Annotated in this window: 180 protein-coding genes, 4 tRNA genes and 5 pseudogenes; 68 read left to right on the top strand and 121 right to left on the bottom strand. The window is 60.7% G+C overall.

Going from position 1 to position 194,954, the window contains the following annotated elements:
* The 17 genes and pseudogenes from BM116_RS01650 to BM116_RS01570 all read right to left on the bottom strand — a co-directional run.
* Window positions 1–146: pseudogene (locus BM116_RS01650) on the bottom strand (IS3 family transposase); the annotation flags it as partial.
* 192 nt (window positions 147–338) lie between these two features.
* Window positions 339–938 carry a hypothetical protein gene (locus BM116_RS01645; RefSeq protein ID WP_083727616.1) on the bottom strand — a complete coding sequence of 200 codons (600 nt, stop codon included), beginning with the start codon at window positions 936–938 and terminating at the stop codon, window positions 339–341.
* An 86-nt stretch (window positions 939–1,024) separates the two neighbouring features.
* Window positions 1,025–1,216 carry a 2-hydroxymuconate tautomerase gene (locus tag BM116_RS01640; RefSeq protein ID WP_083727618.1) on the bottom strand — a complete coding sequence of 64 codons (192 nt, stop codon included), beginning with the start codon at window positions 1,214–1,216 and terminating at the stop codon, window positions 1,025–1,027.
* A gap of 10 nt (window positions 1,217–1,226) precedes the next feature.
* Entirely contained in the window at window positions 1,227–2,030 is an 804-nt protein-coding gene (gene dmpH, locus BM116_RS01635; RefSeq protein ID WP_083727620.1) for a 2-oxo-3-hexenedioate decarboxylase, read from the bottom strand.
* Window positions 2,027–3,061 carry a 4-hydroxy-2-oxovalerate aldolase gene (dmpG, locus tag BM116_RS01630; RefSeq protein ID WP_083727622.1) on the bottom strand — a complete coding sequence of 345 codons (1,035 nt, stop codon included), beginning with the start codon at window positions 3,059–3,061 and terminating at the stop codon, window positions 2,027–2,029. The genes dmpH and dmpG overlap by 4 nt, the downstream gene beginning before the upstream one ends.
* Window positions 3,062–3,071: 10 nt before the next feature.
* Entirely contained in the window at window positions 3,072–4,010 is a 939-nt protein-coding gene (locus BM116_RS01625; RefSeq protein WP_083727624.1) for an acetaldehyde dehydrogenase (acetylating), read from the bottom strand.
* A gap of 64 nt (window positions 4,011–4,074) precedes the next feature.
* Window positions 4,075–4,860 (bottom strand): 2-oxopent-4-enoate hydratase, encoded by a 786-nt coding sequence (dmpE, locus tag BM116_RS01620; protein ID WP_083727626.1) that lies wholly within the window; start codon window positions 4,858–4,860, stop codon window positions 4,075–4,077.
* A gap of 2 nt (window positions 4,861–4,862) precedes the next feature.
* Window positions 4,863–5,717 (bottom strand): alpha/beta fold hydrolase, encoded by an 855-nt coding sequence (locus BM116_RS01615; RefSeq protein WP_083727628.1) that lies wholly within the window; start codon window positions 5,715–5,717, stop codon window positions 4,863–4,865.
* A gap of 7 nt (window positions 5,718–5,724) precedes the next feature.
* Entirely contained in the window at window positions 5,725–7,185 is a 1,461-nt protein-coding gene (locus BM116_RS01610; protein ID WP_083727630.1) for a 2-hydroxymuconic semialdehyde dehydrogenase, read from the bottom strand.
* Between the two features lie 31 nt (window positions 7,186–7,216).
* Entirely contained in the window at window positions 7,217–8,140 is a 924-nt protein-coding gene (locus BM116_RS01605) for a catechol 2,3-dioxygenase (RefSeq protein ID WP_083727632.1), read from the bottom strand.
* The gene (locus tag BM116_RS01600; protein WP_083727634.1) at window positions 8,140–8,469 is read right to left on the bottom strand and encodes a 2Fe-2S iron-sulfur cluster-binding protein; all 330 of its coding nucleotides are present in this window, start codon (window positions 8,467–8,469) and stop codon (window positions 8,140–8,142) included. The genes BM116_RS01605 and BM116_RS01600 overlap by 1 nt, the downstream gene beginning before the upstream one ends.
* A gap of 99 nt (window positions 8,470–8,568) precedes the next feature.
* Window positions 8,569–9,630 carry an NADH:ubiquinone reductase (Na(+)-transporting) subunit F gene (locus BM116_RS01595; protein ID WP_083727636.1) on the bottom strand — a complete coding sequence of 354 codons (1,062 nt, stop codon included), beginning with the start codon at window positions 9,628–9,630 and terminating at the stop codon, window positions 8,569–8,571.
* Between the two features lie 10 nt (window positions 9,631–9,640).
* Complete coding sequence (locus BM116_RS01590; protein ID WP_083727638.1) at window positions 9,641–10,000, bottom strand: phenol hydroxylase subunit P4; 360 nt, start codon at window positions 9,998–10,000, stop codon at window positions 9,641–9,643.
* A gap of 62 nt (window positions 10,001–10,062) precedes the next feature.
* Complete coding sequence (locus BM116_RS01585) at window positions 10,063–11,607, bottom strand: aromatic/alkene/methane monooxygenase hydroxylase/oxygenase subunit alpha (RefSeq protein ID WP_083727640.1); 1,545 nt, start codon at window positions 11,605–11,607, stop codon at window positions 10,063–10,065.
* 10 nt (window positions 11,608–11,617) lie between these two features.
* A complete protein-coding gene (locus tag BM116_RS01580; protein ID WP_083727642.1) occupies window positions 11,618–11,890 on the bottom strand; it encodes an MmoB/DmpM family protein in 273 nt (90 codons plus the stop codon).
* The gene (locus BM116_RS01575) at window positions 11,887–12,888 is read right to left on the bottom strand and encodes an aromatic/alkene monooxygenase hydroxylase subunit beta (protein WP_083727644.1); all 1,002 of its coding nucleotides are present in this window, start codon (window positions 12,886–12,888) and stop codon (window positions 11,887–11,889) included. Before BM116_RS01575 ends, BM116_RS01580 begins: the two co-directional genes overlap by 4 nt.
* A gap of 45 nt (window positions 12,889–12,933) precedes the next feature.
* On the bottom strand, window positions 12,934–13,185 hold the full coding sequence (locus BM116_RS01570; RefSeq protein ID WP_083727646.1) for a phenol hydroxylase subunit: 252 nt from the start codon (window positions 13,183–13,185) through the stop codon (window positions 12,934–12,936).
* Between the two features lie 364 nt (window positions 13,186–13,549).
* On the opposite strand from BM116_RS01570, the gene BM116_RS01565 reads away from it, so the two are divergent.
* The 5 genes from BM116_RS01565 (at window position 13,550) to BM116_RS01545 (ending at window position 22,274) form a co-directional block, all read left to right on the top strand.
* Complete coding sequence (locus BM116_RS01565; RefSeq protein ID WP_083727648.1) at window positions 13,550–15,265, top strand: sigma-54-dependent Fis family transcriptional regulator; 1,716 nt, start codon at window positions 13,550–13,552, stop codon at window positions 15,263–15,265.
* 373 nt (window positions 15,266–15,638) lie between these two features.
* Window positions 15,639–16,562, top strand: a complete 924-nt coding sequence (locus BM116_RS01560) for a WD40/YVTN/BNR-like repeat-containing protein (RefSeq protein ID WP_211276282.1) — start codon at window positions 15,639–15,641, stop codon at window positions 16,560–16,562.
* A 9-nt stretch (window positions 16,563–16,571) separates the two neighbouring features.
* The gene (locus BM116_RS01555) at window positions 16,572–19,007 is read left to right on the top strand and encodes an efflux RND transporter permease subunit (RefSeq protein WP_083727652.1); all 2,436 of its coding nucleotides are present in this window, start codon (window positions 16,572–16,574) and stop codon (window positions 19,005–19,007) included.
* A 44-nt stretch (window positions 19,008–19,051) separates the two neighbouring features.
* Window positions 19,052–20,941, top strand: a complete 1,890-nt coding sequence (locus BM116_RS01550; RefSeq protein WP_083727654.1) for a DUF1302 family protein — start codon at window positions 19,052–19,054, stop codon at window positions 20,939–20,941.
* Window positions 20,942–20,954: 13 nt separating this feature from the next.
* On the top strand, window positions 20,955–22,274 hold the full coding sequence (locus BM116_RS01545) for a DUF1329 domain-containing protein (protein WP_083727656.1): 1,320 nt from the start codon (window positions 20,955–20,957) through the stop codon (window positions 22,272–22,274).
* A gap of 458 nt (window positions 22,275–22,732) precedes the next feature.
* On the opposite strand, the pseudogene BM116_RS01540 reads toward BM116_RS01545, so the two are convergent.
* Together BM116_RS01540 and BM116_RS01535 are read right to left on the bottom strand one after the other, a co-directional pair.
* Window positions 22,733–23,050, bottom strand: a pseudogene (locus BM116_RS01540) (transposase); the annotation flags it as partial.
* A gap of 113 nt (window positions 23,051–23,163) precedes the next feature.
* Window positions 23,164–24,078, bottom strand: a complete 915-nt coding sequence (locus BM116_RS01535; RefSeq protein ID WP_083727658.1) for a LysR family transcriptional regulator — start codon at window positions 24,076–24,078, stop codon at window positions 23,164–23,166.
* 143 nt (window positions 24,079–24,221) lie between these two features.
* Here BM116_RS01535 and BM116_RS01530 point away from each other — a divergent pair, with 143 nt between their 5' ends.
* Together BM116_RS01530 and BM116_RS01525 are read left to right on the top strand one after the other, a co-directional pair.
* On the top strand, window positions 24,222–24,965 hold the full coding sequence (locus tag BM116_RS01530; protein WP_083727742.1) for an SDR family oxidoreductase: 744 nt from the start codon (window positions 24,222–24,224) through the stop codon (window positions 24,963–24,965).
* Between the two features lie 304 nt (window positions 24,966–25,269).
* Entirely contained in the window at window positions 25,270–26,259 is a 990-nt protein-coding gene (locus BM116_RS01525) for a zinc-dependent alcohol dehydrogenase family protein (protein WP_083727660.1), read from the top strand.
* Between the two features lie 300 nt (window positions 26,260–26,559).
* Here BM116_RS01525 and BM116_RS01520 read toward each other — a convergent pair whose 3' ends face one another.
* Window positions 26,560–27,555 carry a helix-turn-helix domain-containing protein gene (locus tag BM116_RS01520; protein ID WP_083727662.1) on the bottom strand — a complete coding sequence of 332 codons (996 nt, stop codon included), beginning with the start codon at window positions 27,553–27,555 and terminating at the stop codon, window positions 26,560–26,562.
* A 175-nt stretch (window positions 27,556–27,730) separates the two neighbouring features.
* On the opposite strand from BM116_RS01520, the gene BM116_RS01515 reads away from it, so the two are divergent.
* Window positions 27,731–29,344, top strand: a complete 1,614-nt coding sequence (locus BM116_RS01515) for a carboxylesterase/lipase family protein (RefSeq protein ID WP_083727664.1) — start codon at window positions 27,731–27,733, stop codon at window positions 29,342–29,344.
* 162 nt (window positions 29,345–29,506) lie between these two features.
* Here the strand turns inward: BM116_RS01515 and BM116_RS19050 are convergent.
* The 6 genes and pseudogenes from BM116_RS19050 to dapA form a co-directional block, all read right to left on the bottom strand.
* Window positions 29,507–29,710, bottom strand: a pseudogene (locus BM116_RS19050) (transposase); the annotation flags it as partial.
* A 432-nt stretch (window positions 29,711–30,142) separates the two neighbouring features.
* Window positions 30,143–30,232 (bottom strand) — tRNA-Ser (locus BM116_RS01505).
* A gap of 53 nt (window positions 30,233–30,285) precedes the next feature.
* Window positions 30,286–30,999, bottom strand: coding sequence for a phosphoribosylaminoimidazolesuccinocarboxamide synthase (purC, locus tag BM116_RS01500; protein ID WP_083727668.1), 714 nt, complete (start codon window positions 30,997–30,999; stop codon window positions 30,286–30,288).
* Between the two features lie 37 nt (window positions 31,000–31,036).
* On the bottom strand, window positions 31,037–31,798 hold the full coding sequence (locus BM116_RS01495) for an MBL fold metallo-hydrolase (protein ID WP_083727670.1): 762 nt from the start codon (window positions 31,796–31,798) through the stop codon (window positions 31,037–31,039).
* Window positions 31,795–32,934 carry an NlpB/DapX family lipoprotein gene (gene bamC / locus BM116_RS01490; protein ID WP_169847279.1) on the bottom strand — a complete coding sequence of 380 codons (1,140 nt, stop codon included), beginning with the start codon at window positions 32,932–32,934 and terminating at the stop codon, window positions 31,795–31,797. Before bamC ends, BM116_RS01495 begins: the two co-directional genes overlap by 4 nt.
* Before the next feature lie 34 nt (window positions 32,935–32,968).
* Window positions 32,969–33,844: a 4-hydroxy-tetrahydrodipicolinate synthase gene (dapA, locus tag BM116_RS01485; protein WP_083727674.1), complete on the bottom strand. Its 876-nt coding sequence runs from the start codon at window positions 33,842–33,844 to the stop codon at window positions 32,969–32,971.
* 245 nt (window positions 33,845–34,089) lie between these two features.
* On the opposite strand from dapA, the gene BM116_RS01480 reads away from it, so the two are divergent.
* Complete coding sequence (locus BM116_RS01480; RefSeq protein ID WP_083727676.1) at window positions 34,090–34,647, top strand: glycine cleavage system transcriptional repressor; 558 nt, start codon at window positions 34,090–34,092, stop codon at window positions 34,645–34,647.
* A 21-nt stretch (window positions 34,648–34,668) separates the two neighbouring features.
* Window positions 34,669–35,133 (top strand): peroxiredoxin, encoded by a 465-nt coding sequence (locus tag BM116_RS01475; RefSeq protein ID WP_083727678.1) that lies wholly within the window; start codon window positions 34,669–34,671, stop codon window positions 35,131–35,133.
* 27 nt (window positions 35,134–35,160) lie between these two features.
* On the opposite strand, the gene BM116_RS01470 is transcribed toward BM116_RS01475, so the two are convergent.
* Both BM116_RS01470 and BM116_RS01465 read right to left on the bottom strand, forming a co-directional pair.
* A complete protein-coding gene (locus BM116_RS01470) occupies window positions 35,161–36,240 on the bottom strand; it encodes an AI-2E family transporter (protein ID WP_083727680.1) in 1,080 nt (359 codons plus the stop codon).
* Window positions 36,241–36,245: 5 nt separating this feature from the next.
* A complete protein-coding gene (locus BM116_RS01465; protein WP_083727682.1) occupies window positions 36,246–36,488 on the bottom strand; it encodes a sulfurtransferase TusA family protein in 243 nt (80 codons plus the stop codon).
* Window positions 36,489–36,586: 98 nt separating this feature from the next.
* On the opposite strand from BM116_RS01465, the gene BM116_RS01460 reads away from it, so the two are divergent.
* On the top strand, window positions 36,587–38,038 hold the full coding sequence (locus BM116_RS01460) for a M48 family metalloprotease (RefSeq protein ID WP_083727744.1): 1,452 nt from the start codon (window positions 36,587–36,589) through the stop codon (window positions 38,036–38,038).
* 62 nt (window positions 38,039–38,100) lie between these two features.
* Here the strand turns inward: BM116_RS01460 and nadA are convergent, their stop codons facing one another.
* Window positions 38,101–39,159, bottom strand: a complete 1,059-nt coding sequence (gene nadA, locus BM116_RS01455) for a quinolinate synthase NadA (protein ID WP_083727684.1) — start codon at window positions 39,157–39,159, stop codon at window positions 38,101–38,103.
* 138 nt (window positions 39,160–39,297) lie between these two features.
* On the opposite strand from nadA, the gene BM116_RS01450 reads away from it, so the two are divergent.
* The gene (locus BM116_RS01450; RefSeq protein ID WP_169847280.1) at window positions 39,298–39,915 is read left to right on the top strand and encodes a Yip1 family protein; all 618 of its coding nucleotides are present in this window, start codon (window positions 39,298–39,300) and stop codon (window positions 39,913–39,915) included.
* Window positions 39,916–39,989: 74 nt separating this feature from the next.
* Here the strand turns inward: BM116_RS01450 and BM116_RS01445 are convergent.
* From BM116_RS01445 to aspS, 14 genes are all read right to left on the bottom strand, one after another.
* A tRNA-Lys gene (locus BM116_RS01445) sits at window positions 39,990–40,065 on the bottom strand.
* Window positions 40,066–40,135: 70 nt separating this feature from the next.
* Window positions 40,136–40,828 (bottom strand): 7-cyano-7-deazaguanine synthase QueC, encoded by a 693-nt coding sequence (gene queC, locus BM116_RS01440; protein ID WP_083727688.1) that lies wholly within the window; start codon window positions 40,826–40,828, stop codon window positions 40,136–40,138.
* A 51-nt stretch (window positions 40,829–40,879) separates the two neighbouring features.
* Entirely contained in the window at window positions 40,880–41,662 is a 783-nt protein-coding gene (gene ybgF, locus BM116_RS01435) for a tol-pal system protein YbgF (protein ID WP_083727690.1), read from the bottom strand.
* A gap of 13 nt (window positions 41,663–41,675) precedes the next feature.
* Window positions 41,676–42,182, bottom strand: a complete 507-nt coding sequence (gene pal / locus BM116_RS01430) for a peptidoglycan-associated lipoprotein Pal (RefSeq protein ID WP_083727692.1) — start codon at window positions 42,180–42,182, stop codon at window positions 41,676–41,678.
* Between the two features lie 43 nt (window positions 42,183–42,225).
* On the bottom strand, window positions 42,226–43,527 hold the full coding sequence (gene tolB, locus BM116_RS01425; RefSeq protein WP_083727694.1) for a Tol-Pal system beta propeller repeat protein TolB: 1,302 nt from the start codon (window positions 43,525–43,527) through the stop codon (window positions 42,226–42,228).
* Window positions 43,527–44,567: a cell envelope integrity protein TolA gene (gene tolA / locus BM116_RS01420; RefSeq protein WP_083727696.1), complete on the bottom strand. Its 1,041-nt coding sequence runs from the start codon at window positions 44,565–44,567 to the stop codon at window positions 43,527–43,529. The genes tolB and tolA overlap by 1 nt, the downstream gene beginning before the upstream one ends.
* Window positions 44,564–45,004, bottom strand: coding sequence for a protein TolR (gene tolR / locus BM116_RS01415; protein WP_083727746.1), 441 nt, complete (start codon window positions 45,002–45,004; stop codon window positions 44,564–44,566). The genes tolA and tolR overlap by 4 nt, the downstream gene beginning before the upstream one ends.
* A gap of 24 nt (window positions 45,005–45,028) precedes the next feature.
* Entirely contained in the window at window positions 45,029–45,700 is a 672-nt protein-coding gene (gene tolQ / locus BM116_RS01410) for a protein TolQ (RefSeq protein ID WP_083727748.1), read from the bottom strand.
* Window positions 45,701–45,753: 53 nt separating this feature from the next.
* Window positions 45,754–46,188, bottom strand: a complete 435-nt coding sequence (ybgC, locus tag BM116_RS01405; RefSeq protein WP_083727698.1) for a tol-pal system-associated acyl-CoA thioesterase — start codon at window positions 46,186–46,188, stop codon at window positions 45,754–45,756.
* A gap of 61 nt (window positions 46,189–46,249) precedes the next feature.
* Window positions 46,250–47,311: a Holliday junction branch migration DNA helicase RuvB gene (gene ruvB / locus BM116_RS01400; RefSeq protein WP_083727700.1), complete on the bottom strand. Its 1,062-nt coding sequence runs from the start codon at window positions 47,309–47,311 to the stop codon at window positions 46,250–46,252.
* Window positions 47,312–47,357: 46 nt separating this feature from the next.
* On the bottom strand, window positions 47,358–47,963 hold the full coding sequence (ruvA, locus tag BM116_RS01395; RefSeq protein ID WP_083727702.1) for a Holliday junction branch migration protein RuvA: 606 nt from the start codon (window positions 47,961–47,963) through the stop codon (window positions 47,358–47,360).
* Between the two features lie 23 nt (window positions 47,964–47,986).
* A complete protein-coding gene (gene ruvC / locus BM116_RS01390) occupies window positions 47,987–48,514 on the bottom strand; it encodes a crossover junction endodeoxyribonuclease RuvC (RefSeq protein ID WP_083727704.1) in 528 nt (175 codons plus the stop codon).
* Window positions 48,515–48,590: 76 nt separating this feature from the next.
* Window positions 48,591–49,337, bottom strand: a complete 747-nt coding sequence (locus BM116_RS01385; protein WP_083727706.1) for a YebC/PmpR family DNA-binding transcriptional regulator — start codon at window positions 49,335–49,337, stop codon at window positions 48,591–48,593.
* A gap of 57 nt (window positions 49,338–49,394) precedes the next feature.
* Window positions 49,395–51,170 carry an aspartate--tRNA ligase gene (aspS, locus tag BM116_RS01380; protein ID WP_083727708.1) on the bottom strand — a complete coding sequence of 592 codons (1,776 nt, stop codon included), beginning with the start codon at window positions 51,168–51,170 and terminating at the stop codon, window positions 49,395–49,397.
* 268 nt (window positions 51,171–51,438) lie between these two features.
* On the opposite strand from aspS, the gene BM116_RS01375 reads away from it, so the two are divergent.
* Window positions 51,439–51,909: a Dps family protein gene (locus tag BM116_RS01375; protein WP_083727750.1), complete on the top strand. Its 471-nt coding sequence runs from the start codon at window positions 51,439–51,441 to the stop codon at window positions 51,907–51,909.
* Between the two features lie 138 nt (window positions 51,910–52,047).
* Window positions 52,048–52,692 (top strand): cold-shock protein, encoded by a 645-nt coding sequence (locus tag BM116_RS19285; RefSeq protein ID WP_328586194.1) that lies wholly within the window; start codon window positions 52,048–52,050, stop codon window positions 52,690–52,692.
* A 3-nt stretch (window positions 52,693–52,695) separates the two neighbouring features.
* Here the strand turns inward: BM116_RS19285 and BM116_RS01365 are convergent, their stop codons facing one another.
* Both BM116_RS01365 and BM116_RS01360 read right to left on the bottom strand, forming a co-directional pair.
* Entirely contained in the window at window positions 52,696–52,902 is a 207-nt protein-coding gene (locus BM116_RS01365) for a SlyX family protein (protein ID WP_083727752.1), read from the bottom strand.
* A gap of 8 nt (window positions 52,903–52,910) precedes the next feature.
* Window positions 52,911–53,342, bottom strand: a complete 432-nt coding sequence (locus tag BM116_RS01360; protein ID WP_083727754.1) for an HIT domain-containing protein — start codon at window positions 53,340–53,342, stop codon at window positions 52,911–52,913.
* A gap of 279 nt (window positions 53,343–53,621) precedes the next feature.
* Here BM116_RS01360 and BM116_RS01355 point away from each other — a divergent pair, with 279 nt between their 5' ends.
* The 4 genes from BM116_RS01355 to BM116_RS01340 all read left to right on the top strand — a co-directional run bounded on the left by BM116_RS01355 (window position 53,622) and on the right by BM116_RS01340 (window position 58,062).
* The gene (locus BM116_RS01355) at window positions 53,622–54,887 is read left to right on the top strand and encodes an OprD family outer membrane porin (RefSeq protein WP_083727712.1); all 1,266 of its coding nucleotides are present in this window, start codon (window positions 53,622–53,624) and stop codon (window positions 54,885–54,887) included.
* A gap of 155 nt (window positions 54,888–55,042) precedes the next feature.
* Window positions 55,043–56,776, top strand: a complete 1,734-nt coding sequence (locus BM116_RS01350; RefSeq protein ID WP_083727714.1) for a proline--tRNA ligase — start codon at window positions 55,043–55,045, stop codon at window positions 56,774–56,776.
* Entirely contained in the window at window positions 56,776–57,483 is a 708-nt protein-coding gene (locus tag BM116_RS01345) for a hypothetical protein (RefSeq protein ID WP_083727716.1), read from the top strand. Before BM116_RS01350 ends, BM116_RS01345 begins: the two co-directional genes overlap by 1 nt.
* 3 nt (window positions 57,484–57,486) lie before the next feature.
* Entirely contained in the window at window positions 57,487–58,062 is a 576-nt protein-coding gene (locus tag BM116_RS01340) for a lytic transglycosylase domain-containing protein (RefSeq protein ID WP_083727718.1), read from the top strand.
* Window positions 58,063–58,083: 21 nt separating this feature from the next.
* Here the strand turns inward: BM116_RS01340 and yccX are convergent, their stop codons facing one another.
* Genes yccX through BM116_RS01325 form a run of 3 tightly spaced genes read right to left on the bottom strand, consistent with a single transcriptional unit; the run spans window position 58,084 to window position 60,081 of the window.
* On the bottom strand, window positions 58,084–58,359 hold the full coding sequence (gene yccX / locus BM116_RS01335; RefSeq protein ID WP_083727720.1) for an acylphosphatase: 276 nt from the start codon (window positions 58,357–58,359) through the stop codon (window positions 58,084–58,086).
* Window positions 58,352–58,819, bottom strand: a complete 468-nt coding sequence (locus BM116_RS01330; protein WP_083727722.1) for a TlpA family protein disulfide reductase — start codon at window positions 58,817–58,819, stop codon at window positions 58,352–58,354. Before BM116_RS01330 ends, yccX begins: the two co-directional genes overlap by 8 nt.
* The gene (locus BM116_RS01325; RefSeq protein WP_083727724.1) at window positions 58,816–60,081 is read right to left on the bottom strand and encodes a YihY family inner membrane protein; all 1,266 of its coding nucleotides are present in this window, start codon (window positions 60,079–60,081) and stop codon (window positions 58,816–58,818) included. Before BM116_RS01325 ends, BM116_RS01330 begins: the two co-directional genes overlap by 4 nt.
* Before the next feature lie 86 nt (window positions 60,082–60,167).
* Between BM116_RS01325 and arsC the strand changes: the two genes are divergently transcribed.
* From arsC to BM116_RS01310, 3 genes are read left to right on the top strand one after another with little or no spacing between them, the layout of a single operon-like run.
* The gene (gene arsC / locus BM116_RS01320) at window positions 60,168–60,518 is read left to right on the top strand and encodes an arsenate reductase (glutaredoxin) (RefSeq protein ID WP_083727726.1); all 351 of its coding nucleotides are present in this window, start codon (window positions 60,168–60,170) and stop codon (window positions 60,516–60,518) included.
* Window positions 60,515–61,129 (top strand): NAD(P)H:quinone oxidoreductase, encoded by a 615-nt coding sequence (wrbA, locus tag BM116_RS01315; protein WP_083727728.1) that lies wholly within the window; start codon window positions 60,515–60,517, stop codon window positions 61,127–61,129. Before arsC ends, wrbA begins: the two co-directional genes overlap by 4 nt.
* Window positions 61,122–61,532: a DUF2069 domain-containing protein gene (locus BM116_RS01310; protein ID WP_083727730.1), complete on the top strand. Its 411-nt coding sequence runs from the start codon at window positions 61,122–61,124 to the stop codon at window positions 61,530–61,532. The genes wrbA and BM116_RS01310 overlap by 8 nt, the downstream gene beginning before the upstream one ends.
* A 20-nt stretch (window positions 61,533–61,552) precedes the next feature.
* Here the strand turns inward: BM116_RS01310 and hda are convergent, their stop codons facing one another.
* Window positions 61,553–62,266, bottom strand: coding sequence for a DnaA regulatory inactivator Hda (gene hda / locus BM116_RS01305; RefSeq protein ID WP_083727732.1), 714 nt, complete (start codon window positions 62,264–62,266; stop codon window positions 61,553–61,555).
* Window positions 62,267–62,416: 150 nt separating this feature from the next.
* On the bottom strand, window positions 62,417–63,523 hold the full coding sequence (locus BM116_RS01300) for a DUF2066 domain-containing protein (protein WP_083727734.1): 1,107 nt from the start codon (window positions 63,521–63,523) through the stop codon (window positions 62,417–62,419).
* A gap of 280 nt (window positions 63,524–63,803) precedes the next feature.
* Here BM116_RS01300 and purM point away from each other — a divergent pair, with 280 nt between their 5' ends.
* The 3 genes from purM to BM116_RS01285 are packed head-to-tail and all read left to right on the top strand — an operon-like array spanning window position 63,804 to window position 66,300.
* Window positions 63,804–64,865, top strand: coding sequence for a phosphoribosylformylglycinamidine cyclo-ligase (gene purM, locus BM116_RS01295; RefSeq protein ID WP_083727736.1), 1,062 nt, complete (start codon window positions 63,804–63,806; stop codon window positions 64,863–64,865).
* A 3-nt stretch (window positions 64,866–64,868) separates the two neighbouring features.
* On the top strand, window positions 64,869–65,528 hold the full coding sequence (gene purN, locus BM116_RS01290) for a phosphoribosylglycinamide formyltransferase (protein WP_083727738.1): 660 nt from the start codon (window positions 64,869–64,871) through the stop codon (window positions 65,526–65,528).
* A gap of 10 nt (window positions 65,529–65,538) precedes the next feature.
* Window positions 65,539–66,300 (top strand): DUF3108 domain-containing protein, encoded by a 762-nt coding sequence (locus tag BM116_RS01285; protein WP_083727740.1) that lies wholly within the window; start codon window positions 65,539–65,541, stop codon window positions 66,298–66,300.
* 781 nt (window positions 66,301–67,081) lie between these two features.
* Here the strand turns inward: BM116_RS01285 and BM116_RS01280 are convergent.
* The 7 genes from BM116_RS01280 to BM116_RS01250 all read right to left on the bottom strand — a co-directional run bounded on the left by BM116_RS01280 (window position 67,082) and on the right by BM116_RS01250 (window position 74,895).
* The gene (locus BM116_RS01280) at window positions 67,082–68,305 is read right to left on the bottom strand and encodes a 3-hydroxyacyl-CoA dehydrogenase (protein ID WP_083724611.1); all 1,224 of its coding nucleotides are present in this window, start codon (window positions 68,303–68,305) and stop codon (window positions 67,082–67,084) included.
* 146 nt (window positions 68,306–68,451) lie between these two features.
* Window positions 68,452–69,789 carry a tetratricopeptide repeat protein gene (locus tag BM116_RS01275; RefSeq protein ID WP_083724356.1) on the bottom strand — a complete coding sequence of 446 codons (1,338 nt, stop codon included), beginning with the start codon at window positions 69,787–69,789 and terminating at the stop codon, window positions 68,452–68,454.
* A gap of 87 nt (window positions 69,790–69,876) precedes the next feature.
* On the bottom strand, window positions 69,877–70,368 hold the full coding sequence (locus BM116_RS01270; protein WP_083724358.1) for a winged helix-turn-helix transcriptional regulator: 492 nt from the start codon (window positions 70,366–70,368) through the stop codon (window positions 69,877–69,879).
* Between the two features lie 49 nt (window positions 70,369–70,417).
* Complete coding sequence (locus BM116_RS01265) at window positions 70,418–71,389, bottom strand: NAD(P)H-dependent flavin oxidoreductase (protein ID WP_083724360.1); 972 nt, start codon at window positions 71,387–71,389, stop codon at window positions 70,418–70,420.
* A gap of 159 nt (window positions 71,390–71,548) precedes the next feature.
* Window positions 71,549–72,073: a hypothetical protein gene (locus tag BM116_RS01260; RefSeq protein WP_083724362.1), complete on the bottom strand. Its 525-nt coding sequence runs from the start codon at window positions 72,071–72,073 to the stop codon at window positions 71,549–71,551.
* Window positions 72,074–72,385: 312 nt separating this feature from the next.
* Window positions 72,386–73,615 carry an alanine racemase gene (locus BM116_RS01255; protein WP_083724364.1) on the bottom strand — a complete coding sequence of 410 codons (1,230 nt, stop codon included), beginning with the start codon at window positions 73,613–73,615 and terminating at the stop codon, window positions 72,386–72,388.
* On the bottom strand, window positions 73,612–74,895 hold the full coding sequence (locus tag BM116_RS01250) for a D-arabinono-1,4-lactone oxidase (protein ID WP_083724366.1): 1,284 nt from the start codon (window positions 74,893–74,895) through the stop codon (window positions 73,612–73,614). The genes BM116_RS01255 and BM116_RS01250 overlap by 4 nt, the downstream gene beginning before the upstream one ends.
* A gap of 366 nt (window positions 74,896–75,261) precedes the next feature.
* Between BM116_RS01250 and BM116_RS01245 the strand changes: the two genes are divergently transcribed.
* From BM116_RS01245 to BM116_RS01230, 5 genes are all read left to right on the top strand, one after another.
* Window positions 75,262–76,818, top strand: coding sequence for a type I restriction-modification system subunit M (locus tag BM116_RS01245; RefSeq protein WP_083724368.1), 1,557 nt, complete (start codon window positions 75,262–75,264; stop codon window positions 76,816–76,818).
* Window positions 76,815–78,032: a restriction endonuclease subunit S gene (locus tag BM116_RS01240; RefSeq protein WP_083724370.1), complete on the top strand. Its 1,218-nt coding sequence runs from the start codon at window positions 76,815–76,817 to the stop codon at window positions 78,030–78,032. The genes BM116_RS01245 and BM116_RS01240 overlap by 4 nt, the downstream gene beginning before the upstream one ends.
* Before the next feature lies 1 nt (window position 78,033).
* On the top strand, window positions 78,034–78,501 hold the full coding sequence (locus BM116_RS19040) for a Fic family protein (protein ID WP_235846664.1): 468 nt from the start codon (window positions 78,034–78,036) through the stop codon (window positions 78,499–78,501).
* Window positions 78,502–78,519: 18 nt separating this feature from the next.
* A complete protein-coding gene (locus BM116_RS19035; RefSeq protein WP_328586195.1) occupies window positions 78,520–79,023 on the top strand; it encodes a Fic family protein in 504 nt (167 codons plus the stop codon).
* Window positions 79,024–79,284: 261 nt separating this feature from the next.
* Window positions 79,285–82,383: a type I restriction endonuclease subunit R gene (locus BM116_RS01230; RefSeq protein ID WP_083724372.1), complete on the top strand. Its 3,099-nt coding sequence runs from the start codon at window positions 79,285–79,287 to the stop codon at window positions 82,381–82,383.
* A 471-nt stretch (window positions 82,384–82,854) separates the two neighbouring features.
* On the opposite strand, the gene BM116_RS01225 is transcribed toward BM116_RS01230, so the two are convergent.
* A tRNA-Ser gene (locus BM116_RS01225) sits at window positions 82,855–82,945 on the bottom strand.
* A 196-nt stretch (window positions 82,946–83,141) separates the two neighbouring features.
* Between BM116_RS01225 and BM116_RS01220 the strand changes: the two genes are divergently transcribed.
* The 3 genes from BM116_RS01220 to BM116_RS01210 all read left to right on the top strand — a co-directional run bounded on the left by BM116_RS01220 (window position 83,142) and on the right by BM116_RS01210 (window position 86,272).
* Window positions 83,142–83,834 carry a crotonase/enoyl-CoA hydratase family protein gene (locus BM116_RS01220; RefSeq protein ID WP_083724374.1) on the top strand — a complete coding sequence of 231 codons (693 nt, stop codon included), beginning with the start codon at window positions 83,142–83,144 and terminating at the stop codon, window positions 83,832–83,834.
* A gap of 75 nt (window positions 83,835–83,909) precedes the next feature.
* On the top strand, window positions 83,910–84,974 hold the full coding sequence (locus BM116_RS01215; RefSeq protein WP_083724376.1) for a metal-dependent hydrolase: 1,065 nt from the start codon (window positions 83,910–83,912) through the stop codon (window positions 84,972–84,974).
* A gap of 71 nt (window positions 84,975–85,045) precedes the next feature.
* Window positions 85,046–86,272, top strand: coding sequence for an MFS transporter (locus BM116_RS01210; RefSeq protein WP_083724378.1), 1,227 nt, complete (start codon window positions 85,046–85,048; stop codon window positions 86,270–86,272).
* Here BM116_RS01210 and BM116_RS01205 read toward each other — a convergent pair whose 3' ends face one another.
* The 4 genes from BM116_RS01205 to BM116_RS01190 form a co-directional block, all read right to left on the bottom strand.
* On the bottom strand, window positions 86,273–86,602 hold the full coding sequence (locus BM116_RS01205; protein WP_083724380.1) for an AzlD domain-containing protein: 330 nt from the start codon (window positions 86,600–86,602) through the stop codon (window positions 86,273–86,275).
* Window positions 86,589–87,320: an AzlC family ABC transporter permease gene (locus tag BM116_RS01200; protein ID WP_083724382.1), complete on the bottom strand. Its 732-nt coding sequence runs from the start codon at window positions 87,318–87,320 to the stop codon at window positions 86,589–86,591. The genes BM116_RS01205 and BM116_RS01200 overlap by 14 nt, the downstream gene beginning before the upstream one ends.
* 244 nt (window positions 87,321–87,564) lie before the next feature.
* On the bottom strand, window positions 87,565–91,071 hold the full coding sequence (locus tag BM116_RS01195; protein WP_083724384.1) for a hybrid sensor histidine kinase/response regulator: 3,507 nt from the start codon (window positions 91,069–91,071) through the stop codon (window positions 87,565–87,567).
* Between the two features lie 103 nt (window positions 91,072–91,174).
* On the bottom strand, window positions 91,175–91,822 hold the full coding sequence (locus BM116_RS01190; protein WP_083724386.1) for a response regulator transcription factor: 648 nt from the start codon (window positions 91,820–91,822) through the stop codon (window positions 91,175–91,177).
* A gap of 179 nt (window positions 91,823–92,001) precedes the next feature.
* Here BM116_RS01190 and BM116_RS01185 point away from each other — a divergent pair, with 179 nt between their 5' ends.
* Complete coding sequence (locus BM116_RS01185; RefSeq protein ID WP_083724388.1) at window positions 92,002–92,937, top strand: DMT family transporter; 936 nt, start codon at window positions 92,002–92,004, stop codon at window positions 92,935–92,937.
* On the opposite strand, the gene BM116_RS01180 is transcribed toward BM116_RS01185, so the two are convergent.
* Window positions 92,931–93,614, bottom strand: coding sequence for a tRNA-uridine aminocarboxypropyltransferase (locus BM116_RS01180; RefSeq protein WP_083724390.1), 684 nt, complete (start codon window positions 93,612–93,614; stop codon window positions 92,931–92,933). The two genes, BM116_RS01185 and BM116_RS01180, sit on opposite strands and share 7 nt — an antisense overlap.
* Window positions 93,615–93,773: 159 nt before the next feature.
* Between BM116_RS01180 and BM116_RS01175 the strand changes: the two genes are divergently transcribed.
* Together BM116_RS01175 and BM116_RS01170 are read left to right on the top strand one after the other, a co-directional pair.
* The gene (locus tag BM116_RS01175) at window positions 93,774–94,172 is read left to right on the top strand and encodes a PA3611 family quorum-sensing-regulated virulence factor (RefSeq protein ID WP_083724392.1); all 399 of its coding nucleotides are present in this window, start codon (window positions 93,774–93,776) and stop codon (window positions 94,170–94,172) included.
* Window positions 94,173–94,184: 12 nt separating this feature from the next.
* Window positions 94,185–95,270, top strand: a complete 1,086-nt coding sequence (locus tag BM116_RS01170) for an LOG family protein (protein WP_083724394.1) — start codon at window positions 94,185–94,187, stop codon at window positions 95,268–95,270.
* Here BM116_RS01170 and BM116_RS01165 read toward each other — a convergent pair.
* From BM116_RS01165 to BM116_RS01145, 5 genes are all read right to left on the bottom strand, one after another.
* Complete coding sequence (locus BM116_RS01165) at window positions 95,230–95,673, bottom strand: regulatory protein RecX (protein ID WP_083724396.1); 444 nt, start codon at window positions 95,671–95,673, stop codon at window positions 95,230–95,232. The genes BM116_RS01170 and BM116_RS01165 overlap by 41 nt on opposite strands.
* A 12-nt stretch (window positions 95,674–95,685) precedes the next feature.
* Window positions 95,686–96,723, bottom strand: a complete 1,038-nt coding sequence (recA, locus tag BM116_RS01160) for a recombinase RecA (protein WP_083724398.1) — start codon at window positions 96,721–96,723, stop codon at window positions 95,686–95,688.
* A gap of 112 nt (window positions 96,724–96,835) precedes the next feature.
* Window positions 96,836–97,357, bottom strand: a complete 522-nt coding sequence (locus tag BM116_RS01155) for a CinA family protein (RefSeq protein ID WP_090474944.1) — start codon at window positions 97,355–97,357, stop codon at window positions 96,836–96,838.
* A gap of 149 nt (window positions 97,358–97,506) precedes the next feature.
* Window positions 97,507–99,150, bottom strand: a complete 1,644-nt coding sequence (locus BM116_RS01150) for a hypothetical protein (RefSeq protein WP_083724400.1) — start codon at window positions 99,148–99,150, stop codon at window positions 97,507–97,509.
* 77 nt (window positions 99,151–99,227) lie between these two features.
* Entirely contained in the window at window positions 99,228–101,339 is a 2,112-nt protein-coding gene (locus BM116_RS01145) for a sensor histidine kinase (RefSeq protein WP_083724402.1), read from the bottom strand.
* Window positions 101,340–101,522: 183 nt separating this feature from the next.
* On the opposite strand from BM116_RS01145, the gene BM116_RS01140 reads away from it, so the two are divergent.
* Window positions 101,523–102,170, top strand: a complete 648-nt coding sequence (locus tag BM116_RS01140; protein ID WP_083724404.1) for a response regulator — start codon at window positions 101,523–101,525, stop codon at window positions 102,168–102,170.
* Window positions 102,171–102,239: 69 nt separating this feature from the next.
* Here BM116_RS01140 and BM116_RS01135 read toward each other — a convergent pair.
* Window positions 102,240–102,609 (bottom strand): annotated as a pseudogene (locus BM116_RS01135) (YciI family protein).
* Window positions 102,610–102,768: 159 nt separating this feature from the next.
* Window positions 102,769–103,017: pseudogene (locus tag BM116_RS01130) on the bottom strand (sigma factor); the annotation flags it as partial.
* Between the two features lie 239 nt (window positions 103,018–103,256).
* Here BM116_RS01130 and mutS point away from each other — a divergent pair.
* Window positions 103,257–105,833 carry a DNA mismatch repair protein MutS gene (gene mutS, locus BM116_RS01125; protein ID WP_083724408.1) on the top strand — a complete coding sequence of 859 codons (2,577 nt, stop codon included), beginning with the start codon at window positions 103,257–103,259 and terminating at the stop codon, window positions 105,831–105,833.
* A 146-nt stretch (window positions 105,834–105,979) separates the two neighbouring features.
* Window positions 105,980–106,303, top strand: a complete 324-nt coding sequence (gene fdxA / locus BM116_RS01120) for a ferredoxin FdxA (RefSeq protein WP_083724410.1) — start codon at window positions 105,980–105,982, stop codon at window positions 106,301–106,303.
* 737 nt (window positions 106,304–107,040) lie between these two features.
* Here fdxA and BM116_RS18610 read toward each other — a convergent pair.
* Both BM116_RS18610 and BM116_RS01115 read right to left on the bottom strand, forming a co-directional pair.
* Entirely contained in the window at window positions 107,041–107,232 is a 192-nt protein-coding gene (locus tag BM116_RS18610) for a hypothetical protein (protein WP_139056943.1), read from the bottom strand.
* Between the two features lie 53 nt (window positions 107,233–107,285).
* On the bottom strand, window positions 107,286–107,702 hold the full coding sequence (locus tag BM116_RS01115; RefSeq protein WP_235846662.1) for an HNH endonuclease signature motif containing protein: 417 nt from the start codon (window positions 107,700–107,702) through the stop codon (window positions 107,286–107,288).
* A 190-nt stretch (window positions 107,703–107,892) separates the two neighbouring features.
* Between BM116_RS01115 and istA the strand changes: the two genes are divergently transcribed.
* Window positions 107,893–109,407, top strand: coding sequence for an IS21 family transposase (gene istA, locus BM116_RS01110; RefSeq protein WP_083724414.1), 1,515 nt, complete (start codon window positions 107,893–107,895; stop codon window positions 109,405–109,407).
* A 16-nt stretch (window positions 109,408–109,423) separates the two neighbouring features.
* A complete protein-coding gene (gene istB / locus BM116_RS01105) occupies window positions 109,424–110,179 on the top strand; it encodes an IS21-like element helper ATPase IstB (protein WP_083724417.1) in 756 nt (251 codons plus the stop codon).
* Here the strand turns inward: istB and ltrA are convergent.
* The 4 genes from ltrA to BM116_RS01085 form a co-directional block, all read right to left on the bottom strand.
* Window positions 110,066–111,577: a group II intron reverse transcriptase/maturase gene (gene ltrA / locus BM116_RS01100; protein ID WP_083724419.1), complete on the bottom strand. Its 1,512-nt coding sequence runs from the start codon at window positions 111,575–111,577 to the stop codon at window positions 110,066–110,068. The two genes, istB and ltrA, sit on opposite strands and share 114 nt — an antisense overlap.
* A 996-nt stretch (window positions 111,578–112,573) precedes the next feature.
* Window positions 112,574–114,220: a chaperonin GroEL gene (groL, locus tag BM116_RS01095; RefSeq protein ID WP_083724421.1), complete on the bottom strand. Its 1,647-nt coding sequence runs from the start codon at window positions 114,218–114,220 to the stop codon at window positions 112,574–112,576.
* A 48-nt stretch (window positions 114,221–114,268) separates the two neighbouring features.
* The gene (locus tag BM116_RS01090) at window positions 114,269–114,562 is read right to left on the bottom strand and encodes a co-chaperone GroES (RefSeq protein WP_083724423.1); all 294 of its coding nucleotides are present in this window, start codon (window positions 114,560–114,562) and stop codon (window positions 114,269–114,271) included.
* Between the two features lie 204 nt (window positions 114,563–114,766).
* The gene (locus BM116_RS01085) at window positions 114,767–115,216 is read right to left on the bottom strand and encodes an FxsA family protein (RefSeq protein ID WP_083724425.1); all 450 of its coding nucleotides are present in this window, start codon (window positions 115,214–115,216) and stop codon (window positions 114,767–114,769) included.
* 211 nt (window positions 115,217–115,427) lie between these two features.
* Between BM116_RS01085 and BM116_RS01080 the strand changes: the two genes are divergently transcribed.
* The gene (locus tag BM116_RS01080) at window positions 115,428–116,186 is read left to right on the top strand and encodes an SDR family oxidoreductase (protein ID WP_083724427.1); all 759 of its coding nucleotides are present in this window, start codon (window positions 115,428–115,430) and stop codon (window positions 116,184–116,186) included.
* Window positions 116,187–116,238: 52 nt separating this feature from the next.
* On the opposite strand, the gene BM116_RS01075 is transcribed toward BM116_RS01080, so the two are convergent.
* Complete coding sequence (locus BM116_RS01075; RefSeq protein ID WP_083724429.1) at window positions 116,239–117,255, bottom strand: DUF481 domain-containing protein; 1,017 nt, start codon at window positions 117,253–117,255, stop codon at window positions 116,239–116,241.
* A gap of 56 nt (window positions 117,256–117,311) precedes the next feature.
* Between BM116_RS01075 and BM116_RS01070 the strand changes: the two genes are divergently transcribed.
* The gene (locus tag BM116_RS01070; protein WP_211276241.1) at window positions 117,312–117,647 is read left to right on the top strand and encodes an MGMT family protein; all 336 of its coding nucleotides are present in this window, start codon (window positions 117,312–117,314) and stop codon (window positions 117,645–117,647) included.
* 21 nt (window positions 117,648–117,668) lie between these two features.
* The gene (locus BM116_RS01065; RefSeq protein WP_083724433.1) at window positions 117,669–119,039 is read left to right on the top strand and encodes an AmpG family muropeptide MFS transporter; all 1,371 of its coding nucleotides are present in this window, start codon (window positions 117,669–117,671) and stop codon (window positions 119,037–119,039) included.
* Window positions 119,040–119,108: 69 nt separating this feature from the next.
* Here the strand turns inward: BM116_RS01065 and BM116_RS01060 are convergent, their stop codons facing one another.
* A complete protein-coding gene (locus BM116_RS01060) occupies window positions 119,109–119,948 on the bottom strand; it encodes a mechanosensitive ion channel family protein (RefSeq protein ID WP_083724435.1) in 840 nt (279 codons plus the stop codon).
* 39 nt (window positions 119,949–119,987) lie between these two features.
* Window positions 119,988–120,473 (bottom strand): YajQ family cyclic di-GMP-binding protein, encoded by a 486-nt coding sequence (locus BM116_RS01055; protein ID WP_083724437.1) that lies wholly within the window; start codon window positions 120,471–120,473, stop codon window positions 119,988–119,990.
* 103 nt (window positions 120,474–120,576) lie between these two features.
* On the opposite strand from BM116_RS01055, the gene BM116_RS01050 reads away from it, so the two are divergent.
* From BM116_RS01050 to BM116_RS01040, 3 genes are read left to right on the top strand one after another with little or no spacing between them, the layout of a single operon-like run.
* Window positions 120,577–121,533: a GGDEF domain-containing response regulator gene (locus BM116_RS01050; RefSeq protein ID WP_083724439.1), complete on the top strand. Its 957-nt coding sequence runs from the start codon at window positions 120,577–120,579 to the stop codon at window positions 121,531–121,533.
* A gap of 4 nt (window positions 121,534–121,537) precedes the next feature.
* Window positions 121,538–122,446 carry a 2-dehydropantoate 2-reductase gene (locus BM116_RS01045; protein ID WP_083724441.1) on the top strand — a complete coding sequence of 303 codons (909 nt, stop codon included), beginning with the start codon at window positions 121,538–121,540 and terminating at the stop codon, window positions 122,444–122,446.
* Between the two features lie 48 nt (window positions 122,447–122,494).
* Entirely contained in the window at window positions 122,495–123,061 is a 567-nt protein-coding gene (locus tag BM116_RS01040) for a cob(I)yrinic acid a,c-diamide adenosyltransferase (RefSeq protein WP_083724443.1), read from the top strand.
* Between the two features lie 16 nt (window positions 123,062–123,077).
* On the opposite strand, the gene BM116_RS01035 is transcribed toward BM116_RS01040, so the two are convergent.
* The 4 genes from BM116_RS01035 to BM116_RS01020 all read right to left on the bottom strand — a co-directional run bounded on the left by BM116_RS01035 (window position 123,078) and on the right by BM116_RS01020 (window position 129,059).
* A complete protein-coding gene (locus BM116_RS01035; RefSeq protein ID WP_083724445.1) occupies window positions 123,078–125,096 on the bottom strand; it encodes a methyl-accepting chemotaxis protein in 2,019 nt (672 codons plus the stop codon).
* 190 nt (window positions 125,097–125,286) lie between these two features.
* The gene (ampE, locus tag BM116_RS01030; RefSeq protein ID WP_083724447.1) at window positions 125,287–126,114 is read right to left on the bottom strand and encodes a regulatory signaling modulator protein AmpE; all 828 of its coding nucleotides are present in this window, start codon (window positions 126,112–126,114) and stop codon (window positions 125,287–125,289) included.
* Window positions 126,115–126,669: a 1,6-anhydro-N-acetylmuramyl-L-alanine amidase AmpD gene (gene ampD, locus BM116_RS01025; RefSeq protein WP_083724449.1), complete on the bottom strand. Its 555-nt coding sequence runs from the start codon at window positions 126,667–126,669 to the stop codon at window positions 126,115–126,117.
* A 65-nt stretch (window positions 126,670–126,734) separates the two neighbouring features.
* Window positions 126,735–129,059, bottom strand: a complete 2,325-nt coding sequence (locus BM116_RS01020) for a DUF1631 domain-containing protein (RefSeq protein ID WP_083724451.1) — start codon at window positions 129,057–129,059, stop codon at window positions 126,735–126,737.
* A gap of 433 nt (window positions 129,060–129,492) precedes the next feature.
* Here BM116_RS01020 and BM116_RS01015 point away from each other — a divergent pair, with 433 nt between their 5' ends.
* Window positions 129,493–130,857, top strand: coding sequence for an alanine/glycine:cation symporter family protein (locus tag BM116_RS01015; RefSeq protein WP_090474940.1), 1,365 nt, complete (start codon window positions 129,493–129,495; stop codon window positions 130,855–130,857).
* A gap of 96 nt (window positions 130,858–130,953) precedes the next feature.
* The gene (nadC, locus tag BM116_RS01010) at window positions 130,954–131,814 is read left to right on the top strand and encodes a carboxylating nicotinate-nucleotide diphosphorylase (RefSeq protein WP_083724455.1); all 861 of its coding nucleotides are present in this window, start codon (window positions 130,954–130,956) and stop codon (window positions 131,812–131,814) included.
* Between the two features lie 18 nt (window positions 131,815–131,832).
* Here nadC and BM116_RS01005 read toward each other — a convergent pair whose 3' ends face one another.
* Together BM116_RS01005 and tesB are read right to left on the bottom strand one after the other, a co-directional pair.
* The gene (locus BM116_RS01005; protein ID WP_083724457.1) at window positions 131,833–132,411 is read right to left on the bottom strand and encodes an HAD family hydrolase; all 579 of its coding nucleotides are present in this window, start codon (window positions 132,409–132,411) and stop codon (window positions 131,833–131,835) included.
* A 1-nt stretch (window position 132,412) separates the two neighbouring features.
* Window positions 132,413–133,276, bottom strand: coding sequence for an acyl-CoA thioesterase II (tesB, locus tag BM116_RS01000; protein WP_083724459.1), 864 nt, complete (start codon window positions 133,274–133,276; stop codon window positions 132,413–132,415).
* 192 nt (window positions 133,277–133,468) lie between these two features.
* Between tesB and BM116_RS00995 the strand changes: the two genes are divergently transcribed.
* From BM116_RS00995 to BM116_RS00970, 6 genes are read left to right on the top strand one after another with little or no spacing between them, the layout of a single operon-like run.
* A complete protein-coding gene (locus BM116_RS00995) occupies window positions 133,469–134,389 on the top strand; it encodes a histone deacetylase family protein (RefSeq protein WP_083724461.1) in 921 nt (306 codons plus the stop codon).
* 29 nt (window positions 134,390–134,418) lie between these two features.
* Window positions 134,419–135,669 (top strand): TIGR03862 family flavoprotein, encoded by a 1,251-nt coding sequence (locus BM116_RS00990; protein ID WP_083724463.1) that lies wholly within the window; start codon window positions 134,419–134,421, stop codon window positions 135,667–135,669.
* Window positions 135,669–136,001, top strand: a complete 333-nt coding sequence (locus tag BM116_RS00985; RefSeq protein ID WP_083724465.1) for a YnfA family protein — start codon at window positions 135,669–135,671, stop codon at window positions 135,999–136,001. Before BM116_RS00990 ends, BM116_RS00985 begins: the two co-directional genes overlap by 1 nt.
* Window positions 136,002–136,036: 35 nt before the next feature.
* Entirely contained in the window at window positions 136,037–136,720 is a 684-nt protein-coding gene (locus BM116_RS00980) for a CsgG/HfaB family protein (RefSeq protein WP_211276244.1), read from the top strand.
* 18 nt (window positions 136,721–136,738) lie between these two features.
* A complete protein-coding gene (locus BM116_RS00975; protein WP_083724469.1) occupies window positions 136,739–137,101 on the top strand; it encodes a DUF4810 domain-containing protein in 363 nt (120 codons plus the stop codon).
* Window positions 137,098–137,751 (top strand): DUF799 domain-containing protein, encoded by a 654-nt coding sequence (locus BM116_RS00970; RefSeq protein WP_083724471.1) that lies wholly within the window; start codon window positions 137,098–137,100, stop codon window positions 137,749–137,751. Before BM116_RS00975 ends, BM116_RS00970 begins: the two co-directional genes overlap by 4 nt.
* Before the next feature lie 35 nt (window positions 137,752–137,786).
* On the opposite strand, the gene BM116_RS00965 is transcribed toward BM116_RS00970, so the two are convergent.
* The 4 genes from BM116_RS00965 to dinG form a co-directional block, all read right to left on the bottom strand.
* Window positions 137,787–138,614, bottom strand: coding sequence for an SDR family oxidoreductase (locus BM116_RS00965; protein ID WP_083724473.1), 828 nt, complete (start codon window positions 138,612–138,614; stop codon window positions 137,787–137,789).
* Window positions 138,615–138,696: 82 nt separating this feature from the next.
* The gene (gene pdxH, locus BM116_RS00960) at window positions 138,697–139,338 is read right to left on the bottom strand and encodes a pyridoxamine 5'-phosphate oxidase (protein WP_083724475.1); all 642 of its coding nucleotides are present in this window, start codon (window positions 139,336–139,338) and stop codon (window positions 138,697–138,699) included.
* A 77-nt stretch (window positions 139,339–139,415) separates the two neighbouring features.
* A complete protein-coding gene (locus BM116_RS00955) occupies window positions 139,416–140,588 on the bottom strand; it encodes a serine hydrolase domain-containing protein (protein WP_083724477.1) in 1,173 nt (390 codons plus the stop codon).
* Window positions 140,589–140,694: 106 nt separating this feature from the next.
* Window positions 140,695–142,830 carry an ATP-dependent DNA helicase DinG gene (dinG, locus tag BM116_RS00950; RefSeq protein WP_083724479.1) on the bottom strand — a complete coding sequence of 712 codons (2,136 nt, stop codon included), beginning with the start codon at window positions 142,828–142,830 and terminating at the stop codon, window positions 140,695–140,697.
* A 124-nt stretch (window positions 142,831–142,954) separates the two neighbouring features.
* Here dinG and BM116_RS00945 point away from each other — a divergent pair, with 124 nt between their 5' ends.
* Both BM116_RS00945 and BM116_RS00940 read left to right on the top strand, forming a co-directional pair.
* Window positions 142,955–143,440, top strand: a complete 486-nt coding sequence (locus BM116_RS00945; RefSeq protein ID WP_083724481.1) for a DUF6231 family protein — start codon at window positions 142,955–142,957, stop codon at window positions 143,438–143,440.
* Between the two features lie 5 nt (window positions 143,441–143,445).
* The gene (locus BM116_RS00940; RefSeq protein ID WP_083724483.1) at window positions 143,446–143,919 is read left to right on the top strand and encodes a YchJ family protein; all 474 of its coding nucleotides are present in this window, start codon (window positions 143,446–143,448) and stop codon (window positions 143,917–143,919) included.
* A 31-nt stretch (window positions 143,920–143,950) separates the two neighbouring features.
* Here the strand turns inward: BM116_RS00940 and BM116_RS00935 are convergent, their stop codons facing one another.
* The gene (locus BM116_RS00935; RefSeq protein ID WP_083724485.1) at window positions 143,951–144,520 is read right to left on the bottom strand and encodes a hypothetical protein; all 570 of its coding nucleotides are present in this window, start codon (window positions 144,518–144,520) and stop codon (window positions 143,951–143,953) included.
* Between the two features lie 98 nt (window positions 144,521–144,618).
* Between BM116_RS00935 and BM116_RS00930 the strand changes: the two genes are divergently transcribed.
* Together BM116_RS00930 and BM116_RS00925 are read left to right on the top strand one after the other, a co-directional pair.
* On the top strand, window positions 144,619–145,089 hold the full coding sequence (locus tag BM116_RS00930; protein WP_083724487.1) for an LEA/WHy family protein: 471 nt from the start codon (window positions 144,619–144,621) through the stop codon (window positions 145,087–145,089).
* Window positions 145,090–145,094: 5 nt separating this feature from the next.
* A complete protein-coding gene (locus BM116_RS00925; protein ID WP_083724489.1) occupies window positions 145,095–145,535 on the top strand; it encodes a DUF2489 domain-containing protein in 441 nt (146 codons plus the stop codon).
* A 51-nt stretch (window positions 145,536–145,586) separates the two neighbouring features.
* Here BM116_RS00925 and BM116_RS00920 read toward each other — a convergent pair whose 3' ends face one another.
* On the bottom strand, window positions 145,587–146,369 hold the full coding sequence (locus BM116_RS00920; RefSeq protein WP_083724492.1) for an SDR family oxidoreductase: 783 nt from the start codon (window positions 146,367–146,369) through the stop codon (window positions 145,587–145,589).
* Between the two features lie 143 nt (window positions 146,370–146,512).
* Here BM116_RS00920 and BM116_RS00915 point away from each other — a divergent pair, with 143 nt between their 5' ends.
* Entirely contained in the window at window positions 146,513–146,965 is a 453-nt protein-coding gene (locus BM116_RS00915; RefSeq protein ID WP_083724494.1) for a hypothetical protein, read from the top strand.
* On the opposite strand, the gene dinB is transcribed toward BM116_RS00915, so the two are convergent.
* The 4 genes from dinB to BM116_RS00895 all read right to left on the bottom strand — a co-directional run bounded on the left by dinB (window position 146,952) and on the right by BM116_RS00895 (window position 151,428).
* Window positions 146,952–148,010: a DNA polymerase IV gene (gene dinB, locus BM116_RS00910; protein WP_083724496.1), complete on the bottom strand. Its 1,059-nt coding sequence runs from the start codon at window positions 148,008–148,010 to the stop codon at window positions 146,952–146,954. The genes BM116_RS00915 and dinB overlap by 14 nt on opposite strands.
* Before the next feature lie 42 nt (window positions 148,011–148,052).
* On the bottom strand, window positions 148,053–149,234 hold the full coding sequence (locus BM116_RS00905; protein WP_169847223.1) for a GGDEF domain-containing protein: 1,182 nt from the start codon (window positions 149,232–149,234) through the stop codon (window positions 148,053–148,055).
* Between the two features lie 92 nt (window positions 149,235–149,326).
* A complete protein-coding gene (locus BM116_RS00900; RefSeq protein WP_083724500.1) occupies window positions 149,327–149,983 on the bottom strand; it encodes a response regulator transcription factor in 657 nt (218 codons plus the stop codon).
* An 8-nt stretch (window positions 149,984–149,991) separates the two neighbouring features.
* Entirely contained in the window at window positions 149,992–151,428 is a 1,437-nt protein-coding gene (locus tag BM116_RS00895; protein ID WP_083724502.1) for a sensor histidine kinase, read from the bottom strand.
* A gap of 172 nt (window positions 151,429–151,600) precedes the next feature.
* On the opposite strand from BM116_RS00895, the gene BM116_RS00890 reads away from it, so the two are divergent.
* The 6 genes from BM116_RS00890 (at window position 151,601) to BM116_RS00865 (ending at window position 158,395) form a co-directional block, all read left to right on the top strand.
* Complete coding sequence (locus BM116_RS00890) at window positions 151,601–153,220, top strand: acyl-CoA synthetase (protein WP_083724504.1); 1,620 nt, start codon at window positions 151,601–151,603, stop codon at window positions 153,218–153,220.
* 155 nt (window positions 153,221–153,375) lie between these two features.
* Window positions 153,376–154,752, top strand: a complete 1,377-nt coding sequence (locus BM116_RS00885) for a solute carrier family 23 protein (protein ID WP_083724506.1) — start codon at window positions 153,376–153,378, stop codon at window positions 154,750–154,752.
* A gap of 26 nt (window positions 154,753–154,778) precedes the next feature.
* Complete coding sequence (locus BM116_RS00880) at window positions 154,779–156,017, top strand: OprD family porin (RefSeq protein WP_083724508.1); 1,239 nt, start codon at window positions 154,779–154,781, stop codon at window positions 156,015–156,017.
* 68 nt (window positions 156,018–156,085) lie between these two features.
* Complete coding sequence (locus tag BM116_RS00875; protein WP_083724510.1) at window positions 156,086–156,955, top strand: MBL fold metallo-hydrolase; 870 nt, start codon at window positions 156,086–156,088, stop codon at window positions 156,953–156,955.
* Window positions 156,956–157,031: 76 nt separating this feature from the next.
* Window positions 157,032–157,108: transfer RNA gene (locus tag BM116_RS00870), tRNA-Met, on the top strand.
* Window positions 157,109–157,336: 228 nt separating this feature from the next.
* The gene (locus BM116_RS00865; RefSeq protein WP_083724512.1) at window positions 157,337–158,395 is read left to right on the top strand and encodes an enoyl-CoA hydratase/isomerase family protein; all 1,059 of its coding nucleotides are present in this window, start codon (window positions 157,337–157,339) and stop codon (window positions 158,393–158,395) included.
* On the opposite strand, the gene BM116_RS00860 is transcribed toward BM116_RS00865, so the two are convergent.
* The 26 genes from BM116_RS00860 to rpsB form a co-directional block, all read right to left on the bottom strand.
* On the bottom strand, window positions 158,386–161,490 hold the full coding sequence (locus BM116_RS00860) for an error-prone DNA polymerase (protein ID WP_211276245.1): 3,105 nt from the start codon (window positions 161,488–161,490) through the stop codon (window positions 158,386–158,388). The genes BM116_RS00865 and BM116_RS00860 overlap by 10 nt on opposite strands.
* Window positions 161,466–162,875 carry a Y-family DNA polymerase gene (locus BM116_RS00855; RefSeq protein ID WP_083724516.1) on the bottom strand — a complete coding sequence of 470 codons (1,410 nt, stop codon included), beginning with the start codon at window positions 162,873–162,875 and terminating at the stop codon, window positions 161,466–161,468. The genes BM116_RS00860 and BM116_RS00855 overlap by 25 nt, the downstream gene beginning before the upstream one ends.
* Before the next feature lie 7 nt (window positions 162,876–162,882).
* The gene (gene imuA, locus BM116_RS00850) at window positions 162,883–163,494 is read right to left on the bottom strand and encodes a translesion DNA synthesis-associated protein ImuA (RefSeq protein WP_083724518.1); all 612 of its coding nucleotides are present in this window, start codon (window positions 163,492–163,494) and stop codon (window positions 162,883–162,885) included.
* Window positions 163,495–164,255: 761 nt separating this feature from the next.
* Window positions 164,256–164,954, bottom strand: a complete 699-nt coding sequence (gene ispD / locus BM116_RS00845; RefSeq protein WP_083724520.1) for a 2-C-methyl-D-erythritol 4-phosphate cytidylyltransferase — start codon at window positions 164,952–164,954, stop codon at window positions 164,256–164,258.
* Window positions 164,951–165,223 carry a cell division protein FtsB gene (ftsB, locus tag BM116_RS00840; protein ID WP_083724522.1) on the bottom strand — a complete coding sequence of 91 codons (273 nt, stop codon included), beginning with the start codon at window positions 165,221–165,223 and terminating at the stop codon, window positions 164,951–164,953. Before ftsB ends, ispD begins: the two co-directional genes overlap by 4 nt.
* A gap of 56 nt (window positions 165,224–165,279) precedes the next feature.
* A complete protein-coding gene (eno, locus tag BM116_RS00835; RefSeq protein WP_083724524.1) occupies window positions 165,280–166,569 on the bottom strand; it encodes a phosphopyruvate hydratase in 1,290 nt (429 codons plus the stop codon).
* Between the two features lie 52 nt (window positions 166,570–166,621).
* Window positions 166,622–167,467 (bottom strand): 3-deoxy-8-phosphooctulonate synthase, encoded by an 846-nt coding sequence (kdsA, locus tag BM116_RS00830; RefSeq protein ID WP_083724526.1) that lies wholly within the window; start codon window positions 167,465–167,467, stop codon window positions 166,622–166,624.
* Window positions 167,468–167,500: 33 nt separating this feature from the next.
* Complete coding sequence (locus tag BM116_RS00825; protein ID WP_083724528.1) at window positions 167,501–169,123, bottom strand: CTP synthase; 1,623 nt, start codon at window positions 169,121–169,123, stop codon at window positions 167,501–167,503.
* 131 nt (window positions 169,124–169,254) lie between these two features.
* Window positions 169,255–170,544 carry a tRNA lysidine(34) synthetase TilS gene (tilS, locus tag BM116_RS00820; protein WP_083724530.1) on the bottom strand — a complete coding sequence of 430 codons (1,290 nt, stop codon included), beginning with the start codon at window positions 170,542–170,544 and terminating at the stop codon, window positions 169,255–169,257.
* Between the two features lie 35 nt (window positions 170,545–170,579).
* Window positions 170,580–171,536 (bottom strand): acetyl-CoA carboxylase carboxyl transferase subunit alpha, encoded by a 957-nt coding sequence (gene accA, locus BM116_RS00815; protein WP_083724532.1) that lies wholly within the window; start codon window positions 171,534–171,536, stop codon window positions 170,580–170,582.
* 101 nt (window positions 171,537–171,637) lie between these two features.
* On the bottom strand, window positions 171,638–175,171 hold the full coding sequence (gene dnaE / locus BM116_RS00810; protein ID WP_083724534.1) for a DNA polymerase III subunit alpha: 3,534 nt from the start codon (window positions 175,169–175,171) through the stop codon (window positions 171,638–171,640).
* A gap of 164 nt (window positions 175,172–175,335) precedes the next feature.
* Entirely contained in the window at window positions 175,336–175,926 is a 591-nt protein-coding gene (gene rnhB, locus BM116_RS00805; protein ID WP_083724536.1) for a ribonuclease HII, read from the bottom strand.
* A gap of 11 nt (window positions 175,927–175,937) precedes the next feature.
* Entirely contained in the window at window positions 175,938–177,119 is a 1,182-nt protein-coding gene (lpxB, locus tag BM116_RS00800; protein ID WP_083724538.1) for a lipid-A-disaccharide synthase, read from the bottom strand.
* Between the two features lies 1 nt (window position 177,120).
* Window positions 177,121–177,897, bottom strand: coding sequence for an acyl-ACP--UDP-N-acetylglucosamine O-acyltransferase (lpxA, locus tag BM116_RS00795; RefSeq protein WP_083724540.1), 777 nt, complete (start codon window positions 177,895–177,897; stop codon window positions 177,121–177,123).
* A complete protein-coding gene (fabZ, locus tag BM116_RS00790; RefSeq protein ID WP_083724615.1) occupies window positions 177,894–178,331 on the bottom strand; it encodes a 3-hydroxyacyl-ACP dehydratase FabZ in 438 nt (145 codons plus the stop codon). Before fabZ ends, lpxA begins: the two co-directional genes overlap by 4 nt.
* 51 nt (window positions 178,332–178,382) lie before the next feature.
* Window positions 178,383–179,444 carry a UDP-3-O-(3-hydroxymyristoyl)glucosamine N-acyltransferase gene (gene lpxD, locus BM116_RS00785; RefSeq protein WP_083724542.1) on the bottom strand — a complete coding sequence of 354 codons (1,062 nt, stop codon included), beginning with the start codon at window positions 179,442–179,444 and terminating at the stop codon, window positions 178,383–178,385.
* Window positions 179,444–179,923, bottom strand: a complete 480-nt coding sequence (locus tag BM116_RS00780) for an OmpH/Skp family outer membrane protein (protein ID WP_407920295.1) — start codon at window positions 179,921–179,923, stop codon at window positions 179,444–179,446. The genes lpxD and BM116_RS00780 overlap by 1 nt, the downstream gene beginning before the upstream one ends.
* A 71-nt stretch (window positions 179,924–179,994) precedes the next feature.
* The gene (gene bamA, locus BM116_RS00775) at window positions 179,995–182,346 is read right to left on the bottom strand and encodes an outer membrane protein assembly factor BamA (protein WP_083724546.1); all 2,352 of its coding nucleotides are present in this window, start codon (window positions 182,344–182,346) and stop codon (window positions 179,995–179,997) included.
* Between the two features lie 73 nt (window positions 182,347–182,419).
* Window positions 182,420–183,781 (bottom strand): RIP metalloprotease RseP, encoded by a 1,362-nt coding sequence (rseP, locus tag BM116_RS00770; protein WP_083724548.1) that lies wholly within the window; start codon window positions 183,779–183,781, stop codon window positions 182,420–182,422.
* An 8-nt stretch (window positions 183,782–183,789) separates the two neighbouring features.
* Window positions 183,790–184,986 carry a 1-deoxy-D-xylulose-5-phosphate reductoisomerase gene (gene ispC / locus BM116_RS00765; RefSeq protein WP_083724550.1) on the bottom strand — a complete coding sequence of 399 codons (1,197 nt, stop codon included), beginning with the start codon at window positions 184,984–184,986 and terminating at the stop codon, window positions 183,790–183,792.
* Window positions 184,983–185,798, bottom strand: a complete 816-nt coding sequence (locus tag BM116_RS00760; RefSeq protein WP_083724552.1) for a phosphatidate cytidylyltransferase — start codon at window positions 185,796–185,798, stop codon at window positions 184,983–184,985. Before BM116_RS00760 ends, ispC begins: the two co-directional genes overlap by 4 nt.
* Window positions 185,798–186,550, bottom strand: coding sequence for a polyprenyl diphosphate synthase (gene uppS, locus BM116_RS00755; protein ID WP_083724554.1), 753 nt, complete (start codon window positions 186,548–186,550; stop codon window positions 185,798–185,800). The genes BM116_RS00760 and uppS overlap by 1 nt, the downstream gene beginning before the upstream one ends.
* Window positions 186,551–186,574: 24 nt before the next feature.
* Window positions 186,575–187,132 carry a ribosome recycling factor gene (gene frr / locus BM116_RS00750; RefSeq protein WP_083724557.1) on the bottom strand — a complete coding sequence of 186 codons (558 nt, stop codon included), beginning with the start codon at window positions 187,130–187,132 and terminating at the stop codon, window positions 186,575–186,577.
* Between the two features lie 4 nt (window positions 187,133–187,136).
* On the bottom strand, window positions 187,137–187,871 hold the full coding sequence (gene pyrH / locus BM116_RS00745) for a UMP kinase (RefSeq protein ID WP_083724559.1): 735 nt from the start codon (window positions 187,869–187,871) through the stop codon (window positions 187,137–187,139).
* 185 nt (window positions 187,872–188,056) lie between these two features.
* The gene (tsf, locus tag BM116_RS00740; protein WP_083724561.1) at window positions 188,057–188,926 is read right to left on the bottom strand and encodes a translation elongation factor Ts; all 870 of its coding nucleotides are present in this window, start codon (window positions 188,924–188,926) and stop codon (window positions 188,057–188,059) included.
* 138 nt (window positions 188,927–189,064) lie between these two features.
* Entirely contained in the window at window positions 189,065–189,802 is a 738-nt protein-coding gene (gene rpsB / locus BM116_RS00735) for a 30S ribosomal protein S2 (protein WP_083724563.1), read from the bottom strand.
* A 282-nt stretch (window positions 189,803–190,084) separates the two neighbouring features.
* Here rpsB and map point away from each other — a divergent pair, with 282 nt between their 5' ends.
* The 3 genes from map (at window position 190,085) to dapC (ending at window position 194,844) form a co-directional block, all read left to right on the top strand.
* Entirely contained in the window at window positions 190,085–190,873 is a 789-nt protein-coding gene (gene map, locus BM116_RS00730) for a type I methionyl aminopeptidase (RefSeq protein WP_083724565.1), read from the top strand.
* Between the two features lie 65 nt (window positions 190,874–190,938).
* A complete protein-coding gene (locus tag BM116_RS00725) occupies window positions 190,939–193,638 on the top strand; it encodes a [protein-PII] uridylyltransferase (protein WP_235846661.1) in 2,700 nt (899 codons plus the stop codon).
* 9 nt (window positions 193,639–193,647) lie between these two features.
* Complete coding sequence (gene dapC / locus BM116_RS00720) at window positions 193,648–194,844, top strand: succinyldiaminopimelate transaminase (protein WP_083724569.1); 1,197 nt, start codon at window positions 193,648–193,650, stop codon at window positions 194,842–194,844.
* Window positions 194,845–194,954 lie beyond the last annotated feature (110 nt).

The following is a 194,954-nucleotide window of genomic DNA, read 5'->3' as shown; positions in this document are numbered from 1 at the left end:
CTGGGGTTATGGAACCGCTCGATGTATTCAAACAGATCAGCTCTTGCCTCGTCCCGCGTTCGGTAACGCCGATGGTGTACTCGCTCGCGTTTCAGTATGCCGAAGACCCCCTCACAGGCTGCGTTGTCTCCGCATTGGCTGATGGCCCAATTTTGCCAACGGCATGAGATCGCAGCTACTTTTTCAACAGAACCGGCCGAAAGCAGCCTCACCAGCGCGTATAAACGATCAGGGTCGATGGAAAGTTCTTTATCTCTCCGTCGGCAAAAGGGGGGGGCAGACTTGACATCGGGAAGGCCTGCACCGGCCTGCCTCTGGCAACGCTCAAGAATCGTTAATCAACTCATCCAGCCAAAGCCAACCAGCGCGCGGCGCGCATCATCCAGGTCAAAGCCGACCAGGCGCTCGGGTAATCGCATGCCGGCCAATCCGAGGGCAGCCTGCAGCAGGCAAAGCGTTCCGATACCGGGCTGGTCGTTACCCCCGCCGGCCTTGAACCCGGTGACAAGCTGACGCCACTGATGTTGTTCAATCCACGAGGACATCAGGTCAAGCCAGGAGGAGTCGTACAGCGACTTCAGGCGCTGGCCCCCGTCAACGCGATCCAGACACACCAGCAGCGTACCTCTCTCACGCCAGTCGCTCAGTGCCTGGCCGATACCGCTGTAGCCCGGCTCTTCAACGTTTGTCGCTAACCGCAGCTCGATACATTCGCCGGCGAAGTCACCAAACAGTTCTGCGGCAATGTGGTCCAGCGGTGAGCTGGCGCAGCGCTGCACCGATGCGCAAACGCCTCGGCTCGAAAGCCCTTCGGCCAGAGCTGACAAACGCTCGCCATCTGTGCCGCTGCCGATCAGTTGCAGCCTGTCATCCTGATCGGCAATCGTGATAAACAGCACCGCCTCCGGCGTTGCACCGGAGGCGAGCAACCGGGCCATCAAAGGCCCCCTGCCCGGATCTGCCTGCCGTTCTTCCCGGCAGGACAGAAACAGTACGGGCAGGGGCGGTCTTTGCGCTGACGCCACTAGCGACGCACCTTGCTGGCCGGTTCGCCACCAATGCCGAAGTGTGTCTTGGGCATTTCGCTGATGATCACCCGAACGCTCGGCAGGGGCGCATCCAGTGCCCGGACAATGGCCTCGCTCACTTCGCGAATCAGCGCTTCCTTTTGCTCGTCGCTACGACCTTCCAGCATATGAATCTGTGCAATCGGCATGGCATGCTCCTTAAATGAATCGGCAGGTGACGCTACCCAGCCCCTGGTAGCGCACGCTGATATTGTCGCCCGCTTCGACGGTAATGGCCGCGGTGATGCCGCCGGTCATGATGAAGCTGCCGGCCGGGATGTGTTCGCCACGCTCAGCCAGCAAATTGGCCAGCATGGCGACACTCGACGCCGGGTGGCCGAGGACCGCGGCGCCAGCACCAACATCAACCACTTCGCCGTTCTTCTCCACCACTACACCGAAGTTTTTCAGGTCAACGTCTTCGACATTGGCCATCATGCCACCGGTGATAAAGCGCGTTGACGAAGCGTTGTCGGCCACCACGCTGATCAGATCGAACTTGAAGTTCTCGTAGCGCGAGTCAATCACCTCGACCGTCGGCACCACATAATCGGTCGCTGCGAGTACATCGCCGATGTGGCAGCCCGGGCCCTTGAGCGGCGCCTTGGTCACAAAGGAAATTTCCGCCTCGATCTTCGGGTGGATCAGCTCGCTGGTGTCCACCACGCCACCGTCGGGCACACTGAAATAGTCGGCCAGGAAGCCGTAGATCGGGGTTTCCACGCCCATCTGCGCCATTTTTGCCCAGGAGGTCAGGCCCATCTTCAGGCCGACGACCTTGTTGCCGCGAGCCTCCTTGCGCCGGCGGATTTCCCACTGGATATCGTAGGCATCGGCGAAGGTCATCTGCGGGTAGTCGTTGGTGATCTTGTGGATGTCGTGCGCCTGCAGCTCGGCGTTCTCGATGTGCTCGGCCAGTGCCAGTACCTGCTCGGACGTCAGGGTGCGTTTCTGCTCTTTCATGCCGACTGCTCCTGTTTTTTCAGCAGATCCAGTGCTACATCCACGATCATGTCTTCCTGGCCGCCGACCATACGGCGCCGGCCCAGCTCGACCAGGATGTCGACCGTTTTCAGGCCGTATTTCTGCGCCGCCACCTCGGAGTGCCGCAGGAAGCTGGAGTAGACGCCGGCATAGCCCAGCGCCAGGGTTTCGCGGTCAACCCGCACCGGGCGATCCTGCAGCGGGCGGACGATGTCATCGGCGGCGTCCATCAGGGTGTAGAGGTCGGTACCGTGCTCCCAGCCGAGCCGTTCGGCGGCGGCGATGAACACTTCCAGCGGCGCGTTGCCGGCGCCGGCGCCCATGCCGGCCAGGCTGGCGTCGATGCGGTCACAGCCCTCTTCCACCGCGGCAATCGAGTTGGCGACCCCGAGGCTCAGGTTGTGGTGGGCGTGCATGCCGGTCTGGGTTTCCGGCTTGAGTACATCCTTCAGAGCGCGGAAGCGGTCACGGATATCCTGCATGCCCATGGCGCCGCCGGAGTCGACCACATACAGGCAGGTGGCACCGTAGTCCTCCATCAGCTTGGCCTGCTGCGCCAGGCCCTGCGGGGTCTGCATGTGGCTCATCATCAGAAAGCCGACGGTATCCATACCCAGCTTGCGGGCATGCTCAATGTGCTGTCTGGAGACATCGGCTTCGGTACAGTGCGTGGCCACCCGCACGATGCGTGCCCCGGCGCTGTAGGCGTTGTCCAGGTCATGGGTAGTACCGATGCCGGGCAGCAACAGGGTGGCGATTTGCGAGTGGGTGATCACTTCGGCCACCGCCTCGATCCACTCCAGATCAGTGTGGGCACCAAAGCCGTAGTTGAAGCTGGAGCCCTGCAGGCCGTCACCGTGGGCCACTTCGATGGAGTCGACCTTAGCCTTGTCCAGTGCGCGGGCGATGTCCTGCACATTCTTGATCGAATACTGGTGGCGAATCGCATGGCTGCCGTCACGCAGAGTGACGTCGGAGATATAGAGTTTCTTGCCGAGATTGAATGTCATGATCGTGTCCTCAGGCCAGGTTCATCGACTGCGCCATGCGCTCGGCGGTCGCCAGCGCCGCAGAGGTCATGATGTCGAGGTTTCCGGCGTAGGCCGGCAGGTAATGGGCGGCACCTTCGACTTCCAGAAAGATCGAGGTTTTCAGCCCGCTCAAGTGGCCAAGGCCCGGTACGTTCAGCGGCTGATCCGGCGGGATCACGTCGAATTGCACCTTTTGCTTGAGGCGGTAACCCGGCACGTAGCTGTTGACCGCCTGCACCATTTCCTCGACCGAGGCTTCAACGGCGGCCTGATCGGCCAGTTCGCTGAGCACATAGACGGTATCGCGCATAATCAGCGGCGGCTCGGCCGGGTTCATGATGATGATCGCCTTGCCACGACGGGCACCGCCGATCACTTCAATCGCCTTGGAGGTGGTCTCGGTGAATTCATCGATGTTGGCGCGGGTACCCGGCCCGGCGGACTTCGAGGAAATCGACGCAACGATTTCGCCATAGTGCACCTTGGCCACACGCGAGACCGCGGCCACCATCGGGATGGTCGCCTGACCGCCACAGGTGACCATGTTGACGTTGGTCTCGTTGATGTTCTGCTCCAGGTTCACGACCGGCACGCAGTAGGGGCCGATGGCCGCCGGGGTCAGATCGATAATGCGCAGGCCCGGCTTGTGACCGCGCAGCAGCACTTCGTTGTGCCTGTGGGCACCGGCCGAAGTGGCATCAAAGATAAAGTCGATGTCGGCAAACTCCGGCATCTTGACCAGCCCATCCACCCCTTCGTGGGTGGTGGCCACGCCCATGCGCGCAGCACGCGCCAGGCCATCGGATTCGGGGTCGATACCGACCATGGCACCCATGGCGATATGCTGGCTGTTGCGCAAAATCTTGATCATCAGGTCGGTGCCGATGTTACCCGAGCCGATGATCGCGGCTTTCAGTTTTTTGCTCATTGTCCTTTCCCTCTCTGGGAATAATCCGCTGTACAGGCGTGATCGCAGGGCCACGCCCGTCGAGTCACACGAAACGCACGCTGGCCGTACCCATACCGCCAATGCTGACCTGCATGAAGTCGCCGGCCTTGACCGGCTCAAGCGGCACCAGCGAGCCGGACAGGATGACCTCGCCGGCCTTCAGGGAAATGCCGAAGCGGCCCAGGGTGTTGGCCAGCCAGGCAACGCAGTTGACCGGTGAGCCCAGCGCTGCGGCGCCTGCGCCGGTGCTGATGATCTGGCCGTTCTTTTCCACCACCATGCCGCAGGTCACCAGATCGACCTTGCGCGGCGATACCGCCTGATCACCCAGCACGAACAGCCCGCAGGAGGCATTGTCGGCGACCGTGTCCTGAATCGCGATCTTCCAGTCCTGGATACGCGAATCGACGATCTCGAAGCACGGCATCACGCATTCGGTTGCCGCCAGCACATCGGCGTTGGTGACCCCGGGGCCGGTCAGGTCGCGCTTGAGAATGAAGGCAATCTCGCCTTCGGCGCGCGGCTGCATCAACTTCTCGCTGATCGGCATGGCTTCACCGCTGTTGTAGACCATGGCGTCGGTCAGGTAGCCGAAATCGGGCTGGTGCACATTGAGCATGTTCTGCACCGCCTTGCTGGTGACGCCGATCTTCTTGCCGATCACCCGCTCACCGGCGTCCAGTCGGTTCTGCAGCATGCGCAGCGAGATGTGATAGGCATCGTCGATGCTAATATCAAAGCCACGGCTGGTCAGCGGGCTGACCGCCTCGCGCTTGAGCATTGCCTGGTACAGCTCGTCGCCAAGCTGGTTGATCTGAGTCTGATCCATGATCAGTTCGCTCCTGAAGCGCTGTCGGCTTCGCTGAGAAAATCTTCTACCAGCCGCGCAAAGCGACCGGCATGTTCGATCTGGGTCCAGTGGCCGCAATGGCCATAGACATGCAACTGGGCATTGGGAATCAGCTGCGCCAGCTGCAGTGAGGCCTGCAACGGGATGACCTGATCCTCGCGCCCGTGGATAACCAGCGTCTCGTGTTGCACGGCGCGGATATCCGCCTCGTTGCTGGCAAGGCCGTCCACCCAGCGCTGACGTGGCGCCGGGAACATCTGCGCAAAGGATTCCTGGAACCCGGGGCGGATACTGGCCTGGTAACGCAGCTCGGCCAGTTCGTCGGTGACCAGCGTGCGGTCGTAGGCAAAGGTATCCATAAGGCTGCGCATGGTCTGGAAGGACGGCTCATAGCCCCAGACCCGATCCAGCCCGTCGGTAATCGGGAAGCTCACGCCAACGCTGCCCATCAGCACCAGCCGGCGCACTCGCTGCGGATAGCGAATGGCGAGCGCCAGCGCGATACCGCCGCCAAAAGAGTTGCCCACCAGATCAGCCTGTTCGATGCCCAGTGCATCGAGCACGCCGATGGCATGCTCGACCCAGACATCGCGCTGATAATCCGGGTTGGCCGGGCGCTCGCTGTAACCGAAGCCCAGCATGTCGGGGGCAATGACCCGGCGCTGTTTGGCCAGCTCGGGCATCACCAGACGCCAGTTGGCCCAGGCGGTGACGCCCGGCCCGGAACCGTGAATCAGCATCAGCGGGAAGCCTTTGCCATGCTCATGCACATTGGTCTGGTAACCGCCAGCGATGATGCTGCGGCCCAACTCGGGACTCTCTACTGCCACATTCATAAGCACCTCACAGCTTCACGCAGATGTTTTTCATTTCGGTGTAGAACTCGAGCGAATGCACCCCGCCCTCACGCCCGATGCCCGACTGTTTGCTGCCACCAAAGGCTGTACGCAGATCGCGCAGGAACCAGCTGTTGACCCAGATGATGCCGGCCTCCAGCTGACCGGCGACCCGGTGCGCGCGGGTGACGTTTTCGGTCCAGACGGCCGAGGCCAGGCCGTAGGGCAGGCTGTTGGCCAGAGCCACGGCTTCTTCTTCGCTGTCAAACGGGCGGATATGGCAACAGGGGCCGAAGATCTCTTCGGTTACCACGGCCGAGTCATCCTTCAGGTCGGTCCAAATAGTCGGCTGCACCCAGGCGCCGTGGGCCAGCTCTGCCGGCATGTCCGGCACACCGCCGCCGGTAATCACGGTGGCCCCGTCCTCAACGGCTTTCTGGTAGTAGGACAGCACCTTCTCACGGTGCTTAAGGCTGATCAGCGGACCAAAATTGCTGGTGGCATCGTCCGGCGGGCCCAGCACTAGCTGCTCGGCACCGGCTTTCAGGCGCGCGACAAACTCGTCGAAGATCGGCCGCTGAACGTAGACACGCTCGGTGCCCAGACACACCTGACCGCAGTTGGCAAAGGCCGAGCGCAGCGTGCCCTCGATCGCCTTGTCCATATCGCAGTCGGCAAACACGATGCCGGCATTCTTACCACCCAGCTCAAGGGACACCTGACGCACGCCGTTGGCGGCTGCCTTCATGATGGTTTCGCCGGTGCCGGTCTCACCGGTGAAGGTGTAGGCATCCACATCCGGATGCTCGGTCAAGAAGGCGCCGGCCGAGTTGCCACCAAAACCGTGGACCACGTTGTAGACCCCATCGGGCACCCCGGCCTGCTGCATGACCTCGCCCAGCAGCGCAGTGGTGGTCGGCGTTTCCTCGGAGGGTTTGACCACCACGGTATTACCGCAGGCCAATGCCGGGCCGACCTTCCAGGTCATCAGCAGCAGCGGCAGGTTCCAAGGACTGATCACACCGATCACGCCCTTGGGCCGGCGAACCGCGTAGTTGAGCGCACCAGCACCGTCCGGCGTTGCCATCTCGAATGCCTCGGCGGCAACATTCTTGATCAGGTCGGCGAATACCTTGAAGTTGGCGGCGCCACGCGGAATGTCGATATGGCTGGCCAACGAACGCGGCTTGCCGGTGTCCAGACATTCGGCTTCGAGGAACTCATCAAAGCGCGCGGTGATGCCATCGGCAACCCGGTGCAGGATGGCCGTGCGCTCCTCGACCGACATCTTTCCCCAAGGCCCTTTCAGCGCCGCCCGCGCTGCGCGCACGGCGGCATCAACTTCCTCGCGCCCGGCTTCGTGCACCTTGCTGAGCACTCTGCCGTTGGCCGGGTTAATATTGTCGAACAGCCGACCGCTGGCCGAGCCGACGTACGCGCCGTTGATGTAATGCTTGATTTCTTTCATGGCTAAACAGCTCCCGCCAAAATAGGTAAGGTCAGGTCAGTACGGTGAGAAAACGCTCATTGAGCTGACGGTCGTGGTAGAAAATCGCCTTGCCTAGGTCCGCAGCGGCCCAGGTAACCGGTTTGTGGTCCGGGTAGTTGTAGTCGCCACCGCAGAACACCTCATTACGGTTACCGGAGGGGTCGAAGAAGTAGATGGTCTTGCCGTGGGTCAGACCATGGCGGGTAGGGCCGATATCGATCGAGGTATCGGTCATGCTGATCAGGTCGGCGGCGCGCAGCACGTCTTCCCAGGTTTCGAGGAAGAACGAGGCGTGATGAAACTTGCCCTTTTCGGGGTGCATGATGAAAGCCACGTCATGCGCTTTGGTCGAGATGCTGAGGAACTGGGCGATGCGGTCGCCGTTTTCGTCCAGCACCTGCTCGGCCAGGTAAAACCCGAGCACATTGACGAACAGATCGTAGGTGGCCGCCAGCTCATCGCCATACATCAGGCAGTGGTCGAAACGCACCGCGCGCATGCCCTTGAGGTCCATTGGCCAGGCCTCCGGGTTAACCTCGGTGACGCCCCACTTGCCGGTGTATTCCTTCTCGGCATAGAGCTCAAAGGTGTGCCCGCTGGGAGCGACAAAGCGGATGCGGCGGCCACAGCCGCGCAGCTCGCCGGCCGGAATATGCTCTACTGGGCAGCCCCAGGCGAGCAGGTCCTGCTCCAGCTGCACCAGCGTTGCCTCGTCCACCACCTTGAAGCCCATGAAATCCATGCCGGGCTCATCGGACGGATTGAGCACCAGCGAGAATTTGTCGACCTCGGTCCAGGCTTTCAGGTAAATCCGGCCCTGTTCGTCGCGGTCGGTTTCAATCAGGCCGACCAGGTCGCGATAGTGTTTCAGGGCGGCTTCGGCATCCAGTACCCGGATCTGCACGTGACCGGGACGCATCAAACCTTTTCTCATCACATCACCTCATTGGAATTGTTGTTGGTGCCTGCCAGCTCGGGTGCTGGCCGATATTCAAAGCTCAGGTCACTGCGCGGATAGACCCGACAGGCCAGTACCCGTCCGCAGCGGCGCGATGCCTCGTCTACGTGTTTTTTGCTCATGGGCCCGCAGCTGAACTCGCCGCTGATCACATGGACCTTGCACAGACCGCAGCCACCGCCGCGGCAGCCCACCGGAATGCAGCGCTTGCCGGCCAGCTCCATCGCCTTGAGCAGCGAGTTATCGCTTGCGCAGTTGAAGCGCAGGCCTCTGACCAGCTCGGTCATTTCGAATGTGTCAGTCATCGTTGTTATTCTCGACTGCCGTTCGTTTGCTCACGCCAAGGCCCTGTCACCCGCCGCTGCGGCAATGCGCAACCGAGGGCTGGCCTTCGCGTCCCGGATTCAGATCCGCTTGAATAGCGCGGAGCGCTGGGTGTCCTCTGCGCCGTCGGCGGCGGTGTAGAAACGCTCCATAAAAATGTCGCGCTCAAACAGCCGGCCCTGCATCAGGGCGGTAATCGCCGCATCGATCATCGGCGGCGGTCCGCACAGGTAGGCCTTGTGACCGGCAAAGCGGCCGTCAAAGTGCGCCTTGGCAGCGTCGTGCACATAGCCACGGAAACCCTGCCACTCGCTGTCATCGGCGGCCTGGCTGAGCGCCGGTACATAGGTGAAATTGGCGTGGCTGGCAGCCAGTTGCTCGAACAGCTCGGCGTTATAGAGCTCGCTGCGGTTGCGTGCGCCCTGAAACAGGGTGATTTGGCGGCTGTCGCCCTGTTCCAGCAGGTCGAGAATCATCGACTGCGGGCTGGACAGCCCCGAGCCGCCGGCAATAAAGATGAGATCGCCCTGCTGCGAGTTGCGTACAAAGAACATGCCGTAGGGTCCGGACAGCGACAGCTGATCACCCACCTTCAGTTGCTGATGGATGTAGCCGGTGGCTGCGCCACCTTCGACCAACCGCACATGCAGCTCGACCTCGTCCGGCCGGCTCGGCGGATTGGCCAGCGAGAACGCACGGCTGCCCTCAATGCCCGGCAGTTCCAGGTTGATGTACTGGCCAGCCTGAAACTGCATCGCACGATCCAGCTTCAGGCGCACGCCCAAAATGGTCGGTGACAGTGGCAGCAGTTCGCTGACCGTGGCCTGGTAGTCCTCTACCGAATAGCCCTCGAAGTCCTCATCCACATCGATATCGGCTTCAATGGTCACATCGCTCTGCACCGTGGCGCAGCAGGCCAGCACCTTGCCTTCGTCGCGCTCGACATCCATCAGCGCGAACGGCGAGGCCTCGCCGATATCCACGTCGCCCTCCAGCACCTGCACCTTGCAGGTCGCGCAGGTGCCGTGGCCGCAGGCAAACGGCAGCCAGACGCCCTGACGCAGCGCGGCCTGGAGGATGGTCTGGTCTTGCTCGACTTCGATCTGTTCGCCGGTCGGCTCAATCGTGACTGTGTAGCTCATGACCGCCTCCTCAGACTACGCCGCCGGCGATACCGTCAAGGCCGGGCACGCGCAAGGTCAGCATCGCTTTGTGCGTCACCCCATTCTGCGCCAGGCTGAGCGCAGGGTCCGGACTGAACGGCTGGTGGTTGAGCTGCCACTGGGCCTGGCCAAAGTCCAGGCCGGCGGCCTGCGGGTGGGCGGCAATGGCCGGGCGCACAACCTCCTCGCAGAACTCGCCCATGCTCATCTCGGGCGACGCTAGAAAGGAAAACGGCGAACAGAACAGCAGATGGTTCGGCCAGTACAGATAGACCAGTTGCATGCCATTGAAGTTGGCCTGCAGGTCACGCGGCTCTGCGGTGTATTGATAAAGGGCTTTAACGCTCATGGAGATCACCTTGTTCTTGTTGTCGCCCCGACCTGTCGGTCGGGGACGGGTGTTGTGAAAGCTCAGGCGGCGTCCCGGGAGTCGTCATCGCCCCCGAGCGGCCGATTGCCCTTGATCGCCTGCCAGCGCTGGTGATCCGGCGACCCCACGTAGTCGAAATTGTCCTGGCCGATATTGATGTGGTAGTACTTCGAGACCACGGTCTCGACGTCTGCACCCTCGCAATTGCCCTGATAGATCTGGTGCACAGGCAACCAGGACTGGATGTACTTCTCGGGCTCGTGCTTGAAAATGTCGCAGCAGCCATCCGAGCAGAAGTGATAACGCTCGCCCTCGTGCTCGAGTGTGCGCAGGCTCAGCTGGGTCGGATCGCCATGCTCGGTGAACAGGGCCGGCACCTGACACACCTGGCACAGCTGCGGCAGGGTGTTGTTGTAGAAACGCTCACCCTTGTCCCGCATCTTCTGCCAGTGCTCGAAACGCGGGCGGTAGTACTTGTCGAAGGTGTCCGGGTACTGCTCGGACAGCCAGTCCATTTCCGCTGCACTGGGCAGCCAGGTATGGAAGTTGGTGGCGTGGCTGTACTGATAGAAGGTCGACCACAGCTGATGGCTGATGTGGTTCTTGCCGTCGTTGGCCACGTCCTGATACTTGGGCGGGCGAATGCCGTAACGCTCCAGATCCTTGAACAGGGCGCCGCCGTTCTGCTCGTAATAGACCTCCCACGCATCCTTCCAAGACATCACCTTGTTGGGCAGCATGTAGTCCATCATCATGCTGACCAGGCTCAGCAGGCGGTAACCGCGCCAGAACCACTTGTCGATCCAGTGCTGCACGATCGGCACGTTGTCTTCGTGCTGTTCGAGCATGAACTTGATGACCTCAAGGCCCAGGGTCATGTGACGGGCTTCGTCCGATTGCGCCGAGAAGCCGAAGGTCACGGTGGCCATATCGCCGTTGTAAGCCGCGCCGGACATGAACGGCACGAACAGCAGGTTGGTCAGCACATATTCGAACGAGAACGAAATGGCCGTCAGAAACTCGAACGGGCCAGCCGAGCGTGCGTCGTCAAAGAACGACTTGGGCACCGACAGGAACCAGACCCGGTCGTGCATGTGGGCAAAATCGTGCAGGCCGTTGAAGTGCTTGTTGTAGTGACTCATGGCGTGCAGCTGCGTCTGCACGTGACGCAGCTCGTCAATCGACTGCATCTGGCAGGCTACCCGCGCACCGGCACCGCTGAAATGCCGGCCAACCTTGGCGTAGCCCTGAAACGCGCCGTATTCCAGCGGCGAAACACCGGTCAGAAACAGCTTGAGGGCGTTGACGTAGCGCGCATCGGAAATATTCTGGTGGCCGTTGTTCTGGGCGAAGGCGTCAAAGATGGCGTACAGCTTCTTCTCTTTCTCGGCCTGATACTTCCAGTAGGCATCCATGGTCAGGCGGAAGGGGTCTTCCCACTTGTCCCAGTCGGTGATCTTGATCCCCTCGAAGCGCTCGTAGGGAAAGATGTCTTCCTTCTTCTGGTAGCTCGGTTCCCAGGCCATGTCGCGAGTCAGGTACTGGTACTTGTCTTTGAGGCTGAGCTTCTTGTTCTTGGTAGCCATGAGGGGTCTCCTAGTTTTTCCACTCGAGGATGAAGTGGTCATCATCCTCATCCACGTTGCCGCCGATGCTGATCACGTCCAGGAGCATCTCCTGCACGTCCCACTCACGGCCGATCTTTTCCTCAACCGTGGCACGGTTGATTACCAGGCGCTTTTCAGCCTGGATGCGGATCATGGCCGGGTGGTACTGCACTTCGGCGTGAGGGTTGTCTTCGGCCATCGCCTCTACCAGATAGCGGGCGTTGTCGTTGTCCTGAAAAACGATGAAGGCGAGCTGGCTCATGCGGCGACCTCCTCGGCGACCAGGCCGAGCTTCTTCAGCCGCTGGTCGAATTGGCCAACCACCTCGTCCAGCGCTGCGACACTGACGCTGGCGTTGGCGAGCGGCTGCAGGGCACCGATGACCCGCGGCTGCCAGTGAGCAATCCAGCGCTGCAACTGCTCGGCATTGGCATCACTTTCCGCGCGCACGGTCTTGAGCATGGCGTCGACCCAGCGGCAGGATTCGGCGTACCAGTCACGCATGAACTCGGTGAGCATCGAGACATCCTCGGCCCCCTGCTCCGCCAGCCATTGATCGAACTTGTGATACATCAGCGGGTACAGCAGGCCATCGATCAGCAGGTTCTGCAGTACGGTCAGCTCGAACCAGTCCTTGACCACCAAACTGTCCTCAACCAGCTTGCGCAGCGGCTGCCAGAGAGCGTCTTCCATCCAGTAGGTCTTCGAGCGATCCAGTGCCTCGCCGGTGCTGCCATCGATCAGCAGGGCAATGCGCGACAGGTACTGGCCCATGCCCAGGCGGTCCATGGCCTGATAGATGTGCAGCTGGGTCACGGTACCGGCCACCGCATCGCCAGCGATGCTGCTGTTGTTCATGTTGGCGCCCAGCTCCATATGGCGCAGCGGCACCAGCAGACGCAGCAGGGTTTCCTGCAGCGCCTCAGGCATGCGGGTCAGTAGATTGCGCTTGTCGCAGAAGCTGAAGCTGTGCTCGGCGGCTTCCTGCATCTTGGCGCGGTTCTGCACGTAGGCACCGTAAAAGAACTGGCGCGGATCGCTTACCGCGTACCAGTCGGGCATGCGGATGGCGGTGCGGGTCGGGTCATTCAGACCGTGCTCGGCGTCCCACAGGGGGCGGTAATGAAAGTTGGTGGCCGCCTCGATATCGTAGCTGGCTTCCTGATAGCGCGAGGCAGGCTTGTCGCCAAAGCGGCGCTTGATGTTGCTGTAGGTGTGCCGAATCGGCTCCACCGAGTTGGTTTTGATTTCAATGCTCATGACAACCGTACCGTTTTGTTTTTGTGGGGGTGTGTCGGATCGGAATCAGCGCTGGCCTTTCTCGCCGAAGCGCCACTTCACCATGTCCTCGTCAACCTGACGGGCCATGGCCTCATCCATGTGAACAACCTTGTTGTGTTTGCAGAACTGAACGAAAGCGTCTTTCGGAAGCACCAGTTCGACGAACAGATCGGGGTGACCGATGGCAAAATCGAACTCGACAAAGCGGGCGTCCGGTTCGCTGCGTACCCGAATCCAGCGGGTCATCTGGTCAAAGCTTTGGGCGGTCTGGCTCATAGGGCTTCACCGTGCTTGTTGTTGTGAGCAGACCTACAGCAACGGCTATGCCAGCCAGCGAGAACGGAGCGAAATAAGACCTCAAATAATTGATATTTAAGACTTTTTATTTTTACGCATTGATAAGCCGCATCCCCGTAAGCGCTCGGCGGCGGAGGGAATCACGGGGGGAATTTGATGATTTGATGAAACAGCGCTGCGCATGTCAGCAAATGCTCACCCAGCGCGACGCCCCCTTGGCCAATTAATCATCTGGTTGATTTTTAACCGCAGACAGCGTCAAGATGCCGAGACACTCAGCGCGTCACAGCATGTTGTGAGACAGCGCAAACCGCCCAACAAAAACAACAGGGGCTAATGCATCATGGCGACCAGCTACAAGCCGCACCTGCAGTATTCGGACTATCACGATCTGACCGAGCAGATCCGTTTTCAGAGCACTGACGGCAAAATCTGGTTTGCCGAACAGCGCATGCTGCTGATGCAGGTGTCCGCCATGGCCACCTTCCGGCGTGAGCTGGTAAACACCCTCGGTATCGAGCGCGCCAAGGGCTTCTTTCTGCGCATGGGCTACCAGTCGGGACTCAAGGATGCCGAGCTGGCTCGCAAACTCAGGCCACACAACAACGAGCTCGATATCTTCCTCGTCGGTCCGCAGCTGCATTCACTCAAGGGCATGGTCAAGGTCAAGCCAATCCAGATTGATCTTGACCACCAGAAGGGCCATTTCTATGGCGAACTGGAGTGGGTAGACTCGTTCGAGGTCGAGATTTGCCAGACGGAATTGGGGCTGATGCATGAACCTGCCTGCTGGTCGTTGCTGGGCTATGCCTGTGCCTACAGCTCCTCATTCATGCGGCGTGAAATCATCTACCGCGAAGTCAGCTGCCGCGGTTGCGGCGATGAGCGCTGCCTAATCGTCGGCAAGCCGGCGGAGGAATGGGATGACGCGGAGCATTTCAAAAGCTACTTCAAGGAAGACCCCATTATCGAGGAGCTGTACGACCTGCAATCGCGGCTGAGTTCGCTGCAAAACGACCTGGATCAGCAGGAAGGTCAGTACTACGGCATTGGCCAGTCGGGCGCCTACAAAAAGGTCTGCAAAACCATCGACAAGGCCGCTAAGGGCAAGGTCTCGGTGCTGTTGCTGGGCGAGACCGGCGTTGGCAAGGAGGTGATTGCCCGCAGTGTGCATCAGCGCAGCGAGCGCGCCGACAAGCCGTTCGTGGCCGTCAACTGCGCCGCGATCCCGCCCGACCTGATCGAGGCAGAACTGTTCGGCGTTGAGAAAGGCGCCTACACCGGGGCTCACCAGGCGCGTGCAGGCCGTTTTGAACGGGCCAATGGCGGAACCATCTTTCTTGACGAGGTGATCGAACTGCCGCCAAGAGCCCAGGCCACCCTGCTGCGCGTGCTGCAGGAAGGCGAGCTGGAGCGGGTGGGTGATTCGCATACCCGCAAGATCGATGTGCGGGTGATTGCCGCCACCAACGAAAGCCTGGCCGATGCCGTCGAAAAGGGACGCTTCCGAGCTGACCTGTACTACCGCCTGAATGTGTTCCCGGTTCAGATTCCGCCACTGCGGGAGCGGCAGGAGGACATTCCGCTGCTGGCCGAGCACTTCCTGCGCAAGTCGCACCATGCCTACCAGAAGCGCACCCTGGGGCTGTCGGACAAGGCGCTGGAGCTATGCCTGAACTACCACTGGCCAGGCAATATCCGCGAACTGGAAAACGTCATCGAACGCGGCGTGATTCTGACCGACAGCAACGAGAGCATCAGCCAGGACGCGCTGTTCGCAGTCAGCCCGGAGATTATCGAGACATCCTGCGATGACCGTCTGAACGATTTCGGCACCATCGTCCATGGCAGCGACATCGCCACCGGAGGCGACTGGGTATCGCAGATTCTGACCTCTGGCGTCAGCCTGGAAGAGGTCGAAAACAGCCTCATGCGTCGCGCCATGGATGACGCCGGCCAAAACGTATCCGAGGCCGCCAGGAGGCTCGGGCTGACACGCCCGGCGCTGGCATATCGGCTGAAGAAGTCCGGCATTCTGGAAGCGAGCGAACAGCACTAGCCCCGCAGCGGCCACCCGCCCGAATAGCTCCTTGCACCGGGCAAGGAGCGCCCTCTCACCCGTCAGAGCAGCCCAGTCCGAACCCGCGCTTTACCAAATCAGCAAGCCCCGCCTGCACTTTTATCAATTGATCAAATTACCCTGCCCGAAACGCAGCTGCATTACCGCAAAAAAACCACCACCCGATAAAAAACCGTTATCAATCAGTCAGTTGTAATTATACGGAAACGCTGGCACAGCGCTTGCTACCGAGCTTTTGTCGCTCCGTGAATAAAAATAAAACCCTGATTGGTGACATACCATGTTTAACATACCAACACCTCTCCGAGGTGCGCCGGGTCGTCGGCATCTGCTTGCCGGACTGGCTTGCTCAATGTTCCTGACCGGCTGCGAGGCGCCGCTGAATCTGGACGCAGTAGACCGCCAGCACAGCGAAGCCCTGCAACGCACCGACTTCTACCAGGCCATGGCCAGCAATGGTGAAACCACCCTCATCGTCGGTAACGATGGCGTGGTGCTGCGCAGCAGTGATCAGGGCACCAGCTGGCAACGCCAGCCGCTACCGACCAGCATGAGTCTGGTCGATCTGGATGTGTGTCCGGACCGCAGTTTCATCGCCCTGAGTTTCGACAACCAGCTCTGGCACGGCAGCCCGGATGCCAGCCAGTGGCGCAGCCACTCACTGCCCAGCAGCGAGCAGATGATGGCCACCGCCTGTGCGCCGGACGGCAGCTGGTGGACGGTCGGCAGTTTCAGCACCCTGCAGCACAGTGCAGACCAGGGCGCCAGCTGGAACGAATCCAGTCTGGATGAGGATGCCATTCTCACCACCCTGCAGTTCATCGACGCCGAGCACGCCGTGGTAACCGGCGAATACGGGCTGGTCTATCAAAGCCGCGACGCCGGGATCAGCTGGGAGCCGGCCGGCAGCCTGCCTGACGAGTTCTACCCCCACGCCAGCTTCTTCCGCGACCTCAATGAAGGCTGGGTTGGTGGCTTGAACGGCTTTATCTGGCACACCCGCGATGCCGGAGAAACCTGGCGCAAGCAGCCCAGCGGCACCGAAGCGCCGATCTTCGGCTTTGTCAGTGATGGCAACGCACTCTATGCCCTCGGCGAAAACACCACCGTACTCAGCCTGCACGGCAGCCGCTGGCAGCCGCTGGCCACGCCCAATCAGCCCCTGTATCTGCGTGCCGGTCTGCTCGTGCCCGAGCAGCATCTGCTGGCGGCCGGCGGGCGCGGCACGCTGCTGAATATTCAACTCCCAAAGGCCCTGGCGGCCAGCGCTGACTGAGGAACCGACATGTCTGGATTACATCGTTTTACCCATGCCATGCACGGTCTTGAGGTGTGGATGTTCAACAATCCACGCAAGGTGCTGGCCGCCATCGCCCTGCTGACCCTGCTGTTTGCGCTGCGCATACCGGGGCTGAAAATCTATACCGACTTTGCCGATCTGCTGCCGCAGAAACACCCCTATATCGAGCTGCACAACAGCATCAAGGACAGCTTCGGCGGTGCCAACGTGCTGGTCGTGGGAGTTGCCTTCGACAACGGTGACATTTTCTCCAACGCCAACCTGGCCACCATTGACCGGGTCACCCAGGCCGTCGACAACCTGCCCGGCGTCAACCACAACCTGGTGACCAGCGTCACCCACCGCAACTCGCGCAAGATCTGGCTGACCGAGGTGGGCTCGATCAACTCCGAGCCCTACTTTGACCCGCAAAACGGCAACTACAGCGATGAGCAACTGGCGCAGATGCGCGCGGATGTAGCCGCCAACCCGCGCATCTACGGCCCGCTGGTGTCCTCCGACTTCAAGATGGCGCTGGTCAAGGCGCAACTGATCGAAGGCCAGCTCGACTACGCCGCCACCTTCGCCCAGTTGCAGGCCCTGCGCGAGGCGGAAAGCGGCAATGGCGTCACCCTGTATGCCACCGGCCAGCCGGTGCTGGTGGGCTGGGCCTACACCTACATGGACCAGATTCTGCAGATCTTCATCTTTACCGTGCTGATCATGCTGTCGCTGCTGGTATTCCATTTCCGCAAGGCCTACGGGGTGCTGATTCCCCTCGGCGGCGTGCTGATCTCGACCATCTGGGGCCTGGGCATCATCAGCCTGCTGGGCTTCAACCTGGATCCGCTGGGGCTGGTTATTCCCTTCCTGATTGCCGCGCGGGCGATGAGCCACGGGGTGCAACTGGTCGAGCGCTACTACGCCGAGGTGCGTGTCCTTGGCAACGGCCCGAAAGCGGCCAGGGCGACCTTTGACAGCCTGTTCCGCCCGGGCTCGCTTGGCGTGGTCTCCGACGCTGTAGGCCTGTCGCTGATCGCCATCGGCTCCATTGCCCTGAATACCAAGCTGGGCGTGTATGCCTCGCTGTGGGCGATGACCGTCATCCTGACCGTGCTGATTGGCGTACCACTGCTGCTGTCGATCCTGCCGACGCCGAAAAACCCCGAGATCAAGGAAACCTTCCTGCGCCATATCGGCGCCACCTGCGCCCGCACCGTCAGCCGTCCGGGCGCGGCGCGGGTCGTGCTTGGCGCTGCCGCGCTGACCATTGCCCTGGGTCTGGTCGCCGCCTCCCAGGTGCGTATCGGCGACTCGGAACCGGGTTCACCCATCCTCTACCCCGACCACGACTACAACCTGTCGTCCAAGGAAGTGAATGACCGCTTCCCCGGCTCAGAAGAGCTGTACATCATCGCCGAACACGCCGAGAAAGGCGGGCTGAAAAAGCCCGAGGTACTGCGCGCCCTGCAGGACTTGCAGGCGCACATGCTGGCCGATCCGGCGGTCGGTGGCAGCAAGGGTTTGCCGGACCTGATCAAGCAGGTCAACCGGCTGATGCACAACGACGATCCACGCTGGTTCCAGATCCCCCATGAAGCGGACTACGTCGGCGGCCTGATGTTTACCTATATGGCGTCGAGCCCGATTCCCGGGGCGTTGAACGAGTTCAACGATACCGACGATCGCATCGCCAACCTGGTGTTCTACTACAAGGATCGCCAAGGCGAGACCATCCGTCGTGCCATTCACATGGCGCGCGAATGGATCGCCGAACACGACGGCCAGGTTGAAGGCCTGACCATCCGGCTGGCCGGCGGCACCCTCGGCGTTGCCGCGGCCATGAACGAGTCGGCCTTCGAAACCAATCTGGTCGTGCTGCCGCTGGTTTTTCTGCTGATCTTCGCCTTCGTGATGCTGTTCTACACCTCCTGGCACGCCGGGCTGATGATGCTGCTGGCGATGACCTTCGCGACCACCCTTACCTACGCCTACATGGGCCTGGCCGGACTCAACATCGACATCAACACAGTGCCGGTCATCGCCGTCGGCATTGGTGTGGGCATCGACTACTCAATCTACATGATGGACCGCATCCGCGAGGAAATGGCCAAGAGCGGCAGGCTGGTCGATGCCGTTCGCCAGGCGATCGCCACCACCGGCATGGCCATCAGTTTCACCGCCGTCACCCTGATGGCCGGCATCGTCATGTGGGTGTTGCTGTCGGACCTTCGCTTCCAGTCCGACGCGGCAATGCTGCTGTGCGTGATGATCGTCATCAACGGTCTGGCCGCCATGCTGCTGGTGCCCTCCTGGGTGCTGGTGATGCGCCCGCGCTTCATCACCGATGTCTACGCCGACGAGGATGGCATCCTGCATGCCGATCGCCCGGCAGCCAGTGCCCCGCAGCCTGTCGGGGCGCTGATAACGGGGCAAGGTTGAGCTCGACTCGTCCTGCCCTACCCCACTGAAATGAGGAACTGCCAATGCAAACAAAAATAAAAGGCCTCGGACGCTGGAGCCTCGCTCTGGCGAGCGGCACCGGGCTGCTGCTGAGCCCGCTTAGCGCCGCGATTGCCAGTGAGGAAACGGAGATCACCGGCTTCTATGAAAACGCTACCTATGTGCGCGACTCCGTCGGTCTGTCGAAATTTCGCAACACGGTGCAGATTAACGCTGAACGCGAGTTCGGCGAACTCGGCATCTTCAGCAACGTTTCCTGGAACGGCGTATTTCGTGGCAGCTACGACGGGGTCTACGACCTCAACAGCAACGAATACGGCCGCAGAGCCGGCGGCAGCATTCGTCTGGAGAACACCAGCGGCTTAGGCGGCAGCACCAGTGTCCCCCACGGTGGCGGTCTGCAATTGCCCAACACCTTCAATCTGGCCGATCACCCCAACAAGGGCATGATTGTGCTCGGCGAGAACCTGCACAGCACCAACGGCGGCGTCGCCTTCGGCGTGCCGGTGCGGCCTTGTGATGTCGATAGCCGCGGTTGTATCAACGGCTATCTGGACCAGGACACCAACGAACTGCGCTTCTCCGAGTTCAATGACCGGCTCGACTTCATCCGCGAACTGTATGTCGACTTCGACTACAGCTTCGACAACGGCCACATCCTCAGCACCCGCCTGGGCAAGCAGCAGGTCGTCTGGGGCCGCACCGACCTGTTCCGGGTGCTGGACGTCATCAACCCGGTCGACTTCTCGCGCAATAATATTTACGACGAGCTGGAAGACATCCGCATCCCGATGTGGATCCTCAAATCCGACTACCGCATGGGCGCTGGCGACATCTTCGACGACCTGAACGTATCCTTCGTCTGGAACTTCGACCGCTTCCGCCCGCACAACATCGGCCAATGCGGCTCGCCCAACGTGATTCTCGACGCGGGTTGCTTCTTCCGCGGCATGAACACACTCTGGGAGTACGGCGGCACCGTCGCTAATTTCGCCAACGGTAACATTGCCACCGACTTCGGCCCCGGCCAGATCGGCATCCGCAAAGCCCACATGCCCGCGTGGAGTTTGTCCAACACCCAGTTCGGTATCAAGCTTGAGGGTGTGTACCGCGACGTTGGCTTCTCGCTCAATGCACTCACCTACCGCAGCCAGTTGCCTTCGCTGCGCGGCGGTATCCCGGCGCAAAATGCATTCACCGGCGTCACCGGAATCTGGCCATCCCTCATCGCATTCGATATCCACTTCCCCCGCGTCAACCTGATCGGCGGCTCGCTGGACTACTACGCCCAGGGTCTGGATACCGTGTTCCGCGTCGAACTCGCTCACACCGAAGGCGAAGAGTTCGCCAACACCATCCAGACCAGACTGTTCTCGGAGAGCAACGTCACGCGCTATGTGGTCGGTGCCGACAAGAACATCTTCATACCATGGCTTAACAGCCGCCGCGCCTTCCTGTTCTCGGGCCAGATCTTCGGCCAGCACATTCACGAGTACCAGAGTGAGCAGCGTCTCCTGGGCCGGGTAGGCATACCGGACTGGAAGGCCAACTGGACCGGCACCCTGCTGGTCAAGGGCTGGTGGATGAATGACCGGCTTAGCCCGCAACTACTGGCTGCGCATGACTTCCGCGCCGGTGCCACCACCATCGCACCAAGCATCGAATGGCTGGTCAGCGACAACCTGCGCGTCATCGGTGGTGCAAACCTGAAAGTCGGCAGCGGTGCCAACAAGTTCGATGACTGCCGCACCTGTAACCCCTGGGACCCGTTCACCGCCGGGTACACGGGCCACCCCGAAGGTTTCAGCCTGGGCTTGACCGGCTATGAGCCGTTGGGTCGCTTCCGCGCCGGCCCACTGGGCATGGCCAAAAACCAGGACGAACTGCAACTGACCGTCCGCTACAGCTTCTGATTCGGAGAACAACATGAACAACAACAAGCACACCCGTATCCTGGCCAGTGTACTGACGGCACTGGCGATGGCCTGCACCGCGCAGGCCCAGGCCGATGTCGTCGACAACAGCTTCTATCCCTATCGTGAGTCCGCGCCCAGCGCACCGGGGCTCACCACCGGCATGACCATCAATCAGGCCAACGTTGCCCAGTTCCGGGACATCATCGACCCGGCGTTCTACAACTTCATCGAACAGGGCTGGGTTGAAATCAAGGTCGGCGAGACCACCTCCTTCGACCTTCATCCCAACTACGTGGAAGCCAGCCGGGCGGGTCTCGGCAACGTCAGTCTGGGCGCCAAGCCCGGCGAGCTGAATGGCTGGCAGGCCGGACGGCCATTCCCGGAAGATCCGGATGTCAACGATCCGCGTGCCGGCGAGAAACTCGCCTGGAACTACAAGTACGGCTACAACTGGGGCGACAGTGCCGCCATCTCCCCGTTCTACTGGAAGTATCGGGACATGAACACCGACAAGGTTGAGCGCACCATCAAGTTCAACTTTCACTTCCTGAACTTCACCGGCCGGGTCAATCAGGAGCCGCTGCCGGCGATCACGCCCAACCCGTCGGAGCTGTTCCGCGGTATCTACGTGCAGGTGCTCGAGCCGCATGATGTGCGTAATACCCAGCTGCTCATCCACCGTGCCATGGACGACCTCAAGCGCGACAACTCCTGGCTGTATCTGGGCTTTCAGCGCCGCGTACGCCGCTTGGCCACCGGTCAGGTCACCGACGCCTTCCTTGGTTCAGATCTGATGATCGAAGACTTCGAGGGCTACAACGGCCGTATTTCCGACATGAACTGGGCCTACAAGGGCACCCGTTACATGCTCATGCCTTTCTACAACCACAACGAGCTGCAACTCGATACCGAAACCCATCAGGACAGCGACGGTTATCAGGTAGTAGCGTTCTCCGGCAAGGGCGGTTGCTTCCCGAACATCACTTGGCAGCTGCGCAAGGTCTACGAAGTGGAGGCCACCCCGGTCGACGGCAGCCACCCGCTGTCCCGCCGCGTGCACTTCATGGATGCCCAGACCTTTACCATCCCGCGCACCGTGGCCTATGACCGCAAGGGCAGCATGTGGAAAACCTTCACCATCGGCCAGGCCCACCCGGACCACCACCTGCCTGCCAACCAGGGCAGTGGCGTATCCATTGACGACAGCTTCAGCATGATCGACGTACAGGCCATGCACTGCACCACCGGCCAATTCAAGGGCCAGGTCGACCCCAGCCTGAGCACCCCGGACATGTTCAGCGTTCAGCACATGCGCGCCACCGGGAACTGATCAGCAACACCGACACTGCTCCGTATTAAGCCCGCGCAATGCGGGCTTTTTTTTGTTTTCGAGGACTCAGAGGGAAGCAGATCTCACTTGGCGAGGTACAGAACCTGCATTAGTAACAACCCATCTCACCTGTCGGCTGGACTGGTACTGCTAAATCCGTGGCAGCCACTGACCTGCGGGGAAAACCTCGTCTCGGGTTTACCCTGCGGGCCAGGCCCAGCGCTGCGACCTAGGGCATCCATCGCGGAGTGAGTGATGCGCAACGGATGCTGCAGCGCTCCTAGGTGCCACTTGAACCGGGTGGAGCGGCATTCGAAATTGAACTGAATCTTCCCTGGTTTCCTAATCACCAGATGACCGCTTTTGGCCGATTCTGTTGAAAAACTCGGTTCAACGAGAGTAACGACCTGTTCAGCCGTTGCCGCCTGAGCGGTTATCGCGGCATCAAGTAGCCTTAAGGTTGAGTGGTTGGGTACCTCGTCCTCCAAGCCCAATCGGCAGAGCCAGCGATAGGCCGGATTCAAATGCACTTGTTCACACAGTCTGCGCTCGCAACGAATGCCGTAGCAGTAGCCGACGATGAGCATCCGCACCATCAACTCAGGATCAACCGAGGGTCGCCCAATGGGGCTATAGAAATCCGCGAGGTAGGAACCTAGATCTGAGAAATCCAGGCACTGGTCGATGCTGCGAAACAGGTGCTGAGCCAGGACGTGGTCTTCCAGGTTGAACGAGTAGAACAGCTGATGCTGTCCTCCCGGTAACTGCCCCATCATGCTGCTTACTCCCGCATTGGCTGATGGCCCAATTTTGCCAACGGCATGAGATCGCAGCTACTTTTTCAACAGAATCGGCCAAAAGCGGACGATTGGCTGGCAGGTAGGCATAGCTATGCTTCTAGGCCTTGGGGAAATAACTCGGGGTTTGAGAAAGCCTGCTTAAGATGGTCGTACACCAATCGAACCCGCTTCGATACAGGGCCCTGCTGCGGGCGGTATATGAACAGATCCCATGTCGCTGGAGCGAGATCAGCCAAAACAGAAACCAGCTTTCCTGACCGCAGATGGGGCTCAGCCAGATAGGCAGGAATTTGGCCAAAGCACATGCCTGCCAGGGTGGCTTCCAATTCCGTGTCAGGATCATCACAGATAAGAGCTGGCTGCCTGGGCGTGAATGTTTGCCCGTCGGCAAATAGCCAAGGCCAAGGGCGACCATTTTTCTGGTCGATCAGGACTGAAAGTGGCAGCTGAGCCAAGGCATCCAGAGATCTAGGTATTGTCTTTTGCTCTATTAGCGCCGGGCTTCCAACAACATAAAACGGCACAGGAGCTAAGGCCCGTGCGACGTAGCGCCGGTCGCGAATAACACCCACCCTGATACCAATATCGATATGCGACTCAACGGCATCGGTCATCTGATCTTCCAGGCGGAGATCGAATTGCAGGTCTGGATGTGCTGCGGCCAAGGGCTGAAGAAACGGTATTAGGAAACGCCTGCCAATAGCATGTGGCGCCGTGATCCCCACCCTCCCTGACAGCTCAGGCTCCATCCTGTGCGACCGGAATAGCGTATCGAAATGCTCCAGAGCTGATCTGGCATCTTTGGCGTAATCCTGACCGAAAGCAGTGATGCTCACCTGGCGGGTATTACGGTGAAACAGCGATTCGCCAAGCTCCGCTTCCAGGGCTTGAATGGCTCGGGTAACCCCTTGCGGGGAGATACCTAATCGGGTTGCGGCTTCGCGGAAGCTACCTGCCTCTGCTGCTGTGCAAAAAATCCTGACCATCTCCATGCGGTTAAGCATGTTGCCCCCCTATTTGTTCCATATTCAGGAATAGCTTAATCCAATCATTTCCATTTATTGAGATCAATCATGGATCTAAGATTTGTTCACTGCCAGGTTAACCAGCCATGGCGAAATACAAACCCGCCTGTGAGGTTCTCAACATGAGCAATAACATTTCTGGAAAAGTTGTCGTTATCACCGGCGCCAGCAGTGGCTTGGGTGAAGCGACTGCACGCCACCTTGCTGCGCTTGGCGCGCGCGTAGTGCTGGCCGCACGCCGCAAAGATAAACTCGACGCATTGGTGACTGAGCTGACCAATGCAGGTGGTCAGGCAATCGCGTATCAGACCGATGTCACCTCTCAGGAAGAGGTCAAAACGCTCATTCAAGGTGCCGTGGACACCTACGGGCGCATTGATGTACTGGTCAACAATGCCGGGCTGATGGCGATTGCACCGCTCAGCGATGCTCGCACTGACGAGTGGGATCGCATGATCGACATCAACATCAAGGGGCTGCTGTACGGAGTCGCGGCTGCATTGCCGGTCTTCGAGAAACAAAACAGTGGCCACTTCATCAACATCGCATCGGTTGCAGGCCTGAAGGTATTCAGCCCTGGCGGCACGGTGTACAGCGGCACCAAGTTTGCTGTGCGGGCCATCTCCGAAGGACTGCGTCACGAAGTCGGTGGCAGCATTCGCACCACGACTATCGAACCGGGTGCCGTGGACTCCGAGTTGAAACTCGGCAGCTCCCACCAACAGAGCCGCGATTTCGTGGTGGACTTCTACAAGCACGCAATCCCCGCTCAATCCGTCGCTCGGGCTATCGCCTTCGCAATTGAGCAGCCTGCTGACGTGGATATTAACGAGATCGTTCTGCGCCCAACCGTGCAGGAATTCTAATGAGTTGGGGGCTTGTCGCTTCGGCGTCAGGCCCCGCTTATATCGAGTGAAAATCTGTGTGAATCGCCCCCTGGTTCTGTAGTGTCAATGGCCATTAACAAGCGCTGAATTACCCCAGCTCAGCCGCTCTGGCGAACGTAGCCATCTGGGTCAGGCGATCCATTAAAAACTCTCTGTTTCAAGTATTACGTCATCGTAGACATTTATCCGCTACCAACCAATGATTAAATTTTCCTCATCCTTCGATTAGCCGCAGACCTTTCCCTGCGCACTTCGAAGCCCATTCAAAAACGAGGTATCCGCAATGGCACGCATTGTCAGAATCCATGAATACGGTGACGCCAGTGTTCTGACGCTGGAAAATTTGGACGTATCGGCACCGGCGGCAAACGAGGTGCAGATTAGCGTCAAAGCGATTGGTTTGAACCGAGCCGAGGTGATGTTTCGCAATCACGCATACCTACAGGAAGCCGAGTTCCCTAGCCGCTTGGGCTACGAGGCCGCAGGCATCGTGGTTGCAGTGGGTAGCGCAGTAACCGAGATCAAGGTGGGTGATGCAGTGGCTCTCATCCCGCCTCTGGACATCGCCCGCTGGGGCACCTACGGAGAGCTGGCCAATGTACCTGCTCACCTGGTGGTGAAGAGCCCCGAGGGTTTGTCCTTTGAGAAGGCTGCTGCGTCCTGGATGCAGTACGTCACCGCCTGGGGCGCACTCATCGAGCAGGCCAAACTCGGGCAACACGATTTTGTCCTTGTCACCGCTGCATCAAGCAGTGTTGGTCTGGCTGCCTTCCAGGTTGCTCGCATGGTCGGCGCCACACCAATTGCAATCACGCGAACCCGCGCAAAGAAACAGGCCCTTCTGGATGCTGGTGCCGCGTATGTGATCGTCAGTGACGAAGAGGATATCGTCGAGCGCGTGATGGCGATAACGGCAGGACAAGGCGCTCGCGTTGTGTTCGACCCGGTTGGCGGGCCGTCATTCGAGCCCCTCACGCAGAGCATGGCCCGAGGCGGCATTCTGCTGCAATACGGTGCACTCAGCTCGGAACCGACGCCATTCCCGCTGTTTACCGTGCTGGGCAAAAGCCTAACCATCAAAGGTTATATCTATGCAGAAATTGTGGCCGATCCAGAAGCCCTTGAACGGGCCAAGGCGTTTATTCTGCAGGGGCTGGAGTCTGGTGCACTGAGCCCGATTATCGCCAAGACCTTTACCCTAAGTGACATCCAGGAAGCCCATCGTTACCTTGAGGCCAATCAGCAGATTGGAAAGGTCGTGGTTACAGTCTAATCGACATTTCCGGGGCTGAGAGCAGAATCTTTCGGCCCCAGTTCTCCCCCGTCCAACTGGCCGCTTTTGGCCGTCTCCAGCCGGATACAACAGGCTAGTTCCGGCCAGGAACGGACGTTCAGGGGCAACCTGATCATAAAGCCTGGAGGTTTCTACGAAACTAGGGGCAATTCAAAATGACCGGAATTGAAGGCGATATGTGGGGCATTGTCGCCAAGAACAGGTTGGCTGCATCAAAAGCTCAGTTTTTCGGCGCGGGTGATGCGCAAATCTGATTTGATCAGCGTTTCCCTAAGTGCTTCATCTTTTGTATTCAGATGGTGTTTTGCCGGTCCACCTCTTAAATGCGCGGTAAAAAGCACTTGCATCATTGTACCCCAGATATTGGGACACAGTTTGAACATCGACTCCCGAACTCAGCATCTGCTTCGACGTATCTAACCACACATTCTCTCGAATGTGCCTGAAGCTAGTGCCCTCGCCGGCAAGAGTACCCTGAAGCACGCGCGGGCTCATGTTATATTCATCAGCGATCTGCTCAAGAGTCGAAAGCTCCCCCCGCTTTAGATTTGCGTCAATCCGTTGTTTTACTTGACTGGCAAGCCTGCGTTTAGAGCATGAGAGTTGCTTATATTTTTGTTCTACTAAAACAAGGTGCATCTGATGACTTATGGCATCCGCGGTATGCAACCTCTCGCCCAGCATCAACGTTCTCAAGCTAAGCTTTATCTCAGGGGCATCAAATTTTACTGGCATGCCGATAACGTCCCGATATCTCTCTGGATCGCATGGACTGGGATAATTTAGTTCCATCTTTATAAAAACCGGCTCCCCGCTCATTGTATAGAGGTCGAAGCACACTATACCGGCGAGTAAGGCCTCAATCTGATGGCGACTTACATAAGGTGTACTCCGCACATCAAACACAAGATCAGTCAGATCGCCACGATTAACAATAGCAAGATCACAAATATCACTAATTAGACGAATATATCTTGCCGCGACCCTTAGCGACGCTCCCACAGTTTCGCCAGTCAGAGCCGCGAAGCCAATAACTCCGACGTCTCGCTGGACCGTTTTGGCGCCAGTTTTTAAGCCTAAAAGCGGTTCATGGTGTTGATCGGCTACCTTGTCGCACAAATGACCTCGACTGCTTGAAGATAATAAATGCATATCACGCTTGCTTCTCGGCCGTTCGAGCCCCAAGGATCTTAGTGCAGGGTATGGGTTATACCCCATGCTCTCCCAGAGCTGCAGCAGCATCACAGTTCGTTGATTCGATAGCGGTTCAGGCATTGGCGCGCACCATTATTCGCCTCATTTTTTTATCAGAATATTATTGATAGTTAAGCGAGGTGACCACTGCCACATTGCGCAATCACGGCATCACATACGCGCGTTGTGGTAGTGACCAAAACCGTCTCTCGTGCCTAAGGTAAGGCTTTGATAAAAACAAAAATAGAGGAATATCATGGTCAACATACGCAATTTTATGGCTTTATCGGCAACCCTTTTCCTAAGCGGATGCTTAAGCGGCGGGTCAGGCAGCGGCTCGTCTGGGCCGCACGAAGGTCTACAAGGCAGTGTGACCGTAGAGACCGTTAGCGGCGCGATAAGAGGAGAGACCGCTGGGAACATGCTTCGGTTTCTTGGTGTCCCTTATGCCCAGCCCCCGCTTGGAAGTAATCGATTCAAGCCGCCGAAATTGCCTACTAGTTGGTCACAAGCCCGGGACGCAACCGAGTACGGAGCGAGCTGCCCACAGACTCCCTCGCGCATCACAAACAATCCTTCAACCGCTTCCTCCACTGAGGACTGCCTTTTCCTGAACGTTTTTGCCCCCAATACTCCTGGGGAGTTCCCAGTGATGGTATGGATGCATGGCGGTGCATTCGTGACGGGGTCGGGCGCAGACCGTTACAACCCTGCTCGTTTGGTGGAGCGCGGAGTAGTAGTTGTGACAGTTAACTACCGTTTAGGGATGCTTGGCTGGCTATCTCATCCGGACCTGACAGCCGAGGGCGAAGGGTCTTCCGGAAACTACGGCCTGATGGATCAGCAAGCGGCACTGCGATGGGTGCAGTCCAACATTGCGAACTTTGGCGGGGATCCAAATAACGTTACCCTGTTTGGTGAGTCCGCCGGAGGGCATAGCGTATTGACTCATTTGGTAGCGCCTGATTCTGCTGGCCTTTTCCACAAAGCGATTATCCAAAGTGGCTCGTATTTCCCGGACCAGAAGACGCTAGCTGAAGCGGAGACTCTCGGTTTAGCTTTCGAGCGCGCAGCCGGCTGCGACACAGCCTATGATCCTCTTGATTGTATGCGGAACCTGCCAGTTGAGGAGCTTCTCGCTGCCCAAGATTCGCTGAGTCTGGGTATTGGGTTGATCCCGACCACAACCACTGACTCCCTTCCTTTGTCGATTAGAAACGGAATCAATGCCGGGACCTTTAGCGTAGTTCCAACTATGCTTGGCTTCACTCAGGACGAAGGTCGGTACTTTGTCGGAGGGACAGGGTTGGCGGGTCTGCCGGAAGAAGAGTACGAGATGGCTATCGGTGGACTTCTAGGAATCAGTTCTCCGCCAAATCAGGTCACCGCAGCAATTGCTAATCAATACCCTTTATCCTCGTATGAAACTCCGGCATACGCGCTTTCTGCCGTTTTCAGCGATGCGGTGTTTGTCTGCAACGCACTGGACCAAAGTATGAAGCTGGTTGACTCGCCCCTTTTCGGCTATGAGTTCGCCGATGTGACGGCGCCACCAATAATTCCAGTGGTCGAAGGTTTTGATTTTGCTGCGGCACACGCTTTCGAACTGACTTACTTATTTGGGGACGATGCTTTTCTTCAAGCTTTGGGGTTCACCGATTCTCAACGAATGCTGTCGGCAACCATGCTTGGCTATTGGACTAACTTTGCCCGGAACGGCGACCCTAATCCTGAAGCCGGTGACGCTGTATTCTGGCCAGATCTGGCTACCTCAGGCCAGTTCGTCAGATTCATACCGAATGGCGTTCAAGTACAGTCTGTTTCCAATATCGCAAACGCTCATCATTGTGGCTTTTGGAGTAAATTCTGAACGCGGTAACTTATGCCTAACAACGCCTGACGAAGCTGCCCCATTTTGCGGCCCCATCAAACACGCCCTTTGCGAACATGCCCGTCTGAGACTGGGCACAGCCACCAAGTCAGGGCTTGGATGGGATCGTGATGTGGGGCTGCAACAGGTAGTTTGAGACGATTTGAACTGCTCCGGTTTTTGAGCAAGCAGTTTTGGCGTCACTCCACTACGCTCCTCGCGCAGTTGATCGACCCAGCGCCGGAGAGCTGTTTCTCCGACACCCATCGACTTACAGGCTTCTGCCACGCTGTAGCCTTGGTCTACGACCAAGGCAGCTGCATCATGCTTGAACTCGACCGAAAAGGATCGACGTTGTCTGCTCATTGAACACCTCGCTGATGGCGATTCTACCCCCTAACTTGGTGTCCGGGATTAGTGGCCACTACAGCCTGCAGTAAACGACAACCCATTAAACAAAAGCCCCCGCCTTTCGGCTAGGGGCTTTGTCAGCACTCTGAAGCCCCGTAAAACGGGCTTGACGCACAACAATGGCGGAGAGTCAGGCTCGGTCGAACGAGGGTTCTCACCGAGAGCTCACCGGACAAACAAAAACGCCCAGCTAGGCTGGAGAATGGAGTGGCCTGGTACCCCGTCAGGGATTATTCGGCGCTGCGCGCCTCACCCCTCTTCGAGGGGCCGCCGTCGCTTTGCTCCGGCGTTCCTCGCCTGCGTTGCAGGCTCGGTCGAACGAGGGTTCTCTCCGAGAACCCTCCGGATAAACAAAAACGCCCAGCTAGGCTGGGCGTTTTTGTTTATTGGCGGAGAGTCAGGGATTCGAACCCTGGGTACGGTTGCCCGTACAACGGATTTCGAATCCGTCCCATTCGACCACTCTGGCAACTCTCCAAGTCGGCGCGCATATTACCAGCTTTTGCTGACAATGCGGTAGCCGAAGATGCTCAGGACAGCGGCACGCCGAGGCGTTGGGCTACTTCTTCGTAGGCTTCGATAACGCCGCCCAGGCCCTGACGGAAACGATCCTTGTCCATCTTTTTACGGGTTTCCTTGTCCCACAGGCGGCAGCCGTCCGGGCTGAACTCGTCGCCCAGTACGATCTCGCCGTTGAACAGGCCAAACTCCAGTTTGAAGTCCACCAGCAACAGGCCGGCATCGTCAAACAGGCCTTTGAGGATGTCGTTGATCTTGAGGGTCAGTTCCTGCATGCGCGCCAGCTGTTCAGCGGTCGCCCAGCCGAAGGTAACAACGTGGGACTGGTTGATGAAGGGGTCGCCCTTGGCGTCGTCTTTCAGGAACAGTTCGAAGGTGGGTGGCGTCAGGGCCATGCCCTCTTCCACACCCAGACGCTTGACCAGACTGCCGGCGGCGAAGTTACGCACGACGCATTCGACCGGGATCATGTCGAGTTTTTTGACCAAGCACTCGTTGTCCGACAGCAAGGCGTCAAACTGGGTCGGGATGCCCGCTTCTTCGAGCTTTTGCATAATGAAGGCGTTGAAGCGGTTGTTGACCATGCCCTTACGATCGAGCTGTTCGATCTTCTTCCCATCAAAGGCGGAGGTGTCGTTGCGGAACAGCAGGACCAGCCGATCCGGGTCGTCGGTGGTGTACACCGACTTGGCTTTACCGCGATAGAGTTCGTTACGTTTTTCCATTATCGGCTCCCGCTGTCCGCAAAATGGTGATGGGCAGTTATTGAATTGATTGCCAGGGCAGCCCCTGGTCCTGCTGCGCCAGCAGCAGCTCGCCGGACCAGTCTGTCAGTGCGTCTTGCAACGCTGCCAACGCCAGCTCCGGGCGGTTGTTCTTTTCACTGATATGCGCCACGGCAATGTGCCGTAGCCGCTCCAGGCCAGCGATCCGCAGAAAACCCGCTGCCTGCTGATTGCTCAGGTGGCCGAGATTGCCGCCAACCCGAGCCTTCAGAAACGCTGGGTAAGGGCCACTCGACAGCATGTGCGGATCATAGTTGGCTTCAAGGAAAAGTGCATCCAGATCGGCATATTGCTCGACAATCCAGGGCGTAATGGTGCCGGTATCGGTCAACACGCCAAGACGCTGGCGCCCATTGTCAAAGATGTACTGGCAAGGCTCTCTGGCATCATGGGGCACGGCAACAGGGGTAACCTCAAGCTCGCCAACAACAAAGCGCCCGTGCAGGTCGACGTGGCGAATGTCCAGCCCCGCTTCCTCGCGCAGTGCGTAACCTGTGCCCGGCGTCAGATAGACCGGCAGCTCATACCGCCGGGCCAGCTTGGCGACCCCCTGAATGTGATCGCTGTGCTCGTGGGTAACCAGAATGGCACTGAGCTGATCGCCACTGGTGCCGGCCTGGCGCAGGCGCTGCTCGGTGGCACGCAAACTGAAACCGCAATCTACCAGCACTCGGCTGGCACCCTGTTCAATCAAGGTGCCGTTGCCGCGACTACCGCTGCCGAGGGAGCAATACCTCACTGCCGCGGCGGCCGCTCATTCAGGCCGCGTTGGATACGCTCGAGCAGCTCACGGGCGGTCGTGCCGTCGGCAGAATGCTCAATACCGGCATCAACGCTAACTTCAATACGGTTGGAGGTCGGCGTCAGGCGCACCTGCAGCTGGCTGCCGTCGTCTTCAACTTGCTCGTCTTTATCATCACCGCCAAACCAGCGCGCGAAGAAGCCGGGCTCCTCCTCTTGCTCGGAGCGGGTCTGATCCAGATTGACGTAGTAGACGCCGGAGCTGCGGTTGTAGTCGGTGACATAGACATCAGCGCGTGCCAGCGCTTCGCCCACATCAGACCACGCACGGTTGAAGTCGGTCATCATGTACAACACGCTGTTGCCGGCGCCATCCTGCTCAAGACTGGTCTCTACCGGGCCACTGTTGATGATGCTTGAGACCAGCGCCGGGCCATCGGTGCTGGTGCTTTGGTTCAGGTAGGTTTCCAGCTCGGCGAGCAGTGCACGCTCAAAGTTGGCATTGTCGGAGCGACGCGGCCACTCGCTGTCGTCATCACCCAGGTCACGGGCCTGATGCAGCACCTTGATCTCGGCGGTGCCGTTGTTCACGCCGGGCTCCAGGCGCACGCGGAAACGCTGTTCCTCGTTATCAATGCGCTGCCCTTCCTGCACCAGCGGCAGCATGCGGCGTACCAGCGGGTTACCGGCCGACTCGCTGAAATCGACCCACTGGGTAGAGGCTTCGCTCAGGGCCGCATCGCTCTGCGCCATGGGGACCCGGTAGTCAGACCAGAAACGCTGCAGCAGCGGCCAGACGTCGGAGGCCGGCAGTTGAGCCAGAACCCAGCGCTGGCTGCCTTCCTGCTGCAGAGAGAAAGTAGAGGTATCGACACCAGCGGCCATCGGACGCGGGCGTGGGGTTTCGAACTTTTCGCCCGGCTGCGGGGCGGCAGCTACCTGGCCCGGCACCGGCAGCAGATCGCCCATGGGCTTGCTTTCCAGATCTGCCGGCACGGTCATGCGCGGCTTGACCTCGGCCTGTTGATAGTCACCGGCCCGATCGCGGAAGTAGCCGTTGTCTCCCATCAGATACCCACAGCCACTCAGGCTGGCCAAAACTCCCAGGGTCAGTGCACTCAGCACAGGCTTCATAAATGTTTCCTTGGTCAACAGGTGTTCCGATTGATTAGAGCAGGCCGCACTGACGCAATGCACCATGAACGGTGTCATGGCAACGGGCACTGAGCGGGGTCAGCGGCAGGCGAATGCCGTCAGCAATCAGGCCCATTTCCAGCAGGGCCCACTTGACGGGGATCGGATTGGCTTCGATAAACAGCGCCTTGTGCAGCGGCATCAGCGCTTCGTTCAGACGGCGCGCGGTTGCCTCATCGCCACGCAGGGCGGCCGCGCACATTTCATGCATTTGCAGGGGGGCTACGTTGGCGGTAACAGAGATATTGCCCTTGCCGCCCAGCAGGATCAGCTCAACTGCAGTGGCATCGTCACCAGAATACACGGCCATGCGATCACCCACCCGCTCGATCACTTCACGGGCGCGCTGCAGGTCGCCGGTTGCTTCCTTGATGCCGACGATATTGTCGATGGCAGACAGGCGTTCAACCGTTTCCGGCAGCATGTCGCAGGCGGTACGGCCGGGGACGTTATAGAGAATCTGCGGAATGGCAACGGCTTCAGCGATATGCTTGTGGTGCAGATACAAGCCTTCCTGAGTCGGCTTGTTGTAGTAAGGAGTAACCAGCAAAGCAGCATCGGCGCCAACGCTGCGGGCGGCTTCAGTCAGCTCAACGGCTTCGCGCGTGGAGTTGGCGCCGGTACCGGCAATCACCGGGATACGACCAGCGACCTGCTGCACAACGCGGCGAATGGCTTCCTTGTGCTCAGCCATGTCCAGAGTAGCGGACTCACCTGAGGTACCTACCGCAACAATGCCGTCGGTACCCTTTTCCAGGTGGAAGTCGATCAGGCGCTCCAGAGCCTGCCAATCCAGGTCTCCGTTTGAATCCATGGGTGTAACCAGCGCCACCAGACTGCCCGAGATCATGCAACTCTCCACTTGGAACAATAAACGACAATGGTACTTTCGCCCCGCAGCCAGTACAAGCGACGCGCCGATTAATTGCACATGCCGGCGGCAGGTACTCAAGCGCCCTGGCAGCAGAAGCCAGCGCATCAGACAAAAAGCGCCAGGGCATGCAGCACGGGCAGTTGCCCCGCTTCCGGCAGGCTGGGACAATAGACGCTTGTCTATCGCGCCCACAAGGCGCTTCCGTGAACTAGAGGATCACCATGTCCACCCAACCGGGTCAACGCGAGCAATATCTGGTCATTAACGTCATGGGCCAGGAAACCACATCGCTGGCCAGCCTGTTGACCCGCCTGTGCACCGAGCATCGCTGCCAGATTGTCAGCAGCCGCATGAGTCGCCACGGCAGCTGCGCCGTATTGTTGCTGCAGGTCAGCGGCAACTGGGACGCTCTGGCTCGACTGGAAGCCCTGCTGCCGCCGCTGGCCAAGCGCGAACACATCTTGCTCTCCATGTCGCGCAGCCACAGCCTGGACGAGCGCCCGCAGGCCCTGCCCTACAACGTCTTTGTGACCGCCGCCCAACGCCCGGAGCTGGTCGGTGAGCTGTGCAACTTCTTCCAGCAGCTGAGCATCGACATAGAGGAGCTGCAGAGCTTCACCTATCAGGCCCAGCACACCGGCACCCCCATGCTCAACCTGACGCTGACCATCGCCATCCCGGCGCAAACCCAGCTGAGCTGGCTGCGCGAACAGTTTCTGGACTTTTGCGACGAACTGAATCTGGACGCAGTGATCGAACCCTGGCGTCCACTGCACTGATATTTGACAAGGAGACCGCCCATGTCCGTTGAACTGAATCAGCCCATCCCCGACTTCAGCGCCAGCGCTACCGGCGACCAGACCGTCACGCCTGCCAGCCTGGCCGGCAAAAAGGTAGTCATCTACTTCTACCCCAAAGACAACACCCCGGGCTGCACCACCGAAGGTCAGGATTTTCGCGACAACTACGAGGCCTTTACCGAGGCCGGCGCCGTGATCTATGGCGTCTCGCGCGACAGCCTGCGCACGCACACCAACTTCAAGACCAAGCATGAGTTTCCGTTCGAGCTGATCAGCGACCCGGACGAATCATTCTGCCGCCTTTTCGACGTGATCAAGCCCAAGAAGCTCTACGGTAAGGAATACGAGGGGATCGAGCGCAGCACCTTTGTGTTCGATGAACAAGGCGTGCTGCGTCATGAGTGGCGCAAGGTGAAGGTACCGGGGCATGTTGCCGAGGTACTGGCAGAAGTCCAGGCGCTGTAACCTGCTACAGCGCCTGATGGTCGGCGCTCAGGCCTGCTCGGCCTGGGCGTCGTGCGCCGCCTCCAGCCCACGCGGCCAAGCGTAGAGCACGGCCTTGAACAGGGTCGCCAGCGGGATAGCGAAGAACACTCCCCAGAAGCCCCACAACCCGCCAAAGATCAGCACGGCCGCGATAATCGCAACCGGGTGCAGGTTCACCGCCTCGGAGAACAGGATGGGCACCAGCACGTTACCGTCCAGCGCCTGAATCACGGCATAAACGATCATCAGCACCATGAACTCGTTACCTAGCCCCCACTGGAACAGGCCGATCAGCGCCACCGGAATGGTCACCACCGTAGCGCCGATGTAGGGCACCAGCACCGACAACCCCACCAGCACTGCCAGCAACGCCGCGTAGTTGACCCCCAGAATGGCGAAGGAAATATAGGTCACCGCGCCAACGATCAAAATCTCCACCGCCTTGCCGCGAATATAGTTGGCAATCTGCTGATTCATCTCGGTCCACACCACCCGCATCAGCCTGCGCTCACGCGGCAGGTGGCTAACAGTCCAGGCCGTCAGGGTCTGGCTGTCCTTAAGGAAGAAAAACACCAGAATCGGCACCAGCACCAGATACACCAGCACGGTCACTACCACCGGCAGGCTGGCCAGCGACTGCGACAGCGCCCATTGCCCGAAGGCACCCACCTCACCGTTGATGGAGTTCATCAGGCGCTCGATCTGCGCCTCGGAGATAAACGAGGGGTATTCTTCAGGCAGGTGCAGCAACTGAGCACGCCACTCACCCAGCATGCCCGGCAGCTCGTTGAACAGGTTGAGCATCTGCTTCCAGACCAGCGGAATGACCACGCCAAACAACGCCGCCAACGCGCCCAGGAACAACAGAAAGACAATCCACACCGCCAGCGAATGCGGCAACCAGCGCTGCAGGCGCGTCACCAGCCCCTGCAGCAGGTAGGCCAGCACGACACCCGTGAGTAGCGGTGCCAACTTATCGCCAAAAGAAATGACGATCGCAAAGCCCAGCGCCAGCACCACTGCCAGCACGACCGCTTCTTCATCAGAGAAATAACGCTGAACCCAGCCCTGAAAGACTTTTAACATGTGAATTAATCTGCTTTACGCAACCAATAGTGAAATTCGCCGTCCAAGACACGGGCCTCAAGCAAGTGATTTCCGGACAGTTCCGCAAAGCGTTGAAAGTCCCGCTCGGAACCGGCATCGGTAGCCATTACATGCAACGTCTGGCCTGCTAACATGCTGTTCAGCGCCTGCTTGGCCTTCAGCAGGGGTAGCGGACAGCTAAGTCCACGGGCGTCAACAACAGCATCGATGGGCAGATCAACAGGCATGCAAGGGCTCCACGGCAAGTGGGCGACAGTATAGCCTTGCAGGCGCTCCTCTCGACAACAGCCAGACCCGGTATGAGACAAAAATGATGCAAGAAACCATGTCCGCGAAACGCCTGCTGGCTGCGGCGCTACTGGTCGGCACACTCAGCCTGCCCGCCGCCCCCGGCGCCAGTGCGGATGAATTCAACCTGCCCTCGCTGGGCGACACCAGCTCGTCAATGATGTCGCGCGAGCAGGAGTATCAACTCGGCCGCACCTGGCTGACCATGCTGCGCGGCGCCGTGCCCACCCTGGACGACCCGCAACTCAAGGACTTTGTCGAAGAACGCACCTACCGCCTGGCCGAAACCAGCCAACTGAGTGATCGGCGCCTGGCCTTTATTCTGATCGACAGCCCGCAACTCAACGCCTTTGCCGCTCCCGGCGGTGTGGTTGGCGTCAACGGCGGCCTGTTTCTGCATGCCCAGAGCGAGGCCGAGTTTGCCTCGGTCATGGCGCACGAACTGGCGCACTTGTCTCAGCGCCACTTTGCCCGCGGCCTGGAACAGCAACAACGCATGCAGGTGCCCTTCATGACTGCGATGCTGGCATCGATCGTGTTGGCAGCTGCAGGCGGCGGCGATGCAGGCTTTGCGGCGCTGGCTTCAACGCAGGCGGCCGCCATCCAGGAGCAGCGACGCTTCTCCCGCCAGAACGAACAAGAAGCCGACCGCATTGGCCTGGTCAACCTGGAACGCGCCGGCTATGACCCCAAGTCCATGCCGACCATGTTCGAGCGGCTTGCCCAACTGAGCCGCTATGACAGCAACCCGCCAGAGTTTCTGCTCACCCACCCGGTCAGCCAGTCACGTATGGCCGACACTCGCAACCGTGCGGACCAGCTGCCTGCCGGCGGCGAAACCGACACGCTTGAATACCAGTTAATGCGGGCCCGAGTGCAACTCAAGTACGAGCAGAGCCCAGGCCTGTCGGCCAAGCGCTTCCGCGCTCTGCTGGACGACCACGACGGCAATCATGATGCAGCTCGCTATGGCCTGGCGCTGGCGCTGTCGCGCAGCGGCCAGCACGACGAGGCAAACGAGGCCCTTGCCCCACTACTGACAGAGAGCCCGAACAGCCGGCTGTTTAACCTGGCTCAGATTGAGCTGGACACCAACGCTGGCCGGCTTGCTCAGGCACTGGAGCGCACGCACACCATGCAGCAGCGCTTTCCGAACAACTTCCCGCTGGATTTTGTCGAAGCCGATCTGCTGCTCAAACAGCAGCAGTACGCCGACGCCGAACGCGCCATTGATCGCCTGGCCAGCCGCCGCGATGACGACCCGGACGTGTGGTACCTGGCCGCCGAGATTCGCGGCCTGGCGGGCAATATCCTGGGTGTTCATCTGGCCCGCGCGCACTACTTCAAGCTGACCGGTGATCTGCAGCAGGCGGAGCAGCAATTGACCCTGGCACTGGAGCGCGCCGGCGGCAATTTTGTTACCACCTCGCGCATCAAGGAGCAGCAAAACGCCCTGCGCCGCCAACGCGCCCTGGTTGAATCCATGTAAGCGCCGGAAAAGTACATACACCCCATAAAGCAACACAGCCGCCCTAGGGCGGCTGTGTTGTGTCAGGCGTTGCCTTTGGCGGCAAGGTTGGCGTTGCGGGTAAAGTCCAGCATGCGATCCAGCGGCCTGACGGCCTTGGGAATCAGGTCGGGGTCCACATGGATCTCATCGGCGCCGGTCTCCAGCGCAGCCAGCACGCGCGGCAAGGTGTTCATCGCCATCCACGGGCAGTGCGCGCAGCTGCGACAGGTAGCCCCGTTGCCGGCCGTTGGCGCCTCGATCAGCAAGCGGTCGGGCGCGGCCTGCTGCATCTTGTAGAAGATGCCGCGATCCGTTGCCACGATAAACGTGGGGTTCGGCAAGTCGCGGGTGGCCTGAATCAGCTGGCTGGTCGAGCCAACCACGTCTGCCAGTTCTACCACCGCCTGGGGCGACTCCGGATGCACCAGAATGGCTGCCTCGGGGTGCACCTTGCGCAGGTCTTCGAGCACTTTGGCCTTGAACTCCTCGTGCACGATACAGGAGCCCTGCCACAGCAGCATATCGGCGCCAGTTTCACGCTGGATGTAGTTACCCAGGTGCTGGTCCGGAGCCCAGAGGATTTTTTCACCCTTGTCGATCAGGTGCTCGACAATCGGCAGTGCGCAGCTCGAGGTAACCACCCAGTCAGCTCGCGCCTTTACCGCCGCCGAGGTATTGGCGTACACCACCACGGTGCGGTCGGGATGCTGATCGCAGAAAGCCGAAAACTCGTCAATCTGACAGCCCAGATCCAGCGAACAGGTCGCCTCCAGAGTCGGCATCAGAACGCGCTTGTGCGGGCTGAGAATCTTGGAGGTCTCGCCCATAAAACGCACACCAGCCACGATCAGCGTGGTTGCCTCGTGGTCACGCCCAAAACGAGCCATCTCCAGCGAGTCAGACACGCAACCACCGGTCTCTTCGGCCAGCTCCTGCAGCAGTGGATCAGTGTAATAGTGGGCAACCAGTACCGCATTATGCGCCTTCAGCGCAGCGGCAATACGGGCCTTATAGTCGGCCTTTTCGGCATCGCTCAATGGCGCAGGCGCCTTGGCGTCCAGGTGCGCCTGTACCAGCAGACGCTCTGAAATCTGGGACATGTTTCAACCCATCAGGAACAACGGAACGGGCGATTGTAGCATGCCGGCCGCGCGGCCCACGCAAAAATGAACCCATCGCGCTTCAGGCCAGTCAACCGTCTGCAGTACCAAAACTCGTCCCCCAAGAGGAGGCCTGACATGATTCATTTGATCCCAGGGCTTATCTCATCACCCTCACGCGGATGGAGCCCGATCCGCGAGCATGCCAACCGCCATCCGTGGAGCTTTGTGCCCACACTCATCCTACTGCCCCTGCTACCCGCACTCTGCGTCTATGTTGGCGCAACCGATGTGGGCTGGAGTCTGTTCGGCTCGAACCAGGAGCGCCAGCTCAGCAGCACTAGCGCAGGCTTGCTGGCATTGATGCTGTACCTCACCTGCCTGACCAGCGTACTACTGAGCGCCCTGGCAACGCGCTGGGTCCTGTTTCGCACCGATCAGCGGCCGGCTTTTACCATTGCAGCAACCTTCACCACGGTACTTGCCATCCCACTGCTACTGGCGGGCGTAATCAGCATTCTGCCGGGGCGCTGGCTACTGATACCTGCGCTGGCACTGGGCGCACTTTGCAGCATTCTGCTGCTCTATCGTGGGCTGCCAGGCTACATGCAACTCAAGCGCAATGATCAGGAGCGCTTCTACGCCACCTGCATTCTGGCGGCCGCAGTCCTGGTCGTACTGACATCAGGGTTCTTTTTCATGGAACTATGGTGGCAACCGCTGGACGGCGGATACGTTATTCCAGAAAACGGATAACTGCCTGAGGAAAACACCGAGATAGGAAGCGACAAAACACTGAGGCCAGGGACGGCCGAAGAGGGATTCCAGAGTGGTGGGTCGTGTAGGATTCGAACCTACGACCAATTGGTTAAAAGCCAACTGCTCTACCAACTGAGCTAACGACCCCCTGCTGGAAGCGCGCTATACTACTGATTTACAGAGGAAACTCAAGCCTTTTTTTGCATTTGCGCAAAATTTAACGCTGATAGCGGGTCGCATCGGGTACGCCGGCAGCAGCAAAACCCGCAGCGCGCAGGCGGCAGCTGTCGCAAACGCCACAGGCGCGCCCCTGCTCATCCGCCTGATAGCAGGACACCGTCTGGCTGTAGTCGACGCCCAGCGCCTGGCCGGCCTGAATGATCTGCGCCTTGCTCAAGTGCTGCAACGGCGCCCGGATACGAAATCCCTCGCCCTCCACTCCGGCACGTGTCGCCAGGTTGGCCAGCCGCTCAAAGGCCTCCACAAAGGCCGGGCGGCAGTCGGGGTATCCCGAGTAATCCACCGCGTTAACGCCAATGTAGATATCTCGCGCCTCCAGCACCTCTGCCCAACCCAGAGCAAGGGCGAGAAACAGCGTATTGCGTGCCGGCACGTAGGTGACCGGAATACCCTGCTGGGGTCCCTCGGGCACGGCAATAGTGTCGTCGGTCAACGCCGAACCGCCGATACCGTTGAGGTTCATATCGATCACCTTGTGCTCGATCACACCGGCAGCGCTCGCCACACGCTCGGCTGCTGCCAGCTCCGCCCGATGACGCTGGCCGTAGTCGAAACTCATGGTGTAACAGGCCAGGCCCTCGGCCTGCGCCATGGCCAGCACCGTCGCCGAGTCCAGCCCGCCAGACAGCAGTACGACGGCGCGGGCAGAGGAATCAGGCTTGGCAGACATGGGAGCACTCGATAGAAACCTAAACCGGGGGCAAAAGCCCCCGGCGGAAGATCAGTTCAGGCTGCTGAGCTCGCGCCCGGCCAGCTGCGCGGCAGAGGAGTCAGGGTACTTGCTGATGACCTGCTGAAACAGCTCGCGCGCCTTGTCGTCCCTACCCAGGCGGCGCTCGACATCACCGAGCTTGTACATCGCGTCCGACTCCTTGCGGTGGTCGGGATAGCGGCTGATGACCTGAGCAAAGGCCCGGCCGGCGGACTCAAGGTCAGATTGGACCAGATACACTTCACCCAGCCAGTATTGCGCATTACCCGCGTACTGACTGTCGGGGTAACGGCGCAGGAATGCGGTAAAGGCCTGCGCGGCCTTTTCAAAATCGCGCGCCTTGACCAGATCAAAGGACGCGTCGTACATCAGTTTTTCGCGCTCCGGGTCCGGCGGCGCGGCAGAAGCTCCGGCATTGGCGGCGGGCTCCTGAGTGTCAGCAACGTCAGGGCTTGCCCCGCCACTGCCCGAAGCAGGTGCGCTGTTCATGCCAGACAGACGGCTGTCGATATCTTTGTAACGGTCAAGCTGATCCTGTTCCATCTGCTTGATCTTGTAGCTCTGCTCTTCGAGCATGCCACGCAGCAGCGTTACTTCCTGCTGCAACTGATAGAGCTGCTGAAACAGCTGGCCTTCACTGGAAAGGCCAGCCTGGGTCTGCTGGGTCACCGAGGAGCCCTGATACACGGCATTCGAGCCATTGTTCGAACTGCCTTCCATCACTGGAACCTGTGCCATTGCCGCCAATGGCGACAGGGCAAAGGCAACCAGTACTCCTCTGTAACCCTTCATACGACCTCGTCTCTTACTTGCGCAGCTCTACGCGGCGGTTCTGAGCCATGGCTTCCTCGCTGGAACCCATCGCTGCCGGCTTCTCTTCACCGTAGGATACCAGTTCCAGTTGAGCCGGGGACACACCCTGCAGAACCAGGTAACGCTGAACGGAAGCAGCACGACGCTCGCCCAGAGCCATGTTGTACTCGCGAGTGCCACGCTCGTCAGTGTGACCTTCCAGGACAACACGGTTGCCAGCGGACTTCAGGTCCTTGGCGTGAACGTCCAGAGCGCGCATGGCTTCCGGCTTCAGCTCGGAGCTGTCGTACTCGAAGTAGAAGGTAGTGATAGCGCGCAGAGCAGCTTCTTCGCTGTTCATGCCGCTGTTGGAACCTGCACCGGAAGTACCAGCGCCGTAGCCTGCGTTCGGGTCAACTGCACCAGCGCCAGAGGTGTCGCCACCCTTGGAGGAACAGCCTACAACCACGCCGAACGCGACAACCAGAGCAGCGGCTTTGCCAAACTTGATAACTTGCATCATGAACTCCTATTAACCCCATATGGTTTAGTGTTGGTGCGCCCTATGGCAGGTATGGGGACCATGAAGGTACGCGCAGGTCGGTGAACTGTGTCGGAATCTCCGACCGCGCACGCCCGTTTGTAGATACCAGCATGAGTACGCCCCGTCCCTGTTGACGGGTAGCATAAATTAACATAGCGCCATTGGGTGAGACGGTTGGCGACTCATCCAGCGACGTTTCTGTTAAAACTCTCAAATTCCCGCGCTCAAGATCCTGCGTGGCAATCTGAAAATTACGGTAGCCCTCCTGACGGTGCACCATAACCATGGTACGGCCATCAACGGACAGCTTGGCGTTGGCATTGTAGTTGCCAACAAAGGTCAGGCGCTCAGGCGAGCCAGAGCCAAGACTCTGCTTATAAATTTGTGGGCGGCCGCCGCGATCGGAGGTGAACACGATCGTATTGTTATCCATCCAGGTCGGCTCTGTATCAATCGCGAAATGATTGGTAACACGACGCAGCTGCTTGCTAGCCAACTCCATCACATAGATTTCGGGGTTGCCGTCTCGCGACAGCACAAAGGCCAGGCGATTGCCGTCCGGAGACCAGGCAGGCGCGCCATTTAACCCTTCAAAGCTGCTCACCCGCTCACGGCGACCGGTGCGAATGTAGTGCACATAAATCTCGGGCCGGCGCGACTCAAAGGACACATAGGCAATGCGCTCACCGTCCGGCGAGTAGCTCGGGCTCAGAATCGGCTCACGTGACTGCAGCAGCGTCACTGCGCGCGCGCCGTCGTAATCGCTGCGCTGCAGGGTGTAACGGGTGTTGTCGACCGAGAAGCGCTCAGCCGCAACATACAAAAGCTTGGTATTGAAGGCGCCCTGGATGCCGGTCAGCTCCTTGAATACCTCGTCGCTCAGGTGATGGGCGATATCGCGCAACTGGGTACGGGTGCCGCTGATCGAACGCAACAGCAGCACTTCTTCCCGCGCCACGCTGTACAGACTATAGGTGAGATCCAGGTTCTCGCCACCGGTACTGTTCACCTGCCCTACTACCACGTAATCGGCACCAATCATGCGCCAGTCGCGGGCATTGATCTCTTCACCGCGCACCGGATAGCTCAGCATGTTGTTACGCTCCAGCGGCGCAAACATGCCACTGTTGCGCAGGTCATTACCGACGATCTGCGCCATATCCTCAGGCAGCGGCGCACTGCCCTGCCAACCGAAGGGTACTACCGCAATCGGCGTAGCCTTGTCGGTACCCTTGGTAATTTCAATGGCATCCTGGGCCAGCAGCAGCTGGCTCACGCACAGGGCAATAATGCCCGCAAATACTTGACTCAGTCTTTTCATCAGAATGACAGATCCTCTGGTCTGAAGCGCAGGTTACGCTGACGGTACAGGCGATTGAACTCCGCAGGGTTCTCGCTCGACAGTTGCTGCATTTCCGGGATGCGCCCCACGTTCTTCACCGCCTGCACGGCAGACTGATCAAAACCCGGGTCGCCGCTTGAGCGAATCACCACCGCATCGGTGATCTGCCCTGTCGGCAACATACTCAGACGCACTTCCACCACCATGCCGTTGCGTGCAGTCGGCGGGCGGCGCCACTGCTGACTCACGTAACGACGAATAACATCGTCATAGCTGGCTGCTACCTGGTCGCCAATGCGATCAGCCTGCGCCTGCTGATACTCAGTCTCTTCACCGAGCAGCTCGTTCAGCGCGCTGGCCTTGGCAGCCTCTCGCTCACGCTGCTCACGGGCGACACGTTCTTGCTCGCGGCGACGCTCAGCTTCTTGCGCAGCCTTGCGTTCAGCCTCTTCTGCCGCCTTGCGCCGGGCCTCTTCCTGCGCTTTGCGACGCGCCTCTTCCTCAGCCTTCTTGCGCTCTGCCTCGGCGGCGGCGCGCTCGCGGGCGGCCTGCGCCTCTGCGGCTTTTCTCGCTTCTTCAGCCTGCCGGCGTTCAGCGGCAGCTGCAGCATCGGCGGCTTTCTGCTCGGCTTCTGCCTCTGCCTGGCGCTCAGCCTCTGCAGCCTTACGCTGCGCCTCGGCTTCGGCCTGACGCGCCTGCTCTGCCTGGGCAGCCCTGGCCGCCTCGGCAGCCTGCTGCTGTTCGCGCTGCTTCTCCAGCGCTTCTTCATCTGCGCGCGGCGAGCGCGATTGCTGCGCCTCGCCGGCGATCTTCTGATCGGTCGGTGTCGTGCTGGGACTCATCGAGTCCAGTTGCACCAACGTCGCCTGCACGATCGGCCTGGCCGGCTCGAATTCCGGCGCACTGCTGAACGAGGCGAACAGCAGAATCGCCACCAACAGGTGCAGTCCCACCGCCTTCAGCAGCGGGGACGAATAACGCTCCGAGGCTGCCGGTCGGTATTGATATCGCGTGCTCACGGCGCCTCGGTAATCAAGCCTACGTTGGGCACACCCGCTTGCTGCAGGGCGCCCATGGCGGTCACGACCACGCCGTAATTGGCGTTCTTGTCACCACGGATGTACACCAGCGTATCGGGCTTGGCACGCATGATCTTGGTCACACCTTCGGTCATCGCCTCCAGAGAGACAGCGCTGTCGGAGTGGTTCTCCGTGTCCACCGCCTCGCCCAAGTTCCAGTAATAGGTGCCATCGGCCAGCACGGACAAGGTCAGCACCTGCTGATTGCTGTCGCTGGGCAGCACTTCGCTGGACACTTGCGGCAGGTCAACCTTGACGCCCTGGTTCAACATTGGCGCGGTCACCATGAAAATCACCAGCAGTACCAGCATCACGTCGATGTAAGGCACCACGTTCATTTCTGCGACCGGTTTACGCTTCTCGCGACGCCTGTGCATATGCATGCTCATAGCGGCCTCCGCTTACTCCTCGCGCGCGTGAACGCGGCGATGCAGGATGCTGGAAAACTCTTCAGCAAAGGTGTAATACCGGCCAATCAACATTTCCGAGCGAGCCGAGAAACGGTTGTAGGCAACCACCGCCGGAATCGCAGCAAACAGACCAATGGCCGTGGCCACCAATGCCTCAGCGATACCCGGCGCTACCGTTGCCAGCGTTGCCTGCTGAACCGTGGCCAGGCCGCGGAACGAGTTCATGATGCCCCACACGGTACCGAACAGGCCGACATAAGGGCTGGTCGAGCCTACGGTCGCCAGGAACGGCAGGTGTTGCTCCAGCTTTTCTTCCTCACGCGAAATCGCTACGCGCATCGAGCGCTGCACCGCATCCATCACCGCGTCCGGGTCTACACCGGACTGCTGACGCATGCGCGAAAATTCCTTGAAGCCGGCGCGAAAGATCTGCTCCAGGCCAGAGTTCTCGTCCGGCGAGCCCGTCACCTGGCGATACAGCTGGGACAGGTCCACACCAGACCAGAAACGGTCTTCAAAATCGTCCAGGGCATTTTTTGCCGAGCGCATGACACTGCTGCGCTGAAAGATCATTACCCACGACACTACCGATGCTGCCAGCAGGGTCAGCATCACCAGTTGCACCAGCACACTTGCGCCGGACACCAGGTGCCATATCGACATTTGATCAGCCTGCACGCTTTGCTACTCCTCGCAATCTCATACGATCTTTCGGTTTACTCGTCACGCCCAGGGCCACTGCTACGGAATGCGTCACGCAACTTGTCCGGAATGGCCCGGGGACGGTACTGATCAGCACTCACACAGGCGACCAGCACATCACCCTCACACAACAAATCTCCCGCCCGAGTTACGCTCTGGCGGAAACGAATACTTGCTCGCTTGGTTTCCAAGACAGTCGCAGTTACGACAAGTTCATCGTCCAGGCGTGCAGGCGCGTGATAGCGTGCCGTGACAGAGTGCACAACAAAAATGACGTTTTCTCTCTGCAGAGCGCTTTGATCAAAGCCGAGAGTGCGGACCAGCTCCGTCCGCGCACGCTCCATAAACTTCAGGTAATTGACGTAGTAGACGATGCCGCCGGCATCGGTATCTTCAAAGTAGACGCGGGCTTTCAGCTCGAACGGCGGCCCAGAACGTTCAACGCGCATAATGTAGAGCCAAGCTGGGGTTTTGCATAGTGGGTTTACTCGCTATTTGCAAAAATATTTTTCAGGGCGAATCCGGCGCATTCGGATCGTCGAACAGGTCCGCAGAGGCACGGCTCATGCGGGCTGGCAGGTTCAGGCCAAAATGCTGATAGGCATGACGGGTGACCACCCGGCCGCGCGGGGTGCGCATGATGAAACCCTGCTGAATCAGGTAGGGTTCCAGCACATCCTCGATGGTATGACGCTCTTCGCTGATGGACGCGGCGAGGTTGTCGACACCCACCGGGCCACCGTCGAATTTGTCGATCATGGTCAGCAGCAGGCGGCGGTCCATATGATCAAAGCCCTGCTCATCCACATCCAGCAGGTTCAACGCCTGATCGGCCACCTCACTGCTGATCACGCCGGCGCTGCGCACCTCGGCGAAGTCGCGCACTCGGCGCAGCAGGCGATTGGCAATTCGCGGCGTACCGCGTGAGCGGCGCGCGATCTCACGGGCGCCGCCGTCATCCATCTGCAAACCGAGAATCCCGGCCGAACGCGCCACGATGGTGGACAGATCCGCAACCGAGTAGAACTCCAGACGCTGAACGATACCGAAGCGATCACGCAGGGGGTTGGTCAGCATGCCGGCGCGGGTGGTGGCACCGACCAGGGTAAAGGGAGGGAGGTCCAGTTTGATCGAGCGCGCGGCCGGGCCCTCACCAATCATGATGTCGAGCTGGTAGTCCTCCATCGCCGGATAGAGAATCTCTTCAACAACGGGGGACAGGCGATGAATCTCATCAACAAAGAGCACATCACCCGCTTCCAGATTGGTCAGCAGCGCAGCCAGATCACCAGCGCGCTCAAGCACCGGGCCGGATGTGCTTTTGATCTTGGCGCCCATTTCTTGGGCGATGATGTTGGCGAGGGTGGTTTTGCCCAGGCCGGGCGGACCAAAGATCAGCACGTGGTCCAGCGCCTCACCGCGCCCTCTGGCCGCCTTGATGAACAGCTCCATCTGCTCGCGTACCGTCGGCTGACCTATATAGTCGGTCAGCTTCAGTGGGCGAATCGCCCGATCGATAACTTCTTCCTGCTGCCTGGGCGTTGCCGCAATCAGGCGATCTTCTTCCAGCATGTCTTATCCATCAATAAAGGAAGCAATGCCTCCGGCACGGAACGCCCTACACCATGCCCTTGAGCGCACGGCGAATCAACTCTTCACTGCTGAGGCCATCTTTATCAATCGCCGCCACCGCCTTGCTGGCCTCCTGCGGCTTGTAGCCCAGGGCAATCAGCGCACTGACAGCATCAGCGCTCGGCTTGACCGGCACGCCGCCGCCAACAACCGGGCCTGCCAGCGTAATGGCGCCCGGCGCCGCCTCCCAGGCCTTGAAGCGGTCACGCAGCTCGATCAACAGACGCTCGGCCGTTTTCTTGCCAACGCCGGGTATCTTCACCAGCGCGCTGACATCCTGGTGCTGTACCGCCATCACCAGCTCATCGACATCCATGCCGGACATCAGCGCCAGCGCCAGCTTGGGGCCGACCCCGTTTAGCCGGATCAGCTCGCGAAACAGGTCACGCCCGCGCTTGTCGGAGAATGCGTAGAGCAGCTGGGCATCTTCACGCACCACCATGTGCGTATGCAGCGTGACCTTCTCGCCCAGTGCCGGCAATTGGTAGAAGGTACTCATCGGGGCGTCCAGCTCGTAGCCGACGCCCTGCACATCCAGCAGGATATGCGGCGGTTGTTTTTCCAGCAAAACGCCACTCAAACGTCCTATCACCAGCCCTGCTCCTTCGTAGTCGATTAACGGCGCCGTACCCGGCCAGCGCGCACCGCCAGCGCCACATTACCCATCTGTTGCTGCACCCCGCTCATATGCGCATGGCACAGGGCGATGGCCAGCGCATCGGCGGCGTCCGCCTGCGGCGTACCAGCCAGCCCCAGCAACTGGGTGACCATATGCTGAACCTGCTTCTTGTCGGCGGCGCCTGTTCCCACCACTGCCTGCTTGACCTGGCGCGCGCTGTATTCATGCACCTCCAAGCCGGCATTGACCGCAGCCACAATCGCGGCGCCGCGCGCCTGCCCGAGCTTGAGCGCAGAGTCTGGATTACGCGCCATGAAAACCTGCTCGATACTGACGACATCCGGGCGATATTGCTCAATCAGCTCAGAGAGGTAGTGGAAGATTTTCTGCAGCCGCTCGGGAAAGGCGCCCTCGCCCACCCGAATACACCCCGAGGTGACGTACTCCTGACGGCCCGCTTCATGGCGCACAATGCCAAAACCGGTAATGCGGGAGCCGGGGTCGATACCCAGTATCAGCGCCATATCATCCCCATCAGCGTGCGGGTTATAGAAAAAAGGGAGGCCTGCGCCTCCCTTCTCTTACTCAGCCGGCATTGGGTCAACCCAACTGCTCCATGATGTCATCGGAGATCGATGCATTGGAATAGACGTTCTGCACGTCATCCAGGTCTTCCAGCATGTCGATCAGCTTGACCACCTTCTGCGCAGTATCCAGATCCAGCTCAGCTTCAGTGGACGGGATCATAGCCACATCCGCCGATTCAGCAGCGAAGCCGGCGGCATCCAGTGCGTCACGCACCGCGCCGAACTCCTCGAAGCTGGTGAACACATCAAAGGAGCCATCGTCATTGGCGACAACATCCTCAGCACCAGCCTCCAGCGCCGCCTCCATCAGAGCGTCTTCATCCACGCCCGCGGCAAAGACAAGCTGACCGCGACGGGTGAACAGGTACGCCACCGAGCCGTCGGTGCCCAGATTGCCACCGCACTTGCCAAAGGCATGGCGCACCTCGCTGACCGTGCGATTGCGGTTGTCGGTCATGGCTTCAACCAAGACCGCCACGCCGCCCGCGCCGTAACCTTCATAGGTCAGCTCTTCCATGTTGTCGGCGTCGTTGCTGCCGGCACCACGGGCGATGGCACGATCAATGGTATCGCGGGTCATGTTGGCGCCCAGCGCCTTGTCCACCGCAGCGCGCAGACGCGGATTGTCGGCAGGATTGCCGCCACCCACCTTGGCCGACACCGTCAATTCGCGAATCAGCTTGGTAAAGATCTTGCCCCGCTTGGCATCCTGCGCAGCCTTGCGGTGCTTGATATTGGCCCATTTGGAATGACCGGCCATAACACAACTCCAGATAAAACAGCCCCGATCACGCAAACGTGACCGGGGTTAACAGACTTACTCGACCTTGGTCTGCTCGCGCAGACGGATGCTCAGCTCACGCAGTGCCTTGTTATCCACCAGGCCCGGCGCCTGAGTCATCACACAGGCTGCGCTCTGGGTTTTCGGGAAGGCAATGACTTCGCGAATAGACTGAGCACCGGTCACCAGCATGACCAGACGATCCAGACCAAAGGCCAGACCACCGTGCGGCGGCGCACCGAACTTCAGCGCATCGAGCAGGAAGCCGAACTTCTCCTGCTGCTCGTCGGCACTGATACCCAAGATATTGAAGACCGCCTGCTGCATTTCCTTGCGGTGGATACGGATCGAGCCGCCACCCAGCTCAGTGCCGTTCAGGACCATGTCGTAAGCGCGTGACAGCGCGGTGGACGGGTTGGCCTGCAGCTCTTCCGGCGTGCACTTGGGCGCGGTGAACGGATGGTGCAGCGCAGACAGCGAACCATCGTCGTTCTCTTCAAACATCGGGAAGTCGACCACCCACAGCGGCGCCCACTCGCAGGTCAGCAGGTCCAGGTCGTGGCCCAGCTTGATACGCAACGCACCGAGCGCTTCGGACACGATCTTCGCCTTGTCGGCACCGAAGAAGACGATATCGCCGTCCACCGCACCCACCCGGTTGAGGATTTCTTCCAGGTTGGCTTCCGGGATGAACTTGACGATAGGCGACTGCAGGCCTTCAACACCCTTGGCGCGCTCGTTGACCTTGATGTAAGCCAGGCCCTTGGCGCCGTAGATACCAACAAACTTGGTGTAATCGTCGATCTGTTTGCGCGGCATGCTCGCACCGCCCGGCACACGCAGCGCAGCAACGCGGCCTTTGGGATCGGTTGCTGGGCCACTGAATACCTTGAACTCGACTTCGGCCAACTGGTCAGCCACGTCTACCAGCTCAAGCGGGTTACGCAGGTCCGGCTTGTCAGAGCCGAAGCGGCGCATGGCCTCTTCAAACGTCATGTGCGGGAAGTCGCCCAGATCCACATCCAGCACCTGCTTGAACAGCTGACGAATCATGCCCTCGGTGAGGCCCATGATGTCGGACTCATCAAGGAAGCTGGTCTCGATATCGATCTGCGTGAATTCAGGCTGACGGTCGGCACGCAGGTCTTCGTCGCGGAAGCACTTGGCAATCTGGTAGTAGCGGTCAAAACCCGACACCATCAACAACTGCTTGAACAGCTGCGGCGATTGCGGCAGCGCAAAGAAATGACCGGGATGGGTACGGCTGGGCACCAGGTAGTCGCGCGCGCCCTCGGGGGTGGCACGGGTCAGAATCGGGGTTTCGACATCCAGGAAGCCATTCTCGTCCAGGTAACGACGAATGCTGCTGGTGATCTGCGAGCGCAGTTTCAGCTTCTCTGCCATTTCTGGGCGGCGCAGATCGATAAAGCGGTAGCGCAGGCGGGTTTCCTCGCCCACGTCAGAGTATTCGTTCAGCGGGAACGGCGGAGTGTCAGCCTCGTTCAACACCTCAAGCTCGTAGCCCAGCACCTCAATGTCGCCTGATGCCATGTTGGCGTTACGGGCGCCTTCCGGACGCAGACGCACCTTACCGGTCACCTTGACGACATACTCGCTGCGCACGCGGTCGGCCTTGGCAAAGGTCTCGGCACGATCAGGGTCAAATACGACCTGAGCCAACCCGTCGCGATCACGGATATCCAGGAAAATGACGCCACCATGGTCGCGGCGGCGGTGAACCCAGCCGCAAAGAGTGATTTCCTGATCCGCCAGCGATTGGTTCAGCTGGCCGCAATAGTGGCTACGCATCATGGTGTGGTGCTTCCTGTGGTCGGCAAATTTGGCGTCAGTTGTCGCAGCGGCGTTTTACCGCATCGACGTTCGCCCGAAGAAAAACGCCATAATATACCCGAAACTTGGCCAACGAGGGAGCCTCGAGGCGGCCTGCAGCGGCAGGACGACGCACCGCGGGAACCCAGCGGCAAATCCGCACTCAGAACAAGTGACAGAACAAGTGACCTGTTAACGTGGACGCCGCGCCTGAAGACGCTGCGCCGCCAGACAACCATGAGGAGCCATGATGAAAATCGATATCGGCATTACCGAAACGGATCGCGGACAAATTGCTGAGGGCCTGTCGCGCCTGCTGGCCGACACCTACACCCTCTACCTGAAGACGCACAACTTTCACTGGAACGTGAAAGGGCCGATGTTCCAGACCCTTCACCTGATGTTCGAAACCCACTACAACGAGCTGGCCCTGGCGGTTGACGATATCGCCGAGCGCATTCGCACCCTGGGTTTCCCGGCGCCGGGCACCTACAAGCAGTTCGTCGAACTCAGCAGCATCAAGGAAGAAGACGGCGTGCCGGAAGCCAAGGACATGATCCGTCTGCTGGTCGAAGGCCACGAAGCCTGCGTTCGTACCGCCCGCAGCATCTTCCCGACCTGCGACGAAGCCCACGACGAGCCAACCGCTGACCTGCTGACCCAGCGCATGCAGACACACGAGAAAACCGCCTGGATGCTGCGCAGCCTGCTCGAAGGCTGATCAACCCCGCTCACCGCAACACCTAAACGCCCGGCCTTGGTGGCCGGGCGTTTTCAGGTTAGAGTGCCATCCGGCAGCGCCACAGCCATCGGCCTGCCCACATGACAATACTAAATCGTTGCATCCATGGTGAGCCTCTTGAAAACCCTTCGTTATCTGCATCTGGTGACAGGTGTCGGCGTTCTGCTGACGGGCCTGTTTCACAGCATTCCGTTTTTCACTCAATCCGCTCCGATCAACCATATCGGCCTATTGGCCATACTGACCGGCCTGATCAACCTGCAGCAATTCAATCAACCCGTACTCCCCAGCCAGGGCGCCAGCGGCGCTGTCACGCTGGCCAGCTCTGCCCTACTGATCATTGCAGCCTGCATACCGTTCTGCAGTCTGCTGGTCAGCCCCTATTTTATTGGCTGGAACATCTGGGCTCTGGCCGCCGGCGTTCTAGGCGTCTGCCTGTCCAGCCTGGTCATACTCGTAACGGAGCTGCGCAGCGACCCCCAACCTGCCGCCACCGAAGCCGCGCCCGCGCGCAAGCCGCGCGCCAAGGCAGAACGTCAAGGCAAGGCCAACGACGGCCGCGAGATGGGCACGGTCAAATGGTTTAACACCAGTAAAGGCTTTGGTTTTATTACGCGTGATTCAGGCAGTGACGTGTTCGTGCATTTTCGCTCGATTCAGGGCGACGGGCACCGGGTACTGCAGGAGGGGCAACGGGTTGAGTACACCGTTGCCAAGCGCGAGAAAGGCCTGCAGGCCGAGGAAGTAGCGATCCTCAACTAGCTTTTAGTAATGCGGAGGCGGCGCTTCGTCGCCTCCGGTATCAGGCAACTGCGCGGCAAACTCGGCCTGGCGCTGAGCCAACAACTCCAAAGAACGCCGCAAGCGCCCCAACTCCAACTGCTGCGCCGCAATCACATCGTTTAGCGCCTGAATAGTGTCATCCTGAAACGCCAGGCGTGACTCCAACTCGTCCACTCGTTCTTTCAACAGCGTCTCTTTCACTGCAACACCTCACCAAAACCCGCTTTGTCGCCGAGCGCCACGCGCACTCGCTGCAACATATCAGCCAGTTCATTTTCGGCATAAGGAACAGCCGGTAACTTGCCCCATACCGGAGCAGGCCAGGCCGGGTCTTGCCGATAGCGCACAATATGATGTACGTGCAGTTGCGGCACCATATTACCGAGGGCTGCAACATTCATCTTATCCGCCTTGAAGGTCTCGCTCAGCACCTGCGCCAGCAGGTCCGATTCAGCATGAAATTGAGCACGATCGGCATCGGACAACTCAAATACCTCACGCAACTCAGATCGACGCGGCACCAATACAAACCAAGGATACTGCCGATCATTCAGCAGCAAGAGCCGGCAGAGCGGAAAGTCGCCCACAGGCACACAATCGCCCCGCAATTGAGAATGCAACTCAAACACGATAACCCCCACCCCTCACCACAACGTACAAAAAAGAAAACCGTCTCAAACAACAATCGCAACTTTCAATTTCCGGTAATACAGCACAGGCCGAATACAAAAACAGCCGAGAACCTCACCATTTTGCCTGCAATAACTTATAAACATCCAACAACAAGGTGCTGTTTTTTCAGCGCTTGCTTTCACTGTTCCAATACAGATGCTTTAATATACGGCGAAAACAAGAAACCGGATCCGCTTGGAGCCAAAACCGTTTTCTTTTAATCAAAGGAGCACACAATGAAGAACGCAGTTAAATGGAGCTCGCTGGCACTGGCAGTGGCTGCAGGCAATGGTCTGCTCGCTTCCCAGGCAATGGCAGAGGGCGAAGGTTTTGTCGAAGGCGCCTCCGCCACCCTGTACAACCGCACTGTTTACTTCAACCGCGATTTTCGTGACAACGTCGGTCAAAGCAAGCGCGAAGAAACCGCAACCAGCTTTTTGCTGAACTTTGAGTCCGGTTACACCCAGGGCCCGATCGGCTTTGGTGCAGACGTCATGGCCCAGGAAGGTATCAAGCTGGACAGTGGCCGTGGCCGCTCCGGTACCGGCCTCCTGCCGGTTGACAGCAACGGTCGTGCTGAAGCCGAGTACATGGAAATCCGTGGCGCCATCAAAATGGCCATCCTGGATGACACCGTCCTTCGTTACGGCTATCACATGCCGGAAAACCCGGTTGCCGCCTACTACGACGCCCGCCTGCTGCCCAACCACTACCAGGGCTACAGCATCACCAACAGCTCCATCAACGGCCTGTTTGTTGAAGCCGGTCGCCTGACCGATCGTGGCGCTACGGCTGATTCCAGTGAGACCGACGGCATCCACGGCGACGATAAAGACCTGACCTACGCTGGCGGTACCTACACTTTCACTGACAACTTCAGCGCCACTCTGTACGGCGCCGACAGCGAAGACCAGTACAAGCGCGTGTTCGCCGGCTATGACTGGACTGTCCCGCTGAGCGAAGGCACCAGCCTGAACACCAACTTTGCTTACTACGATACCAGCGACGACGACTCCACCGACGGTACCGAGTTCGACAACCAGGCCTTCTCCATCGCAGTGACCCTGAACACTGGTTACCACGGCTTTGGTCTGGCTTACCAGCAGATGAGTGGCGACGGCCGTTACGAGTACGACGACGGCGAAATCTTCATCGCCAACTCGGTTCAGTACGCTGACTTCAACGCCGTTGAGGAGAAGTCCTACCAAGCGCGTTATGACTATGACTTCGCCGGCCTGGGCATCCCGGGCCTGAGCTTCATGACCCGCTACATCGCCGGTACCGACATCAACACCAACGCCGCGGAGCACGCCGCAGCAGGCGTCAACCGCGACTCTCGCTGGGAGCGCGATACTGAGCTGCGCTACATCGTACCGGCTGGCTTCTTCGAAGGTGTAGATATTCGCTGGCGTAACGCCACCGTTCGCCAGGACGCAGCCCTGGACGGCGGCGACGTCGACGAAAACCGTCTGATCGTCGGCTACACCTGGACCCTGCTCTAAGCAGCCCAGGCAGTACCAAAAAACCCGGCTTCGGCCGGGTTTTTTGTTGCCCGTCGGTCGGCAACAACAGCCTGACCCGCGGGCTGTACGCTGCACCGGCACAATCGTACAATAGCGCCCATTCTGCCCGTCTCTGCTCAGGACCTGACTAGCTCATGCGTACCAGCCATTATCTGATTTCCACCCTCAAGGAAACCCCCTCGGACGCCACCGTCATCAGCCACCAGCTGATGCTGCGCGCCGGCATGATCCGCAAGATTGCGTCGGGCCTGTACACCTGGCTGCCAATGGGCCTGCGCGTACTGCGCAAGGTAGAGGCTGTCGTACGTGACGAGATGGACAAAGCCGGCGCACTCGAAGTGCTGATGCCCGCCATTCAGCCTGCAGAACTCTGGCAGGAATCCGGCCGCTGGGAGCAGTACGGCCCCGAGCTGCTGCGTCTGAAAGATCGCCACGACCGCGAGTTCTGTGTCGGCCCGACGCACGAAGAAGTCATCACCGATCTGGCGCGCAACGAGATCACCAGCTACAAACAGCTGCCGATCAACATGTATCAGATTCAGACCAAGTTCCGCGACGAGATCCGTCCGCGCTTTGGTCTGATGCGTGGCCGCGAATTTCTGATGAAGGACGCTTACTCCTTCCACCTGACCCAAGAGTCCCTGCAGCAGACCTATGACGGCATGTACCAGGCGTACTGCAACATTTTCAGTCGCCTGGGTCTGGAGTTTCGCCCGGTCGTAGCGGACAACGGATCCATTGGTGGTGAGGGCTCCCACGAATTTCACGTGCTGGCCGACTCCGGCGAAGATGCCATCGTGTTTTCCTCCAGCGGCAGCTACGCCGCCAATATGGAAAAAGCCACCGCCCAGCTGCCCCAGGGCAGCCGCCCCGCTGCCAGCCAGGAGCTGACGCTGGTCGACACCCCCAACCAGGTCACCATCGCCGCGGTCAGCGAGTTCCTGCAGCTGCCGCCCGAACAATCGGTAAAAACCCTGATCGTGCTGGGCGCTGCCGAAGAAGGCGAGGCGCAGCCGCTAGTGGCTCTGGTCCTGCGCGGTGACCACGAGCTGAACGAGATCAAAGCTGAGCACCTACCCTTGGTACACGCACCGCTGACCTTCGCCAGCGAAGCGCAGATCATCGAGACCATCGGCTGCAAACCCGGCTCCATCGGCCCGGTCAAGCTGCCGATCACTGTCATCGCCGACCACAGCGCCGCCCATCTGGCCGACTTTGTCTGTGGCGCCAACGTCGACGGCAAGCACTACACCGGCGCCAACTGGGAGCGCGACGCGCACTGCGATCAGGTAGCAGACCTGCGCAATGTCGTTGAAGGCGACACCAGCCCGGATGGCGAAGGCACACTGAGCATCAAGCGGGGCATCGAAGTGGGTCATATCTTCCAGCTGGGCAAAAAGTACAGCGAAGCCATGAACTGCAACGTACTGAACGAGCAAGGCAAGACTCAGCTGCTGACCATGGGTTGCTACGGCATCGGCGTATCCCGCGTTGTGGCAGCCGCTATCGAGCAGAACTTTGACGAGCGCGGCATTCTCTGGCCCGACGCTCTGGCGCCCTTCCAGGTCGCACTGGTGCCGATGAAGATGGAAAGCTCCGAGGCGGTACAGCAAGCCACCATGGCCCTGTACGAAGGCCTGCAGGCAGCCGGCGTTGAAGTACTGCTGGATGACCGCGACAAGAAGACCAGCCCCGGCGTGAAGTTTGCCGACATGGACCTGATCGGTATTCCTCACCGCGTCGTTATCAGCGATCGCGGCCTGGCCGACGGTCAGCTCGAATACAAGTACCGCCGGGACCAGGACGCCACCACTGTCGCTGCCGAGCAGATGCTGCAGCACCTGCTGGAGCGCGTACAGGGCAACTGATGATGCACATCGCCGCTTCCCCTCGGGGCGCCCGCCTGCTTGGCGCGGGCGCCGTGCTTGGTCTGCTGCAGGCATGCAGCACAACACCGACACCTGACCCCGCCAGTACACCGCAGATCGAACGCGAGCTGCTAAGCCACAGCCTGCACATTGAAACCGGTGAACCACTGGTGATGGACACGCCGCACCGCAGCATTCGTGTTACTGAAAGCAGACTGTTCAGCATTCGCCAGTACGACGCTCAGGGCACCCTGCAAGACGAGCACCGCCAGTACCAGACCCTGCCCTGGGCCGACCGCACCCTGACCATTCAACTGGGCGAGCTGGCAGTCACCCGGCAGACCGATAGCGACGGCCAGCTGCGTCTTAACCTGCTGGACGAAGACATCGTCCCCGTGGACTTTGACCAGCTGCGCGTTATCGAGCTGGACGCGCAGGCAACGCCCGAAGTGCGCGCCGAAGCGATGCTGCTGATCGATCGCGATCTGCGCAGCGTGCTGCACGAAGCCTCGGAGCTGATCTACGACAACCTCGAAGAAGACGAGGTCTCGCAGTGGGTTGATCGTATCGAGCGACTGCGCCAGCTGGGGTTGAAGGAAGAAGCCAGCCAACTGGAAAACATGCTGATTCTGCTGACCACGGGCGACCCGCAGCTACAGGGCGACTTCGTTCAGGCGCTGGATAACGCCACTACGCCACAGGAATAGACCATGCGCACAGGGATAGTGCTGCTCCTGCTGCTCGCACTCGCCGCGTCGCCGGCCAGTGCCAACCCGTCCGCGCCGCCGGTAGACCCGGAGCTGCGTGCCGAACTCAAGCAAGCGATTGCGCGCGCCGACAGCTTTCAGGACCGCTTTGACGCCGAGGTCTGGCTGCTCGACATGTCGACCCGCATGACACCCTATATTCGCGACGAGCAGCAACGCCTGCGGCTGCTGCGGCTGGTGCATCAGGCTGCGACCCGCGCCGGACTGAAACCGGACCTGGTGCTTGCCGTGATGCATGTCGAGAGCCTGTTCGACCCCTATGCCCTATCCTACGTAGGCGCCCAAGGGGTAATGCAGGTAATGCCCTTCTGGAAAGCTGAAATTGGCCGCCCCGATGACAACCTGATCGACCTGGCAACCAACCTGCAGTACGGTTGCGCCATTCTCAAGTTCTACCTGGACAAGGAAAACGGCAACCTGCGCCGGGCGCTCGCGCGCTACAACGGCAGCCTGGGCAGCAATCGCTATCCGGACAAGGTGCTGGATTACTGGTACAGCTACTGGTACGTCACGCCGTAAGCAGCAACAGGCGGCCCGTCGTTAGCCCAGCTGAGCAAAGCCGGCGATGTCCTGCCATAGGCAACCGGCCAGCTCGACGCTCTCTACCTTGGCAGCGCGCGGCCCCCGGCGCAGCCAACCGGTCATGGCCTCCAGCGCATCTTCCGGGCCGCAGAGCAGAACACTCACGCTGCCATCGTCTTCATTGCGCACCCAGCCGCTGATGCCCAGACGATTGGCCTCACGCACCGTTGCCTGACGAAACCCCACGCCCTGCACTACACCGCGTACTTTACCCTGCACACAGATTTCACTCATTGCCCTGGTCCTTGTTGTTGTCAGAGGTCACTGTCATCAGCGGCTTGAGGCTGTCGTAATGCTGCGGCCCTTGCAGCGTCTCAACAATTTGACCGTCAGCATCCAGCAGATAGGTGGTTGGCAGCACCTGGGGGCGCGGCAGCTCAAAATCTTGCACAAAATCATCACCCAACACCGGAAAAGCGATCCCCATACGCTCGCTGGTTTCGCGCAGCTGCTCGCCGGTGGCGCCGTCGTAATCGACACCGACCACACTACCGAGCGGCAATTCCGCCGCCAGGCGGTTCAGCTCGGGCAGCTCATCCCGGCAAGGGCCACACCACTCGGCCCAATAATTCACCAACACCCGCTCCTTAGCGAGCGCCGCGGCATCTAACGCCTTACCGTGCTGATCACGCCAGGGCCCTGGGCTGTCACAGGCAGCCAACAGCAGCGTCGCACACAGCAACAGCACTCTCATGAGCTGACCTCCCGCGATGGCATGGGCGCGGCCACCAATTCTTTGTTCAGCAGCCAGTGCTTAACGCTGCCGCGCAGTGCCTGGCGACGCGCTCGATCAGCCTCACCCAAGGCTTCGCTGAAACCGGCGAACCAGTCCTGATTGGCTGACAAGGCTGCCGGCAAGGCCTCATGGGTCAGCGGCGGCTCGGGCATCCGCTCCAAAATGGCGCTTAACTCGACCTGACCGAGGTCGCGACACAAGACGTAACCACCGCCCTGAGTGCGTGCGATCAGCGACTCGCTCTCCAGCCAATCAGTCAGTTGCAGCCACATCTCCTCATGCATCGGCCAACCGCTGCTGTTTACGAGGGGCAGATCCACCTGCCGCCCCTGCTGCTGAGCCAGCAAAAACAGCCGCAACAACACCAGGAGATTGATCATCCAGGGGTAATCCGGCCGGCGCCAGGCTGAGCCATTGCCCATATTGCTGACCAGCTCTGCCCCCAGCAGGATGATCAACCAGCTGACGTAGATCCACAGCAGAAACAGCGGCACCGCAGCAAAGGCACCATAGATCAGCTGGTAGCCGGGAAACAGCTTCACATAGAGGGCAAAACAGCCCTTCGCGCCCTCAAACAGCAAGGCCACCAACACCCCGCCGGCCACACCAAACTTCAGCGGTACACGGGTGTTGGGTACAGCAACAAACAGCAGAGTGAAGGCTGCGATACTCAGCAGCAGCGGCAAGAAGCGCAGCATGCTGCTCCAGGCCGAGGCCAGAAACGCACCCTCCTGGAAGAACGACATGGACGCAACGTAGGTGCTGACCACAAACCCCGCCCCCAGCAAAAGCGGCCCGATACTCAGCACCGCCCAGTAGATCAGAAAGCTGGACAGCCCACGGCGAGGCTGACGGATACGCCAGATGGCGTTAAAGGCTTTCTCGATATTCACCAGCATCATCAGCGCGGTAATCATCAACAGCGCCACACCGGCGCCGGTCAACTGCCGAGCCTGACTGGAAAAAGCGCTCAGGTGTTCCTGCAGGGCGGCGCCACTGGCCGGCAGAAAATTCTTGAAGATAAAGGCTTCGACCTGACCGCCAACCTGGTCAAAAGCAGGGATAGCCGCCAGCATGGCGTAGGCAACGGTCATCACCGGCACCACCGCAAACAGCGTGGTATAGGTCAGGGCTGCGGCGTTCTTGATGCAGTTGTCTTCGATAAAGCGGCGCGCCAGATAGCGGCCAAAGTGCAGATACTGGTTCAGTTGACGCGGCATTCCTGCTCCCTGACAGCCCGGTGCAATAGCGCTTAGAATAACCCCCAACCCCAACCTTAGGCCACCGCGCCCCCGGAGGACAACCGATGACCACCACCATTTACCACAACCCGCGCTGCTCCAAATCTCGTCAGGCGCTGGAACTGCTGGAAAGCCAGGGGGCCGACATCGAGGTCATCCGCTATCTGGAGACCCCGCCCGATGCCGCTACCCTGGTCGAGCTGCTGGAGCGCTTGGGCCTGAGCGCGCGCGAACTGATGCGCAAGGGCGAAGACACCTACAAGGAGCTGAATCTGGCCAACCCCGAGCTGTCCGAGGCACAGCTGGTACAGGCTATGGCCGACTACCCCAAGCTGATCGAGCGGCCCATCGTGATCCGTGAAGGCAAAGCTGTCATCGGTCGTCCGCCGGAGCGCGTACTGGAGCTGTTCGCATGAGTGATGCCTACGTTCTGGTACTGTACTACAGCCGTCATGGCGCCACCGCCGAGATGGCCAGGCTGATCGCAGAAGGCGTTGAAAGCACCGGCATGGAAGCGCGCCTGCGCACCGTGCCACCGGTGGCGCCAGAAACCACCAGCGCCCTGCCACCGGTGCCGACCGACGGCGCCATCTACTGCACCGAGGCCGACCTCAAGCATTGCTCTGCGCTGATACTCGGCAGCCCAACCCGCTTTGGCAACATGGCCGCGCCGCTCAAGTATTTCATCGATGGCACCAGCAGCCTGTGGCTGAGCGGCAGCCTGAATGGCAAACCCGCTGCTGTCTTTACCTCCACCGCCAGCCTGCACGGCGGCCAGGAATCGACACTGCTGTCGATGCAGCTGCCGCTGCTGCACCATGGCATGCTGCTGGTGGGCCTGCCCTACAGCGAAAGCGCACTGACCGAAACACGCGGTGGAGGCACGCCGTACGGCGCCAGTCATCACGCCGGCGCCCAGGGCGAACGCCGTCTGGATGAGCACGAAAGTCAGCTTTGCCGGGTACTGGGTGCGCGCGTTGGCAATCTCAGCCAGCAATTGGCAGCGGGAGCCAAGGCCCGTGGCTAAAAAGAAAAAACCGCTGCCCTCGCTCGAGTACCTGCTACCGCGCTGCCGCGTCAGTCGCCTGGTGGCGCTGATCGGCTACGCCGGCCTGTTGCTGTCGATCCTGGGTTACAACCTGCTGTTCGCCGACCTGCACGGCGCCAACCCGGTCATCGTGATAGGCGTGCAGCTGTTGCCGCTATTGATCTTCCTGCCCGGCGTTATCACCGCGCACGTGCGCACCCACGCCTGGCTGGCCTTTGCCATCAACCTGTATTTCATTCAGGGGGTTTTGATCTGCTTTCAGCCGGGACGGCTGGAGTACGGCCTGGTGATGAGCGGCTTCAGCGTGCTGTATTTTGTCGCAGCGCTGTACTTCATTCGCTGGAGCTTCCAGGCCCAGCGGGTTGCCCGCGGCGAAACCTGAAAGCCCGGGGCTATTACCCGCTACCAGCCCATCTCGCGCTTGACGAAGGGAATCGTCAAGCGGTGCTGGTCCCGCAATGAAGCCTGATCCAGCGTTTCCAGCGCAGCAAACAGCTCGCCCATGCCCCGCGCGCCGCGGCTGAGAATGTAGCGGGCCACATCATCGGTCAGTTGCAGGCCGCGCTGAGCTGCGCGTAGTTTGAGCACTTCCTGCTTGCCGGCATCGTCCAGCGGTTGCAGCTGAAACACCAGCCCCCAGCCCAGACGCGACGCCAGATCCGGCAGTTGCAGGCCAAGCGCACGCGGCGCAGCCACCGCGGCGACCAGCAGGCGGCCGCCCTGCTCGCGCAGGCGGTTGTAGAGATGAAACAGGGCCTCTTCCCAGTCCGGGCGCCCGGCCACCGCTTCCAGCTTGTCCAAGCACAACAGGTCTACCGACTCCATGCCCTCCAGCAGCAGCGGCCCCTCGTCTGCAAGCTCATCCAATGGCAGATACATCGCCAGCCCACCCACATCGGCCAGGGCATGACAGGCAGCCTGCAGCAGGTGAGTACGCCCGGTACCTTCGCTGCCCCACAGGTACAAACAGCACTCTTCAACCGAGGACTGCGGCTCGGCAAAGGCCTGGGTCGCGGCCAGCACCCCGGCATTCGGGCCCGGGTAATAGCTGGCAAAGGTCGCCTCGTCGCGCAGCTTGATACCCAGCGGCAGCTGGATAGGCCGTCCGGCAGACATCAGCGCACCTCCGCCGGAACGGAGACAGACACACGCAGCAGCGCAAGACACATCGGCACCGGCTGCACTACTACAGCAGCCGCCCGGTAGCCACAGTCCGGGGTCATGGACAGTCCTTAGATAACCTGATAAGCCAAGCCAGCCCGAAGGCTAGCGCCAGCGATAATACAGGGTATTGGCCGGCGCCGCCGCCCCAACCTGCTCCTCAGGCTGCTCACCAACGCCATCACTTTCAACCGGCAAGGCGCTATCCGGCTCGACAGCCGCGGGCGCCGGGGCCTCGGTACGAATCAGGCGCTGATCCAGCATCAACATGCGCTCCAGCTGGCCCTGATCACCAGGAAAATCGATCGCAAAGACCACCTGATCGCCACTGATGGACACCAGGCTTGGCTGGTGCTGGCTGCTGAGTTGCTGCAGGCTGCGCTGCAGGTCGGCAAAGGCGCCAACAGAGTTGATACCGCTGATCTGCAGCGTCCAGCCGGCCGCGCTGCCACCTGCCTGAGCGCCCACCGCGTACTGGCTATGCACCTCCAGCGCCAGTCCGCGCATCAGGCCGTCGGCCAGCTGCGCCGGATCAGCGCTGCGCTCTTTACCCTCCAGCGTGCGATCGTTGAGCCAGAAGGTCCATTCCAGCAGCCAGTCTTCACCCGTATCGTGGTAAACATCCAGCGCCAGAATACCCTCGCTGGCGTAGCGCTCGCTGGCCGCCTTGAGGGCTTCAACGTCGCCGTCCAGCACATCCTCTTCACTGATGCTGGCGCGGTCCTGCAAGTCAGACAGTGGCTGCATCAGCGCCACACCACGGAAACGCGCAGCGGTGCGCAGGGCCTGGCCCATCTCGCTGCCTGGCGCCATAAAATCTTCTCCCAGCTCGTCACGCTGCACGGCCCAGACCAGTATACCGGGGCGATTGCGTCCCAGCATTGGCACCTGCGCCTGGGTCAGCGCATCGCGCAGCAGCAGCGGGTCAAACTCCACCTGCATGCTGCCATCGTCCTGCAGTGAGCTGATCTGGCGGGTAACCGAGCTGGGCTCAGCGAGTACCTTGGCCAGCGTCGGCGCCTCTTCATCCAGACTGTTGCCAGCCAAACGCTCCAGCATGACATCCAGCGCGTTGGACAACTGCGCGCTCTGCTCAGCATCGGCTTGCGGCGGCAGTTGCACCTCATACAGGGAGTCCAGCACCGCCGCGTGGGCAGCCAAGGGCAGACAAAGGGAGAAAAATCCGACAGAGAAAAAGCGCGACAGGGGCATGAACAGTTCCGTCAAGGTGGCGGGCACAGGACGCTCGACTGCAGGTATTGCAAGCCGACCAAGCCCTCTACATTAACCAAGCCTCCGGTGTGCAGCAACCGCAGCGTAACGCGATGCGTGGCCGCCTGCGCCAGGATGCCGTCCATGCGGGCCGAGCCGCCTTCAGCATGGCTCTGAGGCCGATGAATTGGTAGACTATGCCGCTATCCGGCGCCGCGCCCGGCAAGGCATGACGGGGCGGCGGACCTATTTTGTCCCTTGATCCCTTCGAGACCCGCTCATGAGCAGCCAGACGCCCTCCAAACCTTCGATCAGCTACAAAGACGCCGGCGTGGATATCGCCGCTGGCAACGCCCTGGTTGATCGCATCAAGCATGTTGCAAAACGCACTGCCCGCCCCGAAGTCATGGGCGGCCTGGGCGGCTTTGGCGCACTGTGCGAAATCCCCGAAGGTTACCGCCAGCCGGTCCTGGTATCGGGCACCGACGGCGTCGGCACCAAGCTGCGTCTGGCCATGGACCTGGGCATGCACGACAGCATCGGCATCGATCTGGTCGCCATGTGCGTCAATGACCTGATTGTCTGCGGCGCCGAGCCGCTGTTCTTCCTTGACTACTACGCCACCGGCAAGCTGAACGTCGACGTTGCCGCCCAGGTGGTCACCGGTATCGGTACCGGCTGCGAGCAGGCTGGTTGCGCCCTGGTTGGCGGCGAAACTGCCGAGATGCCCGGCATGTACGAAGGTGAAGATTACGACCTGGCCGGTTTCTGTGTCGGCGTGGTAGAAAAGGCCGAGATCATCGATGGCACCAAGGTCATCGCCGGCGACACCCTGATCGCCCTGCCCTCCTCTGGCCCGCACTCCAACGGCTATTCGCTGATTCGCAAGATCATTGAAGTGGCCGGCATCGACATCCACAGCACGCAACTCGACGGCAAGCCGCTGAGCGAGCTGCTGATGGCACCAACCCGCATCTACGTCAAAGCACTGCTGCAACTGATCAAGCAGACCGGCGCGGTCAAGGCCATGGCCCACATCACCGGCGGCGGCCTGCTGGAAAACATTCCGCGCGTATTGCCCGAAGGCGCTCAGGCCATCATCGACCTGAACAGCTGGCAGCGTCCGGCGGTTTTCAACTGGCTGCAAGAGCAGGGCAACGTTGATGAAACCGAAATGCACCGCGTGCTGAACTGCGGCGTCGGCATGGTCATCTGCGTTGCCGCCGAGCAGGCCGACACCGCACTGCAAAGCCTGCGCGACGCTGGCGAGCAACCCTGGGTGATTGGACAGATCAGCAGCGCAGCTGAAGGCGCCGAAGCCGTTGTCCTGCAGGGCAACTGATCGGTGGGCTGCCGTATTGTCGTCCTGATCTCCGGGTCGGGCAGTAATCTGCAGGCAGTTCTCGACGACCTGACCGGTGCCGACGCGCCGGCCGAGGTTGTCGCCGTCATCTCCAACAAGGCCGAGGCCTACGGCCTTGAGCGCGCGCGCAGCGCCGGTATCCCAACCCGCACACTGGACCACCGCAGCTTCGCGGACCGCGCCGCCTACGACCAGGCTCTGATTGAGCAGATCGACACATTTGCCCCTGATCTGGTACTGCTGGCGGGTTTCATGCGCATCCTTACCGCCAACTTCGTGACACATTTTCATGGCAGGCTGTTGAACATTCATCCGTCCCTGTTGCCGAAGTACAAAGGTTTGCAGACCCACCAGCGGGCACTGGATGCCGGAGATGCCGAAGCCGGCGCCAGCATTCACTTTGTGACCGAGGAACTGGACGGTGGCCCACTGGTGCTCCAGGGGCGAGTGGTCATCCACCCGGATGACGACGCCGACAGCCTGGCAACGCGGGTACAGCAACAGGAACACCGCCTGTATCCGCTGGTGGTACGCTGGTTCGCCAGCGGCCGACTGCGCCTGATTAACGGACTGGCAAGCCTGGACGGCGCGCCGATTCCATCCGGTGGACTAAGACTGGAAACCATCGAATCCAGCATGTGAGACACAACAGATGCACGCCAACATCAGATCGCGCACTACCCGACTTCTTGTTGCCCCACTGGCGACACTCGCACTAACTTTGGCCGCCGGTAGCGCCAGCGCCCTTGAGCTGACCCCGTTCAGCGCCAGCTACGCCGCCGACATGAAGAACATCCCGGTCAACGGCGAAGCCGTACACAGCCTGCAGCAGAACCCTGATGGCAGCTGGCATCTCTCCTTCAGCGCGAGCATGTTTGTCGCACGCCTGACCGAAGAGAGCAGCCTGCAGGTAGTTGACGAGCAGATCCGCCCGCTCAGCTACCACTACGAGCGTCGCGGCCTGGGCCGAGGCAAAGAGATCACTCAGCAGTTTGACTGGCAGCAGGGCCTGGTCACCGGCGAGTACAAGGACGAAGCCTTCAACCTGCCGACCGAGCCCGGCCTGCTCGACAAGACCACCTACCAGCTCGCCCTGCAAGCCGACCTGGCCGCAGGCAAGCAGGACATGCAGTACCGCGTGGTAGATGGTGACGAGGTAGAGGAATACCACTTCCGCGTAGTCGGCGAAGACCGCGTGACCACCCGCGTAGGGCAGTTTGACGCCGTTGAGGTAGAACGCATCCGCGAGCCCGACGCCAAGCGCGAAACCACCCTCTGGTTCGCCAAGGACTGGAACTACCTGCTGGTGCGCCTGAGCCAGACCGAAACCGACGGCCAGCATTATCAAATCATGCTCAAGGAAGCGAGCATGGACGGCCAGCCGGTCAGCGGCATTCCGGTGAAGGGCGACTGACGCAGTCGTTGAGGCGCGGAACACAGCGCCCAGTAAAGCGCTGAAAAAAACCGCCGCACAGTCAGCCTGTGCGGCGGTTTTGTACTTTTGGCGTCAGCCTGGATACCGACTTCAGCGCACGTTGCTCTAGGTATTGCTGCTATTGAGTCAGCCTTTCGCCTTTGACGGCGAGCCAAGGGGGGCCGCTTGCCCGGCCCCCCCCCAAAGGGAAGCACTAACCCATTTCACACGCCCTCTGCGAGTGCTCAAGCATGCAGATGCAAGGCGCGATGTGCAGCCAATAGTGGTTCTATTGGCAAGCAGCGCAACGTAGTCAGATGCATGCTTGAGCGCTCGCCCTACGGGGCGTTCAGGCCGGTCCGCAGCCTGCGTTGTGATTTCTCGACAGGTCCCGACATACCATCGAAACCACGCCTTGATTGCGGACCGGCCTGAGCGCCAGAGGGCATGTGAAATGGGTTAGTGCTTCCCTGAATCCCCCGGGGCACCCGACTACGCGGCCCTTCGGGTTCGCTGCGTTGCTCGATTTATCGGGGTGGCCGGCGAGGTGAGTCATAAAACTCGGCTCTTCGAGCCTCAGACATCCTATGACTCTTTTTCCCGATAAATCTGCGCTACTCGCCCGCGTAAACGGGACGAACCCATTGTGCACACTCGACCATCTGAGTCTCATAAGCTGTTCTGGCGCCAAGACGAACTTCAGCGCATAAAAACCGCCACACAGTCAGCCTGTGCGGCGGTTTTTTATGCGCTGCCTGCAGCAAAGCAGGCAACTGGGCTATTACGCCTTGGTGAAGCGACCACCTGCTTCGGCCAGCTTGACCAGGCCAGCAGCCGGGGTCCAGAACTCACCGCGTTCGGCTTCCAGCGCACGAATCTCGGCCAGTACCTTGTCCAGGCCCAGGCTGTCAGCGTAGGCCATCGGGCCGCCGCGCTCGGCCGGGAAGCCGTAACCAAAGCGGTAAACGCGGTCGATATCTTCGGCAGACTCGGCAAAACCTTCGTCCAGAATGCGCGCGCCTTCGTTGACAAGTGCCAAGATGCAGCGGGTAACGATTTCGTCGGAGGAGACATCGCGGGCGGTGTAGCCGGCTTCTTCCGCTACTTCGCGGGCCATCATGTCGGTTTCCGGATCGTGGATCGCCTGACGGCTGCCAGCCTCGTACTTGTAGAAGCCGTGGCCGCTCTTCTGACCAAAACGCTCCATTTCGCACAGCTTGTTGTCCAGCCATACGATCGGCTCACCACGGCCGACACCGGCCAGCTGACGGGAGCGCCAGCCCAGGTCAACACCGACCACGTCGTACATGCGGTACGGGCCCATGGCCATGCCAAAGCCCTGCAGCGCCTGGTCAACTTCCCACGGGGTGGAGCCTTCCAGCACGACTTCACGCGACTGGCGGGAGTATTTCTCCAGCATGCGGTTACCGATAAAGCCGTGGCAGTTACCAGCCAGTACCGCTTCTTTACCAATCTTCTTGCCAACGGCCAGGCAGGCGTCCATCACGTCTTGCGCAGTCGCCTTGCCACGTACCACTTCCAGCAGCTTCATGATGTGCGCCGGGCTGAAGAAGTGCAGGCCCAGAACCTGAGTCGGACGCTGGGTCGCAGAAGCGATTTCGTCGATGTCCAGGTAAGAGGTGTTGGTAGCCAGGATGGCAGACGGCTTAACGGCCTTGTCCAGCTCGGTGAAGATTTTCTTCTTCAGGTCCATGTTTTCGTAAACGGCTTCAACCACCAGGTCCAGGTCAGCCAGGTCGGCGTATTCCTGAGTGGTGCTGATGCGCGCCAGGCGGGCCTGAGCTTCGGCGTCGTCAAAACGCTCCTGGGCAACCGAGCGCTTGTAAACCGCAGCGATCTCAACCTTGCCCTTTTCCAGCATTTCGCCGTTAACGTCGAGCCAGGTGACCGGATAACCGGCGTTGACGAAGTTCATCACGATACCGCGACCCATGGTGCCAGCGCCGATCACGCCAACCTTCTTGATATCCTCAAACGCAGCCATCGCAGCCACCTCCAATTCAAATGACAAAACGGAAAATTGCTTGCCGGCGACCAGGCGGTCACCGGCGGGGTCCGATACAGTACGCAAATTGCGACCGGATTGGACCCCGTTCACAGTGATACAGCGCATTCACACGATGAATAATCTCACAGCGTCGGCAGCGGCTCACCCAGCTGCCACTCGGCAGCTGCGCGCTGGGCACGCTTGACCTCACTGGCGGACAGGTCTTCGGCAACGATGTCACGGGCGTTGCGGGCCCCCTCAACACCCTGACCGGCACACAGGGCAAACAGCATATAAGCCATCGGCGTATTCACCGGCGTACCTTCGCCGTTCATGTGCATGATGGCCAGATTGAACATGGCGTTGCCTTCACCCTGGCTGGCGGCCTTGCCGTACCAGTGGATGGCCAGCTGGTTGTCTTCCGGGGTGCCCTCGCCCTCGTCGTGCATGATGGCCAGGTTGTACTGGGCGTTGACTTCGCCCTGCTCGGCAGCTGCGGTATACCAGCGGATAGCTGCCTGGTTGTCTTCCGGGGTGCCCTCGCCTTCGTCATACATCAGCGCCAGGTTGTACTGAGCGCTGGCATGGCCCTGCTCGGCTGCAAAGGTATACCAGTTGATGGCTTCGGCATCGTCTACCTTGGTGCCTTCACCTTCGTCGTACATCAGCGCCAGGTTGTACTGCGCATCGGCATGGCCCTGCTCGGCCGCCTTGCGATACCACTCGATGGCACGGCGGTCATCCACCGGCACGCCTTCACCTTCGTCATACATGATGGCCAGGTTGTATTGCGCAGAAGCGTCGCCCTGCTCAGCCGCCGCGGTGTACCAGCGCACCGCCTCACGGTCATCCAGCGCCACACCCTCACCGTGGTCATAGAGCAGCGCCAGGTTGTACTGCGCGTCGGCGTGGCCCTGTTCGGCAGCTTTCAGGTAATACTCGGCGGCGCGTGTGTCGTTGACCGGCACACCCTCGCCCTCGTCATACATGATCGCCAGGTTGTACTGCGCATCGGCATGGCCAAGCTCTGCCGCGCGCTGATACCAGTCAATGGCCTTCAGATCATCGACCGGCACGCCCTCACCTTCGTCGTACATCAACGCCAGGTTGAACTGCGCCGCAGCATGCCCCTGCTCGGCAGCGCGGGTGTAATACTCGACAGCCTTGAGGTCATCCAGCTCAACGCCCTCGCCAAAGTCGTACATGTACGCGACCGAAAACTCGGCAGCGGCATCGCCCTGTTCTGCTGCGTCACTGTACAGCTCAAACGCCTTGGCATAGTCCTGCTCTACACCGTCGCCGTCGTAGTAGCGCTGAGCAAGTTCACGCTGCGCAGAGGCATCGCCGCCCAATGCCTGCTTGACCCACTGGGCAAGCTGATCACTCAGATCGGCGCGTTTCTCGTATTCGGGGGCTGCCTGCAACGGCATGGATAGCAAGACACCAGTAAAACCCAGTGCCAGCAAAGAGGGTGCTCTCATGAAAAAACCTTCCCTGTAGCTTTGGTATGGCCGCGCGAAGCGCGGCAGGGGTGGCAAATGATAACGGAATCGCCGCGCCAGAGCAGGTCAGTACTCGTACACCGCGGCATCTTCGCCAACCAGTTCACGCACATAGTCGTCCGCGCCCGGCCCGGCAAGCACCTGAACCTCCCAGGCCTTGAGCGGCTGACCAGCGGATGACAGCACCTCGGCGCCGGTAATCGGCTCGCCAGTGGCCTTTTCCAGCAGCAGCATGCGATCGCCCTTGCCGTTGGGGCGCCACTTTTCGCCCCACTGCATCAGGCTGATGATGACCGGGTACAAGTCCATGCCCGCCGGTGTCAGGCGGTATTCAAAGGAGCGGCCATCGGCCGCCGAGGGGACTTTCTGCAGCACGCCAGCCTCGGTGAGTTTTTTCAACCGGGCGCTGAGCACACTGCTGGAGATGTCCAGCTGACGCTGGAAGGCATCAAAGGTACGCATGCCGTGAAAGGCATTGCGCAAAATAAGCAGCGACCACCATTCACCGATGATCTCGGCGGTTTTAACAACACTGCAATCAATGTGGCTGGTCGACATGGGTACTCCAGAGAGACCACTGCCCGGCTCAGCCGGGCAGTGGAACACCTTACAGCATGGACTGCAGACGCTCGCGAATGATGCCTTCAGCCTGCTTCATGATGCGCTCGATCAGGTCTTCACAGCTGGGGATATCGTGGATCAGGCCCGCAACCATACCGCAGGACCAGGCACCTAGATCCATCTCACCGTTCTGCATGATGCGCGGGTACACACCAGCCACCTCGTCGATGATGTCGGCAAAGGTCAGCTTGTCGCCCAGTGCCTTCTCTTTCTCGACAATGCGCTCAACAGCCGCGTTGTTCAGCACGCGCTCGGTGTTACGCAGCGGACGCATGACCAGACGGGTGTCCAGCTCGGAAGCAGCAACGATGGCCTGTTTCACGTTCTCGTGAACCGGTGCTTCTTTGGTGGCGATAAAGCGCGTGCCCATGTTCATGCCCTCAGCGCCCAGCGCCATGGCCGACACCAGCGAGCGGCCGTCTGCCATGCCACCGGAAGCAACAAAGGGGATTTCCAGCTCTTCGGCCGCACGCGGCAGCAGGATCATGTTCGGGATATCGTCTTCACCCGGGTGACCACCACACTCGAAACCGTCAACGGAAACGGCATCGCAACCGATGGACTGGGCTTTCAGCGAGTGACGCACGGAGGTGCACTTGTGGATGACCTTGATGCCGGCATCTTTCAGCGCGGGCATGTATTCCTGCGGGCTACGGCCAGCAGTCTCAACAATCTTCACGCCGCCCTTGACGATGGCGTCGATGTAGCCCGGGTAATCCGGAGCGTTCACGGTCGGCAGGAAAGTCAGGTTAACGGCAAACGGCTTGTTGGTCAGCTCGCGGCACTTGGCAATTTCGTTGGCCAGGTCAGCCGGGGACTTCTGAGTCAGACCGGTGATGGTGCCCAGACCGCCAGCGTTGGAGACAGCGGCAGCCAGTTCGGCAAAGCCCACCCAGTGCATGCCGCCCTGAATAATCGGGTGCTCAATGCCAAACAGTTCTGTAATGCGTGTTTTCACGTTGATTTCGCCTCTTGCGGGGGTGTGATGGGTCGCGCTGGTCGACCGGCTATTTAGCTTCGGATAGAGAAGCTAAATTCATCCGCCACGAAAAGCAAGTAATCCCTCCCGCGCACGGCGTGGCCATATACCGTGCAAAAAGCCCCCTGAATACCCGGCCTACAACCGAAACCCGCTGTGCGCATGGCAGTACATGCGTTGCTGCGCAGACGCAAGACGGGTCCCATCACCGCAACGCTCGGCCAGCCAGGCCCTGGCGCCCTTGCGGCAGGTGCGGTATTCAATGGAGCCGCGGCGATAATTGCGGCAAAAGCTGCCGGTATCAATCACACCGTTGTGATACTCGTAGCGCGTTTTCCAGCGACTACGCTGACGCCGTGCATCGCGCCAGTCGAAGGTAGCGGTTGCACTGCCAGTTGGCCTGTCAGCGGCTCGGCGCTCGGTACTGGGCTGGCCTGCTCGCGACAAGATATGACGCGACTCCAAAATGTTATCCGGCTGACGCGCAACATAGTTTTGGTCATTGAATTCTGTTTGCTTTTGCTCGGCAGCAGTTGGGCTCATCGCCAACGCATTCTCGGCTGCAGACTCGCGCAACTTGGCCTCAACAATGGCGTCGTAATCCGGCCTTACGGCAACCTGCTCCGGCGCGGCTAGCGGCGGCGGAGTTGCTACCGGCGCCACGCCGGCGACAGCCTCAGATGAAGCCTGGTAATGCCCCCATGCCCACCATCCTCCTGCACAACCCAGCAACAGCAAAAACCCTATCCCCACGCGATCCATGCTCCCTCCCCCTCAGGTACGTCCTGCAGGCAGGGTGCAAGAAAGGGCTGTCCGGCAACAGCCCGGCAGGTCAACCGCGTGAACGAGCGCAAAACTCACAGAGCTGATTGCCACACTAGGGAGCGCTCTGCCTCTGGACGCAGCGGTATAGAGTCGAGCTGGCACGTTGACGACCAGGCCCCGAATCAAGGGGCAAGTGCCCAGCCAGAGCGGCTATGCGTCAGCAAAAACCGGCCAACGCCCGACCACCCTTCCCGCCCGTACGGCAAGCACATCACCAAACTGCAGCAGTACCGCCTCGCTCTGCGTGGGGCGCATGAACACCAAGTCATCCACCTCCAGCGCCGTATCCGCCGGTGCCAGCAAGACCTGCTGGTTCGAACTGGTGCCATACAGCCCACTTGCTTTGAGTCCGACAGGCGATACGGGATCGGCCAGCCAGTTGCCGCCATAGATAAACAGCGCCTTTTTGCCGCGCCCGGCCAACCACGAGATAAGCGCGGGCAGCGGCCCTGCCCCCGGTAGCGTGAAGGCGCCAGCCGTTTTGAGCACCGGCGTGGCGATGAACAGAGCAGGCAAGTGCCCGGCCAGGCTTGGCAGGTCAAAGTGTGTGGGTTTTAGCAGCCCGCTGCCGAGCGCCAGCTCGTTGCTGACCTGCTCCTGATCGTGCAGTCGATAGGTTGGGCTGCCAGCGGTGTTGAGCGTCAGCGGCGGCTGCTCGTCTGCGGCCAGTGCCTGAGCCCAGAGTGCTGGCGCCTCACGCAGCACCTGCTGCACCCGGGCCTGATAGGTCGCCATCGCCTGCGCCAGCAAGCGTTCGGGCGCGCCAAACAGACGCGGCAGCATCGCCACGTGCGGCTCGTAGCCCATAAAGCCGGTAAACCTAAGGTGCTGCGGGCACTCCGCGATACGCCGCAGCAGCGCGCTGAGCATCAATGCGCCCGCGCGGCCTTGCGGCACACCGCCCCGGTGCAGTCCGACATCCAGCTCCAGATTCACGTTAAGCCGCAGCCCCAGGCGCTGCGCCAGCCCCAGATACTGTTCAAGCCGCTCGGGCGAGTCGATCAGCCACTGCAACTGGCGCTGCGGCTCAAAGTCGCCCGTAAACGATTGATAGAACCGCTCCACCAGCGCCACCGGCATTGGCTTGCCAAGCAGAATGTCGGCATCCGGCCAATGCTGGGCATCCAGCGTGAGAAACGGCTGATGAAAAGACATCAGCCGCCGCGTACCGGCGCGGCGGGCGATGTAATCCAGCAGCTCAAACGACGGCAGGGACTTTTCCACCAGCCGCAGCGCCTTACCCGCACGCGCCGCAAAGGTCACGGCCTGGTCGATATTGTGATCCAGCCGATCCAGATCAACGATCAGCCGGGGGCGCAGCTCGCCTTCCTCAAGCAGCGCTGCCTGCAACTGGGCAAAATAGGCATCATGGATTGTCATGGCAGCAACAGCAGCTTGCGCAGATGGTCGTTGAGCATGCGGCCCTGCGGGTCCAGCCGCTCACGCAGGCGGGCGGCGTCGTCCCAGCGCGGATACAGCTCCGCCAGCCGCGCCGCATCCTGCGAATGCAACTTGCCCCAATGCGGACGCCCGCCGTACTTCCAAAATATAGGCTCGACCAGATCAAACAGCGGCCGATGATCAGCGCAGACATGCTGGTGAATAGAGATGGACGCACTGTCGCGCCCATAAAACGGCGACAGCCAGACATCGTCCGCTGCCACCGTACGGTATTCCAGCGGAAACAACGTCCGCAGGGATGAACGCTTGACCGTCGCCATCACCTCTTCCACACATTCAAGGCCACGCGCCAGCGGCAGCTCGTATTCCATCTCATTAAAACGAGAGGCCCGCGGGCTGGGGAAAATCTCGTGCGAACGCCCAACACGGCGTACCTCCGAGTGCAGCGCCGTCAGCAGCCGCTGCATCCAGGCATCCGCCCCGGCCACCCCATGGGCGATGCGCGAAGTGATATCCAGCACCTTGTCGACCGGCAGGTTAAAGCGCGGTTTGGCCGTTGGCGGCGCAGTCGATTCATTCAGTACCTTCACCAGCGCCTTGTCGGTGCGAAAGAACGCCCAGAACTCGGCGTGGCGGTTGTCCCGTGCCAATTGCTCAAAGTTGCTGAGCACCTCAGACAGCGGCAGCAGATATTCGCGCTCGGCCAGTTGATAACGCGCGCGGTTCTGCAGCGTGATGCGGGTCACTATGCCCAGCGCGCCAAGGGAGGTGGCGCCCGCCTGCAGGATATCGGGGTGGGTCTCGCTGTCAGCATCAATCACCTCGCCGCCGGGCGTCACCAAGCGCAAGCCACGCACCTGCGCCGAGAACGACGCCAGGCCCAACCCGGTGCCGTGGGTAGAGGTACCGCAAGCACCGGCCAGCGACTGGGCGTCGATATCGCCCTGATTAATCAACCCCTGCCCCAACGGCCAGAGCAGCGGCCCCAACGCGTGCAGCGGCGTGCCCGCCATCGCCGTCGCGGTCAGCCGCCCGGCGTCGTGGGAGACCAACCCGCTTAACTGGTCAAGGGCAACAAGGTTCTCAGAGGTCTGACACAACGCACTGAACGAATGCCCCGCCCCGGTGACGCGCACCTCACCAGTCGAACCCTGCAACAGCGCAACCAGCTCCTCCTCACTGCCCGGCCGCCACCAGCGCGCAGGCGCCGATTGCTGCAACCCCGACCAGTTGCGCCAAACCGCCCCAGACTCCGCCATATCGCCTCCTTGTCATTACCCCGGCACTCAACCGGGGACGCAGTACACTGCCGCGTTGACCTGATCATCACGTGAGATAGCGGCGGGAACAAGGGGCAAGTAAGACAGAAGAAATGATGGAAACTAACGATGTGCTGATTTGAACGCAGGCAAATCAGCTAGGGGTTGCGAGGATACAGCTCAAAGCCCTCTTTCTAGCAAGCAAGCGGAATACAAACCGGTTGCGAGCCTGACCCATGCGAGCCAGATGCTCCAGCAAATGAGCAGCCACAATGGCTACCCTAAACGTCTCCACTCGTTACAATGCGTCAGTGCAAAACGCTCTGAACACCATGCAGAGCACCCTCTACAAGGAACAACACCCGTATGACCAGCTCCCAACAACGTGCCACCCTGCAACGCCAGATCTGGGCCATTGCCAACGATGTCCGTGGCGCCGTGGACGGCTGGGACTTCAAACAGTATGTGCTGGGCACCCTTTTCTACCGCTTTATCAGCGAAAACTTTGCCAGCTATATCGAAGCCGATGACGAAAGCATCAACTATGCCGAGCTACCCGACAGCGTCATCACGCCTGACATCAAGGACGATGCCGTCAAAACCAAAGGCTACTTCATCTATCCAAGCCAGCTGTTTGTCAATGTGGCGAAAGCCGCCCACAGCAACGACAGTCTAAATACTGACCTGGCGGCCATCTTTGCAGCCATCGAAAGTTCTGCCAACGGCTACCCGTCCGAGGGTGATATCAAGGGTCTGTTTGCCGATTTCGACACCACCAGCAACCGCCTGGGCAATACGGTAAAAGATAAGAACCTGCGTTTGGCCGCCGTGCTCAAAGGCGTCGCAGGGCTGGACTTCGGCGCCTTCGACGCCGCCCATATAGACCTGTTCGGCGACGCCTACGAGTTTCTGATTTCCAACTACGCCGCCAATGCCGGCAAGTCGGGTGGCGAGTTCTTTACCCCGCAGCATGTATCCAAGCTGATTGCCCAACTGGCCATGCACAAGCAAAGCACGGTCAACAAGATTTACGACCCGGCAGCGGGGTCGGGGTCCCTGCTGCTGCAGGCAAAAAAACATTTCGACGCCCACATTATCGAAGAGGGGTTCTACGGCCAGGAACTGAATCACACCACCTATAACCTGGCGCGAATGAACATGTTTTTGCACAACATCAACTACGACAAGTTCAACATCCAGCTGGGCGATACCTTAAGAGAGCCGCACTTTGGCGATGAAAAGCCCTTCGATGCCATCGTCTCCAACCCGCCCTATTCGGTAAAGTGGATCGGCGCAGATGACCCGACACTGATCAACGACGACCGCTTTGCCCCGGCCGGTGTACTGGCCCCCAAATCCAAGGCCGACTTTGCCTTTGTGCTGCATGCGCTCAGTTACCTGTCCAGCAAGGGCCGCGCAGCCATTGTCTGCTTCCCCGGCATTTTTTATCGCGGCGGCGCCGAGCAGAAAATCAGAAAATATCTGGTGGACAACAACCATGTGGAAAGCGTGATCTCGCTGGCGCCCAACCTGTTTTTTGGCACCACCATCGCCGTGAACATTCTGGTACTGAGCAAACACAAGACCGACACCACCACTCAGTTCATTGACGCCAGCGGCCTGTTCAAAAAGGAAACCAACAACAACATTCTGACCGACGCGCATATCGAGCAGATCATGCAGGCCTTCGACAGCAAGGCGAGCATCGACCACTTCGCCCGCTCGGTGCCCCATGAGGAAGTTGCCGCCAACGACTACAACCTGTCGGTCAGCAGCTATGTGGCAGCCAAAGACACCCGCGAGCAGGTGGATATCGCCCAGCTGAATACCGAGCTGAAAGCCACGGTGGCCCGCATCGACCAGCTGCGCGCCGAGATTGATGCCATTGTGGCGGAGATTGAAGGTGAGGAGTTGGGGGCATGAGCGGCGTGAGTTTTATGGAGAGGCTGCTGGATGGGGTTGAGGTGGCATGGAAGCAACTTGATGATGTTGGGGAGTTTCTACGAGGCAAGCGATTCGTTAAAGCGGATATGATGCCCGAAGGTATCCCCTGCATACATTATGGTGAGATGTATACTCACTTCGGTGTCTGGGCAGATCAGGCTAAGTCGTTTCTTGATACAGCCGTCGCTTCCAAATTGCGTTTTGCGAACCCCGGTGACGTGATCATTGTTGCTGCTGGCGAGACCATTGAAGATATCGGTAATGGCACAGCATGGCTCGGGGCGAGCGATGTTGTTTTCCACGATGCATGCTTTTCATTCAAAAGTGAATTAGATCCCAAGTATGTTGCTTATTATCTACGAACAAATTTGTTTAAAGAGCAAATAAAGAGCAGCGTTTCGTCAGGCAAGATTTCATCAATTAATGCCAAAGGGCTAGGAAAAGCAGAAATCCCAGTCCCATGCCCCGAAAACCCGAAAAAATCCCTTGAGATCCAGGCCGAAATCGTCCGCATTTTGGACGCATTTACCGCCTTTACCGCCGAGCTTACCGCCGAGCTTACCGCCGAGCTTACCGCCCGCAAAAAACAATACCAGTACTATCGCGACAAGCTGCTGAGCTTCAAAAAAGGGGACGTGGAGTGGAAGACGTTGGGGGATATTTCCGAGATCAATACTGGACAAAAGCCGACTGAAATACTTAGTGATGAAACGGCATTTGACTATATCAACGCAGGGACAACACGGTCCGGATATGCCATAGGCAGCAATTGCGAAGGCGATACAGTTACCACACCTTCGAGAGGCCAGGGCGGGATAGGCTTTGTGGGATACCAAAAAGAACCTTTCTGGTTAGGCCCGCTTTGCTACAAAATTAGGTCAGCAGACGAAACGGTTTTGATTAACAAGTATTTGTTCTATTTTCTTCAGTCTAACAACGAGCTTATATTGGGTTTGAAAAAAGAAGGCGGAGTGCCGGCAGTCAATAAATCAGATTTGGCGAAGCTGAAAATTCCTGTCCCTTCATTTGATAATCAAATTCACATCGTCACCATTCTCGACAAATTCGACGCGCTAACCAACTCCATCAGCGAAGGCCTGCCCCGCGAAATCGAGCTGCGCCAGAAGCAATACGAGTACTACCGCGACCTGCTGCTGAGTTTCCTCAAGCCGGATGCAGAGGTGGCCGCCTGATATGAGCTATAAACCGCCCTTCACCATCAGCGCCGAGATTCTGAATCTGGTGGCCGATATCAGCCAGCAGGTGGGGCGGCTGGATGCCAGTTTGTTAAATGCCTCACCGCAGTTACGCAAGCAAAACCGCATCAAAACCATTGCCGGCACCCTGGCCATTGAAGGCAATACCCTGACGGAAGACCAAATCACCGCCATTGTAGAGGGCAAGCCAGTGCTGGGCAGCGTGCGCGAGCTGGCTGAGGTGAAAGGCGCCATTGCCGCCTATGAAGCCTTACCCCGGTTGCAGCCGGCCCATCTTGATGACCTGCTCGCTGCCCATGCCCTGATGATGGGCGAGGTGCTGGTGGATGCCGGCGCGTTTCGCAATAAAGGGGTAGGTATTCATAAAGCCGGGGTGGTGCAGCATGTGGCGCCACCCGCGCATCAGGTAGCGGGCCTGATGGCCGATTTGGCGGGGTGGCTGTAGCAGGCCAGCGACCACCCGCTGATCACCAGCAGCGTGTTTCACTACGAATTCGAGTTTATTCACCCCTTCAGCGATGGCAATGGCCGTATGGGCCGCCTGTGGCAAACCCTGATCCTGTCGCGCTGGCACCCGCTGTTTTTGTCGCTGCCGCTGGAAAGTGTGATCAAGGAACACCAGCAGCAGTACTACCAGGCCCTTGAGCAGGCCGATCAGCAAGCCGACAGCACGCCTTTTATCCGGTTTATGCTCTCGGTGATTGCCCGGACGCTGGCGCAAAACGCCCCTGTAAACGCCCCTGTAAACGCCCCTGTAAGTCGCCAGGTGGACGTGAGCGAGCTGAAAACCCCGGATGCCATTGTGGCCTTGTTGACCGCCAACCCTGACTTGACGCGCCAGCAATTGGCCGATGCCATTGGCAAAGACCTGCGCACCATCGCCCGCGCCTTGGCCAAACTGCAACAGGCCGGGAAAATCACGCGCATCGGTTCGGATAAAACCGGCCATTGGGAGGTTCACCCGTGACGGATCACAGACCGTTGTCGAATCGGATGGCCGAGCTGTTTGGGGTAGGCGGACCAGTTATTTCCAAGCACCTGAAAACTATCTTTGAAAGCGGCGAGCTGTGGGAAAACGGGTTGTTTCCATTTTGGAAAATGCCACTGAACAGCGCGCGGCAAAGGGCTTTACCCAAACCCGGCAGGTAATAAATCACCCGTCAGCAGCCTGTCGAATCCGACTTCGACCGGGAAGTGAAACGGCTGCTGCAAGCAAAGGATGCGCACCATGATTGACTACAAAACCATTGCCGAGTCCAACAACTTTATTGTGCTGGATAGGTACACCAAGCAATGGCAGGTCGCCGAGGGCTACCAGAGCGAAGGCGACCTGGAGCGCGAATTCATTCAGGACTTGCAGAACCAGGGCTATGAGTACCTGCCTGCCCTGACCAGTCCCGACGCCCTGCTGGCCAATGTGCGCACCCAGCTGCAAAGCCTGAACACGGTTGAGTTTTCCGACGCTGAATGGCGGCGCTTTGTCGAAACTTTTCTCGACCGGCCCAGTGAAACCATCATCGACAAGACCCGCAAGATCCACGACGACTACATTCACGATTTTGTCTTTGATGATGGTCGCATCCAGAACATCTACCTGCTGGACAAGCAGAATATCGCCCGTAACAAGCTGCAGGTGATCAAGCAGTTCGAGCAGAGCGGCAGCCATGCCAACCGCTACGATGTGACCATCCTGGTGAATGGCCTGCCGCTGGTGCAGGTGGAGCTGAAACGCCGGGGCGTGGCGATTCGCGAGGCCTTCAATCAGGTACACCGTTACAGCAAGGAGAGCTTCAACAGTGAACATTCACTGTTCAAGTATTTGCAGCTGTTCGTGATCTCCAACGGCACCGATACCCGCTACTTTGCCAACACTACGCAGCGCAACAAGAACAGCTTTGACTTCAGCATGCACTGGGCGAAGTCGGACAACAGCCTGATCAAGGATCTGAAGGACTTCACCAGCACCTTTTTCCAGCAAAGCACCCTGCTGGAAGTATTGCTGAAGTACTCGGTATTTGATGTCAGCAATACCCTGCTGGTAATGCGGCCCTACCAGATTGCCGCTACCGAGCGCATTCTGTGGAAGATCAACAGTGCCCACGCCGGCAAACACTGGAGCAGCCCCGAAGGCGGCGGTTATATCTGGCACACCACTGGGTCCGGCAAGACCCTGACCAGCTTCAAGGCTGCACGGCTGGCCACTGAGTTGGACTTTATCGACAAGGTGTTCTTTGTGGTGGACCGCAAAGATCTGGACTACCAGACCATGAAGGAATACCAGCGCTTTTCGCCGGACAGCGTCAACGGGTCTGACAGCACGGCGGGGCTGAAGCGGAATCTGGACAAGGACGATAACAAGATCATCGTCACCACCATCCAGAAACTCAACAACCTGATGAAGAGCGAGGCCGACCTGCCAATCTACCGCAAGCAGGTGGTGTTTATCTTCGATGAGTGCCACCGCAGCCAGTTTGGTGAGGCGCAGAAAAATCTGAAGAAAAAATTCAAGCGTTTTTACCAGTTCGGTTTTACCGGCACGCCTATCTTTCCGCAGAACGCACTGGGCGCGGAAACCACCGCCAGCGTGTTTGGCCGCGAATTGCATTCCTATGTGATTACCGATGCCATCCGCGACGAGAAGGTGCTCAAGTTCAAGGTCGATTACAACGATGTGCGCCCGCAGTTCAAGGCGCTGGAAACCGAGCAGGACGAGAAAAAACTGAGCGCGGCGGAGAACCGCCAGGCGCTGCTGCACCCCGAGCGCATTCGTGAGGTATCGCAGTACATCCTCAACCACTACCGACAAAAAACCCACCGTCTTAAACCGGGCGGTACCGGCTTTAATGCCATGTTTGCGGTCAGCAGCGTGGATGCTGCCAAGTTCTATTACGAGTCGCTGAACCAGTTGCAGGCAGGCCATGACAAGCCGTTGAAAATCGCCACCATTTTTTCTTTTGCCGCCAATGAAGAGCAGGACGCGGTGGGCGATATTCTGGACGAGAGTTTTGATGTGTCGGCCATGCACAGCAGCGCCAAGGAGTTTCTCAGCGCGGCGATTGTCGATTACAACGCACTGTTCAAAACCAGCTTCAGCGTCGACAGCAACGGCTTCCAGAACTATTACCGTGATCTCGCCAAGCGCGTGCAGTCCGGCGACATTGACCTGCTGATTGTGGTGGGCATGTTTCTGACCGGTTTCGATGCGCCGCGCCTGAATACCCTGTTCGTCGACAAGAATCTGCGCTACCACGGCCTGATTCAGGCCTACTCGCGCACCAATCGTATTTATGATGCGACCAAGACCTTTGGCAACATCATCACCTTCCGTGATCTGGAAAAGGCCACCATCGACGCCATCACCTTGTTTGGCGACAAAAACACCAAAAACGTGCTGCTGGAAAAGAGCTACAAGGAGTACATGGAAGGCTTCTCCGATATCGTCACCGGCCAGGCACGCCGCGGCTTTATGGAAGTGGTTTCGGAGCTGGAACAGCGCTTCCCCGACCCGGACGAGATCGTCAGGGAGAAAGACAAGAAGGACTTTGCCAAGCTGTTTGGCGAGTACCTGCGGGTGGAAAATATCCTGCAGAACTTTGACGAGTTCGCCAGCCTGAAAGCCCTGCAAAAGATCGACAAGGATGACCCGCAAGCGTTGGAAACATTCAAGGCAGAGCATCATCTGAGCGATGATGATCTGGCCACCTTGCAGAGCATCCGCCTGCCAGCAGAGCGGCAGATTCAGGATTACAAATCTACCTACAACGACATTCGCGACTGGCTGCGCCGGGAAAAGGCCGCCAGTGAGCAAGAGCAGTCCCGCATTGACTGGGATGACGTGGTGTTTGAGGTGGACCTGCTCAAGTCTCAGGAAATCAATCTGGACTACATCCTTGAGCTGATTTTTGAGCACAACAAAAAGTCCAAAAACAAGGCCGATCTGATTGATGAGGTGCGCCGGCTGCTGCGGGCCAGCCTGGGCAATCGTGCCAAAGAGAGTCTGGTTGTGGACTTTATCAACCAGGCGGACCTGGATGAGATCCCCGACAAGGCCAGCATCATCGAGGCGTTTTTCACCTATGCGCGGGGCGAACAACAGCGTGAAGCGCAGGAGCTGATTGAAGCCGAGAACATGGATGCAGAGGCCGCGAAGCGCTATATCTCGGCTTCATTAAGACGCGAGTTTGCCAGCGACAGTGGCACCGAGCTGAACAGCCTCCTGCCGAAGATGAGCCCGCTGAATCCTCAGTACCTGCCAAGGAAGCAACGTGTGTTCCAGCAGATTGCTGCCTTTGTTGAGAAATTCAAAGGTGTTGGTGGGGGCGTTTGAAAAATTAGCAGCAGGCAAAGCCTGCTGTGAATTTTCGCCGGCTCGTTCGACACTTTCCGAAGCTGGAAAAGAAAAACCCCTGAAATCTTAACGAAATCAGGGGTTTATCTATCGCGTCTGGCGGAGAGGGATTACTCGGCTGGACCAGCCTCGGGTCGTCGTCGCTACGCTCCGACGCTCCTGCGCCAGCGGTGCTGGCTCCGGTCGAACCGTTAGAATTCTCGTCCGTTTTTTCACCGCACAAACAAAAAAGCCCCAGCTTGCGCCAAGGTTCTTCGCTGTCTGATAGAGAGGGATTACTCGGCGCTATGCGCCTCGCCCTCGGCTGGACCAGCCTCGGGTCGTCGTCGCTGCGCTCCGACGCTCCTGCGCCAGCTCTGCTGGCTCCGGTCGAACCGTTAGGGTTCTCGTCCGTCTTTTCACCGCACAAACAAAAAAGCCCCAGCTTGCGCTGGGGCTTTTTTGTTTGTCTGGCGGAGAGAGAGGGATTCGAACCCTCGATACGCTGTTAACGTATACACACTTTCCAGGCGTGCTCCTTCAGCCACTCGGACACCTCTCCGGATCTCGGCGGCAGGATACCCTGCTACCGAGGCGCGCTAATTTACCGAAACACCCGCCCTTTGGCAAACTCTTTTTCCATGTATTTCAGTCACTACGACGGCTTGGCGGCAAGACTCGCCAGTCATGATTTAGTTGGTACACTGCCGAATCGCAAACGCGGCCTGTCGCCGCAGCCCTGACTCGAGGACTTTCTGATGAGCGAACTGGTTTCCTACCGTTTTGCCGATGGCGTTGCCCACCTGAGCCTGGACAATGGCAAGGTTAATGCCCTGTCGCCGGACATGATTGCTGCGATCAACGCGGCGCTGGATCAGGCAGAGCAGGACCGTGCGGTTGTGGTGCTGAGTGGTAAGCCCGGTATCTTCTCCGGCGGCTATGATCTGAAGGTCATGACCTCTAGCCCGGACGCGGCCAAGGCTCTGGTTGCCACCGGCTCTACCCTGTCCCGCCGCCTGCTGTCGCACCCCTTCCCGGTGGTTGCGGTGTGTACCGGCCACGCGATTGCCAAGGGCGCTTTCCTGCTGCTGTCTTCGGACTACCGCCTGGGTGTCGCCGGGCCGTTTAAGATTGGCCTGAACGAGACCGCCATTGGCATGACCATGCACCACGCCGGCATTGAGCTGGCCCGTGCGCGTCTGACGCCTGCCGCCTTTGGCCGCGCAGTGATCAACGCCGAGATGTTCTCACCGGAAGAGGCGGTACAAGCGGGCTTCCTGGACAAAGTCGTTGCGGCCGAGGAGCTGGAAGCGGCGGCCATGGCCAAGGCTAAGGAGCTGGCAGCGCTGAACATGACGGCCTTCCGCCAGACCAAGGTCAAATCGCGCAAGGCATACCTGGAGCTGCTGGATGCCTGCATCGAGCTGGACCGTCAGCACGACCTGAGCTGACCCCCAGCGGGGACTGCGCCGCCGCCACAGATGGAGTAGTCTGTCGCTCTGTTTATAGCGGAGTAGTCCCCCACCATGGATTCAGTTACTCAGCTCGTTCTCGGCGCCTCTATCCAGGGCGCCATGCTTGGCCGCTGGCAGGGCCGCAAAGCGCTGGTATTCGGCGCAGCGCTGGCCACCCTGCCGGACATGGATGTGCTGATAGATTACGGCGACGCCGTCGCCGATATGACCTACCACCGTGGCTTCAGCCACTCCCTGTTTGTCCTGACCGCTCTTGCTGCGGTGCTCACCTGGCTGATTCGCAAGCGCTGGCCAGATGCCAGCTACAGCGGCAGGCGCCTGTTTATCACGTTGGCGCTGGTGCTCTGCACCCATCCGCTGCTGGACAGCTTTACCACCTACGGCACCCAGCTGTTTTGGCCGCTGACTACGCCGCCGGTGGCGATTTCGTCGATCTTCATTATTGACCCGCTGTACACGGTGCCCCTGCTGCTGGCGACGCTGGTGGCGCTGGTGATTGGCCTTGGGCGCAGCGGGCGGCGCTGGCAGTATGCAGCCCTGGCGCTGAGTAGCCTGTATCTGGGCAGCACGCTGGTCGGCAAGACCATGGCCGAGCATCGGCTGCAGGCCGCGCTTGAGGCGCAGCACCTGCAGCCGGATTCGGTGTTCAGCACGCCCACGCCGTTCAATACCCTGCTCTGGCGGGTGATGGCGGTGGACGGCGATACCTATTATGAAGGGCTGACCGGCTGGCTGGATCACGAGCCGATGAGCCTGACCGCCCTGCCACGGCAAAGCGAGGCGGCGGCGCAGGCGCTGGCAGACTCACCGCAGAACGAGCGCCTGCGCTGGTTTACCGGTGACCGGTTGCGCTATGACCTGATCGACGGGCAGTGGGTAGCCACCGACCTGCGCTTGGGTATGAGCGGCTATCATCCGTTCCGCTTTGCCTTGGCCACCGCAGACGAAGACGGCGAGACCCAGCTGATCGAATACACCGAGCAGTGGCCTGCGCGCCGGCCGGATGCGTCGGTCCTGCGCCTGCTGATGGCGCGTGCGCTGGATGCTGCCACGCCGCTGTCGTTAGCCGAGCTGGCGCAACCGCTGGGCGAGCCCGCGCCACATCAGCGGCAGTGATGGCCTGACTGACTGTCCGCTGCGCGCCGGCTTCTGCGATAATCGCCGCTTTATCGGGAAGGAGCAGGAAGATGTCTGGGCCATCGTCACACAGCAGTTCCGCAAGCAGTCGCCGGGTGGCGATGTGTGGTGCGCTGCTGGCGATTTTCACTACCATCTTCGCCAGCAACGTGCCAACACCGCTGTACGCGGTGTGGCAGGTCAAAATGGGCTTCTCGTCCACCGCGCTGACGGCCGTGTTTTCCATCTATGTGCTGGGCGTGGTGCTGACCCTGCTGACCTTGGGCTCACTATCAGACAAGATCGGCCGCCGTCAGATGATGGTGCCGGGGCTGCTGTTCATCATTGCCGGGGCGGTGATGTTCATGCTGGCCAGCGATATCTACGGCCTGGGCGCCGCCCGGGTGCTGACCGGCATTGGTACCGGCATTGTGACCGGGGCCTCCTCTGCCGCGCTGGTGGAGCTGGAGCCCAATGACAACTGGACCCGCGCCGCCACCCTCTCCGCCCTGTTCTTTACCCTGGGCGCCTTTGCCGGCCCCACCGTCAGTTCGTTGATGCTGGGCCTGGGCGACGCGGCGCTGACCTGGCCCTTTGCAGTCACGGTGGCACTCGGCTGCGTGACGGTGGCGATGCTGTTGTTTGCGCCCTGGCCGGCCGATATCGGCCAGCGCCACCCCGAGTTTCGCTGGCGCGCCTGGCGCCCCACCACCATCAAGGTGCCGCGGGAGATGCTCGGTGCGTTCATCTTTGCGGCGGCGGCCATCTGCCTGGCCTGGTCCACCGGCAGCCTGTATGCCTCCCTTGGCCCGTCGCTGGCAACCAAGCTGGTAGGCATCGACGACCGCACCAAGGCTGGCCTGTTCGCCGCCGGCTGGCAGTTGATGGCCGGGGTCAGCCAGTTTGCCTGTAAGCGTCAGCCGCTGGACCGCCTGCTGCTGGTGGGCCCCAGTACGCTGATTATCGGCTTGGGCGTGATGGCGGCAGCGGTGGTCTACAGCTCGCCGTGGCTGTTTACCCTGGCCACCCTGGCAACCGCCAGCGGCGCTGGCGCTACCGGCGTGGTGGGCATTGCCTCCATCAGCAATACCGCACCGGTTGATCAGCGCGGCAGCATCAACTCGGCGTTTTACCTGATGGCGTACCTGACCATGGCTTCGGTCGTACTGGGCGTGGGTTTTGTCAGCGACAAGATCGGCTTTGCCCCCACGGTGCTGGGCTTCACGACCATCATTTCCTGCGCGGCGCTGACCTTGATGCTGGTGGCGGTTCGCACCAGGCGCGCATCGTTCTGGTAATCAGCCGAACAGCCACCAGCGCCAGAGAAAGAACACCAGCATGCTGCCAAAAATGGTCAGCAGCAGGTTGCGACTGAAGGCGGCGATCAGCACGGCAACAACGCCGCCGACCAGATAGGCGTTATCTGGCGTCAACTCCAGCCCCTCACCGCCCGGCATCAGCATGGCCGGCACGATGATCGCGGTCAGCACCGCCACCGGCACATACCCCAGCGCCTGCTGCACCAGCGGGCTGAAGCGCACACGGTCACCTACGGCAAACAGGGTGTAGCGAATGGCAAAGGTAATGCTGGCCATACCCAGCAGCAGCGCCACCTCAAACTGACTCATTGGCCACCTCCTTTGCCAGTTGCGCCGCCAGCCAGCGTTCGGCCAGCACGCCGGCGCTGACACCCGCCAGCGCCGCGAGCATCAGCCCGAGCTTCCACGGCAGGTCATACGCCAGCACCGCCACCAGCCCGGCGACCACCGCCGCCAGCAGCATCGGGCGCGTACGCAGCAGCGGTACCACGATGCCGGTAAAGGTCGCGACCATGGCAAAATCCAGCCCCCAGTCGGCCAGTCCCGGCAGCGCATTGCCCAGCAGTGCGCCAAGCAGCGTGCAGATAAACCAGTTGCTGTACATGGCAAGGCAGGAGCCCAGGTAATACCAGTGCTTCAGCTCCTTTGGGGGGTGCGGGTCCAGGTAGTGGCGATGCACCACGGCAAAGCTCTCGTCGGTCAGCCAGAACGCCAGCGGAATCTTCCAGCGCTGCGGCAGGTGCCGCACGTGGGACATCAGGCTGGCGCTGTAGAGCATGTGTCGCAGGTTGACGATAAAGGTGGTCAGCAGCAGCACCACCAGCCCCGCACCTGAGGCCACCAGGCTGACGGCGATAAACTGCGCCGAGCCGGCAAAAACCAGCGCAGACATCAACAGGGTGGCCGGCAACGACAGACCGCTGGCGACCGCCAGCGTGCCGAAGATAAGCCCAAACGGCAGCGCGCCGATCAGCATGGGGACGGTGTCACGCGCGCCGCGTAACAGGGTTTGGGTTTTGGCAGACATGGGCAGCAGGCAGACCGGGCAGTATCAAAACGATAAAGACCGCAGCCTATCCCGCCGCACCGCAGCAGAACAGATACAGCTACACGGCAACACCAGTACAAACTGTTATGTTCACGCCAGGGGAAGCATTGATCAATTACACAGGCTCTCTGGGCTTGCTCAAACGTGCAGTGGCAAGGCGCGATGCCTGCTTGAGCGCTTACCCCACGGTGCGCTCAAGCTGGACGCCAGAGGGCAGGTGGACTTAACCGGTGCTTCCCAAGGTCACGTGACGACTGATCAGCGCGCGCAGCGCAGCCGGTTTGACCGGTTTGGGTAGATAGGACAGCCCGGCCAGCGAAATTTCGCTAAGCACATCCTGGCGTCCGTCGGCGCTGATGACCACACCCGGCAGGTCGGCGCCAAGGCGCTCGCGCAGCCAGAGCATCACCTGAGTGCCGGTATCGCCGTCATCAAGGTGGTAATCGACCAGCACCAGTTCCGGCACAAAGCCCTGATCCAGCACCTGTTGTGCTTCCTGCCGGTCACGGGCCACGGCCACACGGCACTGCCAGCGGCCAAGCAGACTCTGCATGCCGGCAAGAATGTTCTTCTCGTTGTCGATACACAGTACCGGCGCCCCTTCAAACTGCGGCGGCAACTCCGGCACGCTTACCCGGCTGCGCACCACCCGCGGCAGGGTCGCCAGCGGCACGGTAACGCTGAACACGCTGCCTTGGCCCGGCCAGGAGCGTACGCTCAGATCGTGGCCCAGCACCCGGCACAGACCATCGGCAATCGCCAAGCCAAGGCCCAACCCTTTCTCGGCCTGGGTGCGGTGGCTATCCAGGCGCTGAAACTCTTCGAAGATCAGTTGCAGCTTGTCCTGCGGAATACCCGGCCCCTGATCCCACACCTCGATGCGCACCGCGTTGGGCAAATGCCGCACGCCCAATACCACGCGCGCGGCGCTGGCGTAACGGAAGGCATTGGTGAGGAAGTTCTGCAGCACACGGCGCAGCAGGCGCATGTCGCTGCGCACCCGCAGCCGGCTGCTGTGGATGCGCAGGTCAATGCCGTGCTCCACCGCCAGTGCGCTGAACTCGATACGCAAGGGGTCGAACAGTTCGCTCAGGGCAAAGTCGCCCAGCTCCGGCACAATGCGCCCCGCTTCCAGACGGGAGATGTCCAGCAAATCGGAGATCAGCTCCTCCGCCGAGGCCAGAGAGCTGTCCAGGTGACGCACCAGCTCTTCCACCTCGGCGGGCATATCGGCCTGATGGGCCAGAGAGGCGGAGAACAGCCGTGCGGCGTTCAGCGGCTGCATCAGGTCATGACTCACGGCGGTCAAGAAGCGGCTCTTGGACTGGCTGGCCCGCTCGGTCTGGGCCTGGGCCTGCAGCAGCGCCTGGTTCAGCTCCGACAGCTCGCGGGTTCGCTCGTTTACGCGCCGCTCCAGGCTTTCGTTGGATTCCTGCAGCGCCTTTTCCGCCTCGCGGAAGGCCGAAATATCGGTAAAGCTCATGACAAAGCCGCCGCCCGGCATCGGGTTGCCGATGATCTCGATCACGCTGCCATCGGGGAACATGCGCTCGGAGCGGTGCGGCGTGCCCTGCTGCATCCAGGCAATACGCTTGTCGACGTGCATTTGCGGGTCGCCCGGGCCACAAAGGCCACGCCGCGCGTTATGCAAGATGATGTCGGAAATCGGCCGGCCAATGGCAATCAGCCCCTCGGGGTATTGGAACATCTCCAGATAACGGCGATTCCAGGCCACCAGCCGCAGCGACTTGTCGACCACGCTGATACCCTGGCTGATGTTCTCGATCGCGCCCTGCAGCAGGCCACGGTTGAACTGCAGCACCTCGGAGGCTTCATCGACGATGCGCACCACATCGTCAAACTGCATATCCCGGCCTTCAATCGCGGCCTTCACCACCAGTCGCGCCGAAGAGGCGCCCAAGACGCCTGCGAGCAGGCGCTCGGTCAGGGTGATCCAGCCAGAGTCAGCCGTCTGACTGCCGTGCAGCCCACCACCCTGACGCACGGCGTACTGGTTGAAGGCAGCCTCGGCGCGGTCTTCGCCAACAAAACGCGAGGCCAGCTCCAACAGATCATCGACCCGCACGCGCAGCAGCACCTTGCCGGGGCCGTCAATCCAGGGCTCGGCGTCCTGACTGACAAAGCGGCTGGCCTGCCAATGCTCCAGCACCCGGGTGCGACTGAACAGCGAGAAGACGACAAAGACCAGGAAGTTACCCACCAGCGACACCACACTGACCAGCGTCAGCGCATCAACACCCCAGCTGGCGGCCGCCGTGCGCACCGCCTCAATAACTGGCAGCTGATTGGTGTGCCAATGCAGCCCCGCCCCCACCAGCGGCAAGACCAGCAGGTACAGCCACAGCACGATCCCGACCAGCAGGCCCGCCAGCACGCCGGTGCGGTTGGCCTGCTTCCAGAACAGGGCGCCGAACATGGCCGGGGCGAGCTGGCCGATTGCAGCAAAGGCCACCTGGCCGATACTCGCCAGGCTGGTCTCGCTGCCGATCAGGCGGTAGACCACGTAAGCCAGCAGCAGGATGATCAGAATACTGGTGCGCCGCACGTTCAGCAGCCAGCCACGGAAACGCTCGTAGGAGTGCTCGGGGCCAACCCGGTTGCGCAGCAGTATCGGCAGTACTACGTCGTTGGAGACCATGGTGCTCAGCGCAATGGCCGCCACAATCACCATGCCCGAGGCGGCGGATGCGCCACCCAGAAACGCCGCCATGGCGAGGGTGGAGTTGCCCTGCATCAGCGGCAGGCTGATCACGTAGGAGTCCGGTGACAGACCGCCACCCAGCAGCATCTGGCCGGCCAGCGCAATCGGCACCACAAACAGCCCGGCCAGCAGCAGGTAAACCGGGAACACCCAGCGCGCCAGGCGCAGGTCGCCCGGTTCGCTGTTCTCGACCACCGCCACCTGAAACTGCCGGGGCAGACAGATGAAAGCCAGAATGGCGATGGATGTTTGCAGCAACAGGCCGATGACCGGCGTCTCCTGCTGCCAGTAGCCTTGCAGCACCTCGGCGCTGCGCGCCTGGGTCAGCAGGTCTGCGGCACCGCCAAACAGGCCAAACACCACAAACAGCCCCACGGCCAGAAACGCCAGCAGCTTGACCAGCGCCTCAAAGGCAATCGCCAGCATCATGCCCCGGTGATGCTCGGTCACATCCAGGCTGCGGGTACCAAATAGCACGGTAAACAGCGCCAGCACCAGCGTCACCACCAGCGCGGTATCTTCCGCGCCCAGTGCGCTATCGGGCGCCACCGCACTGCCCGGCGCACTGCTGAGCAGGCTGTAGCCCAGCACAATGCCCTTGAGTTGCAGGGCAATGTAGGGCAATACCGCGACCAGACAGAGCAGCGAGACAATCACGCCCAGGCCCTGGGACTTGCCGTAGCGCGAGGCAATAAAGTCGGCGATGGAGGTGATGTTTTCCTGTTTGCTGATGGCGATCATGCGCGCGTACAGGCGCCAACCGAACAGGAACAGCAGCAAGGGGCCAAGATAGATGGGCAAGAAGCCCCACAGCTGGTTGGTGGCCATGCCAACCGAGCCAAAGAAGGTCCAGCTGGTGCACCAGACCGACAGCGACAGGCTGTAGATCCAGACGCGCAGGCGCGGCTTGAGAACGCTCGCGTTGCGATCCCCCCAGAAGGCGATCACAAACAGCAATGCCATGTACAACAGAAAAACGAGGGCTACCAGCCCGCCGGAGAGCATCATGGGGCGTGTTCAATCCACTGCAGTGTCACAGCATGCAGTCTGGCAGTGCCATCGGGGTTTGCCCAGCAGACTTCCGTCGTAGCCGGGCACAGGCGGGGGTGGTTCAGCTCGCCAGTTCCATCTGCTGCAATACCAGGGCAGCCTGGGTTCGGGTGCGCACATTGAGCTTGCGGAAGATAGCGGTAACGTGGGCTTTGACCGTGGCCTCAGACACATCCAGCTCGTAGGCAATCTGCTTGTTCAGCAGGCCATCGCAGACCATGGTCAGCACGCGAAACTGCTGCGGCGTCAGGCTGGCGACCCGCTCGCTGATCTGCTGCTGCTCGCTGCTCATGCCCGGTGGGTTGTCGATGCCCTCTGGCCAGCACACGCCGCCATCAAGCACCGCCTGCACAGCGGCCTGAATGTTTTCCAGGCTGGCTGACTTGGGGATGAAACCGCTGGCGCCAAAGTCGCGGGCGCGACGCGCTACGGCGGCCTCTTCCTGGGCGGAAATCAGAATGACCGGAATCTGCGGAAACTGGCCGCGCATCTGCGCCAGCCCGGAAAAGCCGTAGGCGCCGGGCATGTTCAGGTCCAGCAGCACAAGGTCCCAGTCGGCGCGCTCGCCAAGGCGCTGCTGCAACTCGGTGATACTGCCCACTTCACTCAGGGTAATGGTGTCGCCCAGACCGTCGAACAACGCCTGGCGCAAAGCACTGCGAAAAAGGGGGTGATCGTCAGCGATCAAAATGTCATAGGTCAGGCCCATGCTTGGCGTCCTGCACAGTCTTTTTGTTATGGAGGTGAGACAGCAGGCTGAGACTGCCAGTCGGCGCCCGCCTCGTCAATGCCAATCGCCAGCGATACAGTCTGCTACAGCAACTGTATCTGGATAAGTACCCAGCGGCGGGAGGAAAATACGCGTTTATCTGCTTCCGAGCCCCCCCCATGAACCTGCGCCACTACCGGGCCGACGCCCTCATGCTGATTACCGCCCTGATCTGGGGCAGCACCTTTGTTGCCCAGCGTCTGGGCATGGACCACATCGGCCCCTTTCTCTATACCGGCCTGCGTTTTGCCATCGGCGCAATCACCCTGCTACCGCTGATCTGGCTGCTGCGCAAACCGGCACAGGCAGGCGAGCGCCCGTCACGCCTGAGCCGCCCGATGCTGTTGGGTAGTCTGGTGCTGGGCCTGGTGCTGACGCTGGGCATCAACCTGCAGCAGATTGGCCTGATGTTCACCACCGTCACCAACTCCGGCTTTATTACCGGGCTGTACGTCATTCTGGTACCGGTGTTTGGTCTGTTAATCGGCATGCGCACCCACAAAGGGACCTGGGCCGGCGCGGTGATGGCGCTCGTCGGCATGGTGCTGCTGAGCGTAACCGCCGAGTTCACCGTGGCGCGAGGCGACTGGCTGCAACTGGTTGGTGCCTGTTTCTGGGCTGTGCATGTGCTGCTGGTCGGCGCACTCGCCAGCCGCTATGACCCGATTCTGGTGTCCTTTATCCAGTTTCTGGTCTGCGCTGTGGCCAGCCTGACGCTGGCGGTCGCGCTGGAACCCATCAACTTTGCTGCCATCGCGCAGGCGATGCCGGCCATTCTGTACGGCGGCATTCTGGCGGTTGGTGTTGCCTTTACTCTGCAGGTGGTGGCACAGAAAGACGCCATCACCTCACACGCGGCGATCATCCTCAGCCTGGAAGCTGTATTTGCCGCGCTGGCCGGCTGGTTGATTCTGGGTGAAACCCTCACCCCGCGCGGCCTGCTGGGCTGCGCGCTGATGCTCGCGGGCATGCTTACCGCGCAGCTGGTGCCTATCTATCTGGATCGGCGCCGACGTCCTGCTGCGGTACAGCAGGAGCCGGCCGGGCATCACTGAGGGCGCTTGCGGCAGGTGCTCAGATAGGCATCGGTAAAGCGCTGAAAGTAGCCATCCAGCGCTTCGGCAGCAGCCGTATCGCCGGCCAGCTGCAGGCAGGCCGAAGCCACCTCTACCGTACACAGGTGGTCATCACGGGTGGAACGGCGCAGACGATAACGCGACAGCTGCTCAGTCTGCAGGCTGAGCACCGGCACATCGGCCAGGTAGGGGCTTTTGCGAAACATCTTGCGAGCCTGGGTCCAGGTGGCATCCAGAATGATCAGCAACGGACGCCGCCCCAGCTCTACCGCTATCTGCTCACAAACCTGCTGGGTTGGCTGCGCGTACTCGCCGGGGAATACCACATAAGGCTGATAGCGCGAGTCGTTCAGCAGTGCCAGCAGCGCCGGATCGACCTCGGTGCGCGCCCAGATAAAGGCGTGGGTATCGGACAGACAATCGGCAATCAGCCGGCCTGTGTTGGTCGGCTTGAGCGGCTCATAGGCATGCATCAGCAAACAAAAGCTGACACTGCTCTCAAGCGTTGGGCGCTCTGCGCAGATGCAGGCATGCACGGCCACCTGGCAACCTGGGCAACGCCGTACCCGCGCACCGCGCGCCAGAAACGGCCGGGTGGAGCGCGCGATGGCGTCGCTGCGCAAACGGTTTACCGCATGGTCCGGGTGTTCAGACATCACTGCATTTTCCAGGCTGGACAGGCGGCGGGCCGCAATGCCAGCATTCTATCCGATTCCAGCCGGCAGTACCGATAGCGACTGGCCAGCGAACCAGTCGGCAACAGTGTGGTCACAAAGGATGTCACAGCACACGGAAATTGGACCTGGAGAGACATAATGCGCTGGTTACCCCTGGTGCTCGCTGCCTGCCTGGCGGCTCCACTGCAAGCCGCCTCGCTGCGGGATATTCGCCTCAACGACACCCTCAAGCAGGTCGCTGAACAGAGCAACGAAAACACCCCGCGCGCCATCAGCGCGCAAATCACCGATATGGGCTTTAGCGCCGACGGCGACGAGCTTATCAACCGTCTGGCGGTAGACGCCGACTACGCCGAACTCATGCAGCAGGACCCGCTGCTGACCCGCAGCCAGCTGCAGGCCAGCATCTGCACCGACCTGCGTTTCCGTCGTCTGCTGGATATGGGTGCCACCCTGACTTACCACTTTATCCTCAAGGACAGCGAACAACCGGTACTGACCCAGAGCTTTATTGCCGATCATTGCCAGACTCTCTGAGGCAGGTGCCCGATGCAGGACAACGACCCGGCCGACTACCTCAGTCGGCACTGGCAAACCGGCAGCAACGAGATTCCCGGCCGCGTCGATGAGTTGATTGCGCTGTGCGCCGCCGACAGCGACAACGCGCCGCTGTACCGCGACATGCTGCTGGACGTGATTCGCATGGCCCAGGCTGATCGTAACCGCTGGGACGCCAAGATCATGCTGCACACCATTCGCGAGATGGAACAGGCCTTCTCGCGCCTGGAAATGTTCAAGCGCCGCCGTAAGGTCACTGTGTTTGGCTCGGCACGCACCGCGCCAGACCACCCGCTTTACGCCGTAGCCCGTGATATGGGCGCAGCGCTGGCCGCCAACGACTATATGGCGATCACCGGCGCCGGCGGCGGCATCATGACCGCCACCCACGAAGGTGCCGGGCTGGATCACAGCCTGGGCTTCAACATCACCCTGCCCTTTGAGCAGCGCTCCAATACCGTGGTACATGGCACCAGCCATGACCTGGCCTTTGGCTTCTTCTTTTTGCGCAAGCTGTTCTTCGTGAAGGAGGCAGACGCCCTAATCCTCTGCCCCGGCGGCTTTGGCACTTTGGATGAAGCGCTGGAAGTACTGACCCTGGTGCAGACCGGCAAGAGCCCGATGGTGCCGATCATCCTGCTGGACCAGCCCGGTGGACAGTACTGGCAGGCCTTTACCCAGTTTGTGCGCAGCCAACTGGCAGACAGCGCCTATATCCACCCCGACGACATCAACCTGCTGACGCCCTGTAACTCACCCGCTGAGGCGATGCAGGTGGTACTGAATTTTTACAGCAACTATCACTCGTCTCGCCGCGTTGGGGAGCAGTTCATGCTGCGCCTCAATCGGCCGCTCAACGAGCAGGCACTGGCACAGCTGGATACGCGCTTTGGGCATATCTGCGTCTCAGGCGGCTTTGTACAACAGGGGATGTGTGAGCAGGAGCACGACGAGCCCGAGCTGGGCACGCTGACGCGCTTGTGCTTTGATTTTAACGAAAGGGACAGGGGCAGCCTGCGGGCGCTGATCGACTTTGTTAATCAGCCCGAAAACCTGAAAACCCCCGGTACTGCATAAAACGCAGCTGCTTGCCGCGCTCGGCAGGCTCGCGTGCAACACCCTCAGGGAAGCGCTTGGCAAACACCTGATCGGCCAGGGCCTGCCAGTCCTGGTCTGCCTCGGCCAGGCTACGCTCGACCAGCGATTCAGATACACCACGCTGACGCAGCTCCTCGCGCAGGCGCGCGGGGCCATAACCACGCTGGCTGCGGGCGTAGATATACGCCTCGCAGAAGCGCTCATCGCTGAGCAGCCCATCTTCAACCAAGCGGTCCAGCTCCACCTCGGCCATGTCACCCGAGGCGCCCCGCTGACGCAGCTTACGCTGCAGCTCTGCATAGCTGTGCTCTCGCCGCGCCAGCAAATCCATTGCTGAGCGGCGAATGTCGGCAGGGGTTTCCAGCGTGGTGCGGGGGCGCATCAGTCAGCCGGCTCAGTCTTCCAGTTCGGCGTCGCTTTCGCTCTCGGCCTTGGCCTTGCCGGGCTTGGCCAGCAGCTTGTCGCGGATGGCCTTTTCAATCTCTTCAGCCACAGCCTTGTTGTCTTCCAGGAACTTGGCGGCGTTGGCCTTGCCCTGACCGATCTTGCTGCCCTGGTAGCTGTACCAGGCGCCGGCTTTCTCAACCAGGCCAATCTGCACGCCCAGGTCGATGATTTCAGCGTTGTGGTAAATACCGGCGCCGTACAGGATCTGGAACTCGGCCTGACGGAACGGCGGTGCGACCTTGTTTTTCACAACCTTGACGCGGGTCTCGCTGCCAACCACCTCGTCGCCCTCTTTCACCGCGCCGGTACGGCGGATGTCCAGACGCACGGAGGAGTAGAACTTGAGGGCGTTACCGCCGGTGGTGGTTTCCGGGTTACCGAACATGACGCCGATCTTCATGCGGATCTGGTTAATGAAGATAACCAGGCAGTTGGCGTTCTTGATGTTACCGGTGATCTTACGCAGCGCCTGAGACATCAGACGGGCCTGCACACCGACGTGGTGGTCACCCATCTCGCCTTCGATCTCGGCCTTGGGTACCAGTGCCGCTACAGAGTCGACAATGATCACGTCAACGGCGTTGGAGCGCACCAGCATGTCGGTGATTTCCAGCGCCTGTTCACCGGTATCCGGCTGAGAAACCAGCAGGTCATCAACGTTGACGCCCAGCTTGCCGGCGTACTCCGGGTCCAGTGCGTGCTCGGCATCGACGAAGGCACAGGTAGCGCCGTGCTTTTGCGCTTGCGCAATGACCGACAGGGTCAGGGTGGTTTTACCGGAGGACTCCGGCCCGTAGATTTCGACGATACGGCCCTTGGGCAGGCCGCCAATACCGAGGGCGATATCCAGGCCGAGCGAGCCAGTGGAGATAGCCGGAATGGCCTGACGCTCGTGATCGCCCATGCGCATCACGGCCCCTTTGCCAAACTGACGTTCAATCTGACTCAAGGCAGCCGACAGCGCCTTCTTTTTGTTATCGTCCATTTCGCATCCTCTTGGCTTGGGGCAGGCGCCGAAGCGACCGACCGATCAACTACTGTATATTTGGTCAGTATTATTCCACAGAAAAAATGACCCGCCTACCCCCGATATGCAATCAGACTGACGACCGGTTCGCAGCTGTCTTTTCTGCCTCCGACACCAGACGTTCCAGTGCATGCAGCACAGTTTGCGCACGCACCTCGCGGCGACCACCCTGAAAGCGCTTGCATTCACTGACCACCCGGCCATCACTCAGCGCCCAGCCAAACCATACCGTGCCCACCGGCTTTTCGGCGCTGCCGCCATCAGGGCCGGCAATGCCGCTGACAGCCACCGCCATATCCGCCTCAGCCGCCGCCTTGGCTCCCGCGGCCATGGCCAGCACCACCGGCTCGCTGACCGCGCCGTGCGCCTCCAGCGTGGCCGGCTCCACCCCTAGCCAGCGCGCCTTGCTACTGTTGGCGTAGGTGACAAAGCCGGTTTCAAACCACTGCGAGCTGCCTGCGACGCGGGTAATCGCTTCGGCGATGCCGCCGCCGGTGCAGGACTCGGCGGTGCTCACCCGTTGCCCCAGGTGTTCAAGTACACGCCCCAGGCGGGCGGCGGCGGAATCAATCAACGGATCATAATGGGACATGGCACCTTCCTCGACGTGCGTAACAGGACACAGCATGCCAGTTGGCCCGGCGGCTGCACCAGAGCTGGGACCGGCTTTGTCGAGGTTGGTTTCGTGCAGACAGCACAACGCCGGCAGCCCGTTCAAGGCCGCCGGCGTTGTATTCGTGCTCAGGGGCACACGGCGGCGATAGCGCTAGTGTCGTTGCTCAGTACCTCGTTGATCGGCTCTCCGAGCTTGGTCACGGTTGCGGTCAAGGTGCTGCCGTCGACTGTCAGATCAAAGCCGCTCCAGTAGAGACTTACACCACTTCCCTGCTCGCTGTAGGCAGCACTGGAGGCGATGTACTCCTTGGTGGTCTTGGCCGGGCTGCCAAGCTGATTGAACAAGATGCGCGGCTTGCCGTTGGTGGCGCCGTAGTCCAGATCAAACTCGTACTCAGTGCACACAGCCTTATCCAAGCCGGAGTTGTAGGTGCTGTCCTGGGCAATCACTGTCAGGGTTGCCGGCAGTAGCGCGTCCAGCGCATCGATGTAGGCCTGATGTGTGGCATTTAACGGCATCACCTCACTGGCAACATTGACGCCGTCGACCGCGCCTGGCTGATCCTGCAGACGCCAACCGTTCAGCCCCTCGCCTTCTTGCCGGTACAGCAGCAACTTGATGTCGCTGTCACCCACCTTGTAAAGCACTTCGTAATGCGGATTGAAGCGCGGATTGGTCGCGGTTTTGTCGCTCCAGGAGAAGCTGCTGTCCGCCGGGTCCAACTGGTACTTGCCAGCGATATCAATCAAACCGCTGACGCTGTCGATATCCAGGGTCAACTCGTCACCCACGGCCCAGCCATGGCGATTACCCGCCTTGCTGAAATACGGCTGGGTGCTGTAACTGCCGGCCAGATCCAGCAATGCCTGCGGTACATCACCCGTGGTGGGGCTGTAGGGTACGTAGGAGCCGTAGAACACATAGCCTGCGTCACCAAACAGCCCGTCGCTGACGTTCAGCTCGTTGATCACGCCGGTATTGGCGTTGCTCAGCGCATAGCCCAGGCCGGTATTGCTGTCATGCCAGGCGATCTCGACGTGTGATTCGGAGGTGTACACCGGGTTGCTCAGCTCGCTACCGCCCGGCAGGATCAGCCGCCCATCGGCGGTCACCTGATACTCATCAATCACCCCGTCCTGAATCCCTGAGCCGGCGGTGACTTCTTCAAACAGAAACTGATACACGCCCACCAGGCCGGCAGGCACTGTTGCAGCCTCCCGCCCGGGGTCGGTGGTTCCGCCGTTGAGTTCATCCAGCTCGTTTTGCAGGTGAGCCAATGCATCGGCCTGACTGATCAGGGTAATCCCCAGCGCCGCCTGCACCGCGGCAGCAAAGTCTGCCACCGGCAGGTTGAAGTCCAGCGCCGCGGTGGTACTCAACTCGGGAATGACGATACCGTTGTCCGGATTACCATCCTCATCCAGCGTTTGCAGCAGGCGGGCAATATTGATCACCACCGGGTCGTTGATATCCGTACTGCCAGCCAGATCAAGCGGTGTCAGCACGCCCTTGGCAGTCACAGCCGGAAAGACGATATCACCGATACGAAAGGTCACCGTCTCACCTTCCTGGTAGAGGTATTCACCGTCAGCATTGGTGGTGCCGCTGAATTGGGCGGTGCTGTAACTCACCCCGGCAACAGCCGAATCAATCAGGCGGCCGGTTTTACCGGCGGCGGCGCTATCACCACCGCCGCCCCCACCACCACCGCTCAGGCAGGCGGTGAGCGCAAGCGATAGTGGGAGCAGAGCAAGTATTTTCGGTTTCATGGCCAGTTGCCTTCCTTATACATGTACGGCCATTAGAGGGCAGCACGGCAAGGCAGGGCAGCCCCTGAACAGGGGGGTCAATCTGCAGCAGGCGTATCCGACGGAGCAATCGGGACCTGCAGCGCCAGCCACCAGCGTTGCTGCGCACACCCGTGCTGCAGCTCACCACCCAGCTGGCGAGCACGGGCCAGCATGATCTGCAGACCGCGCCCACTGGTGGCTGTTTCAGCCAAGGCAACGCCGTCATTCTCGATCCGCAATTGCAGCATTGCGCCTCCCTGTTGACTCAACTCCACGCGCAGCTCGGTAGGCGTAGCGTGCCGAAGCGCGTTACTGACCGCTTCTCGCAACACTCGGGTCAAATGACTGAACTGCCCGGCACTCAGCAACTGCTCGCCCAATGTCTGTTGCCAATGCAAGGTAACGTCGCTGGCCTGACAACGGCTGGCCGTTTCCTCCTGCCAACGAGCTGCCGCCACATCCAGGCGCACTTCGTGGCCATCCATGCTCTGCAATAACTCGCGCAAATCACGAATCGCCTCGCGCACCAGTTGCCGCGAATCATCCGATGCAGTGTGCAACAGCTGTAGCAGCTTGGCGCCCAAGTCGTCGTGGATATCTTGGCGAATACGATTGCGCTCCTCGGTTGCACCCTCCACCCGAGCGGTCAGCGAGTGCAGTACCAGGCTATCCAGCGACAACACCAAGCGAGCCAGTTGAACGTCCTGACGGGTAAACAGTCGGCGCCCCTGCTCCGCGTGGCGCAGCAGATAGTCCTCCTCTCCCGATGGCCCGGGGACTTGCAGGGCATCTCCATTGTCGACCACCTGGGGGCGCTGCGCCTTATGACTCAGCCGCTCGACACGCAACGGCTGGAATACCGCCAGCAACGCCTGTTCCATGGCGCTGTCGGTGTGGCCACTGCGCTGCGCTTGCAGCATTACCGGCAGTGCCTGCGACAACCAGGTGTCCAGACCACGCTGACGCGACACGGTCAAACGGCCCCAGATAAACTGCCGCACCGGAAAGTAAACCCACCCCACCAAGGCCACCGAGGCGGCCAGTACGGTAGGGCCAGACAGAGTCAGCAGCGACGCTAGCGCCAAGTCCGTAAGCAGCACTGCCAGACCACCCAGTAACCAGCTCCAGATCGAGAACCACCAGCGCTCAAGCTCAAACAGCCGGTAGCGCGTTATCCCCAGCGCCATGCCGGTGTACATAAGTAAAAAGGTAGCCAACAGCGGCCCTTGGGCATGGGGTAAGGCTACCTGCAAAATGACCGGCAAGATCATGCCGGCCGAAAAGAACACCGTACCGGCAAGAATGGATAACAACACCCAGCGAAAAGCCGAACGGTCAGCCGGGCTATTGCGCGTTTGCCGCCACTGCCAGACTGCACCCGACAGTCCGATCATAAAGACGCCAATAACCCACAGATGGAAGCCCTCGACCGGCGAGGCTGTGAGCTGCAGTTGGTCCAGTATCATGCACGAAGCAAAACCACCGTACAGCGCGAGTGGAATCCAGACGGACGGCGCCCGCCGCGGATAACTCCACAGAAAGGCACTGACCGCCGCTGAAAACAGCATGGCGCCACAGTGATTAAGGCCGGACAGAATGCGGAACAGCTCACCGTCAATAAACAGCTCACGCGTGCTGTACACAGCGGCCGTCGAGGATGCCAGCAGGTAACCCAGACCGGACAAGGCAAAGGAGCGGGTCGCCAGGTTGTGCTCCCCCGGGACCCACACCAGCATGCATATCACCATGCCGGCCAAACCACACAGCAGTTGCAGCCAGAACATACCCGGCAACTGCATCAGGCCGCGTGGCAACGGATGTAATGGCTGCTCACTGCCGTCCTGGTAACGCACTTGGAGCGTGCCGGCCTTCAGCGCCTGCAGCAGTTGCGTGTGCTCGGCGAAAAACTGGTTGATATCGCTGTACACCGGCAACACATCCGGCTCCTCAATCACCAGGACCGCGCGAGCCGGCAGCGCCTTGCCACCCACCAGCATCGACTCAACCGGGCGCGGCGCAGCATCCGGACCAGCGGCCAGCAATTGGTCTCCCTGCAGGCTGAATTGCAACTCGCTGGCCGGCAACGAGAGCGCCAACTGAATTATCCAAAAGCCATACAGCAAAATCACCGCCAGCCCGGCGAGTAGCTTAGTCCGCAACGACACCATGCTTAGCAACTCCCTTGCAGCCCCCCACATCAAGGGGGGTTGATCTTGTTTTCATTCGGCGCGACTTTAGGGGAGTCATGGATTCATCCCACGCCGTTTAAAAGCAATAGACGCCATCAAAAAGATACTAATGCCAGTATTGTGCCATCGCACAGCGCATTTTTCAGCAAGGAGCGCGCGAACATGCCAACTACCAACCGGGTATTGATCATTGAGGATGTGCCGCAAGTCGCCGACTGGCTGACACAGCGCTTGCACGAGGCGCTGGGCCAACGGCCCGTCGATCTCGCCTGCAGCTCGGCGCAGGCTAACAACCTGATAAAGCACAACCACTATCAGTTAGCCCTGGTGGATCTGGGCTTACCCGACGGCAACGGCGTTGACCTATTACCGCTGATCAAGAACCAGAGCCCGCAGACGCAGTGCATTGTCACCACCATTTTTGACGACGCCGAGCACCTGTTTGCCGCCCTACGTGCCGGCGCCGACGGTTACCTGTTGAAAGACGAAGAAGAGCAGGCCTTCGTTGCCCAGCTCGGTGGCATCCTGCAAGGCAAACCTCCGCTATCGGCCTCCATTGCCCGGCGCATCCTGGAGCAGTTTCGTCCTGCCCCTGCTCCCCCGGGGGACGCCTTGACGCCAAGGGAGAAGCAATTGCTGCAACTCATCGCCCGCGGCTTGAGTGTCAAGGGCGCCGCCCAGGAGCTACACATCTCCCCTCACACCGCCGCCAGCTACTTGAAGGTCGTGTACCAGAAGCTGCAGGTCAACTGCCGCGCGGAAGCCGCGCTCAAGGCGCTAGACATGGGGCTGCTGGGCGAGCGTCGGTAACGGCACCGCTGCCCAGCACACGGCCCCACTAATAAACCCGGCCGCACAGTAGCGTGGCATTGAGTGGCCCTACTTCCGATTACCCTCCTCCATCAACTCTCTTACCGGGCGAATCTCCACGCTGCCGTAGCGCGCAGGGGGGAATCTTCTGCGCCAGCCGGATGGCTTCGTTGCAGTCGCACGCCTCCAGCATATAAAAGCCCGCCAACTGCTCCTTGGTCTCGGCAAAGGGACCATCGGTGATCAAGGGGCCACCGTCGCGAACCCGTACGGTCGTTGCCGTGTCGGTCGACAGCAGCGGTGCCCCTTCAAGACAATGCCCGCTGGCCTGCAAGCCCGCGACAAAGGCGATGCACTCACGGTTCAGCGCATCCCAATCATCCTGCGACAGCTGCTGCATTTTCTTTTCGTCGCAGTAGACCAGACACAAATATTTCATGGGTTTTCTCCCTCTGCGGGCGCCGCGCCATACAAAGCAGCCTCAAGACTGCGCTGGCCGGGTTCCGATCAGCGAAAAAAGCGCGCCCTGCGGGTCAATGCCAATCACGATAAAGTCGCCACCCGGAATCTCCTACGGCCCGATGACCAGCGTACCGCCAGAGGCATCGCGCCGCCCGCGCTTGCCCAACTGATCAATCGTCTTAAAGCGGCCGACGGACACCAGTCAGGTGCGCGGGTTACCGGGAACACCCTGCTCGGGCCAGTACTTCACAGCCTCTACGAAGGCCTCCTGCAGTGCCTCTTCTGCCACATCGAAGTTGCCATTGAGCAAGCGCAGCAAGGTGGCCAGCACGCGACGGGACTCCCGACGATAAGCTGCCTCAATGTCTGCCTGGATGCTGTCCAACCCCTCTCCTTTTATTACCCGCGATCTGCAGCCGGGCCCCAGTATGGAGCAGGACCAGCACTGCCGCCGCCGGCGCCAGATCAAGCGACACGCAGCGCCGGGGCCTGCTCGGGTCCTATGCGAGAATTCTCTCCCGCCTTCCCCTGCAGGGCGCTGCAACGCCGTGGTAACCTTGCGCCTCACCGGCAACGGCGCCCCGCAAGGGCGCGCCCTCATCCGCAGCGCAAGTCGAGTTATTGATGAAAAAGAGCAAACCCGAAGCCACCGCCCACACACCGATGATGCAGCAGTATTTCAGCATCAAGCAGCAGCACCCCGAGCAGCTGCTGTTCTACCGTATGGGCGACTTTTACGAGCTCTTTTATGACGACGCCAAAAAGGCTGCGCGCCTGCTCGACATTACCCTGACCGCACGCGGCCAATCCGGCGGCCAGCCGATTCCCATGGCCGGCATCCCCTATCACTCAGCCGAGGGTTACCTCGCACGACTGGTGAAGCTCGGCGAATCGGTCGTCATTTGCGAACAGGTGGGCGATCCGGCCACCAGCAAAGGGCCGGTCGAGCGTCAGGTCGCCCGCATCATTACCCCTGGCACCGTCAGCGACGAGGCCCTGCTGGACGAGCGTCGCGACAACCTGTTGGCGGCACTGGTCGGCGCCGAGAAAGGCTTTGGCCTGGCCACGCTGGACATCAATAGTGGCCGCTTTGTGGTCATGGAACTGCGCGGTTGGGAGACCCTGCTGGGCGAGCTGGAGCGTCTAGCACCAGCCGAGCTGCTGATTCCCGACGACTGGGAGAGCAACACTCCAATTGAGCGCCGCCGCGCCGTGCGCCGCCGCGCGCCCTGGGAGTTTGACCAGGACAGCGCCTTCAAGAGCCTGACCCAGCAATTTGGCACCAAGGATCTGGTCGGCTTTGGCTGCAACGACCTGCGCCTGGGCCTGGGCGCCGCCGGCGCGCTGCTCAGCTACGCCAAGGAAACCCAGCGCACTGCCCTGCCGCACATTCGCAGCATCAGCCACGAGCGCTTTGAAGACAGCGTGATCATCGACAGCGCCAGCCGCCGCAATCTGGAAATTGACCAGAACCTGTCGGGCGGGCGCGACAATACCTTGCTCGACGTGCTCGACTACACCGCCACCGCCATGGGTAGTCGCCTGCTCGCGCGCTGGCTGAATCGCCCGTTGCGCGACATGCAGGTGCTCGGTGCCCGCCAGGACAGCATCAGCACCCTGCTGGATCAGCAGTTCTATCTGGACCTGCAGCGTCAGCTCAAAGGCATTGGCGATATAGAACGTATTCTGGCCCGCGTGGCCCTGCGCTCCGCCCGCCCACGCGATCTGGCGCGCCTGCGCGACGCACTGGCGGCGCTACCCGCGCTGCAGGACTGCCTGCAACCGGTTGAAGCACCGCACTTGCGTGCCCTTGCCGAGCAGGTCAGCACCTACCCCGACCTGGCCGAGCTGCTGGCCAACGCGGTGATCGACAATCCACCGGCGGTGCTGCGCGATGGCGGCGTGATCAAGGCGGGCTTTGACGCCGAGCTGGATGAGCTGCAGAACATCAGCGAAAACGCCGGCCAGTATCTGATTGACCTGGAAACCCGCGAGCGCGAGCGCACCGGCCTCAATACCCTCAAGGTTGGCTACAACCGCGTTCACGGCTACTACATCGAGCTGTCGCGCAGCCAGTCGGATCAGGCGCCGGTCGACTACATCCGCCGCCAGACCCTTAAAGGCGCCGAGCGCTTTATCACCCCCGAGCTGAAAGCCTTTGAAGACAAGGCGCTGTCGGCACGCAGCCGCGCACTGGCGCGCGAGAAGCAACTGTACGACGAGCTGCTGGACCGTCTGAACGAAGACCTGGCCGCCCTGCAAACCAGCGCCGCCAGCCTGGCCGAGATCGACGTCCTCTGCACCCTGGCCGAACGCGCAGGCACGCTGGACTACTGCCGCCCACAGTTTATCGAGGGCAGCCAGCTGCATATCAACCAGGGCCGCCACCCGGTGGTGGAACAGGTACTGGAGACGCCCTTTGTTGCCAACGACCTGGAGCTGGACCCGGACACCCGCATGCTGATCATTACCGGCCCGAACATGGGCGGTAAATCGACCTACATGCGCCAGACGGCGCTGATCACCCTGCTCGCGCATATCGGCAGCTTTGTGCCAGCCGCAGCCGTGGAGCTGTCCTGCGTGGACCGCATCTTTACCCGTATCGGCTCCAGCGATGACCTGGCCGGCGGACGCTCGACATTTATGGTCGAGATGAGCGAAACCGCCAATATCCTAAACAACGCCACCGACCAGAGTCTGGTGCTGATGGATGAGGTGGGCCGTGGCACCAGTACATTCGACGGCCTGTCGCTGGCGTGGTCCGCCGCTGAATATCTGGCACGAGCACGCGCCTTTACCCTGTTCGCCACCCACTACTTCGAGCTGACCGGCATGGCCGATACCGATCCGGGCGTGGTGAACGTGCATCTGAATGCCACCGAGCACAACGAGCGCATTGTGTTCCTACACAACGTTCAGCCGGGCCCGGCCAGCCAGAGTTATGGCCTGCAGGTTGCCCAGCTCGCCGGCGTACCGCGCCCGGTCATCGAGCGCGCGCGTGAGCATCTGGCTCAGCTTGAGCAACAAAGCCTGGAGCAGACCAACCGGCCAGTCGGCGCGCAGCATCAGCCCTTCCAGAGTGACTTGTTTGCCAGTGCAGCGCATCCGCTGGTGGAGCATCTGCAGGGCCTGGACGTGGACGATCTCACCCCGCGTCAGGCGCTGGATCTGCTATACAGCATGAAGCGCGAATGGGCCTGACCAAGCAACAAATGATACTTATTTGCATTAAACAGGAGGGATCATGCGTTTATCAGCACAAAAAAGCGCTGAACCCTATACCCTCGAAAAAAAACTGATAGACTACGCGCCAGCTTTTTCTCGCCTAACACGATGGAGACCCGACCATGACCTTTGTTGTTACCGACAACTGCATCAAGTGCAAGTACACCGATTGCGTTGAGGTCTGCCCGGTCGATTGCTTCTACGAAGGCCCGAACTTCCTGGTTATTCACCCGGACGAGTGCATCGATTGCGCCCTGTGCGAGCCAGAGTGCCCTGCCAGCGCGATCTTCTCCGAGGATGAGATCCCTGAAGGCATGGATGAGTACATCGAGCTGAACGCCGATCTGGCCGAAGTCTGGCCGAACATAACCGAGAAAAAAGACTCCCTGCCCGACGCCGAAGAGTGGGATGGCGTACCGGACAAGCTGCAATACCTGGAGCGCTAAGCAGACTACCTGCCTCGCCCCGAAAAACCGGCTCTTGCAGCCGGTTTTTTTATGCGCGTTGTGCAGGTTCCAGGCACAAGGTGCACGTGCGCTTGGCCCGTTTCTGCGGTGGGGTAGTGCAGCATTGGCTGGATCGGAAGGTCTGCGTGAGGCGCTATCATGCGCGGACACGCCTTCGGCTTAGTCCGCCCTACCGGCCCTCACCGCAAGAAGCCGGTTTTTTTAGCGCGTCGTGCAGGTTCCAGGCACAAGGTGCACGTGCGCTTGGCTGCGTTTCTGCGGGCGGGGTACTGCAGCATTGACTGGAGCGAGAGGTCTGCGTAAGGCGCTGTCATGCGCGGACACGCCGTTGGCTTAGTCCGCCCTACCAACGGCAGTCACGAGCCTGCCTGGGGTAACTCTGCAGGGTTGGCGGCGGAAGTAGATAGTCTGGGGGCGGGAGCATCATGCGCGGGCGCGCCTTTGGTTTACTCCGCCCTGCACCAATCTGGCTTACAGGCCGGCCGAAAGGAGCCAAATTTCAGGCAAAAAAAGGGGCCGGTAAACCGGCCCACTCTTTAGTCCCTTCATGCCTTCCGTGTCCAGCCATCCTGGCTTCATCGTCCTGAAAATCCTTGGCTCAAGCTCCCTGCCGAGCAGCGCTGTCCGTCGCGCATGAGTAGATAATAAGCTTTTCAGGACTGAGCGCAAGCATCGAATGACATTCATTTTCACGCCATGCCTAAACTTAAAACCTTTTAAATCAATGGCTTACTAAAAACAACAGAAAAAAACACCGCTAGCCCACGCACCTTAGTGTCAAAGGCGTACACATCTTGTAGGAAATCTCTTACAAATAAATTGCCTAAAAAAAATCCGGGCATAAAAAAACCGGCTGCGAGAGCCGGTTTTTTTGGAGCAAGGCTGGCTGTCGGGTAAGGAGCAGCCATTACTGGCTACCCCTCCCCTAAGAACCGTACGTGCAAGTTTCCCCGCATACGGCTCAAGCCTTTGTGAACCCCTTCATATCTGAAGGAGCCAGCGCCTCACTGTGTAACTGCCGATGACAGTTGGGGTGCAACAACACCAAGTTACCCAGCTCATCACCTCCGCCCTTGTGCCGCTCGATAACATGGTGAATGTTCCACCCGCTTTCGAACGTTATCAACTGCCTGCACATCGGACATCGCTTGCTCTGGGCTAGCCACAACGTAAGCGTCTTCCGTTTCCCCTCGTCCGAGCGTCGCCACGCATATTCCAGCCGTTGCTCGAAGTACATCTCGTCCTCGGGGGCATAAGGGTTAGCTTCTGCCGTGATTTTGGTGTGCCGCTTTATCGGCGTATCGCTGGCGTACAACAAGTGCAGCAGTTTGCCGTCAGGCTGTATTCCGGTGAAGACCCAGTTGCGTGCGTATTCCACGCTGACTCGGACACCCATTCCACGCGCATCCGGACAGTGATTCCAGGCTGATCCGGACACTTATTCCACGAGTATCCGGACACCGATTCCACGGCCATTCGGACACTTTTCAGGCAAGCAGCGACGCAGGATAACTCACTATCATCGGCCTCTTTTTCGAAGCGAAGGGGTCATTGTGGAGCGTTTATCTATGCGTAAGATTCGAGAGGTGCTGCGCCTCAAGTTCGACTGCGGTCTGTCCGTCCGCAAAATCGCCCGCAGCCTTGGCGTTGGCCGCAGCACCGTCGGCGACTATCTCAGCCGCTTTGCCGCCAGCGGCCTCACTTGGCCCTGTGCGTTGTCCGATGTTGAGCTGGAACAGCAGCTGTTCCAGCCGACCCCGGTGGTACCCAGCGAGCAGCGGCCACTGCCCGATTGGTCTTGGGTACATGCCGAACTGCGCCGCCCTGGCGTGACCCTGGCACTGCTCTGGCAGGAATACCGGCTGGTGCACCCGCAGGGCTATCAGTACAGCTGGTTCTGTGACCACTACCGGGCCTGGCAGGGCAAGCTGGATGTGGTGATGCGCCAGGAGCACCGCGTCGGCGAGAAGCTGTTCGTCGACTACGCCGGGCAGACGGTACCGGTGATCGACCCCCACAGCGGCGAGATCCGTCAGGCGCAGGTGTTTGTCGCAGTGCTCGGCGCTTCCAGCTACACCTTCGCCGAGGCCACCTGGTCGCAGCAGTTGCCGGACTGGCTGGGCTCCCATGCCTGCTGCTTCGCCTTCCTTGGCGGAGTGCCGGAGATCGTGGTGCCGGACAACCTGCGCAGTGCGGTGAGCAAGGCCCATCGTTACGAGCCGGACATCAACCCCAGCTACCGCGACCTGGCCGAGCACTATGGCGTGGCGGTAGTGCCGGCGCGGGCGCGTAAGCCTCGCGACAAGGCCAAGGCCGAGGTTGGCGTGCAGGTGGTCGAGCGCTGGATCCTCGCCGCCCTGCGCCATCGCCAGTTCTTCTCCCTGGACGAGCTCAACACCGCCATCGCTGTGTTGCTGGAGCGGCTCAATCATCGGCCCTTCAAGAAACTGCCGGGCTCCCGCCAGTCGGCCTTCAACAGCCTGGATCGTCCGGCCCTGCGCCCGCTGCCGGAGCAGCCCTACGTCTACGCCGAGTGGAAGAAAGCGCGAGTGCACATCGACTACCACGTCGAGGTCGACGGGCATTACTACTCGGTGCCCTACCAGCTGGTGAAAAAGCAGCTGGAGGTTCGCCTGACGGCCCGCACCGTAGAGTGCTTCCACGCCAACCAACGGGTGGCCAGCCACGTACGCTCCCAGCACAAGGGCCGTCACAGCACGCAGATCGAGCACATGCCCAAGAGCCATCGCGAGCATGCCGAGTGGACGCCGCAACGGCTGATCCGCTGGGCTGAACAGACCGGCCCGAACACCGCCGGGGTCATAGGCCACATCCTCGAACGGCGCGTCCATCCACAGCATGGCTACCGCGCCTGCCTGGGCATCCTGCGCCTTAGCAAGGCCCATGGCGAAGTGCGTTTGGAGCTGGCCTGCCGACGCGCCCTGAGCCTTGGCGCGTGCAGCTACAAGAGCCTCGAATCCATCCTGCGTCAGGGTCTGGAGAGCCTACCCTTGGCGCAACAGAACCTGCCCCTACTGCCGGACGACCACGCCAACCTGCGCGGTCCCGGCTACTACCACTGAACAAAGGAATCCCACCATGCTGCCCCATCCAACCCTGGACAAGCTCCAGACCCTGCGCCTCAATGGCATGCTTAAGGCCCTCGCCGAGCAACTGAAAACCCCTGACATCGACAGCCTGAGCTTCGAGGAGCGTCTTGGCCTGCTGGTCGACCGTGAACTCACCGAACGCGACGACAAGCGCCTGAGCAGCCGCCTGCGCCAGGCCAGGCTACGCCACAACGCCTGCCTCGAAGACATTGACTACCGCAGCCAGCGAGGGCTGGACAAGGCGCTGATCCTGCAACTGGGCAGCGGTCAGTGGTTGCGCGACGGACTCAACCTGATCATCAGCGGTGCCACCGGCGTGGGCAAGACCTGGCTGGCCTGCGCTCTGGCTAATCAGGCCTGCCGGCAAGGCTATAGCGTGCGCTACCTGCGCCTGCCACGTCTGCTGGAGGAACTGGGACTGGCCCATGGCGACGGGCGCTTCACCAAGCTGATGAATGCCTACGCCAAGACCGACCTGCTGATCCTCGATGACTGGGGGCTGGCCCCGTTCAGCGCTGAACAGCGCCGCGACATGCTGGAGCTACTGGACGATCGCTACGGCCAGCGCTCGACCTTGGTGACCAGCCAGATGCCAGTGGATAACTGGCACGAACTGATTGGCGACCCGACTCTAGCCGACGCCATCCTCGATCGCCTGGTGCACAACGCTTACCGGATCAACCTCAAGGGCGAATCGATGCGCCGCCGGCCAAAGCAGTTGACTGCACCGAGCACCTCGGACTAAGAATGCCACCCCTGCGTCGCTGCGCTCCGACTGCCTGTCCGGATGAGCGTGGAACGACTGTCCGGATAAGCCTGGACTGGGTGTCCGAATGGCGTGGAATCCGCAGTTGCGTGCTGCCACGCGCTTAAAGTACTTCCCCTTGACCCAACGTTTGTGGCGATTTCCATGTCGCCGCCTGCACCACCGCCAAAGCAATTTCCAGATACGGTAATCCACGTAGTTGAACGTCTGTTTAGCAACAATCGACCGGTGATAGTTGACCCAACCACGAATTACCGGATTGAGTCGCCTGATCAACAGACTGGCTGATGCCGCCCTGCATTCATCAACAATTGCCTTAACCTTCGCCAGAAATGCTGTCACGTTCTTGTGAGCAGGCTTTATAAGCAGCTTGCCACCGTACTTGCGAACATTCTGACCGAGGAAATCAAACCCAGCCGATACATGCGTCAGTAGTGTTTTCTCCGCCGAAAGGCTCAACCCCCGCTCAGCCATAAAGGCTTCGACGATCGGTTTCACCTCATGCTCTAGCAACTCTTTCGAGATACCAGTGATGACGAAGTCGTCTGCGTACCGCACATAGTTCACCTTGGTCTTGTAGCTGGCTTTGGTGTTTTTCTTCCCGAAGTGGGATTCAAGTACCTTTTCCAATCCATCAAGTGCCAAGTTGGCTAACACCGGCGAGATGATTCCGCCTTGTGGGGTTCCTGCCTCGGTAAGGCTGAATTGCCCGGATTCCACGTACCCTGCCTTCAACCACTTCCCGAGGATCACCTTGTCCATAGGAACATGAGCGATCAACCAGTCGTGACTGATATTATCGAAACACCCCTTTATGTCTCCCTCCATGACCCACTGCGCAGAATGCTTGCGACTGAGATTGACGAACAACTGCTCAATCGCATCTGCCGTAGATCGGTGGGGACGAAAGCCATAGGAGTTCCGGTCTGCTGTGGTTTCCGATACCGGCTCTAGCGCCAACAGGTATAGCGCCTGCATTGCTCGATCCAGCATCGTTGGTATCCCCAGCGGTCTGCGTTGACCATTAGTTTTGGGTATGTAAACCCTCCGCAGTGGCCTGGGCTGGTAGCCCGTACGCTTCAACCGGGAAACAGCTCTCCATTTGCTTTCAGGCGTGCTCCAGGTTTCCCCGTCGACACCAGGAGTCCTACGACCCCTGTTTTCAGTGACTCGCTTCACCGCCAATACCTTGGCTGCGAACGAGCGAACCAACATACGTTGCAGGGCTTTCACCCGGCGCCATTGTTGATTCTTGGCTGCCTTCGCGATTCGTACCTGTAGCCCTCTCACCTGTCGATGGCTGGTTTCCCAGTCAATCGAATGCCAACTGGCTGTCAGATGGGAGGATGCAGGTACTGCTGTTTGTGCCGTACTCATCTTGCGTTCCTCCAGAAAGATTTCCCGGAGGGCAGCAGACGCACAAGCCCCTTGCGGGGAGTGAGTTCACTGCCCCGTAAGGGATTTCATTTGATAGATGCCGCCAGTTAGACCGGCAAGCACCTCTTCTTGATGGCTTTACATGCCGTTTCGCGATCAAAGACCTGTCGGAAGTCAGCACCGTTTCCAGTCAGGGCATACCCCCTATCCAGTCCATTACAGCCTGGCATTCGCTTTTTCCGACATCCTCTGCCCGCACTTCCATAGGCCTCCCTTGCGGTTAGCTTGCCTCTGACATAACGGTCAGTGGCGAAAATACGGGTTTACCGAGTTCCATACCTGTCACGAGGAAGGGTTAGGTCCTGCCTATTCACCGATGACTTATTGTCAGCGTGTCCCCAGATGTAAAAGAGACAACCAGTCATGCACCATTTTGGTCGAAGCCTGTCAGCAACTTTGGCTCCATGCGGTTGACGGTGTTTATCAGCAGTTCACTTACGTTGACCATACCAACCAGCCTAGCGTCGCCCCCGCGTGTTGCTCGCAGGTTTTGCATGGCACCTCACGGTGACCACACACCACAGACATCGTGGGACTACATTGTCAGGAAGCTTCGCACCCCACCGTTACCAGTGACGCACTATCCCTAGGCTACTTTTGGCTGAACAAAAGGTCTCACCACCATCTACCTAACGGCTTCAGGCTGAGACAATGACAGATACAGCTTGCGCCCATAGAGAGCTGCCAAGCAGTCTTAAACGAGGATCCCTTGCCAGCCAATTCGACAATGGCTTACAAGAGAATTTTGAGCGGGTAATGCTCCAAATTCAGGACGCACCTACCCTGTAACGATCACCTTTTGGGTGTCCGAAACCGGGCAAGTTGCCCGGATCCGGGTTTTAGATGCTATTTTCTGCGGGAAAGTGGCCTCCAAAGATACTGGAGACCACTGGATGTAGCCCGCTAGGCTAGCTACCTACAGCGACTCTCGTCGCACTACATCATGCCGCCCATGCCACCCATACCACCCATGCCGCCCATGTCAGGCATTGCAGCCGGCTTCTCTTCCGGCAGCTCGGCGATCATGGCTTCAGTGGTGATCATCAGGCTGGCTACGGACGCAGCAGCCTGCAGCGCGCTGCGGGTTACCTTGGCCGGGTCCAGAATACCCATTGCGATCATGTCACCGTATTCGCCGGTAGCAGCGTTGTAGCCGAAGTTACCTTCGCCACCGCGTACTTTTTCCAGCACAACAGCGGCTTCTTCACCGGCGTTGGCAACGATCTGACGCAGCGGCGCTTCAACAGCGCGGCGCAGCAGCTTGATACCGACGTTCTGGTCTTCGTTGTCGCCAGTCAGACCGTCGATGGCAGCCAGGGTACGGACCAGGGCAACACCGCCGCCAGGAACCACACCTTCTTCTACCGCAGCACGAGTAGCGTGCAGCGCGTCTTCTACGCGGTGCTTCTTCTCTTTCATTTCAACTTCGGTAGCAGCGCCAACCTTGATTACGGCAACACCGCCAGCCAGCTTGGCCAGACGCTCTTGCAGCTTCTCACGGTCGTAGTCGGAGGTGGTGTCTTCAACCTGCTTGCGAATCTGGTTAACGCGGGCTTCGATGTCAGCCTTGGCGCCAGCGCCGTCAACAACAGTGGAGTTGTCCTTGTTGATCTGAACGCTCTTGGCTTGACCCAGGTGCTCCAGAGTAGTGGTTTCCAGGCTCAGGCCAACTTCTTCGCTGATCACAGTACCACCGGTCAGGATGGCGATGTCCTGCAGCATGGCCTTACGACGGTCGCCGAAGCCCGGTGCCTTGACAGCAGCAACCTTGACGATGCCGCGCATGTTGTTGACAACCAGAGTAGCCAGCGCTTCGCCTTCAACGTCTTCAGCAACGATCATCAGCGGACGACCAGCCTTGGCAACGGCTTCCAGCACCGGCAGCAGTTCGCGGATGTTGGAGATTTTCTTGTCGACCAGCAGGATGTACGGGTTGTCCAGGTCAGCGGACATGGTTTCCGGCTTGTTGACGAAATAGGGAGACAGGTAGCCGCGGTCAAACTGCATGCCTTCAACAACAGACAGTTCGTTTTCCAGGCCGGAACCTTCTTCAACGGTGATGACGCCTTCTTTACCAACGCGGTCCATAGCTTCGGCGATGATGCTGCCGACGGACTCGTCAGAGTTGGCAGAGATGGTGCCTACCTGGGCGATGGCCTTGGAGTCGGCACAGGGCTTGGCCAGATTTTTCAGCTCGGCAACGATACCAGCGGTGGCTTTGTCGATACCGCGCTTGAGATCCATCGGGTTCATGCCAGCAGCAACCGCTTTCAGACCTTCGGTAACGATAGCCTGAGCCAGTACGGTAGCAGTGGTAGTACCGTCACCAGCGTCGTCATTGGCGCGGGAGGCAACGTCTTTGACCAGTTGGGCGCCCATGTTTTCGAACTTGTCTTTCAGTTCGATTTCTTTGGCAACGGAAACACCGTCTTTAGTGATCAGCGGCGCGCCGAAGCTGCGCTCGATCAGCACGTTGCGGCCCTTCGGACCCAGGGTAGCTTTTACTGCGTTGGCCAGCGTGTTGACGCCGTCCAGCATTTTGTTGCGACCGGAAATACCGAATTTAACTTCTTTTGCAGCCATGATTGCTTTCCTTCAAATGAATTCGTTAAGGGGTTAGCGGCGGCTGGATCAGCCTTCGATTACACCGTAGATTTCGGACTCGCTCATGATCAGCAGGTCTTCACCATCAACCTTGATGGTGTTGTTGCCGGAGTAAGGACCGAATACCACCTTGTCGCCTTCTTTGACGGCGAGCGCACGAACTTCACCGTTGTCTTGCAGACGCCCGGTACCTACAGCAACGATAACGCCGGTATTCGGCTTTTCAGCGGCCGAACCGGGCAGCACGATACCGCCAGCGGTCTTGGTTTCTTCTTCGCTGCGACGAACGACTACGCGATCGTGTAACGGACGAATTTTCATCGTTGTGTGTCTCCCAATAAATGATCTCAAATGCCGGAAGCCGGCGTTCTTGCGTTGTAATCCGAACCCGCTAGGCGAGTTCGAGTGACGGGCCGCACGGCCCGTCGCTGTTCGTGGCCCCACCCTTTCGCGGGGCCAGCCAAACCGGTGATTTCTAGATAGGGCTTGGCAAGGCGATTTCAAGAGCAGGTGCAGAATTTTTTTTCAGTCGCGCTCAACCCGACGATCCGGCCGCACCTGGGACGGATCGTCCGGCTGCCATTCACCCTCAATGATGGTGGTGTTGCCACGACGCCAGACTGTGGGGCCGCCCGGCTCACCAGGGGCAGGCTTGCCACGCGAAACCAGCGCCATGACCAGGCAGGCGACGGCCAGGGTATCGGTAATCAGGCCCGGAATCATCAGCAGCACACCGGCCAGCAACCACCACATGCCGGTTTTCAGTACCGCAAAGGGCGAGCGGTTCTCCGCCATGCGGATCTGCAGTTGTTGCAACATCGACCAGCCCTGGCGCTGGATCAGCACCAGACCCAACAGGCCGGTACCCAGCACCCAAAGCAGGGTTGCGCCGACCCCGATGCGCTGGCCAAGCAGGATAAGGCTGGCCAGCTCCATAAAGGGAAGGAGCAGAAGAAGGAATCTGAACAGGGGCATACGCACCTCGTAATGGACAGGTTCTTGATATATGGGTATGACCGTCGCGGCTTTCAAGGTTCCTGCCAATCAGTGGTCGGCCTGCTGCCCAAAGTCAGATGCCAAGACATAGTCATAAAGTGACTTGAATGCAGGCTCAGGTCTTCAAAGTCAGCTAAATCTGGTGCATGCTTGCGCACCTATTCCAACTACCCATTGCGAGGAGTGTCTGATGCAACTGCAAGACAGCGTGATCATCATTACCGGTGGCGGCCAGGGCCTGGGCCGGGCCATGGGCGAGTTCCTGGCGGCCAAGGGAGCCAAGCTGGCGCTGGTCGATCTCAACCAGGAGGCGCTGGATGCTGCCGTTGCAGCCTGCAAGCAGGCTGGTGGCGATGCGCGCTCCTACATCTGCAACGTTGCCAACGAAGAGCAGGTTACCCACATGGTGAACCAGGTTGCCGACGACTTTGGCGCCATTCACGGCCTGATCAACAATGCCGGCATCCTGCGCGACGGTCTGCTGCTGAAGGCAAAAGACGGCCAGATCCAGAAAATGAGCATGGCGCAGTGGCAGTCGGTCATTGACGTCAACCTGACCGGCGTCTTCCTGGGCACCCGTGAAGTGGCGGCCAAGATGATCGAGCTGGGCACCCCGGGCCTGATCATCAACATCTCCTCAATCTCCCGCGCCGGCAACATCGGTCAGTCCAACTACTCCGCCGCCAAGGCCGGTGTGGCTGCAATGACCGTAACCTGGGCCAAGGAGCTGTCGCGCTATGGTATCCGCGTTGCCGGTATCGCTCCCGGCTTCATCGAAACCGAGATGACCGGCAGCATGAAGCCGGAAGCACTGGAGAAGATGACCTCCGGTATTCCGCTCAAGCGCATGGGCAAGCCGGCAGAAATCGCCCACTCGGCAGCCTACCTGTTCGAGAACGACTACTACACCGGTCGCGTACTGGAACTGGACGGCGGTCTGCGCATCTAGAACCAGGTAAAGAGGCCGTGCCGGTGACGTCTGTCGCCGGCACGGCCTCTTGCTACCAGCCCACACCCAGCCCCAGGGTGTAGGTAGTGTCGTGATACCCGGTGTCATCCGTGGTATTGAGGTAATCCCACTCCCCTTTGATGCTCAGCGACGCCCAACTGGTCAGGCGATAGCGCAGCCCCAGCTCAGCATCCATCAGGTAACGTACCGACGGATCATCCGGCAACTGCGTTTCTGCGTTATGAAACAGCTCAAAGCGCTTGCCGAACAGGTAGCGCCGATAATCCCACTGCAGCCCCAATGCGTCGTACTTGTCGCGCGTGCCGTCGCGTTGTTCGGTCCACCAGCGGCTTGCCAGCACCGAGGTTTCAAAGCGCCCCAGCGCGTTGTTCCACCACTGATAACCGGGGCCGGTGCCAAATTGACGCTGGCGGGCCAGCTCCTCGAGATGGTCGCGCTTGTAGCGCAAGCGGCTGGACCAGAACCACTGGTCGGTAAGAAAGCGGTTCAGGTCGTAGGAGGCGTCCAGCGTATGGCTGGTCTCCACGTCATCGGTATAGTCACGGTCATAATCCAGCGCCACGTCATGCCGCCAGCGGCCGTGCTGCAGGCTGGAGGCCAGATCGATATCGATCTCACGCTTCTCGTTGCCGGAGGTGTCCTTGAGGTCCAGCTCTGCGGTGATGTCGCCCTCCCAGACCATGTCATGCACCACCGGCCTGGGTACCAGCAAACGCTGGATCGACGAGATCTGCGTTGCTACCGGCCTGCGATTGGGCACGCGCAGCATGACCTCGCCCGGCGCTTCGGCTTCAGCCAGCTGGACGGTGTACTCATTGCCGTTCTTCAGGCGAACCAGCACCGGCTCTTCGCTGGTAAAGGTGCGCACCCGAGCAATGTCGACCGACACCGTACCGGCGTATTCGGTGCGCAGCACCAGCTTGCCGGCATCGAGAAACTCCACCTTGCCGCTTACACGATCCCCATTGTCGAGCCACAGCGTATCGGCGACACTGCCCATCGAAACCACAGCCAACAGCGAACCCACTACCACCTGACGCAACATCATCAACGCGCACCCTGATAAGTCGAGAAAACAGAAAACCTTGCATGAATGACCAGCAAATGCCCCGCACGTTCCGGGCCGAGACGCCGGACCCGCGCCGAGATGCCTTCTTTCTGGCGTTGGCCAGCATCCCGCCGGGCCGCGTCACCAGCTACGGCAGACTGGCGGCGCTGGCCGGGCTGGGCCGAGGCGCACGGCTGGTCGGACGCTGGTTGGGGCAGCTCCCTGAGGGCTCAAGCCTGCCGTGGCATCGCGTGCTCAATAGCCAGGGCAAGCTGTCACTCGGCGCTGATACACCAGCCGGACGGGAACAACGGGCCCGCCTGAGCGCCGAAGGCGTACTGGTGCGCAATGGTCGCGTCAACCTGCAACACTATGGCTGGCCAGATGCCTGAGCCAGCGCCACAAGGACACCCATGAGTCTCGACACCACCCGGCAACCCCCAGAGCAGGCCCACGAGGGGCTGCGAGTCTACCTCAAGCCGCGCGTCATCGGCATGCTGTTCCTCGGCTTTTCCGCCGGTCTGCCACTGTTGCTGGTTGGCGGCACCTTCAGCGCCTGGCTGCGCGACATTGGCGTGGAGCTGGCGTCTATCGGCTTTCTCAGCTGGGTGGGCATGGCGCACTCGATCAAGGTGCTCTGGGCACCACTGATCGATCGTCTGCCTGTACCCGTGCTGACGCGGCTGCTCGGACGCCGCCGCAGCTGGATGCTGTTGGCGCAGCTGGTGATTGCCGGCGCCCTGCTTGGCATGTCATTGAGCAACCCGTTGGAGCACCTAGAGTGGGTTGCGCTCTGGGCCGTGCTGGCCGCCTTTGGCTCAGCGACCCAGGATGTCGCCATTGACGCCTACCGGGTCGAAGCCGAAGCGCGCCACCGGCAGGCGGCCATGGCGGCCACCTACGTCACCGGCTACCGCGTGGCGATTCTGGCGGCAGGCGCTGGCGCCCTGCACATTGCCGCTCTGCAAGACTGGAGCAGCGCTTATGCGCTGATGGCTGGTTTGATGCTGGTGGGGCTGATCACCACGCTGTGCATCGCCGAGCCCGAGGTCCACGCCAACCAGGAGGCAGAGATCGCCGAGCGCGCCCTCAGCCAGCAACTCGGCAACACCGGCAGCGGCTGGCGCGGAGCGCTCTCGCGATGGGCAACCAACGCCTTTGTCGCCCCCTTCACCGAGTTCTTTGGTCGCTATGGGCGCGTTGCCATAGTCATTCTGCTGTTTGTCGCCACGTTCCGTATCAGCGACATTTTCATGGGCACCATGGCCAACCCCTTCTACCTGGACATCGGCTTCAGCAAGGAGCAAATCGCCAATATCGCCGCTGCCTTCGGCCTGGCCATGACGCTGGGCGGTGCAGCGCTGGGCGGCTTTATGGTCGCGCGCTTCGGCATTGCGCCCATTCTGATCCTGACCGCCTTTATGGCACCGGCAACCAACCTGATATTCGCCTGGCTGGCCTATCTCGGCCCCGAGCCGCAGGGGCTGGTGCTCGCGATCATCGCCGACAACATCACTGGTGGCCTGGCCATTTCTGTCTTCATCGCCTATCTGTCGAGCCTGACCAACACCGCCTACACCGCGACGCAGTACGCCCTGTTCAGCTCACTGATGACCCTGCCCGGACAGTTTGCCGCCGGTTTTACCGGCCTGCTGGCCACCCAGCTGGGCTGGATCGGCTTCTTCTGCGTGACCGCGCTGACCGGCCTGCCAGCGATCATCCTCGCCTTTGCCCTGCTGAAACTGGCGCATCCGGATCACGTTGCCCGCCCCGGCATCGACTAAGCGCAAATAACCAAAGCCCATAACGCAGAAAACCCGGCCGGAGCCGGGTTTTCTGTACAGCGCTGATGATTACTCTGCTGCCGCTTCGGTAACCATGTGCACGGTGCGCTGCGGGAAGGGAATGGTGATCCCCTGTGCGTCGAAGGCTTCCTTGGCCTGCTCCTGGATATCCCAGAACACGCCCCAGAAATCTTCGGTCTTGGTCCACATGCGCAACGACAGGTTCACCGAGTTGTCGCCCAGCGACACCAGCCAGACAACGGCCTCCGGGTCTTTCAGCACGCGACTGTCGGCTGCAGCCAGCCCAAGCAGAATGGAGCGCGCCTTTTTCACGTCGTCGCCGTAATCAATGCCGATGTTCAGGTCGACCCGGCGGGTCGGCTGACGTGAGTAGTTGATGATATTGCCGTTGGACAGGCTGCCGTTCGGGATGATCACGGTCTTGTTGTCCGGCGTTTTCAGAATGGTGTTGAAGATCTGAATGCTGTCGACGGTACCGCCAACGCCCTGGGCTTCGATGTACTCACCAGCGCGGAACGGACGCAGGAACAGAATCAGCGCGCCGCCGGCAAAGTTGGCCAGGCTGCCCTGCAATGCCAGGCCAACGGCCAGACCGGCAGCACCCAACATGGCAATGAACGAGGTGGTTTCGATACCGACCATGCCGGCAACGGTAATCAGCAGCAGGACCTTCAGGGCAATCGACACCAGCGCGGACACAAAGCCGTGCAGCGTAGGCTCGACGTTGCGCTTGTTCATCACGGCGTCCATCGCCTTGACCACGCGACCAACCAGCCACCAGCCGATGACAAGCGTCAGCAGTGCCAGAAACAGCTTGCTACCGTATTCGATCACCAGCGGCAGCCAGGCTTCCTCCAGCCCCTGCAGCTTCTCCATCAATTGTTCCATTACATTCCCCTTTTGCTTCTAAAAATATCCGACTGAAATTCAGTCGCGAAAATTGTTGTACTGCAGCGGCATCTCCAGCTCGCTGCCGCGCAGTAGCGCCATCACATTCTGCAGGTCGTCACGCTTCTTGCCCGTTACCCGTACCTGTTCACCCTGGATAGCTGCCTGTACCTTGAGCTTGGAGTCCTTGATCAAGGCAACGATTTTCTTGGCAAGTTCCTTGTCGATACCTTCCTTGAGCTCCACAGTCTGCTTGACCTGCTTGCCTGAGGCAAAGGGTTCATTGGCCTTCAGGCAGCGGATATCGATGTTGCGTTTGGTCAGACTCAGCTCGAGAATCTGCATCATCTGATCGAGCTGAAAGTCGGCATCACCGATCAGGGTGATCTGCTGCTGCTTGTCGTTGAACTCGAAGCTGCCCTTGCCGCGCAGATCGTAACGCCGCTCCAGCTCTTTCTTGGCGTTATCCACCGCGTTGGTCACTTCATGTTTGCCCAGTTCGGACACCACGTCAAAGGACGGCATGCATCTACCCCTAAATCGCAAATATATGATGTTGATTGCAAAACAACAGTATACCCTCGTGGCATTATAACGAGATTGCTTAACGTCCAGCAGGGAGCACCTCATGCCGAATCCCCAACTCAGTATTCTGGTGGTTGATGACACCAAGTTCAGCAGCGCGGTCATCGGCCACACACTGAGCCAGGCCGGCTATAACGACATTCGCTTCGCCAGCTCGGCCATGGATGCCTTGAGCATGCATGAAGAGCGCCCCGCCAGCGTCATGGTCGCCGACTGGCTGATGCCCGAAATGGACGGCCTGGAGCTGACCACCCGCATCCGCCAGCTGGACGAGCAGGCCGACCATTACACCTACGTGGTACTGCTGACGGCCCGCGAAGGTGACAACGTCCTCAGCGAAGCCTTTGATCGCGGCGTCGACGACTTCATCAGCAAGTCGTCGATGAACGAGCAATTGCTACCCCGCATTTTCGCCGCCGACCGCACCTCGCAGCTGATCAACCGCCTGCTGGATGAAAACCGCCTGCTGGCGACCAACAACGCGCAGCTCGAAGAGCACAACCTGGTTGATCGCCTGACCGCCATTGGCAACCGTCGCTATCTGCTGCAGCGCCTCAGCGACGCCCTGCGCAGCGTCGAGTCACGCGGCGGCGCCTGCTGCCTGGTCGTCATGGGCGTACAAAACCTGTCCAGCCTGAGCGAGCGCTTTGGCGATACCGTACGCCAGGAAGTGCTGCGCGGCACCGCACGCCGCCTGCAGCAGCTGGTGCGCCCGACGGATGTTATCGCCCGTGTCGACAGCAACGCCTTTGCCATTCTCACCCTGGCTGACGAGGCGAGCGATCTAAAACCGGCCAGCTTCCGCCGCCTGCACGACGGCCTGAACCTGAAAGCCTTCAAGACCAGCGAAGGGTATCTGTCCATTCGTGCCGGCATGGTGCTGTGCACCCTGACCGACAAACAGGCACTGCCCGAGCCAGAACAGATGCTGGAGCAGGTCGAGGCCAAACTGACCGAAGCCTACGAAACCAATCTGATTACCGAAACCCGGCTGTCCTGAGCCCGTGCTGTACATTCTTGGTGCCGGCAGCCTCGGCCTGCTCTGGGCCGCACGCCTGCAGCAGGCCGATATCGCCTGCCGGGTGATAGTGCGCAATGCCGAGCAGCTGCAAGCGTGGCAGCAACGTAGCAACCGCCTGCGGTTCAACGACGACACCGGCAACCACACGCTGACGCTGAATTTTGAAACGCCCGATACCGCACGGATGATCCGTCACCTAATTGTCGCCACCAAGGCGCACTCGGCGCTTGAGGCGGTCAGGCAACTACGGCATCGTCTGCGCCCAGCCGGCGACATCCTGATGCTGCAAAACGGGCTTGGCTCCCAGCAGGCCGTCGCCCAGGCCTGCCGGGCGCAGCAGGTATTCGCCGCCAGCGTCACCGACGGCGCCTGGCAACCGGCGCCGGGCGAGCTAACCTGGGCCGGCCGCGGCAGCTCGGTTGTCGGTCCGCTCGACACCGGCACGCCCTGCCCGGAATGGCTCAATCGCCTCTCGACCGCCCTGTTCGACTGGCGCTGGCAGACCCCGATCATGCCAACGCTGTGGCGCAAGCTGGCAATCAACTGCGCCATCAACCCCTTTACCCTGATCTATGACTGTCACAATGGCGAGGTACCAGCACAGGCCGGCGCCTGGCTGGATAGCTGCCTGGCAGAACTGCAGGAGCTGCTAAACCTGAAGGGCGTGACAGAAGACCTCGCCCCACTGGTGCACGACGTCATTCGCAGCACCGCCGCCAACAGCTCCTCCATGCGCCAGGACCTGCACGCCGGCCGGCGCACCGAGATCGACTACATCCTTGGCTACGCCTGCCGCCAAGCGAGCCAACACGGGCTGCAAGTACCCGCACTGGAACGCTTGCTCGACGCGGCCAAAGACTGCCTGCGGCAGCATCAGCTACCCACCGACTGAGCGCTGGCGGGTTAGACTCCACATTTCCACTCAACCGGAGAGCATTTCATGGGCTACCGCCTCAGCAAACTCTATACGCGCACCGGCGACGGCGGCGAAACCGGCCTTGCCAATGGGGCGCGCATTGGCAAGGACCATCCGCGCGTGGAGGCGATGGGCGATGTTGACGAGTTGAATTGTCAGCTTGGCCTGCTGCTGAGTCAGCTGGATGCACCCGAACTGAGCGAGCTGAAAACCCACCTGATCCCCCTGCAGCACCGCCTGTTCGACCTGGGCGGTGAACTAGCCGTGCCCGGGCACGACATTATTGACGCCAGCGATGTCTCAGCGCTGGAAACACTGATCGATCACTACAACGCATCACTGGCGCCCCTGGAGAACTTTATCCTGCCCGGCGGCTCACCGCTGATCGCGCAGGCGCACCTGGTGCGCAGCGTATGTCGCCGTGCCGAACGTCATTATCTGGGGTTGGCGGTACTGGAAGAGGTCAACAATCAGTCGGCGATCTATCTCAACCGCCTGTCTGACCTGCTGTTTGTGGTGGCCCGCAGCATTGCTCGGCTGCAGGCCACAGAGGAAGTGCTCTGGGCGCCGAAGCCCAAGCCAGAGGCCTGAGCACGGCGCCGTTTGCCTAGACCTTGAAAGCGTTAATAATGCCCTGCAGGGACTGCACCAGCTGACCCATGCGGCCACTGGCTTCCTCAGCCCGGCGGGCGCCAGCAGCGGTGCGCTCGCCGGCTTCGTTGATCTGCACGATATTCTGGTCGATATCGTGGCTGACCACCGTCTGCTGCTCGGCCGCCGCAGCAATCTGCTGGCTTTGATCAACAATCTGGGTCACAGCCTTGAGAATGCTGTCCAGCCCCTGCTGCACACGCAGCGACGCATCCACGGTGGAGGCGGTCATGCCATGACTGCTGTCCATGGCCCGCACTGCCGCGCCGACGCCGTCTTGCAGACGTACGATCATCTGCTCGATCTCTTCGGTCGACTGCTGCGTACGACGTGCCAGGGTGCGCACCTCGTCGGCTACCACAGCAAAGCCTCGCCCCTGCTCACCGGCACGTGCCGCCTCAATGGCCGCGTTGAGCGCCAGCAGGTTGGTTTGCTCGGCAACGCCCTTGATCACATCCAGCACCCGACTGATCGACGCACTGTCCTCAGCCAGTTGGTTGATCACGCGAACCGAATTTGCAATCTCGCCCGCCAGTTTCTCGATGCCATCGACAGAGGACTCAACCAGGCGGCGTCCGTTGAGGGTCTCGGTATTGACCTGCTCGGCGTTGTTCACCGCCAGCGCGGCGCTGCGCGCCACTTCCTGAGAGGTGGCAGCCATTTCATTCATGGCGGTTGCCACCTGCTCAATCTGGCTACGCTGGGCAGCGACCGATTGGCTGCTCTCGGCAGAAATCTGCTCTACCTCGCGCGACTGCCCCTGAACCTGCCCGGAGGTCACGCTGACCTGCTGAATCAGCTCGCGTACGCGCAGCACGGTGTTGTTGAAATCGCTGGCCAGCGCACCCAGCTCATCGCGACTATCCACTTCTACTTGCACGGTCATGTCGCCACGGGCAACCTGGCCCATCTGCTGCGACAGGCGCTTGAGGGTACGACGGGTCGCCATATAGAAGCCCGCGTACAGATAGATAATGGCAAGCCCCACGGCCAGCAGCGCAACGATCAGCACCATCATCGCCCGCTCGTCCTGCGCCAGACGCTGGTCCAGCTGTGCGCCTAGATAATCAAAGATCGCGGTTTTCAGCGTGTAGGTAGCGTCCACCTCGGCGGTTAGCTGGTCGAAAAACGCGCTCCAGGTACTGTCCAGCGAGGCAGCGATAATGACGTCCTCTTCAAAGATCAGCGAGGCGTTATCAATACTTTCGCGGCTGCGCGCTGCCGCAGACTGCAGCGCGGCATTACCGGTTACTCCCACGGACTGATCCAGCACCTGCTGATAATCGGTGCCCAGCTTCTGCAGAAGCGTCACCAGCTCATCCATCTCGCGGCTGGCGTCAGAGTTGAGAAAACCCAGCCCCATGGAGTAGGCACCGGTCGCGCGCCCCTGCCCCAGGGTTGAGGTGACCTGCGGGGTGGTAGCAATAAGCAGCTCGGTCAGCTCACGCACATTGCGGTCAAAGTCCTGCGGCAGGCCGGCGTAGGCGGCTGTCAGGTTGAGCAGGCTGCCCATGCTGTCCAGCGCCTGGGCCGACATGCCGCTGCGCGAAATAATCGACTCGCGGGCAATCTCTTCATAGCTGGCAATCAGTTGATCGCGCATCTGCAGCACATCGGCTGCCGCCGGGTCGGCGGCATCCAGCGGCAGATCGCGCAATTGCTGCAACAACTCGCCACGCAGTTCGGTCAGGCGCTCCTCAATGCCGGATGACTCGCCGCCCTGCCCAATGCGCAAGTTGATCACATCCAGGTCGCGCACCAGCTCGGCACTGCGCATGGCTTTGGATACGCCTTGCACAACCTCCAGACTATCGAGCGCATGCCGAGTCACCTCGACACGCTCATAGGACTGCTGCACCAGCATGGTACTGACAATACCGAGGGGGACAAAAAACAGGACGCTGATCAAGCAGAACTTCATGCCGTAGCTGAGACGGTTCATCAACGCGATGGCAGGCGCCAGAAGACTATTCACCCGAGTGTTCTCCTAAGTGTACCGCCCTGCGGATGGGGCTATACGCCAACTGACGTGGCGCTGATTGTTCTAATGTTATCCGCTGACGGGAGCATGCACGCCCTGCGCCCCGTCTCTTAATGTCTCATGTTGACGCTATCGGCTTCAATAACGACAACTTTAGGGAATCATCGCTCTGCTGCCAGGCTTATCAGCCCAGCACGGCCAGCAGGGCAAGCACGACGGCCCACGCCAGCAACGCCCGTTTGAGCAAGGCTCGGGTGTCGGCCAGCGCAGCATTGTCACCCTCGTCAGCCAGACTGCTCTCTCCCCCTGTCAAAGCTGCCTCTGCCGTGCGCGCCACTAGGTCATCAGCGGCTACATCCCAGCTCAGCAGCGCATCTTCCAGCACCTGACGAGCATGGTCAAAGTGACCAACCAGCGCAAAGCTGGCTGCCATCAGGCGCGCTGGCACCCACTCAAGCGCATGAGCCAACGCGCTGACCGGCCCGCCTGCAGGCATATCCTGCGCCAGACGCAAGCGCAGCAGACGATAGCCAAGCGCCCCCACCGGGCCTAGCAAAACAAACCAGAACACTGTCACGACATAGCCATGCAGCATGTCTCGCACCAGCGCCGCGCGCATTGCCGTCAGCACGCCAGCGGCATCCTGACCAACCACGCCCTGCTCATGCTCGGCCACCAGCGCCGCCGCCTCGACATCACCACGCGCCAGTGCGGCCTCAAAACTGTCCATCATGCTGCCCAGCGGATCGCCTCTGCCCATGCAGGCAAGCAGCACCACTACAAAAAGCAGCAGCGTCATAAACGTCCAGCCCTGGGCCACCAGCCAGACTTGCAGCAACGCCACCGGTAACAGCGGCAGCAATAGCAGCACCACGCTGAGCAGCGGCCGGTCCGCCAGCCGGCGCGCGGCAAACCCGGCCCACAGCTGCGGAATATCCACAGGCAGGCCACGGCGCAGGGGCGTGCACCACATCATCAACAGGCAAACCAGTAGCAGGGCAAGAAAGTGCATTCAGGTTCCTTTTGGAGTTGTCAGCGCAGCCAGGTAGCGCTGCCATTTGAAGGCAGCGCCCGGGTCGGTCTTGCGGCCCGGGGCGATAAACTCGTGACCGGTGATTCGGCTATTGGTAATCGCTGGATAGGCCTGCTGCAGCGCCCGGGTCAGGCTCAGCAGCGCGGCATACTGCTCTTCAGTGTAGGGCAGCTCATCCGTGCCTTCGAGCTCGATACCAATGGAAAAATCGTTACAGTTGTCGCGACCACCATGGCGAGACGCACCCGCGTGCCAGGCACGCTCGTCGCAGGAGACAAACTGGGTAATGGCGCCATCGCGCTCAATCAGAAAATGCGCCGACACGCGCAGCGCGGCAATCTCGGCAAAATAGGGATGGGCGGCAGGGTCGAGCTGGCCGCGAAAGAAAGATTGGACGTAACCACCACCAAACTGCCCAGGCGGCAGACTGATATTGTGGATAACGAGCAGCGACACCTCATTGTGCGGACGCTCATTGCAATGTGCTGAGGGACAACGCACCACGTCGTCAAGCCAACCGTCCTGCACTCGCATGCCGCCCTCTCCACTGCTATCCAGGGCACATGCTATCAGGCCGCGAAGCGGCCTGCATCAGGGGGTCAGGATTTTGCCTGCAACTGCCGCAGGTTGCCGATGACCGACTCCAGCGCCCGATCAAACAGCTGGTTTTCATCCAGCAGGCTGATACGGCCCTCATCGAAGCAACGTGCCAGTTCCTGCCGAGCGAACTCAGCCACCTTCAAACCATTGCGGTTAACAAAGATGTACTTGCCGCTGAAGCTGATGATCGCAGCCAGCTTGCAGCGCTGGCTGGCCTTGCCGTCAGCCGGTTGCAGCTGGAACCAGCAACCGGTGCCAAGGCTTTCGATCCAGCGTTGCGCGCCGACACTCGGCAAGTCATCTACTGTCTCGACCGGCACCTCAAGCTCTTCCTGGGCCAGCACAGGCTGCTCAATGTGCACCGCCTCAACGACCACAGGCTCAGGCTCGGGCTCAGACTGCAGCACCGGCTCCTGTTCCTCAGCATCAGACACCGATAGCTCGACGACCGGCGCCTGCATCGGCGCCTCGGCAACCGGCGCTGCGTTCTCTGGCGACAGTTGGGGCTTTTCCGCCAATGCCAGCGCAGCGCGTTGCGGCTGCGCCACTGCCTGCAACTGAGCGACAATCGCGGCCGCATCCAGGCCCAGCAGCTCAAGACCGCTGCGCAAGGCCGCCTCCGCCTGGCGATTGTGCTCAACGCGCAGCTCAACGCCCGCGGCATCTACCGGCTCGACACTGACGACCAGTGCCATGGCGGTATCCAGCGACTGCTGCCAGGCCATGGACTCGCCACCCTCACGCAGAAAGACCATCTGCATGACCTGGCTCCAGGTGTCGCGCAACAGATCCACCAGAGTAACCGGCAGCGTACGCCCAACCAGCAAGCCGTTGATCTCGCGCGCCACCTCGCTGCGTGCAGCCTGAATGCGAGCGCGCCCTTCTTCAGCATCGCGGGTGCGCTGTTCAACACGCTCGGCGCGGCGCTGTTCGGTGCGCAGGAAGTCAGCCAGGCGCTGGTTGAGGCTGTCGAACAGTGCCGCGTCGGGCTGAGCCTCGGCCAGCAACTGTTCAACAATATCTTCCAGCAGGGCATGCAGCTGGTCGCGGCGCAAATCGTCGTGCTCGTTCCAGCCCATGGTGGCGCGCGACAACTCGTTGAGCAGGCGGCGCGCCGGGTGCGAGGCCCGACTGAAGAAACTCTTGTCGACAATGGCCACCCGCAGGACCGGCAACTGCATGCGGGTAATCAGTACCTTTACCGCCGACGGCAGCTCCCGATCCTCGAGAATAAAGTCGAACAGCATGGAGACCAGGCTGATAACGTCGTCATCCACGCGCGCCACGGTCTTGCCACCGCCACTGCTCGCGCGCTGCTCTTGCAGCAGCCCCTGAATCTGCTGACGCAGGCCGCTGCTACCTGCATCGCCAGCAAGGTGCTCGGGCGACATACTCGCCAAAACCTGCAGCAACTCATTGCTCTGCATCGGCACTGCAGTGGCACCAGACAACCCGGACAGCGCCATATCGCCGCTGGTCATGCGCCACTTGCCGATCAGTTCGCTGAACATCCCCAAGACTTCCTGCTGCTCTTCGCCGCCATAGCTGGAGCGCGCTGCAGCAGAGGCGGACGGCTCACCGCGCCCCTCACCAGTGCCTCGCGGAGCCACCGGACGGCGGGTTTGGGCCACCGGCGCCAAACGCAGATCAGGCATGACGCCAGCATTGACCAGCGCTACATTAAGGGATTCGTAAAGACTGTCGATGCCGTTGAGCACACAGCGCTCAAACAGCTTCAGAATGATCAGCCGTACCTTGATGTTGATATCCAGCGCCTGCAAGGCCTCGGCAAAATGCTCAATCAGCGGGGCGGGAGCAAAGGGGCAATTGCGCTCGTCCACGCGCCTTCTGGCCAGGCTGTTGACGCGCAGGGCGAGGTGACTCAGGGCGGTCTGATTACGTGCAACGACGCGACCAATCATGCCATCGACAGCAACCGACTGTTCAAGCTCATCCGGCTGCACCAGCGACAGCGAGTCCAGCTCAAAGGATACGGTCTGTGCGGGAGTCGGCGCATCGCTGGCAAGCTGCTCGGCAGCCAGCACCACGCCATCACAGGTTTTTCGAATCAGGTTGGCACGCTGCAGGCGAACGCTGCGCATGGCTTCAAAGAAAAGAGTTTGCTCGGCGTTACTTACGGCCTTATCGGCCATCTCGAAAAGCGCATCGTCTGCCTTGTCGAACACCTCGCCAAGGCCTTGCTGCAAATAGCCGGTGGTTTGATCCCGGACAGTCAGCAGCGGTGTGGGCAACAAGGAGGCACCTGCCGACGCGCGCGCCGCCAGATTGGGCTTGATGGAAACCACCTTGGGGTCCTGGGACATGTTTGCTCTCCAGACAAGGGCACCTTGTCGTATCAACTGTACGCCAATGCGAAATGTCTGCCCTGACAGCGCTACTCCGTGCGACCACTTTTTGACGTCAAAACTTTACTAACTTGTAGTATACCGGGTTCGCTCTGCAAAGAACTCCCCTCCTGTCGATTTCTTGATCAGTATCACAGTTCCCCGCCATCGACATCAAAGCGACACATTCAGTAACGCCCGGGGCAATCCTGGTATATCCTCAGCAAGGGGGCATTATCGTCTCATCGCATTGGCCCGCATGCTGTGGCTCTGGGGGCTACAACCTCACGGGCGTCGGCCCGGCCTGCGGACAAGGTGATGGCGCGTTAGCCAGCCCTGGTCTACACCGGACTGACAACGACAACGAGCGCGCCACAAGCGCGCAACAGAACAACACCAGGAGCGACGTTCAATGGAAGCAATCATTGCCCTTATCGGGGATATCAACGGCATAGTCTGGGGGCCGGCTATGCTGGCACTGCTGGCCGGCACCGGCCTGTATTTGACGCTAGGTCTTAAACTCACACCGCAACGCAAGCTGTTCTACGGCTTCAGTATGCTCTGGCGCGGTCGCAAGAGCAGCGAAGAGGGTGACATCAGCCCGTTCAATGCGCTAATGACGGCGCTGTCGGCCACCGTGGGGACCGGTAACATTGCCGGCGTTGCCACGGCGGTATTCCTCGGCGGCCCCGGCGCGCTGTTCTGGATGTGGGTCATTGCAGTGGTAGGCATGGCCACCAAGTTCTGCGAGGCGGTGCTGGCAGTACGCTTCCGCGAAAAAGACGCGCTCGGCAACCACGTCGGCGGGCCGATGTACTACATCAAGAACGGCCTGGGCGAGAAGTGGAAGTGGCTGGGCGTGCTGTTCGCCATTTTCGGCATGCTGGCCGGCTTTGGTATCGGCAACACCATCCAATCCAACTCGGTTGCCGACGCGCTGAACAGCTCCTTCAACATCCCACCGCTGGCCACCGGCATCATCATCGCCGTGCTGGTTGCCCTGGTACTGCTGGGCGGCATCAAGCGCATCGGTGAGGTAGCAGGCAAGCTGGTACCGATCATGGCGATCTTTTACGTTGGTGGCGGCCTGATCATCCTGATCCTGCATGCCGACAAGATCCCGGAGGCCTTCAGCCAGATCTTCTATTACGCCTTCAACCCAAGCGCGGCAGCCGGCGGCTTCGCTGGCGCGACCGTCTGGATGGCCATGCGCTTTGGTATCGCCCGCGGCGTATTCGCCAACGAGGCAGGCCTGGGTAGCGCCCCGATTGCCCACGCGGCAGCGCAAACCAACAACCCGATCCGCCAAGGCACCGTTGCCATGCTGGGTACCTTTATTGACACCATCATCATCTGCTCGATCACCGGTCTGGTGATCATGGTGACCGGCGCCTGGACCAGCGGCGAGAACGGTGCACCGCTGTCGGCACTGGCGTTCAGCCAGGGCTTGCCGGGCATGTGGGGTCAATACATCGTCAGCATCGGCCTGGCTGTCTTTGCCTTCACCACCATCATCGGCTGGAGCTTCTACTCCGAGAAGTGCACGCAATTCCTGTTCGGCGAGCGCTCCAACCTGCCGTTCCGCCTGCTGTGGATCATCGCCATTCCGCTGGGCACCCTGCCAGGCATCGATCTAAACAGCCTGTGGCTGGTGGCTGATACGCTGAACGCCATGATGGCCATTCCCAACCTGATTGCGCTGCTGCTGCTCAGCCCTGTGGTCTTCAAACTGACCAAGGACTACTTTGCCGACCCGGCAAACTACATGAACAAGTAACAGCCCATCAGACCTGAAGATGCCCGCCGCCAGGCGGGCATTTTTGTTGCGATCGGGTATACTCGGCGGCACTTGCGATCAGACGCCGGAGCCAGCATGCCCAACCTCACTCTCGACAGCCAGCAGACCACTATCGTTGAAGATGTGCGCCGCGCCTTGGCCGAAGACGTGGGCGATGGCGATATCACTGCCAGCCTGATCCCAGCCGAGCGTCAGGCCGACGGCCGAATCATCACCCGTGAAGCGGCCGTCTTCTGCGGCAAGGCCTGGGCAGATGAAGTCGCTCGCCAGGTCGACCCGCAGATATCCATCGAATGGCTGGTCAACGACGGCGACAACCTGCTCGCCGATCAGACTATCTGTCGCTTCAGCGGCCCAGCCCGCGGCCTGCTGACCGCTGAACGCTCAATGCTCAACTTCATCCAGCTGCTATCCGCGACCGCTACCCGCAGCCGTCACTTCGCGGATATGGTTGCCGGCACCAGCGTCAAACTACTGGATACCCGCAAGACATTGCCCGGCCTGCGCCTGGCGCAGAAGTACGCCGTCACCTGCGGCGGCTGCCACAACCACCGCATCGGCCTGTATGACGCCTTCCTGATCAAGGAAAACCACATCGCTGCCTGCGGCGGCATCGCCCAGGCCATCAGCCGCGCCCACGAAATTGCGCCCGGCAAGCCGGTCGAGGTGGAAGTAGAAAGCCTGGATGAACTGAAACAGGCTCTGGCGGCGGGCGCCGACATCGTCATGCTCGACGAACTGAGCGACGATGACATGCGCACGGCGGTCAAACTCAACGCCGGGCGCGCCAAACTGGAAGCCTCTGGCGGCATTACCGAGAAAACTCTGCGTAGCGTGGCAGAGACAGGCGTGGACTACATTTCGATCGGCAGCATGACCAAGGATGTCAAAGCCGTCGATCTGTCGATGCGCCTGCGGTTTCAAGGCACCAACTGACAGGCAACTACAGCACGATCAAAGTCGTGCCAGCAGCGCACTGCAGCTTGGCAAGTGCCAGTCGACCAGATCGGGCCACGGATTGTCCGGCAGGATCAGACAAGTGCGGCTGCCAGCCGCCCTGCCCGCTTCAAGATCAAAGCGAAAGTCTCCCACCATCACCGCCTCGTCCGGTGACAGCTGCCAGCGATCCAGCAATTGGTGAATGCCATCGGGCGAAGGTTTGGGCGCAGCGTCCTCCCGCCCGAGCACATCTTCGGCGGCAAAACAGTCGAGAATCCCGAGGCCATTGAGCGTCGAGCGCGCAACCACCTGCAGATTGCGCGTCAAGATACCCAGTCGCCGCCCCTGGTCACGCAGCTGACGCACCAGCTCCACTGCGCCGGGCGCCGGCTGCACGTCCGCCGCCAGCCGCAGCTCGATGGCATCAAGCTGGGCTTTCATCGCGGTGTAGTCGTCGGCAGGCAAGGTCGCCATATAGGTCAGGATATCCGCATCAGCCGGCACCCCAAGCTCGCGACGAATCGCTGGAAAGTCATGCTGAGCTAGCGTCAGCGTGCCGTCCAGATCAAACACCCAGCCGCGCAACCGGTGCATCTCAGCGCTCAACCTTGCGCATCAGCGACTCCTGGGCCACCGAGGCCACCAGTTCGCCGGCCCGGTTGAATATCTGACCACGTGACAGGCCACGCGAACCGCTGGCCGAGGGGCTGTCCATGGCATACAGCAGCCAGTCGTCCATCCGCAGCGGGCGGTGATACCAGAGCGAGTGATCTAGGCTCGCCACCTGCATGGCGGTTGACCAGCTGGAAATACCGTGCGGCTGCATGGCCGTGCCCAGCAGGTGAAAGTCCGAGGCATAGGCCAGCAGATAGCGGTGGACCTGCGGGTCATCCGGCAGAGCGCCGTCGGCGCGATACCACATATAGCGCACCGGCTCTCCGACCTTCGGCTCAAAGGGGTTGAACTCACCCACCGGACGGATTTCGATGGGCTTGCCGCCCAGCGCCTTGTCGCGCACCTTTTCATGAATCAGGTGCTGATAGCGGCGCGTCCACTCGGTTTCGTTGGGCAGCTCCTCTGGGCCTGGCACATCAGGCATCACGGCCTGGTGATCGTAGCCTGCCTCATCGCCCTGAAAGGAGCTAATCATGGTGAAGATCGGCTTACCTTTCTGGATCGCCTGCACGCGACGGGTGGTGAAGCTGCCGCCATCACGCAGCGGGTCTACCTGATACACAATGGGCAGATCGGCATTACCCGGCCGCAGAAAATAGCCGTGCACCGAGTGCACATGGCGCTCGGAGTCGACAGTCTGGCTGGCCGCCGACAACGACTGGCCCAGCACCTGTCCGCCAAAGAGCTGTTTGAAACCCAGATCCTGGCTACGGCCACGGAACAGGTTTTCCTCGATTTTCTCCAGCGCCAACAGGTCAACCAGATCGTCCAGCAGTTCACTCATAGTGCGTCCTCACGTCATGCCCGACCGCTATCGGGCAGGTACTTCTCGACAATAATGGCGGCGTGCGCGCCGCTCGAATGCTGGCCAGTTTAACCCGGATTGTCTCGCATGAGCAGAGCGCATCATTGCTGAGACTTGCCCGCCAGCAGCGGGCTACCCATACTCAAAGCGCACCAGCCTCAAGGAGCCCCCGTGGATCTGCCTCTGATCTACCACCCGGATTACAGCTTCCCGTTCCCGGCCCCCCATCGTTTTCCGATGGACAAGTTTGTCCGCCTGCACGACCACCTGCGCGCCACCGCCGTACTGCGCGACAGCAACCTGCACAGCCCAGAACGCTGCAGCCGCGAGCTGCTAACCCTTGCCCACGATGCCGACTACGTTGCGCGCTTTCACGATAATGCGCTCAACGCCACCGCCCTGAGACGCATGGGCCTGCCCTGGAGCGAAGCCTTGGTGGCACGCACCACCCGCGCTGTCGGGGGCTCGCTGCTGACCGCCGACCTTGCCCTGCAACACGGCCTGGCCTGCCATCTGGCGGGCGGCACCCACCACGCCCATCACGACTTTGCGTCTGGTTTTTGCATCTTCAACGACTTGGCAATCATTAGCCTCTCACTGCTGGCCAGCGGACGAGTGGAGCGGGTACTGATCATCGACTGCGACGTGCATCAGGGCGACGGCACCGCCACCATTCTCGCGGACGTGGACGCCGCCATCACCGTGTCGCTGCACTGCGAAAACAACTTTCCTGCGCGCAAGGCCCAAAGCGACTGGGACATTCCCCTGCCGCGCGGCCTGGATGACGCCGGCTACCTGCACACGCTGGAGCAGGTCCTCAACTATCTGCTGCCCATCTACCAGCCCGACCTGGTGCTCTATGACGCCGGCGTTGATGTGCACCTGGGTGATGCGCTCGGACACCTGCAGCTGACCGATGACGGCATTGCCGCGCGCGACCGCCTGGTAATAGACAACTGCCTGGGCCGCGACATCCCGGTTTGCGCGGTGATTGGCGGTGGCTACGACCGTGATCGCGAAGCGCTGGCCCGTCGCCACGGCATCCTCCATCACAGCGCTGCGGCAATTTGGCAGCAGCGCGGTTTGGGCTAAACTGCGCGCCTCACCGCCAGAGACATCCCATGACCACACGCTCTGCACAACACGCCCAGCCCGTCGCAATCATCGGCGGCGGGCCCGCCGGCCTGATGGCTGCCGAGGTGGTGTCGGCGGCCGGCTATCCGGTCGACCTGTACGACGCCATGCCCTCGGTTGGGCGCAAGTTTCTGCTGGCTGGCGTCGGCGGCATGAACATCACGCACTCCGAGGCCGCAGCACCCTTTCTGTCGCGTTACCGCGAAGCGGCGCCCTGGGTTGGTGACTGGCTGGACGCCTTTGACGCCGAAGCCCTGCGAAGCTGGATACACGGGCTGGGCATAGACACCTTTGTCGGCAGTTCAGGCCGGGTATTCCCCACCGACATGAAGGCTGCCCCGCTGTTGCGCGCCTGGCTCAAACGCCTGCGCGAACAGGGCGTACACATCCATACTCGCCACCGCTGGCTGGGCTGGGATGAGGACGGCGCGCTGCGCTTCAACACACCCAATGGCGAGCTCCTCAAGACATCAACCGCCACGCTGCTGGCGCTCGGCGGCGGCAGCTGGGCACGGCTGGGCTCCGATGGCAGTTGGGCACCGCTGCTCGAATCACGTGGCGTCGAGATACGCTCGCTGCGTGCAAGCAACTGCGGCTTTATCAGTCAGTGGAGTCCGTTTCTCAGCGAACGTTTCGCCGGCCAGCCGCTAAAGCAGATTATCGCCAGCACCCGGAGCCTCAGCGGGGAAAATATCAGCCGCCGTGGCGAAGCCATCCTCACCCACGACGGTCTGGAGGGCAGCCTCATCTACGCCCTGTCCGCCCCGTTGCGTGAACAGCTGGAGGCCCGAGGCGAGGCAAACCTTACTCTCGACCTGGCGCCAGACCATACCCAGGATCAACTCCAACAGGCCCTCAGCCAACCTCGCAAGGGGCAGAGCCTGAGCAACCTGCTGCGCAAAAAGGCGGGGCTGGAGGGGGTTAAAGTCGCGCTGCTGCATGAATGCCTGAGCAAAGACGTGATTGCCGACGCAACCAAGCTGGCCGCCGGCATCAAGGCGCTACCCATCACCCTGACTGGCACCCGGCCACTGGACGAAGCTATCAGCAGCGCCGGCGGCGTGTGCCGCAGCGCGCTGGACGACAACTTGATGTTAAACGCCCTGCCCGGCACCTTCTGCGCCGGCGAAATGCTCGACTGGGAAGCGCCCACCGGCGGCTACCTGCTGACAGCCTGCTTTGCCAGCGGGCGGCATGCCGCCCACGGGATGATCGACTGGCTCAAGGACAAGCGCTGATGCCTGAACTGAAAACCCTCAGCCTGTTTATTGTTACTGCGTTGGCAGAGATAGTCGGCTGCTACCTGCCCTATCTGTGGCTGCGCGAAGGCAAATCTATCTGGTTGCTGGTACCGGCGGCGCTCAGCCTTGCTGCCTTTGCCTGGCTACTCAGCCTGCACCCCACCGCTGCCGGCCGCGTGTACGCTGCCTACGGCGGAGTCTATATCGCCGTAGCCATTGGCTGGTTATGGTGGGTAGACGGCATTCGCCCGACCCACTGGGACCTGCTGGGCTCAGCCATCGCACTGCTCGGCATGGCGATCATCATGTTTGCGCCCAGGGCAAGCTGAAGATAGCATAGCGCCACCCCCACCTATCGAAAGGAATCGTTACTGTGCTTCGACCCCTTACCCTGTCTGTGGCGCTTGCTGGCGTCGTGCTCATTTCAGGCTGTGCTACCGAGTCCTCTCGCACCATCGAAGCGCCCCGCGTAACCAGCTACGGCACCAGTTATCAGGGCGTACGTGCGCCCATCGCCGTTGGCCAGTTCGACAATCGCTCCAGCTACCAGCGCGGCATTTTCTCGGACGGCGTAGATCGCCTCGGCAATCAGGCCAAAACCACCCTAGTGACCCACCTGCAGCAGACCAACCGCTTCAATGTTCTGGAACGAACCAACATGGCTCAGTTGGCTACCGAGGCTGGCTATAGCGGCGCCGCTCAGAACATCAAGGGCGCCAGCTACGTGATTACCGGTGACGTCACCGAGTTTGGCCGCAAGGTCACCGGCGATCACCAGCTATTCGGCATCCTCGGTCGCGGTAAGTCGCAGATTGCCTACGCCAAGGTGGCCTTGAACGTAGTGGATGTTGGCACCTCCGAAGTCATTTTCTCCACTCAAGGGGCCGGCGAGTACAGCCTGTCTAATCGCGAAGTAGTGGGCTTTGGCGGCACCGCCGGTTACGACGCAACGCTGAACGGCAAGGTGCTGGATCTGGCCATCCGCGAAGCCGTCAACAACCTGGTACAGGGTGTCGAGTCCGGTGCCTGGAACCCGGCCGCAAACTGATAACAACAAGGATGTAACATGACGGTGAAATATCTGCGTAGCAGCGGCCTGCTGGTCGCTGCTCTCGTGGCTGGCTGCGCGCCAGTCAATCAACCGCTCTATCATTGGGGCGACTATCAGCAAACGATTTATCAGTACCACCAGAACGGCGTTACCGACTACGCCGCGCAGGTTGGTCGCGTTGAAGCACTGCTCAATCAGGCGCAGGCTCAGGGCAAGAGCGTGCCCCCGGGCCTGCATGCACACCTGGGCATGCTCTACTTCAACACCGGCCGGGAGATCGAGGCACGCGAGCAATTTGCCATGGAAAAATCCTTGTTCCCGGAATCCGGGCATTTTGTCGACTACGTACTGAAGGCACAGCCGGAGCACAACCAATGAAATCAATTCTGAGCCTGACTCTGGTGCTGCTGATCAGCCTGCTGACCGGCTGCGCCACACAGTCCACCTATGACTACACGGCTTTTCGTGAGAGCAAGCCCAGATCCATTCTGGTCCTGCCACCGGTCAACGATTCACTGGAAGTGGGCGCCAGCTACAGCTTCCTGTCGCAGGTGAGTTACCCGCTGGCTGAATCCGGGTATTACGTTTTCCCGGTTGCGGTTGCTGAGGAGACATTCCGCGAGAACGGCCTGACTGACCCGCAGGAGATCCACGCGCTGCCGCTGGAGAAGCTGAACGAAGTATTTGGTGCCGACTCGGTGATGTACATCAAGGTCACCCAGTACGGCACCAGCTACCAGATCATCGCCAGCGATACTCGGGTAACCGCAGAGGCATCACTGGTCGACAGCCGGTCCGGTCAGTTGCTTTGGAAAGGTGCGGCAACCGCTTCCAGCACCGAGCAAAGCAACAACAACGGCGGCGGTCTGGTCGGTATGCTGGTCGTAGCTCTGGTAGACCAGGTGATCAATACCACCACAGAGCGCAGCCACCAGATTGCTGGCCTTACCAGCATGCGACTGCTCACCACCCACGGCGTGAACGGCATTCTGCCCGGCCCACGCGCACCAGCACTGCAGCGTCAGTAACATCGCCTGCGCAGGCTGAGCCTGCGCGCGCACCTTCATTCGCCCTGCGAGCGCACCTTCACCCCCGACAGCCGCGGGACCATCCAGCGCTCGAACAACCGTGGGAAGAAGCGCGCAATCAAGCGCGCCTGCCAGTCGACATTGGACAAGATCAGTTGCCGCTTGCGTCGGCAGGCGCCGCGATAAATGGCCTCTGCCACCTCAGCGGGGGCGGACACCTTGAAGGGCATGGCGGTGGTAGCCTGTGCCACCGAGCCGTCGCCCACCAGTGCGTTCTTGCGGATATCGGTTGCGGTAAAGCCCGGGGACACCAGCATCACGTTGACGCCCTGCTCACGCACCTCCATGCGCAGGGTTTCAAACAGGCCATGCAGGGCATGTTTGCTGGCGTTGTAGGCGCTGCGGTTGAGCAGCGGCGCAAAGCTGGACAGCGAACTCAGCACAATGACCTGACCGCGCCGCGCCAGCAGGCTGGGCAAGGCGTGGCGCGTGCAATTAAGCGCACCAAAGTAGTTAACCGCCATGATGCGCTGAAACACCGCAAGATCGGTGTCAGCAAAAGCGCTGCGATGGGTAATGCCGGCGTTGTTGATCAGCAGGTCAATGCCGCCAAAGTGCTCGACCACCTGCGCCATTGCCTCGGCGCAGGCCTGATCGTCCGAGACATCGCAGTTGATTGCCAGAACGTCGGCATTGAGTTTGTCGTGCAGTTGCTGACGAAAAGCCACCAGCGACTCATCGTGAATGTCGAGGATCGCCAGATGCGCCCCGGCCTGGGCAAAGCGCAGGGCCAGGGCCCGGCCGATACCAGCGCAACCACCGGTAATGACAACCACCTTCTGTTGAAACGCCGCTCTGCCCATATCGCCTCCTGCTGTCGCGGTTGTCTTTCAGCGTAAAGCCGAAGCGCGGCAGCAGCAAGCAACGGGACCGAGAATGACCAAATCAGGGCGCCAGCCGTTCCCTCACCCAGTTGCCTTCGACCAGACGATAGCAAAGCCGGTCATGCAGGCGGCTGGGACGGCCCTGCCAGAACTCGATAAGCGTCGGTACCAAGCGATAACCGCCCCAGTGCGGCGGGCGCGGGGCGGCCGCGTCGGCATATTGCGCTTGCACGGCCTCCAGACGTTGCTCAAGCACTTCGCGGCTGTCGATCACCTGGCTCTGCGGCGAGGCCCAGGCACCCAGACGGCTGCCTGCCGGGCGACTGTGGAAGTAGGCATCGGACTCCTCAGCACTGGTCTGCTCGACCTGCCCTTCGATGCGTACCTGACGCTCAAGGTCATGCCACCAGAAGGTCATGGCCGCAGCCGGGCTGCTCGCCAACTGTTGCCCCTTGGCGCTCTGGTAGTTGGTAAAGAACACAAAGCCGAGCTCATCAAAGCCCTTGAGCAGCAGGGTGCGCAGGTGCGGCTGCCCCTCCCCGTCGACCGTTGCCAGCATCATCGCGTTGGCTTCGGTACTTTCCACTTCAACCGCCTGGGCAAACCATTCGCCGAACAGGGCAAAGGGCTCGGCAGGCGCCTGAGTTTCGGTCAGTCCATCACGGGTGTAGTCACGACGCAGGTCGGCAATGCTGGGTTTCATCGGTTCTGTTTCCGGCAGCGGTGGATAAGGTCATGCTAGCAGGCGCGCCGCATCGTACGTTGATGCAGCGCAGGCTTTCAGTCGATCGACTGCAGACAGCGATAAACCGCCTGACTGAGGGCAACGGCGCGCGGGTCCATCAAGACATAGGGGCCCATGGTGTTGGTCACGTAGCCAAAACCGACCTTGGCGTCCGGATCGCAGAAGCCGAGTGAGCCGCCGGCGCCGGGATGACCAAAGGCGTTCTTGCCCATGCCAAAGCTGCCACCGGGGCCTTCGTGCTCCAGCATCACGCCCAGGCCAAAACGGGTCTGGCACAACAGGGTGTTGTCGTCCCCTGCGCTATGTTCCTGCTGCATCTGCTTGACCAGGGCGGCATCCAGCAGACTTACACCGTCAAGCTGACCGTCGTGCGCCAGCAGTTGCCAGAAGCGCGCCAGCGAGCGGGCGTTGCCGGTGCCGTTAGCAGACAGAATATCGGCCTGTTGCCACTCGCGGCGGTTGGTACCGGTCATCATGCTAGAGGGGTTACCAAAGGCCTTGGCGGTCATGCTGTCGGGTTGGCCCATAGCGCCAAACAGACGGCGTGCGCCCTCATCGCCATACTGGTTGCGCAGGCGGGATACCGAAGCAATGCGCTCCAGGTCCTGATCAGGCACGCCAATGAAAAAGTCCATGCCCAACGGCTCACAAATGCTGTTTGCAATCGCCTGCCCCGGGCGCTGGCCGGTCAGGCGGCGCAGCGGCTCACCCAGCAGCCAGGCGTAGGTGACTGGCGCGTAGCCGTGTTCGTCGCCCGGCGTCCACCAGGGCTCCTGCGCGGCCAGAGCGGCGCTCATGGTGTCCCAATCGAACAGCGCTTCAGGCGGCAGAGTTTTGCTGACAGCCGACAAGCCGGAGCGGTGGCTCAAAATCTGCCGCAGGGTGACCGCCTCTTTACCAGCTTGGGCAAACTCGGGCCAGACTGCCGCCAGCGGCGCGTCCAGTTCCAGCTTGCCGGCAGCAACCTGCTGCAGCAGCGCGACGGCGCCGAGCGGCTTAGTGCAAGAGAACACGTTGACCAGGGTGTCCTGCTCCCAGACGGCCTGGTTGTCCTTGTCGCGCACGCCCTGCCACAGGTCGAGAACGGTCTCGCCGCCAACGGTGACGCACAGCGCCGCGCCGCGGGCCTGCTCGTCCTGCTGTTGCTCGGCAAACAGCTCGCGCACCGACTCAAAACGCGGATCAAAGTAACCCTGGATAGTGCTCATCATGCGGTCCTTGTTGTCTTGTTTTCTGCCCATTTAACCGAAGCCTTAGGCGCTCGGCAGCCATCATCAGTGCGCCTGTCGATAGCCCATCGCCGAGGCTGATGGCTCAATCGATCTCGCGGCGGAACGGCGGCAGCGCGTTGAGAATCGCCTTGCCGTAGCGCTGGGTCACCAGCCGGCGGTCCAGCACGGTCACCGTGCCGCGGTCGCTTTCGGTACGCAGCAGACGACCGCAGGCCTGAATCAGCCGCAGGCTGGCGTCCGGCACGGCAATTTCCATAAACGGATTGCCGCCGTTCTTTTCAATCCATTCGGCCAACGCCGCCTCCACCGGGTCATCCGGCACAGCAAAAGGAATCTTGGCGATCACCACGTGTTCGCAATACTTGCCGGGCAAGTCGACCCCTTCGGCAAAGCTCGCCAGACCAAAAATCACGCTCGGTTTGCCATCATCCACCTGCTTGCGGTGCTGGCGAATCAACTCCTGCTTGGATAAATCGCCCTGCACCAGTACCCGCTGGCGAAATTCTGCGGGCACACCGGCAAACACCTCCAGCATCTGCTTGCGCGAGGAGAACAGCACCAGGCTGCCAAGCTCGTCCGCCAGAATCTCCGGCAAATGCTCGATAATCGCCGCCGTATGCGCCGTGCTGTCGCGTGGGTCAGCGCCATAATTAGGCACCCGCAACAGTCCTGCTTCAGCATGCTTGAACGGGCTTGGCGCCAGCGCACAAACCGCACTGCGAGGCAGGCCGGCACGGTGACTGAAGCGATCAAACTTGCCCAGCGCGGTCAACGTAGCGGAGGTGGCAAGCGCCGCAAAGGCCGGATTCCAGAGGTATTGACGCAAGGTGTCAGCGGCCAGAATCGGGCTGACATGCACCTCGATATCGCCGTTATCGGTCAGGGTCAGCCAGCGCGCCGTTGGCGGCTTGCCTTCCGGGTCCTGCAGGCAGAACTGGGTCCACAGGGTCCAGTTGGCTTCGGCGCGCGCCTGCAGGGCACCGAACAGCGGATACCACTCTTCTGCCTGAGCCTCGGACACACCGATGGTGGTTTCACCGTCCATCGCCTCCTTGAGCATATCGACAATACGCTGCAACTGGTCGCTCAAGCGGCCAAAGCCCGCCTTCAGCTCCATGCCCATGTCGCAAAGCTCCTGCGGCACCTCACCATGCTCAAAGCGGTACTGCGGGCGGATATTACCGCCCAAGTCTTCGGCACTGGCAAAGTCGGCAACATCGCCCAGCGCCTGCTGCATGAACTGCTGATGCGGCTTGAGGTCACGGGCCGTGACCGGGGTCTGCTCCAGCACCCGGCCGAGATCCCCCGGCAGCGGATGCTGAGCCAGCAGCTTGCTGAGGTTCTTATCGATCTGATCCAGCCAGTCGGCGGTCGCGTGCAGGCGGGTGTTATGCGCAAAGTGGCCGATGGCCTTGTCCGGCAGATGGTGCGCCTCATCAAACACGTACAGGCTGTCTCGTGGGTCCGGCAGGATTGCACCGCCACCCAGGGCGAGATCGGCCAACACCAGATCGTGGTTGGTAACGATGACATCAACCTTCTGCACGCCCTCGCGGGCCTTGTAGAACACGCATTGCTGAAAGTGGCCGCAGCGGCGGTTGCTGCACTGGATGTGGTCGGTAGTCAGGCGCGACCAGTCCTGATCCTCCAGCGCCTCGGGCCAGGAATCGCGCTCGCCATCCCACTTGTTGCCGCCCAGCGCCTCGACCATGCGGGTGTAGAGCTTGAGGCCAGCCTCATCCACATCGATACGAAAGCCGTCTTCGGCAAACATCTGCTGCTGGTCGGCCATGGACTGGTTTTCACGCAGCAGGTTATCCAGCTTGGCCAGGCAGACATAGCGACCACGCCCCTTGGCCAGCGAAAAACCGAACTTGAGACCGGAGTTGCGCAGGATGTCCGGCAGATCCTTGAGCACGATCTGCTCCTGCAGCGCCACGGTTGCAGTAGAGATAACCAGGGGTTTGCCGAGGTGACGGGCTATCGGGATCGCCGCAAGGCAATAGGCTACGGTCTTGCCGGTACCGGTACCCGCCTCAATCACCGCGACCGCCGGATCACCTTCACGATGCCCCTCCTCGTCCAGCGCAACATTGCCGAAGACCTTGGCGACCTCGGCAATCATCACGCGCTGGCCGTAGCGCGGCTTCAGCGACTTGTTTTCCAGAAAGGTGCGATAGGCCGTCTGGATCTGGCCTTTGAGTTCATCGTTCAGCATGCGGGCTCCGGATCAGCCGGCGATCATACCATTCAACGCCGCCGAGCTGGACCGCCGGCGCTTGCATCAGTAGCGGCCAGCCCCTAACCTGCTGCGCTCCACCTGATCACAGCGAAGCCACACCATGAGCGCCACGCCGACGTCCGCCCTGCTGGGCATTCTGCAGCACTACAGCCCCGCCAGCGTACTCTGCGTCAGCCGCAGCCAGATTCCGGCCATCGCGGCCTGGCGTGAGCAACACGCCGACTGCCAGATCAGCAGCGCCAGCGAGGTGCCGCTGAGCGATGACCTGCGCAACCAGCGTTACGATCTGGCGATTGTCGCGGACCAGCTCGAGCACCTGGACAAGCGCACCGCCACCGAACTGCTGGCCGGCCTGCGCAACCTGTCGGCCAGCCGCATTGCCGTGCTGGTGGATACCGAGCGGGCGACCGAGTGGCAGGAGAACGACTTCTTTGCTCTGGCCCTGCAGCGCCGCGCGCGCTTCAGCCAGGACGGCCAAAGCCTGACCCTGTACAGCTACGATCTGGCCGAATACAAGAGCGTGCCCGACTGGCTCAATTCCAAGTACTGGGCCAATCCCGAGATGTTCGACAAGTACTGGTGGTAACGGCGATGACCCTCGACGCCACACAGCCCTGCCCCTGCGGCAGCTCCAGCCAATACGGCGCCTGCTGCCAGCCCCTGCACCAGGGCGCCGCCGCGCCCGATGCCGAGCGGCTAATGCGCTCACGCTACTGTGCCTACACGCTTGGGCTGATCGACTATCTGGTTGCCACCACGGTGCCTGCGCAGCAGTCGCAGCTGGCGGTCGAGGCCATGCGTCAGTGGAGTGAACAAAGCCGCTGGCTGGGGCTGACAGTCGAAAGCGCTCAGCAGTTGCCGGGCGCCAGCACGGCACAGGTCACCTTTGTCGCCCGCTGGCAGGACCCGGACGGCAGCGCCCAGAGTCACAGAGAATGTTCGGATTTCAGGCTGATTGCCGGGCGCTGGTACTTTCTGGACCCCAACCACGCGATCAAGGCGGGCCGCAACGAGCCTTGCCCCTGTGGCTCTGGTCGCAAGTTCAAGCAGTGCTGCGCCCGCTAGCGGGCGACCTGGCTGCGCTCTGACGCGAGCCTCACTGGTCGCTGAGTTTAAGGTGGTCGGTGTTGGGCACCTGGCCTGGCTCGTCCTTCTTCAGCTCACCCATGTCGCTGCCCACTGGCGCCAGGCTGAGGGCAGAGAGATCCATGGGCAGCGGCGTGAAGGCGTCGTACTCATCCTGCATGTCGGCCCCCAAAGGGCCGATATCCAGGTCAGGCGCCTCGACCTCGCTGAAGGCGGCCATAAACTCGTCGCGGGGCACCACGCGACCACTGGCCGCCGGGCGCTCGGGCGCCGCTGTGGGCTCCGCCGCAGGTGCTGACGGCTCCGGTGCTGACTGCTCCGGCGCGGCAGGCGGCGCGTCGGCTGCCTGCTCGTCCATTGGCACAATGCTGCACTGGGCGCCGGCACGCTCCAAAGCGATGCGATACTTTTCCGCGGCGACCTGATCCAGTCCCTGCTTGATCACGATTCGACGACCGGAAAATAGCGCGTCCAGCTGACTGCCAGACACCTGAAACAGCTTGCCAACATTGGCCCGCACCTGGTCCAGCGCTGCGCCGGGCTGCACCTGGCCTTGAAAAACCACCTCGAAACGGGTCATCTTGTCACTCCCTGAGCATCAATCAGGGTTAGTATGGTCGTAGCCAGGCTGCACGACAACTCCACACACAAGGCAGCCGGCACAGGAGAGGGGACGCAATGGGCGTGCGGGTGCTGGGGGTAATGACGCTGCTTTACTGCGCGCTGCTGCAAGGCTGCGCGGTATTCAGCCCGTCCTATACCAAGCCGGATGTCAGTCTGGCGAATGTCGAGATGCTCAAGTCCAACCTGTGGGAGCAGTCCTTCCGGCTCAAGTTGCGGGTCGACAACCCCAACGAGCGGGTGCTGCCCATTCGCGGCATGCAGTATCAGGTGTATCTCAATGACATGAAGCTGGCCACCGGCGTCAGCGACAACCGCTTTGACGTGCCCGCCTACGGCTCGTCCTACTTCGAGCTGGAAGTGCGCTCCAACCTGTGGCGACACTTGGCAGACCTGATCAAGCTGGTGGATAAACAGCAGCCCGTCGACTACCGTATTGACGGCCATATCCGCACCGGCCTGTGGCTGGCGCCGAGCATTAACCTGAAAGAAGAAGGGACGCTTGATCCCGCGCAACTGAGTTTCTGAATCCGATGCAAACCCATCACTGGCTGCTGCTGGCAGGCGGCCTGATTATCCTGCTGCTGGGCGCCTACGCCCTCATTCTCTGGCGCCGCGTCTGGCGGCAACAAGCGGAACGGGTGAATGCCCTGAACGCCCGCAATGACCGCTTGGGCGGCGACATCCGCATCATCGCCCAGAGCCTGCTGGACAAGCAGGTGCCGATGATCGAGGGTGCAATCCGTCTGAAGGTGCTACTGGACAACTATCAGGGCCCGCGCAACGCTGCCCTTGATGTCACGATTCTGGAATTCATCTATGACCAGACCGCGCACATTCCCACGCACCAGGGCTGGAAGGATCTGAGCCGCGCAGAGCGCAAGCTGCACCTGCGGCTGATGGAAACCCTGGAACGGGACCATCGCGATGAAGTGGAAGCCGCTGCCCGCGCGCTGAGCAACGGGCCGGGCTAAAACAGCCGACAGGGCCATCGCATGCGTGGTGCGACGGCCCTGCTACAGCGATCAGACGACCGAGTTGCCGCCGTCGACTGCCATGGCCTGGCCGGTGACATGGCGAGACATTTCAGTCGCGAAGAAGACCGCCGCGCCCTTGATATCCTCATCACCACCGATACGACCCAGCGGAGTACCTTCCTTGATCATCTCGCTGACCCCGTCCAGGCCCTGCGCCAGTTTGGTCGGGAAGTAACCCGGGCAGATCGCGTTGACGTTGATGTTGTAACGGCCCCACTCGCCAGCCAGCGCGCGCGTCAGGTTGATCGCAGCCGCCTTGGACGTGTTGTAGGCAGACGTGAAAATGCCGGAATTGGCGCGGTTGCCCTTGAAGCCGGCGATAGAGGCGATGTTGATGATCTTGCCGGACTTGCGCGGAATCATGAAGCGACGAGCCACTTCCTGAGCAACCAGGAAGCACACATCAACGTTCAGGGTCATGACTTTCTGCCAACCGGTATAGCTGTGCTCTTCCGCCGGCTGCCCCCAGGTAGTGCCCGCGTTGTTGACCAGTACGTCAACAGTACCGAAGGCCGCTTCACAGGCGTCGACCAGCGTCTTGACCGGGTTGCTGTCCAGTTTGCCCAGATCGCAGGCGATACCGGCAGCTTCGACACCCTGGCTCTTCAGCTCGGCAACAACAGCCTCAATCTCGGCAGCGTTACGCGCGCTGATGAACACCTTGGCGCCCAGTTCGCCGAAGGCTTCAGCCATCTGCAGGCCCAGACCCTTGGTGCCGCCAGTGATCAGGGCGACCTTGCCGCTCAGATCGAACATTTGCTTGACGCTCATGTGAACTCCTAATTAACGATGCAATAAATGACCGCGCCATGATAATCACAGCACCACCCCGCCACCGACCATCAGTGACGCGGGTGATATGCCGCTACACTCAGGTGTTATCATGCGCGCCCCATCGACCAGCGAGCTACCCCATGGCAGAACACGACTTTCGCCGCACGGCACTGAACCCGTCTCACACCCTGATTGAATGCCGCACCCTGGGTGCAGGGCTGTTTCAGGTCACCGGGCAAGGCGGCGGTGTGCGCTCGGGCGATGAGCTGATCTGCACGGTCAAGGGCAGCAAGGATTTGCCGATGCGCCTTACCGTGGACAAGATTCGCTATCTGATCAACCCGCCGGGCCAATGGACTGCCTCTGCCCGCGGCCCGGATCTGCGCGGCCAGAGCGTGCTGGGCTGGTCCATTACCTGTGATGAATGCGGCCGCGAACAGCCATTTGAATTTCTTGCCGCCGACCGCGACGACCTGAACGCCCGCACCGCCAAAGCGGTTACGCGCATCAGCGAACTGGGCTGGCAACCGCGTGGCGACAACCACCTGTGCCCGGCCTGCGCCAAATCAGCTGCGGCGCCTAAAACAAATTGAGCTGCTCGCCCAGCTGCGACAGGCAGCTGTCCAGCCGAACGCCCACACCGATCAACCGCACCGGGCAATTGCCCCGGGCAAAGGCCTGGGTACAAAGCTCGGTGTAGCCCGCCGGTGTAATCGGCGCACCGGCCTGCTCCAGCGTGGTCTGGGTAAAGTCATGGAACTTGAGTTTGATGAAGGGCTTGCTGACCCGGTAACTGCCTTCCAGCCGGCCAATACGCTCGGCCAGCTTGTCCAGCAGCGGCGGTAGGGCCGCCAGACAGGCGTCAAGGTCCGGCAGGTCATGCTCGTAGGTATGCTCGACGCTGACTGACTGGCGGCGGCTTTCGACCACCACCGGGCGGTCATCAATGCCCCGCGCCAGCTCCCATAGCCGTTCACCAAAGCTGCCAAACTCCCGTGCCAGATCCTGCTTGCGCCAGGGCAGCAACTCACTGCACACATCCACGCCCAGGCGCTGCAGCCGCTCGGCCGTCTTGCGCCCGACGCCGTGCAGCCGGGATACCGGCAGATCACGCAGAAAATCCTCGACCTGATCCGGCAGCACCACCTTGAGGCCATCGGGCTTGTTCCAGTCACTGGCGATCTTGGCAATAAATTTGTTGGGCGCGACCCCGGCCGACACGGTAATACCCTGGGTATCGCGCACCCGCTGGCGAATCTCCTTGGCGATCAACGTGGCACTGCCCCGGCAGGCCTGGGAGTCGGTGACATCCAGATAAGCCTCGTCCAGCGACAGTGGCTGAATCAGCGGCGTGTAATCGGCAAAGATGGCCTGAATGGCCTGCGATACCTCGCGGTAGACCGACATGCGGCCCGGCACGATCAGTAGCTCCGGACAGAGCTTCTTGGCATAGGCAGACGCCATAGCCGAGCGCACACCGTAGGCCCGCGCCTCGTAGTTGCAGGTAGCAATCACACCGCGCTTGCCCGGATCGCCGCCCACAGCCAGCGGACGGCCGCGCAGGCGCGGGTCGTCGCGCATCTCAATGGCGGCGTAGAAGCAGTCGCAGTCAACGTGAATGATTTTGCGCACGGACAACCCGAACCGGCGAGCGGAAAGTAAGGCGGTCAGTGTAACCGATCAGGCAGTCATTACCCGATTGCGGCCTGCGCCCTTGCCTTCATACAGGGCGCGGTCCGCGCGCTTGAGGATATCCTCCAGCTCGGCATCCCCTTCCTGCACCTCGGTCACCCCGAAAGTCGCACTGACCCGCAGCAACTGACCATTTACCGGCACCGGCGTAGCGGCCAGGTCCTCGCGCAGGCGATTGAGTACCGCCACCGCCTGCTCCAGGCCGGTATCAGGCAGCACCAGCACAAACTCCTCCCCACCAAAGCGCCCCACCACATCAGAGTGACGCAGCGAGCAACTGAGCTGTTGCGCCACATGGCGCAATACCGCATCGCCCACATCGTGGCCATGCTCGTCGTTGATGCGCTTGAAATGGTCCAGATCCATGATGCACAGACTCATCTGCTGGTGCAGTCGGTTACAGCGTTCCCGCTCACGCTGAAACAGCATCTCGTACTGCCGCCGATTGAACAGCCCGGTCAGCGGGTCGGTGGTGGCCTGGCGCTTAAGCTCCACCTCCAGCGCTTCACGTCGCCGCACCTCACTCTGCAGATCGCTGTTTACCGTCATCACTTGCATCAACAGCGCGTAGTGCTGTCGCTGTGCAACCTGCCAACGCAGCGCGGTGAAAAAACCCACCACGGTTGGCAGCATGAGCATGAAGGTCAAACCAACCAGGGTCTCGATGCCAAAGCCATTAATCGCAACGCAGAACAGCATTCCGGCAATGATGAACCCGGCAGCCAGCAACGACAGATATACCCGGTTGGGGATGTACATGAACAGCGCCAGCAAGGACACAGCAACCACCCCGATAACCCAGGTGACTATGTCGTGGCGAAGGAAATACAAAAGAAAGAAAAGAACGCTGCCAAAAATCTCAACGGCGGTTACGGCATAACCTGCCGTTGCCAGCGCCGGTTTTCGACGTACCTGAAAGTAAAAGAACACCAGAATCAGGCCGGTCGCCAGACGCCAGCCAAACAACACCTGAAACTCCGCAGTCCACCCCAACGCGGGATAGTCCAGTGCCCCAAACAACACCACCAGCAGCGCCCAGACCAACACTGCTCGCCGCAAAGCCCGAGCCATCAGCGGCTCGCTGTGGGCACGAAACGCACGCTCGGTGGCGGCGTCGACAAATTCGCCGCGCCAGGCACTGATCAGATACTGAGAAGCGTGATTATGCACCCGAGAGATCCTTCTTATTGTTCTGCTTCCGGCAAGGTACCGGCAGCGCAATCTCATTCAGCGATGTCATTATGACGTCATTTTTACAACTGTCACGCGCCCGGCGACACCGCCTGCAAAACCTGCAAATTGAACGGGTCTATCCTGCCGACCCCAATCAACATACCCACCAACGCCGGCAGGCTGTCGGCCTCCATTCGCTTCATCACGCGGGAGCGGTATAGATCAACCGTTTTGACACTGACCCCCAGTTGCTCGGCGATCTCCCGATTGCTGAATCCCTGCACCAACGGTAGCACGATATCCTGCTCGCGCGGCGTGAGGCGCGCCAGGCGCGCTTCAACATCCAGCGCCTCGGGCGGCGCCAACGCCGGCCGCTGGCTCAGCGCGCGCTGCACGCTATCGAGCAGTAGCTGCTCGTTGTAGGGCTTTTCAATAAAGTCCACGGCGCCGCCGCGGAAGGCGCGCACCACAATAGGCACATCCGCATGGGCGCTGACAAAGATCACCGGCAGGCCGATGCCACGCTCACGCATGGCATCCTGCACCGCCAGGCCGCCCATGCCGGGCATGCGCACATCCAGCAGCACACAGGCTGCTGCGGTCGGGTCACAGGCGTCGAGAAAGGCCTGACCGCTGGTAAACGGCAGCGCCTTAAGGCCCATGGACTCAAACAACCAAACGGTTGAGTCCAGCATGCCCTGATCGTCATCGACCACATAGACCAGTTGTTGTAAGTGTTCTGGCATTGAATCCCTTAGTTTGACGCAGCTGGCAGCAAACACCTCAGACAGAGGCCACCGGACTCGGCGGGCAGCGCCTCAAGGCTGCCGCCAAAGCCCTCTACGATACCCTGACTCATGGACAGCCCCAAGCCCAGGCCGTCGGCCTTGCTGGTGTAAAACGGCACAAAAAGTTGCTCGCGCGCCTCAGCGCTGACGCCGGCCCCCTGATCAATCACATCAATACACACCTGCCCGTCCTGCGCCACGATGCGCAGTTGCACCTGCGAGGCGTGTTCCGGGTAGTGCTCCCGGTTGGCATCAATGGCGTTGCGCAGCAGATTGAGCAGTACCTGTTGCAGCAGAATCGGATCGACCTGCAGCCTGGGCAAACCGGCCTCGGCGTACTCAATGATCTGTACCTGATGCTGCGATGCCTCCCAGGCGCACAAACCAACCGCTTCATGCGCCAAGGTCACCGCGTCAACCTGTTGCAACCGCCGCGTGCCCTTGCGCAAAAAACCGCGCAAACGCCGAATCACCGAGGCAGCGTGTTCGGCCTGTTCACTGATCCGCGCCAGGCCGTGCTCAACCCGCTCTGCCTCCGGTTCACTGCTGCCCAGCTGGGTCAGATAGCGTTGGCTGGCGCCAGCGTAATTGAGGATCGCCGCCAACGGCTGATTCAGCTCATGGGCAATGCCGGACGCCAATTCGCCGAGCGTGGCCAAGCGCGCAGCATGGGCCAGCTCGTCCTGCAGACGGCGATTGTGCTCTTCGCTCTGCAGGCGCTCGGTGATATCGCGAGACACACTGATGACCTCTACCACCTCGCCGGTGTAGGTCTCGCGAATGGCGCGGCTGGCGGTTTCAAACCAGCGGTACTCGCCGCTGGCGTGGCGGATGCGATAGCTGTAGGTGAGATAGCCATCCTGCTCCAGCGCACTGCGAAAACGCGTCTGCAGGGCCTCGCGCTCCTGCGGATGAAACAGGCTGTCCAGCCGCTCGCCCCGCAGTTGCTCGGGCCACACGCCCAGCAGATTCCAGGAGGCCGGCGAGGCATCAATAAAGCGGCCGTCCGGACGGTGACGAGAGATCAGGTCTGTGGTGTTTTCGATGATCAAGTGATAGAGCCGACGCGCTACCGTCGCCTCCTGCTGGTGCTGCAGCCAGCGCGTGGCATCGCGCCCACGCACCCAGACCTGCGCGGTCTCGACCAGCGGAATGTAGCTCCACAGCAGATGACGCTCGCCACAGCGATTGTGCACATCCTCAATGGCCCGGCGTTGCTGGGCAGCCGCAGCCACCAGTTCTGCATGGTTATGGGGCAGCCAGGCCGCCAACCCCTGAGTGTCCGAAGCCAGCGCCAGCAAGGCACCGTTGCGAAACATCGGCTGGCCGCCGGCATCGACCAGCATCATCGGCAAGGGGTCGGACTGCAGCAAACCGTGCAACGTGGGGAGGAGATCACTCATTCTTCACCATATAGTAATTACACCATAATACCTTGGTGCATATTCCATATTAAGACAAAACAATATATAAAATACCCCGCACAGAATACGCCGATCTTGCCTGGACCGGCCAGCAGCAGCCAAAGCACCGACTCGCAACGGTGCCACGCATAACTACAAGAAGGTATTCGTCATGAGCATCTATCAGGAAGGCCTTGCACCGGCCGCCGTCAATCACATGGCCCTGTCGCCACTGTCGTTCATCGAGCGCACCGCCGCGGTCTACCCCAACTACCCCGCCGTTATCCACGGCAGCTTGCGCCGCAACTGGCAGGAAACCTACCAGCGCTGCCGTCGCCTGGCCTCTGCGCTGCATGGCCGAGGGATTCGCCAAGGCGATACCGTTGCCGCCATGTTGCCGAATATCCCGGCCATGCTGGAATGCCACTTTGGTGTACCCATGATCGGCGCAGTGCTCAACACCCTCAACGTGCGCCTGGACGCCGAAGCCATCGCCTTCATGCTCGATCATGGCGAAGCCCGCGTGCTGATTACCGACCGCGAGTTCCACGATGTCATCCGTGAGGCGCTGGAGCTGATCAAGCGCCCGATCCTGGTTGTCGATGTCGACGACCCCGAATACGGCGAAGGCGAAGCCCTGAGCGATCTCGACTACGAGGCCTTTCTTGCCGAAGGCGATCCTGAATTCGAATGGCACTGGCCCGATGACGAGTGGCAAGCCATTACCTTGAACTATACATCCGGCACCACCGGCAACCCGAAGGGCGTGATCTACCACCATCGTGGCGCCTACCTTAACGCCATCGGCAACCAGATGACCTGGGGCATAGGCATGCACCCGGTCTATCTGTGGACACTGCCCATGTTCCACTGCAACGGCTGGTGTTACCCCTGGACCATCACCGCAATGGCAGGTGTGCATGTATTCCTGCGCCGCGTCGACCCGCAGAAGATCCTGCACCTGATCCACGAACACCGCGTCACCCACCTGTGCGGCGCGCCCATCGTGCTAAACGCGCTGGCGAGCATGCCGGATTCAGCCAAGGCCGCGATTGATCACCCGGTCAAGGCAATGGTTGCCGGCGCCGCGCCGCCAGCCAAAGTTATTGGCGCGGTCGAGAACATGGGCATCCAGATCACCCATACCTACGGCCTGACCGAAGTCTATGGTCCGGTCACCGTCTGCGCCTGGCACAGCGAGTGGGATGAGCTGACACTGGACGAGCGCGCCGAACTCAAATCCCATCAAGGTGTGCGCTACACCACCCTTGAAGGCGTGATGGTCGCCAACCCGGACACCCTCAAGCCGGTGCCGAAAGACGGCAAGACCATTGGCGAGATTTTCATGCGCGGTAACACCGTGATGAAGGGCTATCTGAAAAACCCGGAAGCCACAGCCGAAGCCTTTTCCGGCGGCTGGTTCCACACCGGCGATCTCGCCGTCTGCCACCCCAACGGTTACGTGCAGATCAAGGATCGTCTGAAAGACATCATCATCTCCGGTGGCGAGAATATCTCCACCATTGAAGTCGAAGACACGCTCTACAAGCACCCTGCGGTCATGGAAGCCGCGGTCGTCGCCCGCCCCGACGAGAAGTGGGGCGAAACGCCCTGCGCCTTCGTTACCCGGCGCCGCGACCACGATGTCAGCCACGAAGACATCATCGCCTTCTGCCGCCAGCACCTTGCCGGGTTCAAGGTTCCCAAGACGGTGATCTTCACCGAACTGCCGAAAACCTCGACCGGCAAGATCCAGAAGTTCGTGCTGCGAGACTGGGCCAAGGCGCTCTGACCGTCAGTACAACCCTGGGCTAACCCTGTGCTCGATATCACCTCCGCGCCCTGCGCCTGGGGGTGGCTAGTAAGTGCGCGGTAACGCCCAGTCTTCAAAAGCCGTTTCACAACAACAACAAGCAGCCAGGTCTTGCCCGGCTGGCGGAGCTACTCATGCACATTTTCAAGCGCGCCGATGGCGCTGAACAACCTTTCTGGGCGTGTGGCCCATTCAAGATTCGACTGCCCTTTGTGCACTATCGGTGGGAAACCGCCGAGATGCTGCAGGCGCTGATCATGTTTGTGGTCAGCCTCGGCATGATCCCCTTGCTGGAGAAATACCTCGGCCTGCCCTACGACGTGGCGCTGGCTTATGTTGTCGTTTGTGGCGTCGGCTTCATGCTGCCCGCGCTGCTCGGCGTGCCCATGGTGCCGGGCTGGATTACCCCGGCAATTCCGGTGGTGCTGCTGTTTCTCGGCGACTTCGAGCCGGGCCCGCAGGCCATTCAGGCGTTGTTCGCGTTGCAGCTGCTGGTCTGCCTGATCTTCTTCGTGCTCGGCATTACTCGCCTTGGTAGCGCCATGGTGCGTATCGTGCCCAATTCGATGAAGGGCGGCATCATCATCGGCGCTGGTATCGCCGCGCTGATGGGTGAAATTTCCGCAGGCGGCCGTCTGGCCAACACCCCGATCTCGCTGACCCTCGGTACCCTCATCTGCCTGTATCTGATGTTCTCGGCGTCATTCAAAGGGCTGACCGACCGCCTGCCGCTGATGCGCAAGATCGTCAACTACGGCATGGTGCCAGGCATGCTGATCGCTATCGTGGTTGGTATTGGCGTCGGCGAATACACAATGCCAGACGTACGCTGGGGCATCACCGCGCCGGCCTTCGGCGAGATGTGGAACTACCTGCCGTTCACCGTCGGCATTCCCGAGGCCAAGGTCTTCATGCTGGCCGTACCGACTGCCGTGATTGCCTACATCATTGCCTTTGGCGACATCATCGTCGGCCAGTCACTGATGCAGCGCGCCGATGAGCTGCGCCCGGACGAAGTGATCGAAAACAACATCGACCGAGTGCATCTGGTCACCGCCATCCGCAACGCGCTGCACGCCTTCTTTGCACCCTACCCCGGTCTGGCTGGCCCAATCTGGACCGCTGTCGCCGCGACCATGGCCGAGCGCTACAAGTACGGCCGCAAGGCGATGGATTCCATCTACAGCGGCGCCGGCACTTTCTGGATCACCGGTTTCATCGCCCTGTTCATGCTGCCGCTGGTGAGCTTCTTCCAGCCCGTGCTGCCGATCGCCCTGTCGCTGACGCTGGTACTGACCGGTTACATCTGCCTGATGGTCGGCTTCGAGCAGTTGAGCAACAACGCCGAGCGCGGCGTGGCCGGCACCATGGGCGTGGTGCTCGCAGTCTACGGCGCAGGCTGGGGCCTGGCCACCGGCGCGGTGCTGTACCTGCTGATTGAGCGCACTCACCTGTTGAGCTTCCGCAGCGCCCATCCGGACCAGAAAACCGACGCGGAAACCGCTGACTGACCAATAAAAACAAGAGACTCACAACAATGAAAAAGACCCAAACCTGTCTACTGACCGCCCTTGCCGCCCTGATGGCGGCTCCGGCCAGCGCTGCCTTTGTCGATGACGCCCAGAGCCGCATCGAGCTGCGTAACTTTTACTTCAACCGCGACTTTCGCCAGAGCGGCGCGGCCCAGAGCAAGGCCGACGAATGGGCCCAGGGCGTGCGCGCCTACTGGCAGTCCGGTTATACCGAAGGCCGCCTGGGCTTTGGCCTGGATGCTATCGGCCTGCTCGGCATCAAGCTCGACTCAAGCCCGGAGCGCAGTGGCACCGGCATACTCAAGCGCGACACCAGTGAAGGCCGCGCCATGGACGAATACAGCGAGCTGGGCCTGACCGCCAAACTCAAGCTGGATGAGCACGTGCTGCGCGTCGGCACCCTGATTCCCTCACTGCCGGTCGCCATGCACAACGACAGCCGCCTGCTGCCACAAAGCTTCCGCGGTGGCTGGTTGCAGGCACAGGGCAGCGACAACCTGCAGCTAGAGCTGGGCCGCTTTGATGCCATCAACCTGCGCGACTCATCCGACTATCAGGACATGCGCCCGGTACAGGGCGGCGCGCGCAACGTGGTAGTAACCGGCAAGCAGGACAGCGACGCCTTTGACTTTGCCGGCGCCACCTGGGCTGTCAGCGACGCGACCAAGCTCAGCTATCACTACGGCGAGCTGCAGTCGATCTACCGCCAGCACTATCTGGTGCTCAACCACAGCCAGCCGCTGGGGGCCGGCACGCTGGCGCTGAACCTGCGCTACGCCGACAGCAGCGACGCAGGCCGCAGCAACATCGACAACCGCATGAGCAGCGCCACCCTCTCGTGGCAAGCGGGCATGCACAAGTTGACCAGCAGCTATCAGCAGATGGAAGGCCACACCGGCTTTGCCTACCTGAGCGGCACCGACCCCTTCCTCACGCATTTGGTGCAGGTCAACGACTTTGCCAACCGCGATGAGCGCAGTTGGCAGCTACGCCACGACTTCAGCTTTGCCGAACTGGGCCTGCCCGGCCTCAAGCTGATGAATCGCTACACCCATGGCAGCAATATCGAAGTCGCGAATAGTCGTCACCACGAGTGGGAACGCAACAGTGATGTGATGTATACCGTGCAGAGCGGCCCGCTGCAGAATCTGTCGCTGCACTGGCGCAATGCGACCTACCGCAGCACCTTCGGCAGCGACATCGACGAGAACCGCGTGATCATCGGCTACACCTTCAGCCTTTGATCCTTTTCAAAAAAGGCGGCCACTGCGCCGCCTTTTTGCATAAACACCCAACACAGGAACGATCAGCCATGCGCACAATCACCACGCTGGAAGGCAACAGCCAACGCCTGGATGGCGGCGCCATGTTCGGCAATGCCCCCAAGGCCCTCTGGTCCCGCTGGGTCGACGCCGATGAACAGAACCGGATCGCGCTGAGCTGCCGAGCCATGCTGGTGCAGGAGGATGGCCGCAACATTCTGGTTGAAACCGGCATCGGCGCCTTCTTCGCGCCCAATCTAAAATCCCGTTACGGGGTGGTCGAAGACCGCCACGTCCTGATCGACAGCCTGGCCGAGGTTGGTCTGAGCGATGCCGACATCGACGTAGTCGTATTGACCCATCTGCACTTTGACCACGCCGGCGGCCTGCTCAGCGCCTGGCAAGAGGGCCAGCCAGCGCAGCTGCTGTTCCCCAACGCCACCTTCATCACCGGCCTGCGCCACTGGCAACGGGCCCGCCGTCCGCATCCGCGTGACCAAGCCTCGTTCATTCCAGAGCTGCTCACCCTACTGGAAGAAAGCGGTCGTCTGGAGCTGGTCGAAGACGGCAAGAAATCCAACACCCTGGGCCCGGACTGGCGCCTGCGCTTCAGCGACGGCCACACACCGGGGCTGATGATCCCGATCATCGACATGCCCGACGGCCCGGTCGTGTTTCCGGGTGATCTGATCCCGGGCGCGCCCTGGGTACACCTGCCGATCACCATGGGCTACGACCGCTTCCCGGAAACCCTGATCGAGGAAAAGGAAGCCCTGCTCGACAGCCTGATTGCAGTCAACGGGCGCCTGGTTTTCACTCACGACCCGGACGTTGCCATGGCCTGCGTCAGCCGAGACGCCGACAGCGGACGCTATACCGTCAGCAACCCACAGCCGCGGGTGAGGGGTCTTGCAAACTGATTCTGCGAAAATAAAAAATTCTTTTCGTTCAATCGCTTGACAGCCATTCCTAAAACAGTAGAATGGCGCCCTCTGACGCGGGGTGGAGCAGTCTGGTAGCTCGTCGGGCTCATAACCCGAAGGTCGTAGGTTCAAATCCTGCCCCCGCAACCAGGTTCAAAACCGCTGATTGGTTAACCCCGATCAGCGGTTTTTTTATTGCCTGACATTCATGGTTTCAGGCCCTGCCTCACACGCATTTTTCTCCCCGAGTCACTCCCCTATACTGCAGCCCTCCCTATCGCCGTGCGACCGCCATTTGCCTGTCGCGCAGTCCGTTTTCGTCGCCCGGCCAACAACCCACAAGACTCCGGCGCGGCAGCCATCTGAAAGGAGATTCGCATGTCGGAGACACCTGCGCCGCTGGTGCTGATCGAACGCCGTGGCCGTATTGGTCAGCTCACGCTCAACCGCCCCGCCGGGCTGAACGCACTCAACCTGGACATGGTCCGCGTGCTGCAGCAGCAACTGGCGAGCTGGGCCAAGGATCCCGAGGTAGAAGCGGTAGTGCTGCGCGGCGCCGGTGAGCGCGCCTTCTGCGCTGGCGGCGACATCCGCTACATGTATGACAACTACCTGGCTGGCCGCCACCATGAGCCGGAAACCTTCTTCAGCGAAGAATATGACCTGGACGCCTATATTCACGCCTACCCCAAACCCATCCTGGCGTTGATGGATGGCTTTGTTCTCGGCGGTGGCATGGGCTTGGCACAAGGCGCCGGTATTCGCCTGCTGACCGAACGCTCACGCCTCGGCATGCCCGAAACCGCGATCGGTTACTTCCCGGATGTGGGCGGTAGTTACTTCCTGTCCCGCCTGCCGGGTCAACTCGGTATGTACCTGGGCATCACCGGCAACCACGTGGGCAGCAGCGACGCGCTGTACGCAGGCCTTGGTGACCTGTGCATCAGCAGCGACCGGCTGAGTGAGCTGGAAGCGCTGATCGACAGCTTCAACCCGGCAGGCAGCAACCTGCGCGAACAGGTCGCAGCACTGGCTAATTGCGCACTGCCCGCGTCAGAGCTCAAGGCGCTGCAACCAGCCATCGACCTGCACTTTAGCCAACCCAACATCGCTGCCATCCGCACCTCACTGGCCAGCGAGCAGCGCCCCGAGTTCAGCGATTGGGCTAAGCGCACCATCGAAATCATCGACAACCGCTCACCCCTGGCCATGGCCGTCACCCAGGCCATGCTGCTGCGCGGCGCCGCACTGCCGCTGGCCGACTGCTTTGCCATGGAGCTGCACATTGGTCGCCAGTGGTTTGAGAAAGGCAACATCATGGAAGGCGTGCGAGCGCTGATCGTCGACAAGGACAAGCAACCGCGCTGGCAACCGCCGCACATCGACCAGCTCGATGCCGCAGTGGTCGAGGCCTTCTTCGACGGCTTTCAGCGATAATCCCGACTGCGTACAGTCAATTTCTGTAACAGTCCGGTCAGGTCATGCAACTGCCGGGCGATCACATGGCGCACGCCATCACGTGCCTCGAACTGGCCACGCACTTCCAGCAGCCGTGAGCCGCGCAGCACCAAGCGCTGCCGCTCGGCCAAGTCGCTCCAGACGATCACATTAATCATGCCGAACTCGTCTTCCAGGGTGACAAAGGTCACCCCGGTGGCGGTCTGCGGGCGCTGGCGGCCGATAACCAACCCGGCCACGCGTACCGGCTGATCCGGCGCCAGCGCCAGCAGCTCACGTGAGCTGCGGCAATCCAGCTCGCGCAACTGCTCACGCAGCAAACCCAACGGATGCGGCCCCATGCTGGTGCCAAGGCTGGCGTAATCGGCCTCCATGTCTTCCACCACCGATGGCTGCGGAATCACTGCCGGGCTTTCCGCCTGATCATGCTGCGCCTGTAACAGCGGCAGTTGCGGTTCTACCCCGGCCACAGCCCAACGCGCGCGAAAACGATTACCCGCCAGCCCGCGCAGCGCGCCGGCGTCAGCCAGTTGCGCACGGGCACGATTGCTCAACCCGCCGCGCTGGGCCAAATCCGCCACATCGGTAAAGCCCTGTTGCGCACGAGCCTGCAGCAGGCGCTGCGCATCCTCTTGATTCAGACCTTTTACCTGCCGCAACCCGAGGCGAATGGCTGGCTGCCCAGCTGCCGACTCAAGCGCCTCCAGCGAGCAGTCCCAGTCGCTGTAGCGCACATCCACCGGGCGAATCTCGATCTTGTGGCGGCGCGCATCCTGCAGCAGTTGATCCGGGCTGTAAAAACCCATCGGCCAACTGTTGATCAGCGCACAGGTAAAGGCCGCCGGCTCGTGGCATTTCAACCAGCTGCTAGCGTAGGTGAGCAAGGCAAAGCTGGCAGCGTGGGATTCGGGAAAGCCATAGCTGCCAAAGCCCTTGATCTGATCAAAGATGCGCTCGGAGAAGGCCTGACTGTAACCGCGCGCCAGCATGCCTTCGGTCAATCGCTGGCGGTGGTGCTCCAGCCCGCCGTGGCGCTTCCAGGCCGCCATCGAGCGACGCAACTCATCCGCCTCGCCCGGCGTGTATCCGGCAGCCACAATCGCCAGCTCCATCACCTGCTCCTGGAACAGGGGCACGCCGAGGGTGCGTTCGAACACCTTACGCAGCTCCGGCGATGGATAGTCGACCTCCTCCTCCCCGTTACGGCGGCGCAAAAAGGGATGCACCATGTCGCCCTGAATCGGCCCGGGCCGCACGATAGATACCTGTATCACCAGATCGTAGAAACAGCGCGGCCGTAGCCGCGGCAGCATCGCCATTTGCGCCCGCGACTCAATCTGGAACACGCCGACGGTATCGGCGCGGCTGATCATCTCGTAGGTCGGCTCGTCATCCGGCGGAATGCTCGCCAGCGTCAGATCACGACCACGGTGCTGGCGCAGCAGGTCGAAGGTGCGGCGCAACGCACTGAGCATGCCCAGCGCCAGCACATCGACCTTGAGCATGCCGACCGCATCCAGATCGTCCTTGTCCCACTGGATCACCGTGCGCTCGGCCATACTGGCGTTCTCGACCGGCACCAGGGTATCGAGCGGCGCATCCGACATGACAAAGCCGCCCGGGTGTTGAGATAGATGACGCGGAAAGCCGATCAGTTCGCCCGCCAGCGTCAACACCCGGTGCAGCCAGGGATTGTTCACATCAAATCCGGCCTCAGCCAAGCGTTCGGCATTCGGCACCTGCTTGCTCCAGCGACTGCAGCAGCGCCCGAGCTGATCAATCTGCTCCTGCGGCAGCCCGAGCGCACGCGCCACATCACGCACGGCACCCGCCGACAGATAACGAGTGACCACCGCGGTCAGCGCGGCGCGCTCGCGGCCATAACGGCGAAAGATGTACTGGATGACCTCCTCGCGCCGCTCGTGCTCAAAGTCCACGTCGATATCCGGCGGCTCGTCACGCTCACGGGAGATAAAGCGCTCAAACAGCAGGTTGCTGCGTGCCGGATCCAGCTCGGTGATCCCCAGGGCAAAACATACCGCCGAGTTGGCGGCAGACCCGCGCCCCTGACAGAGAATCTGCTGTTCACGGGCAAAGGCGACGATGTCCTGCACGGTCAGAAAGTAGCTGTCGTAGGCCTTCTCGGCGATCAGCGCCAACTCATGTTCCAGTTGCGCTCGTACCTTGTCACTGACGCCGTGTGGCCAACGCCAGGCAGCGCCGCGCCAGGTCAGCTCACGCAGCCAGCTGGACGGCGTATGCCCCTCCGGCACCAGCTCACGCGGATACTGGTAGCGCAGCTCACTCATGTCGAACCGACAACGTGCGGCGATACGGCGGCTTTCCTCCAGCAACGCGGGCGGGTAGATCGCCGCCAGCGCTGACAGGCTGCGCAAGTGGCGTTCACCATTGGCAAACAACCGGCTCCCCGCCTCCATGACCGTGCAGTGATGACGCAACGCGGTCAGCGTGTCCTGCAGTGCGCGCCGTCCGCGCACGTGCATGTGCACATCCCCCGCCGCAACGCAGGGCAAGCCAAGCCGCGCCGCCAGCCCCTGCAGCTGATCCAGCTTGCGCGCGTCATCCGGGCCACGGTGCAGCTCGACCGCCAGCCACAGGCGCTCTGGCAACAGTTGCTGCAGTTGCCGACCGTGCTCCTCGTCCTGGCCATGGCGCGGCAGCCACAGGCCCAGCAAACCGTCGAGTGCACCGGCCAGATCCTCAAGCCGCAGACAATACTCGCCCTTGCCGGCTCGGCGACGGGCCAGAGTCAGCAAGCGGCAGAGGCTCTGATAACCGGTCAGGTTCTCAACCAGCAATACCAGCTTGGGGCCGTGCTCCAGCTGAATCTCGCTGCCGACAATCAGCTTCAGGCCGCATTCCTGCGCCGCCTGCCAGGCACGGACGATCCCGGCCAGACTGGCCTCATCGGTAATGGCAAGGGCGTCATAGCCGTGTTGGCGGGCGCGGACGAACAGCTCCTGCGCACTGGACGCCCCACGCTGAAAGCTGAAGTTGGACAGACAATGCAGCTCGGCGTAGCCCGCGCTCATGCAAACCACCCATGCACCCAGAACGGGCCGGGGCGCCCGGCGGCATGAAAGGCCCAGGCCCGGCGTCCGTCGCGGGTTTCGATCAGGTAGTAGTCACGCCGCACGTCATCACCATCCCACCAGCCGGACTCGATCCGCTCAGGCCCCGCGAGCACCCGCGGAAACAGGTCATTGAGCAGTACCGGTTCGGCCAGCAGCCAGCCGGGCCGTGGCCCGGCCGGACGCGCGGCGGCGTCACCCCGCTCCTGCGCCAGCCAGCTGCGCTCGGGACGATGTTCATCCACCGCCGCCAGCGGCTGCACTACCTTGTCGCCCAGGCGCGCGCGCAGGCGCTCACAGACCTGCAGCCAGTTCTGCGACTGCTGCGGCCGATTGCTGAACAGCTCTGCTGCGGCAGGGACAAAGCGTGGCAGGTCCTCGGCCAGCAGGGTCAGCGCCTGCACCGGTGCGGCAAGCTCCAACCGCTCCAGCCGCCCCCGCGCCAATTCAAACAGCCGCTCGCCGTCACGCTCGGCGCTTAGTAGACCGACCGACACCTCACTGGCCGGCTGGCGGCGGTGCTCCAGCAGCAGCACAAAGCGCTGCACGCCACAGTCCCGCCCGGCCAGAAAGGTCGCCAGGTCACCAATCAAACGCCGTAACGGGAACAACAGCGAGGTGGTCGACTCGACGTCAAAGTTGAACTCGATGCGCTGGCGAAAATGATCCGGCGGCTGATAACAACTCAGCGCCAGCGGATGATGCCCCTGCAACTGATCAAGGTGTGCCAGCAACTGCGGCGGAAAACGCTTGGCCAGCCCGTCACGCGGCAACTCCAGCACCTGCTGCAGACGGCGCAAGCCCATGCGCTGCAAGCTCTCGACCAGCTCGCTCGGCAGGCCGCTGCGCGCCACCGGCAAGCGCTGCAACTCGGCCTGTAGTGCCAGCTCATCTACCGCCAGGCCGTCTGCCACATTGGCCAGCACACGTGCTGCCAACGGGTTGGGCGCCAACACCAGCCGATGCTGAAAGCCCAGCGCCTGCAGCTCGGCGCGCAGGCGCTGTTCCAGCTCAGGCCAGGGGCCAAACAGACGCAAACTGGAGGCCACCTCCAGCAACAGAGTACGCGGGAAATCCAGACTCACATGGCCGCTGAAACCGTAGGCCCAACTGGCCAAAAACTGCTGCCAATACTCGGTCTGCGACGGGTCATGTTCAACCGTATCAAAGTTCTCCAGCAGCGTCCGTGCCTGGGTCAGGCTCTGCCCTGAGCGTAGCCCTTGCTCCCGCGCCGACTTATTGACTGCCTGCAACACACGCCGCTGCGGCGGCCCGCTGAGCAGCGCCAACGGCACCGTCGGATCGTCGCGACTGCGTAGCACCGCATCCAGTGCCAACTGGGGAAAGAGAATGCAAAGCCAGCGCATGACAGCCTCACAGCGAAACCGGCACAGGACGCGCCGGTGCAACCCCGCCCCGGCACTTGAGCACCCGCCACTGCCGGGGCTGGCGCTCCTGCAGCAGTCTTAAGGGCGCGGGCGACGGGTTGTCTGCAGCGCGCCGATCGCGCAGTACAAACGCCAGGGTCTGGCCGCTGTCAGCCGCTACCTGCAGCCGGCGCAAGGCGCGATCATCTGCCTGCTCAGGCCAGCACAACACCGCGCCGCAACTGCCCGAGCGCAGGCACTGTTCCGCTGCCCAAAGCCGCTCGGCACCACTGACCTGCAGCAGCGACACCTGCGCCAGCACCACGCCCGCCGCCTGCCAGGCCGGCGCGAAGGGTATCGCCGGCGCCCCCACCAGCACCACCCGCTCCCCCGCCTGGGTCAAACGCGCCAGCAGCGGCCACAGCAACTGCAACTCGCCACTACCGGGAGCGCCCAGCAGAATCTCGTTCAGCGCAGCCAGTTGCCAGCCACCACCGGGCAACAACGCATCCAGCGCCGCATGCCCGGTCGGCTGCTCAGCCACCGGCTCACTCCGCTGCCGCCCACGCCAGACACGACGCGTCTCCAGCAACCGATCAAGTGCAACCACCGCGCCCATGAAAACCTCAACAAAATACTGTATATGCGTACAGCATATTTATTCGCATGGTATCGGTCAATTGCAAACAGACGGGCACGACAAACGGTGTTCAGGACCAGGGCGGACAGGAATCAAACCCATAGGAAACGGCATGCAGCCATCGCGGGATTCCGGGGTAGCGCGAAATGGCTTCACGCCAGGAAGGTTAACGAACACTTGTACGGTGGAGTGTGCACGACGGGTTCGTCCCGTTTACGCGGGCGAGTAGCGCAGATTTATCGGGAAAAAGAGCCACAGGATGTCTGAGGGGGCAGAGCCCCCGAGTTTTGTGGCTCACCTCGCCGGCCACCCCGATAAATCGAGCAACGCAGCGAACCCGAAGGGCCGCGTAGTCGGGTGCCCCGGGGGATTCAGGGAAGCGCTAACTCATTTCACATGTCCTCTGGCACTCCGGCCGGTCCGCAATCAAGGCGTGGTTTCGAAGGCATGTCGGGACCTGTCGAGAAGCCATAACACAGAGTGCGGACCGGCCGGAGCGCCCCGCAGGGCGAGCGCTCAAGCATGCATCTGACTGCGTTGCGCTGCTTGCCAATAGAACCACTATTGGCCGCGCATCGCGCCTTGCATCTGCACGCTTGAGCACTCGCAGAGGGCGTGTGAAATGAGTTAGCGCTTCCCTTTGGGGGGCTGGGCAATCAGCCCCCTTGGCTCGCCGGAAAAGGCGAAAAGCGAAATATCAGACAGCACCGAAAATACAGGAATAAAACGGCAACGCGAGATCAACTATCCCGCTGACGCAACCACTCCAGATCCTCAGGACGAGTAATCTTCAAATTATCAGCCCGCCCCTCAACCAACAACGGCGCCAGCCCCACCCACTCCATGGCAGAAGCCTCATCGGTAATCAGCGCCCCAGCCGCCAGCGCATCTGTTAAAGCCTTGCGCAGTGGCCCGAGACGAAACATCTGCGGCGTATAGGCCTGCCAGAACTGGCTGCGATCCGGCGTGGCCGTAACCCGCCCATCTGGGCCGATTTGCTTGAGGGTGTCGCGCACCGGCACCGCCAGCAAGCCGCCGACCGGATCACTCGCCAGCGTACTCAGCAGCTTGTGCAGGTCACCGTCGGTGAGATTGGGGCGGGCCGCGTCGTGCACCAGCACCCAGTCGTCATCGGCCGCACCCAGTTCCCGCAGCGCCATAAGGCCGTTGAGCACCGAATCGGCACGTTCGCGCCCGCCGACTGCGCGGGTGATACGCGCATCCTGGGCACAGGGTAGCGTCGGCCACCAGCCATCATCAGCAGACAGGGAAACCACCAACCCGCGCAGCCCCGGTTGATCCAGGAAGCAAGCCAGTGTGTGTTCGATCAGGGTACGTTGACCCCAGAGAAGGTATTGCTTGGGGCGGTCTGCCTGCATACGCGCGCCGACGCCGGCGGCGGGCAGAACTACCCAGAAATCAGGTGTAGCGGCGCTCATGGCTCGCTCAATTGAAACAGGGTCTCACCCTCTTTGACCATGCCCAGCTCACGGCGGGCACGCTCTTCAACGGTCTCAAGCCCCTGCTTGAGTTCGATGACTTCAGCGGTCAGCACACGGTTACGTTCCAGCAGTTGCTCGTTCTCGCGTGCTTGCGCAGCGATCTGCTGCTTGAGCTGCGATACATGGGCAAGACTGCCCTCACCAACCCAGAGCCGGTACTGCAGGGCTGCCAACAGTGACAGCGTAATCAGCCAGAGCCATTTCAAACCGGGTGCTCCTGTCGAGGAACGGCGGGTACGCGTGAGCGTACCCACCAGACCGATCAGCCGCGGAACTCGGCGCGACCCTTATAGGGCGCCTGGCCAGCCAGTTGCTCTTCGATACGCAGCAGCTGGTTGTACTTGGAAACGCGGTCGGAACGGCACAGCGAACCGGTCTTGATCTGACCGGCAGCGGTACCCACCGCCAGGTCGGCGATGGTGCTGTCTTCGGTCTCACCAGAGCGGTGCGAGATGACGGCGGTGAAGCCGGCAGCCTTGGCCATCTGGATCGCTTCCAGGGTCTCGGTCAGCGAACCGATCTGGTTGAACTTGATCAGGATGGAGTTGCCGATCTTCTCGTCGATACCGCGCTTGAGGATCTTGGTGTTGGTTACGAACAGGTCGTCACCGACCAGCTGTACCTTCTCACCGATCTTGTCGGTCAGGACTTTCCAGCCAGCCCAGTCGGACTCGTCCATGCCATCTTCGATGGAGATGATCGGGTAGCGTTGGGTCAGGCCAGCCAGGTAGTCGGCAAAACCGGCAGCATCGAATACCTTGCCTTCGCCGGCCAGATCGTAGTTGCCGTCTTTGTAGAACTCGCTGGAAGCGCAGTCCAGTGCCAGAGTGACGTCATCACCCAGAGTGTAGCCAGCATTGGCAACGGCTTCGGCGATGGCAGCCAGCGCATCTTCGTTGGACGCCAGGTTCGGCGCAAAGCCACCTTCATCACCCACGGCAGTGTTCAGGCCGCGCGCCTTCAGAACCGCTTTGAGGTGGTGGAAAATCTCGGCGCCCATGCGCAGTGCATCGGCGAAGTTCTTGGCGCCAACCGGCTGAACCATGAACTCTTGAATGTCGACGTTGTTGTCGGCGTGCTCACCACCGTTGATGATGTTCATCATCGGTACCGGCATGGAGTAAACGCCGGGGGTGCCGTTCAGATCAGCGATGTGCGCGTACAGCGGCACGCCCTTGGCCTGAGCAGCAGCCTTGGCCGCAGCCAGGGAAACAGCCAGGATGGCGTTGGCGCCCAGCGTAGCCTTGTTCTCGGTGCCGTCCAGCTCGATCATGGCGCGGTCCAGCTCAGCCTGAGCGGTCGCATCGCGGCCAACCAGCAGCTCGCGGATGGGGCCATTGATATTGGCAACAGCCTTGAGCACGCCCTTGCCCAAATAACGGCTCTTGTCGCCATCACGCAGTTCCAGCGCTTCGCGCGAACCGGTGGAGGCGCCGGAGGGTGCGCAGGCGCTGCCCATGATGCCGCCTTCCAGAATCACGTCCGCTTCAACGGTCGGATTGCCGCGCGAGTCCAGAACCTCACGTCCCTTGATATCAATGATTTTTGCCATCTTTACTTGCTAGCTCCGTATGTCGAGTCAATCGGGTGAAAGCGGTAGCGGCTCAAGCCGTTTCCAGCGTCGGGAAGCTCTTGATCAGCTCATCAAGCGACTTCAACTGAGCAAGGAACGGCTCCAGCTTGTCCAGGCGCAAGGCACAGGGGCCATCGCACTTGGCGTTATCAGGATCAGGGTGTGCTTCGAGGAACAGACCCGCCAGGCCCTGGCTCATGCCCGCCTTGGCCAGATCGGTAACCTGGGCACGACGACCGCCGGCCGAGTCACTGCGGCCACCCGGCATCTGCAGGGCGTGGGTCACGTCGAAGAACACCGGGTACTCGAACTGCTTCATGATGCCAAAGCCGAGCATGTCGACAACCAGGTTGTTGTAGCCGAAGGAGGAACCACGCTCGCACAGCACCAGACGGTCATTGCCCGCCTCTTCACACTTGGTGAGGATGTGCTTCATTTCCTGCGGCGCGAGGAACTGGGCCTTCTTGATGTTGATCACGGCATTGGTCTTGGCCATCGCCACAACCAGATCAGTCTGCCGGGAAAGGAAGGCCGGCAGCTGGATAATGTCACAGACTTCGGCAACCGGCGCAGCCTGATGGGGCTCGTGCACATCGGTGATCACCGGCACGTTGAAGGTGCGCTTGACCTCTTCAAAGATCTTCAGCCCCTCTTCTAGGCCGGGGCCACGGAAGGAGTTGATCGAGGAACGGTTGGCCTTGTCGAAGCTGGCCTTGAACACATAGGGGATACCCAGCTTCTCGGTCACTTCGACGTAGCGTTCGCAAATCTGCATTGCCAGATCACGGGACTCCAGTACGTTCATCCCGCCGAAAAGCACGAAGGGTTTGTCGTTGGCCATTTCGATATCGCCAACGCGCACGATTTTCTGTGTCATGAACCAGCCTCTTGTCTGGACTTGTGTCTGGGCTTAGCCGCGCTGTTTGAGCGCCGCACCGATAAAGCCGCTGAACAGCGGGTGGCCGTAACGGGGCGTAGAGGTGAATTCCGGGTGGAACTGGCACGCCACAAACCACGGGTGATCGCCCACTTCAACCACCTCGACCAGCGCGCCGTCGCCGGAACGGCCGGAGATCTGCAGCCCACCGGCCTGCAGATCAGGCAGCAGGTTGTTGTTGACCTCGTAGCGGTGACGGTGACGCTCGACGATGACGTCTTTGCCGTAGCAGGCGTGAGCCTTGGAACCCGGCTCCAGCGAGCACTCCTGAGCACCCAGGCGCATGGTGCCGCCCAGGTCGGAAGCCTCGGTACGCAGCTCGGTTTCACCGGATGCGTCCTGCCACTCGGTGATCAGACCAACAACCGGGTGGCCGGAAGTCTTGTCGAACTCGGTGGAGTTGGCATCGCTCCAGCCCAGCACGTTGCGGGCGTATTCGATGACCGCCACCTGCATGCCCAGGCAGATGCCCAGGTAGGGAATCTTGTTCTCGCGGGCGTAACGCACCGCAGCAATCTTGCCTTCGACACCACGGGAACCGAAGCCGCCCGGCACCAGCACGGCGTCGACGCCGTCCAGCAGCGACAGGCCCTGCTGCTCGATGTCTTCGGAGTCGATATAACGCACGTTAACCTTGGTGCGCGCCTGGATACCGGCGTGGCTGAGTGCTTCGATCAGCGACTTGTAGGCATCCAGCAGCTCCATGTACTTGCCGACCATGGCGATGGTGACTTCGTGCTCGGGGTTGAGCTTGGCGTCAACCACACGCTCCCACTCGGCCAGATCGGCAGAACCGCACTCCAGACCAAAGCGCTCAACGACGAAGTCGTCCAGGCCCTGGGCGTGCAGTACGGAGGGGATGCGATAGATGGTATCAACGTCTTCCAGACCGATAACCGCACGCTCTTCCACGTTGGTGAACAGCGCGATCTTGCGGCGCGAGGACAGGTCGATCGGGTGATCAGAGCGGCAGATCAGTACGTCGGGCTGCAGGCCGATGGAGCGCAGCTCCTTCACCGAGTGCTGGGTCGGCTTGGTCTTGGTCTCGCCAGCGGTGGCGATGTACGGCACCAGCGTCAGGTGCATCAGCATGGCGCGCTTGGCACCCACTTCTACTCGCAGCTGACGGATAGCCTCAAGGAACGGCTGGGACTCGATGTCACCCACGGTACCGCCGATCTCGACCAGCGCCACGTCGGCATCGCCTGCACCTTTGATGATGCGGCTCTTGATCTCGTCGGTAATATGCGGAATCACCTGGATGGTCGCACCCAGGTAGTCACCACGGCGCTCCTTGCGCAGCACGTCGGCATAGACACGACCGGTGGTGAAGTTGTTGTTCTGGCTCATGGTGGCGTTGACGAAACGCTCGTAATGGCCCAGATCAAGGTCAGTCTCGGCGCCATCGTGGGTTACGAAGACTTCGCCGTGCTGGAAGGGGCTCATGGTGCCCGGATCCACGTTGATATAGGGATCCAGCTTTAGCATGGTGACCTTCAGACCGCGCGCCTCAAGGATCGCCGCGAGGGACGCCGAGGCAATGCCCTTGCCCAAAGAAGAAACAACACCACCCGTGACGAAGATGTAGCGCGTCATGAAAAACCCATAGATTGAACAGTTAAGCGGCTTGCACCGCGAGGAATTCGAAGGGAGTCAGAGGCAACCTGAACGGCCAGCCAAAGTCTCGACAAGATGGGAAGTCAGGATACCAGACAGCCCCCGCTTGCTCAATCCGAAACCGGCTTCCAACTGACCGTAAAACCGCTGCCTGCACCCTCGACCAAAGCCCGCTCCGCGTTCCAGCGCCCAGCCACCGACACCAGCTCGCCGCCAGAGTATAGCAACGGTACTGACGGGCGTAGCCAGGCAGGGATCTGCGCCTCCTGCAACAGCTGTTTCACCGACTGGGTCGGACGCCCGGCCAGCTTGATCTGCTCGCCGCCCTGACGATAACGCACCTGCCAGCCACCAGCGCCCGGGTCGCGCAAACCACCTGCCCCCGGCCGGCAGTCCAGCGTGCCATTGCCCGCCAGCGCCAGGGCTCCGTGCAGCGGTAACAACGACTGTTCGCTGCGTGCTGGCAGCCAGTGCGCCGGAACCAGCCAAAGACGATCTGACGAACGGTACAGAACAAAGCCATCCAGTTTCAGCTGTGGCTGGGCATCAGGGCCAGCAGCCAGTTGCTGTTGCACCTCTAGCAACTGGCGATGGTCCGGCATACGCACCGCTTGCTGACGCAACCAGCAGCGCAGCAGGTTGCGTTGCCGGGCGGCCGACAAACTCAGCAGCGGCGCCAGCAGCAGGCTCGGCCAGCCGGCCAGCCACGGATCAGCACTGGGTTCCGCCACCAGCTGCAGGTCATCCTGCGCCAACTCATCCAGCAACGCACCGGCCTCACTGGCATGCTCGGCCAGGCGCAGCAGACTGCGATCCAGCTGCGGCCACTCATGACGCAATCCGGGCAAAATCCGGTGCCGCAGGGCCGTACGGGCAAAACGCTCATCGGCATTGGCCGGATCTTCAATCCAGTCCAGTCCCTGCTGCCGAGCCCAAGCCTCCAGCTCACTGCGTCGCCAATCGAGCAGCGGTCGCGACAGCCAGCCGGCGCCCAGCGCACGGCGCGCCGGCATGCCGCTCAAGCCGCGCACACCGGTGCCGCGCATCAGCCGAAACATCAGGGTTTCCAATTGATCATCGCGGTGATGGGCCAGCAGCAATTCAGCGCCGGGCGCCAGCATATCGGCAAAGGCCGCGTAGCGGGCATCACGCGCCGCCTCCTCGACACTCCCGCCCTGCACCACCTGCACACGCACGACCGTCAGCGGCACGCCGCGCACATCGCAGGCACGCTGGCAATGCGCCGCCCAGGCGTCAGCCTCGGGATGCAGTCCGTGGTGCACATGAATGGCGTGAAGCGGAGGGATATCTGAGAGTTGGCGGGCCTGGCTCATTAGTTCAAGCAGAACCATCGAGTCCAGGCCGCCGGACAACCCCAGCCACCAGGCCGGGGCGCCCATGCAGGGAGCGAGCTGCCTCAGCAGCCCCTGCGGGTTCACTGAATACCGAAGGACATCAGGCGCTGGTAACGCGCTTCCAGCAGCTCGTCGCTGGAATGGGCACCGAGTTTATCCAGCTGGGTAATCAACTGCTGCTTGATGCGCGCTGCAGTTTCCTGGGGTGAGCGCTGCGCGCCGCCCAGCGGCTCAGGGATCAGGGTGTCAACCAGGCCCAGCTCTTTCAAACGCTCGGCGGTAATGCCCATGGCCGCCGCCGCATCTGCGGCTTTATCGGCGCTCTTCCACAAAATGGAGGCACAGCCTTCGGGCGAGATAACCGAGTAAGTGGAGTACTGCAGCATCATCAGGTGATCGCAGACACCGATCGCCAGCGCACCGCCGGAGCCACCCTCACCGATAACGGTGGCGATGATCGGGGTCTTCAGGCGCGACATGACCTGCAGGTTCCAGGCAATGGCTTCGCTCTGGCCGCGCTCTTCAGCGTCGATACCGGGGTACGCGCCGGGGGTGTCGATAAAGGTGACGATCGGCATCTTGAAGCGCTCGGCCATCTCCATCAGACGGCAGGCCTTGCGATAGCCTTCCGGCTTGGGCATGCCGAAGTTGCGGCGTACCTTTTCTTTTACGTCACGACCTTTCTGATGACCGATGACCATGACCGCACGGCCGTCCAGACGCGCAATACCACCCACAATTGCAGCATCGTCAGCAAAGTGACGATCACCGTGCAGCTCTTCAAAATCAGTGAAGATGTGGCGAATGTAATCCAGCGTGTAGGGACGCTGCGGGTGGCGCGCCATTTGCGCGACCTGCCAGCTGCTCAGGTTGCCGAAGATGCTCTCGGTCAGGGACTTGCTCTTCTCCTGCAACCGGGTGATCTCTTCGGTGATGTTCAGCGCGTTGTCACTACCGACCAGACGCAGCTCTTCGATTTTGGCCTGCAGGTCGGCGATCGGCTGTTCAAACTCCAAGTATTTCTGGCTGTTGCTCATAGGCATCCATCATCCGCTTGCGCCCAACTCGGGCATCCAAAAAAGTGTCGCAAATAACCTTACGGGATTGCCGGGCGCCCGTCGAGCATCCGGCTTTTGCGCTATCTATAGTGCAAGGAGACGCTGTCTTTGCCCAACTGGTCACGCAGCCCCTGCAACAGATCGTCAGCCGGCTCCACCTTCCAGTCATCTCCCAGGCGCAGCAAGGCGGCGGCATCGGTGCGCTGGTACTCAATCGTCACCGGGCAACCGCCACGGTACTGCTTGAGCAGACCGGCCATGCGGTTGAGCGCGTCCTCGCCGTGCTGCGCGCTATCAATGTTGATACGCACGCTGTCCAGCAGCCCGGTGCGCGCATCCTCCAGACTCATCACCCGTTTGGCACGCACGCGCATGCCACCGGAGAAATCATCCACCGCCACCTCACCCTCAACCACCAGCAAAGCATCTTTTTGCAGCAGCGCCTGCGCTGCCAGATAGGCTTCGGAGAACAGCGAGACCTCGATGCGCGCCGAGCGGTCATCCAGGGTGACAAAGCCCACCTTGTCGCCGCGCTTGTTTTTCATCACCCGCAGGTCAAATACCAGACCGGCAATGGTCTGGCTGTCGCGCGAGGGCTTCAGATCAAGGATACGCTGGCGGGCAAAGCGGCGAATCTCGCGCTCGTATTCATCAATCGGGTGGCCGGTCAGATAGAGCCCCAGGGTGTCCTTTTCGCCGCGCAGGCGCTCCTTGAAGCTCCATTCGCGCACGTTGCGATAGGCTTCATAGACATCCCGCTCGGCCGACGGCCCGAGCAGATCACCAAACAGGTCATCGTGGCCCGAGTCGGCGCTGCGCGCCGTCTGCTCAGCCGAAGCGATTGCCTCCTCCATGGCTGACATCAGGGCTGCGCGGTTGCGATCGACCTGCTTCTGGTAGGCCTGCAGCTCTTCGGCGAAGAAGGGACCAAGGCGATCCAGTGCACCGCTGCGAATCAGCGCTTCCATCACCCGCTTGTTGATACGCTTGAGGTCCACCCGGGCGCAGAAGTCGAACAAGTCGTTAAACGGGCCGCCGGCCTTGCGGGTCTCAACGATGGTTTCGACCGGGCCTTCACCCACGCCCTTGATCGCGCCGAGGCCGTAAACCACATCACCGGCGTCATCGACGGTGAACTTGAATTCCGAAACGTTGACATCCGGCACCTTGATCCGCAGGCGCATGCTGCGGCATTCCTCAATCAGCGTCACCACCTTGTCAGTGTTGTGCATATCGGCGGACAGTACCGCTGCCATGAAGGGCGCCGGGTAATGCGCCTTCAACCAGGCCGTCTGATAAGACACCAGACCGTAGGCAGCCGAGTGCGACTTGTTGAAGCCGTAACCGGCAAACTTTTCTACCAGGTCGAAAATATTGCCGGCCAGATCGCCATCAATGCCGTTGTTGGCGCAGCCCTCAATAAAGCCGCCGCGCTGCTTGGCCATTTCTTCCGGCTTTTTCTTACCCATGGCCCGGCGCAGCATGTCCGCGCCACCCAGGGTGTAGCCGGCCATCACCTGGGCAATCTGCATTACCTGTTCCTGATACAGGATGATGCCGTAGGTGGGTTTGAGCACCGGCTCCAGCCCCGGGTACTGATAGTTGGGGTGCGGGTAGGAGATTTCTTCGCGGCCGTGCTTACGGTTGATGAAATCGTCAACCATGCCTGACTGCAGCGGGCCCGGACGGAACAGGGCCACCAGTGCGATCATGTCTTCCAGACAGTCGGGCTTGAGCTTCTTGATCAGCTCTTTCATGCCGCGCGATTCAAGCTGGAAAACGGCAGTGGTTTCCGCCTTCTGCAGCATGCTGTAGGTCGGCGCGTCATCCAGCGGGATCAGGTCGATGTTGACCAGTTCCTCGTCTGTAGCCCCTTCCTCGCGCTGCTTTCGATGGATAGTCTCCATCGCCCACTTGATGATGGTCAGCGTGCGCAGGCCAAGGAAGTCGAACTTCACCAGGCCCGCCGCTTCAACGTCGTCCTTATCGAACTGGGTAACCAGGCCGCCACCGGACTCATCGCAGTACAGCGGCGCAAAGTCGGTCAGCTTGGTGGGGGCGATAACCACACCGCCGGCGTGCTTGCCGACGTTACGGGTAATCCCCTCCAGCTTGAGGGCCATGTCCCAGATTTCCTGGCCTTCCTCGTCATTGGCGAGAAAGTCGCGCAGCATCTCTTCCTGCTCGAAGGCCTTGCTCAGCGTCATGCCGACCTCGAACGGAATCATCTTCGACAGCTTGTCGGCCAGGCCGTAGGACTTGCCCTGCACCCGCGCAACATCACGCACTACCGCTTTTGCGGCCATGGTACCGAAGGTGATGATCTGCGATACCGCGTTACGGCCGTAGGTATCGGCCACGTAGTCAATAACGCGGTCACGCCCTTCCATGCAAAAGTCGACGTCAAAGTCGGGCATGGACACACGTTCCGGGTTGAGAAAGCGCTCGAACAGCAGGTCGTAGGCCAGCGGATCGAGGTCGGTAATCAGCAGCGAATACGCCACCAGCGAGCCCGCCCCGGAACCCCGGCCCGGCCCCACCGGCACGCCGTTGCCCTTGGCCCACTTGATAAAGTCCATCACGATCAGGAAGTAGCCGGGGAAGCCCATCTGATTGATGATGTCGAGCTCAAAGTTCAGGCGGTCGATGTAAACCTGGCGCTTGGCGTCGTAGTCCGGGGTATCGGGCGGCAGAATGACCTTGAGGCGCTCCTCCAGCCCCTCAAAGGAGACCTTCTTGAAGAACTCGGCTTCGGTCATCCCCTCCGGTACCGGAAAGTCCGGCAGGAAGTATTTGCCAAGTTGCACATCGATATTACAGCGCTTGGCAATCTCGACGCTGTTTTCCAGCGCTTCGGGAATGTCCGAAAACAGCTCGGCCATCTCTTCCGCCGTTTTCAGGTACTGTTCTTCGCTGTACTGGCGGACCCGGCGCGGGTCATCCAGCGCGCGGCCTTCACCGATGCAGACGCGCGTCTCGTGGGCTTCAAAGTCGCTGCGCTTGAGAAAGCGCACATCGTTGGTCGCGACCACCGGGCAGCCGCTGCGCGCCGCCAGTGCGACTGCCGCGTGCACGTGCTCTTCATCATTGACGCGGCCGGTGCGCTGCAGCTCCAGGTAGAAACGACCGGGGAATACGCCCATCCAGTACGCCAGCAGATCATCAGCCCGCGCAGGGCTGGAGGACAGCAGCGCCAGACCTACTTCACCCTCTTTAGCCGCCGACAGCGCAATAACGCCTTCGCTTGCCTCAGCCACCCACTCACGGCGAACCGTCACCAAGCCGTTGCGCTGACCTTCGGTAAAGCCACGGGAGACCAGCTCGGTCAGGTTGCGGTAACCCTTGGGGTCCATCGCCAGCAGGCTGATGCGGGTCAGGACGCTGTCGTCCTCGGCATCGGTCAGCCAGAGATCGACACCGGAAATCGGCTTGATACCGGCGCCGGTCGCGGTTTTGTAGAACTTGACCAGACTGCACATGTTGTTCTGGTCGGTGATCGCTACCGCCGGCATGCCCGCCTCGCCGACGGCCTTGATCAAGGGCTTGACCTTGACCAGCCCATCAACCAGGGAATATTCACTGTGGACACGCAGGTGAATGAAAGAAGGTGACATGGAAATCCTGTTTCAGGTGGCGGAACGTCAGGCAGAGAATTGTAGCGACGGGGAACTGCTGCGGCCAGTCGCAGCAGGCAGAACTGTGTGCCCCAAGGGAAGCACTGACTGATTGCGGCTCAGCCTGTACGCCAGAGGGCATGCGGAATTAATCAGTGCTTCCCTTACTGTTCCAGCGCCTTGCGCACCGGGCCGAATGAACGGCGATGAATAGGAGTAGCGCCCAGCTCGCGCAGTGCGGCCAGGTGTACCGGCGTGGGGTAGCCCTTGTGGCCGGCAATGCCATAGCCGGGGTACTGCTGGTCCAGCGCGAGCATTTCCCGGTCACGGGCAACCTTGGCAAGAATGGACGCAGCGGCGATGGCCGGTACACGGCTATCGCCCTTGACCACCGGCTCACTGCGCATTGGCAACGCGGGACAGCGATTGCCGTCAACCAGAACGAGGTCAGGCTGAATATGCAGCCCGGCTACCGCGCGCTGCATGGCCAGCATGGTTGCGTGCAGGATATTCAGGCGGTCGATTTCTTCCACCTCGGCGCGGGCAATACACCAGGCCAGCGCACGCTCCTGAATCAGCGGAAACAACGCCTCGCGGCGCGCTTCGGTCAGCTTCTTGGAGTCGTTGAGCCCCTCAATTGGCCGGGCCGGGTCAAGGATTACCGCAGCGGTAACCACGGCGCCGCACAGCGGGCCACGCCCTACCTCGTCGACCCCGGCAACCAGCTCATTATCAGCTGGCGTTGCCCAGTCCATAAGCAACTGGCTCACAGCTTGCCTCGTGCATCCAGCAGCTCGGCAACAGCCTCGGCGGCGCTTTGATCGGCATCACGGCGCAGCATCTGGTGCAATTCGAGGAATGTTTGCTCGGTTTCCACCCGCTCGGCCGTTGGCAGCAACCGCTCAAGCAGCGCCGGGCCCATGGCCTCAGGGGTGGCAGCGTCCTGCAGAAACTCGGGCGCCACCTCACGACCGGCCAGCAGGTTGGGCAACGACACATGCCCCACCTTGACCAGGCGTTTGAGAATACGGAAAGTGAGCCCGGCCATGCGGTACGCCACCACCATCGGGCGCTTGAACAGCATGGCCTCAAGGGTCGCGGTGCCGGAGGCGATCAACACCGCGTCACAGGCGGCGAGAACCTCGTGAGCCTGACCGTCATAGAGCGTCAGCGGCAGCTCCAGGCCAGCCTCGGCCATAATCGCTTCCATCTGCTGACGGCGCTCAGGGCTGGCGCACGGCATGATGAACTGCAGGTCCGGTTCACGTTCAAGGCACCAGGCGGCGGTCTCAAGAAAGACGCGCCCCAGCTTGCGCAACTCGCCGTTGCGGCTGCCAGGCAACAAGGCCAGCACACGGGCATCCGGCTTAACGCCGAGCGTCTGGCGCGCAGCGGCGCGGTCCGGCTCGAGCGCAATGCGGTCAGCCAGTGTGTGACCGACACAGCGCACAGCCACACCATGGCGGCGATACACCTCTTCCTCGAAGGGGAACAGGGTCAGCATCAGATCGGTAGATTGGGCAATGCTCAGCACGCGCTTTTCACGCCAGGCCCAAACCGACGGACTGACGTAATGCACGGTGGGAATACCCACATCGCGCAGGCGCTGCTCTACCCCCAGGGTGAAATCCGGCGCGTCGATGCCGATAAACACGTCCGGCTGCTCCTGCGTGAGGTATTCAACCAGCTCGCGGCGAATGCGCAGCAACTCGCGCAGGCGTCCGAGCACCTCAATCAGGCCCATGACCGACAACCGCTCCATCGGCACGCGCGTCTGCATGCCCTCGGCCAGCATGCGCGGGCCGCCGATACCGATAAAACGTGCATTGGGAAAGCGCTGTTTCAGCGCGGCGATCAGGCCAGCGCCCAGCGTATCGCCGGACGCCTCACCGGCGACCAGCGCGATACAAAGGGACTTTTCCGAACGAGGCTGCGTGATACCAGACATGTCAGCGGGTAATGCCGCGGGTCGACTCGCTGATGGACGTGCAGTACAACGCCACTTCAGGGAACTGCTCTGCCGCTTCGGCCAGCTCGGCCATAGCCTGGGCGGTGGTCAGACCCTGACGGTAGACCACCTTGTAGGCACGGCGCAGCGCACTGACCAGCTCGGCAGAATAGCCACGGCGACGCATACCTTCGAAGTTCATGCCATGGGCGCTGGCGGGGTTACCACCCACCATCACAAAGGCCGGAATATCCTTGAACACGGCGCTGTTGGCCGCACTCATGGCAAAGGGGCCGATGTGGCAGAACTGGTGCACGGTGGTGTAGCCACCGAGGATGGCACCATCACCAATGTGCACGTGGCCGGCGATGGTCGCATTGTTGGCCATGATGATGTTGTCGCCAACGACACAGTCGTGCGCCACATGTACATAGGCCATCAGCAGGTTGTTGCTGCCGATACGGGTGATGCCTTCATCCTGCACGGTACCGCGGTGCAGGGTGCAGCCTTCACGGATGACGTTGTTGTCACCGATCACCAGCTTGGTTGGCTCACCGTTGTACTTCTTGTCCTGACACTCCTCACCCACCGAGGCAAACTGGAAAATCCGGTTATTGCGACCGATGGTGGTGGGCCCCTTGATGACCACGTGCGAGGCAATACGGCTGCCGGCGCCGATTTCGACGTCCGGGCCGATCAAACTCCAGGGACCCACCTCGACGTCATCGGCCAGCCGCGCTGCGGGGTCAACAATCGCCAGAGGGTGAATACGACTCATATTTTGCGTTCCGCACAAATGATCTCGGCCGAGCAGGCTTCCTTACCATCCACAGTAGCACGGCAGGCAAATTTCCAGATGCCACGCTTGTCGCTCAGGTAGGTCGCTTCCAGCTGCAGTTGATCGCCCGGTACCACCGGTTGACGGAAGCGCAGCTTGTCGGAGCCGACAAAGTAATACAGGGTGCCGTCTGCCGGCTTGACGCCCATCATCTTGAAGCCCAGCAGGCCAGCGGCCTGGGCCATGGCCTCGATGATCAGCACGCCCGGCATGATCGGGTGCTGCGGGAAGTGGCCGTTGAAAAAAGGCTCGTTGACCGAGACATTCTTGTAGGCACGAATCTGCTTGTTCTCAAGATCCAGCTCCAGCACCCGGTCCACCAGCAGGAAGGGGTAACGGTGGGGCAGGTACTCTTTGATTTCGTTGATATCCATGGATTGCTGGCCTTGCTGAAAATAATAAAGGCGCCCCATGCGGGGCGCCGGTCAGGCGTTTGATGAGTCAGAAGACGCCTGAGTCACCTGTTCGAGTTGTTTCTCAAGCTGCTGGAGACGTTTGGCCATGCCATCGAGCTGGCGAATACGAGCCGCACTCTTCTTCCAGTCACCGGCCGGCTGCATGGCCGTACCGGATGAATAGGCGCCCGGCTCGGTAATCGAGCGGGTCACCATGGTCATGCCACTGACGAACACGTTATCGCACACCTCGATATGACCGACCATGCCGACGCCGCCCGCAATCATGCAGTGCTTGCCGATACGGGTACTGCCGGAAATGCCGACACAGGCCGCCATGGCAGTGTGGTCACCAATCTGTACGTTGTGCGCAATCTGAATCTGGTTGTCCAGTTTGACGCCATTGCCAATCACGGTATCGGCCAGCGCACCACGGTCGATGGTGGTGTTGGCGCCAATCTCGACATCATCGCCAATGCGCACGCCGCCAATCTGGGCGATTTTCTGCCAGGTGCCGCCCTGATTGGCGAACCCGAAACCTTCAGAGCCGATGACTGCACCCGATTGAACGACCACGCGCTCACCGATAGTGACGTCGTGATACAGGGTCACGCGTGGCGCCAGCCAACCACCGGCGCCAATACGTGAGCGAGCGCCAACAAAGCACTGGGCTCCAACACTGACACCGGCTGCAATCACAGCGCCCTGCTCGATCACCGCGCCTGGGCCGATGCTGGCACTGGCGTCAATCTGGGCATCGGCGGCTACCACAGCGCTGGGGTGAATACCGGCGCTGGCTTGCGGCTTGCGATCAAAGCGGTGGGACAACCGGGCATAGGTGAGATACGGGTCGGCAACGATCAGCGCGTTACCGGAAAAGCCTTGCGCATCCTGCTCGGTCAGCAGCACCGCACTGGCGCGGCTTTCCGTCAGGTACTTGCGATACTGAGCGTTGGCCAGAAACGCCAACTGACCCGGACCGGCATCCTGCAGGGTGGCCAGACCGGTGATCTCGGTTTGCGGGTCCCCAACGAGTTGCGCGCCGAGCTCTTCAGCCAGGCGCGCAAGGGACAGAGATTGAACAGCGCTCATCAGCGGCTGCTGTTCAGGCGCTCGATAACCTGGCGGGTAATATCGAACTGCGGCTTGACGTCAACAACGCCGCCACGATCCAGCACCAGGTCATATTCGCCGGCGTTCAGTACAGCTTCTACCGCCGCATCCAGCTTGGGCTTGAGAGCCTCGAGCATCTGGCGATCAGACTGAGCCTTGGCTTCGTTCAGCTCGCGCGAGGCAACCTGAAACTCACGGGCCTTCTGACGGAACTCCAGATCCAGCTTCTCCGCCTCACTTTGGCTCAGCTGCTCACCATCGCGCTGCAGACGCTCTTGCAGGCGCTTGGCTTCGGCTTCCAGGTTCTTCACTCGCTGCAACTGCGAGCCAAACTGCTGCTCAGCATCAACGGAGTACTTCTTGGCCGCGTCGGATTCCAGCAACGCCATTTGATAGTCGAGAACAGCGATCTTCATCTCGGCGGACACCTGGAAGCTGGCCATGGCCAGCAGTGACATCACTGCCACACGCGTAAACTTACCCACTCTGATACTCCTGATTACGATTGCTCGATAGTGTTTGGATTGCGTCAGAAACTCTGACCAAGGGTGAACTGGAACACCTGGGTGTCATCAGCCGAGTCGCTGTTCAGCGGCATGGCCAAACTGAAGCCCAGCGGGCCCAGCGCGGTCAGCCAGGACAGACCCACGCCGACACTGTAGCGCAACTCGCCAAGGTCAACTTCACCACAACCCGGGTTCTTGTCGCCCTCAACGGTCGTCTTCCGCGTGCACTGGGTATCGTATACGTTACCCACATCGAAGAACAGAGCGGTCCGCAGCGAACGCTGGTCCTTCACGAAAGGCGCAGGGAATACCACTTCAGCGCCACCGGTGATCTTGATGTTACCGCCGAAGGGCAGCGAGTCCTGATCCGGGTCGGCGGCGTTAGGCGTACTCTTCGGGCCCAGGGTGCCGTCCTCGAAGCCGCGTACCGAGCCGATACCACCGGCATAGTAATGCTCATAGAACGGCATCTGGTCGGTGCCACCCAGCCCGCGACCAAAGCCCAGGTCGGTGTGCAGACGCAGGGTCAGGTCTTCGCTCATCGGGAAGAAGCGCTGCGCCTTATAGTCCAGGGTGTAGAACTCCAGATCGCTGCCCGGCACGGTCACATGCCAGGACACATTCTGCGAGTAACCACGGTCAGGGAAGACACCGCGGTTCAGCGTGCTCTGCGACCAGGAAGTATCAAAGAACAGGTTGGTGAAATTGTCGCCTTCGCTGTCAAGGAAATCCAGGATTTCCTGCACGGTATAGACACCGCTCTTGATCTTGTCGTGCTGCGCGCTCATACCAAAGGAGATGCGCGAGGTATCGCTGATCGGGTAGCCGAAGTTGAAGCCGGCACCGTAGGAGTCCACGGCGTAGCTGGTAACGTCAACGTCCAGCTCATCGTAGTCAGTGGTGCGATAGAAGGCGTTGTAGCCAAGGCTCAGACCGTCAACGGTGAAATAGGGGTCCATAAAGCCGAAGGACAGCGACGTCTGGTAGTCGGAGCGGTTGGCACCGATGCTGACGCGGTTACCGGTACCAAAGAAGTTGTTCTGGCTGATCGAGCCGCCCAGGATGATACCCGAGCTCTGGGAGAAACCGAGGCTGGCGGTTACCGAGCCGGAAGGCTGCTCTTCTACCGCGTAGTTCACGTCGATCAGATCATCGGCGCCGGGCACCGGCACGGTCTCGACGTTAACTTCCTTGAAGAAGCCCAGACGCTCAAGGCGTGTCTTGGACTGATCAATCAGATAGGTAGAGGCCCAGCCACCTTCCATCTGGCGCATCTCACGTCGCAGCACCTGATCTTCGGTCTTGGTGTTGCCACGGAAGTTGATGCGATTGACGTAGGCACGCTTGCCGGGATCGACGTAGAAGGTGACCGACACAGTCTTGTCGTCTTCATGGATTTCCGGGATGCCGTTGACGCTGGCAAAGGTGTAGCCCTCGTTACCCAGGCGGCGACTGATCAGATCAGACGTGGAGGTCATTACCTGGCGAGAAAAGATCTGGCCCGGCTCGACCAGCATCAGACGGCGCACTTCTGCCTCGTCGACGATCAGGTCACCCGACAGGCTGACATCACGAATGCTGTAGCGCTCACCCTCATCAACGTTGACGGTGATGTAGACGTGTTTCTTGTCCGGAGTAATGGATACCTGGGTCGATGCCACATCCATGTTGATGTAGCCGCGGTCCAGGTAGTAGGAACGCAGGCGCTCCAGGTCACCGGCCAGCTTCTCACGCGAATACTTGTCATCGTTGCGCAGGAAGGACAACCAGCCGCTGGTCTTCAGCTCGAACAGGTCGACCAGGTCTTCGTTCGGGAAGACGGTATTACCCACCACGTTGATATGCGAGATAGCGGCGACAGAGCCCTCGTCGATGACGATTTTCAGCGCAACACGGTTGCGCGGCTCCGGAATCACCTGAGTTTCGATATCGGCAGAGTAGCGACCCTGCGACACGTACTGACGCAGCAGCTCGTTACGCACGCCTTCCAGCGTAGCGCGCTGGAAGATCTCGCCCTCGGCCAGACCGGCGGCACTCAGCCCCGTCAGCAGATCTTCGCTCTTGATTGCCTTGTTGCCTTCAAGCTCGATGGAAGAGATGGAAGGACGCTCGACCACGTTGATGACCAGCACGTTGCCATCACGGCCCAACTGGATGTCCTGGAAGAAACCGGTGCGGAACAGGGAGCGGGTCGCCTCGACCAGCTCCTGGTCGTCCACCTCGTCACCAATATTCAGGGGCAGCGAGGTGAACACGCTACCGGCAGACACCCTCTGCAGGCCGTTGACGCGGATATCGGAAATCTGGAAGGCATCGGCAAGAGCGCCCTGCGCCATAAACATCGAGAACAGCGCAGGCAATAGGTAACGTTTCATGAAATCCGTTCTGAGTCAGCTGATTGTAATCTTAATCTGCACGCTGGCAGCTCGTATTCAGGCAGTGCACGCGTCAGCCACCAAGGCGGCTGATATCGTTATAAATGGCAAACAGCATGACGCCAACAATCAGGCTTAACCCGATCTGCAGCCCCCATGTCTGAATTCGCTCGGAAAGAGGCTTGCCCCTGATCCACTCGGCCACGTAATACACCAGGTGGCCGCCATCCAGAACCGGTATCGGCAGAAGGTTCAACACCCCCAGACTGATACTCAAGTACGCGATAAAACTGAGAAAACTCTCCAGCCCCGACTTGGCCGAGGCGCCCGCCACTTTAGCAATGGTTATCGGGCCACTCAAGTTTTTTGCCGAGACCAGCCCGGTCAGCATTTTCTTCAGCGAGTCCAGCGTCAGCGCTGTCATTTCCCAGGTTTTGGTTACCGCTACCGGTATCGCCACCAAAGGGTTGTAACTTATCTGGCGCTGCATGTGGGCGGGCATTTCCACCCCTTCAACACCGGCACCGACATAGCCGACGACAACGTGATTGGCTGCTTTAGGGCGCGGCGTTAACGCCAGCTCCAACTGTTCACCGTCGCGTTCGACCATAATCTGGAGCGTTTGTTGCGCGCTGGCCTGAATCATCGGCACCACCTCGGTCAGCCAGTCGCTGACGGGCTCGCCGTCGATAGCCAGAATCAGATCACCAGCCTGCAGACCTGCCTCGGCGGCAGCGCCATCACTGGCAACCTGGTCAAGACGCGGCGGAATCTCCGGCTGCCAGCTGGTCAAGCCCAGGGCCGCCATCGGATCAGGCTCTTCTACACCCTTGAGCCAGTCATCCAGACGCAGCTGGTAGCGGGTCTCGGCGCCACCTTCAAAAGGTTTTGCCGTGACTTCCAGCGTGCCGCTCTCACCAAGACGGCGAATCAGCTGCAGGTTAACGTCCTGCCAGCTGCGAATCTGCGTACCATCAACGCCGGTGAGCTCCAGCCCGGAGTGCAGCCCCGCCTCCGCCGCCGGAGTACCCGCCGGCACGGGGCCAAGCACTGGTGCAACGGTGCTGAAACCCACCACGGCGACAATCCAGAAAGCCACAATGGCGAGTAGAAAGTTGGCAATGGGCCCGGCTGCAACCACCGCGATGCGCTGCTTGACGGTTTTGCGATTGAAGGACTGGTCCAGCTCATGCTCGGGGACCGGCGCCTCGCGCTCGTCCAGCATTTTGACGTAGCCGCCCAGCGGGATGGCAGAAATGGTGTATTCGGTACCCTTGCGATCGTGCCAGCGCACCAGCGCAGGCCCAAAACCGATGGAGAAGCGCAGCACCTTGATGCCGCAGCGGCGAGCGACCCAGAAATGGCCGTATTCATGAATGGTCACCAGCAGCCCCAGGGCAACCACTGTGGCCAGCAACGTAGACAGCAGATCCATTCAGTACCTCACAAGGTGATCGACAGGCTCCGCGCGCGCACCCAGCGCTCGGCGTGAGCCCGAGCCAGCCGATCGGCCGACAGAATGTGCTCCAGATCAATTACCGGCTCGCCCGGCAACTGCGTCAGAGCGTCCTCGATAATAACAGGGATATCAGTAAAGCCCACTCGGCCATCGAGAAACGCCTGCACCGCCACCTCATTGGCGGCATTGAGCACCGCACAGCTGGTCCCGCCCGCCGCTACCGCCTCACGCGCCAGGCGCAGACAGGGGAAACGGACAGGGTCCGGCGCCTCAAAGTCCAGACGAGCGGTCAGCAGCAAATCAAGCGCGCTAACGCCGGAATCGATGCGTTCCGGCCAGGCCAATGCGTGGGCGATGGGCGTGCGCATGTCCGGATTACCCAGCTGCGCCAGCACCGAGCCGTCGACGTAATCGACCAGCGAGTGCACCACACTCTGCGGGTGCACCACCACCTCCACCTGCTCCGGGCGAGCATCAAACAGCCAGCAGGCCTCAATCAACTCCAACCCCTTGTTCATCATGCTGGCGGAGTCGACAGATATTTTCTGGCCCATCGACCAGTTCGGGTGGGCGCAGGCCTGCGCAGGCGTTACGTCAGCCAGCTGGGCCTGAGAGAAATTACGGAAAGGACCGCCCGAGGCAGTCAGAAGAATCCGGCGTACGCCGACGCGTGCGAGACCGTCAGCATAGTTGCCCGGCATGCACTGGAAGATCGCGTTGTGCTCGCTATCGATGGGCAGCAACTCGGCGCCAGAGGCTTGCACGGCCTGCATGAACAAGGCGCCAGACATGACCAGCGCTTCCTTGTTGGCCAGCAACACCCGCTTGCCCGCCTGGGCCGCAGCCAGCGTTGGCCGCAAACCCGCCGCGCCGACGATAGCCGCCATTACCACATCGACATCGCTGGCAGAGGCCACCTCGCACAGCGCCTGCTCACCCCAGCTGACGTCCGTCGACAGACCAGCATCGCGCAGCACCTGCTGCAGACCTTTCGCCTGCTCCGCTGTCGCGACCACGGCGCGCTGCGGACGATACCGACGGCACTGCTCGGCAAGCTCAGCCATGCGACTGTAGCCAGTCAATGCGTAAACCTGGTAACGCTCAGGATGGCGGGCGATCACATCCAGCGTGCTAACCCCAATAGAGCCGGTTGCCCCCAGCACGGTAACCGACAGGGTCACGCCAGATGACTCCCAAGCAGCAGCCAGGCTGCCACATACATGGGAATCGCCGCCGCCAGACTATCGATTCGGTCCAGCACACCGCCATGACCCGGCAGTAGATTGCTGCTGTCTTTCAAGCCTTCTTCGCGCTTGAACAGGCTTTCGGTCAGGTCACCAACAACCGAAATCAACACCACGAGCGCGGCACCAAGCAGCCCGAGCAGAATCGCCGACGCGCCCCAGCCCAGATACAACATGGCTGCCAGCGCCAGCGACAGACTGACCACCAGGCCGCCAAACAGCCCCTCGCGCGTCTTGCCGGGGCTGACATTGGGCAGCAGCTTGTTGCGACCAAAGCGCTTGCCGGCAAAGTAGGCACCGATATCAGCACCAAACACCAGCACAGCCAGCCCCAGCAGCATCCACAGCCCCTGCTCCTGAGCCCGGAGCCAGATAACGCCTGCCCAGGCCGGCAGCAGGATCAGCAAGCCAAACAGCTGACGCACAAAGCTGCCGCGCCACAGGCCGCTGCCGTTGGGGTAGCGCAGAATCATGACGGTAGCCATGCACCACCAGACCAGCGCCGGGCCAACAAAGAAGACGATCGGCCAGGCATCTCGGTACAGGCCAACCATAAACAAACCCAGGGTCGCCGCGTAGACGATACGGCCGCCCTGCCGCGCTTCACCGCACAGCCGCGCCCATTCCCAGGCCGCAAGCGCAACAATGGCACCAATGAACAGGGCAAACCAGGCCCCCTGCAGGGATACAAACCCGGCGATTGCAACAATCGCCAGGATAACGCCGGTAATAACCCGTTGCTTTAGCATCAGGCCCCCGTTGCAATCTGTTCACTGGTTTTGCCGAAGCGGCGTTGACGACCGGCAAAGTCGGCCAGCGCCTCGCGCAGGGCCGCCTGCTTGAAGTCAGGCCAATACAGGTCGGAGAAGTAAAGCTCTGCGTAAGCAAGCTGCCACAACAGGAAGTTGCTGATACGTTTCTCGCCGCCTGTACGAATGCACAAGTCTGGCAGCGGCAGGTTGGATGTACTTAGACGCGCCTCCAGTGCCTGCTCTGTCAGCGACTCGACGGTGCGCTCACCGCGAACAGCCTCAGCTGCCAGCGAGCGGGCGGCCTGGGCGATATCCCACTGCCCGCCGTAGTTGGCTGCAATCACCAGGGTCAGGCGAGCGCATTGTGCGGTCGTCTCTTCGGCCTGCGCCATGGCGGCCTGCAACTCAGGAGCAAATCGACTGCGATCACCGATGATCTGCAGTCGCACGCCGTTTTCCCGGAGCTTGCGCACCTCACGACGCAGGGCGCCAAGGAACAGCTCCATCAGCGCGCCAACTTCGTCCTCGGGACGGCGCCAGTTTTCACTGGAGAAGGCGAACAGCGTCAGCACTTCCACACCGTCTTCCAGGCAGACCTCGATCATCGCCTTGACCGCATCCACACCAGCCTTGTGGCCGGCGACACCAGGCATCAACCGCTTGCGCGCCCAGCGGTTGTTGCCATCCATGATGATGGCAACGTGACGGGGCGTAGTGGAATCCTTGCCAGCGGGACTTGTGATGTTCATTCGGTACTCTTGCAGCAGATGGCCTTAGATGGCCATCAGGTCCTTTTCTTTCACTTCCAGTACTTTCTCAATCTCGGCAACAAACTTGTCGGTGAGCTTCTGGATGTCATCAGCTGCGCGGCGCTCTTCGTCCTCGCTGATTTCCTTTTCTTTCTGCAGATCTTTGAGCTGGCTCAGGGCATCGCGACGAATGTTACGTACGGCGATACGGCCATTTTCAGCTTCGGCACGGGCCTGCTTGGTGTAGCCCTTACGGGTTTCCTCGGTCAGCGCCGGCATCGGAACGCGGATGGTGGTACCGGAGGTAGCCGGGTTCAGACCCAGGTCGGACATCATGATGGCCTTCTCGACCGCCTGAATCATGCCCTTGTCAAATACGCTCAGGGCCAGGGTACGGGAGTCTTCAACGTTGACGTTGGCCACCTGGCGCAGCGGGGTGTCAGCGCCGTAGTAAGACACGATGATGCTGTCCAGCAGGGCCGGGTGTGCGCGACCGGTACGAATCTTGGCGAAGGCGTGCTCCAGCGCTTCGACGGACTTCTTCATGCGCTCCTGCGCGTCTTGCTTGATTTCGTTGATCATTGACTCAACCCTCGATCAGTGTTCCTTCGGCGCTACCGACTACTGCATTGAGCAACGCACCTGGCTTGTTCATGTTAAACACCCGCAGGGGCATATTGTGGTCACGGATCAGGCAGATGGCCGTCAGGTCCATGACTTCCAGTTTGAGATCCAGTACCTGGTCGTAGGTCAGGCTCTCAAAGCGCTCGGCATCGGGGTCCTTCATCGGGTCGGCATTGTAAACGCCGTCAACCTTGGTTGCCTTGAGCACCAGATCGGCATCGACCTCAATGCCGCGCAGGCAGGCTGCGGTATCCGTGGTGAAGAAGGGGTTGCCCGTACCGGCGGAGAATATTACCACGTCGCCACTGGCCAGGTAGCGCATTGCCTTGCGGCGATCGTAATGCTCGGTCACGCCTTCCATGGTGATGGCGGACATGACGCGTGTCTGAATATTGGAGCGCTCCAGCGAATCACGCATGGCCAGCGCGTTCATAACCGTTGCCAGCATCCCCATATGGTCGCCGGTTACCCGATCCATGCCCGCCGCACTCAGCGCAGCGCCGCGGAACAGGTTACCGCCACCGATCACCAGCCCGACCTGCACCCCGATACCGATCAACTGCCCGATTTCCAGCGCCATGCGATCAAGCACCTTGGGGTCGATACCGAAATCTTCGGTCCCCATCAGGGCTTCACCGCTAAGTTTGAGAAGGATGCGCTTGTACTTGGGTTGGCGGCTACTGGGCACCTGGGCCATGCTTGACTCTCCTGTTCGGGAATGGAGAAACACTCAACGAGTTGCACCAGACAACAACGGCGCGCACTTGTTCAGTGTTTCTTGAAAAAGAGGCTTCACGCCTGCGCGGGAAGCCTCTCATATCAACCTTGTCGCCCCCACTTGAAAGCGGAGGCGGTGCACCGGTCAGCGTGCACTATAGCGTATTACTGCTTGGCAGCAGCCAGCTGAGCGGCAACTTCGGCAGCAAAGTCAGCTTCGGCACGCTCGATGCCCTCGCCCACTTCGAAACGCACGAAGGAAACAACTTCAGCACCGGCTTTCTTGGCCAGCTCGCCAACCTTGACTTCCGGATCTTTGACGAACGGCTGCTCGATCAGGCTACCTTCGGAAACGAACTTGTTGATACGGCCTTTAACCATGTTCTCAACAATGTTTTCCGGCTTGCCGGCGATCTTGTCGGCGTTCAGAGCCAGGAAGATCTCTTTCTCTTTAGCGATCGCTTCTTCGGACACCTGAGAGGAGTCCAGGAACTGCGGGTTGCTTGCAGCAACGTGCATGGCGATATCGCGAGCCAGCTCTTCATTGCCACCGTTCAGGGTGACAACAACACCGATGCGGTGACCGTGCAGGTAGGCACCAACAACATCACCTTCAACGCGAGTCAGGCGACGGATGTTGACGTTTTCACCAGTCTTGGCAACCAGCGCTTCACGGGCCGGCTCCTGGTCAGCGATCAGCGGAGCAGCGTCGGTGTAACCAGCTTCAAACGCTTTGTCCAGGCTGGCGGCAACGAATGCCTTGAAGTCTTCCTGCAGAGCCAGGAAGTCGGTCTGAGAGTTGACTTCAATGATGACAGCGGACTTGTTGTCAGCGGCAACCTTGACAGCGATGGAGCCTTCAGCGGCGATGTTGCCGGCTTTCTTGGCAGCCTTGATGGCGCCAGAAGCGCGCATGTCGTCAATGGCTTTCTCGATGTCGCCTTCGGCGGCAACCAGTGCCTTTTTGCATTCCATCATGCCCTGACCAGTGCGCTCACGCAGTTCTTTGACCAGTGCTGCAGTAATTTCTGCCATGGACTCTTCCTCACATAACTGGATTAGTTCCTGCTTCCGTTTGACAGCAGGAAGCAACGAATCATCTTGCGGTAAACATATTGCAAAAAGGGGGCAAGGCCCCCTTTTCGCTACGGCATTGCATCAGCCGTATGCACCTCAGCCTTCAGAGGCTTCCGGAGCAGCTTCTTCTACGAACTCGTCGGTAGCGCCAGCATTGCTCTTGCCACGCAGAACTGCGTCAGCAACGGAAGCAGCGTACAGCTTGATAGCGCGAATGGCGTCATCGTTACCCGGGATGACATAGTCAACACCTTCCGGGCTGCTGTTGGTATCAACGATGCCGATAACCGGAATGCCCAGCTTGTTGGCTTCGGTGATGGCAATACGCTCGTGCTCAACGTCGATGACGAACAGGGCATCAGGCAGACCGCCCATGTCCTTGATACCACCCAGGCTGCGATCCAGTTTTTCCAGATCACGGGAGCGCATCAGCGCTTCTTTCTTGGTCAGTTTGGCGAAGGTGCCGTCCTGGGATTGAACTTCCAGGTCGCGCAGACGCTTGATGGACTGACGAATGGTCTTGTAGTTGGTCAGCATGCCGCCGAGCCAGCGGTGATCAACATAGGGCTGACCAGCACGGGCCGCTTCGTCAGCAATGATCTTGCTGGCAGCGCGCTTGGTGCCGACGAACAGAATCTTGTTCTTGCCGGCAGCCAGCTTTTCCACAAAGCTCAGAGCTTCGTGGAACATTGGCATGGTCTTTTCCAGGTTGATGATGTGAATCTTGTTGCGAGCGCCGAAAATGAACTTGCCCATTTTCGGGTTCCAGTAGCGGGTCTGGTGGCCGAAGTGCGCGCCGGCCTTCAGCATGTCACGCATAGAGACTTGGGTCATGATAACTCCAGTAAGTCGGGTTGGGCCTCCACGCATCCCAGCATCCAACCCCAAAGGGCACCCAGGATACCGTGTCGATACGTGTGCGGATTTAGTTTGATTTGCTGGCCGAGCCTGCAGCTCTGCATTCAGCGGGGCGCTTTATACCATATCAACCCCGGCGAAGAAAGCACTGACTACCCAGCGCAGACAAGCGGCCAGTTCAACAGCAGGCCACAGGTCTGATAGAATCCGGGGTTTTTCCACCTACGCCAGCCGGCGCCCAATCGAGAGAGTCCAGCCATGACCGTCACCATCAAGACCGCCGAAGACATTGCCGGCATGCGGGTTGCCGGCCGCCTGGCAGCCGAGGTTCTGGAGATGATCGGCGAGCACGTCAAGCCTGGCGTCACCACCGACGAGCTGGATCGCATCTGCCATGACTATATTGTCAACGTTCAGCAAGCGATCCCCGCCCCCCTCAACTACGGCGGTGCCCCCGGCCGCATGCCCTTTCCCAAGTCCATCTGCACCTCGCTCAACCATGTGGTCTGTCACGGCATCCCGAATGACAAACCGCTGAAGAGCGGCGACTCGCTGAATATCGACGTCACCGTCATCAAAGACGGTTATCACGGCGATACCAGCAAGATGTTCATGGTCGGCGACGTGCCGGAGTGGGCCGAACGCCTGGCCCGCATCACCCAGGAATGCATGTACAAAGGCATTTCCGTCGTACGCCCGGGCGCGCGCCTGGGTGACATTGGTGCCATTATTCAGGAACACGCCCACGCCAACCGCTACAGCGTGGTGCGCGAGTACTGCGGCCACGGCATTGGCAAGGTCTTCCACGAAGACCCGCAGATCCTGCACTACGGCCGCGCCGGTACCGGCATGGAAATGCAGGAAGGCATGATCTTTACCATTGAGCCCATGATCAATCAGGGCCGCCCGGAGACCCGCCTGCTGGGTGACAACTGGACTGCAATCACCAAGGACCGCAAGTTGTCCGCGCAGTGGGAGCACACCATTCTGGTCACCGCCGACGGCTACGAGGTGCTGACCCTGCGCACCGAGGAAAGCTTCCGCTGACAGGCGGCCTGCCCCAGGCTGCCTGATTGCTGTCCGGCCTCACTACCAAGCCGAGGAAACGAATGATGGATGACGCGCTTTTCGATCCCGGTCAGTTTCAGGCCGAACTGGCTATCAAGAGCAGCCCGATCGCGGCCTTTAAAAAGGCTATTCGGCAGGCTGACACCGTCCTGACCCAGCGCTTTGAGGACGGCCGCGACATTCACCAGCTGATCCACGAACGCGCCTGGTTCACCGACCAGATCCTGCAGCAGGCCTGGGCACGACTGCCCTGCGCAGGCGACCCGGGCATCGCCCTGCTGGCGGTTGGCGGCTACGGCCGCGGCGAACTCCACCCGCATTCAGACATTGACCTGCTGATTTTGCTGCGCGGCGATGTCGAACCCTTTCGGGAGGCCATCGAAGCTTTCCTGCTGCTGCTCTGGGACATCGGCCTTGAGGTCGGCCAGAGCGTGCGCAGCGTTGAAGAATGCCAGCAGGAAGCCGCTGCCGACATCACCGTCATTACCAACCTGATGGAGTCGCGCACGCTGGCCGGCGACGAGGCGCTGCGCCAGGACATGATGGCCGCCATCGACACCAGCCATATGTGGAACGATGCCGAGTTCTTCCGCGCCAAGCGCGCCGAGCAACAGGCCCGTCATGCCAAGTTCAACGACACCGAATACAACCTGGAGCCGAACGTCAAAAGCTCCCCCGGCGGGCTGCGCGACATTCAGACCATCGGCTGGGTCGCCTTGCGGCACTTTGGCACCAACGACCTGCGCGAACTGGTCCAGCAGGGCTTTTTGAATGAGCCCGAATACACCATCCTGGCCGACGGTCGCGCCTTCCTGTGGAAAGTCCGCTTCGCGCTGCACACCCTCGCCGGCCGCGCCGAAGACCGCCTGCTGTTCGACCATCAACGCGCACTGGCCAAGCTGCTGGGCTACGAGGGCACCGACAGCAAGCTGGCCGTCGAGCGCTTCATGCAGAAGTACTACCGCGTGGTGATGTCGCTGTCGGAGCTGAACGATCTGCTGATGCAGCACTTCGAAGAAATCCTGCTGCGCGACGCCGAGGCGGCGGACATCCGCCCGCTCAACAGCCGCTTTCAGGTGCGCAATCACTATATCGAAGTCACCAACCCGAACGTCTTCAAGCGCACCCCCTTCGCCATCCTCGAAATCTTTCTGCTGATGGCGCAGAACCCGGACATTCGCGGCGTGCGCGCCGACAGCATTCGCCTGCTGCGTGACCACCGCCACCTGATCGACGACGACTTTCGCAGCGACATTCGTAATACCAGCCTGTTCATCGAGCTGTTCCGCTGCAAGGAAGGCATCCACCGCAACCTGCGTCGGATGAACCGCTACGGCATCCTCGGCCGCTATCTGCCGGAATTCGGCAAGATCGTCGGCCAGATGCAGCACGACCTGTTCCACATCTACACCGTGGATGCGCACACGCTGAATCTGATCAAGCACCTGCGCAAGTTAAGCTGGCCCGAATACCAGGACCGCTACCCGCTGGCCTGGCGCATCTTCTGCCGCCTACCCAAGCCGGACCTGCTGTACATGGCCGGGCTGTATCACGACATCGCCAAGGGGCGCGGCGGCGATCACTCGGAACTGGGCGCGGTCGACGCCGAGCTGTTCTGCCAGCGCCATCACCTGCCGGCCTGGGATACGCACCTGGTCAGTTGGCTGGTCGAGAACCACCTGCTGATGTCCACGACGGCGCAGCGCAAGGACATTTCCGACCCGCTGGAGATCCACGACTTTGCCACCAAGGTCGGCAATCAGGTGCGACTCGACTACCTCTATGTGCTGACCATCGCGGACATCAACGCCACCAACCCGACGCTGTGGAACTCCTGGCGCGCCTCGCTGCTGCGCCAGCTCTACACCGAAACCAAACGCGCCCTGCGCCGCGGCCTGGACAATCCGCCAGACCGCGAGGAGCACATTCGTCAGACGCAACAGGCGGCGCTCGACATTCTGGTGCGCAACGGCGTAGACGAAGATGACGCAGAAGCCCTCTGGGTCGAGCTGGGCGATGACTATTTTCTGCGCCACACCGCAAGCGATGTGGCCTGGCATACCGAGGCCATTGCCCAGCACGGCCAGCGTCAGAGCCCACTGGTATTGATCAAGGAAACCGCCCAGCGCGAGTTCGAGGGCGCTACTCAGATCTTCATCTATACCCCGGAGCAGAACGACCTGTTCGCGGCTACGGTGTCGGCCATGGATCAGCTCAACCTGAGCATTCAGGACGCGCGCATCATCACCTCGACCAGCCAGTTCAGCCTGGACACTTATATCGTGCTCGACTCCGACGGCGGCTCGATTGGCGACAACCCCGAGCGCATCCGCCAGATCAAGCACGACCTGGTCGACGCCCTCTCCGACCCGGACGCCTTCCCGACCATCATCCAGCGCCGGGTGCCGCGCCAGCTCAAGCACTTTGCCTTCGCCCCCGAGGTCACCATCTCCAATGACCCGAGCGGCCAGCACACCATTCTTGAACTGAGCGCACCGGACCGCCCGGGCCTGCTCGCTCGCATGGGCCGCATTCTGCTGGACTTCGATATCAGCGTACAAAACGCCAAGATCGTCACCCTGGGTGAGCGCGTGGACGACGTCTTCGTCATCACCGACGCCAATAACCAAGCGCTGTCAGACCCGCAGCTGTGCGAGCGCCTGCAGCAAACCATCATCGACACACTCAGCAGTACCCAGCCGACCGCGCAGGAGTACAGCAGCCCCATTGCCATCGGCCCCTGAGGACACACAATGAATCACGACCTGCAGCGCCTGCAGCCCTACCCTTTTGAAAAGCTGCGCGCCCTGATCGCCGACGTTACCCCGAACCCGGCGCTGCGCCCGATTTCGCTGTCGATTGGCGAGCCCAAGCACCCGTCACCGCCGTTCGTGCTGCAGGCGCTGGCCGACAACCTCAACCAGGCAGCGGTCTATCCGACTACCCAGGGCAAGCCCGAGCTGCGCCAGAGCATTGCCGACTGGCTGACCAAGCGCTTTGCGCTGACTGCCGGCAGCCTGGATATCAGCAGTAACATCATTCCGGTCAACGGCACCCGCGAGGCGCTGTTCTCCTTTACCCAGGCGCTGATCACCCGCGACCCGCAGGGCCTTGTGGTTAGCCCCAACCCCTTCTATCAAATCTACGAAGGGGCGGCGTTTCTGGCGGGCGTGGAGCCGCATTACCTGGCCTGCGACGGCAGCAACGGCTTTATTCCGGACTTCAGCGCGGTGCCGGCCGAGATATGGCAGCGCTGTCAGCTGCTGTTTATCTGCACGCCCGGCAACCCGACCGGCGCGGTCATCCCGCTGGAAACCCTGCAGCAGTTGATCAAACTGGCCGACCAATACGACTTCGTCATCGCCTCCGACGAGTGCTACAGCGAAATCTACGCGCCAGACGGTCCGGCCCCAGTTGGTCTGCTGCAAGCTTGCGCTGCCATGGGGCGCGACGACTTTGCCCGCTGCGTGGTGTTCCACAGTCTGTCCAAGCGTTCCAACCTGCCGGGCCTGCGTTCCGGCTTTGTCGCCGGCGACGCCAGCCTGCTCAAACCGTACCTGACTTATCGCACCTATCACGGCTGCGCCATGCCGGTTCACAGCCAGATTGCCAGCATCGCGGCGTGGCAGGATGAAGCGCACGTTGCCGACAACCGCGCCCAGTATCAGGCCAAGTTTGACGCCGTTCTCGCCATTCTTGGCGACGTCATGCAGGTCGAGCGGCCCGACGCCGGTTTCTACCTGTGGCCGCAAACACCCATCGACGACGAGACCTTCACCACCCGCCTGCTGGCCGAGCAGAACGTCGCCGTGGTGCCCGGACGTTACCTGTCACGGGAAATTGATGGTTATAATCCCGGCGCCGGACGGGTCCGCATGGCGCTGGTCGCCCCGCTGGACGAGTGTATTGAAGCTGCCGAACGCATCCGCGACTTCATCAGGAGCCTGTAAGCAATGATCACCCTGTACGGCATCAAGGCCTGAGACGCACAAGAGAACGCCAATTCCCCTTTTGAATCATCAGGTTAGGCGCAAATCGGCTGTAAAAATAAACAGCGGTT

Origin of the sequence: Halopseudomonas pachastrellae (assembly GCF_900114765.1) — a bacterium.
Lineage (GTDB): Bacteria > Pseudomonadota > Gammaproteobacteria > Pseudomonadales > Pseudomonadaceae > Halopseudomonas > Halopseudomonas pachastrellae.
The sequence above is the reverse complement of the archived record's forward strand: the minus strand, read 5'-3'. Positions and strand labels throughout refer to the sequence as shown.

What these genes read in the sequence shown, in the direction of transcription:
- imuA (WP_083724518.1), bottom strand. Translation starts at nt 163,494, where the DNA reads ATGGGCGCGGTGGTTGCACTTGATCGGTTGCTGGAGACGCGTCGTGTC.
- ybgF (WP_083727690.1), bottom strand. Translation starts at nt 41,662, where the DNA reads ATGAAGGGTTACAGAGGAGTACTGGTTGCCTTTGCCCTGTCGCCATTG.
- BM116_RS01385 (WP_083727706.1), bottom strand. Translation starts at nt 49,337, where the DNA reads ATGGCCGGTCATTCCAAATGGGCCAATATCAAGCACCGCAAGGCTGCG.
- aspS (WP_083727708.1), bottom strand. Translation starts at nt 51,170, where the DNA reads ATGATGCGTAGCCACTATTGCGGCCAGCTGAACCAATCGCTGGCGGAT.
- BM116_RS00985 (WP_083724465.1), top strand. Translation starts at nt 135,669, where the DNA reads ATGCCTGAACTGAAAACCCTCAGCCTGTTTATTGTTACTGCGTTGGCA.
- BM116_RS01375 (WP_083727750.1), top strand. Translation starts at nt 51,439, where the DNA reads ATGAAAATCGATATCGGCATTACCGAAACGGATCGCGGACAAATTGCT.
- BM116_RS01065 (WP_083724433.1), top strand. Translation starts at nt 117,669, where the DNA reads ATGAGTCTCGACACCACCCGGCAACCCCCAGAGCAGGCCCACGAGGGG.
- BM116_RS01050 (WP_083724439.1), top strand. Translation starts at nt 120,577, where the DNA reads ATGCCGAATCCCCAACTCAGTATTCTGGTGGTTGATGACACCAAGTTC.
- ltrA (WP_083724419.1), bottom strand. Translation starts at nt 111,577, where the DNA reads ATGAGTACGGCACAAACAGCAGTACCTGCATCCTCCCATCTGACAGCC.
- BM116_RS01165 (WP_083724396.1), bottom strand. Translation starts at nt 95,673, where the DNA reads ATGCGCCCCCGCACCACGCTGGAAACCCCTGCCGACATTCGCCGCTCA.
- ampD (WP_083724449.1), bottom strand. Translation starts at nt 126,669, where the DNA reads ATGCGAGTGCAGGACGGTTGGCTTGACGACGTGGTGCGTTGTCCCTCA.
- istA (WP_083724414.1), top strand. Translation starts at nt 107,893, where the DNA reads ATGCGTAAGATTCGAGAGGTGCTGCGCCTCAAGTTCGACTGCGGTCTG.
- bamC (WP_169847279.1), bottom strand. Translation starts at nt 32,934, where the DNA reads ATGAAGCCTGTGCTGAGTGCACTGACCCTGGGAGTTTTGGCCAGCCTG.
- pyrH (WP_083724559.1), bottom strand. Translation starts at nt 187,871, where the DNA reads ATGGCCCAGGTGCCCAGTAGCCGCCAACCCAAGTACAAGCGCATCCTT.
- BM116_RS00965 (WP_083724473.1), bottom strand. Translation starts at nt 138,614, where the DNA reads ATGGGCAGAGCGGCGTTTCAACAGAAGGTGGTTGTCATTACCGGTGGT.
- BM116_RS01070 (WP_211276241.1), top strand. Translation starts at nt 117,312, where the DNA reads ATGCCCCGCACGTTCCGGGCCGAGACGCCGGACCCGCGCCGAGATGCC.
- BM116_RS00885 (WP_083724506.1), top strand. Translation starts at nt 153,376, where the DNA reads ATGCACATTTTCAAGCGCGCCGATGGCGCTGAACAACCTTTCTGGGCG.
- BM116_RS01585 (WP_083727640.1), bottom strand. Translation starts at nt 11,607, where the DNA reads ATGGCTACCAAGAACAAGAAGCTCAGCCTCAAAGACAAGTACCAGTAC.
- BM116_RS01075 (WP_083724429.1), bottom strand. Translation starts at nt 117,255, where the DNA reads ATGATGTTGCGTCAGGTGGTAGTGGGTTCGCTGTTGGCTGTGGTTTCG.
- BM116_RS00975 (WP_083724469.1), top strand. Translation starts at nt 136,739, where the DNA reads ATGACGGTGAAATATCTGCGTAGCAGCGGCCTGCTGGTCGCTGCTCTC.
- BM116_RS00990 (WP_083724463.1), top strand. Translation starts at nt 134,419, where the DNA reads ATGACCACACGCTCTGCACAACACGCCCAGCCCGTCGCAATCATCGGC.
- BM116_RS01645 (WP_083727616.1), bottom strand. Translation starts at nt 938, where the DNA reads ATGGCCCGGTTGCTCGCCTCCGGTGCAACGCCGGAGGCGGTGCTGTTT.
- BM116_RS01340 (WP_083727718.1), top strand. Translation starts at nt 57,487, where the DNA reads ATGCGCACAGGGATAGTGCTGCTCCTGCTGCTCGCACTCGCCGCGTCG.
- BM116_RS01140 (WP_083724404.1), top strand. Translation starts at nt 101,523, where the DNA reads ATGCCAACTACCAACCGGGTATTGATCATTGAGGATGTGCCGCAAGTC.
- BM116_RS00780 (WP_407920295.1), bottom strand. Translation starts at nt 179,923, where the DNA reads ATGTCACTGCTGGCCATGGCCAGCTTCCAGGTGTCCGCCGAGATGAAG.
- rseP (WP_083724548.1), bottom strand. Translation starts at nt 183,781, where the DNA reads ATGGATCTGCTGTCTACGTTGCTGGCCACAGTGGTTGCCCTGGGGCTG.
- BM116_RS19040 (WP_235846664.1), top strand. Translation starts at nt 78,034, where the DNA reads ATGAGCTATAAACCGCCCTTCACCATCAGCGCCGAGATTCTGAATCTG.
- rpsB (WP_083724563.1), bottom strand. Translation starts at nt 189,802, where the DNA reads ATGACCCAAGTCTCTATGCGTGACATGCTGAAGGCCGGCGCGCACTTC.
- recA (WP_083724398.1), bottom strand. Translation starts at nt 96,723, where the DNA reads ATGGACGATAACAAAAAGAAGGCGCTGTCGGCTGCCTTGAGTCAGATT.
- ispD (WP_083724520.1), bottom strand. Translation starts at nt 164,954, where the DNA reads ATGAGCGCCGCTACACCTGATTTCTGGGTAGTTCTGCCCGCCGCCGGC.
- BM116_RS01185 (WP_083724388.1), top strand. Translation starts at nt 92,002, where the DNA reads ATGAACCTGCGCCACTACCGGGCCGACGCCCTCATGCTGATTACCGCC.
- purM (WP_083727736.1), top strand. Translation starts at nt 63,804, where the DNA reads ATGAGCAGCCAGACGCCCTCCAAACCTTCGATCAGCTACAAAGACGCC.
- BM116_RS00725 (WP_235846661.1), top strand. Translation starts at nt 190,939, where the DNA reads ATGGATGACGCGCTTTTCGATCCCGGTCAGTTTCAGGCCGAACTGGCT.
- BM116_RS01575 (WP_083727644.1), bottom strand. Translation starts at nt 12,888, where the DNA reads ATGAGCATTGAAATCAAAACCAACTCGGTGGAGCCGATTCGGCACACC.
- BM116_RS00955 (WP_083724477.1), bottom strand. Translation starts at nt 140,588, where the DNA reads ATGAGCACTATCCAGGGTTACTTTGATCCGCGTTTTGAGTCGGTGCGC.
- BM116_RS01350 (WP_083727714.1), top strand. Translation starts at nt 55,043, where the DNA reads ATGCGTACCAGCCATTATCTGATTTCCACCCTCAAGGAAACCCCCTCG.
- BM116_RS01055 (WP_083724437.1), bottom strand. Translation starts at nt 120,473, where the DNA reads ATGCCGTCCTTTGACGTGGTGTCCGAACTGGGCAAACATGAAGTGACC.
- ruvC (WP_083727704.1), bottom strand. Translation starts at nt 48,514, where the DNA reads ATGGCGCTGATACTGGGTATCGACCCCGGCTCCCGCATTACCGGTTTT.
- dmpH (WP_083727620.1), bottom strand. Translation starts at nt 2,030, where the DNA reads ATGAAAGAGCAGAAACGCACCCTGACGTCCGAGCAGGTACTGGCACTG.
- BM116_RS01580 (WP_083727642.1), bottom strand. Translation starts at nt 11,890, where the DNA reads ATGAGCCAGCTCGCCTTCATCGTTTTTCAGGACAACGACAACGCCCGC.
- BM116_RS01460 (WP_083727744.1), top strand. Translation starts at nt 36,587, where the DNA reads ATGTCCGCGAAACGCCTGCTGGCTGCGGCGCTACTGGTCGGCACACTC.
- BM116_RS01605 (WP_083727632.1), bottom strand. Translation starts at nt 8,140, where the DNA reads ATGAGAAAAGGTTTGATGCGTCCCGGTCACGTGCAGATCCGGGTACTG.
- ybgC (WP_083727698.1), bottom strand. Translation starts at nt 46,188, where the DNA reads ATGCGCGTTGAACGTTCTGGGCCGCCGTTCGAGCTGAAAGCCCGCGTC.
- BM116_RS00970 (WP_083724471.1), top strand. Translation starts at nt 137,098, where the DNA reads ATGAAATCAATTCTGAGCCTGACTCTGGTGCTGCTGATCAGCCTGCTG.
- BM116_RS01180 (WP_083724390.1), bottom strand. Translation starts at nt 93,614, where the DNA reads ATGTCTGAACACCCGGACCATGCGGTAAACCGTTTGCGCAGCGACGCC.
- tolB (WP_083727694.1), bottom strand. Translation starts at nt 43,527, where the DNA reads ATGAAAAGACTGAGTCAAGTATTTGCGGGCATTATTGCCCTGTGCGTG.
- BM116_RS01520 (WP_083727662.1), bottom strand. Translation starts at nt 27,555, where the DNA reads ATGCCTGAACCGCTATCGAATCAACGAACTGTGATGCTGCTGCAGCTC.
- BM116_RS01535 (WP_083727658.1), bottom strand. Translation starts at nt 24,078, where the DNA reads ATGCTTAACCGCATGGAGATGGTCAGGATTTTTTGCACAGCAGCAGAG.
- ampE (WP_083724447.1), bottom strand. Translation starts at nt 126,114, where the DNA reads ATGCACTTTCTTGCCCTGCTACTGGTTTGCCTGTTGATGATGTGGTGC.
- BM116_RS01170 (WP_083724394.1), top strand. Translation starts at nt 94,185, where the DNA reads ATGCAGGACAACGACCCGGCCGACTACCTCAGTCGGCACTGGCAAACC.
- BM116_RS00865 (WP_083724512.1), top strand. Translation starts at nt 157,337, where the DNA reads ATGTCGGAGACACCTGCGCCGCTGGTGCTGATCGAACGCCGTGGCCGT.
- BM116_RS00760 (WP_083724552.1), bottom strand. Translation starts at nt 185,798, where the DNA reads ATGCTAAAGCAACGGGTTATTACCGGCGTTATCCTGGCGATTGTTGCA.
- BM116_RS01300 (WP_083727734.1), bottom strand. Translation starts at nt 63,523, where the DNA reads ATGCCCCTGTCGCGCTTTTTCTCTGTCGGATTTTTCTCCCTTTGTCTG.
- BM116_RS01555 (WP_083727652.1), top strand. Translation starts at nt 16,572, where the DNA reads ATGTCTGGATTACATCGTTTTACCCATGCCATGCACGGTCTTGAGGTG.
- BM116_RS00925 (WP_083724489.1), top strand. Translation starts at nt 145,095, where the DNA reads ATGCAAACCCATCACTGGCTGCTGCTGGCAGGCGGCCTGATTATCCTG.
- BM116_RS01190 (WP_083724386.1), bottom strand. Translation starts at nt 91,822, where the DNA reads ATGGGCCTGACCTATGACATTTTGATCGCTGACGATCACCCCCTTTTT.
- BM116_RS01450 (WP_169847280.1), top strand. Translation starts at nt 39,298, where the DNA reads ATGATTCATTTGATCCCAGGGCTTATCTCATCACCCTCACGCGGATGG.
- BM116_RS01550 (WP_083727654.1), top strand. Translation starts at nt 19,052, where the DNA reads ATGCAAACAAAAATAAAAGGCCTCGGACGCTGGAGCCTCGCTCTGGCG.
- tilS (WP_083724530.1), bottom strand. Translation starts at nt 170,544, where the DNA reads ATGGGCGCCCCGGCCTGGTGGCTGGGGTTGTCCGGCGGCCTGGACTCG.
- BM116_RS00935 (WP_083724485.1), bottom strand. Translation starts at nt 144,520, where the DNA reads ATGACCCGTTTCGAGGTGGTTTTTCAAGGCCAGGTGCAGCCCGGCGCA.
- BM116_RS00895 (WP_083724502.1), bottom strand. Translation starts at nt 151,428, where the DNA reads ATGAGTGATCTCCTCCCCACGTTGCACGGTTTGCTGCAGTCCGACCCC.
- BM116_RS01640 (WP_083727618.1), bottom strand. Translation starts at nt 1,216, where the DNA reads ATGCCGATTGCACAGATTCATATGCTGGAAGGTCGTAGCGACGAGCAA.
- BM116_RS00920 (WP_083724492.1), bottom strand. Translation starts at nt 146,369, where the DNA reads ATGAGCGTCAAGCAAATGTTCGATCTGAGCGGCAAGGTCGCCCTGATC.
- BM116_RS00930 (WP_083724487.1), top strand. Translation starts at nt 144,619, where the DNA reads ATGGGCGTGCGGGTGCTGGGGGTAATGACGCTGCTTTACTGCGCGCTG.
- BM116_RS01615 (WP_083727628.1), bottom strand. Translation starts at nt 5,717, where the DNA reads ATGAATGTGGCAGTAGAGAGTCCCGAGTTGGGCCGCAGCATCATCGCT.
- BM116_RS01205 (WP_083724380.1), bottom strand. Translation starts at nt 86,602, where the DNA reads ATGAGTCAGTTTGAGGTGGCGCTGCTGCTGGGTATGGCCAGCATTACC.
- BM116_RS01560 (WP_211276282.1), top strand. Translation starts at nt 15,639, where the DNA reads ATGTTCCTGACCGGCTGCGAGGCGCCGCTGAATCTGGACGCAGTAGAC.
- BM116_RS00890 (WP_083724504.1), top strand. Translation starts at nt 151,601, where the DNA reads ATGAGCATCTATCAGGAAGGCCTTGCACCGGCCGCCGTCAATCACATG.
- mutS (WP_083724408.1), top strand. Translation starts at nt 103,257, where the DNA reads ATGAAAAAGAGCAAACCCGAAGCCACCGCCCACACACCGATGATGCAG.
- BM116_RS01330 (WP_083727722.1), bottom strand. Translation starts at nt 58,819, where the DNA reads ATGAGAGTGCTGTTGCTGTGTGCGACGCTGCTGTTGGCTGCCTGTGAC.
- tolR (WP_083727746.1), bottom strand. Translation starts at nt 45,004, where the DNA reads ATGCACAGGCGTCGCGAGAAGCGTAAACCGGTCGCAGAAATGAACGTG.
- purC (WP_083727668.1), bottom strand. Translation starts at nt 30,999, where the DNA reads ATGGAAAAACGTAACGAACTCTATCGCGGTAAAGCCAAGTCGGTGTAC.
- BM116_RS01245 (WP_083724368.1), top strand. Translation starts at nt 75,262, where the DNA reads ATGACCAGCTCCCAACAACGTGCCACCCTGCAACGCCAGATCTGGGCC.
- BM116_RS00945 (WP_083724481.1), top strand. Translation starts at nt 142,955, where the DNA reads ATGAGCGCCACGCCGACGTCCGCCCTGCTGGGCATTCTGCAGCACTAC.
- BM116_RS01080 (WP_083724427.1), top strand. Translation starts at nt 115,428, where the DNA reads ATGCAACTGCAAGACAGCGTGATCATCATTACCGGTGGCGGCCAGGGC.
- BM116_RS01600 (WP_083727634.1), bottom strand. Translation starts at nt 8,469, where the DNA reads ATGACTGACACATTCGAAATGACCGAGCTGGTCAGAGGCCTGCGCTTC.
- BM116_RS01280 (WP_083724611.1), bottom strand. Translation starts at nt 68,305, where the DNA reads ATGGCTGCGTTTGAGGATATCAAGAAGGTTGGCGTGATCGGCGCTGGC.
- dapA (WP_083727674.1), bottom strand. Translation starts at nt 33,844, where the DNA reads ATGATCTCGGGCAGTCTGGTGGCGCTGGTTACACCCATGGATTCAAAC.
- BM116_RS01610 (WP_083727630.1), bottom strand. Translation starts at nt 7,185, where the DNA reads ATGAAAGAAATCAAGCATTACATCAACGGCGCGTACGTCGGCTCGGCC.
- nadC (WP_083724455.1), top strand. Translation starts at nt 130,954, where the DNA reads ATGCCCAACCTCACTCTCGACAGCCAGCAGACCACTATCGTTGAAGAT.
- BM116_RS01565 (WP_083727648.1), top strand. Translation starts at nt 13,550, where the DNA reads ATGGCGACCAGCTACAAGCCGCACCTGCAGTATTCGGACTATCACGAT.
- pal (WP_083727692.1), bottom strand. Translation starts at nt 42,182, where the DNA reads ATGCAAGTTATCAAGTTTGGCAAAGCCGCTGCTCTGGTTGTCGCGTTC.
- BM116_RS01595 (WP_083727636.1), bottom strand. Translation starts at nt 9,630, where the DNA reads ATGAGCTACACAGTCACGATTGAGCCGACCGGCGAACAGATCGAAGTC.
- fdxA (WP_083724410.1), top strand. Translation starts at nt 105,980, where the DNA reads ATGACCTTTGTTGTTACCGACAACTGCATCAAGTGCAAGTACACCGAT.
- dmpG (WP_083727622.1), bottom strand. Translation starts at nt 3,061, where the DNA reads ATGACATTCAATCTCGGCAAGAAACTCTATATCTCCGACGTCACTCTG.
- groL (WP_083724421.1), bottom strand. Translation starts at nt 114,220, where the DNA reads ATGGCTGCAAAAGAAGTTAAATTCGGTATTTCCGGTCGCAACAAAATG.
- BM116_RS01145 (WP_083724402.1), bottom strand. Translation starts at nt 101,339, where the DNA reads ATGGTGTCGTTGCGGACTAAGCTACTCGCCGGGCTGGCGGTGATTTTG.
- BM116_RS01250 (WP_083724366.1), bottom strand. Translation starts at nt 74,895, where the DNA reads ATGGCGGAGTCTGGGGCGGTTTGGCGCAACTGGTCGGGGTTGCAGCAA.
- BM116_RS01175 (WP_083724392.1), top strand. Translation starts at nt 93,774, where the DNA reads ATGCGCTGGTTACCCCTGGTGCTCGCTGCCTGCCTGGCGGCTCCACTG.
- dnaE (WP_083724534.1), bottom strand. Translation starts at nt 175,171, where the DNA reads ATGTCACCTTCTTTCATTCACCTGCGTGTCCACAGTGAATATTCCCTG.
- BM116_RS01345 (WP_083727716.1), top strand. Translation starts at nt 56,776, where the DNA reads ATGATGCACATCGCCGCTTCCCCTCGGGGCGCCCGCCTGCTTGGCGCG.
- lpxA (WP_083724540.1), bottom strand. Translation starts at nt 177,897, where the DNA reads ATGAGTCGTATTCACCCTCTGGCGATTGTTGACCCCGCAGCGCGGCTG.
- dapC (WP_083724569.1), top strand. Translation starts at nt 193,648, where the DNA reads ATGAATCACGACCTGCAGCGCCTGCAGCCCTACCCTTTTGAAAAGCTG.
- bamA (WP_083724546.1), bottom strand. Translation starts at nt 182,346, where the DNA reads ATGAAACGTTACCTATTGCCTGCGCTGTTCTCGATGTTTATGGCGCAG.
- BM116_RS01090 (WP_083724423.1), bottom strand. Translation starts at nt 114,562, where the DNA reads ATGAAAATTCGTCCGTTACACGATCGCGTAGTCGTTCGTCGCAGCGAA.
- map (WP_083724565.1), top strand. Translation starts at nt 190,085, where the DNA reads ATGACCGTCACCATCAAGACCGCCGAAGACATTGCCGGCATGCGGGTT.
- BM116_RS01220 (WP_083724374.1), top strand. Translation starts at nt 83,142, where the DNA reads ATGAGCGAACTGGTTTCCTACCGTTTTGCCGATGGCGTTGCCCACCTG.
- fabZ (WP_083724615.1), bottom strand. Translation starts at nt 178,331, where the DNA reads ATGGATATCAACGAAATCAAAGAGTACCTGCCCCACCGTTACCCCTTC.
- BM116_RS01355 (WP_083727712.1), top strand. Translation starts at nt 53,622, where the DNA reads ATGAAGAACGCAGTTAAATGGAGCTCGCTGGCACTGGCAGTGGCTGCA.
- dmpE (WP_083727626.1), bottom strand. Translation starts at nt 4,860, where the DNA reads ATGGATCAGACTCAGATCAACCAGCTTGGCGACGAGCTGTACCAGGCA.
- BM116_RS18610 (WP_139056943.1), bottom strand. Translation starts at nt 107,232, where the DNA reads ATGGCTGCTCCTTACCCGACAGCCAGCCTTGCTCCAAAAAAACCGGCT.
- BM116_RS01530 (WP_083727742.1), top strand. Translation starts at nt 24,222, where the DNA reads ATGAGCAATAACATTTCTGGAAAAGTTGTCGTTATCACCGGCGCCAGC.
- uppS (WP_083724554.1), bottom strand. Translation starts at nt 186,550, where the DNA reads ATGAACATCACAAGTCCCGCTGGCAAGGATTCCACTACGCCCCGTCAC.
- BM116_RS01325 (WP_083727724.1), bottom strand. Translation starts at nt 60,081, where the DNA reads ATGCCGCGTCAACTGAACCAGTATCTGCACTTTGGCCGCTATCTGGCG.
- BM116_RS00900 (WP_083724500.1), bottom strand. Translation starts at nt 149,983, where the DNA reads ATGCCAGAACACTTACAACAACTGGTCTATGTGGTCGATGACGATCAG.
- istB (WP_083724417.1), top strand. Translation starts at nt 109,424, where the DNA reads ATGCTGCCCCATCCAACCCTGGACAAGCTCCAGACCCTGCGCCTCAAT.
- BM116_RS00875 (WP_083724510.1), top strand. Translation starts at nt 156,086, where the DNA reads ATGCGCACAATCACCACGCTGGAAGGCAACAGCCAACGCCTGGATGGC.
- BM116_RS01590 (WP_083727638.1), bottom strand. Translation starts at nt 10,000, where the DNA reads ATGAGCGTTAAAGCCCTTTATCAATACACCGCAGAGCCGCGTGACCTG.
- queC (WP_083727688.1), bottom strand. Translation starts at nt 40,828, where the DNA reads ATGTCTGCCAAGCCTGATTCCTCTGCCCGCGCCGTCGTACTGCTGTCT.
- nadA (WP_083727684.1), bottom strand. Translation starts at nt 39,159, where the DNA reads ATGTCCCAGATTTCAGAGCGTCTGCTGGTACAGGCGCACCTGGACGCC.
- tesB (WP_083724459.1), bottom strand. Translation starts at nt 133,276, where the DNA reads ATGAGTGAACTGCTGGACGATCTGGTTGACCTGTTGGCGCTGGAGAAA.
- BM116_RS01240 (WP_083724370.1), top strand. Translation starts at nt 76,815, where the DNA reads ATGAGCGGCGTGAGTTTTATGGAGAGGCTGCTGGATGGGGTTGAGGTG.
- BM116_RS01200 (WP_083724382.1), bottom strand. Translation starts at nt 87,320, where the DNA reads ATGTCTGCCAAAACCCAAACCCTGTTACGCGGCGCGCGTGACACCGTC.
- BM116_RS01210 (WP_083724378.1), top strand. Translation starts at nt 85,046, where the DNA reads ATGTCTGGGCCATCGTCACACAGCAGTTCCGCAAGCAGTCGCCGGGTG.
- BM116_RS01270 (WP_083724358.1), bottom strand. Translation starts at nt 70,368, where the DNA reads ATGTCGACCAGCCACATTGATTGCAGTGTTGTTAAAACCGCCGAGATC.
- BM116_RS01465 (WP_083727682.1), bottom strand. Translation starts at nt 36,488, where the DNA reads ATGCCTGTTGATCTGCCCATCGATGCTGTTGTTGACGCCCGTGGACTT.
- BM116_RS01480 (WP_083727676.1), top strand. Translation starts at nt 34,090, where the DNA reads ATGTCCACCCAACCGGGTCAACGCGAGCAATATCTGGTCATTAACGTC.
- BM116_RS01150 (WP_083724400.1), bottom strand. Translation starts at nt 99,150, where the DNA reads ATGAAACCGAAAATACTTGCTCTGCTCCCACTATCGCTTGCGCTCACC.
- BM116_RS01020 (WP_083724451.1), bottom strand. Translation starts at nt 129,059, where the DNA reads ATGTCCCAGGACCCCAAGGTGGTTTCCATCAAGCCCAATCTGGCGGCG.
- BM116_RS01215 (WP_083724376.1), top strand. Translation starts at nt 83,910, where the DNA reads ATGGATTCAGTTACTCAGCTCGTTCTCGGCGCCTCTATCCAGGGCGCC.
- wrbA (WP_083727728.1), top strand. Translation starts at nt 60,515, where the DNA reads ATGAGTGATGCCTACGTTCTGGTACTGTACTACAGCCGTCATGGCGCC.
- lpxD (WP_083724542.1), bottom strand. Translation starts at nt 179,444, where the DNA reads ATGAGCGCTGTTCAATCTCTGTCCCTTGCGCGCCTGGCTGAAGAGCTC.
- BM116_RS01085 (WP_083724425.1), bottom strand. Translation starts at nt 115,216, where the DNA reads ATGCCCCTGTTCAGATTCCTTCTTCTGCTCCTTCCCTTTATGGAGCTG.
- BM116_RS01570 (WP_083727646.1), bottom strand. Translation starts at nt 13,185, where the DNA reads ATGAGCCAGACCGCCCAAAGCTTTGACCAGATGACCCGCTGGATTCGG.
- rnhB (WP_083724536.1), bottom strand. Translation starts at nt 175,926, where the DNA reads ATGGACTGGGCAACGCCAGCTGATAATGAGCTGGTTGCCGGGGTCGAC.
- kdsA (WP_083724526.1), bottom strand. Translation starts at nt 167,467, where the DNA reads ATGACACAGAAAATCGTGCGCGTTGGCGATATCGAAATGGCCAACGAC.
- BM116_RS01545 (WP_083727656.1), top strand. Translation starts at nt 20,955, where the DNA reads ATGAACAACAACAAGCACACCCGTATCCTGGCCAGTGTACTGACGGCA.
- BM116_RS01525 (WP_083727660.1), top strand. Translation starts at nt 25,270, where the DNA reads ATGGCACGCATTGTCAGAATCCATGAATACGGTGACGCCAGTGTTCTG.
- BM116_RS01230 (WP_083724372.1), top strand. Translation starts at nt 79,285, where the DNA reads ATGATTGACTACAAAACCATTGCCGAGTCCAACAACTTTATTGTGCTG.
- frr (WP_083724557.1), bottom strand. Translation starts at nt 187,132, where the DNA reads ATGATCAACGAAATCAAGCAAGACGCGCAGGAGCGCATGAAGAAGTCC.
- dinG (WP_083724479.1), bottom strand. Translation starts at nt 142,830, where the DNA reads ATGCTGAACGATGAACTCAAAGGCCAGATCCAGACGGCCTATCGCACC.
- BM116_RS01040 (WP_083724443.1), top strand. Translation starts at nt 122,495, where the DNA reads ATGGGCTACCGCCTCAGCAAACTCTATACGCGCACCGGCGACGGCGGC.
- pdxH (WP_083724475.1), bottom strand. Translation starts at nt 139,338, where the DNA reads ATGAAACCCAGCATTGCCGACCTGCGTCGTGACTACACCCGTGATGGA.
- BM116_RS01475 (WP_083727678.1), top strand. Translation starts at nt 34,669, where the DNA reads ATGTCCGTTGAACTGAATCAGCCCATCCCCGACTTCAGCGCCAGCGCT.
- BM116_RS01005 (WP_083724457.1), bottom strand. Translation starts at nt 132,411, where the DNA reads ATGCACCGGTTGCGCGGCTGGGTGTTTGATCTGGACGGCACGCTGACG.
- tolQ (WP_083727748.1), bottom strand. Translation starts at nt 45,700, where the DNA reads ATGTCGATATGGCACCTGGTGTCCGGCGCAAGTGTGCTGGTGCAACTG.
- hda (WP_083727732.1), bottom strand. Translation starts at nt 62,266, where the DNA reads ATGTCTGCCGGACGGCCTATCCAGCTGCCGCTGGGTATCAAGCTGCGC.
- BM116_RS01015 (WP_090474940.1), top strand. Translation starts at nt 129,493, where the DNA reads ATGGAAGCAATCATTGCCCTTATCGGGGATATCAACGGCATAGTCTGG.
- BM116_RS00825 (WP_083724528.1), bottom strand. Translation starts at nt 169,123, where the DNA reads ATGACGCGCTACATCTTCGTCACGGGTGGTGTTGTTTCTTCTTTGGGC.
- BM116_RS01275 (WP_083724356.1), bottom strand. Translation starts at nt 69,789, where the DNA reads ATGAGAGCACCCTCTTTGCTGGCACTGGGTTTTACTGGTGTCTTGCTA.
- ruvB (WP_083727700.1), bottom strand. Translation starts at nt 47,311, where the DNA reads ATGCTGGAAGAAGATCGCCTGATTGCGGCAACGCCCAGGCAGCAGGAA.
- arsC (WP_083727726.1), top strand. Translation starts at nt 60,168, where the DNA reads ATGACCACCACCATTTACCACAACCCGCGCTGCTCCAAATCTCGTCAG.
- accA (WP_083724532.1), bottom strand. Translation starts at nt 171,536, where the DNA reads ATGAGCAACAGCCAGAAATACTTGGAGTTTGAACAGCCGATCGCCGAC.
- BM116_RS01515 (WP_083727664.1), top strand. Translation starts at nt 27,731, where the DNA reads ATGGTCAACATACGCAATTTTATGGCTTTATCGGCAACCCTTTTCCTA.
- BM116_RS01155 (WP_090474944.1), bottom strand. Translation starts at nt 97,357, where the DNA reads ATGTCCCATTATGATCCGTTGATTGATTCCGCCGCCGCCCGCCTGGGG.
- tsf (WP_083724561.1), bottom strand. Translation starts at nt 188,926, where the DNA reads ATGGCAGAAATTACTGCAGCACTGGTCAAAGAACTGCGTGAGCGCACT.
- BM116_RS00940 (WP_083724483.1), top strand. Translation starts at nt 143,446, where the DNA reads ATGACCCTCGACGCCACACAGCCCTGCCCCTGCGGCAGCTCCAGCCAA.
- BM116_RS01285 (WP_083727740.1), top strand. Translation starts at nt 65,539, where the DNA reads ATGCACGCCAACATCAGATCGCGCACTACCCGACTTCTTGTTGCCCCA.
- eno (WP_083724524.1), bottom strand. Translation starts at nt 166,569, where the DNA reads ATGGCAAAAATCATTGATATCAAGGGACGTGAGGTTCTGGACTCGCGC.
- lpxB (WP_083724538.1), bottom strand. Translation starts at nt 177,119, where the DNA reads ATGTCTGGTATCACGCAGCCTCGTTCGGAAAAGTCCCTTTGTATCGCG.
- BM116_RS01060 (WP_083724435.1), bottom strand. Translation starts at nt 119,948, where the DNA reads ATGGAACAATTGATGGAGAAGCTGCAGGGGCTGGAGGAAGCCTGGCTG.
- BM116_RS01625 (WP_083727624.1), bottom strand. Translation starts at nt 4,010, where the DNA reads ATGAGCAAAAAACTGAAAGCCGCGATCATCGGCTCGGGTAACATCGGC.
- yccX (WP_083727720.1), bottom strand. Translation starts at nt 58,359, where the DNA reads ATGAGTGAAATCTGTGTGCAGGGTAAAGTACGCGGTGTAGTGCAGGGC.
- BM116_RS01255 (WP_083724364.1), bottom strand. Translation starts at nt 73,615, where the DNA reads ATGACAATCCATGATGCCTATTTTGCCCAGTTGCAGGCAGCGCTGCTT.
- BM116_RS01195 (WP_083724384.1), bottom strand. Translation starts at nt 91,071, where the DNA reads ATGATGCTCTCCGGCGGGCTGGTAGCCCTCGTTTTTCTGTTGTACATG.
- BM116_RS00880 (WP_083724508.1), top strand. Translation starts at nt 154,779, where the DNA reads ATGAAAAAGACCCAAACCTGTCTACTGACCGCCCTTGCCGCCCTGATG.
- BM116_RS01470 (WP_083727680.1), bottom strand. Translation starts at nt 36,240, where the DNA reads ATGTTAAAAGTCTTTCAGGGCTGGGTTCAGCGTTATTTCTCTGATGAA.
- BM116_RS00855 (WP_083724516.1), bottom strand. Translation starts at nt 162,875, where the DNA reads ATGCGCTGGCTTTGCATTCTCTTTCCCCAGTTGGCACTGGATGCGGTG.
- BM116_RS00915 (WP_083724494.1), top strand. Translation starts at nt 146,513, where the DNA reads ATGGCAGAACACGACTTTCGCCGCACGGCACTGAACCCGTCTCACACC.